This window comes from Limnohabitans sp. Rim11 (assembly GCF_001269365.1).
Lineage (GTDB): Bacteria > Pseudomonadota > Gammaproteobacteria > Burkholderiales > Burkholderiaceae_C > Limnohabitans_A.
In genome coordinates this window covers 685,131-915,816 of the sequence record NZ_CXOM01000002.1, presented here as the reverse complement: position 1 = coordinate 915,816, position 230,686 = coordinate 685,131, and the positions used below count along the sequence as shown (strand labels likewise).

Genomic DNA, 230,686 nt, shown 5'->3' with positions numbered 1-230,686 from the left:
TACGCTCATCCGCTGTATCAACCGATTGGAAGAACACCAATCGGGCACCCTGAGGGTGGAAGGTACCGAATTGACAGACGACATCAAGTCAATTGAAGCGGTACGCCGCCAAGTGGGCATGGTGTTTCAGCAGTTCAACTTGTTTCCACACCTAACGGTTTTGGAAAACCTCACGCTGGCCCCCATGTGGGTGGGCAAGGTGCCCAAGGCCGAAGCCGAAGAGCGCGCTATGCAACAACTCACGCGCGTGCGCATTGCCGAGCAAGCGCACAAGTACCCCCTGCAATTGTCGGGCGGTCAGCAGCAGCGCGTGGCCATTGCGCGCTCTTTGTGCCTCACACCCAAAATCATGTTATTTGATGAGCCCACCTCAGCGCTTGACCCTGAGATGATCAACGAAGTGTTGGACGTCATGGTGGAATTGGCCAACCAAGGCATCACCATGATTTGTGTCACGCACGAGATGGGTTTTGCGCGCTCTGTGGCCGACCGCGTGATCTTCATGGACCAAGGCCAAATTGTGGAACAGAACACTGCCACAGAGTTCTTTGCCAATCCGAAGAACGAACGCACACAAGACTTCTTGTCCAAAATTCTGGCGCACTGATGACGCTGCATTCAAAGCTTGCTGGTTTGTCTGGTGAGTTTTCTTTTTTAGATCCCCACGGCGACGTGTGGCCAAGACCTCATGGCAATACCTACTGGTTATGGGCGGGGTACATCTTGGCTGGCGAGCATCCAGCCCTGAACGGTGAAAATAATTTACCCCAAAGACTTCAACTGTTGGGGCAGGCAGGTATCACTCATATTATTGATTTGACATTACCGACTGAGAGCGACAAAACTTACCTACCCCCAGGCGGTACTGTTCGCCTTAATTTTCCCATTGCAGATTTTGGCGTTCCCACTGTTTCGCAAATGCAAGCCATTTTGCAAACAATTCAATCTGTCGTGAACCAAGGTGGTCGCGTTTATTTGCATTGTCGCGCTGGCATTGGCAGAACAGGTACCGTAGCGGCCACATGGCTGGTGAGCCAAGGTATAGAAGGCGATGCAGCTCTGACGCTGCTCAGTCAAAAGTGGCAGGCCATGGACAAATGCAAGTTCACACCACACACCCCCGAAACAGATGCACAACGTCAGTTTGTCAGAGCGTGGAAAATGGCTTCATTGTGAGATTTGGTTGATGTGTGTCAAAGGTCTCGCACCTTGTGTTTGATGCAACACAATGCTTGAGTCCAGAAATAGATTTCCAATTCATTAACGACTAATTAAGTCGTCATAAGAAGGAAATCCATCATGAAAAAACTCATTGTTACCACTGCTGTTTGTGCACTGTTGTCCAGCGCCGCATTCGCGCAAGAAAGTCCTTGGATGGTTCGTGTACGTGCTGTCAATATTGACATGGCCAACAAAGATGCCACAGGTTTAGGTCTCACGGTTAACAACAAAACGATTCCAGAAGTCGACGTCACTTATTTCTTCAACAAGAACATGGCAGCCGAACTTGTTTTAACAGTGCCACAAAAACAAACCGTCAACTCCACCGTTTTGGCGGCTGACATTGGCACCTTTAAACATCTACCCCCAACTCTGACATTGCAGTATCACTTTGATGGCAGTTCTGACATGAAGCCCTATGTGGGCGCCGGCGTCAATTACACACAAATCACACAAGTCAATTTGCTTTCTGGCGGCGCCAACGTCGACAGTCACAGCTGGGGAACCGCTCTTCAAGCAGGCATTGATTTCCCGATTGACAAGAACCTGAGTTTCAACATCGACATTAAAAAAGTGTTAATCAATACCAATGTCTATGTAGGCGGTGTGAACAACGGCGTATTAAAGTTAAACCCAACCCTGATAGGCGTGGGTTTGGGTTACCGCTTCTAAACTCTGGACTGGCGTATTCAGCTGAACACGCCCCCATAGGTTTTACGCAAGTCACCCTTTTGAACCTTGCCTGTGCCCCCCACAGGCAAGGATTCTAAAAAGATCACATCGTCGGGTATCCACCACTTGGCCACTCTGCCTTCTAGGAAAGCAAGAATTTCTTCTTTCTCAACGGTCTGCCCAGGCTTGCGCACCACAAACATCAAGGGGCGCTCGTCCCACTTGGGATGCTTCACACCAATGACTGCGGCCATGGCCACAGCAGGATGCGCTATGGCTGCATTCTCCAAATCAATAGAGCTGATCCATTCACCGCCTGTTTTGATGACGTCTTTGGTGCGGTCGCGAATTTGCATCACGCCCTGTGCATCGATGGTGGCAATGTCGCCGGTAGGAAACCAGCCATTGATCAATGGCGATTTTTCGCCCTTGTAATAACCAGAAATAATCCACTGACCGCGCACCATCAATTCACCTTGTGACGTTCCGTCACGAGGCAAGGTGTTGCCTTCGTCGTCCACCACTTTGATTTCCACACCAAACACAGAGCGGCCTTGCTTGCCCACCAAGGCATGGCGATCTGCAGCGGGCAAAGCGCGTTGAACTGGCGTCATGCTGCTCATGGTGGCCACCGCCGTTGTTTCTGTCATGCCCCAACCGTGGCGCACTTCAACACCGTAGTCGTCGTTGAACTTGGCAATGAGGGCTGTGGGCATAGCAGAGCCGCCCACCGCGGTGCGCTTCATGGTGCTGAAGCGCAATTTGTTTTGTTCTACGTGCTGAATGAGGGCCATCCAAATGGTGGGCACGCCCGCACTGATGGTGACTTTTTCGGCTTCTATGAGTTCGTACAAACTGGCACCGTCTAGCTTGGGGCCTGGCAATACCAACTTGGCGCCTGCCACAGGGGCTGCATAAGGAATACACCACGCATTGATGTGGAACATGGGCACCACGGGCAGGATGGCTTCGTCAGGCGATAAATTCAAGATGCTGGGCAAGCAATCAGAAATGGCATTGATCACAATGCCGCGGTGCGAATACATAGCACCTTTCGGGTTACCCGTAGTGCCCGAGGTGTAGCAAATGGCAGCAGCTGTTCTTTCATCAAACTCGGGCCACTCAAAAACATCGCTGGCGGGCGCAATGAGTTCGTCGTAACACATCACATTGGCCACGCCTTCTATCTCGGGCATGTGAGCGCGTTCTGTGAGGCAGACCCACGCACGCACTTTGGGGCAATGCGCCGCAATGCCTTTAATCAGGGGCGCAAACGTGATGTCAAACAACACCGCCTCGTCTTCGGCGTGGTTGATGATGTAAATGAGTTGCTGAGGATGCAGGCGGGGGTTGCAGGTGTGCATCACCATACCACTGCCCGACACTGCGTAATAGGCTTCTAAGTGGCGGTGGTTGTTCCAGGCAATGGAGCCCACCACACTGCCCTCTTTCAAATTCAAACCCTTGAGTGCATTGGCCAGTTTGCGCGCGCGCTTGGCGCAGTCGGCATAGGTGTAACGAAACAAAGGGCCGTGCGTTTCGCGGGAGACAATTTCTTGGCCACCAAACTGCATAGCGGCATGCTCGAGAATGCCGGACAAAAGCAAGGGGCGGTCCATGATGAGGCCGGGTTGAAGCATGAAATTCTCCGAATCAAGTAGATTCAGAGATCTTATGCAAAAGACTTAGCGTGTCTCTCGGGATTGACCCGTAAAGGGGGCTTGATACAGCCAAACAGGGCGGTTGGGACTGGCATCGGTCTTGGCCGAAGGCTTGAGTTCGGCCGCTTCAAACTCTAAACTGACCAACCACGCGCCAGGCTTCATTTCGGCTTTGGCTTTTTCAACTGCTCGGGGCATGGTCTCGGGTCTTTGAAACAAATAGACCATGTCGTAAGCACCCCAATGGTCTTCCCAAATATCGCCGCACCTGACCTCGGCCCACGGGCATCTGAGCTTGGCCACCCAACTTAAAGGTCGACTGAATTCAATGCCAATCCACTGCGCGTTCACGTACGCTTCGCGCAAGGCTTTCAAGCCGTCGCCTGCGCCGCAGCCCGCATCCAGAATTTTGGCCTGGGCAGGCAAGATGGCAAAGCGGGGGATATCTCGAAGGGCTTTAAGGGGTGTAGGGAAAACGGGCGCATCGCGCCAAGCGTGCATGGGATAAATCCAGACCACCGCTGCCAGTGGCAACAACCACACCCAAGCCGGAACACTGGCTGTGCCCAACAACCACAAGGACACTGGAAAGCCCATTGACAAAGCCGCTGTGCGAGCTTGAGACACCCCGCGCATCCAAGCCATCATGGCAGCCAAAAAGCTAGCAAACGTGGTCATGATCATGGCCACAGAGGGGTTAATGCCCTGATCGACCAAATAAAGGTACAAAAACCATGCTGCCCCCCAAACGGCTAAGGCAGACAAAGGCCAACGGATCAAGTTTGACAATTGATTCTTCTTTCCGATAATTTGCACATGTTATGCCATCACAATTGGTCTTTACAAGTTACCACTGAAATTTTTGCACGCATGTTAACGCCCAAATTGAAACCCATCTTCTTTTCGATGTTGTTCGCAATGGCTTCCGCTTTGTTTGGGCACTCTTCTGCTTGGGCGTACAAAGTTGAAAAGATTTGTGAAGACATACCGGCCTCAACCACAGTGCCTGCTCACAAAAAATGCAAAGTGGTTAGAGCGAATGAAAAGGCTCCAGCCAAAGGGGACGGCAAGGGAGACGCGAAAGCAGAAGCCAAGAAAGACCCCAAAGCCGGTGGTCATTGAAAGCACAAGCCAATGCGGGTCTTTTTAAAAAAAATCAATGCCATTGGCGCGCTGATGTCGGCCATACAGTTTTTTATTCGAAAAAACAAAGGCCGCACATTTCGGCAAAAAGTTTTTTCGCTGCTGCACGCTACGCCCACGTCTGGGCCACTTCACCGCTACATCGATCGTCTCATTATTGCCGCTGTACTTGTCTCTGTTGTTTCGATTGTTTTGGAAACAGTGCCCGCCATTCATGCCATCTTTAAAAATGAATTTGCATTTTTAGAAATTGCCACCATCATTTTGTTTTCAGTGGAATATGTGGCCCGCGTCTATTCGGCGTGTGAAGTGTCCAAATACAGCGACCCCATCAAAGGTCGATTAAGGTACATGGTCAGCATTCCCGCGCTGATTGACCTCGTCTCTATCCTTCCATTCTTCTTGGGCATTTTGCTGGACAAAGTGGTTGACACTCGCTTCCTGCGAATCTTTAGGCTCACCAGGCTGTTAAAGGTGACCCGCTACACAGGCACTTTGAACACCCTGATCAAGGCCATTAGCCGAGAAAATCGAGTGTTGTTTGCCTCGGCCTTCATGATGCTGTTGCTGGTGATTCTCACGGCCAGTTTGGGCTATGAACTTGAGCACGACGCCCAACCTGACAAGTTCGACTCCATTCCGTCGGCCATGTACTGGGCTGTAATTACTTTGGCCAGCGTGGGCTATGGCGACATCTCACCCATCACGCCAATGGGTCGCGCCATGACGGTGGTCATCAGCCTGATTGGCATTGGCATCTTTGCCATTCCTGCGGGCTTGATGGCCTCGGCCTTTACCGACCAGCTTCGCATTGACCGCGAAACCTTTGAAAATGAATTTAGAGATGCATTGGCCAAAGGTCAAATTTCTCATACCTATCAACATGCTTTAACCGCCGAAGCTGAACGACTTCATTTAAGCCAGCAAGATGTGACGCGCATCATGGAGAAGGTCAAGCACGAACTGAAGTTCAAGATCAGCGACAGCACGGCCCACCTCAATGCAGATCAACTGCTAGAAAAATATCGCCAACAAGTGAGCCAACTTAGAGGCTTGGTTCAAAGCGACGACTTTCAACAAGTGCATGACTTGGTGCTCAAAATAGACACTACCACCCCCTTGGAACGTGAAGTGTTTGAGTCTTTGCGCAAATAAGACAAAGTTTGTAGGCAAAAAGTACTTGCAAATTAGAGATCCGGCCTAAAATACGAAGCTTGGGGCTGCACTGGTTTCGACATGGGTTCGGACGCGTGGCAGGGCATGTCGAGGTTCTGATCCTCGTAAAACAGCAGAAAAAAAACTAACTGCAAACGACGAACGTTTCGCACTCGCCGCTTAATCCGGTGAGCCTTGCAACAGTTGGCCGATAGGCTGGGCAAGGGGGCAATAGGCGTTAAAACCTAAAGCTTCCAGGCTGCAAGGGAAAACATATGGGCTGGCGTCACATCGGGCATCTTGATGTGGCGCGAGAAAATAGGATGCTGGTTGGATCAATAGCGTGTCGCTGCGCGATTGGTTTGACGAGACTCAAATCAGACGACTACACATGTAGAACTGTACGAAAATGGCTTGTGGACGCGGGTTCAATTCCCGCCAGCTCCACCACACACCCAAGGGGGCAAATTCACTAAAGAGTTTGCCCCCTTTTTTTGTGTGGTTCAAGTTCGATCTGGTGAATAAAGACATTCGTCGATCCCCTTACCCAGCACCTTGTCTTCATTGATTTCTCATAATGTCATTTTGACAACAATCATTTGCATGAGCAGCGCTTACCTTTCCGACAGTGTTCTAGGCAGCCATGAAGGCGCCAATTGGTGCTGGCATCTCAAAAGAAATATCTCCATCACACCGGCGCAAATGGCAGCCATTTTTATTAGCTTGGGCCTATTGACATTGCTCATTGGCATTGCCTTTTACAACTTTGGTGCATCTTTTATTCTTCCTTTCTCTTTGATTGAAATTGCTGCATTGACCATCGCCTTTGTTTACAACGCCATTCATGCCAACGACTATGAAAAACTGGTGCTAACCGACAGGGAAGTTCAGATTGAAAGAAAAATTGGTTTTCAAGTGACGCAGATCCATTTGATGAGATCCATGACCCGCGTTGAAAGAAGCAAGCTTAAAAATGACCTGATAGAACTCCGGCAAGGACAACAGTCAGCGGACTTTGGCCGATTTATTCATACCAACATGAGGCTTTTGCTGGCCGAGCAAATCTCTAAACGAATGATGGCAAGTCACAAGCTTAATTTTTAAAAGGCGCCTCTAGCAAGAGTCAGTACCTGCTTTGGCAAATGAGTCGATAGCTGCGAATCAGCGGATGTCCAAGCCACAAAATGGTCAGGCCGAATGAGTACAAAGTGCGCTTGATAACGTTTAACTTCGCCCTCGAAGCTGTCCTCAACAATGGTCAGAGGGACATTCATCTCTTTGGCTGCAACACGGAATGCATCAACACTATCGGCATGTGCACCCAATGCTAAAAGCGTAAATCCAGATCCAAGTTTCTCAAATACATTTTGACCCGAACTCAGCGTGGCGGGCGCAAGGTGGTGGCCCGCATTGGCCTCAAAACGGTGATTGCCTTTGGCGCTCGGATGTCTTTGTGATGTTTGTGCAACTGAAAGCGCAACATCAGTAGACTCAACATCGGAATGCAAGATGATGGGCGAACCTTCGTAATTGGGCTCAAAAGCGTGCACCTCAGACACAGCACCGCTTGCGCGCTCTTTAAGCGCTAACTCAAAAGCTTGAAGGTCACGGTCTGGGCTGTAGGCTTCTAAAAAGTCACCATCAGACTTAATCGATTTGGCAATGAAGTCATCAATGGTGGACCGGAACACCAAGCGCCGCTCGGCATCGTAAGAGTCCAACAGTTTGGCATCGGCCCAGCCTTCTAAGACGGCGGCCAGCTTCCAGCCGATGTTGCGCACATCTTCCAAACCCGAATTGATGCCGTAGCCACCATAAGGTGGGTGGCTGTGGGCCGCATCGCCCGCTACAAAAATACGCCCTGCCCTGTAATTGTCGGCCAAGGCAAAGCGCAAATCCCAAAAGCCGATGTATTCAAAATCTACTTCAAATTCGGCACCTACAGACTCGTGTAGGTAGGCGCGAAAATCGAAGTTATCGGCAGTGGTGCCAGCAGGTACAGGCGCATGAAAAAACCAAGTATTGCCAAGATCAACACGGCCAAAAAACTTCCAGTAGCCTTTGAGCTCTGGATGCAGCACGTTGTAAAACGACTTGCCAGGGTAACGCTTTAACAACTCATGCAGCTGCGTAGAACGAAATACCAAGAGCACCATCTTGCGATCGTGCGATGTGAGAGTTTGCGTGATGCCAGCTTGTTGACGAACGCGAGAACCACTGCCGTCACACCCAACGGCATAAGCTGCACGAACAACCTGCAGCGCGCTGCTTTTATCTGCGGTACGTTCAGTGACCGTCAAAGTCACGCCCTCTTCGTCTTGCTCAATGGTTTCCGCATCGAAACCATACAAGACTTCAACCGATGGCAACTGCGCCACGCGCTCTCGAAGCACTTCTTCTGTGGCGTACTGAGGCAAGCGCTCGTTGGCTGTGTAGTAATAAGGCTTGACCAAGTCGCGCTGCAACCAATCGTGGGCATGGGGGCTGAGTAGAGTGCCGTAAGCAGTTAAGCCCCCGATACCGTACTCTGGCGGAATGGTGCGCGCTGCACGCAGCTGTTTTTCGGTGCCCCAAACATGCATGTGCTCCAAAGTGCGCTGGGTCAGGTTCTGACCTTTGGGAATGGGTTGGGGTTTGACGTAGCGCTCAACAACCAGACATTTGACGCCGCGCTGTCCAAGTTCAATGGCCAAGCCCATACCGACCGGGCCACCACCAACAATCAATACATCGGCGTTGTATTGGCTCTTTATTGATTGGGTCATGTTCTATTTATCGCTACAAAAAAATAGAAAGAATCATGCCACAAAGCGTTGATAGCGATACAAAAGGCTGAAACCTAAAGGTGTGAATTATTTTGATTGAACCCTTGCTACATGCAATTTTTTTAGGCTATCTATCAACCGCTGGTGCCTGTCTAGCCCTTCCAGCTTCATACTGGTAGGCTTGAGTCCAAAGAAGCGGACAGTACCATCCACTGAGCCCAACACCGCATCCATGCGCGCATTGCCAAACATGCGGCGGAAATTGTGCTCATAGTTGGCCATATCTAACTCAGAGTCCAAGGCCACTTCCAGCGCCACATTCAACGCTTGGTAAAACAGTTTGCGCTCTGCGGTGTTGTCGTTGTATTGCAAGAACGCACCCACCAAGTCTTGTGCGGCGTCTAATTGTTTCAAGGCCAAGTTGATCAGCAGTTTTAACTCCAGCACAGTCAGCTGACCCCACTCGGTGTTCTCATCAAACTCAATGCCAATGAGGGTGGCAATGTCGGCATATTCGTCTAGCTCGTTGTTTTCCAAACGGTCTAGCAGTGCGGCCAATTGCTTGTTGTTTAAGCGATGCAAGTTCAGAATGTCTTCGCGGAACAACAAGGCTTTGTTGGTGTTGTCCCAAATCAAATCTTCAACCGGATAAATTTCGGAATAGCCTGGCACCAAAATTCGACAGGCCATGGCGCCTAGTTGGTCGTGTACGGTGATGTAGACCTCTTTGCCCATGCTTTGCAAAATACCAAACAAGGTGGCGGCTTCGTCAGCATTGGCTGTAGGACCCTGACCTGCAAAGTTCCAATTTACAAATTCGTAATCGGGTGTAGCGCCAAAGAAGCGCCAAGACACAATGCCGCTTGAATCGATGAAGTGCTCTACAAAGTTGTACGGCTCGGTGACGGCATTGCTTTCAAAGGTGGGGGGCGGCAGATCATTCAAGCCTTCAAAGCTGCGGCCTTGCAGGAGTTCTGTGAGGCTGCGTTCTAGCGCCACTTCTAAGCTGGGGTGGGCACCAAACGAAGCGAACACGCCGCCGGTGCGAGGGTTCATGAGGGTGACGCACATCACGGGGTACTTGCCACCCAGCGAAGCGTCTTTCACCAGCACAGGGAATCCTTGGGCTTCGAGTCCTTGAATGCCAGCCATGATGCTGGGATATTTTCCCAGTACTTCGGGTGGCACATCGGGCAAGCAAATTTCGCCTTCCAGAATTTCTTTTTTAACAGCGCGCTCAAAAATTTCGGACAAGCACTGCACTTGCGATTCGGCCAAGGTGTTGCCCGCACTCATGCCGTTGCTGACGAATAAGTTTTCCACCAAGTTGGACGGGAAGTACACCACCTGCTGATCAGATTGCCTCACAAAGGGCAGCGAACAAATACCGCGCGCCACATTGCCCGAGTTGGTGTCAATCAAGTGCGAGCCTTTGAGTTCGCCATCGGGGTTGTAAATACTCAGGCAGTACGGGTCCAAAATTTCTTTGGGCAGCGCATCCTTCTTGCCGGGTTTGAACCACTTCTCATTGGGGTAATGCACAAACTCGGCATTGGCCAGGTCTTCGCCCCAATACGCGCCCGCATAAAAGTGGTTGTTGTTCAGGCGCTCAATGTATTCACCCAAGGCAGAAGCCAGCGCGCTTTCTTTGTTAGCGCCTTTGCCATTGGTAAAGCACATGGGTGAATGCGCATCGCGAATGTGCAAGGACCACACATTGGGAATGATATTGCGCCAAGAGGCAATTTCAATCTTGATGCCTAGGCCCGCTAGTACGCCAGACATGTTGGCAATGGTTTGTTCCAAGGGCAAATCTTTGCCCAAAATAAACGTACTGCTTTGGGCATCCGGCTTGAGGCTGAGCAAGGCTTGTGCGTCTTCGTCCAAGTTAGCCACTTCTTCAATGACAAACTCAGGGCCTTCTTGCACCACTTTTTTAACGGTGCATCGTTCAATGGAATTCAAGATACCGCGGCGGTCGACTTCAGAAATATCGGGCGGCAACTGCACCTGAATTTTAAAAATCTGCGCGTAGCGGTTTTCTGGATCAACAATGTTGTTTTGTGACAGCCTGATGTGCTCAGTGGAAATGTTGCGGGTATCACAATACAGCTTCACAAAGTAGGCGGCACACAAAGCGGACGAGGCCAGAAAATAGTCGAAGGGGCCAGGCGCAGAGCCATCGCCTTTGTAACGAATGGGCTGGTCTGCAATAACCGTGAAGTCGTCAAACTTGGCTTCTAGGCGTAGTTTGTCGAGAAAGTTGACTTTGATTTCCATGGCGGGAAAGGCATTGGCTGCACTTGCTACTTGTCCTTAAATATGAAGAACAAGAGCGAACTTTCGCCTTCACGCGGACCGCCAGTATAGGCATCTGGGGTCAGTTCAGCTTGAAACATAGCCCATTTAGTAAGTATGCTTATTATCTTGACAGAAATTAATAAGCACAGTTATCATTTCTCTCAGTTACCTAACAAGGCTTAAATTTTCTGGGAGAGAAGTGATGCAGTTTTACAAAAATGGTTTCCGCGGCGGCAGCCCCGACATCAAACAAGCAGCCCCCAACCGCCGCAACCGCGGCACCAACGAACCTCTGCCCGAGAAAGTTGATGTCTTGATTTCTGGCACCGGCCCTGCGGGTCTTTGCTTGGCCGCCCAACTGGCCCAGTTCCCAGAAATTGAAACCATGATTGTGGAGCGCATGCCCGCCAACATCATCAAGGGCAAGGCGGACGGTATCAACACCCGCACCATGGAAATGTTCCAGGCCTTTGGCTTTGCCGACAAGGTCAAGCGCGAAACTTATTGGGTCAATCAAACGGCTTTTTGGATGCCCGATCCTGCCAATCCGGAGAACGTCAAACGCGTTGGCCGCGTGCAAGACGTAGCCGATGACAGCTCGGAAATGCCCCACATTCTGATCAATCAAGCGCGCTTGCATGAGTTGTTTTTAGAAGTGATGCAAAACTCGCCTTCGCGTTTAGCGCCCGACTACGGCTGGGAAGTTTTGAGCCTTACCGTCGACCCAACAACCGAAGACCATCCAGTGACCGTGGTTCTAAAAGATTCAAGCGGCTTGAATTGGGGTGCCACCAAAACAGTCCGCGCCAACTATGTGGTGGGCTGCGACGGTGCGCACTCTTCTGTGCGCAAAGCCATTGGCGGCGTATTGCACGGCGATGCGGCACACCAAGCTTGGGGCGTGATGGACATTTTGGCCAACACCGATTTTCCAGATGTGCGCCAAAAATGTTTGATCTCCTCAGCCAACGAAGGCAACTTGCTCATCTTGCCGCGCGAAGGCGGCTACTTGTTCCGCATGTATGTGGAGCTGGACAAACTTCGCCCCGACGAAAAAGCAGCGCAGCGCAAGTTGACCCAAGACGACATGATTGCTGCGGCCAATCGCATCATCAAACCTTACTCGGTAGATGTGAAAGAAGTGGTGTGGTGGTCTATTTATGACATTGGCCACAGCCTGACCGACAAGTTTGACGATGTGGGTGACGCAACCGATCGCAACCCGCATGTGTTTGTGGCCGGGGATGCCTGCCACACCCATTCACCCAAAGCGGGCCAAGGCATGAACGTGTCGATGCAAGACACCTTTAACCTCGGTTGGAAAATGGTTCACGTCTTGCAAGGCCGTGCCAATCCAAGCTTGCTGCGCAGCTATTCGTTCGAGCGCTGGACCGAAGCCAAGCGCTTGGTCGACACCGACCACAAGTGGTCGCGTGTGATGTCAGCACCTACTACGCAAGCCGAACGCGATGGCACTGAGGAGCCACGCATCATTCGCCAATTCAAAGAGAACCTTGAGTTCACAGGTGGCACAGCCGTTAAATACGACAAGTCGTATTTGTTTGCCGACAGCCCGCACCAAGCGTTGGCCACTGGTGAAGAAATTGGCCGCCGGTTTCATTCGGCCCCTGTGGTTCGCGTGTCCGATGCCAAGCAAATGCAATTGGGCCATGTGGCGCAAGCCGATGCACGTTGGCGCATTTATGCGTTTGCGGGCAAAGCAGATTCAGCCAGCGCAGGCTCGCCCATTCACAAGTTGGCAAGTTGGTTAGAAACCAACCCCAACTCTCCCGTGGTGAAGCACGCGCGACCAGGTGAAGACATTGATGCCGTCATTGATGTGCGATTTGTGTTTCAGCTAACATTTGACCAGTTGGCTTACGAGCACATGTCCGCTTTGCTGAAACCCCTCACTGGTCATTTGGGTTTGCAAGACCACGGCAAAGTTTTCTGTGTGGACCACAAAGGTCTGGGCGACATCTTTGACATGCGCGGCATCAACCGCGACAAGGGTTGCATGATTGTGGTTCGGCCCGATCAGTATGTGGCCAATGTGCTACCACTGGATGGCTACGAAGCCTTATCAGCCTATTTTGCGGGTGTGTTGCGTTAAGCATTCAAGCGCTAAACTCTTTGGATGAACTCAGCGCATCCAAACTTACCCACTGAAGCACCTGCCGCTGTTAGCTTTTGGCAGGCTTTGAAGTTCTGGATCAAACTGGGCTTCATCAGCTTTGGTGGGCCTGCTGGCCAAATTGCGATCATGCACGAAGAGCTGGTGGTGCGCAGGCGCTGGTTGTCAGAAAAACGCTTTTTGCATGCGCTCAATTACTGTATGGTCTTGCCTGGGCCTGAAGCGCAACAACTGGCCACTTACATTGGTTGGTTGATGCACAAAACGCGTGGCGGTATTGCAGCGGGCGTCTTGTTTGTATTGCCCTCGCTGTTCATGCTGATCGGTTTGTCTTGGCTCTATATTGCGTACGAGCATGTCTCATGGGTGGCGGGTTTGTTTTATGGCATCAAGCCAGCCGTCACGGCCATCGTGGTGCAAGCTGCACACCGCATTGGCTCGCGGGCATTGAAGAATAACTTTTTGATAGCCATTGCAGCTGCCAGCTTTGTGACCATCTTTGCACTGAACGTACCCTTCCCTTTCATCGTCTTGGCAGCAGCAGTCATTGGCTTTGTGGGAGGGCGCATGTCACCGGCTTCATTCGCTACGGGTGGTGGACATGCCAGTTCCCAAACAGCTCTGGGTCCAGCGTTGCTTGACGATGACACGCCCACACCCTCCCATGCTGTGTTCACTTGGAAGCGTTTGCTGAAGGTGTTATTGACAGGTGCCGTTTTGTGGTGTGTCCCTATGACTTTACTGTCTGTGCAATACGGCTGGGATCACACCCTCACGCAAATGAGTTGGTTTTTTACCAAAGCAGCACTTCTCACATTTGGTGGCGCGTATGCCGTGCTACCTTACGTATACCAAGGCGCGGTAGAACAGTTTGGCTGGGTCACTGCCACGCAAATGATCGATGGCTTGGCCTTGGGCGAAACCACCCCTGGACCACTCATCATGGTGGTGGCCTATGTTGGCTTTGTAGGCGGCTATGTCAAAGCTGTATTGGGGCCAGACAGTTTGTTTTTAGCAGGCGCATTGGCAGCCACAGTGGTCACTTGGTTCACGTTTCTGCCTTCCTTTATTTTCATCTTGGCAGGTGGGCCATTTGTTGAGAGCACTCACAACGATTTGAAATTCACGGCCTCACTGACTGCCATCACGGCTGCAGTGGTGGGGGTCATTTTGAATTTGGCCTTGTTCTTTGGTTATCACACACTTTGGCCAAAGGGCTTTGGTGATGCGATGGATGTGCCATCTGCCCTCATTGCGTTAGGCGCTGCCATTGCCTTATTTAAATATAAGCGCAATGTGATGCAGGTGATTGGATCATGTGGCTTAATTGGTATTGGCGTTCAATATTGGCCTTGAAAAATTTCGATGTACAAAAAATAATATTTGATGCTTAATTTAAGATTGCAAAAAAATGCAGAGGAAATTCAATGGACACTTTGCAACCTAAAACTATTCAAATGAGCATTCAGGAAACAGTAGGTCTTGCAAAAACGCAGAATCTGAATGAGTTCATAAAAAATTCACCACTTTTTCAAAATCAAGATATCAAACTAGAACGAGAAATTAGCTTAACTCGCGAAGTTTTAATTGAATCAAAATAATTTTAAGCATGACCAAAGAATTTGACATCGTGGTGCACGGCGCCACTGGCTTTACGGGCCGCCTCATTGCAGAGTATTTGTTAACCCGCGCCGACACCGGCCTCACATGGGCCATGGGCGGCCGCAGCCTCGACAAGCTGCAAGCCGTGCGCGACGAAATTGGGGCGCCAGCCACCACACCTCTGGTGGTGATTGAAAGCAGCGACGAAGCGTCATTGAAATCGCTCATGTCTCGCACTCGCTTGGTCATTTCTGCCGTGGGCCCATACCAGCTGTACGGCAACGAATTGGTCAAAGCCTGCGCCGAATCCGGTGTGGACTATGTCGACTTGTGCGGCGAACCCGCATGGATGCGCCACATGATTGACCAACACCAAGCAGCCGCCGAAAAAAGTGGCGCCCGCTTAGTCTTCTCATGTGGCTTCGACTCCAGCCCCTTTGACCTTGGCGTGTTCATGGCGCAAGACGAAATGACCAAACGCTTCGGCAAGCCTGCACCTCGCGTCCGCGGTCGTGTGCGCAAAATGAAGGGCACTTTCTCTGGTGGCACGGCAGCCAGCTTCAAGGCCACCATGGCTGCAGCCGCCACGCAGCCTGGCGTCATTGATTTGCTCAAAAACCCCTTCTCGCTCACCCCCGGTTTTGAAGGCCCTAAACAGCCTACAGGCCACAAGCCCATGTTGGACGACGTAATGGGCGTGTGGGTTGCGCCTTTCATCATGGCCACCATCAACACCCGCAATGTGCACCGCTCCAACTTTTTGTTGAACCATGTTTGGGGCTCAGACTTTGTGTACGACGAAATGATCGTGACCGGACCTGGTGAAAAAGGCGAAGCCATTGCCAACGCCATTGCCCAAGACAAGAGCATGAGCGAGGACAAACTCAAACCCGGTGAAGGCCCTTCCAAGGCTGAGCGCGAAGCGGGTAGCTACGACGTGCTGTTCATTGCGAGCAACGAGCAAGGTCAGTCTGTGAAGGTTGGCGTCAAAGGCGACCGCGATCCAGGTTACGGTAGCACTTCCAAAATGATTGCCGAAGCGGCCATCTGCTTGCTCAAAGATGCGCCCAACACCAAGGGCGGCTTCTGGACCCCGGCTTCGGCCATGGGCCATGCGCTCATTGCCCGTTTGCAGTCGCATGCGGGCCTGACGTTTAGCGTGGAATAAATTCAATCAAGGATTGAGTTCCAAAGCAGCCGGCAAATAGCCTTTCAAACTGTGAACGCCGTTGGCAAACAAAATGGCATTCACAGTGGCTTGCGCTGTCGCTTCGGCCGCCATCACGGTCAATAGCAACATGTCGGCAGGCGCTGTCTCTGCACACGTGGCCATGGCAAACAAAGTGTCGCCATCCAGTGTGGTGTGAGCTGGCCTGATACTTCTAGCAAAACCGTCGTGCGCACTCATGGCCAAGCGCTTGGCCTGCGCTTTGTTCAAAGTGGCGTTGGTGGCCACCACGCCAATGGTGGTGTTGGTGCCAGACAAAGGCGCAGCCGCTGTTTGACCGGCCAACAAAGCTTGTTGGGTATTGAGCAACCTCGTGCCATCTGAAGTGCGCGCGCCCGCCAAAGTTTGACCTGTCAGCGGATCGATGACATCGCCCACGGCATTGCAGGCCACCATGGCCCCCACTTGCCAGGGGCCAACACGAACCAACGCATGGCCAATACCGCCCTTCATGGCTCGATGAAGGCCAAACAACTTACCCACCACTGCGCCGGCACCAGCCCCCACATTGCCCGACATAGGAGGCACCATGGAGCGCATGGCACTGGCAGACAAGGGTTTTTGGTAGAGCGCATCGTCGCAAGCGGCATAACCCGCAGCAGCATCGGGCCTAATTTTGGGATTGTCGCCTTCACGCACCATGGGCAAATCGAACAACACGGCAGCGGGCACGATGGGCACACAGCCATGACCCGTTTGAAACCCCATGTTGCGCTCGTCTAGCCAACGCATGACGCCGCTGGCGGCGTCCAAGCCAAAAGCACTGCCGCCCGATAACAGCACGGCATGGACTTTGTCGACCAAATTGGTGGGATCCAGCAAGTCGGTTTCGCGGGTACCGGGCGCAGCGCCCCGAACATCCACGCCGCCCACGGCCCCTTGGGGCGCTAAAACAACGGAACAGCCTGTGAGCCTTTGGGTTGAAGTGAAATGGCCGAGGTGCAATCCCGCAATGTCGGCAATGCTTCCGTAATGCGGATTGGCACGTTCGCTAAGGCGGATGTTTACAATGTTCTGCGATGTCATTTGAAAACCTTTTATCGATGCGCCAATGGTTCAAAACAGTTGGGCCAACCCTGCATTCCCATTTGAAGTTGCAAGGATAACGCTTGTCTTCATTTGTGCTTCAACGTTTGCTGAGTTTTTTCATCACTTTGGCGGTCACGTCGGTGGTGGTTTTTGGTATTTTGGAATGGCTGCCGGGCAATGCTGCACAGGTAATTTTGGGCGAAACCGCCACCCCCGAGTCCTTGGCGGCCATGGAAGAAAAACTAGGGCTTCACCAACCCGCCCTCACTCGGTATGTTGAATGGGCAGGCGGTTTGCTCCAAGGCCAATCGGGTCTGAGTATTTCCTACAGCACCCCCACGCTTGAGCTCATCACAGAGCGGCTTCAGGTGACCCTGCCCTTGGCTGTATTGGCCATGCTGATCACAGTGGGCGTTGCTGTGAGTTTGGGTTTGTATGCCGCCTCCAAACACAATACGTCTGCCGATATGGGTGTCATGACATTGAGCCAATTGGGTCTGGCCATTCCTAACTTTTGGTTGGCCATTCTGTTGATCTTGTTGTTTGCAGTGCAGCTGCAGTGGGTCAGTGCAGGCGGGTTTCCAGGATGGACGGAAGAGGCTGGCGGCGGCTTGCTACCAGCACTCAGCGCCTTGATCTTGCCCGCTGTGGCATTGGCAGCAGTGCAAACGGCCATTCTCACGCGCGTCACGCGTTCGGCTGTCATTGAATCGATGGGTGAAGACTATGTGCGCACGGCACGTGCCAAGGGTCTAACCAAGCAGCAAGTGCTGTGGCGCCATGTGCTTCGCAATGCCATGATTCCTGTGGTCACCATCATGGGTTTGCAATTTGGCAACCTCATTACCAGTGCCATTGTGATTGAAAACGTGTTTGTCCTGCCAGGCATTGGACGCCTTATTTTTCAGGCCATTGCCAACCGTGACTTGGTGGTGGTGCGCGATGTGGTCATGTTGTTGGCGGCCATGGTCATTGCCATCAATTTCTTGATTGACATCTTGTATGCATGGATCGATCCCAGACTTCAAGACGGAGTCAACACGTGATGCGCAGCAACACTCTTGTCATGAGCGCATGGACACGCGCGCTGAAACATCCGAGCTTTGTCACGGGTTTCTGTATTTTGTTGGTACTGATTTTTTGCGCAGTGCTGTCCGTATTTTGGTCGCCGTACAACGTGGCTGAAATAGATATTCCCAATAAATTGGCCTCACCCAGCGCACAGCATTGGCTGGGGACTGACAGCCTGGGAAGAGACATTGCCTCTTTGCTGTGGGTGGGCAGTCAAAACACATTGTTGGTGGGTGTGATTGCAGTGGGTATTGGCTTAGGTGTTGGCGTACCGCTGGGCTTGCTGGCTTCTGCCAAGCGGGGATCGACCGAAGAAGTCATCATGCGCGCTTCCGATTTCACGTTTGCATTTCCTGCGCTGCTGTCGGCCATTTTGTTGACTGCCATCTACGGGCCTGGCTTGGTCATCAGCATCACAGCCATTGGTATTTTTAACATTCCAGTGTTTGCACGCATTACGCGCGGCGCGGCCAACGCCATCTGGACACGCGATTACGCCTTGGCTGCCAAGGCTGCCGGCAAATCTGAGTGGCGCATCACATGGATGCATGTGCTGCCCAACATGGCCAGCGTCTTGATTGTGCAAGCCTCTGTTCAATTTGCCATTGCCATTTTGGCGGAGGCGGCCTTGTCGTATCTCGGCTTGGGCACACAACCGCCTCAACCCAGTTGGGGACGGATGTTGAACGAAGCGCAATCGCAAATGTTTCAAGCACCATGGCTGGCTGTGTACCCCGGCATGGCCATTGCCATTGCGGTGCTCGGGTTCAACTTGCTAGGCGATGGCCTGCGCGATTTGATGGACCCGCGCTTGGCCAGGTTGAGATAAGTAGGCTATGAACCACACGCCCCTCCTGTCCATTCAGAACTTGCAAGTTTCCTTAGAAACTGAGCAAGGGCAAGTGGCCGCACTTCGAGGCTTGAACTTTGACATGCAGCGCGGCGAAAAAATAGGCCTCATAGGCGAGAGTGGCTGCGGCAAATCTTTAACGGCCTTGGCCATCATGGGTCTTTTGCCCTTGCGCTCAAAGCTTGAAGGTTCGATCAAACTCAATGGCACCGAATTGAGGGGCATGTCAGATGTCGACATGTGCAAAATCCGAGGTGCGCGCATGGGCATGATTTTTCAGGAGCCCATGACGGCCCTCAACCCCTTGCAACCCATTTGGCAACAAATTGCAGAGCCTTTGTTGCTGCATCAAGGCATGCAAGTTAGCGCGGCCAAAATGCGTGCCCTAGAGTTGCTAGAACGTGTGCAGCTGTCGCGTGCCAAAGAGCGTTTGTTGGCCTATCCGCACCAATTGTCTGGTGGCCAACGTCAGCGCGTCATGATTGCCATGGCACTGGCATGTGGGCCTGACATCTTGATTGCCGATGAGCCCACCACGGCATTGGACGTCACAGTGCAAAAAGAGGTCTTGGCACTCATTTCACAATTGGTTTCTGAAGATGGCATGGGCTTGCTGCTGATCAGTCACGATTTGGGTTTGATGCAAGATCAGGTCGACCGCGTGATGGTGATGTACGGCGGAGCTGTGGTTGAAACCGCACCCACTGAAGCCCTGTTTCAACATCGAAAACATCCCTACACACAAGGCTTGTTTGCAGCCAGGCCACAGCTTGGCTTAAAACGCGGTACACGTTTAACCACCATTCCTGGCCAGGTGCCCGAGCTTTCAAATTGGCCAACTGCCTGTGCCTTTGCAGATCGATGCACGCATGCCATTGATGCGTGTCGCGAAGTGCCTCCACCGCTCTTACAAGTCAATGCGACTGACCATTGGGTGAGATGTCCGTTGTGGCAACAGTTTGAAATGCAGCCATGATTCAGACAACCAACCATTTGCTTGAAGTGAAGGACTTGAGTCACACCTTCACTTTGCCGCGCACCTCTTGGTTTGAAACCCAGAGAAGTTTGCAAGCCCTTCAAAACATTCATTTTGAATTGGCCCCAGGAAGAAGCTTGGGCATTGTTGGTGAATCTGGCTCCGGCAAATCAACCCTGGCCCGCTTGGTAATGGCCCTAGAAAAACCCACACAAGGACAAGTGATTTTTAAGGGTCAAGATTTAAACGCCATCAGCCCCCAAGCACTGAGAGAGATTAGACCCAATTTTCAAATGGTCTTTCAAGACCCCTACAGTGCTCTAGACCCAAGACAAACGGTGTTGCAAATTGTCATCGAGCCGCTACAGAACAAAACAAAATCTGAAATGACCGAACTTGCAGCGGCGGCCCTTTTAGAGGTGGGCCTTCGTTCTTCCGATTTGCTTAAATACCCTCACGAATTCTCTGGGGGCCAAAGACAACGAATTGCCATTGCCAGAGCACTCATTACTCGGCCCGCTTTGATAGTGGCTGACGAACCCCTAAGCGCCCTAGACGTGTCTGTGCAAGCACAAGTTATTAATTTAATGATGGATTTGCAAGACAAACATGGTCTGAGTTATTTGTTGGTCAGTCACGACTTGGCCGTTGTAAACTTGATGTGTGACGAAGTGATGGTGCTGCAGGAAGGTTGCGCGGTAGAGCGCGGCCCCACTGAAGAGGTTTTTTTAAATCCAAAGCACCTTTGCACGCAAACTTTGTTGGCTGCCGTACCAGGTTATTCAGGCTATTGAGATCACTCTGGTCATGCAACCAATACGTTTTAAGCGGGCATCAGTTTTTACATTTTTAAATTGCTAGCGATCACTGAACGATCAAGGACCGACGCATGAAATTTTTATCTTCAACTGCAGTTGCCAGCAAAGCGCCAACAATCGCTTCTAAACGTCAAATTTTGTCAATGATCGGTTTGACTGTCTGTGTTGCAGCCAGTGTGTATGTTTTCAGTTCACCCGCTCAAGCACAAACTCGCAAAGACAGCGTCGTGTTGGGCATGATTTTGGAGCCCACCAGTCTCGACCCCACGACTGCCCCCGCCGCAGCCATTGGCGAGGTGGTTCACTACAACATCTTAGAAGGCCTGACCAAAATTAATGTCGATGGCAGCATCACGCCTTTGTTGGCTGAAAGCTGGGTCATGGATGCAGATGGCAAGGCCTACACCTTCAAGCTGCGCAAAGGCGTGAAGTTTCAAGACGGCGCCAGCTTTGATTCGGCCGCTGTCAAGTTCAGCTTTGACAGAGCCAAGGCAGATAAAAGCACCAACAAAGCCAAAGGCGCTGTGTTCAACAATATTGCGCACATTTCCACACCCGATGCACACACTGTGGTTTTGGTTTTGAACAACCCCGATGGCAATTTTTTATTTCGCATGGGCGAGAACACCGCCGTCATCTTGCACCCAAGCACTGCTGAAACCGCGGCCACCAAGCCCGTGGGCACCGGCCCTTACAAATTAGAAAACTGGGCCAAAGGCTCCGCCATCACCCTTAGCAAATGGGATGCTTACCGCGATGCCGCCAACGTCAAACTCAAGCGCGTCATTTTCCGCTTCATCAACGATGCATCGGCTCAAGTAGCCGCATTGTTGGCCGGCGACATTGACGGCATGCCGCGTTTCCAATCGCCCCAAAGCCTGAAACAATTTCAAGCCGACAAACGCTTCATGGTGGAGATGGGCAATACGGCCGGCAAAGGCATCATGACCATCAACAACAAAAAGAAGCCCTTTGACGATGTTCGTGTCCGCCGTGCGCTGTCGCATGCCATCGACAAAAAAGCCTTCATTGATGGCGTGTTTGAAGGCTTGGCCAAACCCATTGGCAGCCACATGGCGCCCACCGATGCAGGCTATGTCGACCTCACAGGTCAGTATCCTTTTGACATTGAAAAAGCCAAAGCGCTCTTAAAAGAAGCTGGTGTGCAAACGCCCTTGAACGTCACACTCACTTTGCCACCACCACCCTACGCTCGCAAAGGCGGCGAAATTCTGGCAGCCCAATTGGCCAAGGTTGGCATTGTGGCCAAAATTGAAAACGTCGAATGGGCACAGTGGTTAGGCGGTACCTTCAAAGGCAACTTTGACCTGACTGTGATTAACCACGTCGAGCCACTCGACTTTATGAACTACGCCAACCCCCAGTACTACTGGGGCTACGACAGCAAAGCCTTCCGTGATTTGGCCACCAAATATTCAGCAACCACAGGCGCCAAAGATCGCACCAAATTGTTTGGCGACATGCAGCGCATGATTGCCAGCGACGCGGTCAATGTGTTTTTGTTCAACCCGACCAACACGGCGGTGTACAAAAAGGGCTTGAAGGGCTTGTGGTCTAGCTCGCCTGTGTTTGCCAATGACATGGCTGCCGTTAGTTGGAATTAGTCCGTTGAAACTAATTTGAAGTACCGTCGTACTTTTTACCAAGTGCCAACAGCTCAGGTGTTTCAATCAGTTCATTGAGTTGATCGAAGTCCAACATCTGATCGCGCCATGGTGCGGTGGTTTGATGTGTTTTTAAACTGCCATAGTAGGCCCGCAAAGTGTGCGAAACAGCTCGCGCTGTGCCGCCTGGGAAAATCACAATTTTGAAGCCCACTTTGCCCAACTCTTCGGCGCTCAAGATAGGCGTCTTACCGCCTTCCACCATGTTGGCCAGCAAGGGAATGCGATGAGCAAACCGATCGCACGCCACCTTCATTTGTTCGGGTGTTCGCAAGGCTTCCACAAACAGCGCATCGACACCGCACTCTAAATACTTTTCTGCACGGTCCAAGGCGGCATCCAAACCTTCCACAGCCAAGGCATCGGTGCGGGCCAAGATGAGTGTGTTGCTGCTTCGTCTAGCGTCCAAAGCTGCATGGATTTTGCCCTGCATTTCTTTCACAGGGACGACCCCTTTGCCATCTAAATGACCGCAGCGCTTAGGGAAAGTTTGGTCTTCAATTTGAATCATGGCTGCACCTGCCCGTTCAAAATCGCGCACCGTGCGCTGCATATTAAGTGCATTGCCAAACCCAGTATCGGCATCGACAATGACGGGCACTCGCACACGGTCGGTGATGTTGGCCAATGTGTTCGCAACTTCACTGGCAGTGGTTAAGCCAATGTCAGACCTACCTAGGCGGGTGTAGGCAATGGAGGCACCCGATAAATAAAGTGCTTCAAAACCTGCTTGCTCTGCAATGAGGGCGGTCAGCGCGTCGTAAATTCCAGGGGCTAACAGAGCGCTGGGTTGTTGCAAGCGTTGGGCCAGTAACATATCAATATTCCTATGAATTGAGTATCAATTAAAGATGTGAATTGCCAATAAGCCTCAAGCTGCGTGCAATTTTTTCGCTATGTCTTGGGCAGCCAACCAGCCACCGCCCACAGCGCTTAACAAACCATTGCCTGCCAAGTACCCGTCGGCACCGCGGCCCGACACACCGCGTGCTGCACCGCCGGCCGCATACAAATTGCTTAGAGTTTGGCCGTTGGTTTTAACAACACGACATTGGGCATCCACTTCTAAGCCACCCTGCGTGTGGAACAGCGCACCGGTCACCTTGATGGCGTGATAGGGCCCTTGCAATGAACGCGTAAAGCTTCTGCCCATGCTGTCTGTGTGGCCCGCGCGAACTTCATCCAAAGTTGCTTTCAATGTAGCCGGATCACAACCCACAATGGCAGCCAAATCCTCAACAGTGATCGCAGTTCGCAAAGCACCAGCAGCTTCTGCATCGCGAAAATCTGGAAAGCTTCTGAGCAACTCAAGCAAGGGGGCATCAAAAATGTTCCAAGCGATGCTGCCGGGCTGGCTTAGCACATGCACAGCAGCTTCTGAATAACCACCCGTTTCGTCGTTAAAGCGTTTGCCTAGGGCGTTGACTTGAACACCCCCTTCCATGATGAAAGCCCAAGTCATGAGCGCACCCTGCGGTGTGACCCACGAACCATGTCCTTGGTAGGCATCCAAGTCTCCCATTTGCAAACCCAACTGACGGCCCCACTGAATAGCCGTGCCATCGTTGCCTTGGTGGCCTGCAAAAACAGCATTGGCCATCTCAGGCAGTAGTTCTTTGACCATCTCGCTGTTGCCGCCAAAGCCGTTGCAGGCCAGCAATAAATAGTCGCATGACAAATACTCCACAGCACCATCGGGCCTTTGGTAGCCAACACCCACCACATGATCTTGCGCATTGACCCAAAGCTCACAGACCAATGATTGACCCAAAATATCTGCGCCCAAATCGTTGGCCACCTGCGCCAAACGTGTCATCAAAGTTGAACCCGTTTTTTCAGGCATGGTGTGCATGCGCCTGACGGTATGACCTGGGTACAAAAAGCCATCGACAATTTCAAACGGCAAGCCCATTTTTTCTAGCTCGTCGATGGCCTCTGTGGCAGACAGCACATAAGCCTTGACCAAGTGCAAAGGCGCTTGACCGTGAGCTTTGTTCATCACATCGTCAATGAGCAATTGATGAGAGTCTTCAATGCCCAATGATTTTTGCAAGCGTGTTTCTGCAGCGGGAATAAAGCCGGAAGACAGCGCAGAGGAGCCTGTGCCAGATTCATCGCGCTCTAGAACCAATACATCAATGCCCGCCTTGCGAAGTGCAATAGCAGCAGTTAAACCACAAGAGCCTCCGCCAACGATGCACACAGGTACTTCGGGCGTGCCATCCGGCATGGTCTCGGCGCGAACAATTTGGGGAGCTTTTTGATTTTTCATGATGACGCTTTTTGTTGTTCCAGGCGCAGTTTGAGTTGGGGCAAGAGACCACCGGCTTCCACCATGGACACTAAGAAATCTGGAATGGGGTCGCATGCAAGCCGTTGACCATTGCCACGCACCACCGCCCACTGCTTCAAGTCGAGTGATACTTGCTCAGCCTCTTCTAGCAATTCTGCTTCTTTGCATGTAAGGAGCAGAAGCCCTAAGTTGAAAGCATTTCGAAAATACAAACCACTGTAAGAAGGTGCAATGACCGCTTTCACGCCCAACTTGACCAAGGCGTCGGCAGCCTGCTCTCTGGAAGAGCCAATGCCAAAATTGGGGCCAGCAGCCACAACATCACCGGCCTTCACTCCCCCCGCAAATTCAGGCCTCACACCTTCCAAACAATGTTTGGCGATGTCGTGAATACCCAATTTCATATAGGCACCAGGGGCCAGTTGATCGGTGTCCACATCGGCGCCCACGCGCCAAACTTTGTGCAACGCACTCATGCCAAGACCTCCCTTGGATCAGAAATACTGCCGCGCAAAGCAGAAGCTGCCACCGTGTAAGGCGACGCCAAATAAACCTGCGCAGTGGCCGAACCCATACGGCCTTTGAAGTTTCGCGCCGTGGTGGCAATCACGTTGGCACCATCTGGAATGCTGCCACCATAACCAGAGCAAGCACCGCACGATGTGGGCAACACTTCTGCACCCGATTGACGCAGTGCATGCATCACGCCTTCGCTTTCTGCTTGGGCTTGATCTTGCAAACTGGCCGGTGCCACCATCAAACGAACACCAGCAGGCAGTTGCTGACCTTTAAGCACTTGTGCCGCAGCACGCAAGTCCTCCAACTTAGCGCCTGTACAAGCACCGATGTAGGCCACTTGAATGGGTGTATTTTTAAATTCTGAGACAGCCTTGGTATTGGCTGGGCTGTGAGGTGCGGCCACTTGGGGCACCAAGGTGGCCGCATCAAATTCATGAACCAACTTATCGGCAGCATTATCGGTGTGCCAGCCTTCAATTTGTACATCTTTGGCACCGGTGGTCGCCAGCCAATCGCGGGTCACCTCGTCGGGTGCAATCAAGCCCACTTGCGAGCCCATCTCTGCGCTCATGTTGGACATGGTCATGCGCTCTTGCATAGAGAGCGCCTTCACGGCTTCACCACAAAATTCAACCGCTTGATACTGGCCGCCATTCATGCCAAATTGGCCAATCATGTGAAGCATCATGTCCTTGGCAGTCACACCGGGTTTGAGTCGGTTATTCCAACGCATCATCAATGTTTGAGGGACGCGAACCCAGAGCTGCCCTGTCACCACAACACCCAACATTTCGGTACTGCCCACACCAAACATGTAGGTGCCCAAGGCGCCCCCTGTGGGTGAATGCGAGTCGCCACCGACACAAAACATACCCGGCTTCAGATGGCCTTTTTGCGGCAAGACCACATGACAGATACCCAGGCTGTCGTAGACATGAGGCAACTGTTGCTCAACAGCCCACTCGCGTGCAATGCGCACAATGCGGCGAGAATCGTCGTCTTGCTCCGGCACATAGTGGTCCATGACCAAGACCACACGAGATTTGTCCCAAATTTGGGCACCCAATTCTTCCAACATGGGTTTGAGTCGCCGGGGGCCCGATGAATCATGGAACATGGCCAGATCGACTTGGCAATTGACAATTTCACCCACCGCAACATGGTTTTTGCCAGCTGCTTTGGCAATCAATTTTTGCGCAAGCGTTTGCGGGGGTTGGTGGTATGTTTGGGTGCTCATATTTGACAATTCATTGAATGGGGATAACCCCGTTTCAAGCCTTCACCTTTTCTTCTCTCATTGAGACGCGGGCATCCACATCGCCAATGCGAGACACTTCCAATTGATATTCATAACGGTCGGGGCGATACAGGCCTTCCAGCCATTGCACAGGTTGATCATTGGCATCAAACACCAAACGACGCACCGACAACAAGGCCGAGCCAATGGCCACATCCAATGCATCAGCAACGCGCGCATCTGCTTGACGCGCCGAGATGGTTTGCTGCGCCCGTCCAAGTTCTACGCCAGCCTCACTGAGCAACTGCAAAAGAGGTTTGGCAGCCAGGTCTTTGCGAACAATGTCTGCCGCCAAGCTTTGTGGCACATACGTGATGATGTAGGACAGCGGGCCTTCCCGTGAACTTCGCAATCGAATGGCTTTTTTAACCGATGAGCCAACTTCGATTTGAAGTGCAAAGGCAACGTCTTCTGGGGCCGCAATGGTGCGCCAATCTAGCACTTTCACTGTCGTTGAGCGACTTGCACTCACAATGTTTTCCATCAGTCCTGCCAAGCGCGTAGGCTGAGTCAGTGCTGGCGTACTCATACCCAAACCGACATGATTGATTGGTTTGGGAAAGGTACCTCGACCGGCCACACGCACAATCAATTCTTCGGCGACTAATTTTTCCATGGCATGTCGAATGGTGACGCGACCGACACCAAACTGCTTGGCCAATTCCATCTCTGCCGGCATGGCTTTGGCAAACCGGCCTTCAAGCAATTGCTCACGCAACACCAAATAAATTTGGTGGTACTTGGTTAATGGCAGCCGAGGTGTCACGCCACGACCTCTTCAAAATTCCAAGCGTGCATTTGAATGTCAAACACTTCTTGGGGGCTTACACCTTCAAGCAAATGGTACAGCATGAATTGATAACAATCGTTGGCTTCAATTTCACTGGGTGTGAAAGCAAAAGCCAAATTGCCGCCAGTCGTCAATCGACCTGGAAAACCATAGTGCAGCAAGTTTTGTTTGAACACTGAAGCTGCTGTTTTAGCCAAGCTGCCAGTTGGAGCCAGAAATTCAAGGACCACACCAATTTCGTGCTGACTTAGTTGAGCCTTGGGCAAGGCTCGCACAGCGCCTTGACCGTACAGATGAGGCACCATCGACCACTTGCCTAGCACCAGTTTTCGGACACGCTCGCAGACCACTTGTAATGCCTCAGGCATCATCTCAATCATGCGAGGGTCTGCCACACCCGCCAACAAAACTGCTCTGGCGCCTGTGTGAAGTGCACCCTCCACTTTCAAAGTGGGTGATAGGCGCTTCACAAATTGCGCACCAGAAACTTGCGTACGGTGGCCGTCAATGGCTATGTATTTGGCATACTTCAAATGCAATGTGCCTTCAGGCTCCTCAACCACCCAAGGGTCTGACTGCTCATACAGTGCATGGGCCGCAACAGAAGAGGGCGTTGCATGGGCGTTTGGATTCATGCTTTCCAAAATAAATTCATTGAGACCCAACTCTGCCAAGATGGCATCACGGCCTCCCGGGTTACAACACAGTGATGTGCACTCAATGATTTTGGCCATGTGCAACGACAGTGCGGGGTCATAGCCCAACATTTGAGGCAAGGCTGCAAAAATAGCGGTGTCGCAAGAACGGCCAGCAATCAGTACATCGGGTTTCTGCGCCAAGGCTTGCATGAAGGTATGCGTCCCGCACTGCGCCACGATGTTGGTGGCCGCCTCTATTTCGGTTTCAATGGGTACCGGCAGTGGTAACGAAACACCTTCTGTGTCTAAGCTTTTGATACGGCCCTCTTGGGCTGCTTGCACCAAAATTTTTCGAGGCACATCGCTGGCAACTGTGGCCACTGAAAAAGACAGCCCGTGTGCTTTTGCCACTTCTTGCAGCAAAGCCAAGGTGGCTTCAAGTTGGGGTTTGGCACCCGCCGTGCCTGCGCTTCCAATGATCAAAGGCACATTCAACTGCCTGGCACCCAGCAGCACCATTTCTAAGTCGCGACGAATCATGTCTTTGGGCGCGGCCATTTGACCTGAACCCAAATAAAAAGGGCCAGGATCGATCGATCCCATGTCGCACCCAATGAAATGCGGTTGCCTTTGAAGACCCCGCTCAAAAGAGTCTTGAACAATGCCAAAACCCAACTGACCCGAAGCCGACAACACACGCAGACGCTCTACGCCCGGCACATGACTTGCCAGCAAGCGGGAAACAGCAGTTGGTTTTTCGGGCCTCGACATGCTCTTAGACCCTCAATGACAAGAGGGGCGCATGTTGCTGGGCACCATACAAATCGCCATCACCGGGGTGACCTGCACACACAGACCTCTGCATGGACAGCTTGATGGCAAAGATTTCCGGCAAGTCGAATCTTTTGACTTGTGGGCTAAGCAAACCATACAGCGAGGCGATTGAACTGACTTGAAGTGCATCGCTTTGTGCCGCCCGTTGAAAGCACTCAAAATTTGGAAAGAATAAATCCAAGGTCACACACAAGGGGCCTGCATTTTTACTGCGAATGACGTTGGCTAATTCAGCCAAGGGAAGCTTGATCTCGGGCATCTGTTTATCTGGCCGTAAAGCCGCCATCCGCACAAAGAATTTGGCCCGTGATGAAAGACGCTCTTTGTGACAACAGAAAACTCACCACCTCGCCAATTTCCTGAGGCTGGCCAAGACGGCCCATGGGAATTGTGGCTTGCATGGCCGCCAATGAAGCGGGATCAGCCATGGTGGGTGCCACCATGGGCGTGGCAACAGGGCCAGGCCCCACGGCATTGATGCGAACACCTTCCGAGGCCCACTCCAAGGCCAAAGATTTGACCATGCCGTTCAAACCTGCTTTGGACGCTGCATAAGCAGCGCCCCGCGCATGTCCCACCAAACCAATTTGGCTGCTAATGACCACCACACTGGCGTCACCACAACGTGCTTTGCGCATTTGCGCGATGGCAGCCCGGGTTAAAACAAAGGTGGCATCTAAGTTGAGGGCCAAAGTTTGACGCCACTCGTCCAAGGTAATTTCGTCCGATAGTTTTTTGAAGAAAATACCCGCGCAGCATGCCAAGGCATCTAATCCACCAAGCGCTTGCGCAGCTTTTTCTGGCAAAGCGGCACAAGCGACATCGTCCAACAAGTCTTGAACAAAAACCACAGCTTCGGGCAGCGCCTGCTGAACAGCAGACACTTGCTCTTGCGACTGCACCACAGCGGCCACTTTGGCGCCATGGCTAGAAAGTGCACAGGCAGTGGCCAGACCAATGCCCGAGCCTGCCCCCGTCACCAAGGCATGACGCCCCGCGAGTTCCATGGCACGCTTAGACAAGGTTCAAAGTCCCAAATAGTTTTTGCGGAGTTCAGGGTCGCGCGCCATGTCAGAGGCCTTGCCTTGCATGGCCACTTCACCGTTTTCAATGATGTAAGCCCGGTGTGCGATGGCCAAAGTTTGAACCGCGTTTTGCTCCATCAATAAGATAGGCATACCTTGTTTGTTGATGTTGGCAATCAACTCAAACATTTGCTCGACCAACAAAGGCGAAAGACCTAAGGAGGGTTCGTCCATGATGAGCAATGCGGGCTCAGACATCAGACCGCGACCAATGGCCAGCATTTGCTGCTCACCACCAGACAAGGTTCCCGCCATTTGGGCGAAGCGTTCTTTGAGGCGCGGGAAAATTTCAACCACCCGCTCTAAGTTTTGAGATCTGCGCTCTTTGCCTCTGACCTGGCTACCCAGCAAGAGGTTGTCTTTGACATTGAGGTTAGGAAAAATACGCCGGCCTTCGGGCACATGAATCAAGCCGCGTTGAACCACCTCGGTGGAGTTCATACCGGTCAGGTCTTCCCCCTGAAAACGAATGGAACCACTGAAGGGTTTGTAAAGCGCAGAAATGTTGTTGTTAAGGGTGGACTTGCCCACGCCATTGCTGCCCAGCACCGCCACAATTTCGCTTGCCCCCACATCCAGATTGATGCCGCGCAAAATTTCAATTTGGCCGTAGCCCGCATGGAGATTGCGAATTTCAAGCATGTTCAACTCCTTGTGCTTGACCCGTCATTTGATCGGCAGCACCCCGTCCGAGGTAAGCTTCAATCACTTCACGGTTGTTAACAACCTCTTCTGGTTTGCCTTCGGCAATGATCTTGCCGTAAGACAACACGTAGATGTATTCCGACAAACTCATCACGGCATGCATAACGTGCTCAATGAGCAAGATGGTGACGCCTGAATCACGAATGCTGCGAATGAGCGCAATGATCTCAATGATCTCTTGCGGGTTCAATCCGGCCATGACTTCGTCTAGCAAAAGCAACTTGGGACCCGTGGCCAAAGCGCGCGCCAACTCCAATCGCTTTCTGCCCGCCACAGTCAATTCAGAGGCAGGCTGATCGAGCATGCCCGCCATGCCTACTTTTTCTGCAATCAAACGCGCATGGGCATGGGCTTGGTCTCTGACGGCAAACTGTTGGTAAGCACCCACCGCAATGTTTTCAAGCACCGAAAGCTTGGCAAAAGGCTGCGTAATTTGAAATGTCCGAACCATGCCAAGACGGGCAATTTCATGCACTTCCAAACCAACAATGTTTTTACCAAGCAATTCAACCTGGCCTTCGTTGATTTTGTGAAAGCCAGCAATGGACGCAAACAAGGTTGTCTTGCCCGCACCATTGGGACCAATGAGAGAAACAATTTGACCCGCAGCAACTTCTAAGGAAGCATTGTCGACAGCACGCAAGCCACCAAATATTTTGGTTAAACCTTTAACTTTCAGCATCAGGCTTCTCCCTTTTTGTTGGCAGCAGACTTTAAACGGCCTGCTTCTTTACGTTCTTTTTTCTTGAACAATTCGACCAAGCCGTTGGGCAAGAAAGCAATGATGATGACCAACAGCGTGCCGTACAGCACCAAGGAAAGGCCTTGGAGACTGAACATGGACCGTGTCACTTCACTGACCAATGCAAGCAGTACCGCGCCAATGAGCGGGCCATACACAGTGCCTGCGCCACCAATCATGCTGACCAATAGCATCTCAACCGACTTGTCGACACCAAACACAATGGTGGGATCGATGTACAAGAAGTACTGCGAAAAAAAACATCCGCCTACACCAGCAATGGCACCAGAGATGGCCATGATCTTGATTTTTTCAGCAAATATATTGATGCCCAGAGCGCGTGCGGAATCTTCATTTTCACGAATGGCCGCCAAACGCGCGCCAAATCGGGACGCCTTCAACCAAAGTGCAATGGCCACTGAAATCACAGTGAGTGCCAAGATGATGAAGTAAAAAACGCGTCGATCACCAAACTGGAAATTAGCGGCAGTTTGCTTCATGGGGATCAGCATGCCCAAACCACCACCGGTAATTTCAATGGAGTTGGAAATGATGCGAAAGACTTCTGCAAAGGCCAAAGTGATCAAAGCGAAATAAGAACCTTTGAGCCCCGCTCTGAAGGACAACACACTGATGAGCCAACCCGCCGCGGCACCCGCCAATGCAGAGACTGGCAGACCCCACCAAGGATTAAATCCAAAGCGCATTTGAACAATGGTTGAGGCATAGGCACCTACACCAAAAAATGCCACATGCCCAAACGACAACTGACCGGCAAAGCCCCCAGCAATGTTCCAGGACTGTCCAATGAAAGCATAGAACAGCGCCAACACCCCAAAGTTAATGACAAAGGCAGAATCGGACGTAAACGGAAAAATGATGGCAACGACCAACAACAACAAGTGAAGGGTCCAAGGTAAACGATTGAAAATCATCGCTTGTCTCCAAAGAGTCCTGAGGGTCTGAACAACAAGATCAGAATGAAGATGAGAGAGATGCCAATTTGACCCAGGCTTTCGCCCAAATACAAACCGCCAAACGACTCAGTCAAACCGACAATCAAGCCGCCCACCACTGCGCCCAAAAAGCTGCCCATGCCGCCCAACACCACTACCGTGAAAGCCACCATCACAAAGACGTGACCCGTGGTGGGTGAGACATAAAAAATGGGCATGAGCAAGGAAGCTGCAGCGCCCAAGGTGGCCATGCCCAAACCAAAGGAGATGGCAAAAACTTTGTCGACATCAATACCCACCAAACGCGCACCCATGCGCTCTTTGGCCACTGCACGAATGGCCCGGCCTGTGTCTGTTTGAGTGATGAAGATGCCCAGCAATGCGCACATCACCATTGAAGCTACAAATGAAATGATCTTGGGAAGGCCAATCAACAAAGGCCCCACCTCAAACATTTTGTCGCTGTAAGAAAGAGAAATGGTGCGCGAGTCGCCTGTGAAAAGCATCAGCGCCAGGTTTTCAATGACGATCGACAAACCCAGGGTGATCAACAAAATGTTTTCGTCTTTACCGTAAGACAATTTGCCGATGAAATATTTGTAAAGGATGTAGCCCATGACAAACATGGTGGGCATTGTGATCAACAAGGAAAGATAGGGATCAACGCCCATCTTGGTCACCAAATAGAAAACACCAAACATGGCCAACATCAACATGCTGCCATGCGCAAAATTAATGATGTGCAGCACACCATAAATCAATGTGAGCCCAGAGGCGACGAGGGTGTAAATACCCCCCATGAGGATGCCATTGATGACAGCCGCTCCGATGATGGTCAGGTCCAAAACGAGTTCCTTGTCATGAGGTCAATAAAATTGCAGAGATACTGCAAGATGAATTCACAGGAGCTATCCAACCTGACTGCCTGTTGCAGTCAAGTTGAAGTCTCCGATAGAAATCTAAGAAATTCGGAATCAGTTCAATTCGGCAAGCAAGCGCTTCAACAATGCTGAGCGTTTGCTTGGCCGAAGAAACTGGATCAGCTGAATTTAGGACGTGGGAAGACTGGCTTCATTGCTGAAAATTCATTGGGCCAAACCACATTGATGTCGGTCTTGGTGGCCTGCAACATGGCGGCACGGCCACCGGAGTTTTGACCGTCGACAAACTTGGTAGGACCGTAAGGCATGAAGTGGTCGGACCAGGTGCTGGCCTCGAGTGCTGCAATGACTTTTTCTTTGTCGGCCGACTTAGCACGCTCCAGCGCTTCAGCGTAACACTTGACGGCGTTGTAGCCACAGTAGACTTCGAATGTGAACAAGCCACCTTTTGCCTCAACCGCCTTGCGCATGGCCAAGGCCTTGGGATTGCGGGGGTTGTACCAGTGGTTGAAGTCCATCATGTTCTGAGCGATGTCAGGCTGCTCACTGACCAGCTTGAAGTTGAAGCCACCACCCAGCACACTGAACATGCCTGCCACATCAACGCGCTGCTGATGCAAAGTGCGCGCCAACAAAACGTATTCGTTTTGGTAGTTACTCATGATCACGAGATCGGGCTTCAGGCTCTTGATGCGCAGCGCAACGTTGGAGAAATCGCGAGTGGGGTTGGCGTGCTTGATGACCTCGGCCACCTGCACATTGATACCGGGCAAGCGATCGGCAAGCAGCTTGGCTGTACCTGTGCCGAACTCTGACTCCTCGTGCACCAACACAGCCGACTTGGCCACACCGCCAGCCGCTTTGTTAATTTCGCCCAAGCCCACAATGGCATCGTCCACGCACTTGCCAAAGCCTGGTGCTAACCTGAACACGTTCTTGAGACCGCGCTTGACGATGAGGTCGGATACGCCGACGTCAATCATGAAAGGCGTGTTGTACTTGGCAGCAGCCTGAGTGGCCGGCAGTGCAATGGCGCTGGAGAAGCAGCCAACATATGCGGCCACACCTGCTTGGTGCAGGCGCTCAACTTCGGACACACCGACTTCGGGACGTGATTGTGAATCGCCCAGAGCGGCTTCAAGCTTGGCACCGCCCATGGACTTGATACCGCCAGCCGCGTTGATTTCATCGATGGCCATCTGGCAGCCGAGGCGACCTTGACCGCCGCTGTAGGCGAGTCCACCGCTTACGGGGTGCACCAGACCAATCTTAATGGGAGCTGGCTGCGCCAACAAAAAGCCAGGTGCGCCGAGAGCGGAAGTGGCGGCACCAGCTTGCAAGATCAAACGACGGGATACACGGACATCAGACGTCATGGTAATTCCTCAATGAAGAAGTTGTGGGTTGAATTAAATTGTTCCATTCATAGAACAATTAGGTACACTGTGCAACAATCTTTTTGTGAAGTCAAGCGGAAATTCCTTAAGTTTTAAAAATTTAAAGTGTCAACTTTTCCTCACACGAATGGATGTTTCTTCACACATAACAAGGCAGCAAGAGATCAAGCCACCATGGATCATTTGCATTACAACTACAGCGCCATTCAACAGCGCGCGCCTTTGCCCTTGGCTTCTAACTTGCATGTGTTTGCGGTCATTCACCTCGAGCACTGGGACTTTGAAGCACCTGAGGGCAGCATTCGCGATCCACGTTTTGTAGGCGAGTTTGGGAGCTTCAACCCCGACTATCGCAGTTGGACCCAGCGCGAATATGGCTTGCGCATTGGCGTTTTTAGAATCATAGAAGCCTTACTAAATTTAGGTATTCAGCCTGTGGTTGCTGCCAACAGTTTGGTTCTTCCGCGCGTGCCTGAAGTTCTTAAAGCCCTGAAAGATTCACAAGCCGAATGGTTGGCGCACGGTGTGGCTGCAACACGCCTCATGCACACCAACATGCCACTTGAAGAGCAACAAGCGCACATTGCCTCTTCATTGCAAGCCCTTCAAACCTACACCGGGCAAGCGTCACAAGGATGGCTCAGTCAAGACTGGGGCACATCACCCGACACGTTTGGTTTGTTGGTCGATGCGGGTGTTCGCTACACACTCGATTGGGGCAATGACGATCAGCCTTATTGGATGCTGCCCGCTGGCATTTCTCACCATCCTTTGTTGGCCATACCCATGTCAAGCGAATGGGATGATGTTCAAGGCCAGTGGTTCAGGCCCGTAGAGCCCGCGCAGCATGGGAAACAAATTGTGGAAGCCGCCGAACAAATGCGCAATGAATGCGTCACTCACCAACGCAGCGCTGTCATGGGCCTCAGCCTGCACCCTTGGGTTTGGGGCATGCCCAGCCGCATTCGTTATTTGCGCGACATGCTGCGCCAATTGAAAGAAACAGAAGGCGTGACATTCACAACGCCTCAAAAAATTTATGAACAATGCGCTAGCACTACAGACACTCGTGCAGCACTTGCTTGATCAGCCACAAGGAATTCACCCATGGACTACCTCGACACCCTCAGTCAATTTTCTTCAAACCTAGACTACCAAAAACTAGACGCAGAGGTCAAAGATCAAGTCGGTTGGATCTTGGCCGATACGGTGGCCGCCATGGCAGCAGGCTCTGCAGAGCCAGAACTGCGCGCCATTGCTAAAAGGCAAATACAAGTCAGTTCCAAGCATGCAGCGCAACTCATCGGGCTTGGCACCTGCAGCACACCTGAAGCTGCCGCCTTCATCAATGGCACCTCAGGAACTTTTTTAGAAATGGATGAAGGCAACCGATTTTCACGCGGCCATCCTGCAGTGCACGTCATTCCTGCTGCCCTGGCACTCAGCCAAGAAAGAGAAGCCAGCGCAGAGAACTTTTTAGCCGCCATGGTGGTCGGCTATGAAGTCGGCTCAAGACTAGGGGCCGCCTCTCAATTGCGTGGTGCCATGCATCCGCACGGCACCTGGGGCACCATCGGCGCAGGCGCAGCGTCTGCTCGCGTTGCTGGTATGCAAGCCAGCGACATGCGCCAAACCATCAACATCGCGGCTTCACTGACCACCGCCACTTCCAAACAAACCATGCTAGAAGGCGGATTGGTTCGCAACGTGTATGCCGGCCTGAGCAACCGCAATGGCTTGCTGGCGTTGCACTTGGCTGAATGCGGTTTTACCGGTGAACACGATGGGCCTTCTTCTTTGCTGGGCAAAATTATTTCTGAAAGTTTTCAGCCCGATGCGGTCACGCAAGGTCTCGGACAAGACTGGCACTTGATGCGCAACTATTTCAAATTGCATTCCTGCTGCCGATACAACCACGGCACCTTGGACGCCATTGATCAAATGGCGGTAGTTCAAGCCTTGCCTTCGGCAGATGACATTGATCGCATTGAAGTGGTCACCTATCACTTGGCCGCTGAACTGAACGACCCCGCACCCAACAACACATTGGCCGCCAAATTTTCTGTTCCATTTGCCGTCGCCACGCGCATTGTCAACAACTCCAGCGCTCTTTCAAGTTTTACCTGGGACGCTGTTCGCAATCCACACACCTTGGCATTGGCGCAAAAGGTTAGCGTGTCGCACGACCCTGCCATGAGCGCCAGATTGCCCAACGAAAGACCCGCCACTGTCACCCTTTATTTGAAGGATGGCTCAAGCCGAACAGGACAAGCCGGCGTCAATCGAGGCGACGACGCCTCCCCTTACACGCGGGAAGAATTGCGCGAAAAATTCATGAATTTGACCAGCCGAATTTGGGCCACTGCACACTGCGAAACAATGCTACAAGCGACTTTGGATTTAGCCAAATTGAAATTGTCGTTTCAAACTTGGTCCCAATTGCTAGCGCATTCAGCCAAGTGAATTTTCGCCTGACATATAAACAAAGACAGCGCCAAACAGACCTGCATTCAATTCAAAAAAGTTGCAGTTGTTTTTGATCAATTTTTCACCCTGGTGGGTGATGTTTTCGACACGAAATCGACTGGCAATGCGCTGCGCCTTCACATCCACCGTGTGTGAAAACTGTCCGTGCCACACTTGGGCGTAGCGCTCATTCAATCGCTCATACATGCCTTTTAATTCTGTGTCCCTGCCTTCATAAAGCAGGCCATGGTTGGCAATACTAAAGCGCGCATTGGGCGCAAAGCAGGCCAAGGTATCTGCCACATTCTTGCGATCAACGGCGGCAAAGTATTTTTCAACCAGCGCGATCAATTGGGCTTCATTGAGTGTCTTTGAAGTCATACAGTCTCCTTAAATCCAGCATCTTGCAAAGCCCTGAACAAAGCCAAAGCACTGCCATGCGCGGAGTAAGCCTCTTCATGCAAGGGCTGTTTCAATCGTGTTTCTTCCAAAAAGTTGCCATGGCTGCGTCCCCTCACACACAAGGCAGAAGGCTTCACTGCGCCAATGGGTTTAACATGCGCCGGGATATAACTGATGGCAAAGCCAAGCCGCCGGTCGGTGGTGGCATTGCCGCCTGAAGCGTGCACCAGGTCGGTGTGATGCAAGGACATTTGTCCAGGACCGACGGGAATGAAAGTCCCCGTTGTGTTGTCAAATCGATCACTGATACCTTGCCCGCGCCGAATCATGTTCATGGGCTCGGGCTTGTCATCGTGCTCAAACACACCCCACTGATGACTGCCCGGCAAGACTTGCATGCAGCCCGCCGCGATGCTGGCATCACTGAGGGCTACCCATGCCGTGACATGCAAGTGCGGTGACAAATAAAAATAGGGACTGTCCTGATGCCATCGAACATAAGACGGCGTGTTGGCTTCTTTCAAAAAAAGCGTAGAGTGGTACACCAAAATATCGGGGCCAATGACATCTTCAACTGCATCCAAAATACGGGGGTGATGAACCAACTGATCGGCCCAGTTGAACAACAGATAGCTCTTTGACTTTTCAGGAAAATCGATGGCTTGGCCACGCTGTTTTTCCCAATCTTCCAACTCTTGTCTGAAGGCTTTGACTTCGGCCTGGTTCAGCACATCGATAGGCGATACGTAGCCATCGCGGGCATAGCCTTCTACTTGTGCTTCACTCAATAATTGAGGCATGTTTAATCTCCCAAAGAACGCAAGCTGGCCAAGGCAACATTAAGAGCGATTGACCGATTGTTGGGCTGCGCTCATCATGTCTTGCAACATGTCCAAGCGAGGGTGCATGGGACGCGGATAAGCCTTGCGACTTTGCGACAAACCCAAGCCCAAAGCAGCTTCTGCCATTTTGTAACTCAACGGTCCAGGGTTGATCACAGGTACGGGCAAGCGCTGGCTCAAGTACACATGCGATTGGTGCATGGTGGTGGAGCCCAAAATCAAAACTTCCGCGCCATCTTGCTCAATGGCTTCGTAGGCGGCTTTTTCTAAAAGAGGAAAGACATCCTCTTCTTTGCCAGACAACAAGGCTTGGTTGTCAGCAGGCACTTCAATGGCACGCACCGACGCGCATTTGTGATGCAAACCCAATTCATCCAAGGCTTTTTTGTAGAGTGGTTTCCAGCGGCTGGCCATGGTCAGCACAGAAAACTTGTCGCCCAACATCAAGGCGGCCAACATCGAAACTTTGCCCGGGCCAAACACAGGAATGTCCAACACAGAGCGAAGCGCTGCCACGCCCGAGTCGCTCATGGTGTCAATGCAGACGGCTGCAAACCCTTCGTCTTGCGCACGGCACCCAGCTTCAAAGTTGGCTGTATCGGCCAATACAAAATCGTGATGGCTTGAATAATTCACTGGGCCGGCTTTGACGGTCCGAAATTCAAATGCCAAATCGGGTGACAAATCAATGCCCTTGAGTTGTGCCTGCCTCAGCGCCAAGTTTTCTGGCGACATGGCAAAGGGCACCACCACCAGAATTTTTTTCTTAGCCGCTGTCATACCGCCACCTTGAGCTCAGCCACTGCCTCTGACGTTGAAGTGACACGTCCAAACAGTCTTTGAAAATTGCGCATGGTGACTTGGTGCAATTCTTCAAAGGTGGTGCCACAAGCATCTTCTACCAAGGTCACTTGATAGCCGCGGTCTGCTGCCTCACGTGCTGTGCTTTCAACGCACATGTTGGTAGACACGCCCGCCATGTAAATTTGATCGATATTCAAAGACCTGAGCAAACTGTCAATGGACGTAGAAGCAAATGCACCCACTGTGGTTTTGCGGACCACATGCTCACCTGCAACAGGTTTGAGTTCTGCCAGAATTTCATGATCAGGGCTGCCCACGTAGTTGTTGCAACTGGCCAGCAGCTTGCGCATGTGGCGTGGCGCGTCGCTGGCATCGGGCAATGCCGCACCCAAAGTGACGTGCACAACCGGTTGGCCAATGTGATGAAAATGCTCGCGCAAATCGAGGGTTCGTGGCAATACCGATTGTTCAATTCGCGCAAAGCGGTAGTCACCCACCGAAGAGCCCTGCGCTTTCAAAGTGCGACCCAAAGCGCCTTGCCTAGAGCCGGTGGCATATTGCATGTCGATGATGACCAAGGCTGCGCCTTTGGCGTCAATGACGGGCTCGCTCATGAAATCACGGATGTAGTCTTTGGGTGCACTCATGGCGTTTCCTTGGTTTGTTGTTGTCGATACCAGTCAACGATTTGGGAGCCTGTGGCGCACCAAACCCCCTCATGACTTCGAATGTATTCAAGCGCTTTGGCCAAAGCCCCAATTCGGTGGGGTTGCCCCATGATGAAGGGATGAACCGCCACGTTCATCACGCGGCCATGCACTGCACCTTCGGCATACAGCACTTCAAATTCATCGATCATTTTTTGCGCAAAAGCATCGGCTTCTTGGCCTCGCCGCCAAGCGATGCTGTCATTGATTTCCATCGAGTAAGGCAAAGAAATCAACTCGCCTTGGCGCACATGCACTGGGGTCGGCTGATCGTCATGGTACAAATCGCACAAATACTGCATGCCGCTTTCAGCGACCAAATCGGGGGTGCGCAATGTATTGGAGGCTGCCGGAGAGAACCAGCCTTTTAAACGCTGCCCTGTATGCCGCTGGTGAATGTCTTGGCAGACCTCAATGGCATCGCGCTCTTCGTCTTCCGTCATGTTCCAGTGGTAGCGCGTGTTGTACAAACCATGCGACATGAACTCCCATTGCCGCTTCAACATGGCTTGCGCCAAATCAGGGTACATGTCCAACACCGACATCGACAAAGACACGGTAATGGGCAATTCGAGTGCATCAAATAAATCCATCAAGCGCCACACGCCCACCCGATTGCCATAGTCACGCAAACCATAGCCCAAGATATCAGGGTGCGGTACCCGAGGCCAAGGATTGCGCACCCTCACTTGCTCGGGCAAGTATTCGTAATGCTCAATATTGGGAGCCACCCACAGCGCCACGCGCGCACCGTTTGGCCATTGCAAAGGTGTGCGCTCGGGCAGCGCTGAATAAGTAATGCGCTCTTGTCCAGCGATGGCCAATGGCTGGCTCAACATTCAAGCCACTTGGGGTTGCCAAGCATCCAAGATTTGCGAACCGGTGGCGGCCCACACACCCTTGTGACTCATGATGTGTGCCAGAGCATCTTCCAATGCCTTGATGCGGTAAGGCTGACCAATGACCCATGGGTGCAATGAGATAGGCATGATGCGGCCACCTTCTGTGGCTGACTCTTTGTAAAGCACATCGAAATGGTCAATCAGCTGATCGCGAAAATCATTTTCAGTGTGATGGTTGTTGACCAAGATGGTGTAGTCATCAATGTCGATGGGGTGCGGCATGGCCACCAGATCTTTTGAGCTGGTGTGCATGGGATAAGGCATGTCGTCGTTGACCCAATCGCACACGTAGTCCAAGCCGGCCGCAGCCAAGATGTCTGGTGTGTTGAAGGACTCCGACTTGGCAGGCGACAACCAACCACGCACCGGTTGACCACTGGCTTTGCGCAAGATGCTCAAAGTTTGATCGACCCATTTCTTTTCTTCTTCGGCAGACAGTCCACCATGGTGCAAATGATCCATGTCCAAACCATTGGCCATGATTTCCCAGCCCAGTTTGTTGCACTGCTCTAGCAAGCTGGGGTAGCGCACTGCCACGGCCGCATTGACGGCCACCGTGGCTGGAATGCCATGCTTCTGAAGCGCTTTCATGATTCTGTAGATACCCACCCGATTGCCATAGTCACGCAGCGTGTAATGGCGGAAATCTGGATAAGCCGTTTGCATGGCACCCGGTGGTTTAAAAGGCACACCGGCCATGTTCAAGGGGAACCACTCTAAGGCGGGCACCACCCACAAAGCGACTCTGGCGCTGTTGGGCCAAGTGACATGTTTGCGCTGCGGCAACATAGACCACTCGTAGCGCTCGTGGTCCATGCCATAGCGGCGCAGCGGATATTCGAGGTAATCGTCGGGCAGAGCCTTAGGCGCTACGCTCATGGTGCTTCTCCCACTGTTTGACCCGCAGCGGTAAATGCTGCGTGATAGTGTTCGTTGTAGTAGTGCGCAATTTCACGGCCTGTAGCCAGCCACACTTTGTCGTGACCTGTGATGTAAGCCAAGGCCTCTTCAAAGGCCGCCAAGCGGTAAGGCTGGCCAATGAGGTAGGGGTGCAAGGGAATGCACATGACCGTACCAGAGTGCTCGCCCTCTTCGTACAAGCGATCGAACTGACGTTTGATGATGTCGCCATAGCGGCGCGGCGACACCAAGTTGACGTTGTAAACAATGGTGTCGTTCATTTCCAAGGAATAGGGCATGCTGGTGAGCTTGCCTTTTTTGACCTTCACTGGACCGGGTTGGTCGTCGTGGAACAAATCGCAGACATAGGTCAGGCCCATGTCGGCCACCAAGTCCATGGTGTTGGGCGTGTAGGTGAGCGCAGGGGCCAACCAACCGTCTAACTTTTGACCTGTGTGTTTGTAAATGGTGTCGATGGAGTCTTGAATGACCTGGCGCTCTTGCGCCTCGTTCATGCCCATCAGGTAGCGCGTGTTGTAAGTGCCGTGAGAGTAAAACTCCCAGCCTTCATCGGCGCAGGCCTTGATGACTTCGGGGTGGTGATCGCACATGGCCACATTGAGTGACACACTGCCGCGCATGTTGCAGCGCTTCATGACATCGAGCATGCGCCAAAAGCCTGTGCGGTTGCCGTAATCGCGGTAGGAATAATTCAGGATGTCGGGTGCAGGACGTGCCCAAGGCGCACGTGCTGGGTTGCGAGGTGGATTGAGTTCATAAAACTCCACATTGGGCGCCACCCAAAATGCCACGCGTGCGCCATTGGGCCACTTGATGACCGGCCTGTCGTTGTAAGGCAGGTAGTCGTAAAACCCTGGATCGCGCTGGGTTGCAGGCGCTTGGGCAGCGTTTGTCATGCTGCGGATCCTTTGCCCTGCACTTTGCTAAGTTGATCCAGTGTTTCAGAAATGGTCAACACGTCGGCGTACTTCAGCATCATGTCGTACAGATTGGCAAAGTGCGGCGATTCATGTTTGTCGGCCACACACTCAATAGGCACAATCGTTCTGAAGCTGCGCTGCAAGCTGTCCACCACGGTAGCGCGCACACAACCCGAAGTAGAACCGCCCGTCACCACACAAGTGTCCACACCGTGATAAGTAAAGATAGAGCCTAGATTGGTTTCAAAAAATGTAGAGGCCATGCGCTTGTTGATGATGATGTCGCGCTTGCGGTCGATGACCAAGCGATCGTCAAACTCTGCACGGCGGCTGCCCACCTTGATGTTTTGCAATGAGTCGGGTGTGTTGGTGCGTGTACCCCACACACCACAGTCTTCGCCTGACTCCATATAAGCCACATAGGTCCAAACAACAGGAAAACCTTTAGAGCGGAACACTTCGGCCAATTGATTCACATAGTCCAGCTGCTTAGGATCTGTTTCGTAGGCTGTCGCAAACTCGCCGACACAGGTATATGCTTTTTGTAAATCGATGTTAATCAAGGCTGGCACTTTGCCGAAACCAAAACGCTTGCGTGTGGGGTTGGCCTGCACATGTTCAAACAATTGGCGGGCGGTTTTATCAGACTGTTCCATAGCAACCTACTAGTTCAAAAGAATGTCAAAGATATTCTCACGGGGGAATTGTCCTGTCAATAGAACAATTGCTCTCCGTTCGCGAATCCATCTATCTACAAAGCGCCCCTGCGAACCTTTGTGAAGCTCAGGCGTAGGCCAGGCGCAACTCCCTCTTGAGTAATTTACCGCTAGGATTTTTGGGCAAGGATTCTGCAAAGACAACGCGTTTAGGCACCTTGAAAGAGGCCATGTGATGATTGCAATGGGCCAACACCTCTGCCTCCGTCAAACTGAGCCCCGCTTTCAGAACAATCACTGCCGTCACAGCTTCCACCCATTTGGGGTCGGGCAGCCCAATGACAGCCACCTCGCTCACGGCAGGCAAGCGATAAATCATTTCTTCCACTTCTCGGCTGGCCACATTCTCCCCGCCCGTTTTGATCATGTCCTTTTTTCGGTCCACCACACTGATGTAGCCTTCCTCATCGATGGTCGCCAAGTCGCCACTGTGAAACCAATCACCTGAAAAAGAGGCTCGTGTTTTTTCTGCATCGTTAAAGTAGCCCAGCATCAAATGAGGTGAACGGTGCACAATTTCCCCTACCTCACCAGGCTTCACGTCTTGCATGTCGTCATTCACCACGCGTGTTTCAACATTCAAAACAGCGCGGCCACAAGAGCCAGGCTTGCGAAGTTGATCGTCAGGACCCAACATGGTGGCCAAGGGTGCAATTTCGGTTTGACCGTACAAATTCCACAAGCGCACCTTCGGCAAACGCGAAGCCAACTCCTTCAACACCTCCACCGGCATGATGGATGCGCCGTAATAACCTTTGGCCAAATGACTCAGTTTGTTGGCATCAAACAAAGGCGAGCGCAACAACGCAATCCACACGGTAGGCGGTGCAAAGAAACTGGTAATTTTGTATTTCTCAATCAGTGCCAACAAATTGTCGGGCACTGGTTTGGACGTGATCACGTTGCTGCTACCTATGTAAATAGCGGGACCAAAAAACACATCCAGCTGGGCGCAGTGGTAAAGCGGCAGCGCATGCAAGGCCAAATCTTGTTCGGCAATTTCTGCATTCACCACGCAGCTCACGTATTGCCACAACACTGCGTCGTGCGTCAGCATGGCACCTTTGGGCATGGATTCGGTACCGCTGGTGTACACAATTTGCGCCAAGTCGTGGCTGGCCAAACCGCTCTCTGCCAACTCCGAGGTGCAGGCTGCCAGTTCATGAAAATTCAGCATGCCCGCCACAGGCTCACTCGGGTCTTCAGAAGGCAGCCACAGAAACTGTTGCACCTTCGTATCCAATGCTGAGGCTTGTTTGGCCAACTCTGCCAAGCCCGAATCAGTGGCCAATGTTTGAGCGCCAGCGTGCCGCAGGATGTAGGCCACTTCTTCAGCCTTGAGCATGAAGTTGATCGGCACCATGACGGCACCCATGCGGGCCAAGGCAAAACGCAGCGCCGCAAAGCCATGAGAGTTTCGCGCCAGCACGGCCACACGGTTGCCGGGCTTCACGCCTTGACCTGACAAACCTGCCGCCAAGCGCGACACCAGTGCATCAAACTCTGCATAAGTCCAAGACGCACTGCCGCACACAATGCCTAACTTGTTGGGTACGCGCAAAGCAGTTCGTCTGAGTGCATCTGCAATGGTCTGACGACGAACAGCGGGAGAAATGAGAGTTTGTGCTGCAGTTGACATTCAAAAGCTCCAAATCAAATCGATAATCGAAGCATTGAACTCTAATTTGATGAGGCCGACATTGGCACTTCCACCACCCTCCCCCCGAAAACTGTCACATACGCGCACCGTGGTCTATTCAGGCTTTGAACGGGAAGATGGCCTGTGGGACATTGAAGCCGCATTGACGGACGTCAAAACCTACAACTTCATCATTCCCAGCCAAGGCCCCCTAGAAGCAGGTCAGCCCATTCATGGTCTGAACATTCGACTGACAGTGGACAACGACTTCAAGATTCTCGATGTGGTCACCGACATGGCCCACATCCCTCACCCAGAATGTGACCGTGCCCCTCTGAACATGCACAAACTGGTGGGCTGCACCTTGGGATCGGGTTGGCGCAAAACCATCGACGCACACATTGGCGGTGTGGACGGGTGCACCCATCTTCGTGAAATGCTGTTCAACATGGCCACAGCGGCTTATCAAACCATTCCCTCAGCGCGTCAGTTCAAGGCCCAGCAAGCAGGACAGCCAGATCAAGTTCCCACCACCCCACCACCGCATGTGGGCAAGTGCATGTCCTGGGCCTTTGACGGTCCCGTGGTGAAACGTTACTACCCGATGTTTTTCAGAAAACCAGAGTCCCTGCGATAATCGGAAGCTAAACGGCGCGCCGCAATGGTGCGCACCTTCCATCAGCCCCTGGATATAAACCAGTTACCGCTTGGAGTCTCTTTTGAGCAAAAAAGTATTTATCAAAACCTTCGGTTGCCAAATGAACGAGTACGACTCGGACAAAATGGCCGACGTCATGAAGGCCGCCGAAGGCTACGAGCCCACCCAAGACGTCGAAGAAGCCGACCTCATTTTGTTCAACACCTGCTCGGTACGTGAACGCGCCCAAGAAAAAGTGTTCAGCGATTTAGGCCGTGTGAAGCACCTCAAAGAACGCGGCGTGCTCATTGGCGTGGGCGGTTGTGTGGCTAGCCAAGAAGGTGCCGACATCATCAAGCGCGCACCTTATGTCGACGTGGTGTTTGGGCCCCAAACTTTGCACCGCTTGCCCGAACTCTTGGCCGCACGCAGCGCCAAAAAACGCCCGCAAGTGGACATCACCTTTCCCGAAATTGAAAAGTTCGATCACTTGCCGCCCGCCAAGATGGATGGCCCCACCGCCTTCGTGTCCATCATGGAAGGTTGCAGCAAATATTGCAGCTACTGCGTGGTGCCTTACACCCGCGGTGAAGAAGTCAGTCGTCCTTTCGAAGACGTGTTGGTTGAAGTGGCCGGTTTGGCCGAACAAGGCGTGCGCGAAATTACGCTGCTGGGCCAAAACGTCAATGCGTATCGCGGCAAGATGGGCGACACCGCCGAGATTGCCGATTTTGCGCTACTGATTGAATACGTTGCCGACATCCCCGGCATTGAGCGCATTCGCTACACCACCAGCCACCCCAATGAGTTCACACAGCGTTTGATTGATGTGTACGACAAGGTGTCCAAGCTGGTGAGCCATTTGCATCTACCCGTGCAACACGGCTCCGACAGAATTTTGATGGCCATGAAACGCGGCTATACCGCGATGGAATACAAAAGTACCATTCGCAAACTGCGCGCCATTCGGCCCGACATGGCCATGAGCAGCGACTTCATTGTGGGCTTTCCCGGTGAAACCGAAGAAGACTTCAACAAGATGATGAAGCTCATTGACGATGTGGGCTACGACACCAGCTTCAGCTTTATTTTTAGCCCCCGTCCTGGTACGCCCGCGGCCAACTTGCAAGACGACACCCCACACGATGTGAAACTCAAGCGTTTGCACCATTTGCAAGCCACCATTGAAGCCAACGTGAAACGCATTGGCGACAGCCGTCTCAACACGGTGCAACGCATTTTGGTGGAACGCCCTGCGCGCAAAGATGCCACCGAAATGGCGGGCCGTACTGAATGCAATCGTGTGGTGAACTTTCCTGCAGGCCCCAATGGCATGCGCTTGGTCGGACAAATGGTCGACATCAAAATTGACGCCGCCATGTCACACTCATTGAGAGGCCAGATGGTTATTGATTGATACCTCAGACTCCGAAGTTGGCACACCACCAGTGGCGTTATTTCGGTTCACACTTCGAGGTTGTCAATCAAGCGGGTATTACCAAGTTTTGCCGCACCCAACACCACCATCGCTTGCTGGCAAGGTCCTGTCACTGGAGACAAGTCATGCTGCAAACGCAAGGTCAGATAATCGGGCAGCCAGCCTCGTTTTCTGAGAGATTGCCGGCCAATCTCTTCTAACGCTGGCACATCCAATTGACCTTTGGCGCTGCCTTCTCGGGCAGCAACAGCCAAGAATTTCAAGGCCATGGATAACTGAACAGCTTCAGCACGTTCAGCATCACTCAAATAACCATTGCGCGAACTGAGAGCAAGGCCATCGTCGGCGCGGCGAGTTTCACCACCGATAATTTCAATGGGCAAACCCATTTGTTTCACCATACGCCGTATCACCATGAGTTGTTGGTAATCTTTTTTACCAAACACTGCCAAATTGGGTTGGACGATATTGAAGAGTTTGTGCACGACGGTGCTGACACCCACAAAAAATCCTGGACGAAAAGCGCCCTCCAAAATATCTGCCAACTCAGGAGGCGGAAGAACTTTAAAACCTTGTGGCTCTGGATAAAGGTCTTTTTCTGCAGGCGCAAACACCACATCGCAACCGTTGGCTTCTAACAATGCACAGTCGTTGGCTAGCGTTCGCGGATAAGAATCAAAATCTTCATGCGGCGCAAACTGAAGTCGATTGACAAAAATACTGGCCACAGTTCTACCACCCGAAGCAACGCGTGCATCAACTTGCTTTCGCGCAATTTGCATGAGATCCAAATGACCTTGATGTAAATTGCCCATGGTGGGCACAAAGGCGCGCAAACTTGCTCCTGCCAGTGCAGCTTGCAATTCGGCTAGCGTGTGAGCGACTTTCATTAACTCAAGTCCAGGCGTGTTTTTCGTTGTCGGGAAAAGTGCCATTTTTGACTGCAGCAACATAGGCCCGCATGGCTTCAAGCACACTGCTTTCGCCCGCCATGAAATTGTGAACAAACTTCGGGTTTTTGCCCAAATTAATGCCCAGCATGTCGTGCATGACCAGCACTTGACCTGCAGTGCCCTTGCCAGCACCAATGCCAATGGTGTGGCAAGCGGGTAATTCAACTGTCAACTCGGTAGACAAAGGCTCAGGTACCATTTCAAGAATCATCATGCTCGCGCCAGCATCTTGTAAAGCCAAAGCCTCTTGCCTGAGTTTCTTGGCAGCATCATCGCCTCGTCCCTGCACACGATAACCACCCAAACTGTGAACGGTTTGAGGCGTCAGCCCTAAGTGCGCAGCAACAGGAATGCCACGCTCGACCAAGAAACTGACAATATCAGTGGTCCAACCGCCACCTTCCAGCTTCACCATGTGCGCTCCCGCTTGCATGAGGACAGTGGCACTTCGAATGGCTTGTTCTTTGGATTCCTGGTAACTGCCAAAAGGTAAATCACCCAAAATCCATGCAGTCCCCTGCACTTTGCGAATACCGCGTGAGACGCACTCAACGTGGTAACGCATGGCTTCCAAGCTCACGCCCACCGTGCTGGACAAACCTTGGCAAACCATGCCCAAAGAATCGCCTACCAAAATACATTCAACACCCGCCGCGTCGGCCACGGCCGCAAAGGTAGCGTCGTAAGCAGTCAGCATGGTAATTTTTTCACCGCGGGATCGCATCTCGTTCATGCGCGGCAAACTGATGGGCTTGCGCACCGAAACGGGCGAAGCGGGTGGCAGAGTGCCATAAGGTGATGCGCTGGAGTTCGTCATAAATTGCCCTGGGGAGTTGTGTTTGGGTATGGCGTATGGGTAGCCATTCTTTGCGGCTCGGCTTTAGCGCTTCATACCCGGAAAACCTCCCCCGCCCATGCCGCCTAAACCACCCAAGCCGCCCATGCCTTTCATGGCCCCCAGGCGCTTCATCATTTTCATCATGCCGCCGCCAGACATTTTCTTCATCATGTCTTGCATCTGCTCAAACTCTTTGAGCAAGCGGTTGACCTCTTGCACTTGAACGCCCGCGCCCATGGCGATACGGCGCTTGCGGGTGGCTTTAATGAGCTCGGGTTTGCTGCGCTCGCGCGGGGTCATGCTATGAATGATGCCTTGCTTGCGCGCAATGTCTTTTTCGGCTTTGCCCAAATCCATGCTGCCTGCCTTGGCGGCCAGTTGGGTGGGCAATTTGTCCATCAAACTGGACAAGCCGCCCATCTGTTTCATTTGCTGAATTTGCGCCAAGAAATCGTTCAAGTCAAAACCGGTGCCACTCTTGACCTTGGCGGCCAATTTTTGGGCGGCTTCCATGTCGACGCCGGCCGTGACTTGCTCAACCAAAGCCAAGATGTCGCCCATACCCAAGATGCGGCCAGCGTGGCGCTCGGCATCGAACACTTCTAGGCCATCGATCTTTTCGCTGGTACCCGCAAACTTAATAGGCGCACCCGTAATTTGACGCACCGACAAAGCCGCACCACCACGCGAATCGCCGTCCATCTTGGTGAGCACAATGCCGGTCAGGGGCAAGGCATCTTTGAATGCTTTGGCGGTGTTTGCGGCATCCTGACCTTGCATGGCATCCACCACAAATAAAGTCTCGACAGGGTTCAGTGCCGCATGCAAGGACTTAATTTCGGCCATGAGCGCTTCGTCAATGGCCAAGCGACCTGCCGTGTCCACCAGCAGCACATCAAAGAAATGTTTGCGCGCGTAATCGATGGCGGCCTTTGCAATGTCCAATGGCTTTTGATCGGGTGAACTGGGGAACCATTCGGCACCGGCCTGTGCCGTGACTGTTTTTAATTGCTCAATGGCAGCGGGGCGGTAAACGTCGCCCGACACGGTCAGCACTTTTTTCTTGCGCTTTTCAATCAGGTGCTTGGCCAACTTGGCTGTGGTGGTGGTTTTACCGGCACCTTGCAAGCCCGCCATCAAAATAACTGCGGGAGGCTGAGCCGCCAGATTGATATCGGCCACGCCATCACCCATGGTGGCAGCCAACTCGCGGTTGACGATGGCCACCAAAGCTTGCCCGGGCTTTAGCGAACCCAGAACCTCTTGGCCTAGCGCCTTTTCTTTGACCCGCGCCACAAAATCGCGAACCACGGGCAAGGCCACGTCGGCCTCCAGCAAAGCCATTCGGACTTCGCGCAACATGTCGGCCACATTGGATTCAGTGATTCGCGCTTGACCACTGATTTGCTTAACGAGGAGCGAAAGTTTGTCGGTGAGGGCGGAAGCCATAGAAATTTTTTCTCATAAACCGTCAGGTTTTGAGCGCAATGCCAAATTGCAAGTGCCCAAAACGCTAAACTAGGAGCCATGATTTTAGCCAGTCCACTCGATTTGGCGATGTGGTTAAGCCTTTTAACTGCCATCGCTTATGGCATCCCAGCCTTGGTTGCGGATCGCATGGGCCCCAGTTTGGCCAAACGCTACCTCTGGCTGGCCTGGCTCTTGCACGGATTCACCATCGGTTTGGGCCTCTTGGGCGAAACGCCCCGCTTTGGTTTTGCCCCCGCTTTGTCTGTGACGGTGTGGTGGGTCCTGACGGCCTACGCCGTAGAAACCCAATACTTTCCCCAACTCAAAGCACGTTGGGCCATGGCCATTTTGGGCAGCGCTGCCGTGGCTTTGTCTTGGGCTTTTCCGGGTCAAGCCCTCCAAGTCAGCGCTTCTATTTGGCTGCCGCTTCACTGGGCGCTGGGCATTGCCTCCTATGGCATGTTTGCTGCGGCCGTGATCCATGCCGCCCTCATGACCAGCGCCGAGATTGAAATTAGGCAAGGCAACGAAAATCAAAGTGGTTTGCCCCTGCTGACCCTCGAGCGTTTGATGTTCCGTTTTGTGTTGTTGGGCTTCATTTTGCTCACCCTCACACTCATTGCAGGCTTCTTGTTCGGTGAGTTGTTGTACGGTGCAGCCGGCGCCCACTGGAAGTGGGATCACAAAACTGTGTTCTCACTTCTGTCTTGGCTCACTTTTGGAGCCTTGTTGCTAGGGCGCCATCAGTTCGGCTGGCGCGGTCGTCGGGCGGTGCGCGTGCTCTACACAGGCTCGGCGTTTTTGCTCTTGGCCTACGCAGGCTCACGCTTTGTCATTGAAGTTGTTTTGGGTCGCAACCTTTGAAAATCCTGATTTTTTTATTGGCTGTTTTGCTGGGTGTTTGGCTCTGGCGTCGCAATCGTCTGAAAGATTTCAAGCAACGCGCCCAAAAAACAGAAAGCACTCAGGCCAAAGAAGCCCAAACGCCTTCCGATTTGCAGCCCAGCCCCATGCTGGCTTGCCAACATTGCGGCTTGCACATGCCTGAAGCCGACATGGTCAAAGGGAAAAAAGGCGTTTACTGTTCCCAAGCGCATTGCCAAGCCGCCGCCGATCAGCAAACTTAAGCCCATCGATGAGCAACTCTGCCCTCCCTGGTAGCTTTGACGAATGGCAAGACGGATGGTGCAAGGGCGCGCAACTTTGTAAGTCGCCTAATTTTGGCGCACGGCCAACAGCCGCCTTGATCGACCTGATCGTGGTGCATTCCATCAGCCTGCCCCCTGGCATCTATGGCGGCGGCGAAGTCCAACAACTATTTACCAACCAACTTGATTGGGACGCACACCCCTACTTTCAAAGCATTCGGGGGCTGGAAGTTTCATCTCACTTTTTCATTGAGCGCAACGGCACAGTGTGGCAGTTTGTCAGTTGCAACGACCGAGCGTGGCATGCAGGCACGTCCGCCTACCGCGGCAGAAACAATTGCAATGACGATTCCATCGGCATCGAGCTTGAAGGCTTGGAGGGTGAGACCTTCGAGCCTTTGCAATACGAAAGCTTGGGCCAGCTGTGCACAGCCCTGAGCCAACACTATCCCATTGCACACGTTGCAGGTCATGAGCACATTGCGCCAGGTCGGAAAAAAGATCCAGGGCCGGGCTTTGATTGGCAACGACTGAAAAAAGATGTCGCGTGGCCACCTCAGTACTTTCCCGAAATTTAAAAAATATTTTCGGAAATTTAAAATTATTTTTGTCCCGAATTTGAAACATCAAAATGCACCTTTTGGGCGCTTTGATGTGCTTTCAAAATAACCCTGATTTTTACAAAATATGAATTTGCAAGGCTTTGCGAAGGCAAATGCAAGCCAAGCCGCACCAAATCTCATATCCCCACAAAAAATGCTTATTTGACGCGCTTTCCAAGCCATGCATTTTTCGCCCCAATTTCGCGCCAAATTGGACCCCGTTTTAGCGCCGCCAATGACGTGTGTCAAAAACCGACATTCAGACGGCTGTACACTACCCCTAGTGGCTTGAATTCATCCCAGACCCCAGATATAGTGTCCCAACGTCAAAGACACGGTCAGGTGAAAAGCAAGAATCCCACGCTATTTGACGCCCCTGTACAAGCTTGAAGCCTAACCCTCATTGGGTCTCAAATTTGTCAAGAAATTTGAACTGACATTGACTAATAAAAAACGCTATGCAAATTGAGCTGAATCCAACATCGTCAAACCCAGGCTACCTTGGCGCCAACGACGCCTCGACCTCCAACCCAGCGGCACCCCACGCCCTGGCCAACTACCAAATCATTCGCCGCAACGGCGCTGTGGTGCCCTTCGAGCCCAACAAAATTGCAGTGGCCCTCATGAAAGCCTTTTTGGCCGTTCATGGCACGCAAGGCGCGGCCTCTGCCAGCGTCCGCGAAGTGGTCGAAGGCCTGACACAAACCGTGGTTCGCGCCTTGGTTCGCTCACGTCCAGGCGGCGGCACCTTCCATATTGAAGATGTGCAAGACCAAGTGGAGTTGGGCCTCATGCGCAGCAGCAACCACGAAGTAGCGCGCGCCTATGTGCTTTACCGCGAGCGTCGCACCCAAGAACGCGCCCAAGTCAAAGAAGAAAAAGCGGCAGTTTCGGCTCACCCCACCTTACACGTCATCGATGGCGGCCAACGCGTGCCCCTCGACATCAACTATTTGCAAGGCCTTATCGTCAATGCCTGCCAAGGCTTGGGCCAAGATGTCCATCCCGATCCCATCGTGTCCGAAACCATGCGCAACCTCTATGACGGCGTGCCCATGGAAGAGGTTTACAAGGCGTCCATCTTGGCGTCCCGCACCTTGATTGAAAAAGACCCCGACTACACCTACGTTACAGCGCGTCTCTTGATGCACACCATTGCCAAAGAAGTCTTGGGCAAAGAAGTGCTCTTGAAAGACATGGCCGCTCACTATGTAGACTATTTCCCTGGCTACATCAAAAAGGGCGTAGACAACGGCTTGCTCGACGAAAAACTCCTGCAGTTTGACCTCCGTAAGCTGGCCACCGCGCTCAAAGCCGATCGCGATCTGCAATTTGATTACCTCGGCCTGCAAACTCTGTACGACCGCTACTTCTTGCACGTGCGCAAAACACGCATCGAGTTGCCACAGTCTTTCTTCATGCGCGTGGCCATGGGCCTGGCCCTGAACGAAGCCGACCGCGAAGCCCGCGCCATCGAGTTCTACGAAGTTCTGTCTTCGTTCGACTTCATGTCCAGCACACCCACATTGTTTAACAGCGCCGGTTTGCGTTCACAGCTGTCCAGCTGCTACCTCACCACCGTGCCCGACGACCTCGACGGCATTTACGAGTCCATCAAAGAAAACGCTTTGCTGTCCAAATTTGCGGGCGGCTTGGGCAACGACTGGACGCGCGTTCGCGCTTTGGGCAGCCACATCAAGGGCACCAACGGCGAATCACAAGGTGTGGTGCCATTCCTCAAAGTGGTCAACGACACGGCCGTGGCGGTGAACCAAGGCGGCAAGCGCAAGGGCGCGGTCTGTACTTACCTCGAAACTTGGCACCTCGACATTGAAGAGTTCCTGGAACTCCGCAAAAACACCGGTGACGACCGCCGCCGCACGCACGACATGAACACCGCCAACTGGATTCCCGACTTGTTCATGCGCCGCGTCATGGAAAAAGGCACTTGGACTTTGTTCTCGCCTTCCGATTGCCCCGATTTGCACGACAAGTTCGGCCTTGAGTTCGAAAAAGCCTACGTGGCCTACGAGCAAAAAGCCGCTGCTGGCGAAATCAAGCCTAGCCGCACCATCCAGGCCAACGACCTGTGGCGCAAAATGCTCTCCATGCTGTTTGAAACAGGCCATCCTTGGATCACTTTCAAAGACGCTTGCAACATTCGCTCACCTCAACAGCATGCTGGCGTGGTGCACTCCTCTAACTTGTGCACCGAGATCACCTTGAACACCAGCGACACCGAAACCGCGGTGTGCAACTTGGGTTCGGTCAACTTGCCACAGCACTTGATGGACGGCCCCAACGGCAAACAAATCGACCACGCCAAACTGCAGCGCACCATCAAAACGGCCATGCGCATGCTCGACAACGTGATCGACATCAACTACTACGCGGTCAAAAAGGCGCGTGACTCCAATATGCGTCACCGTCCTGTGGGTCTGGGCCTCATGGGTTTCCAAGACGCGCTGTACCAAATGCGTGTGCCTTACGCTTCCCAAGATGCCGTGCAATTTGCCGACACCTCCATGGAAGCCATCTGCTACTACGCTTACTGGGCTTCTACCGAGTTGGCAGCCGAGCGCGGCAAGTACTCTAGCTACAAAGGTTCTTTGTGGGATCAAGGCATCTTGCCTTTGGACACTTTGGACATGCTGCAACAAGCCCGCGGTGGTTATGTTGAAGTCGACCGCAGCAGCACCATGGACTGGGATGCTTTGCGCAAGAAGATTGCCAAAGACGGCATGCGCAATTCCAACTGCGTGGCCATTGCGCCTACTGCCACCATCTCCAACATCATTGGTGTGGACGCTTGTATCGAGCCTTGCTTCGGCAATTTGTCCGTCAAGTCCAACTTGTCTGGCGAATTCACCATCATCAACAGCTACTTGGTGCGCGACTTGAAGCGCCTGGGTCTGTGGGACGATGTCATGGTCATGGACTTGAAACACTTCGACGGTTCATTGCGCCCCATCGACCGTGTGCCACAAGAAATCAAGGCCTTGTACGCCACCGCTTTTGAAGTGGAAACCACTTGGATTGTGGAAGCGGCAGCACGTCGCCAAAAATGGATTGACCAAGCACAGTCGCTCAACATTTACATGTCGGGCGCGTCTGGCAAGAAGCTTGATGACACTTACAAGTTGGCTTGGTTGCGTGGCCTTAAAACCACTTACTACCTGCGCACCATCAGCGCCACTCACGCCGAAAAATCGACTGTGTCCAACAACCAAATGAACGCTGTGTCTTCTGGCTCTGCAGCTGGCGGTGCATCTGCATCATCTGCTTCTGCACCTTCACAGTTTTCTGCAGTGCCTGCTACGGATGTGAAATTCACAGCCATCGATGACGTTGGTTGCGAAGCTTGCCAATAACTTTTTAATTTCCAAAAATCTAAAAAGTTATTTCGAAAAATCACGACGAAGAAATTTGCAATTCATTACAATTCAAGACGATGCAAAAGCACAACACTTCTTCGCGTGATTTCATTTCATTTCAAAACATTGCTTTGCATTTCGTCCGCAAGCTTTCATAATTCACTCATTGGAAATTTCTATGTTGTCCTGGGACGATTCTTCTAAACCTGCATTGCAACCTGCAATGCCAAGCTTCCCCCCAAGTGGTCCATCTGCCGACCGCTTCGCCGATCTGTCTTCATTCTCAGCCGGCGCTTCTGCTGCCAACACCATCACTGCAACGCCCTCGCCTGTCATGACGGCTGCAACGCATGCCGCTCAGCCTGCGCCAACAAGCGCATTGGGTGCTGGTAAACGCGTCAACGCGGCTGACAAGCGCATCATCAATGGTCAAACCGACGTCAACCAGTTGGTGCCTTTCAAATACAAATGGGCCTGGGAAAAATACCTGGCCACTTGCGCCAACCACTGGATGCCGCAAGAAGTCAACATGACCCGCGACATCGCACTCTGGAAAGACCCCAACGGTTTGACTGAAGACGAACGCCGTTTGGTCAAGCGCAACCTGGGTTTCTTTGTCACAGCCGACTCATTGGCTGCTAACAACATTACCTTGGGCACTTACCGTCACATCACGGCACCCGAGTGCCGTCAGTTCTTGTTGCGCCAAGCGTTTGAAGAAGCCATTCACACCCACGCCTATCAGTACATTACTGAGTCATTGGGTCTGGACGAAAGCGAAATCTTCAACGCATATAACGAAGTTCAGTCCATTCGCGACAAAGACGAGTTCCTGATTCCGTTCATTCACGCCATCATGGACCCCCACTTCAAAACGGGCACTCAGGAAACTGACCAAACCCTTTTGAAGTCGCTCATCGTGTTTGCTTGCCTCATGGAAGGCTTGTTCTTCTACGTGGGCTTTACCCAAATTTTGGCTTTGGGTCGCCAAAACAAGATGACCGGCGCTGCCGAGCAGTACCAGTACATCCTGCGCGACGAATCCATGCACTGCAACTTCGGCATCGATTTGATCAACCAAATCAAACTCGAAAACCCCCAGTTGTGGACGGCAGAATTCAAAGCCGAAATCAACGAGCTGTTCATGAAAGCTGTTGAACTGGAATACCGTTACGCCGAAGACACCATGCCCCGCGGCGTGCTCGGCCTCAACGCCTCCATGTTCAAAGGCTACTTACGCTACATCGCCAACCGCCGTGCTACCCAAATCGGCTTGGAAGCCCTCTTCCCCAACGAAGAGAACCCCTTCCCATGGATGAGCGAAATGATTGACTTGAAGAAAGAACGCAATTTCTTCGAGACCCGCGTCATTGAATACCAGTCGGGCGGCGCCCTGTCTTGGGACTAAACTTCACACATGACGATCCAGTTTAAACCTCACACCACGACCGCAATCAGCGGCGCTGGGGTGAGGTTTTTCCCCATTCAAGGCGTTGAGATTCAATCTCAGCGCCTTGAATCGCTTTGCGGCTCCAACATTCGCAAAGTGTTTCCCTCTGTTGATTTTTCTAATTGATCAAGGAGAAAAAAATCATGGCAACTGCAAAAAAAGCGGCACCAAAAAAAGTCGCAGCAAAAAAAGCAGCCCCTAAAAAGGCCGTAGTGAAGAAAGCCGCTGCTCCCAAAAAGGCAGCTCCAAAAAAGGCAGCAGCTCCTAAAAAAGCAGCTCCTAAAAAGGCCGTAGCTAAAAAGGCAGCAGCTCCTAAAAAAGCAGCTCCTAAGAAAGCCGTCGCTAAAAAGGCAGCAGCTCCTAAAAAAGCAGCTCCTAAAAAGGCCGTAGCTAAGAAGGCAGCAGCTCCCAAAAAAGCAGCAGCCAAAAAAGCTGCTCCTAAAAAAGCCGCTAAGAAAGCTGTAGCTAAGAAGGCTGCTAAAAAAGCTGCTCCTAAAAAAGCCGCTAAAAAGCCTGCCAAAAAAGCCGCTAAGAAAGCAGCGAAAGCACCCGCTGCCCCTGCTCCCGCTGCGACATCCCTGAATCCTCAAGCTGCATGGCCGTTTCCTTCGGCCGCTAAGCCTTGATTCAAGTTTGAATCGCTAAGCGAAAGCAAAGCCCGATGCTGAAAAGCGTCGGGCTTTTTTGTTGTCGAGTCGTCAGGGATAAAAAGTGAGTAAGCGATAACCCAGAAAATCACTTTCTGGGTGGGCCAAGCGAAGACTTAAATCTTGCGCCCATGTTTCGCCAGCTTTCAACACTTTGGGTGCACCCAAAACACTGGGGTTGAACACCTGGCGCATCACTGCTTTGTCTTGGGCATCTGTCAGAGTCAGCTCTATCCATGGCATGGCCACCGACACGTTCTGGATGTTTCTCAATGTGATTTGAAAACGCCACTGCGGCAGCACGGCAAGAGAAGCACCAAGGACTTGATCTGCATTAATCGCGTTAATTGCTATAAGGGCTTCCAGATTGCCATCAGGCTCAGCAAGGCGGTCAATTGCCGCATGATCAATGACCACGGCATCGGCCAATTGCAGGGGCTCTATCTGACAGCCCGCCCATTTGCAAAAGTATTCAAGCTCTGGACGCCATTTCGGATGATGTGCGGCCAAGCTGTCTTTGAAAAACAAAGTCGCTTGAAAGATCAGACCCAACAGGCCAAGAACGGCCCAGGCGATCAAACCTTTGCGGGCCATGGCGTTTACTTTGCAGCAGGGCGCTGCGCGGTCATCAAAATCCAGCCATCTTCGCGATCGGCCACTTGCAAGTTCAAGAAGGGGGCATAAGCTTGGATGAGTTCTTGCTCTTGTCGATCCAAAATACCAGCCAAAACCAAATTGCCGCCCGCCTCGACGTGTTGACAAAGTAACGGCGCCAACACTTTCAAGGGCGTCGCCAAAATGTTGGCCAACACCGTTTGGTAAGTGCCAAGCGCCAAATCTGGCAAGCCTGAATTCAAACTCACCTCATTGGCTTGGGCATTGAGTTGGGTAGCGCCCACAGCAGCCTCATCGATGTCGACCGCATCAATGCTAATAGCGCCGAATTTGGCAGCGCCAATGGCCAAAATGCCTGAGCCACAACCATAGTCTAAGACACGTTGCCCCTTGACCTGATGCGTTGCAATCCACCTTAGACACATGCGAGTTGTGGGGTGCGTGCCTGTGCCAAAAGCCAAGCCAGGATCGAGTCGAATGATTTCACGCGCCTGAGCAGGCGGCTCGTGCCAAGTGGGCACAATCCAAAACTCTGGGGTGATTTCAACCGGTGCAAACTGTGACTGGGTGAGCCTGACCCAATCTTGATCGGGTACAGCCGCAATCGACAACAGTTGGCACGATTCAAAAAAGTCTTGGGCTGCCAAAAGCACTGCAGCTTCTTTGGCCTCTTCTTCTTTGGCAAAAAGCGCGACCACCTTGGAGCGCTGCCATCCCTCTTTGGGCGGCGGCATGCCTGGCTCACCAAACAAAGCTTGTTCGTGTTCTGTCTGAGCATCGGCGTCTTCAACAGACACGCTCAGGGCGTCTAAGGCTTCGAGGGCTTCACTCAGGTCTTCAACACGTGCCTCTGGGCACAACAGGTTCAATTCGTACATGGATTAGATTTTGCGATGACGCAACCACTCTTCCAGGTAATGAATGTTGGTGCCGCCAGCTACGAATTTGGAATCACGCAAAATTTCGCGATGCAAAGGAATGTTGGTGCTGATGCCTTCCACCACCGTTTCAGACAAAGCCGTTTGCATGCGGGCCATGGCTTGCTCGCGGGTGTCGCCATGGGCAATGATTTTGCCAATCATGGAGTCGTAATTGGGCGGCACAAAGTAGTTGTTGTAGACGTGAGAGTCCACGCGAATACCAGGCCCACCGGGTGCATGCCATGTGGTGATGCGACCAGGCGAAGGCGTGAACTTGAAGGGGTCTTCAGCATTCACACGGCACTCAATGGCGTGGCCTTTGATTGCAATTTGACGCTGCGTGAATGGCAATTTTTCACCGGCAGCCACCATGATTTGGGTTTTGACAATGTCAATACCAGTGACCCACTCGGTGACAGGGTGCTCCACTTGCACGCGGGTGTTCATTTCAATGAAATAAAACTCGCCGTTTTCGTAGAGGAATTCAAAGGTGCCCGCACCGCGGTAATTGATTTTCTTGCAGGCTGCCACGCAGCGCTCACCAATTTTGTCAATGAGTTTGCGAGGAATGCCGGGGGCTGGTGCTTCTTCCAGAACCTTTTGGTGACGCCTTTGCATGGAGCAATCGCGTTCGCCCAAATACACCGCGTTTCTGTGTTTGTCGGCCAGAATTTGAATTTCAATGTGGCGCGGGTTCTGCAAATACTTTTCCATGTAGACCGCAGGATTGCTGAATGCAGCGCCCGCTTCGGCCTTGGTCATTTGGACGGCATTGATCAGTGCAGCCTCGGTGTGCACCACGCGCATACCCCGACCGCCACCGCCGCCAGCGGCTTTGATGATGACGGGATAGCCAATGCTTTTGGCCGTACGGCGAATTTGGACAGGGTCGTCGGGCAACTCACCCTCAGAGCCGGGCACGCAAGGTACACCCGCTTTGATCATGGCTTGCTTGGCGGACACCTTGTCGCCCATGATGCGAATGGATTCGGGCGTGGGACCAATGAATTGGAAGCCACTTTTTTCAACGCGTTCGGCAAAGTCTGCGTTTTCGCTCAGAAAGCCATAACCGGGGTGAATGGCTTCGGCGTCGGTCACTTCGGCCGCAGAAATGATGGCCGGCATGTTGAGGTAACTTAAATTAGAAGCCGCGGGTCCAATGCAAACGGCTTCTTCAGCCAGCTTGACGTACTTGGCTTCGCGGTCGGCTTCTGAGTAAACCATGACCGCTTTGATGCCGAGTTCTCGGCAGGCACGCTGAATGCGCAGGGCAATTTCGCCCCGGTTTGCCACAAGAATTTTCTTGAACATAAAAATCCTGGTGGCTTATTCGATGATGTAGAGGGCTTGGCCGTATTCGACAGCTTGGCCGTTTTCGCACAAGACTTGCTTCACAACGCCTGCTTTATCCGATTCAATTTCGTTCAAAATTTTCATGGCTTCAATGATGCACAGCGTATCGCCTTCTTTGACGGTGTCGCCCACTTGGACAAAGGGGGCAGCACCGGGGCTGGAAGAGCGGTAAAAAGTACCGACCATGGGAGATTTAACGGTATGACCCGCAGCCGCTTCTTCGGCAGCAACTGCTGCAGCAGTGACGGCGGCTGCATCGGCAATTTGGCTGGCAGTGGGTGCGGCAGACGCTGCAACCACAGGCGCTGCGGCTGGAACCATGACTTGTTGGGTTAACACGGGCGCGACAGATCCTGTAGGACCCTTGACGATTCTGACCTTGCCTTCTGCTTCAGTGATTTCTAATTCTGTGACGTTGGAGTCAGAAACCAAGTCGATCAAGGTTTTGAGTTTGCGCAAATCCATGTTACCCCCTGTGTTTGCTATGGAAAACGCCGAATTTACACTAAATACACAGTTAAATAGCTACAAATGCTCTCATTTCTCAAAATAAGAAGCAATCAATGCAAGGTGTATGGCGCACAAAATGTCAGAACGAGCGTACAGGAGCCCCTTAAGTGACTTTCTTGAGCCAGGCATCAAGGTCAGACTGCTCCAGTTTGCCGGCTTTTTGGGCTAAAAGCCCTCCTTTTGCATCGAAAATTACGCTAAATGGCAAAACGCTTTGGGCATTGCCCAGAGTTTTACCTAATTCGGTACCGTTGAAGCCAGCCAAACCCACAGGAAAGCTTAAGGGTTTTTGGCTTAAGTAACGCCTCACCATACTGGGCTGATCAACAGCCAATCCAACAACTTGCAATGATTTAGCTTTATTTTGATTAAAGAAAGCATCAATTAAAGGCAGTTCCTCAATACAGGGTGGGCACCATGTGGCCCAGAAATTGACCAGCAGCGGTTTGCCTTGCAGTTCTTTCATGCTCAAAGTACCGCCTTCTGGCCTTTCAAACGACTGGGCCCAGAAGTTTTGAACCGCCTCGTCCATCACGGCGTGGGGTTGAAACTTTTGCCACGCGACCAGTGCGCCAGCCAAACCGGCCGTCACACCCAAGCCTGCGACCACCCAATGGCGACGGCTTGCGTTCACGGCAGGTTCAGAAACATCTTGAGTGTCGCTTTTTTCAATAACTTCGTTCTTCATAGGTACATCATGCCTCAATTAATCGTTTCACAGCTGCTGCATCACCGCGGGGTGAGCGCCCCTGAGCATCCATTTTCAATGCACCGCGAACATCGTCAAAGTCGTTGATCAATAGATGAACGCCAATTTCTTCACCCAAGTCTTGGCAAAAACTGTGGATGCTCAAGGCCTCAACGGGTTCACCATGAAGCCCATTGACCGTGCGTGCCTCAAAATCCACCCCTTGGTTGATCAATTCAATTTCTGTTGATTTGGCATCATCACAAAACAACTGTAGGTAAATGTCAGACAAACGCGTGGCTGTGCCATGCCAAACAGCCCCGCCCAAATAAGGCCGATGGGCGGCCAAACGGGTCATCCACACCAAGGCATGCTGACGCAGGGCCAACAATTCAGCGGGCTGAGTGTCTGCACAGAAAATCTCGATGTATTCACGCACCTGCGCCTCCACTTGCTCGTTGTTGGGCAAGGGTGTTTTTGGCGGCAGGCCTAAAACTTTCAGTGCGCGTCTTTTGGCGGGTCCGTACTCCAAACCCTCCTCCACCACGCACTGCGCTGCGGATGCTGCAATTTCATCGGTCAAATCTGTCATAACGCCATTGTGCACCGCCTAAAATCACCCTATGCATATTCATATTTTGGGCATTTGCGGAACTTTCATGGGCGGCTTGGCCGCGTTGGCTCGAGAGGCTGGTCACCGCGTCACAGGCTGTGATGCCGGCGTGTATCCACCCATGAGCCACCAACTGGAAGCCTTGGGCATCGAATTGATAGAAGGCTTTGGCATCGATCAGATGGCACTCAAGCCAGACTTGTATGTCATTGGCAACGTAGTCAGCCGAAGCCGCCTGCCCTCAGGCGAGCCTAAGTTTCCCCTGATGGAGGCCATTCTAGAATCGGGCGCGGCCTACACCAGCGGTCCGCAGTGGTTGTCTGAGCATGTGCTTCAAGGTCGCCACGTCTTGGCAGTGGCAGGCACCCACGGCAAAACCTCCACCACGTCCATGCTGACTTGGATCTTGGAAGCAGCGGGCCTTAAACCCGGCTTCTTAGTAGGCGGTGTGCCCCTGAACTTTGGCGTGTCAGCGCGCTTGGGCGAAGTAGCGTCTGGCCACTCGCGAAACTACTTTGTGATTGAAGCCGATGAATACGACACCGCGTTTTTTGACAAGCGCAGCAAATTTGTTCATTACAGACCGCGCACAGCCATCTTGAACAATTTGGAGTTTGACCACGCCGATATTTTTGAAGACCTCAAAGCCATCGAAAAGCAGTTTCACCATTTGGTTCGAACCGTGCCAGGACATGGTCGCCTGGTGGTCAATGGCCTTGAAGAAAGTTTGACCCGCGTCTTGAATCAAGGCTGCTGGAGTGAAGTCAGAACTTTTGGTGCGGCCGTCAGCGACTTCACGGCGCAGGGCAGCCCCAGTGACTTCGATGTTCTGCAACATGGCCAAAAAGTGGCGCATGTCAATTGGTCATTGGGCGGCGTTCACAATCAACTCAATGCCTTGGCGGCCATCGCGGCTGCTGAACATGTGGGCGTTTCGCCTCAGATTGCTGCAGAAGCGCTGGCCAGTTTTCAAAATGTGAAGCGGCGCATGGAAGTTCGAGGCACGGTAGCGGGCGTTACGGTTTACGACGACTTTGCGCACCACCCCACTGCCATCAGAACCACGCTCGATGGCTTGCGTCGACAAATTGGTGACGCACAGCGCATCTTGGCCATCTTCGAGCCCCGCAGCAACACCATGAAGTTGGGCACCATGAAGTCACAACTGCCTTGGAGCCTAGAACAAGCCGACTTGTCTTTCTGTCACAGCGGCGGCCTGGACTGGAACGCCAACGAAGCCTTGGCAGAAATGGGCACCAAGGCTCAAGTGGCGGCCAACATCGATGAACTTGTCAAGCAAGTGATGGCCCACGTCAAAGCGGGCGATCACTTGTTGTGCATGAGCAATGGCGGTTTTGGCGGCATTCACGAAAAGCTTTTGAATGCCTTGAAACAGGCCTGATTTATTTTTGGCGACGTGCTTCAACGGCACTGGACAATGTTGCCAGAACCTTCTCGCTGTCGGCCCAGCCGATGCACGCATCGGTAATGCTTTGGGCGTATTTCAAAGTGTTCACATCGTCTTTGCCGGGTGTGAATTTTTGAGCGCCGCCTTCGATGTGACTCTCTACCATCACCCCAAAAATTTGACGTGAGCCCTTGCTAATTTGAGCGGCAATGTCCTCGGTCACATTGATCTGGCGCTCGTGTTGCTTGCTGCTGTTGGCGTGACTACAGTCAACCATCAATGTCGGCGGTAATTTGGCTGCCGTCAAATCTTTGCAAGCTGCCGTCACATTTTCTTCGTCGTAGTTAGGCGCTTTGCCGCCGCGCAAAATCACGTGGCAATCGGGATTGCCTTGGGTTTGCACAATGGCCACCTGGCCATTTTTGTGAACCGACAAAAAGTGGTGACCGCGTTCAGCAGCTTGAATGGCATCGGTGGCAATTTTGATGTTGCCATCGGTGCCGTTTTTGAAGCCAATTGGTGCTGACAAGCCAGAGGCCAGTTCGCGGTGAACCTGGCTTTCTGTGGTGCGTGCACCAATGGCACCCCAACTGATCAGGTCGCCAATGTATTGCGGTGAAATCACGTCCAAGAATTCGCTGCCTGCAGGCACGCCTTGACGGTTAATTTCAATCAAGAGTTGACGTGCAATGCGCAAGCCTTCGTCGATGCGATAACTTTCGTCCAAGTAGGGGTCGTTGATCAAACCTTTCCAGCCCACGGTGGTTCTGGGTTTTTCAAAGTACACCCGCATCACAATTTCCAAGGTGCCTTGGTATTTTTCGCGCAGTGGTTTCAAACGGCGCGCGTAATCGAGTGCGGCTGCTGGATCGTGAATCGAGCAAGGGCCGATAACCACCAACAAGCGGTCGTCTTTGCCTGCCATGATGTTGTGAATCTTGCGGCGCGTCTGCGAAATAAGTGTCTCGACGGCGGTTCCCGTGATGGGAAAAAAACGCATCAAGTGTTCTGGTGGCGGCAACACAGTGATGTCCTTGATGCGTTCGTCGTCGGTTTGCCCCATGCGGTCCATTGGGTTTGCATAGCGCGGCTCCGAACTGGCTTTGGCTTTGGTGTTCATCGTTGGCTCCTGTCTGAAAATTTGAAATTGAAAAGCTTGAGGTATAAAAAAACCGCCGGGTGTTGAGTCCGGCGGTTGGTAGAGGGGTTCAGTGACTTATGCGCTGGCCTCTCGTCCGCCTAGGACTGAGAATGCAAAGTAAAAGCTAAAAAAGCTGTGGCGCTGGTTCATAGGTTTGAAATGTAGCACAAGTTTTTGATGGTTTTCTGACAATTGCCCGGAGGGCCTTTGCTTAAGCCGTTCCACCCACTGTGAGGCCTTCAATGCGCAGGGTGGGCTGTCCCACACCCACCGGCACACTCTGACCCTCTTTGCCGCAAACGCCTACGCCGCTGTCCAAGCGCATGTCGTTGCCAATCATGCTGACATGCTTCAAGCATTCAGGGCCGCTACCGACCAAGGTGGCGCCCTTGACAGGGTATTGAATCTTGCCGTTTTCGACCCAGTAGGCTTCGCTGGCAGAGAAAACAAACTTGCCGCTGGTAATGTCGACTTGGCCACCGCCAAAATTGGTGGCGTACAAACCTTTTTTCATGCTGGCCACAATTTCTTCAGGTGTTTTGTCGCCACCCAACATGTAGGTATTGGTCATGCGGGGCATGGGAATGTGCGCATAGCTTTCGCGGCGGCCATTGCCCGTGGGCTTGACGCCCATCAGGCGAGCATTCATGGCGTCTTGAATGTAGCCCTTCAAAATTCCGTCTTCTATCAGCACATTGCGCTGGCTGGGGCAGCCTTCATCGTCCACATTCAAAGAACCGCGGCGATCAGAGATGGTGCCGTCGTCCAAGACGGTGACGCCCTTGGCTGCAACACGTTTGCCAATCATGCCGCTGAAGGCACTGGAGCCTTTGCGATTGAAGTCGCCTTCTAAACCATGGCCAATGGCTTCGTGCAACAACACGCCTGGCCAACCAGGGCCAAGCACCACAGTCATCACGCCCGCAGGTGCTGGACGTGCTTCTAAATTGGTCAGGGCTGCATGAACCGCATCATTCACATAAGTTGCAATGATGGCATCGTCAAAATAAGCCAAGCCAAAACGACCACCGCCGCCGCCACTGCCCACTTCACGGCGGCCATTTTGTTCGGCAATGACAGTGACAGAGAGGCGCACCAAGGGGCGCACATCGGCGGCCAAAGTGCCATCGGCTCTGGCCACCATGACCACGTCGTATTCGCTGGCCAAACCCGCCATGACTTGCACCACGCGGGGGTCTTTGGCGCGGGCCAATTGCTCTACTTTTTCTAAGAGCTGAACTTTGTCGGCGCTGTTCAGGGTGCCCATGGGGTCGAGTGAAGGGTACAAAGAGCGCATGCCTGCCACCTTGCGAGTGGGCACCTTGGCTTTACTGTTTTGACTGGCTTGACCAATGGCTCGGACTGTCAAGGCCGCATCCATCAAGGAAGCTTCTGAGATGTCGTCGGAATAGGCGAAGGCTGTTTTTTCGCCGGCCACTGCGCGAACGCCGACGCCTTGGTCAATGCTGAAACTGCCTGTTTTGACAATGCCTTCTTCGAGGCTCCAGCCTTCAGAACGGGTGTATTGGAAATACAAATCGGCATCGTCCACCTTGTGCGCCTTGATGGCACCCAAGGCTTTGGCCAAATGCGTTTCGTCCAAACCGAAAGGTTCGAGCAACAGGGATCTGGCTGTGGCCAGGCGTTCGATGGTGGGTTCGCGTGAAATCATGGGGCCATTGTAGGCAAGCTCTGATGGCCCTGCCTAGATCAGGCCTAGAAATGAGTTGATTTCTATTGAAGCAAATCAGGTCTGGACCAAGCGCTTGGCCTTGGCGATCGACATCAAAATACCCAGGCCCAAGCCCAAGGTGACCATGGCCGTGCCGCCGTAGCTGATAAATGGCAGCGGCACGCCGACCACCGGCAAAATACCGCTGACCATGCCCATATTGACAAAGGCATAGGTGAAGAAAATCATGCTGACACTGCCCGCCAAGAGGCGTGTAAAAAGGGTGGGCGCCTCTCGGGCGATCACAAGGCCTCTAAAGACCAAGAAGAAAAAGCCTGTAATCAGCAGCAGCGTTCCTACCAGGCCAAACTCTTCTGAGAAAGCCGCAAAAATAAAGTCTGTGGTTCTTTCTGGGATGAATTCCAAATGGGTTTGAGTTCCCTGCATAAAGCCTTTGCCCCAAACCCCGCCAGAGCCAATGGCAATCATGCCTTGAATGATGTGGAAGCCTTTACCCAAAGGGTCGCGGGCAGGATCGAGCAAGGTGCAAACGCGTTGGCGCTGATACTCATGCAAGACTTTCCAATCCATGCCGTCGACGCAGAGTTGGGGCTCAAAAATCACCAGCAAAACGATGCCCACGACGCCCAGAATGACCGGCGGCAAGATTAAGCGCCAACTTAAGCCTGCAAAAAACAAGACCGCAATGCCCGTGCTCAGGACCAACAAAGCGGTGCCCAAGTCGGGCTGACGCATGATGAGCCCCACGGGCACCATCAACAAAAGGGCCGCGACACCAAAATCAAGGGACCGAAGTTGGCCTTCACGCTTTTGAAACCACCAAGCCAACATCAAGGGCATGGCAATTTTTAAGATTTCGCTGGGCTGAATGACCACACCCACATTGAGCCAGCGTCTGGCGCCTTTTTTGGTGATGCCAAAAATGGCCACCGCAATGAGCAACAAAACCCCCACGGTGTAAATGGGGACCGCCAGGGTCATGAGCCTTTGCGGGGGAATTTGGGCCACACCAAACATGATGGCCCCAGCAATCAGCATGTTTCGGCCATGGTCGACAAAACGAGTGCCATGGTCGTAGCCCGAGGAATACATGATGAGCAAGCCAGCGCAGGCCAGCACAAAGATCGCAAAAGCCAAGGGGCCATCAAATCCTTCAAACAAATGAAGGATTCGAGACGACAAACTTGGTTTTTCGATCACGCGGTCCATGCCGTGATTATCCTTCCCTTCCCCGCTGTTTTCTAAATTTCCGCATTTCCTAAAGCGCTTCACCGAAGAAGCCGCCTCATGGGACAATCTGCCCATGTATTTATTGTTTGAAGAAGCTGGCAAATTTATGGCCGGACGCGTCCTGTCTGAGGGAGAAGCCTCGGTTCAGGTGGAATTGGACAGCGGCAAAAGGGTCAAGGTCAAAGGCGCCAACGTGCTTTTGAAATTTGACAAGCCTGCGCCTGCCCAACTGTTGGCTGAAGCGGGTGCCATCAGTCAAAGCATTGAGCTGGATCTGGCCTGGGAGTTTGCACCGGACACTGAATTTGGTTTTGCCGATGTGGCGCGCGAATATTTCAGTGCCGATGCCAGTACAACGCAGCAAGTGGGCGCCCTCATTCGACTTTATGAAGCACCGCACTACTTTAGGCGTGCCGGCAAGGGTCGGTTCAAAAAAGCCTCGGCCGAAACTGTTCAATTGGCTTTGGCCGGTATTGAAAAGAAAAAACAAATCTTGGCGCAAATTGAAAGCTGGTCGCAGGCTTTGATGGCGGGTGAATGCCCCGCGCCTATCAAGGATCAGCTGTACAAAATTTTGTTCAGGCCCGACAAAAATGCGCCCGAATACAAAGCAGTGGTGGAAGCCAGTCGCAGCAGTCAAACCGCGCCCTTGACGCTTTTGCAAAATGCAGGTGCCATCGCCAGCGCCTATGATTTTCATTGGCAACGTTTCTTGTTTGACAACTTTCCAAAGGGCACAGGCTTTCCCAAATTGGATGCGCCGCGCATTGCGGATGAATTGCCATTGGCTGCCGTTCAGGCCTACTCCATTGACGATTCTCAAACCACCGAAATTGACGACGCACTGTCTTTGCAAGGTCTAGGCACCGGCACCGTGGTGGTGGGCATTCACATTGCAGCCCCTGGTTTGGCGATTGAACCCAACAGCGCCATCGACCAAGTGGGTCGCACGCGCTTGTCGACGGTCTACATGCCAGGCTACAAAATCACGATGTTGCCCGACGATGTGGTTCAAAAGTACACCTTGGCAGAAGGCCAAGCATGCCCAGCGGTGTCGCTGTACCTCACCTTCGACGAAGCCACCCTTAGCATTCAACACAGCGAAACCAAACTCGAGCGTGTGCCCATTGCAGCCAACTTGCGGCACGACCAACTCGACACTTGGGTCACTTCGGCATGGCTGGAAGACAGCGCGCCAGCACCTCGAGGTGGCGAGCCGTCATTGCCCATCTCACACCAAAGCTTGGCATTCTTTTGGCGCTTGGCACAACACCTGAAAGCAGGCCGTGAAGTGGTTCGCGGCAAGCCCGAAAACTTCAACCGCCCCGACTACAACTTCCGCTTGCTACGTGACAGCAGCGACGCCGCCCCAACTGGCAACGAGTCTGTGCAAATCAGTGTGCGGCAACGCGGCGCGCCACTCGATTTGATCGTGGCAGAAGCCATGATCTTGGCCAACAGCACTTGGGGGCAGTGGCTTGCTAGTTTGGGCGTGCCTGCCATTTACAGAAGCCAAGCTAGCATGGCGCCGGGTGTCAAAGTACGCATGGGCACCAAAGCTTTGCCACATGCTGGCATTGGCGTGCCCGCTTATGCATGGAGCACATCGCCCTTGCGGCGCTATACCGATTTGGTCAATCAGTGGCAAATCATTGCCTGCGCCAAACATGGCGCAACAGCGGCATTGGCAGCACCGTTCAAGCCCAAAGATGCCCAGATGTTTGCCATCATCAGCGCCTTTGATGCGGCCTACAGCGCTTACAACAGTTACCAATCTGGCATGGAGCGCTTTTGGACGCTTCAATATGTCAAACAAGAGAACATCAGCGAAGTGGTGGCCAGTTTGGTCAAGGAAATGGCGGGAGGCAGTTGGTTGGTCCGCGCCGATGATTTGCCTTTGATGTTCAATGTGATGGGCGCCGCTGGCATGCAGCGCGGCGACAAAGTGCGTGTTCAATTGGGCACCATCGATGCCATGGCGCTGGATGTGAATGGCACCGTGATTGAAAAAATTGTGCTTGATGGAGCGTCGGCAGATTTCAATTCAGACAATTTGGAAGACAACTTAGACGAGATCGAAGAAGCAGCGACGGGCCCCATTGCCTTGGCCATGAATGTCAACGAAGCACCCACAGACGAATCTTCATCGCCCTGATGCTCAATCCACTTGCGCCACTGTCAACTCAATCGCAGTCACATCTTCGTTTGATGTGGGCTTTGGGTATTTCGGTGGCTTTGCATGCTGTTTTTTTAACCGTAAAGTGGGTCTCACCCAGCAGCATTGATCGAATTTTTCAAAGCAATGCCTTGGAAGTGGTGTTGGTCAATGCCAGAAGCACTGAAGCGCCAGACAAAGCACAAGCCTTGGCACAAGTGAACTTGGCCGGTGGTGGTCAAGTTGCAGGGTCGCAAATGCAGTCTTCGCCACTGAGCGCTTCCACACAAGACCAAAGTGGCTTGGACTTGCAAGACCTTGAAAAGAAAATTGAAGTCCTCAAGTCAGAACAATTGCGCCTCATTCAGCAACTGAAGCGCGAGTTGTTTGAGTTGAGCAGCCAACCCGCCAACGCGGGCCAAGGCACAGTCAATTCAGAGTCTTTGGTTGAACGTCAAAAACAGCTGTCCAACCAGTTGGCGCAAATTGAAAAGCAATCGCAAGCCTTGCAAGGCGGCAGTAAAAAACGATACATCGGCCCTGCCACCCAAGAAACCGTCTTTGCGCGTTACTACGACAAAATGCGCAGAACCATTGAAACCACGGGCACCGAAAATTTCCCGCAAGCAGCCGGCGAAAAGCTCTACGGCAGCCTCACCATGGTCATCACTTTGAACGCCAGTGGCAAGGTCATTCAAACTGAAATAGCCAAGGGCTCGGGTCGTGCCATTTTGGACCAACGCGCACTGGCCATCGTGCAAGGGGCCTCGCCTTTTGACAGCTTCAACGCCGACATGAAACGTCAAGCCGACCAGCTGGTGGTGGTCACTCGTTTTAATTTTGCGCGTGATGAAACCCTTGAAACGCGCATGCTTGCGCCACCCACCAGCGCGCCATGAAGCAAGTCCTCAAAGCCATTCGCGATTGGCTCCAGTTGGTGCTGGTGGCATTGGTAATTTTGCAAATTTTTTTCATCGGCAGAGTGGCTTGGATGGCTGTGTCTGATCCTGCATCAACGGCTTTTGAGCGCTCACAAGCTTGGCAAATTGTGTCTCAAAAGGGCTCTTTGAAATGGCGGCAAGATTGGCGCGCTGTCGATCAACTGTCGGTCAACTTAAAGCGGGCTGTGCTGGCGTCTGAAGACAGCGGATTTACGCAACACAAAGGCGTGTGGTGGGATGCGGTTGAAAAAGCTTGGCGCAAAAACGCCAACGCACAAGCCAAAGTGGAAGCCCAAGCCGCGAAAGCAAAAGCCAAAGGCCAAAAAGCCATGCCCAAAATTGTGGGCGGCTCCACCATCACTCAGCAATTGGCCAAAAATTTATTGCTCACTGGCGAGCGCACCATGCTTAGAAAAGCCCAAGAATGGGTCATCACCATGGCGCTAGAAACTTTCTTGAGCAAACAGCAAATTCTGACCCTATACCTCAACCATGTGGAATGGGGCTTGGGGGTTTTTGGTGCCGAGGCCGCCGCGCAGCACTACTTTCAAAAACCTGCTTCAAAGCTGAGTGAGTGGGAAGCTGCGCGTTTGGCTGTGATGTTGCCGCGGCCCCGGTTTTTTGAAAAACTACCGCAGTCTGCTTACCTGAGCGATCGTGCGCAAACCATCATGGCGCGCATGAACGATGTTGCTTTGCCTTGATAGGCAGACGACAATGAACACATGAGAATTCTTGGCATTGACCCCGGTTTGCAGACCACTGGTTTTGGCGTGATAGACGTCCAAGGCTCAAAGCTCACCTATGTGGCCAGTGGCGTCATCAAAACCGACAAGGTCAATCAGGGCCATCTGCCGCAACGGCTGAAAGTTATTTACGACGGCATTTTAGAAATCAATGCGCGCTATCAACCCGAGGTGGCGTCGGTCGAAATTGTGTTCGTCAATGTCAACCCCCAAGCCACTTTGCTATTGGGCCAAGCTCGTGGTTGTTGCCTGACGGCTTTGGTCTCATGCGAACTGCCAGTCGCTGAGTACACCGCATTGCAAATGAAGAAAGCCATCACGGGTCATGGCCGCGCTGCCAAGTCTCAAATTCAAGAGATGGTCAAGCGCATGCTCAAACTTCCTGCAGCCCCAGGTCCCGATGCTTCCGATGCTTTAGGCTTGGCCATTACCCATGCCCATGCCAGCCCTTCGATGAACAAACTGGCCGCATTGGATGTCTTGAATCGCAAAACCCATGGCATGTACAAAGGTGGCCGCAGCCACTGATGAGGGTCTACTTGGGCAAGACCATTTGATCGCGCTTGGCCAAGGCTGGGAATACTTTGAGGGCCGCAACGGCGACACCCACCGTTGCCAGCCCCCCAAAGACCACTGAACCTACAGGCCCCCACATGGACGCTGTGGCACCCGATTCAAATTCACCCAGTTGATTGGAAGCACCAATGAAAATCGAATTGACTGCGGCCACCCTGCCGCGCATGTCATCGGGTGTTTCCAACTGCATAAGTGTTAGCCTGACCACCACACTCACATTGTCTGCAGCGCCTGCAACCATGAGGGCAGCAATCGACAAACCCATGTGGGTTGAAATACCAAATACAAAATTCGCCAGGCCAAACACTGCGACAGCAACCAGTAACCAACGACCTACTTTTCGCTCAATGGGAAATTGCGTCAGAAGGGCTGCCATCAACAGTGCGCCAACAGCAGGCGCCGATCTCAAAACACCCAAACCTTCTGGGCCCGTGTGCAAGATGTCTTTGGCGTAGATGGGCAACAAGGCTGTCACGCCCCCCAACAGCACTGCAAATAGATCGAGTGCGAAAGCCCCCAAAATCACTTTGTGACGCCAAACAAAATACGCACCGGCCATGACGCTTTGCAAATCGACAGCAGCATTGGATGGCTTGTGCTCATAGCGAACAGTGAGCGAGATCAAAAACGCAAATAACAAGAACAGGGCACATGAAGCGTAAACCGCATTGACATGCAAGGCATACAAAATACCGCCCAAGGCAGGGCCACCTACCACTGCAGCTTGCACGCCCGTTGAGCTCATGGCCACCGCACGTGGCAACAAATGGGCGGGCACCAAATGCGGCGTGAGGGCTTGTTGAGTTGGCATTTGAAAAGAACGCACAACGCCCAAAATAGCAGACACAAAAAACACCAACTCACGCGTGACGGAATCGGTGTGAGTGCCCCACACCAGCAAACAAGCCACAGCGGCCTGAAGCAACATGCAAACTGAATAAATGTGAACCTTGTTGAGCCTGTCAACAATGTGCCCAGCGGGCAAGGTCATGATTAAGGACGGCACAAATTGAAACAGGCCCACCAAGCCCAAATCCCAAGCGCTGCCCGTAATCTCGTACATGTGCCATGCCAATGCCACCATGAGCATTTGATTGGCCAAAATACCGGCCAATCGAGCCATCCAAAATCGCATGAAGGCTTGGTATTGCCACAAGTCCCGCAGGTTGGATGGAGCCGCTTCCTGATTCAAACTCAATTACCAGGCACGCACCGGCAAGGCAAAACCTGCAGGTGCTTTTTTGACGTCTTCAAAACTCACAATTTCGTAAGCGTCGGGTTGCGCCAGTAGCGCCCTGATCAACTGATTGTTCATGGCATGTCCAGATCTGAAAGCGGTATAGCTGGCAATGAAAGGCTTGCCGATGATGTACAAATCGCCCATGGCATCCAGAATTTTGTGTTTGACGAACTCGTCGTCATAACGCAGGCCATCGCTGTTCAAGACCTTGTAGTCGTCCATCACAATGGCGTTGTCTAGGCCACCGCCCAAGGCCAAGCCATTGGAGCGCAGCATTTCGACATCTTTGGTAAACCCAAAAGTGCGCGCACGCGCAATGTCACGGGCATAGACATCGCGACCCATGTCAAACACCACTTGTTGGCCAGTGGAGTCAACAGCAGGATGGTGAAAATCAATTTCAAAACTCAGGCGGTACCCATCGTAGGGTTCAAGTTTGGCCCACTTGACGTTTTCGCCTTGGCCCTCGCGCACTTCGACAGTTTTTAGTACGCGGATGAATTTCTTGGGTGCTTTTTGCAGCTCAATGCCGGCGCTTTGCAGCAGAAACACAAAGGAAGAAGCCGAGCCATCCAAAATAGGCACTTCTTCTGCGGTGATGTCGATGATCAAATTGTCGATGCCCAAGCCGGCACAAGCTGACATCAGATGTTCGACAGTGTGCACCTTGGCCTGACCACTCGAAATGGTGGATGCCAAGCGCGTGTCGGTGACGCTGAGGGCATTGATGTGAATGTCGACGGGTTCGGCCAAATCAACACGCCGAAAAACAATGCCCGTGTCGACGGGTGCAGGCCGCAGGGTTAACTCAACCCTTTGGCCGCTGTGCAAACCCACACCCACCGCTTGAGTGAGGGTTTTGATGGTTCTTTGAGCAAGCATGGGCTGATTTTAATTTCTCAAGCCCAAACTTGCACGAAGAGGGTTTTGGAAACCCACTGCTTTTGAAAAATTAGTCCGCTTGCTTGCGCAAGAAGGCTGGAATTTCAATGTCGTCCATGCCCGCAGAAGCCATGCCGTCTACTTTGGCAGCGGCTTGCGTGCGGTTGGTACGCCACACGCTAGGTGTGTTCAAGCGACCATAGTCACCACCCAAAGCTGCGCTGTGACCGCCCAATGTGGGAGACACGGCATCGCCGGTGTCGACAGTGAAAGGCACATTGTCAGTACCAGTACGCAGCACTTGCAAAGGTGGCGCTGTGCGGCGAGCATTTTGGCTGGACAAGCCAGTGGCCACCACGGTCACACGAATTTCATCGCCCAGGCTTTCGTCGTAAGCGGTACCGTAAATGACGTGTGCGCTTTCAGATGCATAAGCACGGATGGTGTTCATGGCTTGCTTGGATTCGCTCAATTTGAGTGAACCTTTGGCAGCACTGATCAAGACCAGCACGCCTTTGGCGCCAGACAAATCGATACCTTCCAGCAATGGACATGCCACAGCTTGCTCGGAAGCAATGCGCGCACGGTCTGGGCCGCTGGCAGAAGCGGTGCCCATCATGGCTTTACCGGGTTCGCCCATGACAGTGCGCACGTCTTCAAAGTCAACGTTCACATGACCAGGCACATTGATGATTTCTGCAATACCGCCCACGGCGTTTTTGAGCACGTCGTTGGCGTGCGCAAAAGCTTCGTCTTGGGTCATGTCTTCGCCGCCTGGCAATTCCATCAACTTTTCATTGAGCACCACGATCAATGAGTCGACGTTGGCTTCGAGTTCGGCCAAACCAGATTCGGCGCTCTGCATGCGGCGACCGCCTTCAAAGTCGAAAGGCTTGGTGACCACACCCACTGTGAGGATGCCCATTTCTTTGGCCACACGCGCAATCACAGGCGCAGCGCCTGTGCCGGTACCACCGCCCATACCGGCTGTGATGAACAACATGTGCGCGCCTTCGATGGCAGCGCGAATGTCTTCCACAGCTTCTTCAGCGGCATCGCGACCTTTTTCTGGTTTGCTACCTGCTCCCAAACCGGTGTGACCCAATTGGATGAAGCGGTGCGCTGCGCTGCGAGCCAATGCCTGGGCATCGGTGTTGGCGCAAATGAATTCAACGCCTTGAACGTTGCGCTCGATCATGTGCTCGACAGCGTTACCGCCGCCACCGCCCACGCCGATGACTTTAATTTGCGTTCCTTGATTGAACTCTTCGACTTGGATCATTTCAATGCTCATGGTGCTCTCCTAAAACTGTTGCAGTTGCCTAAATATTGATTTTCGAAAATTTTATTTTTGTTGGGTAAAGTGAGATTCAACATCGCTGATGTGGACTCCCCCTTGCCAAGTAAAGTTTGCGCCAGTCCATTAGAAATTCCCCACAATGAAGTCTTTCAAACGCGTGAAAGCATTGTTCATGGAACCCTTCTTTTGGGAAACTTTAAAACCTCTGAGGCGGGCCAAGCGGGCTTCTTCCATCAAGCCCATCACCGTGGCCACGCGGGGTTGACTGACCATGTCAGACAGCGCGCCGCTGTATTTGGGAACACCGCGTCTAACGGGCTTCAAGAAAATGTCTTCACCCAGCTCAACCATGCCGGGCATGACCGCGCTGCCGCCTGTCAGTACGATGCCAGAAGACAAAACTTCTTCGTAACCTGATTCGCGAATGACTTGTTGAACCAATGAAAAAATTTCTTCGACACGCGGTTCAATGACGCCGGCCAAAGCTTGCTTGGACAACATTCGGGGTGCACGGTCGCCTAAACCAGGTACTTCGACTTGTGCTTCTGGATCCGCCAACAATTGCTTGGCGCAACCGCTCTCAACCTTGATGTCTTCGGCATCTTTGGTGGGTGTGCGAAGTGCCATGGCGATGTCGCTGGTAATCAAATCGCCAGCAATTGGAATGACTGCGGTATGTCGAATAGCGCCATTGGTAAAGATGGCCACATCGGTGGTACCTGCGCCAATGTCGACGCAAGCCACACCCAGTTCGCGCTCGTCTTCTGTCAACACAGCCAAACTGGAGGACAAAGGATTAAGCAACAACTGATCGACTTCAAGTCCACAGCGGCGCACACACTTGATGATGTTTTCTGCAGCGCTTTGGGCGCCTGTCACGATGTGCACCTTGGCTTCTAGGCGCATACCGCTCATGCCAATGGGCTCTTTCACATCTTGACCATCGATCACAAATTCTTGAGGCGCCACCAACAACAAACGTTGGTCTGTTGAAATATTGATGGCGCGTGCTGTTTCGACCACACGGGCCACATCGGCTGGCGTAACCTCTTTGTCTTTGACAGCCACCATGCCGCTGGAGTTCAAGCCGCGAATATGACTGCCCGTAATGCCCGTGTTGACGCGTGTGATTTTGCAGTCCGCCATCAACTCCGCTTCTTTCAAAGCTTGCTGAATGCTCTGCACCGTAGCGTCAATGTTGACCACCACACCGCGCTTCAAACCGTTGCCTGGTGCGACACCCATGCCGGCCAACTTTAACTCGCCACCTGGCATGACCTCGGCGACGACGACCATGACCTTGGATGTTCCAATGTCAAGACCGACCACCAAATCTTTGTACTCTTTTGCCATATGTTCAACCGTTCTTGTCTAAATCTTCAATCTACTGTTCAAGGTTTTTTCAAAGCCTCTGGGACCACCGTACTCACACCTCTTAAGCGCAGGGCATAACCATTGTCATAGCGCAAATCAGCGGACAACAAGGATGTAACCGAGCGGCCATAACGCGATGCCACTTGGGTCAAAGTTTTATAAAACAATTGCAATCTGTCGCCAATTTCTTGTTGCGTGCCATGGCCCAATTCAAGGGTGGCACCCGAAGCCAACTGAGCCGACCAACTACCCCGTTGGCTGAGTTCCAATTTATCCAGCGTCATGTCCATCTTGGCCAACATAGGCTTCAAAAATTTGTACATGTCCAACACAGTTTTAGCTTGTGACTCAGGCCCCTTCAAGAGGGGTAAGCTTTCTGTTTCAACATCGTCCGCGTTGACCTCAAAGACAGCGCCCTCGACACTCAGGAATTTGCCATCGCCCTCGAAACCCCACTGCGCCACAGGCTGATATTCAGCCAAAGTCACTGACAAGCGATTTGGAAACTCACGTCTTACCAAGGCAGAACGAATCCATGGGATTTGTTCAAACGCTTGCCGTGCTTGCAATAAGTTGAGGGTGAAAAAATTGCCTGACAGTTGCGGCAACACATTGGCACGCAAAGTGACAGCATTGCTGTGGGTGACATCACCCTTCACCGTAATACCCTGGATGGAAAACGCCGGGTGCCGCAACAGCCATCCGATGGTGCTTGCGATGCACAACAAGAAGGCCAGACCCAACAAGGTCAACGACGTCCATTGCATCAGTCGCACATCCATGGGCAAGACAATGGGTTTTTTCATGCCACTCCCTTGCTATTGGTAGGATGCTCTAAGCCTGCATTGCTTAACAAATGCAAACACAGCGCCTCATAGTCCATGCCCGCTGCTTTGGCCGACATGGGCACCAACGAGTGGCTGGTCATGCCAGGTGACGTATTGATTTCGAGCAGATAGGCTTGTCTTGTCTTGGCGTCAATCATGACGTCGACGCGTCCCCAACCTTTACAGCCCAAGACGCGGTAGGCCTTCAGCACATGCGCTTGAATGGCTTTTTCCTCGGCCTCTGGTAAACCGCACGGCACCAAATATTGGGTGTCGTCGGTAAAGTATTTGTTCTCGTAGTCGTAGTTGCCTGCAGGCGCCACAATGCGAATCACGGGCAGGGCCTGGGCGTTGTCGCCCTCACCCAAGACGGGACATGTCACTTCATCGCCCGCAATGAACTGTTCACACAAAATATCGGTGTCGCATTTGGCAGCTTCTTCAAGGGCATGTTGAAGCTCACTGGCGTTGACAACCTTGAACACGCCAATTGACGAGCCTTCGCGGGCTGGTTTGACAATCAAGGGCAGTCCCAAAGTTTGCAGCACTTGCGCTTGGGCTGCAGCACCTAAGTTGTCGTTTTTGAGCAAGACATATTTGGGTGTGGGCACGCCTTCAGACAGCCACACCCGCTTGGTCATGGTTTTGTCGATGGCAATGCTAGAAGCCATGACACCTGAACCCGTGTAGGGAATGCCAAGCAACTCGAGAGCGCCCTGAACAGTGCCGTCTTCGCCAAAGCGGCCGTGCAAAGCAATGAAGCAACGATCGAAATTTTCTTTTTTGAGTTCTGCTAAATCGCGTTCAGCTGGATCGAAAGGATGTGCATCGATACCCTGTGCGCGCAAAGCGGCCAAAACACCTTGACCAGACATGAAAGAGATTTCACGTTCGGCAGAACGCCCCCCCATGAGGACCGCTACTTTGCCAAATTGCAGAGACGCTGCACTCATGCCGCACCTCCCATTTTTTGGACTTGAGCGGGCACTGCGCCGATAGAGCCGGCACCCATGCAAATGACGACGTCGCCGTCATTCGCATTGTCAAAAATAGCCTGCGCCATGCCCTCAATTTTATCTACAAAAACAGGTTCAATTTTGCCTGCGACACGTAAAGCTCGCACTAAAGTTCTGCCATCTGCCGCAACGATGGGCGACTCACCCGCGGCATAAACTTCTGACAACAAAACAGTGTCTGAACCATGGCTGATGACTTTGACAAAGTCTTCAAAACAATCGCGTGTTCGGCTGTATCTGTGCGGCTGAAAAGCCAAGACCAAACGACGCCCCGGAAACGCACCGCGTGCGGCAGCCAAGGTGGCCGCCATCTCGACGGGATGGTGACCATAATCGTCAATCAATGTGAAGCTACCTGGCTTTTTTTGCAGTTTGACTTCGCCATACCTTTGGAAACGGCGACCCACGCCTTTGAAGTTGGCCAATGCTCGGACCACAGCGGCATCGTCCACTCCCAATTCAACGGCAACGGCTATGGCGGCCAGAGCATTCAAGACGTTGTGCTCACCCGGCAAATTCAACACGATTTGAAGGTCGGACAAGACGACGCCATTGCGGCGCTGAACGGTGAAGCGCATCTGACCGTTTTCGGCTTTCACACCGATGGCTCTGATTTGTGCGCCTTCCTGCAAACCATAGGTGGTGACAGGTCTGGCCAAGGCGTCAATGATGCTTCGCACGCCGGGATCGTCGGCGCACAAGATGGCTGTGCCATAAAAAGGCATGCGGTGCAAAAAGTCGACAAATGCAGACTTCAATTTCTCGAAGTCGTGACCATAGGTTTCCATGTGGTCCGCATCGATGTTGGTCACCACCGCCATCACGGGCAACAGATTCAAGAAGGATGCGTCCGACTCATCGGCTTCCACCACAATGTAGTCACCGGTTCCCAGTTTGGCATTGGTCCCCGCACTGTTAAGCCGCCCACCAATGACGAAGGTTGGATCTAGACCGCCTTCTGCCAAAACACTGGCCACCAAACTGGTGGTGGTGGTTTTGCCGTGTGTGCCAGCAATGGCCACACCTTGCTTCATGCGCATTAACTCGGCCAACATGACAGCGCGGGGCACCACGGGAATGTGCTTGGCACGTGCGACCAATACTTCTGGATTGTCTGACTTGACGGCAGTCGACGTGACCACCGCATCGGCACCTTGCACATTCTCGGCACTGTGACCGACATGGGTTTGGATGCCCAAACCCGACAAACGTCGCAAGGTTGGACTATCGGCCAAATCAGAGCCCGATACGGTATAGCCCAAGTTGAGCAAAACTTCTGCAATGCCGCTCATGCCGGAACCACCGACACCAATGAAATGAATATGACGAATGGCGTGTTTCATGCGGCCAAGGCCTCACAGGCTGCAACCACTTCTTGGGTGGCGTGGATTTTTTTCATAGCCCAGGCTTTTTCTGCACAGGCCAACAATTCTGGACGGGTCAATTGCTGCAAACGTGCAGCCAACAGCTCGGGGGTTAGCTGAGCCTGAGGCATGAGCCAACCTGCACCCTGTTTGACCAAGAAATTGGCATTGGTCGTTTGGTGATCGTCCACCGCAAAAGGGAAAGGCACATAAATAGCGGCTGCGCCAACGGCTGCAATTTCTGTCACGGTACTGGCACCGGCACGGCAAATGATCAAATCGGCATCGGCAAATGCTTGGGCGGTATCCTCAATGAAAGGGGTCAGTTCCGCTTTAACGCCCGCGTTGGCATAGTTGTTTTTCAGGGCTTCAATCTGTTTGGCACCGCTTTGATGGACCACCACAGGCCGGTCGGTTTCAGGCAACAAAGCCAAAGCTTTGGGCACGATGTCATTCAAAGCCTGCGCACCCAAGCTGCCACCGACCACCCACAATTTCAAAGGTCCACTTCGGCCTTCGAAACGTGTTGCTGGGGAGGGTTTGTTCAAGAAATCTTGACGCAAGGGATTGCCAACCCAAAGACCTTTGTTGAGCACATCGGGGAATGCGGTATAAATTTTGTCGGCAACACCTGCCAAAACTTTGTTGGCCATTCCTGCAACAGAGTTTTGTTCGTGCAACACCAAAGGTTTGCCCAACAGCACAGACATCATGCCGCCAGGAAAAGTGATGTAGCCACCCAGACCGACCACCACGTTGGGCTTGACTCGTCGCACCACCAAAATGCTTTGCCAAAATGCTTTGAGCAATCGCAAGGGAAGCAATGCCAAACTGAGCGGACCTTTACCGCGCACACCCCCAAACTCAACGGGCTCAAACGCAAAGCCACGCTGCGGCACCCACTGGCTTTCCATGTTGCCGGGCACACCCAACCAATGGACACGCCAACCTGCTGCACGCAAAGATTCGGCCACAGCCAGGCCTGGGAAAATATGTCCGCCCGTTCCGCCCGCCATGATCAATGCGCAGCGACTCATGATCGGCCTCCCCGCATCATTTGCTTGTTCTCGGAATCGATGCGCAAGACGATGGCGATGGCCACCATGTTCATCAAGATGGCCGATCCGCCATAACTCATGAGCGGCAAAGTCAAACCTTTGGTGGGCAATGCACCCAAGTTCACGCCCATGTTGATGAAGGACTGAAAGCCAATCCAAATACCCACACCCTGCGCCACCAAACCTGCAAAGGTGCGGTCCAAGGCCAAGGCTTGACGACCAATGACCATGATGCGACGGCTGAGCCACAAGAACATGCCGATGACAGCAACCACACCCACCAAACCAAATTCTTCGCCAATCACAGCCAACAAAAAGTCGGTGTGCGCTTCAGGCAACCAGTGCAATTTCTCAACACTGCCGCCCAATCCCACACCAAAGATTTCACCGCGACCAATGGCAATCAAAGAGTGCGAGAGTTGATACCCCTTACCCAATGTGTGCGTGGGATCCCAAGGATCCAGGTAAGCAAAAATTCGTTCGCGGCGCCAAGGCGACGTCGCAATGATCATGGCGAATGCAAACACCAAGATGGCCAAGATCAGGAAGAACATGCGGGCATTCACGCCGCCCAAAAATAAAATGCCCATGGCGATGATGGCAATCACCAGGAACGCACCCATGTCTGGTTCAGCCAACAAGAAGATACCTGCCAAACCAACAGCCGCACCCATCGGCAATACCGCGCGGAAGAAGCGCTCTTTCACCTCCATTTTGCGGACCATGTAATCGGAGGCATAAATGATGACGGCCAGTTTGGCAAATTCAGAAGGCTGGAAGTTGATGATGCCCAAAGAAATCCAGCGTCTGGCGCCATTCACTCCTTTGCCAATGAATGGCAGCAACACTGCCGCTAAAAGAATGAGGGCGGCGATGAACAGGGGCCGTGCATTTTTTTCCCATGTTTCAAGAGGCACTTGGAACGCTAACAAGGCAACTCCAAAACCAATTGCAATGGAAATGATGTGTCGCATCAAGAAATGCGTTTGTGCGTAGCGGGCAAACTTGGGGTTGTCAGGCATGGCTATGCTGGCCGAGTAGACCATGATCATTCCCCACATCAACAAAGCCACCACCACCCACAAAAGGGTTTGGTCGATGTTTTGAATCTTGCCTTGCGCACCTGAGTTTTTGGCGTAGTCGTAGCTGCCCAAATTGACAGGCAGTCCCATTTCGCCGGAGGCTTGCATGGCGCCGCCGCCCATTCGGCCGAGCAAGCCAGAAGCCCCATCCGTGATGCGCGACCACAAGGTGCTCACAGCGAACCCTCCATCGCTTGACCTGCTGCGTCTGCAATATCGGCTACGGCCTGACAGAAAACTTGGGCACGGTGACCATAATCTTTGAACATGTCAAAACTGGCGCAAGCCGGCGACAGCAAAATAGCGTCTCCCTTTTGGGCCAATTCTTGAGCCGCCTTCACAGCCTCAGGCAATGTGCTGGCGTCGATCAATGGCACACCACAAAGTTGAATATGCTCTCGAATGAGCGCCGCATCGCGGCCGATCAAAACCGCAGCGCGCGCATATCTGGCGACAGGTTCAGCCAAAGGTGAAAAATCTTGACCCTTGCCTTCACCGCCCAAAATGACCAGTACTTTGCGCTCGGCACCCAAGCCTGTGAGCGCCGCTACCGTGGCACCCACGTTGGTGCCTTTGCTGTCGTCAAAATATTCAATGTCGTTCACAATGGCCACAGACTGAACGCGGTGCGGTTCGCCTTGGTATTCACGCAGACCAAACAACATCGACGCCAAACTGCAACCCGTGCTACTGGCCAGAGCCAACGCAGCCAACGCATTGACGGCGTTATGTCTGCCGCGAATTCTGAGTGCATCGGCAGGCATCAGTCGTTGAATGTGAATTTCTTCCACTTCACCTTTGCGCAAGCGACGTGTTTCGTCTGACTCCAAGGCACGCACCAACCAGGTCATGCCATTGACTGTCTCTAAACCAAAATCGCCTGGGCGCTGTGGCATGTCGGCGCCATAGGTGATGTGCTCACGCTCGATGGGTTTTTGCAGCTTGGCACGAACAGGCTCGGGCAACATGGCCATCACTCTGGCGTCTTCGCGGTTCAGCACCATCAAAGATGTTTGACCAAAGATTTTTTGTTTGGCAGCGGCATAAGCTTCCATGCTGCCGTGCCAATCCAAGTGATCTTGCGAGATGTTTAAAACTGTTGCAGCGCTGGGCTCAAACGGGCCTGAACTTTCGAGCTGAAAACTAGAGAGCTCCAACACCCAAACCTCTGGCAACTCGGCTTCCATCGATTCACGCAGCGTGTCTAACAAAGTGGGGCCAATGTTGCCTGCCACCTTGACTGTTTTGCCAGCACGCTCAATCAGCTGCCCGGTGAGGGAAGTGACGGTTGTCTTGCCATTGGTGCCCGTAATGGCCAACACTTTGGGTGCGTAATCTTGTGTGATCTTGAGCTTTTCCAAACCTTGCACAAACAAGCTGAGCTCACCACCCACCCACAGTCCCAAAGATTTGGCGGCATCTAGCACCGGCGCTGTTTCGGTAGGCGCCAAACCCGGGCTTGCAAAGACTGAGCGAACCGATGTGCCATCAATCAATTCTGCACGCAAGGGGCCACCGATAAATTTCACCTCGGGCAATTCACTCTGAAGAACAGCCAAGTTAGAAGGCGCATCACGTGTATCGGCCACTGTCACTTCTGCCCCCATGAACGCACACCAGCGCGCCATGGCGAGACCTGAGCTACCCAGCCCCAAAATCAAAATGTGTTGGCCTTGAAGGTATTTCATGTTTATCTGAGCTTCAAAGTCGACAGACCCACCAAGCAAAGCAGCATGGTGATGATCCAAAAACGCACAACCACTTGGGTTTCTTTCCAGCCACTCTTTTCAAAGTGGTGGTGCAAAGGTGCCATCTTCAAAATGCGGCGACCTTCGCCGTATTTTTTCTTGGTGTATTTGAAATAAGACACTTGCAACATGACCGACAAGGCTTCCACCACAAAAATGCCGCCCATGATGGCCAACACAATCTCTTGACGAACAATGACGGCAATGGTGCCCAGTGCACCGCCCAAGGCCAGCGCACCCACATCACCCATGAACACCTGCGCAGGATGTGTGTTGAACCACAAAAATGCCAAGCCTGCACCGGCCATGGCGGAACAGAAAATCAACAGCTCACCTGCGCCAGGGATGTAGGGCAAGAACAAATACTTGGCATACACCGAACTGCCAGTCAGGTAGGCAAACAGGCCCAAAGCCGAACCCACCATGACCACCGGCATGATGGCCAATCCATCCAAACCATCGGTCAAATTGACAGCGTTACTCGAACCCACAATGACCAAGTAAGTTAAGAACATGAAACCAAAGACACCTAAGGGATAGCTGATTTCTTTGAAGAACGGCACCTGCAAACCTGCCTTGGGTGGCAAGTTCACATCAAAGCCAGAGATCACCCATTTGAAGAACAAGTCCATCACGCGCAGGTTAGAACTTTCGGAAATGCTGAAGACCAAATAGAAGGCTGCCAACAAACCAATGACCGATTGCCAGAAGTATTTTTCGCGTGAGCGCATACCTTCAGGATCTTTGTTGACCACCTTGCGCCAATCGTCAACCCAGCCAATGGCACCAAATCCCAAAGTCACAATGAGCACAATCCAAACAAAGCGATTGGACAAGTCAAACCACAACAAGGTGCTGATAGCAATCGACAACAAAATAAGCACTCCGCCCATGGTGGGCGTGCCACTTTTTGCCAAATGCGTTTCCATGCCGTAGCCACGCACGGGCTGACCAATTTTCAAAGAGGTCAAATGGCGAATGACAGCAGGGCCTGCAATCAAGCCAATCAGCAAAGAGGTCATGGCCGCCATGACCGCGCGAAACGTGATGTATTGGAAGATTCGCAAAAATCCCCATTCGGGCGACAAGGTTTGCAACCACTGAGCCAAATTAAGCAGCATGCACTGACTCTCTTTCTTGTACTTGAGCAGACTCAGTGCGTTCACGCAATGCTTCAACCAAACGTTCCATCTTCATAAAGCGTGATCCTTTGATCACCAAACTTTTTTGTCCTGCAATGTGTGACAACACATATTGCTTCAAGACTTCCATATCGCCAAAGTGCTTGGCACCTTGAAAAACCGTGCTGCTGTGTTGGCACAAATCACCCAAGGTCAACAGGGCTTCAATGCCGCGCGCTTTGGCATAGGCACCCACCTCGGCATGAAACTCAGGGCCTTTTTGTCCCACTTCACCCATGTCACCCAACACCAACATGCGTGGCGCAGGCAATTCAGCCAACACATCGATGGCGGCGCGAACAGAATCTGGATTAGCGTTGTAGGTGTCGTCCACCAAAGTAAAGGCATGACCCTCAATTTGCCACTCCCAAGATTTGGAGCGTCCTTTAACGGGCTCAAAGCTTTCAAGGCCTTTGACAATTTGAGACAAGTTCATGCCAGCAGCCAATGCGCAAGCCGTTGCAGCCAATGCGTTTAAGACATTGTGTCGACCCGCGATAGACAAGCGACAAGGCAAACTTTCATGCGCGGTCCACAACTTGAATTGCCAAGCGCCAGCCGTCCATGCAATGTCGTGGGCTTGAACATCGCCCGCTTCAAAACCAAATGTCACGACCTTGCGCTGACCCGCAAGACCTTTCCACAAAGCGCTGTAATCATCTTGCGCAGGAAACACGGCGACACCATTGGCAGGCAAAGCGCTGATTACTTGTCCATTTTCAAGAGCCACAGCCTCTACAGTGGCCATGTACTCTTGGTGCTCACGCTGTGCGTTGTTGACCAAACCAACCGTAGGCTGCGCAAAACGCGCCAACACTTCAATCTCGCCAGGATGGTTCATACCCAACTCAATCACGGCACGTCGATGATGGTCGCGCAAATTGAACAAGGTGAGCGGCACACCAATTTCATTGTTCAGATTGCCTTGTGTCGACAAAGACGCTTGACTTTCGTCTGCCCGCAAAATGGCGGCAATCATTTGCGTGACCGTTGTTTTGCCATTGCTTCCAGTGACACCAATCAAGCTCAAGGCAAATTGACGACGCCATTGTGCAGCCAACTCACCCAGTGCTTCGCGTGCATTGGGTACACAGAAGGCCGGTACTGTCAGACCCTCTAAATATTTCAGGTGCTCGCCTTGCGTTGGCTTGTCTGCTTCAAATACCACAGCCACAGCACCCTGTTCCTGAGCCTGTTTCAAGAAGGCCGTGCCATCAAATTTTTCGCCTTTGAGGGCAATAAACAAATCGCCTGCAATCACACTGCGGCTGTCTGTGCGAACAGCTTTAATTTGAACTTCAGTGGCAAGGCGAGCATGGCCTGTAGCCAACACAGGCACAGCCAATGGCAGCCAAGTTTGAAGTTGGGCCAGCGTCATGTTCATGAGGCAGCTCCTGCCTTCAAAACGCCTGCAGCGCGTTGTCGCAATGCTTGTTGCGCATGCACACGGTCATCAAACGGATGCTTCACGCCCGCAATTTCTTGCGTTTCTTCATGGCCTTTGCCTGCAATCAAAATGACATCGCGCGGGCCAGCAGCAGCCACCACATGTTCGATGGCTTTGGCACGATCAAGTTGCTGGTGAACCGCATTCGGAGCCTTCAAACCCTTGAGCATGTCGGCCACGATGCGATCTGGCTGTTCACTTCTAGGGTTGTCACTGGTTAACACCACATGGTCTGCAACGGCTTCTGCTGCTGCTGCCATCAAGGGGCGTTTGCTGGCATCCCGATCACCACCGCAGCCCAAGACACACCACAATTTAGAACCTAAGGATTGGGCAAACGGCTTGAGCGCCAGCAATGTTTGCGTCACCGCATCGGGCGTGTGAGCGTAATCCACCAAAGTCAGCGGCAGCTGATCGTTCCCTTGAACTGAAACTTTTTCCATGCGCCCAGGCACTGCATTAAGTTCGCTACAGACCTTGACTGCTTGCGGCAAGCTCACGCCCATTGCGCGCAATGCCGCGATCACACCCAGTAAGTTGTCGATGTTGTAGTCACCCATCAAGGCAGTTTGCAAAGGCAAGACTTGCGTGCCTTCGACCACCTCAACGTACAAACCAGACACGTTGCGTTTCAAAGCTGTGGCTTGCAGGCGCGCAGGTTTGTTTTGGCTTGAGCAGGTCCAAATGTCGAGGGCTTTGTTGGCGTTCAACAAATTGTTTTGCAGTTGCTTGGCCAGCTTGGCACCCTGCTCGTCGTCGACATTGATCACTGCGACTTGTAAATCAGGCCAAGCAAACAAGGCTTCTTTGGCCTGCCAATAAGCCGCCATGGAGCCATGGTAGTCCAAATGGTCTTGTGTGAAATTGGTGAACACAGCCAATTGAATGCGCGTACCCGCAAGCCGATGTTCTGCAAGACCAATGGAGCTGGCTTCAATCGCACAATGCGTGACACCATCGGTCACCCACTTTTTAAATTGCGTCTGCATCAACACAGGATCGGGTGTTGTCATGCCTGTGGCCAACAAGTTGGGCGGTTCACCCACACCCAAAGTGCCAACAATTGCACAGCGCGCTGCTGAATTGTCTTGCCTGGCTATCGCATTAAGGGCTTGCGCTAACCACCAAGTACTGGAGGTTTTGCCGTTGGTGCCAGTGACCGCCAAAACTTTCAAAGCTTGGCTGGGTTGCTCGTAGTAAGCATCGGCAATCCAGCCCGTATCTGCCTTTAAGCCGGCATACGCTGCCACAAGATCTTTGCCGTCATCGACTGGCCAAGCCTCTGACCATTTGTCACAACCCTGCGCTTCAACCAGGCACACGGCAGCACCTTGCGACAAAGCAGAACTCACATAAGCCCGGCCATCGGTGGCAGCACCAGGCCACGCTATAAAGCCATCGCCCTGACGCACAGCACGGCTGTCCGTGCACAAATTGCCAGTCACTCGCTGACGCAACCAAGCTGCAGCTTGAGTGGGACTGTGCAATGTTTGCATCAGAACGACTCCTCCACGGCATTGGCCACAATTTGCGGCTTCACATTCATGTCGGGCTGCACGCCCATCAAGCGCAAACTTTGCTGCACGGTTTGACTGAAAACAGGGGCCGCCACATCACCGCCGTAATAACGACCATTGGAAGGCTCATCGATCATGACCGCCACAACAATGCGTGGCTTTTCAATGGGCGCCATGCCGACAAAGAAGCCTCGGTATTTTTTATTGGCGTAGCCCTTGCCTTCTTGCTTGTGGGCCGTGCCCGTTTTGCCGCCCACTGAGTAACCAATGGTTTGCGCTTTTTGGGCTGTACCACCAGGACCTGCCGCCATGTTCAACATGTGGCGCATGTCGGCTGCGTGCTTAGGACTGATGACTGGGACACCCGCAGGAATTTGACCGTTTTTAATGAGCGTTGCAGGCAATGAATAACCATCGCTTGCAAAAATGGTGTACGCCCGAGCCATTTGAAAAAGACTGGTCGACACACCATAGCCATAACTCATGGTGGCTTGTTCAATGGGCCGCCAAGTTTTGGCCGCCCTTAATTTGCCACTGACAACACCAGGGAATGGGAGCTGCGGTTTTTGGCCCAAACCGACTGCCGTGAACATTTCCCACATCTCGCGAGGCTGCATCTGCATGGCAATCTTGACCGTACCCACATTGCTTGATTTTTGAATCACTTCATTCACAGTCAAGGCACCGTGCGGGTGTGCATCGGTAATGGTGGAGCCCGTGATGTTGATGTGGCCTGGGGCAGTTTGAATGACCGTCTCTGGTTTGATCAAACCTTTTTCCAAGGCCAATGCTATGGTGAATGGCTTCATGGTGGAGCCGGGTTCAAACGTGTCCGTCAAGGCCCGATTGCGCAATTGCTCACCACTCAAATTGACGCGCTTGTCGGGTGAGTAACTTGGATAGTTGGCCAGCGCCAAAATTTCGCCGGTCTGCGCATCCAGAACTACCACACTGCCTGCTTTGGCTTTGTTTTCTAAGACCGCTTCGCGCAGTTTTTGATAGGCAAAAAATTGAACTTTGCTGTCAATGCTGAGTTGTAAATCTTCACCATCGACGGGTGGCGTCATTTGTCCTACGTCTTCAACTACTCGGCCCAAACGGTCTTTGATGACTCGACGTGCGCCTGGCTTGCCTGCCAATTGGTTTTGGAAAATCAGCTCAACACCCTCTTGGCCTTTGTCTTCCACATTGGTGAAGCCCACAATGTGTGCTGCAGATTCGCCCTCGGGATACAAGCGCTTGTATTCCTTGATGGTGTATATGCCTTTGATGTTCAAAGCCAAGATTTCCTTGACCACCTGCTCGTCCATTTGACGGCGCAACCAAACAAATGTCTTGTCTTCGTTTTCTAATTTTTTGGCCAATTCAGCGGGCGTCATTTCTAGCCACTTGCTGAGTTGTTTCAAGCCTTCGGGTGATCGATCAATTTCTTCGGGGTTGGCCCAAACACTGGGGGCCGGCACACTGGACGCCAAAATCAAACCATTGCGGTCTAGCACTCTGCCTCGGTTGGCAGGCAAAGTAAGTGTCCGTGCAAAGCGAACCTCACCTTGGCGCTTGTAAAACGCATTTTCAATCACTTGTACATAGGCAGCTCGCACCGCCAAGCCGACAAAAGCCAAAGCCATCGCAGCCACAATGAGCTTGCTTCGCCAGACTGGCGTCTTACTGGCCAACAAAGGGCTAGAGGAAAGCTGAACACTGCGGCTCATGGCTTAACCTCTGCTGGCTTTTGCATATCGGCGGGCTGTTTCACATACTGCGTGATACCCGGCGTGACCAAGCGCATTTGCAATTGCTGCTTGGCTATTTGCTCGATGCGCAAAGGCGATGCCTGCGAACGCCGCTCAACTTGCAAGCGCTCGTATTCAAGCTCAAGTCGTGTGGCCTCTTTGGTCGCAGCCTCTAACGCCATAAAAGATCGACGCGCTTCATAGTGGCTGTGAACCAAAAACATGGCCGACAAAATAATGGCAATCACCAAGATCAGGTTCAGGCGCGTCATGCAAGCACCGCCGTTCTCTCAGCTACGCGCATGATGGCGCTGCGCGAGCGCGTGTTGGCTGCCACTTCCATGTCACTGGGGCGAATGCGCTCCAATGATTTCAGCTTCATGGCCTGTGGCACTGCAAACGGCGCACGGCGGTCATAAACTTCTTTAGAGTGCTTGGCAATGAATTGCTTGACGATGCGATCTTCTAAAGAATGGAAACTGATGACCACCAAGCGACCGCCAGGCTGCAGGACCTGCAAACTGGCCTCTAGCGCTTGTTCAAGCTCCTCAAGCTCGGCGTTGATGAAAATCCGAAGAGCCTGAAATGTCCGCGTTGCAGGGTCCTTGCCCGGCTCGCGGGTTTTGACCGTGTTAGCCACGATCCCGGCCAAATCGGCGGTGGATGAAATTGGGCCCCGCTCTTGTCTGCGAGCCACAATCGCCTTTGCAATCGGAAAAGCAAACCGTTCTTCGCCATAGTCACGCACAACCTCCGTGATCTGTTCCACACTGGCACTGGCCAGCCACTCGGCCACACTCTGACCGCGCGTGGTATCCATGCGCATGTCTAAGGGGCCATCGAAACGAAAAGAAAAACCCCTGTCGGGGTTGTCAATTTGAGGGGAGCTGATTCCCAGGTCCATCAACACACCTGAGATGCTGCCTTCGGGCAATTCACCCAAGTGCCTGAAGCCTTCATGCCGAATAGAAAACCGAGCATCTTTGATCTGGGCAGCTTCGGCAATGGCCTCGACATCTTTGTCAAATGCAATGAGTTGCGAGCCTTCAGGTAAGCGCGACAAAATCAGACGCGAATGGCCACCGCGGCCAAAGGTAGCATCGACATAGGTGTTTTTTTCGGCGGCATCGCCTGCATTGCCTAACAATGCATCAACCGCTTCAGTGAGCAAGACGGTGGTGTGTTGCCAATTAGATGTCACGCAGGCCTCAGAACGAAAAGTCCTTGAAGACATCGGGCATGTCGCCCTGCATGGCTTTCGCCTCTTGGGTGTCGTAGGCCGTTTTGTCCCACAACTCAAAGTGATTGCCCATGCCCAGCAAGATGGTGTCTTTGGCGATGCCAGCTGCAGCTCGCAACTCAGGTGATACGAGAACACGACCCGTGCCGTCCATTTCGACATCCATGGCGTTGCCCAAGAAAATTCGTTTCCACCACTGCGCTTCCATGGGCAGTTGTGCAATGCGTTCGCGGAAACGCTCCCACTCGGTTCTAGGGAACACCATCAAACAACCGTGGGGGTGCTTAGTGATGGTCAATTGACCACCCGCTGTGGCGCTTAAAACCTCGCGGTGACGCGTCGGGACCGACAGGCGGCCCTTGGCGTCCAAACTCAACGAAGATGCACCTTGAAACACTAAATTCTCGATTCCTAAATACAACACACGCAATTTGGGTATTTCTCCCACTTAATTGCACTTTTTTGCACTGTATCAGGAATTCACCACCCCGCAAGGGGTTTTTCAAGTTTTTTTCAATGAAATCAAGGGCTTAGACGACTGTTTGCATGAGAATATGCCGGAAAAAATCCTTGAAAATTAGGTACTTAGATGTTTGTCTGCAAGTAACTTCTGAGACATTTGAATGATTAAAAAAATTTGACATTTTTTAAATTATTTTCGGAGAGGGCGTTGTTTGCCACATGCGCCAGAAAAAAAGGCTCCCAAGAAACTTCACTTGGGAGCCTTTTTGAATGCCATTGGCGCTTCAATTAATCGCCAAACATTTTCTGCTTCAACTCTCGTCGTTGCTGCGCTTCCAGCGACAAATTGGCGGTGGGGCGGGCCAACAAACGACCGACACCAATGGGCTCGCCCGTTTCGTCGCAATAACCATAATCGCCCGCATCGATGCGCTGAATGGACTGCTCGATTTTCTTCAAAAGCTTGCGCTCACGGTCGCGAGTCCGCAACTCCAAGGCATGCTCTTCTTCAATGGTGGCACGGTCTGCAGGATCGGGCACCACCACAGTATCTTCACGTAGATGCTCGGTGGTTTCACCGGCATTGGCCAAGATGCCTTGCTTGAGTTGAACCAACTTGAGCCTGAAAAATGCCATTTGGGCATCGTTCATGTAGTCGTTGTCAGACATGGCCATGACTTCTGCGTCTGTCAACTGGTCGGGTTTTTTGGTTTTCCAGTTATTGGCCAACTTGGGGTCTTTTTTAACAGCAACAAAAGGGGGAGGAGTGAGAACTTGGGTGGGCATGTTTTGTAAGTAACTGGCTTTTGCAGCCGTTGATGCCACCGATTGAGCCATCGATGGCACTGTAATTTGAGCGAGTCGTGCTGAAGGCCGGACGGCGCGGGCTGGGACATCCGCTGCAACAACCGGCGTTTCGGCCACGGGTGCAGCAACAGGGGTTTTAGACTTGTTTTTTTCTTCTTTGGCTGACTTGGCAACTGGCTTAACAGCCTCGTTGACGAGCTTTTTGACTACCGGTTTTGCTTCTGCCTTTGAAGCTGATTTAGGTGCAGCTTTAGGTGATTCTTTGGTAGCAACTTTAGCGGCAACTTTGGTTGCCGGTGGCGTTTTAGCGACGACCTTGACAGGGGCTTTGGTCGGTTTGGCAACGGGCTTGACAGGCGCCTTGGCGACTGGCTTTGTGGCTGCTTTAGCGACTGGCTTTACAACAGCCTTTGCGCTAGTTTTGACCACTGGCTTTACCAGCCCTTTGGAAGGTGTTTTGGCAACTGGTTTGGCAGCTGCCTTGGGGGCCACTTTAGGCGAAGCTTTCACGACGGCTTTAGGCGCCAGTTTGCTGCTCGACTTTGCAAGTGGCTTGGCCATTGGCTTCGTGGCGGGTTTAGGGGCCACTTTTGTAGCGGCTTTCTTCACAACCGGCTTGCCCTTGGTCACGGCTTTGGGAGGTGCAGCTTTGGCCGGTGCAGGCTTGGCCGCTTTCTTAGCAGGCGCAGCCCCCTTGGCCTTTGGCTTGCTTGCGGGGGTGATTTTTTTCACTGCAGTTTTTGAGCTCGTTTTAAGGGGCTTTTTCACGTCCTGTCTCCTAGCCGTGGCGGCTTACGTACCTTGATGGGTACCAGCCATTGGCAAATGAGTTGTGGTCATTGGCTCATTTGCGTCAAAACCCATGATTCTCGACCTTCTGGGCATATGGAGGCCCCGATTAAGGGACCCCGTCAGGGCGCAGATTGTAGCGACTGAACGGCCTTAAAACGCTTTCAGAAAAACTAAACCAAACTTTGTTCCAAGCCTTGCAACAAAATGTCTTTGGGCAGGTCAATCCCAATAAAGACCATTTTGCTAACTTTGGGCTCGTTTTCAGCCCAAACAGGCCCTAAATCACTGCCCATGAGCTGGTGAACGCCTTGGAAAATGACTTTTCTTTCAGTGCCTTGCATATTCAAGACACCCTTGTATCGAAGCATGCGCGGACCATACACATTGACGATGGCCCCCAAAAAGTCTTCCAACTTGGCAGGATCGAAGGCCCTGTCTGATTTAAAGACAAAACTCTTCACATCGTCATCAAAGTGATGGTGATGTCCATGGCCTTCACCCTGGTGTGACGGATGATCGCAATGTTCGCCGTGTTGATGGTCGTGGTGATCGTGCCCCTGCGCATGACCGTGTGCATGACCGTGTGCCTTGTCATGGTCATGATCATGACCGCAATGCTCGTCGTGCACATGCGGCTCATCTTCCTTCAGAAAGTCAGGATCGATGTCGAGCTTGGCATTCAAGTTGAAGCCCCGCAAATCAAACACCTCAGCCAAAGAAACCTCACCAAAATGCACCACCTTTTGCGGGGCGCGGGGGTTCATGTGCGCCAAACGATGCTTCAAAGCTTCCAGATCCGCTGGCTCAACCAAATCTGCCTTGCTGATAAAAATTTGATCTGCAAAGCCCACCTGACGACGCGCTTCTTGCCTGTCGTTCAGTTGCTGCGCCGCATGCTTGGCATCGACCAAGGTGAGGATCGAGTCCAACAAAAAGCTCTCGGCAATCTCATCGTCCATAAAAAACGTTTGCGCCACAGGACCCGGATCAGCCAAGCCCGTAGTCTCAATGACCACGCGGTCAAAATCTAGTTCGCCTTTGCGTTTTTGTGCCGCCAAGGTTTGTAATGTGGTCCGCAAATCTTCCCGAATGGTGCAGCAAATACACCCATTGCTCATTTGAATGATTTGCTCATTGGTGTCCGACACCAAAATGTCGTTGTCAATGTTCTCTTCACCAAATTCATTCTCAATGATGGCAATCTTCTGACCATGCGCCTCAGTCAACACCCGCTTAAGCAGCGTCGTTTTACCCGACCCCAAAAAGCCAGTCAGGATGGTTGCAGGAATCAAAGCCATGAAATTACTCCAAAGAGAGAAAACAGTCGAAATATTTAAATGAAGTGTACCCACCCCCGCAAAAACTATTCTGGGTAAGGATGACTTGTGCGGGCAACGATTTCTGGTACCCCAGTATGAGGCGCCCGCACAAGGCATCCTTGCACAGCGAGCGCAAGGAAGTCAAAGCTTCTTAACCACCACCAACCCCTTAAGGTACTCCCCTTCAGGAAAATAAACAGTCATAGGATGATCCGGCGCCCCCTGCAAACGCTCACTGATGTACCCATCCACCCCCGCATCTGTCCCAGCAGAAGCCACAATCTTGTGAAACAAATCGGCACTGATTCCACCCGAACAAGAATAAGTAAACAACTCTCCACCCGGCGCCAACAACTTAAACGCCAGCCGATTGATATCCTTGTAAGCTCTAGCAGCCCGATCGGCATGCGCCGCCGTCGGTGCAAACTTAGGCGGATCCAACACAATGGCATCAAACTGAACGCCTTGCTCAATGAACGCACGCAATGAAGCATTGACGTCGGCATCCATGAACGTGGTGCGAGACAAGTCAAAGCCATTCAGCAACACATTGGCCTTGGCCTTTTCAATGGCAGGCCCCGAAGAATCAATTGACGTGACATGCGCAGCACCCCCCGCAAGTGCAGCCACACTGAAGCCCCCTGTGTAGCAGTAACAATTGAGCACGCTTTTAAATTTGCGAAACACCGAGTGTTGGTAAAACCGGTAGCGGCTATCGCGCTGATCCAAATAAAAACCTGTTTTGTGACCCTCTGCAATGTTGAGTGACAACTGCCACTGATGCTCTTGCAACTTGATCTCGGTGGGGCCCTTGCCTCGCAACCAACCTGTGACTTCTGGCAAGCCTTCCAATGAACGCACGTTGGCATCCGAGCGCTCATACAGCTTGGTCAAACCCGTGGCTTTAAGCAGCGCATCGGCCATCACTTGCTTGAAACGCTCTGTGCCGCAAGAAGTAAATTGCGCCACCAATGTATCGTCATAGCGGTCCACCACCAAACCCGGCAAGCCATCGGACTCACCATGCACCAAACGCATGCCATTGCTTTGAATGTCAAACAAACTGCGGGCTTGCACCGATTTTTGAATCAAGCCCTCAATGAATGCGTTGTCGATGCGTTGGGCTTCGTCAAAACTCCAAACCCTGGCACGAATGCGCGAAGTGGGACTGAAAGCAGCCCATGCCAAAAACACTCCTTCGTGTGATTCCACACGCACAGTTTCTCCGGCATCGGCGCTGCCTTTGGCAATGGCCGATTCAAAAATCCAAGGGTGTTGACGTTGCAAAGAACGTTCTTTGCCTGCTTTGAGTCGAATCGTTTTCATACCGGCATTGTCCCACCGTGTGAGGGTCTAAAACTCTGAGGCAATGGGTGATTATTTTTTCTCTGAATTGCCAGCACCGCGTTTAGCCCTGGGGTGGGCCGCGTCGTAGGCCTTGGCCAGATGCTGAAAATCTAAACGCGTATAGACCTGCGTGGTGCTGATGTTGGCATGACCCAACAACTCTTGCACCGCCCGAAGGTCGCTGCTCGATTGCAGCACATGGCTGGCAAACGAGTGCCGCAACATGTGGGGATGCACCGGCGTGGCCAGGCCAGCCAACAAGCTGCGGCGCTTTAAGCGTTGCCAAACCGACTGCGCCGTCAAGCGCGTGCCATGCTGACCCGGAAACAGCGCCAGCGCAGCATCTGACAAGCCCGGCACTGCTTGCGTCATCATGCCCATGGCTTGACTGCGCAAAGGCAACCAAATGGCGAGTGCTTTCAAAGCCGCTTGACCCAAAGGCACCGTTCTGCGCTTGCCGCCCTTGCCTTGCACCATCACTTCGGCGCCTTGTAAATCTATCCAGCCCCGGCCTTTTTTGGACGCTTCCGTACTGGCCACCACATCCAAACCGGTCAGCTCGGCCACCCGCAAACCACAGCCATACAACAGTTCCACCATGGCAGCATCACGCGCTTCTAACCAGGGGTCGTCTGCTTCCTCAATATGTTCTGCCAATTGCACGGCTTCATCGACGCCCAAGGCTTTGGGCAAAGGCTTGGCCACTTTGGGGGCACGCACCCCCTCAACAGGGTTGTGTGCAATGAGACTCTCGCGCGCCAACCAATGGTAGAAACCTCGCCAGCCCGACAGAATGAGGGCAATGCCGCGGCCTGTGCGGCCACCACTGTGCATTTGTGCCACCCAACGGCGCACATGCACCGTTTGAACTTGGGCTAAATCGACATTGGCCGCATTCGCCAACTCGGTCAATTTGTGCAGGTCCAGCGAGTAAAGCGTCGTGGTTCGCTCGGCCAGGCGTTTTTCAAAACGCACATGGTCTAGGTACCGAGCGACGCGCTCGTCCATGTTAAAAGCCTTATCCTTTGGCAGGCAACAAGGCTGAGAATGCCGCACTGCAAAGCTCTGCCAAGTGCTCTAGAAAATCGGTGCCCATGCCGCTGTGAAAACGTTGGGCATCGGGCGATGCCAAAACCAACAAACCAAATGGCGCCTGATCTTTTGTCAAACGCAGCGGCAACAGCGCCACCGAGGCCGCTTGCGCAGGCTCTTGCAACCATTGAACAGGATCAAGGCCGGCACTGGCACCCACAAAAGGTGAGTTGTACGTTGAAACAGTTTGTTTGACTTCATCGGCGACAGCTTGGGCATAGGCCGCATCGGTAAATACATCTGAGACGCCCCACAAACGCACCGCCACTTGGGGCACTTGAAAGCGCGACTCGATATTTTTCAACGCAGAAGGAACACGTTCCGCTGCAGGCGTCTGCAACAACTCACAGGCCCACTTTTGCAGCTTCTCGGTGATGATCATGTTTTCGTTGCCATGGCGAATCATGTCCATGATGCGCATTTCCAAGGCACGAATTTTGTCGCGCAACATTTGCGCCTGACGCTCTTGCAAACTCACTGAGCGATGGTTGTCAGGGCTCATCAAATGAACCGACGCCAACAACTGGGCATGACGCTCAAAAAAATCAGGCGTGTTGGCTAAAAAATCTGCGATGTCATCTTCAGTGATGGGGTTCATCGGATTGATAGAAGTTGGAGTCATGCCGGTCTTTCGAATCAGGGTAAGTTAGGAACGTCTATCTCACCTTCAAATACGGAGGTGGCGGGGCCAGTCATGAAGACGGCTTGAGACAGATCGTTTTTGGCAAGGCCATGCCATTCAATGGTGAGCGTACCGCCATGGGTTTGCACGTCTACTCTGGGATTCAGAAGCCCCATGCGAATACCGGCCACCACAGCAGCGCAAGCGCCTGTGCCACAGGCCAAAGTTTCGCCAGCGCCACGCTCAAACACGCGCAAGCGCACAGTATCGCGGTTCACAATTTGCATGAACCCTGCATTGACGCGATTGGGAAATGAAGCGTGGTGTTCAATCAAAGGACCGTGCGTCAGAACGGGCGCAGTGTCGACGTTGTCGACCACCTGAACAGCATGCGGATTGCCCATCGACACCACGGCCACATTGGCAAGCGCACTTGCCTCTGTAGCGCTTAATGGCAACTGCCAAACTTCACAGCCGTTGACCAAGGTGTGCTTCAAGCCATCCGCTTTGAATGGCACCTTGGGCAAATCCAAGATGGGGGCGCCCATGTTGACAGTCACACGGCCATCCGCGTTCATTTGCAATTCAATTTCGCCTTGCTGCACCTTCACGCGAACGCGTTCTTTGGTGGTGAGACCCTTGTCGCGCACATAGCGCACAAAGCAGCGCGCGCCGTTGCCACAGTGCTCCACCTCGCCACCATCGGCGTTGTGAATGACGTATTCAAAATCGAGCGTGTCGTTGGGCGCTGGGCGCACCGTGAGAATTTGATCGGCGCCTACCCCAAAATGGCGGTCGGCCAAGAAACGGTATTGGGCCGTGGTCAGATTCAAACGCGCACGCGTTTCATCGAGCACCACAAAATCGTTGCCCGCCCCTTGCATTTTTGTAAAGCGAATTCGCATGCTTGAATTATCGTCTGTTCGGGGCTTGGTTTGAACATAGCCAATGCGCGAAGGCGACAAGCGGCGCACTAGGCCCGATAATCGGGCCATGGTTAGACCTCAACAACTCTTACATCCACAGCGAGAGCCCGCCGCTACTCGGCCGGCCGCTACCGTCTTGTTGCTGCGAGACAGTGCCCAAGGCATTGAAGTGCTCATGACTCGGCGCTCACTCACTGCCAGTTTTGCCCCAGGCGCTTATGTGTTTCCAGGCGGCGGCATTGACGCGCTCGATGCAGCCTCGCATGCGCAAGCGCTGCGCAGAGACACCCAAAGTGACCTGCATCTCACGCAAGCCATTGCGGCCATTCGCGAAAGCTTCGAAGAGCTGGGCATTTTGTTGGCCTACAAAGCCAACCACAGCATGGCCACTGAACAAGACATTGCCTTGCTCAATCGCAGCCAGCCCTTTGCGGCTCAATGTGCTGCACACGGCATGAAACTGGCCGCCGATCAGGTGTTTGTGCTGGCCCACTGGATTACGGACCGCGATTTGCCCAAGCGCTTTGATGTGCCTTTTTTGGTCGCTCGCATGCCCGAAGGGCAAACGCCAGTGGCCGACGAATCAGAACAGTTCGAACCAGTGTGGGTCCGCCCAGCCGATGCGCTCAAGCGCCACGAAGCCGGCGACTTCTTCATCATCTTCCCCACCATTCGCACCTTGCAGCGCCTCACGCCTTTTGCCGATGTACAAGCCGTGTTGGACGCCTGTGCCGTCAACGACGAACCTTTGTGGACCAGTTGCCCACGCGCAGGTTGGTTGGCCGGCAAAGAAGAGCGCTACATGGAACACGAGTCGCCCTATGGCGAGTTGGCCCTGACCAGTCCCGATGGCCAAATCGTTCACCACCTCGATTGGCAGTCCGACCACCCCGTGGCCTTGCTCAAAAACGTCCAACGCCTCACAGCGCCCAACCCTGGTGTGATGACCGGCCCCGGTACCAACACGTATTGGGTAGGCGACCCGCTCAGTGGCTACATCGTGATTGATCCAGGCCCCGCTGACCCCGATCATTTGGAAAAAATTTGGCGCGCTACCAGCGGTCAAATTCGCATGATTGTGTGCACCCATTCGCACCCCGATCACTCGCCGGGTGCCAAGCCTTTGCAGGCGCTGTGCCAAGATTCCCCATTAGGCTTGCCGCCTGTTTTAGGACTCGCCTCTGCCAGCACCGCCAACGCCCAAAGTCAATTCACGCCCGACCGCAACTTGGCCCATGGCGAAGTTCTCAAGGTGGGTGAGCACAGCCTAAAGGTCCTGCACACCCCCGGCCATGCGGCCAACCATTTATGCTTGGCCTTGCTCGAAGACGGCTTGCTGTTTTCCGGTGACCATGTGCTCAACGGCAGCACCACTGTGGTCAACCCACCCGATGGTGGCATGAACGATTATCTTGATTCGCTAGATTTGCTGGCATCAGAATGCCGCACCCACAAGCTCGAGTTCATTTTGCCGGCACACGGCTATGTGCTGGGCTTTGCCGAACAAGCCATTGCCCAACTTAAAGCCCATCGCTTGAAGCGAGAAGCCAAAGTCATTGCCGCCATGCGCGCCTTACCCAACGGCACCCTCGAACAGTGGGTCGCGCACGCCTACGACGATGTACCGCCGCGTTTGTGGCCTGTGGCTGCAAGATCATTACAAGCGCATGTGGACCGCATTCAGTCCATGCCACCTGGCAACAACTGACATGACAAGCCCCATCACCACGCCTATCACCACGCCCAGCACCGAAGGCATTCGCCTGTCCAAACGAGTTGCAGATATTTTGAAGTGCTCTCGCGCCGAGGCCGAGCAAGTGATTGTGGGTGGCTGGGTCAAGGTCGACAACGTGGTGGTGGACGAGCCTGCCCACCGCGTCCAAAACCAAACCATCGATGTTCACAGCACCGCGCAACGCGGCAAGGTCCCATTGCTGTCTGTCATCTTGCACAAGACCGCGGGGCAGAGCTGTTTGCCCCAAAGCCACACCAACGTTTGGAAATCCTTAACGCCCGACATGCGTTCCAACCAAGACCGCTCTGGCATCACTTTGACACCGCGTCTGCAAAAATTGTTGCAATGTGCCGCAGCTTTGGAAGATGCTGCCACCGGCTTGGTGGTGCTTTCGGAAGACCCCGCCATGCTGCGCAAATTGCTGGACGAGCGCACGCCCTTAGAGCATGAAATGTTGGCTGAAGTTCAAGGGTCTGTCAGCCCAGACCAGTTGCACGACATGTGCCCCACGGGCCTCAAAACCAGCATCAGCAGCGCCACGCCCGAAAAAACAGGTTTGCGCATGGCTTTTAAAGGGTACCAACCGGGGTATGCGGCCGGTGTGATTGAAAATACAGGGCTGCGCCTGATTGGTCTCAAAAGAGTCAGAATGGGACGTGTTTTGATGGCGCCTTTGTCCCCGGGTCAGTGGCGGGCCTTGATGCCCTATGAAAGATTTTGAACAAAAACGCTGTTTTTGCGCAAATTCGCCACAATAAGTTCCCACAAACCCTTGAAATTCATCAGGGCATCCTCATTTATCTTGTAAGTTTGAGAGAATATTCACATGAATGTTCGTAGCTTGAGCTGAAAGGAAAAACAACATGCGTTTGAGCACCAAAAGTCGTTTTGCCGTCACGGCCATGATCGATGTCGCTTTGCGCGAAGATCGCGGTCCCGTCTCGCTCTCGGCCATCAGCGAGCGTCACCAAATTTCACTCTCCTATTTGGAGCAGCTGTTTAGCAAATTGCGACAGCACCAATTGGTCGAAAGCACACGCGGCCCAGGTGGCGGTTATTCTTTGGCACGCAGTGCCGAAAAAATCACCATGGCCGACATCGTCAGTGCCGTTGACTTCTCTGCCGAATCTGAAGACGCTAGCAGTGCTGAAGCTGGCAATTGGATGAGCAGCGAATTGTGGGCCAGTCTGCATGAAAAGATGTTGGCGCATTTGCAGTCCATCAGCTTGCGCCAATTGGTGTCAGAGCAGCGCGCCAAAGGTGTCACGGTAGAACCCGCGCCTTCCGTGGTCAAGCGTGGTGTGTTTGCCAAGCCCAAAAGCCAGCCCGTGAAGGTGAATGTTCCTAACTCTGTGTTTGCTTTGGCAGCCAGCTTGGTGCCCACTCGCTGAACATTTTCAGACCAAAAGCAAAAACGCGCGCTGGTTCACACCAGAGCGCGTTTTTTTTGACCTTCATACAGCCAAGAAATAAAGTGTGAAGCCTACCGATAAGCCGGATTCTGTGCATTGAAGTTGCCCTCAATGTGACCGCCATTACTCTGGGCCGAGGGTTGCCCACTCGGCTCGGTGCTACCTACCCGCACACTCTCCGGAACCAGATCAACGTGTGCCTATTTGGTATTGCTGCGCGTAGAGATTGCCCGTTTCACCCGAACTCAATCGGCTCGTCTCTGTTGCTCTAATCCTCACCTTGGTGCCTTGCGGCCTTTCGGTGGAGAGGTGTTACCTCCTACGCTGTCCTGTGCAGTCCGGACGTTCCTCCAGTGCGGCCTTTCGGCCCATGACTTGCGTCATGGCATTTCTGCTAGCACCAGCGACGGTCTGGCAGGCTTCACACCCGCATTATCGCCTCGCGGCATAACCATATGCAGAAATTGACAGAACAAGTAGGTCAAAATCCGTCTCAGTCATTCGAATCATTCTTCTCTACACCCCAAGGACCGCGATCATGAAAGCTCAAAACGTCTTGCAGACCATTGGCAACACACCCCACATTCGCATTAACAAACTGTTTGGCGCCGATGCCAATGTGTGGATCAAGTCCGAGCGCAGCAACCCCGGCGGTTCTGTGAAAGACCGCATTGCCTTGGCCATGGTGGAAGATGCCGAAAAAACTGGCGCTCTCAAAGCGGGGGGCACCATCATTGAGCCCACCTCTGGCAACACGGGCATTGGCCTGGCCATGGTGGCGGCCGTCAAGGGCTATAAATTGGTCTTGGTCATGCCCGACAGCATGTCCATTGAACGCCGCCGCTTGATGCTGGCCTATGGCGCCACCTTCGACCTCACGCCGCGCGAAAAAGGCATGAAGGGCGCGATTGCTCGCGCTGAAGAGTTGGTGGCCAGCACGCCGGGCGCTTGGATGCCTCAACAATTCAACAACCCCGCCAACATCGACATCCACGTGCGCACCACCGCGCAAGAAATTTTGGCGGACTTCCCTGAAGGCATTGACGCCATCATCACTGGTGTCGGCACTGGTGGCCACTTGACGGGCACTGCCAAAGTTTTGAAGGCTAAATTTCCAAATCTCAAAGTGTTTGCTGTCGAACCCACCGCATCGCCTGTGATCTCTGGCGGCTCACCGGCACCTCACCCCATCCAAGGCATTGGCGCTGGCTTCATTCCTAAAAACCTCGATACCAGCTTGCTGGATGGCGTGATTCAAGTGGAAGCCGAAGATGCGCGCGAATACGCACGCCGCTCTGCACGTGAAGAAGGTTTGTTGGTGGGCATTTCTTCAGGCGCCACCTTGGCCGCCATTGCTCAAAAATTGAAAGAGTTACCAGCAGGCGCTACGGTGCTGGGCTTTAACTACGATACGGGTGAGCGTTACTTGTCCATCGAAGGCTTCTTGCCAAATTGAATCTTTGAAACTTCTGGATGCAAAGCAGGGTTCCCTTGCTTGGCATCTCGCGCGATAATTGCCGGGTCTGCTTGATAACCACAAGCCCAACCACCGACAGCCATGATTCGAATCTCAGAACTCAAACTGCCCTTGACCGCATTGCCGGTTGAAGTGCGCCGTGCAGCAGATGCCCCGTCAGAAACAGACGAGGACCGCATTCCGCCACCGCATCCCGAAGAAGCCCTGCGCCAACTGGCAGCCAAAGCATTAGACATCGATGTGCAAGCCATCGATCAATTGCATGTTTTTAAACGCAGCTTTGATGCGCGCAAAGCCGATTTGTTGGCGGTGTTCATTGCGGACATCACCTTGAAAGATCCTGCAGCAGAGGCGTCGCTGCTCAACAAGTTTGCAGGCAACCCCCACATTCAAGCTACGCCCAACATGACTTGGCAGGCGCCTTGTCATGCACCTTCCAACTTTGGCTTAGAAGAAGGTGAACGCCCCGTGGTGGTGGGCTTTGGCCCTTGCGGTATTTTTGCAGCCTTGAGCTTGGCGCAAATGGGCTTCAAGCCCATCGTCATTGAACGCGGCAGCCCCGTGCGTCAACGCACCAAAGACACCTGGGGTTTGTGGCGCAAGAAAACACTCAACCCCGAAAGCAATGTGCAATTTGGCGAAGGCGGCGCTGGCACCTTCTCGGACGGCAAGCTCTACAGCCAAATCAAAGACCCGCGCCACTTAGGCCGCAAGGTCATGAACGAATTTGTGCAAGCGGGCGCGCCCAGCGATATCTTGTTTGCGGCACACCCCCACATTGGCACTTTTAAATTGGTCAAGGTAGTTGAAAACTTGCGCGAGCAAATCATTGCTATGGGTGGTGAAGTGCGATTTGAACAACGCGTGGTCGACATCGATATTCAAACCACGGCGCAAGGCCGGCAAGTCACTGGTTTGCACATGGAAGATCGCAACACTGGCGCGCGTTCTCACCTAGCCACTCGCCATGTGGTGCTGGCTTTGGGCCACAGTTCGCGCGACACCTTCACCTTGTTGTACGAGCGCGGCGTGTACATGGAGGCCAAGGCCTTCTCCATTGGCGTTCGCATAGAACATCCGCAAAGCGTGATCGATGCTGCGCGTTGGGGCCGCCATGCAGGCCATCCCTTGCTAGGCGCAGCCGATTACAAACTGGTTCACCACGCACAAAACGGCCGTGCGGTTTACAGCTTTTGCATGTGTCCCGGTGGCACTGTGGTGGCTGCCACCAGCGAAGCGGGTCGCGTGGTGACCAATGGCATGAGCCAGTACTCACGCAACGAGCGCAATGCCAATGCCGGCATGGTGGTGGCCATTGACCCTGAAGACTACCCACTGGATGTGGCTGCGTGGCAAGCTGCCTTTGGTGATGCCGATGGTTTGAAGTGGGCCTCACAAGCTCAGGCTATGGCCCAACAATCGCCTAAGGCTTATCACCCGCTCTCGGGCATTGTGTTTCAACGTCAGCTGGAATCTAAAGCCTATGTAGCCGGTGGTGAAAACTACACAGCACCGGGACAACTGGTGGGCGACTTTTTGCAAGCACGTGCCTCCACCGACTTTGGTGCGGTACAGCCGTCTTACAAACCAGGTGTGAGCTTGGGCGATTTGTCGCAAGTACTGCCTGCGTTTGCAGTGCAAGCCATGCGCGAAGCCTTGCCTGTGTTTGGTCGCAAGATCAAGGGCTATGACATGCAAGATGCCGTGTTAACGGGGGTCGAAACGCGCACCTCATCGCCCCTCAAAATGACCCGCGGCGACAACTTGCAAAGCTTGAACACTCAAGGGCTTTACCCGGCCGGTGAAGGCGCCAGTTATGCCGGTGGCATTTTGTCGGCGGGGGTGGATGGCATCAAAGTGGCTGAAGCTTTGGCGAAGGCGATTGTTGGCAGAAGCTGAAGCGCATTAGCCAATATGATGAACTGTTTTAAACAAACAGCACAGGCACCATGGAAATCACTAACAACAAAGCCATGGTCCAGTTGAAGAATTTGCGCCACTGATCTTGCTGCAAGTAATGCTCTAGTTTGGCACCCAGCCATACCCACAAGCCCACACTGGGAAAATTGATGGCGCTGAACATCATGCAGGTCAGCACCACAAAAGTCAGGGATGCATCGGTGGGCATGTAATTGCTGAAATAACCAATGGCCATGATCCACGCTTTAGGATTGACCCACTGAAAAGCCGCGGCACCCAAGAAAGTGATGGGTTGTGTGGCCTCTTCACCGTTGCGCTCTGGCGCACCACTGCGGGCCACACCCCAAGCCAAATAAACCAGATAGGCAAAGCCCACCACTTTCATCACTTGATACACAACAGGGTAAGCCTGCAACAAGCGCTCAAGTCCGGCGCCGACCAACAACAACATCACAAAGTGGCCCAGCGACACACCCAGCCAATGCGGCAGTGTGCGCTTCACGCCAAAGTTCACCCCCGAGGCTAACAACATCATGTTGTTAGGGCCTGGCGTGACAGAGGTCACGAAGGCAAACATGGCCATGGCAGCCACCAGGTCCAAGTTGTTGCTCATCTATCGCTGGCCTTTGGCCATTGCGTGTGAAACTTACCAGGCTTGTCCAAACGCTGATACGTGTGCGCCCCGAAGTAATCACGCTGCGCTTGCAACAAGTTGGCAGGCAAACGTTCTGTGCGGTAAGCATCGTAATAACTCAAGGCACTCATGAATGCGGGCACAGCCACGCCACTCATGGCCGCCATGGCCACCACTTCACGCAAGTCTTGTTGGCACTCGGCCATCACTCGCGCAAAGTGATCGTCCACCAGCAAATTGGTGAGGTGTTGTTGGTTGGCAAATGCGCGCCGAATGTCTTCCAACAAATGGGCGCGAATGATGCAACCGGCGCGCCACACAGAAGCCACCTTGTCCATGGGCAATTGCCAATCGTGCTCTTTGTCGCCAGCTTTGATCAACGCAAAACCTTGGGCATACGCACAAATTTTGGCAGCCAACAAAGCCTTCTGAATTTTTGGCAAGACCACATCCAAGTTTTGCGCAGCTTGGGGCTTGGGTCCTTTGAGTAATTTAGAAGCGACCACGCGCTCGGGCTGCACTGCACTCATGGTGCGCGCAAACACAGCATCGGCAATGGTGGGCGCACTGACACCCAAATCCAAAGCAATTTGACTGGTCCATTTGCCAGTGCCTTTTTGCTCGGCGGTGTCCAAAATCATTTCAACCAAGGCATTGCCCGTTTCAGGATCTTCGTGCGCCAAGATATCGGCGGTGATGTCGATCAAGTAGCTACTCAACTCGCCCGCACCCCACTCCCGAAACACGGCACTCTTTTGCGAGGCCGTCATGCCCAGGCCCTTCATGAGCGCATAGGCTTCACAAATCATTTGCATGTCGGCATATTCAATGCCGTTGTGGACCATCTTCACAAAGTGACCGGCACCGCCGGGGCCCATCCATTCGCAGCAGGGCTGGCCATCATCGGCTTTGGCGGCAATGGCTTGCAAAAACGGACGCACCAAAGGCCAAGCTTCTGAGCTGCCACCGGGCATCAAGGCGGGGCCATTCAAAGCGCCTTCTTCACCACCACTCACGCCCGAACCCACATACAAAATGCCAGAGCCTTCGAGCGATTCCATTCTGCGTTGGGTGTCGCGGTACAAGGTGTTGCCGCCGTCAATGACGACGTCGCCTGCGCTTAAGAGACTTTTGAGTTCTGTGAGGACGTTATCAACAGGTGCGCCCGCGGGCACCATGAGCCAGACGCGTCTGGGCATTTGCAAGTTGGCGACCAAGTCTTTTAGTGAGGGGGCGGCACAGGCGTTGAGGCCTTCTGTGCGTTTGGCGAAGCTGTTGCGTTTGTTGTCGTCCAGGTCAAAGCCTGTAACGCTGAAGCCGTTGCGCTCTAAGTTGAGGGCCAGGTTTTCGCCCATGACGCCGAGGCCGATGAGTCCTATGTTTGTTTGCATTGATCTTTGTTTGTCAGTAGGAATTTGTGACGGATTTTCGCATGGGGTTTGTGGGGGTGCAGTCACTTTTGTTTGGGCTAGTTTTGGGGGCACTTCTCTTTGGACAGTGGCTTGAGAGGATAGGTTTAGGGGGCACTTCTCTTCGGACAGAGGCTTGAGAGGATAGGTTTAGGGGGCACTTCTCTTCGGACAGAGGCTTGAGAGGATCAGGGTAGGCGTCTTCCTCATACTGGAGTACCAGAAATCGTTCAGACGCCTACCCTGATCCTCTCAAGCCTTTTGGTTGTTGGAAGATTTCTAAAATAAATGGGGCCAAATAAATGGGGTCAGATCAACATTAATTTACTTTGAGCATAGGCCCATTTGAATCACAGAAAATTAATGTTGATCTGACCCCATTTATTTGGCCTCATTTATTTTTGGCCCGGACCCGTATGACTCGGTAGTGAAATTACCCTATCACCAAGAAGTTGATGTGATGGTGTGAGGGGGCTGAACGATTTCTGGTACTCCAGTATGAGGAAGCCCCCTCACACCATCGCATCAACGCCCATCCGGCGCAAATCCTAACCCAATCAAAATCACTCCACAGTAACGCTCTTAGCCAAGTTACGAGGTTTGTCCACATCCGTTCCCCGGGCACACGCGGTGTGATACGCCAACAACTGAAGCGGCACAACGTGCAAGATAGGCGACAACACGCCATAGTTCTCGGGCATGCGAATCACATTCACACCTTCACTGCTCTCTATCTTGGTATCGCCATCTGCCAACACATACAGCACACCGCCCCGCGCCCTCACCTCTTGCATATTGCTTTTGAGTTTCTCAAGCAACGCATCATTGGGCGCAACAGTGACTACCGGCATTTCGCTGGTTACCAATGCCAAAGGACCGTGTTTGAGTTCACCGGCTGCATAAGCTTCTGCGTGAATATAGGTAATCTCTTTCAGCTTCAACGCACCTTCCAAGGCAATGGGATAGTGCGTACCACGGCCCAAGAACAACGCATTTTCTTTCGATGCAAACTCTTGTGACCAGCTGATGATTTGAGGCTCGAGTGCCAACACCGCTTGCAAAGCTGCGGGCAAGTGGCGCATGGCTTTGAGGTGCATCGCTTCGTCTGCATCACTCAAACGACCTTTGCTTTGCGCCAAGGCCAGCGTCAACAAGAACAAGCCGGCCAACTGCGTGGTGAAAGCCTTGGTCGATGCCACGCCAATTTCAGCGCCAGCGCGTGTGACATAGGCCAGCTTGCACTCACGCACCATGGCCGATGTGGCTACGTTGCAAATAGTGAGCGTGTGCTGCATGCCCAGACTTTGCGCGTGTCGCAGCGCTGCGAGGGTGTCTGCCGTTTCGCCCGATTGCGTGATGGTGACCACCAAGGTTTTGGGGTCTGGCACGGAATCACGATAGCGGTATTCGCTGGCAATTTCAACTTGGCAAGGAATTTGGGCGACCGACTCCAACCAATACTTGGCCACGCAACCGCTGTAATAACTGGTACCACACGCCAAGATCAAGACCTTGTCGATTTCTTTGAACACTTTGAACGCACTGGCAGATTGCGTGCCACCATTCAAGCCATCGAACAACTCGGGCACGATGTGCTCTACACCTTCCAAGGTGTCTGCAATGGCGCGGGGTTGTTCGAAAATTTCTTTCTGCATGTAGTGTCTGTAAGGACCCAACTCTGCAGCGCCGCTGTGAGCATGCACCGTTTTAACAGGGCGTTCTACGCGCTGATGCAAACGGTCTTCAATCCAATATTTGCCCAATTGAATGTCGACCAAATCGCCTTCTTCAAGATAAACAATTTGATCGGTAACGCCGGCCAATGCCATGGCATCGCTGGCCAAAAAGTTCTCGTGGTGCGATGTGCCAACGCCCAAAATGAGCGGTGAACCTGCGCGTGCGCCCACCACCCGTTGGGGTTCGTCTTTGTGAAACACCGCAATGGCATAGGCACCTTTGAGTTCGCTCACGGTGCGCTTGACGGCGTCAAACAAATCGCCGTCGTAGACACTGTCGACCCAATGTGCAATCACTTCTGTGTCGGTCTGGCTGGTGAACACATAGCCTTTGGCTTGCAATTGCGCGCGCAGCTCGTCGTGGTTTTCAATGATGCCGTTGTGCACCAAGGCTACGCGGCCGGGCTTGTCTTTTAGGCTTTCTAAATTGCCGGGCCCTGAACTGAAATGTGGGTGGGCATTGTGAACGGCAGGCGCGCCATGGGTGGCCCAGCGAGTGTGCGCAATGCCTGTGCCGCTCTCTAAATGATCGGTTTCAATTTGAGACATGAGCTCGGACACGCGTGAGGTGCTGCGTGCGCGCTTCAAGCCACCCACACCGCGCTTGAGGCTGGCTTCGTGAATGGCGACGCCGCAGGAGTCATAGCCGCGGTATTCCAGGCGTTGCAAGCCCTGAACCAAGATGGGAACGATATTTCGATCGGAAACTGCACCAACAATGCCGCACATGAGATGAGCCTTTGAATTAAATTTGAGAGGATCTTAGGCTTGTTGACATGAAATTACTTATAAATTAATTTAGATTTATGAAATTAAATTTCCTAACTATATTAATTTGAATTATTATTTCAAATTCAATAATTTAATGAAATATTAACCATGTCTGCGCAAGCCGAAATAAACAAGCAACCGGGCAGTTTGGATGCCGTTGATCTTGAATTGTTGGCCATTTTGCAAGCCGATGCCAGTATCAGCAACATTGCATTGGCCGACAAATTGCGCATTTCCGCACCCACTTGCTTGCGACGAACCAAACGTTTGCAGCAAGAGGGCTGGATTGAAAAACAAGTGGCCATTTTGTCGTCCGACAAACTGGGCCTCGCTATGGGCCACAGCGTCACAGCACTGATTGAAGTGAGCTTGGACAAACAAGGTGAAGAGTTGTTGCAGGCCTTTGAAACGCGCGCCGTTCAAGAAACTTCCGTTCAACAATGTTGGCGTGTATCGCCAGGTCCCGATTTCATGCTGGTGGTGCAAGTACCCGACATGCCGTCGTATTTGGCTTTCACGCAAAGGCTGCTCACGCAAGACGCCAACGTCCGCAATGTCAAAGCTTTCTTCAGTGTGAAGCGCGCCAAGTTTGGCACTCAAATTCCATTGCCAGTTGCCATGACTTGATGGCTCAGCAACAAACCAAAGCTTGTCGAATTACTTGGCAGGCTTGGGCGCTTTTTGGGGCCGCTTCCAATTGGCAATGCTGACTTGCTTGCCACGCGCTACGCTCAAAGCGCCAGGCTCAGTGCTCTTGGAAATGGTCGAACCACCGCCCACCGTACCACCTGCACCAATGGTGACAGGCGCAATCAACACGCAATTGCTGCCAATGTGCACGTCGTCTTCAATGACGGTGCGGTGTTTGTTGGCACCGTCGTAATTGGCCGTGATGCTACCGGCGCCGTAGTTGACACGCTCACCCACTGTGGCATCGCCCAGGTAGGCCAAGTGATTGGCTTTGGCGCCCTTGGCCAAGGTGGAATTTTTGACTTCAACAAAATTGCCGATGTGCACTTCGGCGGCCAATTGCGCGCCAGGACGCAAGCGTGCAAAGGGGCCAATCAAGGCACCCTCGCCCACGGTCACGCCTAATTTTTCACCATCGATGTGCGTGAATGCATGGATCACTGCGCCTGCTGCAATGCTTGCGTTGGCAATGACGCAGTTGGGCCCAATTCGAACCCCCTCGCCTAAATGCACTTGACCTTCAAAAACGCAGTTCACATCAATTTCAACATCCGATGCGCAGTGCAATTCACCGCGCACATCCAAACGCGCAGGGTCGGCCAAGCGCACGCCTTGCAGCATCAGGGCATTGGCTTGTTGCGTTTGGAAAGCACGCTCGAGTTGCGCCAATTGCTGCGGGCTGTTAACGCCCGTCACTTGCAGCTCATCTTGAATGCGATGCGCCACCACAGTGACGCCATCGGCCACGGCCCACTTCACAACATCGGTGAGGTAGTACTCGCCTTGGGCGTTGTTGTTGTCCAGCTTGGCCAACCAAGTTTTGAGTTGGCGCGCAGGCACCGCCATGATGCCGCTGTAGACCTCTTGAATCTTGAGTTGTTCGGGACTGGCGTCTTTTTGCTCCACAATGGCTTGCACGCTGTCGACTTTTGCCGTGCGCACAATGCGGCCGTAGCCAGTAGGGTTGGGCATGTCGAGGGTGAGCAAGGCCAAGCGATCGGCGCCAGCTGAGTGAACGCATGCCATCAAGGCTTTCAATGTGTCGGCCTGTGTCAAGGGCACATCGCCAGAGAGCACCACCACCAAACCATCATCGGCCAACACAGGCACGGCCTGCTGCACCGCATGGCCTGTGCCCAACTGGGGTTCCTGTCGCACAAATTTCACAGACAAACCCGACTCGCGCTTGGTCACAGCGGCCTCAACCTCATCGGCACCATGACCCGTAATGACCACCGCAGAGCGCGCGTGCAACTGAGCGGCTGTGTCCAGAACATGTCCTAGCAGGGGCTTGCCCGCTAGTTGCTGCAGCACTTTGGGCAAACGGCTTTTCATCCGAGTACCCTTACCCGCTGCCATGACAACCACATCCAAGGGCTGTTGAGGTGACAATGCTGACTGGTTTGTTGAGGTGTCCGACATGGCGAAAATTTCCTTCTGGGTACGAATTATCGCGGCTTCTTTGGCGGCTGTGGTGATGAGTGCCAGCTTAAGTGGCTGTAGTGCCATCAAATTGGGCTACAACCAACTGCCCGAGATCAGTTCTTGGTGGCTCGACAACTACATCGACTTCACAGACACCCAGGCCGCTCAAACCAAACAAGCCCTGAAAAAACTCCAAACTTGGCATCGCAAAGAAGAGCTGCCTCAGATTGCCAATTTGTTGGTTCAAGCCCAAAGCATGGCACCCAACAACATCTCGCAACAGCAAGCTTGCGAGGTTTGGGGCCAGGTGGAAAAACGCATTGATGCCGTTGCACAAGAAAGCTCGCGTTTGTCCACACCCATCGTGTTGCAGCTGACACTGCGCCAACTGCGGCATTTGGAAAAACGATGGGCTGTTAAAAATGAAGATTGGAAAAAAGATTGGATTCAACCCAGCGCGGAGGATCGCTTAAAAAAACGCCTCGACGCCACAGTCGATCGATTTTCAGATTTTTATGGCGACTTGAATGCAGAGCAAATCAAGTTGCTGCGTCAACAAATTGAACAATCGCTTTGGTCGCCTGATGTGGCCATTCAAAACCGCATCAAGCGTCAGCAGTCGCAGTTGGTGGTTTTGCAAAATCTGATTCAAGACGCTCAAAAACCGGGATTCAATTTGGCACAAGCCGAAAAGACCGTGCTGCAATTGAGCCTGCAAGGCGTCCGGCCCCAAGACCCTGCTTTGCTCAATTTGCAATTGCAACTTGAACAACAAGCGTGCTTGAACTTCTCTCAGTTTCACAACACCACCACACCAGCACAGCGCCAAAAAGCGCAACGCAGATTGCGGGCGTACGAAGCCGACCTGCGTGACTTGATTTAACTGGGGTCAGATCAACATTAATTTTGTGAATCGGTGAGGGCTGAAGCCAAGGGGGGCTGAACGATTTCTGGTACTCCAGTATGAGGAAGCCCCCCTTGGCTTCAGCCCTCATCGATTGGAAATTAATGTTGATCTGACCCCAATTAAATTCTTCAGTCCTGAAGGGCTTTCCACATTTCCATGTCGCGCTCTGCCGTCCAGATGCGGGGGTTTTTGATGCCTGAGGCTTCGTCGTAAGCGCGGGTCACATCGAAGGGCAGGCAATGTTCGTAGATGAACACATGGCCAAACACAGGGTCCATGCTTTTGCGGGTGTGCGCCATGGCGGCTTTTAAATCCATCTTGGCTGCTACGGCTTCTTGCCCCGCTTTGTACAAAGTTTCCACCCAGCGCTTGGTGTAGTCCAAGGCTTTGTTCACATCGGCTTGACCCTTCATGGCTTCGCCGCGGCCTGGCACGATGGCTTCGGCTTTAAGGGCGCGCAAAGCTTCCAAAGTAGCGGGCCACTCTGCCAGTTGCGCATCGCCTGTGTACACACCTGCTTCGTATTCCACTAAGTCGCCAGAGAAAAGCACTTTTTCTTCTTCTACCCAAGCAATGGTGTCACCACGTGTGTGGCCATAACCAGGGCTCCAGATTTGAACTTTCACGCCGCCTAAGTCGACCACCAATTTGCCGGGCACTTCGCCCTTGGTGGCATCACCGCCGCCAATCACCATGGTTGGCCATGTCAGACCAGGCACTTCTTCAGCACCGCGGAACAAACGGGGGAAGCGCTCCATCTCGCTCTTCATGTCTTGCGCGCCGCGCTCCACAATCAACTCGTAAGTGCCTTGGCTGGCAATCACTTCTGTTGCGCCCTCAGCCGCATACGCACTGGCACCCAACACGCGCACAGCGTGGTAGTGTGTGAGCAGCACGTACTTGATGGGCTTATCGCTGATGGTGCGAATTTGCTTGATCAAATCGCGCGCCATACCAGGCGTGGCCGTGGCATCGCTCACCATGATGAACTTGTCACCAATGATCACACCCGAGTTGGGATCGCCCTCAGCGGTGTAAGCCCAGCAGTGCTTGCTGAGTTGCTCAAACTTAATGACCTTGTCTGCCAAGTCAGCTTGTGACGCGAATGCTTTTGTGGGTTGATTCATTTAATTCTCCGGTGAGTTTTTTTAATTGGGGTCAGATCAACATTAATTTGGTCATTCAAAGGGGATAAAGGCTAAGGGGGCTCAATAAATGGGGTCAGATCAACATTAATTTTCTGTGATTCAAATGAGCCTATGCTCAAAGTAAATTAATGTTGATCTGACCCCATTTATTGTCAACCCCCCTTAGCCTTTATCCCCTTTGAATGGAAATTAATGTTGATCTGACCCCAATTAAAAATGGGCCTTGTGAAGGCCCATTTTGTCAGAACAAGTTAGAACTTGTCTTGGATTAACGCAAACCTGCAATGTAGTCTGCAACTGCTTTAATTTCGCGGTCGTTCAGTTTGGCGGCCACTTGGGTCATCTGAACGCTGTTCTTGCGAATGCCATCACGGAACTGCGTCAGCTGGCTGGTTGTGTAATCGGCGTGTTGGCCAGAGACACGGGGGTATTGGGCAGGCATACCAGCACCGTTGGGGCTGTGGCAACCTGAGCAGGCTGCAATTTGGCGATCTGGAATGCCGCCGCGGTAAATCTTTTCACCCAAGGCCACAGAGTCCTTGTCTTTGGCAAAGCCGGGCTTGGCAGTTTTGCTGGCCAAGAAGTACGCCACATTGCGCATGTCAGCATCGCTCAACTGAGAAGCGAAACCCATCATGACGGGATTGGCGCGCTTGCCAGATTTGAACTCTTGCAACTGCTTGATGGTGTACTCAGGGTGTTGCTGAGCCAACTTGGGGTTGACCGGCGTAGTGGAATTGCCGTCAGCCATGTGGCAAGCAGCACAAACGCCGCCCACAATGGCCTCGCCTTTGGCCAAGTCTGGCTTTTCGGCTTTAGGGGCAGCAGTAGCGGCAAAAACAGAACCAGCCATCAGGGTTGAAGTGAGGGCAGCGAAGAAAAATTTAGTCATTGACTTCATGGGCGACATCCGAAATAGTAGGCGCAAAACCATGGGATTCTACAATGCCTGCTAGCGTCATTTCCGACGCACTGAAAGTTTGACCCTAATGGCCACCCGAAAAAGCCCCACTTCTGCCCCCAAGTCCGCTCCAAAGACGGCCTCTGCCCCTCGCAAAGCGACCCCAGTCAAGGGCCGCAAAGTGCCGGCCAAGACAAAAGTCGCAGAAGAATTGCCTCTGAACAAGCCCATCACCCCCTTGGGCTGGATGCACACGGCTCGATTTTTGACCACCGCGGCAGAACTTTTTCACTTACCCGCCCTCGATGTGCCCGAAATTGCCTTTGTGGGCCGGTCCAATGCCGGCAAATCCACCTGTATCAACACACTCACTCAGCAAAAACAACTGGCATTTGCGTCTAAAAAGCCAGGCCGAACACAGCACATCAACCTTTTTGCCCTGGGTAAACAAGGCCTGACCGATGCCGTTTTGGCCGACTTACCGGGTTATGGCTATGCCGCCGTACCCAAACAAGACAAGCTGCGCTGGCAAAAAGTCATGGCCAATTACTTGGTCACCCGCGAAAACCTCAAGGGCATTGTGTTGCTCTGTGACCCCCGCTTGGGCATGACCGAATTGGATGAAGTCCTTCTAGAAGTGATTCGCCCCCGCGTTGAAGAAGGCCTGAACTTCTTGGTATTGCTGACCAAATCAGACAAGCTGACAAGGGCCGAAGCCACCAAGGCGCTGTCGATTGCCAAGTTGCAAGCGGGCGGCGGGCAAGCCAAATTATTTTCTGCCCTGAAGAAACAAGGTGTAGCAGAACTGGCCCAGTTGATGTGGGATTGGACCCACGATGAAAGCCAGACGAGCCCCACTGAGGCAGAGCCTCCAGAGGAAGACAACGATGATTGAAACTTGGCAACAACAACTACCAAGCGGCATTCATTTGAGTTGCCGAGCTGCAGGCAAAAAAGGCCAGCCTGTTTTGATGTTTTTGCACGGTTTTCCAGAAGCAGCCTTTGTATGGGACGACATGCTGCTGCATTTTTCGAAACCAGAGAACGGTGGCTACCGATGCGTTGCTCCCAACCTAAGGGGCTTCGAAAAATCAAGCCAGCCGACTGAAGTTTCGGCCTATCGCGCCAAGTTCTTGGTGCAAGACATCACAGAGCTCATTCAAATTGAGTCGCAAGAAGCGCCTTTGAAAGCCTTGGTGGCACACGACTGGGGCGGCGGTGTAGCTTGGAACCTGGCCAATCAACAACCCCAGCTGATGGACAAATTGATCATCATCAATTCGCCTCATCCCGGCACATTTTTGCGTGACCTTAAAAGCAATCCGGCGCAAATCGCAGCCAGTGCTTACATGAATTATTTTTGTGAGCCACATGCCGCTCAAGAACTTTCTGCCAACCAATTCGAAGTCCTCTTTGGTTTTGTCGGTAAAGGCTTGCCGCCTACGTGGCTCACAGAAGATGTGAAAGAAAAATACCGCCAAGCTTGGTCCACCGGCATTCAAGGCGGCTTGAACTATTACCGCGCATCACCCCTCAAGCCCGACCCTTCAGGCATCCCTCACACTGGCGACATTCAAAAGCTTGATTTGCCCGATGAGATGTTTCGAATTACGGTGCCCACCTTGTTAATTTGGGGCATGCAAGATGTCGCCTTGTTACCCAGCTTGAACGAGGGTTTGGACGCGTTCATTCCGAACTTGAAATACGTTCGCATTGAAAACGGCTCGCACTGGGTGGTGCATGAACACCCTCCCATCATTCAACGCGAGATTGCTCAATTTTTATAAACTGAAACTTGGCCTTCTTGTCGCGTTTTAAAACGTTTGTGCACCCAGTAATACTGCGCGGGTGAAAGTCTGATGGCAGCTTCCAAGACTTGATTCATTCGAATCGTATCTTCTTCCACGTCGTCAGTTGGAAAGTCTTGCCAAATAGGTGAGGCTTCAACTTCATAACCCTCTGACGTTAAACGAGTGACCAACATCAAGACAGGTGCTTTGCCCAATCTGGAGAACCTAGACAAGGAAGGCACGGTCGCTGTTTCGACGCCCATAAAGGGGACAAAGATAGATTCACGCGCGCCAAAATCCATGTCTGGTGAGAGATGCAGCATCTCGCCATGGCGCAAACCAGTCATGATTTGCTTCACCCCTGTGTGCCGAAAATAAGCCTTCACATTGCCAAATCGAAGGCGCCCGCCACTGACCCAATCGTCCATGACTTGATTGCGTTGCGGCATAAAAATAAAAGCAGCTGGCTGATCTGTTCGCAAAGTAATGCCCGTGCCTCCCGCATCCAGCCCAATGAAGTGCGGGGCAAAGACCACTTTGGAGCCTTCGGCTTCAAGCAGCTTGATGGCTTCTTGGGAGCCTGACCATTTGATGCGTGATTGGACTTTAGAACGCGGTGCGTGCCACAGCCAAGCGCGGTCTAGTAATGACTGCGCAAAGTAAACAAAGTGGTCGTAGGCAATTTGCTGAATCTCTAACTCTGACTTTTCAGGAAAACACAAGTTCAGATTGGTCAAGGCAATGTGACGACGGCTGTGCGCCAAGGTCCACAATAGCCAACCCAATGCATGCCCCAATGCACGCAACACGGGCAGCGGAAGGAACGCCAAACATCGCATTAAGCCAATGAACAAAAAACTCATCTCAAAGATCTTCTTTTCGAGGTTGTTTGTAACGTGCGTAGCCCCACAAATATTGTTGAGGGCAACTCAAAATTAATTTTTCCATGGCTTGGTTAATTTGAACAACTGCCGCCTCCACATCAGACGACAAGTCTTGTTCCAAATGACTGACATGCATGGCGTAACCACGGCCCCAGGACAATCGCTCCCCCCAAACCAAGACCACTCGCGCGCCCGTTTGAGAAGCCAGTCGCGCAGCCAAGGTCATGGTGTAGGCTGGTTTACCAAAGAAAGGCGCCCAGTGACCCATGCCCAAAGGTGGCACCTGATCGGGCAACAAACCTACCGCACGGCCCGCTCTCAAGGCCTTGATCATTTGGCGAACGCCAGCCAAGGTGGTGGGCGCAGTGTCGAGACCTGGCCTGCCTCTTGAAGCTTCCATCACCGCAGCCAAACTGGCTTTTTTGGAAGGTCGATAAAGGACCGTCAAGGGGCCATGTTCGGCACTGAAAGAATCTGAAATGGCTTGCGCCGTCACTTCAAAACAACCCAAATGCGGCGTTAGCAACAAGACACCACGGCCTTCTTTGTAGGCTTCAGCCAAAGTGTTCAATGAATTGTTTGCCCAACTGACCGATACTTTTTTGCCTATCCACAAACGCGGCAACTCCGTCGACATGCTGCCTGCCTGCCCTATTGCACCCAAAACTTGAGAGAGCTTCAAGCCAGCGGTGGCCACATTGCTGGACAACCGGCGCCTGTAGGTAGGCGACAGAAACCAGGCCAACCAACCAGCCACTTGCCCCATTAGATGCAAGGCCCACAAAGGCCATCTTGCAAAAAAACCAAACCAAAATTGCATATTTTTTTGATAAACTGCTTGGGTCGCTGAGTTAAACAGAGCAACTTGCAGGGCGACGAACACACCCCAATGCCATGTCTTTCATGGATTGGATTGTGCCTTGTCTTCGGACAAATCTGCTAAAGCGTTCGCCGAGGCCTCAAAGCTCAGGTAGCGCAGATCAACATGCATGCCAAACTTTAGGAGAACCCTTATGGCGAATGACTATCTTTTCACCTCAGAATCCGTGTCCGAAGGCCACCCCGACAAGGTTGCCGATCAAATCTCAGACGCCATTCTCGACGCTATTTTTGAACAAGACCCCCGCAGCCGCGTGGCCGCCGAAACTCTGACCAACACCGGTCTGGTGGTTCTGGCTGGCGAAATCACCACCAATGCTCACGTTGACTACATCCAAGTGGCCCGCGACACCATCAAGCGCATTGGCTACGACAACACCGAGTACGGCATTGACTACAAAGGTTGTGCTGTCATGGTTTGCTACGACAAGCAATCTAATGACATTGCCCAAGGTGTGGACCACGCCTCTGACGACCACCTGAACACGGGTGCTGGCGACCAAGGTTTGATGTTTGGTTACGCTTGTAGCGAAACCCCTGACCTGATGCCTGCGCCTATTTACTACGCGCACCGTTTGGTGGAGCGTCAAGCTCAGCTTCGCAAAGACGGCCGCTTGCCATTCTTGCGTCCCGATGCCAAGAGTCAAGTGACCATGCGCTATGTAGACGGCAAGCCCCACAGCATTGACACCGTGGTGTTGTCGACTCAGCACAGCCCTGACCAAAGTGAGTCATCTACCAAAATGAAGGCCAGCTTTAATGAAGCCATCATTGAAGAAATCATCAAGCCTGTGTTGCCCAAAGAGTGGCTGCAAGACACCAAGTACCTGATCAACCCCACAGGTCGCTTTGTCATTGGCGGCCCACAGGGTGATTGCGGCTTAACCGGTCGCAAGATTATTGTGGACACCTACGGCGGTGCTTGCCCTCACGGCGGTGGAGCGTTCTCTGGCAAAGACCCATCGAAGGTTGACCGCTCTGCTGCTTATGCTGCGCGTTATGTGGCCAAGAATATTGTGGCTGCTGGTTTGGCCACCAAGTGTCAAATTCAAGTGGCTTACGCCATTGGTGTGGCGCGTCCTATGAACATCACCGTCAACACTGAAGGCACTGGCGTGATCTCTGACGACAAGATTGCCGCTTTGGTGCACGAGCACTTTGACTTGCGCCCCAAAGGCATCATTCAAATGCTGGACCTCTTGCGTCCCATCTACAGCAAGACGGCAGCGTACGGTCACTTTGGCCGTGACGAACCCAACTTCACTTGGGAACGCACCAACTTGGCAGCCACACTTCGTGCGGCTGCAGGCTTGAAGTGATTATTTGACGGGGTTTTCTAAAACGCCAATCCCGTCAATTTCAACACGCACCACATCGCCCGACTTTAAATATTTGGGCGGTGTGAAGCCAATGCCCACACCCACGGGTGTGCCCGTGGCAATGACATCGCCAGGGTACAAGGTAATGCCCGCGCTCAAAGTTTCGACGAGGGTGGGAATGTCAAAAATCAAATCGGGCGTGGCAGCGTTTTGGCGCTCTTCACCGTTCACATAGCAGCGCACGTTGGTGTTGGTGCCGTCCATTTCGTCGGCGCTCACCAGCCAAGGACCCATCGGGCAGAAGGTGTCAAACGATTTGCCCATGTGCCATTGCATGTGCTTGTTTTGCCAGTCGCGCGCCGTGATGTCGTTGACGATGGTGTAGCCCCAGACATGCTTCATGGCATCTGCTTTGGTGATGCCCTTGCCACCTTTGCCAATGATCACGGCCAACTCGGCTTCGTAGTCAATGGCGGTTGACACTTTGGGCATCTCAATGGCTTCGCCCGTGGCAATGACGCACTCCGGCACTTTGGTAAAGATGATGGGCTCGGCGGGAATTTCGCCGCCGGCTTTGGCGCTGCTATCAAAGCCACTGCGTGCAAATTCTTTGGCGTGTGCGTGGTAGTTTTTGCCCACGCAAAAAATGTTACGGCGGGGGTGCGGCAAGGGTGCGCGAAGTTGAACATCGCTCAGTGAAATGGCCGCGCCTTGAGCAGGCAAGGCTTCACCACGAGACAAGGCATCAACCAATGTGAGCGCGCCCAGTTCACGATCGGCCAAGGGCAGATCGAAGGGGGTGACCGATAACAGGTCTTGAGAAACAAGGCCCACGTGGGGCTGGTCTTGATAGAAAAAAGCAGCAATGCGCATGATGAAAGCTTTAAAAGTGAAGTAATTGAAACGAATTGTGCCCTTGATAGAAAGTCATGCGGTGTCATATGGGTAACACCAAACTCAATGAGGGTGATGCAGCAATCTTCAAGCAGGTGTAGAGTGTGCTTTAACGCATTCACCAAAATTGCAGGAGACAAGATGGCAACAGGCAATCAGAAAAATCGAATCAGCAAAGTCATTGGACAAATGGCCATAGGCTCATTGTTGATGGTGGCAGGTTTTTGCACCAGTGCATCAGCACAAGCGCCTAACGCACCCTACCCCACCAAATCCATCACCATGATTGTGCCCTTCCCACCTGGCGGTTTGGCCGACATTGTGGCGCGCCCTGTGGCAGAAGCCATGTCCAGAGATTTAGGACAACCCGTGGTCATTGAAAACCGGGGCGGTGCTGGCGGCGGTATTGGCATGGGTGTGGCAGCGCGCTCCAAGCCCGATGGTTACACCGTGCTTTTGGCCCTGTCATCTCTCACAGTCATTCCAGAAGCCGATGCCTTGTTGGGTCGCAACCCGATGTTCTTGTTGAACGAGTTGCGCCCTATTGCGCGCTACACAGCCGACCCCACCGTCTTGGCAGTGCGCGCCGATTCACCCTGGAAAAACGTCAAAGAATTCATTGAAGACGCCCGCAAACGCCCAGGTGCCATTAACTACGGCTCATCTGGCAATTACGGCACCATGCACGTGCCCATGGAAATTTTGGCGCAAACAGCTGGCGTCAAAATGACGCACATTCCTTTCACAGGTGCAGGGCCTGCAGTAGTAGCCATGTTGGGCGGTCAAATTGATGCGCTTTCTACGGGTCCTGCTACCGTGTTGCAACACGTCAAAGCAGGCAAGATTCGCGTCTTGGGTCATTGGGGCAACGGTACCTTAGCGTCCATGCCCGATGTCAGTAGCCTCAAGGACTTAGGCTTTAACGCCGAGTATGCCCAGTGGTCTGGCTTGTTCATTCCTAGCGGCACGCCCGAACCCATTGCACAACGTTTGCGTGCAGCCGCCAAAGTAGCCGCACAAGATACCAAAGCGCGGGACGTCATTCAAAACACTGGCAGCCCTGTTCAGTATTTGGACAGCCCTGACTTTGAAAAATACGTCCAAGCCGATGCCAAGCGCATGACCGATGTGGTCAAGAAAATTGGCAAAGTGGAATAAGCATTTAAATCTAACTGACCGAGACATTTATGAAAACAACACGCACCCCACAAACCGCCCAAGCAGCCAAATTGCAAACTCAAAAACGTCGCACTTTGGTGGCTTTGGCCAGCCTCTTGTTCATCGGCACCGGCATTTTTCTGTCGCAACAAGCCCACGCCCAAAACTACCCAACACGCCCCGTCAAAATTGTGGTGCCCTTTGCGACGGGCGGCCCTGCTGACAACTATGCGCGCTTCATCGCGCAGCGCTTGCAAGAAAGCTTGGGCCAAACTTTTGTGGTGGACAACAAACCAGGCGCTGGTTCTGTCATTGGCACCGACGTTGCGGCCAAAGCAGCACCCGATGGCTACACCTTGCTGTTGATGTCCAACACCCACACAGTCAATGAAACCCTCATTCCCAACAAACCCTTTGCCCTCATGAAAGACTTTGTGGGTGTGGCCCCCATCAACTATTCCGACTTGGTCTTGGTGGTCAATCCCACCAAAGGTTTGAACTCATTGGCTGACGTCATTCGCGTGGCCAAAGCACAACCCGGTAAGTTGAACTACGCTTCGTCTGGACCTGGTACGCCCTACCACATGGCTGGCGAGCTGTTCAAAAGCATGGCCAAAATTGACATGGTGCACGTGCCCTACAAAGGCAGCTCAGGCGCCCGCACCGATGTACTGGGTGGTCAAGTCGACATGATGTTTGATGCTGTGACCACCATGACCGAGCAAGTGAAGGCTGGCAAAGTTAAAGCGGTTGGCACCAGCGGCAAAGTTCGCTCGGATGTATTGCCCGAAGTTCCCACATTGAACGAAGGTGGTGTTGCAGGTTACGAAGCCACCATTTGGTTAGGCCTGATGGCACCCAAAGGCACCCCCAAGGCCATCGTCGCCAAACTCAATGAAGCCGTGTCCAAAATTGCCTCGCAACCCGATGTCAAACAACAATGGGCCAAACAAGGTGCCGTGCCTATTGTTTTAAACCCCACGCAATTTGACAAATATTTGCAAGACGACATTGCCAAATGGTCCGGTGTGATCAAGTCGGCCAACATCAAACTGGATTGATTCTTTTGACACGTTTTATGCATTTACTGAGTGGCGGTGCTGCTCAAGGTTTGGTCAACGCCTTAAAGCCGTCGATTGAAAAAACTACCGACACCCAACTCTCGTGCACCTTTGGCGCTGTGGGTTTGATGAAGCAAAAGTTGCTGGAAGGCACATCCTGCGATGTGGTCATTCTGACGGCCGCACTCATTGAACAACTCACGGCCTCTGGCCATGTGTTGGCAGGCAGTGCACGTCACTTAGGTCCCGTCAAAACGGGAGTTGCAGTGAAGCACGGTACACCTCACCCTCAAGTAGACACAGCGGAGCAACTGAAAGCGGCCATGTTGGCGGCCACAGGCATTTATTTTCCCGATCCCCAATTGGCCACGGCAGGTATTCACTTTATGAAGGTGCTCAACGGCTTGGGCATTGCCGAAACAGTGGCCAGCAAACTGCGCCCCTTTCCCAACGGCAACACCGCCATGAATGCCATGGCCGCATGCGACGACCCGCACGTGATTGGTTGCACGCAAGTGACCGAAATTTTGATCACGCCAGGCGTTGATTTGGTGGCCAACTTGCCACTCGAGTTTGAACTGGCCACCATGTACACCGCAGGTGTTCGTTCTACCAGCACGTGTGCGGCGCAGGCGCAAGCCATGATCGATATTTTGACCAGCGCAGAGCACGCTGATTTGCGCGCAAAAGGCGGTTTTCTGCCGGTGGTCTAAGTTAGACCGTAGCACTGCTATTTGCTCAAAGCCTTTCAAGACCTACGTATTAGAAGACTTATGCCAGTGCAGATTTTGCCAAGTTGTCTGGCGTGAGAGGCAACTGCCTAACGCGCACCCCCACCGCATGAAATACCGCATTGGCAATGGCAGCTGTGGAGGGACCTTGTGTGGCTTCGCCTGAACCTAGAGGCGGATTAAGTGAGCCCGAGTTTTGTGAATGACCCGGCATCAAATGCACTTGCACTTCCGGCACTTCACTGAAACGCAAAATAGGATACGCATCCCAATGGGTGCTGGTGATGTTGTTTGAATCCCAATGCGCCTGCTCTTTCAAAGCCCAGCTGGTCGATTGAATGGCGCCACCTTCCAATTGAGAAACAGCGCCATCGGCGTGAATGACTTCACCAATGTCCGCCACCACCCACAAACGGCGCACATTCACTTGGTGCGTCACTTCTACTTCAGCCACCACAGCGCAGTAAGCGCCTTTGCTTTTGTAACGCGCATAGGCAATGCCCAAACCCCAACCTTCTTTTTGTGACAAGGTTTGACGACGCTCTAACCAATTGACTTGATCTGCCAAGGTTTGAACCACCGCTCTGGCGCGTGGATCTTTCAACTTGCCTAGCCGAAACGCCACAGGATCCAAGCCCTGATCGTCGGCAATTTCGTCCATGAAACTTTCGCAGGCAAACACATTGGCGTGAGCGCCCAAACTTCGCAAAGCGGACGTTCTAAAGGGCAAGCCCAGCAATCGGTGTGCATTCACTTTGATGTGCGCGCTGCTGTAGGGCGGTATCGCATTGCGTTCGGCACCTGCGCCAGCCGCTGCAGCCACATTGATGGACTCCAGAACGGGAAATTGTTGATCTGTTAGCCAGCTGTCTTTGAAAGCGGGCGTGGCTGCGCGGCCAGGCCTTGAGCTATGGCCTTGGCTCCAGACATCGTGTTGCCAAGTAAGTAGTTCTAGATCGGCGCGTCCTTTGGGAGGGCTAGAACTTGTTGGCGCTGCAACAGACTGAACAGTGGCCTGCAACTTCACACGCATCGCTGGCGCCAGAGGCGATTGCTGCATCTCCTCTTCACGCGTCCACTGCACACGCACACATTGCCCAGGCACATACCTGGCCAACCAAGCCGCGTTGTAGGCCACATCGTCCGCACCGTTGTGGCCGTAACAGCCAGCACCACGAACATGCTGCACTTCAATCTGCTGCGCATCAATACCCAACGCAAGCGCCAAATCTTTGCGCAAAGGAAAAATACCCTGCGTGTGGCTCCACACTTTCAAGCCACTGCTGACTTGATCAAATTCCCATACAGCCAAAGCCACACTGGGCCCCATCGAGCCGTGGTGCAAAGCAGGTCTAAAGTAAACCGCTTCGTAAACCTTGGCGTCCTTGCTTGCTTCATGAAACTCACCTGATTCATAAAACACTTGCGAATCCATCGCAGGGGCCCGCTCTACCAAATCAACGCCGCCCTCACGACAGTCTGGCAATGCCGCCACATCCCACTTCAGCAATCGCTGTAACTTGCTAGCAGCCTTCTCCGCCAGTTCTTCAGTGGGCGCAACAACCCCCACCAACGAGCCATCCCTAAACGCTTGAACCTCTTTAGGCAACCCAGCCACAGCATCCGCCCAGCCTTCCGTGCGTAAAGTACAGCGCAACCCCGGCCCCCTCACCATCCGCCCATGCAGCAAATTTTTAATTGGGGTCAGATCAACATTAATTCCGAGGTCGTGAAGAAAGATGGGCTGACCTTGCACAAGCGCTTCAATGTCATCGCGGCCTTCGGTCAGCGTCAGGGCGGTGGACTTGGTGGGCACTGATAAGTCGACAGGCAACTTCACGTCTACGTGTGATTGCAATTCTGCATAAGAAGCGCATGCGTGCGTTTTCAAAAGATACGCTGCATGCGCGCAAGCTTGGCGAATGGCCAAGCCGGAATCTTGGACGGACAAACTGCCAGATGTCATGCCCTCGTCAGGGCTGTTTTGTGTGTTGGCTGTCTCGATGTGTACGCTGTCCAAAGGCAGATCCAGTTCATGGGCCGCCATGAGTTTCAATGCATGCAAGATGCCTTGACCCAGCTCGGCTTTGCCAGTGAACACCGTCACAGAGCCATTGACTTCAAAGCGTAGCCACTGCGCTAGCCCTGGATTGGTTTTTAAACTCGCAGAGGGTTGAAGCAACTGACTCATGCTGACACCTCTGATGGCGTTACTTTCAAGCCACACTGAAGTGCGGCTTTCTTCACAGCCCTCAAGACTCGGTTGTGTGTGCCGCAGCGGCAAAGATGCGGCTCCAAAGCTTCACGAATTTGCAGATCAGAAACAGTTTCATGCGCGCTCATCAGCAATGCAACAGCGCTGATCAATAGGCCACTGGTGCAGTAACCGCACTGCGCGGCTTGTTCGTCAATGAACGCTGCTTGCAGTGCATTTAAGTAAGGCGAGCTGGGTAATTCAGGGTTTTGTGCTGACTCGAGTGTCACAACGCTGCGCCCCACCAAAGCATCCACAGTCATTTGGCAGCTAGGCTTTGATTGACCATCGATCAGCACATGGCATGCACCACATTGCTCTTGACCGCAGCCGAATCGACTGGCCGTTAAGCCCAATTGATTGCGGATCAACTGAAGTGCTGCGCCTTCAAATCCGGTTTGAATCGATTCTCCGTTGATCTTCAGTGAATGGGTATGAAGCATGGAAAGCCCTTCAGTTTATTGACTCAGAATTTTGATGTAGGCCGCATAACTGAACGTGCGATTTTTCTTCTGACCGGTCACTTCAACCAAGATACCCAATTCTTCAAGCAACTTAATGGCCGTATTGGCCGTTGGAAAAGTAATTTGCAACACAGCGCGAACTCGCTCTACTGACAATCTTGGCATCTTGGGCAACAACTCAAACAAGCGATAGGTCACCGCATTTGACTTGCTATGTTCCAAAATTCGACGTCGATCATTGGCGACGAGGCTAGCCAATGCGACCACATCTTGCTCTGACTTTGTCGCGGCATTTTGGACAGCCTCTAAAAAAAATTGAATCCATCCTTCCCAATCACCTTGCGTTCGGATGGCCGACAAACGTTGGTAATACTCAGACTGATGTTGTTTGAGGTAACCGCTCAAATACATCAAGGGTTCAGGTAGCAATTGCCAATGTTCTAACAATGCGGCGATCAACAAACGCCCAATGCGACCATTGCCGTCTAGAAAAGGATGAATGGTCTCGAACTGTGCATGCACCATTGCCACTCGAACCAACGCAGGCAAGTCAGAAGCTTCGTCGTGGATAAAGCGCTCTAAGTCTGCGAGCAATGAACCCACTTTTTCTGCGGGCGGGGGAACAAAAAGCGCATTGCCAGGTCTGCTTCCACCAATCCAATTTTGTGAGCGTCGCAGTTCTCCTGGTTGTTTGCCAGCCCCTCTCGCCCCATTCAACAAGTGGCGATGAGCCTCACTGAGTAAACGAACACTGATCGGTAAACCACCCTCGCTTCGCATTTGTGCGTGCACCCATTGGAATGCCCGCACGTAATTGGTCACCTCTTCAACATCGTCCGTGTTGCTGATGGCCAAGCCCGCTTCCTCATCGAACAAGTCCACCAGGGTTGCTTGTGTCCCTTCAATTTGTGAAGTGAGCAGCGCCTCTTGGCGGACTGCACTGTAGATCAGCCAATCAACCGATGGCACCAAGCCAGCGACCGCCGACAGCCGCTGCAAGGACAACATCGCCGACTCGTTCAATCCAGACCAAACAGCCGGATCTAGTTCGGGTTCATTTGGAGGCAATGCCTTAGGAACAAACGCTCGCACAGGTACACCTAGCGTGGTCACCACGTCGTATGTCCCTGATTCGCGTTGCATGATTTAATTAATGACGGTTCGGATGGTTCATATTAAAGTTTTTTTTAATTTGAAACAAGCTTATTAAAATTTCCTTTAATTTGATTTGCGAATTGAAAGAACTTGTGATTCAAACTTTCATTTTTCGACACCCCTCTTGAAATCCTGCCAAACACCCTTATCATTAGCACTCGCAGGAGATGAGTGCTAACAACCTCAGTACCCTCCAAAGAACCCTAAAGTATTCAATTTTGAATACTTTTTGTTTTTAACCTTGTTTCATATTTAGGAGATCCAATGAAACTGCGTCCTCTCGGCGATCGCGTGATCGTTAAACGTGTCGAAAGCGAAACCAAAACAGCCTCTGGCATCGTCATTCCTGATGCAGCTGCTGAAAAGCCCGATCAAGGCGAAGTCTTGGCCGTTGGCCCAGGCAAGCGCAATGACAAAGGCGAAGTGTTGGCCATGAACGTCAAAGTCGGCGACCGCGTGTTGTTCGGCAAGTACAGCGGCCAAACCGTCAAGGTTTTGGGCGATGAGCTGTTGGTCATGAAAGAAGAAGACCTGTTCGCGGTCGTCGAGTAATTTTTAAATCGGAGAAATTCAAATGGCAGCAAAAGACGTAATTTTCGGCGGCGAAGCCCGCGCACGCATGGTTGAAGGCGTGAACATTTTGGCCAACGCGGTCAAAGTGACTTTGGGCCCTAAGGGTCGCAATGTGGTGCTCGAGCGCTCTTTCGGCGCCCCCACCGTGACCAAGGACGGTGTGTCCGTGGCCAAAGAAATCGAACTCAAAGACAAGTTGCAAAACATGGGCGCCCAGATGGTCAAGGAAGTTGCTTCCAAGACTTCTGACAACGCTGGTGACGGTACAACAACCGCTACTGTGTTGGCTCAAGCCATCGTTCGCGAAGGCATGAAGTACGTTGCCGCCGGCATGAACCCCATGGACTTGAAGCGCGGTATCGACAAAGCTGTCACAGCCTTGATCGAAGAGTTGAAGAAAGCCACTAAGGCCACAACAACCACCAAAGAAATCGCTCAAGTCGGTTCTATTTCTGCCAACAGCGACCACAGCATTGGCGACATCATTGCCAAAGCCATGGACAAAGTGGGCAAAGAAGGCGTGATCACTGTTGAAGACGGCAAGTCACTCGACAACGAACTCGACATCGTTGAAGGCATGCAATTCGACCGTGGCTACCTGTCACCTTACTTCATCAACAACCCCGAGAAGCAAGCTGCTTTGCTGGACAACCCCTTCGTGTTGTTGTTCGACAAGAAAATCAGCAACATCCGTGACTTGTTGCCTACATTGGAAGCCGTTGCAAAAGCTGGCCGTCCATTGCTCATCATTGCTGAAGAAGTTGAAGGCGAAGCCTTGGCAACTTTGGTGGTCAACACCATCCGCGGTATCTTGAAGGTTGTGGCTGTCAAGGCCCCTGGCTTCGGCGATCGTCGCAAAGCCATGTTGGAAGACATTGCCATTTTGACCGGCGGTAAAGTGATCGCTGAAGAAGTGGGCCTGACACTCGAAAAAGTGACATTGGCAGACTTGGGTCAAGCCAAGCGCATCGAAGTGGGCAAAGAAAACACCATCATCATCGACGGTGCAGGCGCAGCTGGCGACATCGAAGCACGTGTGAAACAAATCCGCGTTCAAATCGAAGAAGCCACTTCTGACTACGACCGTGAAAAACTGCAAGAGCGCGTGGCCAAGTTGGCTGGCGGTGTTGCCGTGATCAAGGTTGGCGCTGCCACCGAAGTCGAAATGAAAGAAAAGAAAGCCCGTGTTGAAGACGCATTGCACGCGACCCGCGCTGCTGTGGAAGAAGGCATTGTGGCTGGCGGTGGCGTTGCATTGTTGCGCGCTCGTCAAAACGCTGGCGCCATCAAAGGCGACAACGCTGACCAAGACGCTGGTATCAAGCTGGTGTTGAAAGCCATCGAAGCGCCTTTGCGCGAGATCGTGTACAACGCAGGTGGCGAGCCATCTGTGGTGGTGAACGCTGTCATGGCCGGCAAAGGCAACTACGGCTTCAACGCTGCCAACGACACTTACGGTGACATGATTGAAATGGGCATCTTGGACCCAACCAAAGTGACACGCACTGCTTTGCAAAACGCAGCATCCGTGGCTTCTTTGATGTTGACCACAGAGTGCATGGTTTCAGAAGCACCGAAAGAAGAGTCTGGCGCCGGTGGTATGCCTGACATGGGCGGCATGGGTGGTATGGGCGGCATGGGCATGTAATTGCCCGCTGCCTCAGAGGTCTGCAAAGACCTTTGACCTCGCACAAAAAACCCCGCAAGCAATTGCGGGGTTTTTTTATGCCTGTTGTTCATTTGCTTGAATGCGATTTAAGATGCGATCATGCAACGAATGCCTTGGTTACTGGTGGTGTCACTTCTGATGAAGTTGGTCTTCAGCGCCAGCTTAGGGTTGATGTCGCTTGCCAATGCCGCATCAACAGATACCCATCACACGGTGTATTCAAATGCAATGTCATTGGGATTTCAAGACCACTGCGGTGGGCACGTATCAGAACCCGCACAAGCAAGCCATTCAACAGATTCATCGCATGGTGCATCAGACTGCCACGAGTGCTGCACCATGGGCCTGCTCCAGGCAAGCACGCCTCAGTCCATGATGAAACTCCAAATGCCACCTGCGCACAGGCCCATTGTTTGGCTGAATTCGGCGCCGCAACCGCATTTGCGACCGCCCATTTCCTGAATTTCCTAGATCGCACTTTCAGTCCCTTCTTGTCAAAAGAAGGTTGATCCATGTCGCGCTTCAATGCAAAGCGCAAGGAATTTTCATGACAGTCTCTTTTCAAATTCAACATAGCGCCATGCTGCTCAAATATTCGGGCATCAGCTTTATTTCGGGCGCCGTCAACCATGGTTTTTTCAGCGGCGAACGCTCACTCTGGACGGCAGCAGTGGGCATCGTCCTTTTTGTAGTGGGCGCCTGGATGGAGCACCGCAGCCAAAACAACACGCAAAGTTTGATTGAATCACTTTGGGTGGGCACCTTGCTGTCCATTGGTTTGGGCTTCTTCACCGGCGGACTACAACATTTTCCTGACTCGCCTGCGCGCAGTGCGTGGGTAGTGCCTTTGGGGTTTGCCATTTCTATTTTGGCGCTGATGTTCACACTCAAAATGCGCATACAACGCGCATTGATCGTGTATTCATTGAGCTTGGGGCTTGCAGTTTGTGCCAGCAGCTGGGCCGCTTACAAAGTCTTCGAGCGCAATCCAGAATGGGCGGCTGGTGGTCATGCACACGGCGCAGAAGACGCGCACGACACGCACGATGCACCTACAAACACACCGACGCAAGGCGCCTTGGTTGTCGATCGCACCGTCCAAGTCGACATGAATGACACGATGCGTTTCACGCCCGATTTGTTGCAAGTTGCGGCAGGTGAAACGCTCAAATTGGTGGTGCACAACAGCGGCAAATTGCCGCATGAAATGGTCTTGGGCTCTGAAGCCGCGCTCAAAGCCCACGCCGTTGAAATGAAACAATCGGCAGGGCACTCAGGGGGACACGATCACGCTGCTGGCAATGCCATGCTCGCACTGAGCGTCAAACCAGGCGAAACCAAAGAGTGGGTCATCAAGTTCGACCAAGCCCAGACTTTGCAGATGGCTTGCCTCATCCCGGGCCATTTTGAAGCGGGCATGAAGGGGCAAGTGATTGTGCAGAACAAGCCTGCCAACGAACACGACCACAGCAGCCACAAGCACTGAATACAGAAGGGCCAGAATTGTCTGGCCCTCTTCAAGTTCAAGCTGCGCGAACCCTCTGCAGCAATTGCGCTGTAGAGGCGTCTAGTCCAGCAACATCTCCCGACTCAATGCGTGCATGAATGTCTTTGGCCAACACCTTGCCCAACTCCACACCCCATTGATCAAAGCTATTAATGCCCCACACCGCACCGCTCACAAACACGCGATGTTCTTGCAAGGCAATCAAAGCACCCAAGTTGAATGGCGTTAAGTCTTCCAACAAAATGAAGCTGCTGGGTCGGTTGCCTGCAAAGTTTTTGTGACCCCCCGCATCAGACTTGCCCACCATCAAAGCCTGCGCCTGCGCCAACACATTGGACAACAACAAAGCTTGGTGATCGGGCAACGCATGCGTGGCGTTTTTCACAGCCACAAACTCCAGCGGCACCACATCAGTTCCTTGGTGCAACATTTGGAAAAATGCATGCTGGCCGTTGGTACCCGGCTCGCCCCACAACACTGGCGATGTACCGTACGGCAAGGTTTGCCCAGCATGGTCTACCTGCTTGCCATTGCTCTCCATCTCGAGCTGCTGCAAATAAGGTGCAAAGCGTTTCAAGGCGCTGTGATACGGCGCAATGCAGCGACTGGTGTAGTGCAAAAAGTTGCGATACCAAACATCCAACAGACCCAATCGAATGGGTAAATTCTGTGCAGGATCGGCATGCAGAAAATGCTGATCCATGGCATGTGCACCTGCCAAAAACTCACGGAATTTATCAGAACCAATGGCAATGGCCAAAGGCAAACCAATGGCCGACCACAGTGAGTAACGACCGCCCACCCAATCCCAAAAACCAAAACAAGTTTGAATGCCAAACTTGCCTGCGGCTTCTACATTGGTGGTGAGTGCTGCAAAGTGACGCGCTACATCCGTGCCGCCCTGAGCTTCAAACCAACGCTTGGCAGACAGAGCATTGGTCATGGTTTCCAAAGTAGTGAAGGTTTTAGAAGCCACCAAGAACAAGGTGTTCTCAGCCTTCAAACCCTTCAACACGGCATCGAGTTCATGACCATCCACATTGGACACAAAGTGAAAACGCTTGCCCGCCAAGGCATCAGCCTGCAAGGCTATCACCGCCATTTGCGGGCCTAAGTCGGAACCGCCAATGCCAATGTTCACCACATCAGTGATCTGCTTGTCTGCCCGAATTTTTTCGGCAAACGAGAGCATGGCGTTCAAGGTCTCGTGCACCTCTTTCAAAGATGCTTTGACATAAGCAGGCAGTGCATTCGCTGCAGCCCCCTCCGCAGGATGGCGCAACAGCCAATGCATCACCGCCCGATTTTCTGTAGCGTTGATGGCCTCACCTTGGAACATGCGATTGCGATGCGTCAACACACCCGCTTGCTCTGCCAAAGCCAGAAGTTCCGCCTCAATGCGCGCATCCCAATGGTTCTTAGACAAATCAGCGAACACACCTGGGGCTTCTTGACTGAAATGCGCCGCACGGTTTGCATCTGAGGCAAACGCATCGCGCAAATCGAAACCAGAAAACGCTTTTGCTAACGCCGTCAAGCCTTGCCAAGCAGCCGTTTGATCACCTCGCATAAACTTCCTTCTCAAGCCTTTTGAGCCGCCAACATCAAGCCTTCCAGCTTGATGGCATCGACACAGAAAGCACGAATGCCTTCTGCCAATTTTTCAGTGGCCATGGCGTCTTCGTTCAGCGCAAAACGGAAACCAGCTTCGGTGTATTGCACCAAAGGTAAGTCCATCCCCTTAGCAGCATGCGCATCCAAAGCAGGTGCTAACGCAGTGTCGTTGGCGGCTAACAACGATAACAAATCAGGACTAATCGTGAGCAAGTCACAACCTGCCAATGCCACAATTTGCCCCACGTTGCGGAAGCTGGCACCCATCACCTCAGTGGCAATGTCATTCTTCTTGTAGTAGTTGTAAATGGCACGCACAGACTTCACTCCAGGATCATTGGCGCCAGCACTCGCCGCCTCATCCCAAGCAGCGCCTGCTGTCTTTTTGTACCAGTCATAAATGCGGCCCACAAACGGTGAGATCAACTGCACTTTGGCCTGTCCGCATGCTACGGCTTGCGCAAACGAGAACAACAAAGTGAGGTTGGTATGAATACCTTCGCGCTCCAACTCGGCAGCAGCTTGAATGCCCTCCCATGTAGCGGCAATTTTGATCAGCACGCGATCACGTGAAATACCTTGGGCTTCATACAAGCTCATCAATCGACGTGCACGCGCCAACGTACCCGCAGTATCAAAACTCAAACGCGCATCCACTTCGGTAGACACACGGCCAGGAATCGTCTTCAAAATTTCGCAACCAAAGCGAACCAACAAATGGTCCATCACCACATCGAGGGGTTGTCCTTTGTGCGCAGCCACAGACTCCGTCAGCAAAGGCGCGTATTCAGGCTTTTGCACCGCCTTCAAGATCAGCGACGGGTTGGTGGTCGCGTCTTGCGGCTGGAACTGGGCCAATTGTTTGAAGTCACCGGTGTCAGCCACCACGGTGGTGTGAGATTTGAGAGCGTCGAGTTGGTTCATGGCAAATTATTTAAAACAAGGCTTGAATTATCGATGAAACAAAGTTACATTACAAACTCATTTTTATGTAACAAATAAACATGTCCTTCGATTTAGTCTTTTTTGGCGGCACTGGCGACCTCGTTTGGCGCAAATTGATGCCGGCCCTTTTCCAAGCATTCCGTCACGGCACCCTGCCTGAGGGCGGCCGCATCATTGGTGTGGCACGCGACAGCATGACGGATGAGCAGTACCAAACCCTGATTCAGTCTCGATTTGAGCAAGTCGAGGGCGCAAAGCGCCCGAATGACGAAGAATTTGCCCGTTTCAAGGCCATGTTGCACTACGAACGCGTGGACTTGTCCAACCCAGACGACTATGCCAAATTGGCGGCGCGTTTGGCCGAACGCGAAACAGACCATGTGGTGATGTACCTGGCCACAGCGCCGAGTTTGTTCAATACCGTCTGCGAACAATTGGCCGTGGCCAAACTCAACACGCCCAAAACTCGCATCGTTTTGGAAAAGCCGCTGGGCCACGACCTCAAGTCCAACAAGGCCATCAACAAGAGCGTGCGCAAGGTCTTTGAAGAGCAACAAATTTTCCGAATTGACCACTACCTAGGCAAGCCTTCGGTGCAAAACTTGTTTGCCATGCGTTTTGGCAATGCCTTGTTTGAACCCCTGTGGCGCCGTGAGCACATTGCCAACATTCAAATCACCATTGCCGAAGAGTTGGGTGTCGAAAAGCGCGGCGCGTTTTATGAAAACACTGGCGCCCTGCGCGACATGGTGCAAAACCATGCTTTGCAATTGTTGTGCGCCATTGCCATGGAGCCGCCCATCAATGCGCATGCCGACGCCATTCGCGACGAGAAGCTCAAAGTCTTGCGCGCCCTCAAACCTTGGACCACCGAAACACTCAGCCAGCATGTAGTGCGCGGCCAATACAGCGCAGGTAATGTGCAGGGCCAAGCGGTCAATGGTTACAACCAAGAAACCGGCGTCAACCCCAACAGCAGCACCGAAACATTTGTGGCGCTGCGCACAGAGATTGCCAATTGGCGCTGGGCTGGCGTGCCCTTCTACATTCGCACAGGCAAACGTTTGGCCTCGCGCGAAGGCTACATTGAGATCAACTTCCGCCCCACACCGCATGCTATTTTTCAAGCACCAGGTGGTGGCGTGAACAAGTTGGTCATTCACTTGCAGCCTAAAGACGGTTTAGAACTGCACTTGTTTGCCGAAGGCCAACACAAGCGCATCAAAACTGGCCATCAAACTTCTAACCACCTCAGCTCGGTTCACCTCGACCTCGACTTTGACAAACGCTTTGGCAGCGAGCGCGTTGGTGCTTACGAGCGTTTGTTGCTCGATGTTTTAGATGGCCGTCTGAATTTGTTTGTCCGCAGTGACGAGCAAGAAGAAGCTTGGCGCTGGGTCGAACCCATTTTGCAACACTGGGCCACAGACACCCAAGGCCCGCGTCACTATGCGGCTGGCACATGGGGCCCAAGCGCCTCCAGCGCCATGATTGCCCGCGATGGATTCTGCTGGTCGGAGGAAAACTAAACCATGCTAGACCGCATCAAAGCCTCACTGCCTTCTTTGGCGCCTGCAGAGCAGCGCGTTGGTAAATTGGTTTTGCAAGATCCGCGAGCCTTTGCCAACTTGCCAGTCACCGAACTGGCAGACCGTGCGCACGTGAGCAAGCCCACCGTGGTGCGTTTTTGCAGAAGCGTGGGCTATGACGGTCTTTCAGATTTCAAATTGAAACTGGCCGGTAGTGTGAGCGAAGGCGTGCCCTTCATTCACCGCAGCGTGGATGCCGACGACAAGACCAATGATGTTGCGGTCAAGGTCATTGACAACACCGTGGCGGCGTTTTTGAAATACCGCAACGATGCCTCTTCTTTTGCTTTGGACCAAGCGGTTCAAGTTTTGGCGGAAACGCACAGCACTGGCAAACGCATTGAGTTTTATGGTGTGGGCAATTCAGGCATCGTGGCCCAAGACGCCCAACACAAATTCTTCCGCTTGGGCATGAACACCATTGCCTACAGCGATGGTCACATGCAGGTCATGAGCGCTTCCATGTTGGGCAAAGGCGATTGTGTGGTGGTCATTTCTAATTCGGGTCGCACGCGCGATTTGATGGACGCCTGCGACATTGCCCGCAAACGCGGCGCGACCACCATTGTGATTACGTCTAGCGGCTCGCCTTTGGCCACGGCAGGTCAAATTCATTTAACGGCAGATCACCCCGAAAGCTACGACCGCTACAGCCCCATGGTGTCGCGCCTTTTGCATTTGCTGATCATTGACATCTTGGCCACCACGGTGGCACTGCGCATTGGCGAATCTTTGCAACCTGCTTTGCGCGAGATGAAAAACAACTTGCGTAGCAAGCGTTACACCTGAACGCATCCAACACAAGCAAGCTCAATTTGAAATAATTGAGCTGAAGGCCTCTTCAATCCTGCTTGTAAATCTTGCCATCTTTCATGATCACTTCAATGTGATTACCTTGCCCCAACATGAACAGCACGGGGTCGCCCACGTACTGAAACAACAAAAAAGCAATAAAGGCCACCGAGACCATCACCATGACGGCCTGAATGAGACGCTGCAATACAAATGCCAACATGTTTGTCTTATTTCAATTCAATAGGACCATACCAAGCCAACGCTTTGCTGCGGGTATTGTCACTGTCCGTCATCAGGCCAATGCCAATCAAAGCGCCAGGCGCTTCACCAAATGCTTTTTCAAAATCTGCGCGAATGTTGCGCTCATAAGAAAGCCATTGGTTCAATCGATCGGCACCTGACTCCACCACAATTTTTCGAATGCGATCGGTCCGGGGGTTTTCAATGACACTGCCCACAGGCCTTTTATTGCACCACACGTACATGAGCGTGGCATACGGCATAGGCTGCCCTGTGATCAATTGAGTGAGTTCACTCAACATGGCGTTTTTGGATGAGAACTGAGCGCGGTCGCCTTCAAAAGCCAAAACCAAACGAACTGGCGAATCATCGTGGTCACGTAAAGCCATATCAGCCTCTGGCAATAGATTGGGCACTTGCCATGCAAATGACAAAGCATTCAACTGATTGGGCTCGATGCGAAGGGTTTTTCGCAACATGCTGGCCGAAGTGTCGGCATTGGCTTGTAAAGCACTTTGTGCGTTCCTAGAGCCCAAAGCGTAGTTCGTAGGCGCCTTGCCAGGCAGCTTGACGATTTCCCAATTCAATTGATCTTCTGGCTGCCAACGGGTACTGGAATTTGCATTGCCAGCAACAGGAGCGTTCACCAAAGAAGAGCAACCCCATAAGCCACAGACGAGCCAACACAAAGCCAGGTGACTCAACTTGCGAATGTGCGGAATGTCTTTCAACATGTGTGTTTGAAATGCCAACAATTTCAAAATCGTTAGATTACCAATGTGCCATAAAAAAACCCACCATGTTGCCACGGTGGGTTTTTTAGTTTCTAAACCTCTAACTGACCAAAGTCAGCGCGGGGATTAGAAAGTGTGGCGCAGACCAACGTAGTATGCGTTGCCATTTGAAGCAGCAGCAGATTTAGATGTCTTGCTGTACTCAGTATCAATAGATGTACGCTTGCTCAAATTGTAGTAAGCCTTCAAACCAGTTTGTTCTTTCTTGCCTACATCAGCAGCAGCAATTTTTGCATTTGCAGTGCTGCGCATGATGGCGGTTGTCCAAGCACCAAACTTGTATTCAGCACCAAATGATGTATTTTTGTGAGCTAACTGTGTGCCAAAAGCGTCTTTCTGGTTGAATTGACCAGCAGCCAATTTCAAACCACCACCCAGATCATAGGTACCGCCCAGGTGAGTAGAAGCCTCACCAATCAAACCATCAACAACAGAGTACTGAGCGAACACAGGACCGTTTGTGTACTTGATGGTGTGTGCTGTCAAGTCTTGAGTTGTGCCAATCAATGTGCCGCTACCGTAGCCGTTGCCAGCCACAGTGCCATACTTGTTAGAAGCCTTGGCTGCATTCAAGTAGATGTACTGGAAACCATTGATTGCTGGTGAGGTGTACTGAACTTGAGCAGACAAACGACCATTTTGCGAAGAAGTACCAGCACCGTTGCCGCTGTCTTCCATCAAGTTGTAAGAGTTAAAGCCCAAAATATTGGTGAAGCGACCAAGACGCAAAGCACCCAAGTTTTTAGTGTTCACGCCAATAGCGGTTTGCTCAAAAGCGTTGCGTTGGTCAGCTGTGTTTGTGTTTGCAGCAGTTGTACCAGTAGAAGGAATTGAATCAGTTGCGTAGTAAGTACCTAAACGGCCTGACTCAGAGCGGAAACGTTGCTGCGCCGTAAATGTGACGTTTGTGCCGCCACCCAGATCTTCAACACCACCAAAGTTAACGAAGTTGCGGTCACCTTTCAAAGCGCCAAACGAGTTTACACCTGCAGCACTGCGTGAAACACCGTACTGGATTGAACCAGAAATAGAAACAGAAGACTGAGCGAAAGCGCTAGTTGCGGCCAAAGCTGCCAAAGCGATGAGGGTTTTTTTCATTTGAGAAGTTCTCCAAGGTTTAACAAGGGCTTCGGGTTGGGTGTTTGCGAACTCGCAAGCCACTTGGGCCCAAAACCAACCTCCTTCAGGAAGTTGTTTGTATTCCACCAGATCAAAGGGAGGTCTGCAAAGAAAATGAAGTATTTATCGGGTTTTCCGTTGCTTGTACACAACAACAGGGCTAAACTTCCTTCTATGAATGCCGATGCTTTGATCTTTGCCGCCGACAGCGCCCTGCGCACTTTGTTTGCCACGCCCAGGGCTTCAAGGGCCACACCCAAGCCTTCCCTTCAGCTTCAAAAGCAAGCGGATGGCGTGTTGTCGGCTGCTGGCCCAGCCCCAGAACTCACCCCAGCCGAAAAAGCCTTGTCTGCATCCCTCATGCGGGTCAATCATGTGGGCGAGGTGTGTGCTCAGGCTTTGTACACCGGTCAGGCCTTAGCCTCGAAAGACCCAGCGCTTAGGGCCAAACTCGATGCCGCCTGCCGTGAGGAAACCGACCATCTGGCCTGGACCCATGAGCGGCTTGAACAATTGAACAGCCGCCCCTCGCTGCTGAATCCGCTTTGGTACGCTGGTGCTTTTGCCATTGGCTATGGCGCAGGCAAACTGGGCGGCGACAAACTAAGCCTAGGCTTTGTGGTGGAGACAGAAAACCAAGTGGAGGCCCATTTGGCCAGCCACATGACCCATTTGCCAACCAATGACACAGCCTCTAGGGCCATCGTGGCGCAAATGAAGACGGATGAAGCCGCCCACGCCCGGATGGCCCAAAAGTCGGGTGCCGCCGAACTGCCAGAGCCCGTCAAGCGCGTGATGGGTGCGGCCGCCAAGGTGATGACCACCGTGGCGCACCACATTTAAGATCAAGCCTCAATCACCTCAAAGCTGGTCGTAATTTCTGCTGTTTTGGCCAACATGATGCTGGCCGAGCAATATTTGTCGTGGCTCATGGCCACCGCGCGCTCAATGGCCGACGCCGGAATACCCTTGCCCGACACCGTAAAGTGCATGTGAATTTTGGTGAACACTTTGGGGTCGGTGTCGGCGCGCTCAGAAGTTAGCTTGACCGAGCAACCGCGCACATCGTGGCGTCCGCGCTTCAAAATTAAGACCACGTCGTAGGCAGTGCAGCCGCCGGTGCCGGCCAGCACGGTTTCCATGGGCCTGGGTGCCAAGTTTTGGCCGCCGTTTTCGGGCTTGGCAGCATCGGGCGCGCCGTCCATCATCAAGACGTGGCCACTGCCGGTTTCGGCTACAAAACCCATGCCTGAGCGGGCGCCTGTAGCGCCGGTCCAACTGACTGTGCATTCCATTTTGGGTGATTCTTTCTTCAATTTTTAAAAATTTACAGATGCGAATCGTAAAGCCTTTGCAAAAGTGTTGCACCGCAGCATTTTTTAGGTAAAATTTCGAACAGTTGTGCTTTTATCTCGTTAATTGCACAAACCCTTTGTCTCCTCCACCCTCTGAAAAGGTGGATTTGCCCCGCGCCGAAAGGCTCGGGGCATTTTTTTCGCCCGCTATCATTCGGGTATGACTGCGAAAAACCTCAAACCCGCCGATTACCTGAAAAAAATCCTGAACGCACGCGTTTACGACGTGGCCACGGAATCAGACTTGGAAATTGCCAAGAATTTAAGTAAACGCCTGCACAACACCGTGTTGCTCAAGCGCGAAGACCAACAACCCGTGCACAGCTTCAAGTTGCGCGGTGCGTACAACAAAATGGCGCACCTCACGCCAGCCCAACTCAAGAAGGGCGTCATTTGCGCCTCGGCTGGCAACCATGCACAAGGCGTGTCTTTGGGCGCCAGCAAGTTGGGCTGCCGCGCAGTCATTGTGATGCCCACCACCACGCCGCAAGTGAAGGTCGATGCCGTCAAAGCTTTGGGCGGCGAAGTGGTGTTGGTCGGTGACAGTTATTCAGACGCCTACAAACACGCCGTCATGCTTGAGAAAAAAATGGGCATGACCTTCGTACACCCGTTTGATGACCCCGAAGTGATTGCCGGCCAAGGCACCATTGCCATGGAAATTTTGCGCCAACATCAAGGGCCTTTAGATGCGGTGTTTGTGGCCATTGGCGGCGGCGGTTTGATTGCGGGTGTGGCCAATTACATCAAGGCCGTGCGACCCGAAATCAAAGTGATTGGCGTGCAGATGAACGACTCTGACGCCATGATTCAATCGGTCAACGCCAAGAAGCGTGTCACGCTAGACGACGTCGGTTTATTCTCTGATGGCACAGCCGTGAAATTGGTGGGCGAAGAAACTTTCCGCGTAGCGCGCGGCTTGGTCGACGAGTACATGACCGTCGACACCGACTCGGTGTGTGCAGCCATCAAGGATGTGTTTGTAGACACGCGCTCCATAGTAGAACCCGCAGGTGCGTTGGCTGTGGCGGCCATCAAGCAATATGTGGCCAAACACAAAACCAAAGGCGAAACCTACGCGGCAATTTTGTGCGGCGCCAACATGAACTTTGACCGCTTGCGCTTTGTGGCCGAGCGCGCCGAAGTGGGTGAAGAACGCGAAGCTATTTTTGCGGTCACCATTCCAGAAGAGCGCGGTAGTTTCAAACGCTTTTGTGAACTCATTGGCAACTTGCCAGGTGGCCCACGCAATGTGACCGAGTTCAACTACCGCATCAGCGATTCAGACAAAGCCCACGTGTTTGTGGGCCTGACCACGCAAGGCGCGGGCGAAAGCACCAAGATTTCAAACAACTTCAAGAAGCACGGCTTTGAGAACATCGATTTGACGCACGACGAATTGGCCAAGGAGCACATTCGCCACATGGTGGGCGGCCATTCCAGCCTGGCGCAAAACGAACGCCTCATGCGCTTTGTGTTTCCAGAGCGTCCAGGCGCTTTGTTAAAGTTTTTAAGCTTGATGCGACCCGGTTGGAACATCAGCTTGTTTCACTATCGCAACCAAGGGGCTGACTACGGCCGCATTTTGGTGGGCTTGCAAGTGCCCGACTCAGACAACAAGGCCTTTGACAAGTTTCTGAAAGCCTTGGGCTACCCTTATGTGGAAGAAACGCTCAACCCGGTCTATCGGATGTTTTTACAGCGCTAAGCCAAGGGCGATTGAAGCGCTGATTGCGCTATGTGAGCTATGTTCGCTAAGTGCTTTTTTTGCAATTTATTTGGGCAATTCAAGCGTCACCGTCGGTGAATCTTGCATGCTGGGCGCCAACCGCGCCAGCCTGTGACCCAACGAGTGCAACACCCAACCCGGCGCCACAGTTTGCCCTGGCAAGAAGGCTTTAGGCGCTTGGCCATTGACGCCAATCAAGGCTGAACCCTTGCCAGACACGCCTGCCACCACCCCCAACAAACTCCATTGATTGGCCGTGGGTGCTAAATTGGCAGCGTCTTTGGTGGACGGTTTGGGTGCGCCCAAAGCCACAGCCACATGCGAGCCGTTGTTGGCGGTGTTCGATGCCTTGATGGCTGCGTCTGTAAAGACAACTGGCACCAACGATGTGGGCGTTTGCAGGCCTTGCATTTGCAAAATCCAAAAAACCACTGCGTAAGCCGCAACAGCCGATGCACCCAGCGCGCACAGCGCAGGCCAAAAGGATTTAACAGGTGCTTCTTTAACTTGCAACATGAGCAGATTATGATGGAGAAGTATGAAAAAAGCAGAGGGCCCTTTGGCGATGATTTCTAACAACCTACAAAAAACAAACTGCTCCAACAATTCAGGCATCACTGCCAACGCAGCGAACTTAGGCGAAGCTCGCAAGCAGCGTGGCTTTACCTTGATCGAGTTGATGGTGGTCTTGGCCATCATCGGTATCTTGGCGTCTTTGGTGGTGCCCAATATTTTGGGCCGCGCCGATGATGCGCGCGTGACCGCTGCCAAAACAGATGTCGGCAATTTGATGCAGGCCCTCAAACTTTACAAGCTCGACAACCAACGTTTCCCCACGGCCGAACAAGGCCTCCAAGCCCTGGTAACCAAACCCAGCACCGAGCCTGTGCCCACCAATTGGAAAAACTACTTAGACAAACTGCCAGCCGATCCATGGGGCAGGCCTTACCAATACCTCAACCCCGGCCTCAAAGCGGAGGTAGATGTCATGTCTTGGGGCGCAGATGGTCAAACGGGTGGTGAGGGTGTGAATGCCGACATCGGCAGTTGGCAATAAAGCCAAATTGCAAAACATCTGGCGAGAAACTTCTTCATCGCAGGCACCGACCTGCGCGAAGCCATGTGCCAAGCCCGCCATGGGCTTTACCTTGATTGAATTGCTGGTGGTCATTGCCTTGATTGCCATTGGCACTGCCACCGTCAGCTTCAGTTTGCGCGATACCTCGCAAACACTTTTAGAACGAGATGCCGAACGATTGGCATCCCTTTTGGAATCGGCCAGGGCCCGATCTAGAAGCAGTGGCGTGCCTGTGCAGTGGCGCCCTGTTTTTGAAAATAAAGACCCAAGTAATGCACCTGTTGCGTTTGTCTTTGATGGTTTGCCGACGCAAGCTTTGCCCACCGCCTGGTTGTCACCGCAAACGCAGGTGGCAGCCGACAGCCTGTTAAGGCTTGGCCCCGACCCCATCATTGGCCCACAAAGTGTGCGCCTCAGCAGCCAAAATTTTCAGCTGTGGGTCAGTACCGATGGCATCCAACCGTTTCGCGTCAATCGCTCTGCGCCATGACACACCACAGGTCTTCCGGATTCACACTCATTGAGGTGTTGGTGGCCTTGAGCATTGTGGCCATTGCGCTCATGGCAGGCCTGCGCTCTACCGATGCATTAAGCCGCAATGCATCACGTCAATCGACACAGTGGTTGGCACAAATTTGTGCCGAGAACGAGTTTTCACGTTTGCGCTTGTCAAGGCAAATGCCTTCAGTGGGCGTGAGCACGGCCCCTTGTCCTCAAGCCAATCTCGATTTGCGTGTCACCCTCAATGTGCAGACCACACCCAACCCCAACTTCAGGCGCATCGATGCCAAGGTTGACTGGATCACTGCCTCAGACACCACGCCTGTGTTGCAACTCTCGACAGTTTTGGGGCGCTACTGATGAAGGCGTCCAAAGGTTTCACGCTAATTGAAGTTCTGATGGCCAGTGCCATTTTGGCCTTGATGGCCCTGATCTCTTGGCGCGGTTTGGATGGCATGTTCAAAACACAAACAGCTCTGCAAACGCGCAGCGATGCCACGCAAAATTTGCAGATGGGCATGGCCCAGTGGCGCACCGACCTCGACAACATGCTGGTCTTGCAAGGCACACCCGCCTTGGAGTGGGATGGCCGTGTGATGCGCATCACCAGACAGCATTCACAAGACCCCAAAGCGGGCGTTCAAGTAGTGGCATGGACATTGGGCAATGGCCAATGGACACGCTGGCAATCTGAGCCTTTGATGCAAAACGATGCTTGGACACAAGCCTGGACTCAGGCGCAAATTTGGGCGGAGTCAGCAGGCAATTTGAAAGCCAATACGGCGCAAGAAGTTGTGATTCATCCTGTGCAAACTTGGCAAATTTATTTTCACCGCGATGGTGCTTGGACCAACGCGCTGTCTAGCGACGTCAACACCAATTCAAATACCAACGGCAAAAGCAGTTTGCAAAATCTGCCTGAAGGGCTTCGCTTGGTGCTTGAGTTGGCAGACCGGCCCGAGATTCAAGGCAAAGTGACGATGGATTGGGTTCGCCCCACTTTCACGGCGGTGAAACAATGACGCCTCACAATATCAAAAACCAAAAAGGCGTGGCTTTGATCAGCGCCATGTTGGTGGTGAGTTTGGTGGCCACTTTGGCCAGCGTGGCGCTTTGGCAGCAATGGCGCCATGTCGAAGTGGAAAGCGCTGAGCGGCAGCGCATCCAGTCGTCGTGGTTGCTCAATGGTGCCTTCGATTGGACGCGGCTAATTTTGCGGGAAGACGCTTTGGCGGGCGTTGCTGGTGCTTCGCTTTCGTCTGGTAGCGGGCAGGTGAGTGCTGCGGGCGGCGTAGACCATTTGGGCGAGCCTTGGGCCTTGCCTTTGAAAGAAGCTAAATTGTCGACATTTTTGGCACAAGACCAACAACTTCGCGAGGGCGATCCAGAAGTCTTTTTGTCGGGCCAATTGATCGATGCACAAAGCCGTCTCAATTTGACCCAATGGCTAGAGCCCAATGATGGCAAGGGGCCAGCTCGCTTTTCTGCCAACATGCAACTGAGCATGTCCCGACTTTTTGGGGTGCTTGGACTGCCCGGCACTGAGCTAGAAATGATGGCGCAAGCTTGGCTTAACGCCACGCAAGCAGCGCGTCAAAGAATTCAGAGCAAACAGCCAAACAATGGGGTCAATTCAATGGCATCGGTCGGTGCTTCAGGCACGGCTGTGCTGTTGCCGCAGCAAATAGGCCAGTTGCAGTGGCTAGGGGTCAGTGCCGAAACCCTGGCCAGGCTGGCACCCCACCTGACCATCTTGCCCGAAAGCACCCCCCTCAACTTGAACACTGCCAGTGCAGAAGTCATTTATGCCTCGGTGGCAGGCTTGGACCTGAGCAGCGCCCAAAAGTTTGTTCAACTTCGGGGGCAATCGCATTTTGTCAATTTGACAGATGCCGCCAAAGCCTTGGGCGTCAAAAGCCTAGACTCTGCCCAATTTGCAGTAGGGTCAAAGTACTTTGAAGTTTGGGGCCGATTGCGCCTAGAAGACCGGACCCAAGAAGAGACCGCGCTGATTTACAGGGACTCAGGCAACACAAGTTTTGTTTGGCGTCAAAAAATTGCGGGAATACTCCCTCCTGCAAGCCAAGACTCGCTCCTACAATTGGTTAAGCCATGACAACCCAAGTTTTCACACTGCCACTGAGCGCCCCACTCAGTGCCAATGCCACCCCCACCCTCTTGCCAACGCAAGCGGTGGGCGCGCGCAACAAGGAGGTTTGGGCTGTGGTGCCCGCAGCGGCGCTGTCGTGGCACTCTGTCACCTTGCCCACGGGTCTCAAACAAAAAAATCGCTTGCTGCCGGTTCTTCAATCTTTGCTTGAGGAACATTTGCTGGATGAGCCTGAAGCCATGCACCTGGCCATTCAACCGCAATGGCAAGAGAGCTCGCAAATATGGGTGGCAGTCTGCCAAAAAGAATGGCTGCGCGCTCATTTGAATGACCTGCAAAACAGAGGCCAACGCATTCATCGAATCGTGCCGGAGTGGTCGCCTTTGCCTGCCAATGCCAACCCTAGCGCTCAAGCTTGGGTCAGTGGCGTGCCAGAAGATGCTTGGCTGTGGGTCAGTACCGCACAAGGCGCATGGCGGCTGCCTTTGCAAGCTGGCATTCAATTGTGGTCTGAGCAATTGAATGCGGCGCAAGCCAAAGATCACAACTTCATCGATACATTGAAGGGTCTGACCATCCAAGCAGAGCCTGCGGTCGCTGATTTGGCACAAAAATCTTTGCAGGCCTTGCAATCGATGGTGAGCGGCGCTGCATCTGAAAGCCTCAACTCTTGGCGCATTGCAGTGACCCCTGCCGCTGAGCGTTACGCGCAAGCCGCAGCCACCGATTGGGATTTGGCTCAGTTTGAATTTGCAGCGCATGGCAGTGCCCGATGGCGTCAAAGCCTTCAGCGCGCATGGCAACAATTGGCATACGCACGCGCCTGGCGCCCTGTGCGTTGGAGCTTGGCCATCTTGGTGGCGGTGCAATGCTTGGGGCTCAATGCCGCTGCCTGGCAGTTGAACGCCAAAGTCAAAGCCCAAAAAGAGCTTCAAAAAAACATCCTCACCCAAACTTTTCCGAATGTGCCGGTGGTCGATGCGTCTCTTCAAATGTCTCGCGAACTAGAGCGCTTGCAACGGCAAGCGGGCAGCTTAAGTGGCAAAGATTTGGAAACAGTGTTGCAGGCCATTGGCATGGCATTGCCCGAGGGGCAAAGCATCAACAGCTTAGATTTTCAATCGCAAGGCGCTGGCGAAATTCGCCTTCAAGGGCTGCAACTGTCCAACGAACAACAAACGCAGTTCATCAGCGCGCTTCGCTCTCAAGGCTATGACGCGCAAGTCAATGCGGGTCAATGGCGCATTGTGAGTAATGTGAACAATTTGAACAATTTGAACAACGCCTCTAACAGGAGGGGCGCATGATTTCACAATGGCGCAGCCACCTTCAAGCCTTGCCTGAAAAAGATCGCACCCGCATTCAGTTGTTGGGCCTTGTGTTCATTGGCATTTTGCTTTGGTTTGGCAACATTGCACCTGCACTGAAGACTTACCAAGAAGCACCGGTTCTACTGGCCCAGCTTGAAAAACAATCCGAATCTTTAAAGGCTTTACAAGCTCAAGCGATTGCGCTGCAAAAAGCACCTCGCATCAAGGTCCAAGACGCCACTGCGCTCTTGCAACAAAGCGCCACAGAAATTTTGGGCAATGGCGCCAAACTCAATCTCGAGGCAACCCGGGCCACGCTCACCTTGACCAGCGTCTCGGCAGAAGGCTTGGCGCAATTTTTGGGAGCCGCAAGAACACAAGCGCACGCCTTGCCCATAGAAGCCAAATTGCAAAAAACCAAGACGGGTTCACAAGAGGTTTGGCGTGGCACTTTAATTTTGAGTTTGAATTTGTGAACGCAGCCTTAATTTAAGCACCATGAAATTACTGCGACCTGCACTCTCCAAAGCTTCTGCCCTTGGCAGAGCTTCGTCTGTGGGTCCTTCAAAATCGAACATTCACCGCTGGGCCTGGTTGGGCGCATTGGCGGGTGCTATTTTTTCTTTTGGATTAAATTTGCCAGCGCAATGGCTCGCCCGTGGCTTGGCAGAAGCCTCCAAAGGACAGATTCAATTGCAAGAAGCCCAAGGCTCTGTTTGGAAGGGTTCAGGCAAATTGGTTTTGACCGGCGGCGACGGCAGCCGCGATGCGCTAGCGCTTCCAGGTCGTGTGCTTTGGAAAATCAGTCTGGGCCTCAATGCCGCCAGTTTGCCCAGCGTCAAGGTGAGTCTGCAAGCGTCTTGCTGCATGCCACAGCCGGCCCAATTGCATGTTGCCCCGATGCAGACCTTGAATGCTTGGCAAGTTGAAATCGACAATCACCGCTCAGAGTGGCCCGCCCAATGGCTGAGTGGATTGGGCGCGCCCTGGAACACGATGCAGCCAGAAGGCAGCTTGGTGCTAGAGACCCAGCAACTGATGTTGCAGTGGACGCAGCAACAAACTCGCATTTTGGGCAGCTTGAATTTGACGGCCAACAACTTGTCCTCCAAGCTCAGCACCCTCAAACCGATGGGAACCTACCAGCTAAGTTTGACAAGCGACCCCGCCAACGCCGCATCTCCCAAGCTGAACTTAAGCACCCAAGCGGGCAGCTTGCTTTTGAGTGGCCAAGGCCAATGGCAAGGGTCAAAATTTCAATTTCGGGGTGAAGCGTCTGCAGTGCCTGAGCACGCAGCCGCTTTGTCAAATTTACTGAACATCATTGGACGGCGCCAAGGGGCGCGCAGTTTGCTTTCACTGGGTTGAACATCATGGCCTCACGTCTTTCCAATTCCTGCTCGACGCACTCACTCAAACCACTTAGCAGTTTGTTGTTGGTCATGTGCCTCACTGGCATTACTGGCCTCACGGGGTTCAACGGTTTGATGGGTGTTGCCCACGCACAAACCCCTGCAAGCAAGTCCAGCAAGAAAAATCCAGAGCCTGTCACCCTGAATTTCACCAACGCCGACATCGATGCCGTGGCCAAAACCCTAGCCACTTTGTCAGGGCACAACGTGGTAGTCGACCCGCGCGTCAAAGGTACCATCACCTTGACCAGCACAGTGCCTGTGCCGCCCTCGCAAGCGCTGCGTTTGTTTGCTGCTCAGTTGCGCACGCAAGGCTACTCTCTGGTGGAATCGTCGGGCCTGTATTTGGTGGTACCAGAAGCAGATGCCAAACTGCAAAGTGGTGGTGTCTCCGCAGGTGCGGTGCCGGCTTCTAACGGACAAATCGTCACCCAAATATTTCAGCTGAATCACGAGAACGCCAACAATTTGGTGCCCATTTTGCGGCCTTTGATCAGCCCCAACAACACCGTCAACGTGAACCCCGGCACCAACGCGTTGGTGATTACCGATTACGCCGACAACCTGCAACGCTTGGCACGCATTGTGGCCGCGCTCGACGTGGCCAATGCCACCGGTGTGGAAGTGGTTCAACTCAAGCATGCTTTGGCTACCGACTTGGTTCCCATGTTGCAGCGACTGTTGGACTCTGGTGCAGCCACCAACACCGCCGCACCGGCAGCAGGTCAGGGCGATGCGTCATTCAAAACCACCGTGTTGGCAGAAGCCAGAAGCAACTCTTTGGTGGTGCGAGCCGCCAATGCCCCCCGCATGGCTTTGGCGCGTTCATTGATTGCGCAACTTGATCGCCCCTCCGATTCAGGACCCAATGCGGCCAGTGGCAATATCCATGTGGTGTACCTGAAAAATGCCGATGCCACCAAGTTGGCTGTCACTTTGCGCGCTGCACTCACAGCGCAAGCAACGACGCCTTCTGGTACCACCAGCAATCCAAGCAACACGTCCACACCCAACGCCAACAATCCAAGCGGTGCCAATGCCACGTTCAATGCAGCAGGTGCGCAGCCTTCCACGGGTGGGCAAATTCAGGCCGATCCCTCCACCAACGCTTTGATCATCACGGCGCCCGAACCGCAATACCGACAACTGCGCGCCGTCATTGACAAGCTTGACGCGCGCCGTGCCCAAGTCTTTGTCGAGAGTTTGATTGCCGAAGTCAGCGCCGAAAAAGCCGCCGAATTTGGTGTGCAATGGCAAGGCCCCGTGGGCAACAAAGGTGATACCAACATTGGCCTCTTGGGCACCAACTTTAAAGTGGGTGGTGCCAATCTGATTTCTTTGGCCACGCAAGGTGCTACTGGCACTGTGGCGCCCTCAACTGGCTTGAACATGGGCATCGCCCACAACAGCAACGGCACTTATGTGCTCGGATTTTTAGCGCGTTTCTTGCAAACCACTGGTGATGGCAATGTGCTGTCAACACCTAACTTGCTAACACTGGACAACGAAGAAGCCAAAATTGTGATTGGTCAAAACGTACCCTTCGTAACAGGCCAGTACACCAACAACAACACCAATGCCGGCTCGGTCAATCCGTTTCAAACCATTGAGCGCAAAGATGTGGGTTTAACTTTGCGCGTGAAGCCGCAGATCAGTGAAAACGGCACCGTCAAATTGCAAATTTATCAAGAGGTCAGCCGTTTAGACCCAGCCTCTGTTGGCTCTGCAACTGGCCTCATTACCAACAAGCGCTCCATTGAATCGAGCGTCTTGGTTGAAGACGGCGCCATTGTGGTTTTGGGCGGTTTGTTGCAAGACGACTACGGCAACAGTCAAGAGCGTATTCCGGGCTTGAGCGATGTGCCTGTGTTTGGCAATTTGTTTCGTGCTGAATCTAGAAGCCGCAAGAAAACCAACTTGATGGTGTTCTTAAGACCCGTGGTGGTGCGCGATGCCAATGCCACCGACGGCCTGTCCATGGGACGCTACGAACAAATGCGAGGAGCGCAAGTTGAAGCCCAACCTGCTCCCAGCGCTGGACTGCCCAACGTGGGCGCACCGGTATTACCTGAAGCCAAGCGCAAACCCTGATGGCACAGCGTTTTCCTCTTCCCTATGCGTTTGCACGCAGCCAACTTCTTCTGCTTGAAGACGACGGCACGCGTCTGACGTTATGGCTTTGCCCCGACACAGCGCCCAACGCATTGTCCGAAGCAATGCGCAAATGGGGTCATGACAATTTGGGTCTTGAAATTGCCCGTGAAGAGACAGCGCAACTCAGGCAACGCATCAGCAAAGCCTATACCGCGCAATATGGCCCTGGCGAATCCAGTGCAGCAGCCGTCGTCAGTGAAGTGGAATCCGAAGCCGATTTGTCGCGCATGATGCAAGAACTGCCCGCCGTAGAAGACTTGCTAGAAACCAGCGACGATGCGCCCATCATTCGCATGTTGAATGCGCTTTTAACGCAAGCTGCGCGCGATGGCGCCAGCGACATTCACATTGAACCTTACGAACGCCACTCTAGTGTGCGTTTTAGAGTGGATGGCAATTTGCGTGAAGTGGTGCAACCCAATCGGGCTTTGCATGCAGCGCTCATCTCGCGCTTAAAGATCATGGCCGAACTCGACATTGCCGAAAAGCGATTGCCGCAAGACGGCCGCATCAGTTTGCGTCTGGGTTCACGGGCAGTGGACGTTCGTGTTTCGACATTGCCCAGCGCCCATGGCGAACGCGCAGTGCTGCGTTTGTTGGACAAATCTGAAACGCGTCTCAGCTTAGAGTCTGTCGGCATGCAGGGCAACACCTTGCACCGCTTCCAACAATTGGTGACACAGCCCCATGGGTTGATCTTGGTCACAGGCCCCACAGGCTCTGGCAAAACCACCACCTTGTATGCCGCGCTGCAAAGCTTGGACGCCACAGGCAGCAATATCATGACGGTGGAAGATCCCATCGAGTATGAGCTGGCCGGGGTGGGTCAAACGCAAGTCAACGCCAAAATTGATTTGACCTTTGCCAAGGCCTTGCGCGCCATCTTGCGGCAAGACCCCGACATCATCATGATTGGTGAAATTCGCGACTTCGAAACCGCACAAATTGCCATTCAAGCTTCCATGACCGGACACTTGGTCTTGGCCACATTGCACACCAACGACGCGGCCAGCGCAGTCACACGCCTTACCGACATGGGCATTGAGCCCTTCCTCTTAAGCTCTTCTTTGTTGGGTGTTTTGGCCCAGCGCTTGGTGCGCAAAGTTTGTACACATTGTCAAGGCAGTGGCTGTCAACATTGCGCACAAACGGGCTATGCGGGCCGCACCGGTATTTTTGAATTGCTCATTACCGATGACGGCTTGCGGGCTCAGATTCATGCCAAACAATCGGAGGCGCATCTTCGGGAAGCGGCCATGGCGGGCGGCATGGTGTTGATGCGCGAAGACGGCGAGAGATTGGTTCAGTTGGGCATTACCAAAGCCGAAGAGTTGCTGCGCGTGACGCGGGACTGAGTTAGCTTTTTAATTCATCGCCATCACTATGCCCGCCTACTCTTTTGAAGCCTTACAAAGTGACGGCGCCCTTCGCAAGGGCGTGCTGGAGGCAGACAGTGCCAAAGCTGCTAGGAGTCAATTGCGGGCCCAATCTCTTGTGCCATTGGTCGTTCAAGGTCTTAGCGCCGACAGCGCCAACAAAAAAAGTATTTGGCAATTAGAAATTGGCTCGCGCAAATGTTTCTCTGCACAAGAGTTGGCCGTTTGGACACGGCAATTGGCCAGCTTGGTTGGCAGTGGTCTGCCGCTAGAGCGCGCATTGACCGCGCTAAGCGATGAAGCCGAATCTGAAAAACAAGCTCACCTCATTGCCAGTCTGCGCGCAGAAGTCAATGCAGGTTTGGGTTTGGCCAAAGCCATGGGACAACACCCCGCTGAGTTTTCTTCGCTGTACACCGCCGTCATCAGTGCGGGCGAGCAAGGCGGCAACTTAGGCCAAGTGCTGACGCAGTTGGCCGACGATTTGCAAGATCAACAAGCGCTCAAAGCCAAGCTCTTGAGCGCCTCCTTGTACCCCGCCATAGTGAGTCTCATTGCACTGGTCATTGTGATTTTCTTGCTAAGCACCGTGGTGCCGCAAGTGGCCCAAGTGTTTTCGGGCAGCCAAAGAAAATTGCCAGGACTCACAGTGGCCATGTTGGCTTTGAGTGATTTTGTTCGCAACCAAGGATGGCTTTTGCTGTTAATGCTGGTTGTGACGTGGGCTGGTTTTTATCAAGCCATGAAACAAACTGCGCTGCGTATTCGATTTGATGCCGCGTTTTTGCGTTTGCCGGTTTTGGGCAGATTGGCCACGGGCTACAACACTGCTCGCTTTGCCAGTACCTTGGCCATGCTGACGGGTGCAGGAGTGCCTATTTTGAAAGCCATGCAATCGGCGGCCGACACCCTGTCTAACCAAGCCATGCGCGCCGACGTCTTGGATGCCTTGGTGCTGGTGCGCGAGGGTGCGCCCTTGGCCATGGCTTTGGGTCAGAAAAAACGCTTTCCCAGTTTGCTGGCCATGTTTGCCCGCTTGGGCGAACAAACGGGCCAATTGCCCGTCATGTTGCAGCGCGCTGCACAGCAGCTGTCTTCAGATGTACAGCGCCGAGCCATGGCCCTGGCCACCATCTTGGAGCCCTTACTGATTGTTCTCATGGGTGGTGTGGTCATGGTCATTGTGTTGGCGGTGTTGATGCCCATCATGGAACTCAACCAATGGGTCAAGTAATGTTGAACGCCAGTGTCACAACTTCAAGGAGCGCGCTATGCCAGTCAGCTTAGACGGTCAGTTGGTGGTGGCCATTTCATCGCGGGCGCTGTTTGACTTTGAAGAAGAAAATCAAGTCTTTGAGCAAAGCGACGACCGCGCCTACATGAAGCTTCAACTCGAACGCCTTGAAGCGCCCGCCAAACCCGGCGTGGCTTTCTCATTGGTCAAAAAGTTGTTGGCCTTTAACGATGCCACCACGCAACGTGTTGAAGTGGTTATTTTGTCGCGCAACGATCCTGTGTCTGGCATGCGCGTTTTCCGGTCTGCGCAGCACTATGGCTTGCCCATTCAACGCGGCAGTTTTACGCGAGGCCAATCACCTTGGCGTTATTTAAAACCGCTCAATGCCAATTTGTTTTTGTCGACGCACTTGTCCGATGTGCGTGCCGCTTTGGATGCGGGCGTGCCCGCTGCACAGGTTTATCCCAATTCAGCCCATGCATCAGAGGCTCATCCGCATGAAGTGAGAATTGCTTTCGACGGCGACGCGGTGCTTTTTTCAGACGAGGCCGAACGCGTGTTTCAAGCTGAAGGTTTGTCAGCGTTTCAAGCCCACGAACATGCCAAGGCCGCGCAACCCTTGTCGGCCGGCCCCTTCAAACCCCTGCTCACAGCCTTGCACCGTTTGCAACAAGAAGGTACGCCAGCCATGCGCATTCGCACAGCGCTGGTGACGGCACGCAGCGCCCCCGCGCACGAACGAGCCATTCGCACCCTGATGCAATGGAACATTGAAGTGGACGAGGCCATGTTTTTGGGCGGTTTGGCCAAGGGCGAATTCTTGAAAGAATTTGAGCCCGACTTTTTCTTTGACGACCAAACGGGTCACATTGAATCGGCATCGCAGCATGTGCCTGCAGGTCATGTGGCCAGCGGTGTCAGCAATCCGCCTAGCTCGCTGCCCGAATAATCAGGTTTCAGACGAATTGGTGGGCGAAGGCAGTTCTTTTCGATTGCCCTCTCGCCGAGCAATCCAAACTGTCGACACCAAAATGACTGCGGCACCCATCCAGGTCCATTGACTGGGCAAGTCGCCAAACACCATCCAACCTAACAGAGACGCCCAGATCAAATCCAAAAATCGCAAGGATTGCGTGGCAGAAATGTCAGCCACACTGAAGGCGCGCGTCAGGCTGTAATGACCCAAAGTGCCCAACACGCCCGTCACCATAAAGCCGGCCCATTGGATTAGCGTAGGTTGTTGCCAGTTGAGCAGCGCCAAAGGCAGACTGAACAAAGTGACTGTGATGGACTGCCACATCACAATGACCCCTGGTTTTTCTGTGCGGGTTAGATGTTTGGTGATGAGAAAAGATGCCGCAAAAACAGGCGAGGAAGCCAGCATGACCAAGTTGTACCAGCCCCCTTTGCCAGACAAATTAGGGAAGACCACCAACATCACACCGGCAAAGCCAATGATGGCCGCAATCCACCGGTCTTTGCGCATGGGCTCACCCAAGAACCAAGCCGCCCCCAACATGATGAAAATGGGTCCGGTAAAACCGATGGCGGTCATGTCTGCCAATGGAATGTGCGGCAAGGCGGTGAACCAAAACATCAATCCAACTGTGTGAACACCCCCGCGCCAAAATTGGCCCTTCCAGTCGTTAGGAACATAAGCCTGAATACCCTGATGCCACAACAGCGGCAACATGACAATCAGCCCGCAGAAATAACGTAAGAATTGCGCTTCAAACGGGTCCATTTGCATCGTGAAATAACGAGCAAGGGTGTTGAGCATAGAAAACATCACGCCGCCGATAGCCATCCAAATCATGCCGCGTACAGGTGGCGGCAAGCGATGAAACTTTCGAGAATGCTGTAAACGGGTCAGCGCAAACAAACGCTGAATGGATGTCGGTACGAGTTTTGGCACGCACTCACTATAAATGAGAACCTGTATAGCTGTAGTCTCTCGCGTTACCCGCGCACCATGAAAAACGAGCCCGCAGGCCCGTTTTTTTAATTGAAAAGTTAGAAATTAACTGTTTTGCAAAGCCGCAATGCGCTCCTCAATGGGCGGATGCGTTGAGAACAACTGACCAATGCCACCGGCAATGCCCATGGCCGCAACACTCTTCGGCAAATCGGCTGTGTGCAGACCGCCCAAGCGAGCCAAAGCATTCATCATGGGTTGTTTGCGGCCCATGAGCTGGGCAGCACCGGCGTCAGCACGGAACTCACGATGGCGGCTAAACCAAGCCACCACAATGGCAGCAGCAAAGCCCAAGACGATGTCCAACACGATGGTGGTAATCCAATAACCCATGCCAGGGCCTGTGTTTTCTTCGTCGTTTTTGCGCAAGAAGCTGTCAACCGCATAACCCACCACGCGCGACAAGAACACCACAAAGGTGTTCATGACGCCTTGGATAAGGGTCATGGTGACCATGTCGCCGTTGGCAATGTGCGCCACTTCGTGGGCCAGCACGGCTTCAATTTCTTCGTGGGTCATGTTTTGCAACAAACCTGTAGACACGGCCACCAGGGCTGAGTTTTTGAAGGCACCCGTTGCGAACGCATTGGGGTCGCCTTCGAAGATACCGACTTCAGGCATGCCAATGCCGGCCTTGTCTGACAGCTTTTTAACGGTGTCGACCAACCATTTTTCGTCGGCGTTGCTGGGTTGTGCAATGACCTGGACACCCGAACTCCACTTGGCCACGGGCTTGCTAATGAGCAATGAAATGAAGGCGCCACCAAAGCCCATGATCAGGGCATAACCCAAGAGGGCGGTCAAATTCAAACCATTGGAGGTGAGGAATCGGTTGACACCCAACAAACTGGCCACCAAACCCAACACCAGCACCACAGCCAAGTTGGTCAAGACAAACAAAAGAATACGTTTCATGAGGATTTTCTATCCACCGCCCAGCGAAGGCCAAGCGCACAGCCTGAATGTTAGGGTGGGCGGCCACAAAATCAAGTGAGGGCCCTTAATTCCTCAAAATAGAACGGAATTAAGCTGCGGCGACAGCCGTTTTCAGGGGGCGAAAGACTTGGGCGTCCTCATAAAAGGCGGCATCTTGGTTGTCTGCCCACCAGCCCGGTATACCCAAGACCGGCGTTGGCAAAAATGGCTTTTGGGCCAATTTGGCAGCTTGCAGGTCTTGCGCCAGCCACGCATCCCACTCCGCCGGTTGAATGCCATTGGGCACACGCCATAAATGCACGGTGATGGCTTTATAGGGCTTGACCAATTTTTCCAAAGCCGCATGGCCAAAAATTTGAATATGGGCTTCTTGCCAAAGTGCGCGGTGGGTCACAAATGCGGTTTGCCATTGGCGCGTCTGCAATGCCTCCCAAAGCACATCTGGCAGTTGAATGAGGCATGCATTTTCATCAAACACCGTGACGGCATCGCGCACCGGTCCCCTTACAGCACCGACGCCTTGCGCTTGAATGGCAGACGCCTGCAGATGGTTTAATTGTTTTTTGGCAAGCGGAAAGTGCATCCAACACAAAGCGTTGAAAAAATCATGCAGGCCATCTCGTGTGGGCACGCTTTGGGTGTCATGAATGAACTGCTCGTAGGCTTGACCTTCGGGCAATGCCGATTGGGCGACAAAGTGCACAGGGCACGCAGGTGCGGTCTTTTTCTTTTGAAGTGCAGTCAGGGCGTCATTGCACGCCTGAAAAACTGACACACCTTGGTCTGCCTTCAGGCTCAAAGGCTCTCCGATATCACGCCAGGCTTGCAGCCATGGCGCAGACCAATCGATTGGATCGATCAGGCTGAGGCCACTCGCCATGGCAAAGCTTCACCAGAACGCAAAGGTTTTAAATCGGCTTCCCCAAATTGGAAAGTTTCGGGAGGGGTCCAAGATTCTCGCTTCAAGGTGATACTGCCTGTGTTGCGGGGCAAGCCATAAAAGTCTGCGCCATTGAAGCTGGCAAAGGCTTCGAGCTGGTCCAGCTTGCCCACGCTGTCAAAGGCTTCTGCGTACATTTCCAAAGCAGCGTGTGCCGTGTAGCAACCCGCGCAACCTGTGGCATGTTCTTTTAAATGCGCCGGATGGGGTGCGCTGTCGGTACCCAAGAAGAAGCGTGCGTTGCCCGAGGTTGCGGCATTGAGCAATGCCACACGATGCGTTTCACGCTTGAGCACGGGCAAGCAATAGTAGTGCGGGCGAATACCACCCGTAAAAATGGCATTGCGGTTGTAAAGCAAGTGATGCGCAGTGAGCGTGGCGCCCACAAAGCGATCGGCAGACATGACGTAGTCGGCAGCGTCTTTGGTGGTGATGTGCTCAAAGACAATTTTGAGCTCGGGAAAATCACGGCGCAAGGGAATGAGTTGCGTCTCAATGAAGGCCGCTTCACGGTCGAACAAATCGATGTCGCTGCTGGTCACTTCTCCGTGCACCAACAACAGCATGCCAACTTTTTGCATGGCAGCCAGTGTGGGGTAAATCTTTTTGAGATCGGTCACGCCCGCATCGCTGTTGGTGGTGGCACCTGCAGGATAAAGTTTGCAAGCCACCACACCTGCCGCTTTGGCTTTGACAATTTCTTCGGGTGGCAAATTGTCAGTCAGGTACAAAGTCATGAGGGGTTCAAACTGAACACCTTTAGGTACGGCCGCCACAATGCGCGCCTTGTAGGCCAACGCCAACTCTGCGGTGGTGACGGGTGGCTTCAAGTTGGGCATGATGATGGCACGACCAAACTGCGCCGCAGTGTGGGGCACCACCGTGTTGAGCGCTGCGCCATCGCGCACATGCAAATGCCAATCGTCAGGGCGAGTGAGGGTGAGTGAGGCGGTGAAGGTTGAAGTCATTGTGTATTGCCAATTAAGATTTTTGCAAAGCGGGGTCGAGCAAAGTATGAAGGTCTTGTTCTGCCAAGGCGTAGGTGCGCACCATGTCACGGGTATTGTGCAAGGCCTGCAAGAGTTCCAAGGCTTGCATATACAGCGCCTCGCCGGCTGGCGTTAAGGTGGTGGGGTAAGAACTGCGATTGATCAGGTCTGTGCCAGCCCAAGCCTCCAGTGACTGGATGCGCCTAGAGAAAGCCGGCTGCGTAACATGGCGCAGCTGAGCGGACCGGCTAAAACTTCGCGTTTCAGCCAAGCTCACAAAGTCTTCAAGCCACTTGGTTTCCATAAGGGCATTATCTCGCAGTTGGCCCCACGCCAATAAGCACTTTCAAGCCGCCGTACTTTCAGAACTTGCCTCTGTGTTTTGCTGCAACGACCACATCTGTGCGTATCGGCCATTGAGCTGAAGGAGCTGGGCGTGGTTGCCGCGCTCGATGATGTGACCCGCTTCCATGACCAAAATTTCGTGGGCATCGACCACGGTGGACAGTCGGTGGGCAATGACCAAAGTGGTTTTGTTTTGCGCCGCACTGGCCAACTCGGTCTGAATGGCGCGCTCGTTGGCAGAGTCCAACGCAGAGGTGGCTTCATCAAAAACCATGATGGGCGGATTTTTGAGCAAGGTGCGGGCAATGGCCACGCGCTGCTTTTCACCGCCTGAGAGTTTCAAACCGCGCTCACCGACGGAGGTGTTGTAACCCTTGGGCGTGGACGCAATGAAGTCATGAATGCGGGCCGCTTTGGCCGCTGTTTCAATTTCTTCTTGGGTGGCGCCCGTGCGGCCATAGCCAATGTTGTAAGCCACGGTGTCATTGAACAGCACGGTGTCTTGGGGCACGATACCCAAAGCTTTGCGCACACTGTGCTGTGTCACTTGGCGAATGTCTTGGCCGTTGATGCTGATACGGCCTTGCTGCACATCATAAAAACGGAACATCAAGCGGGCCAAAGTGGACTTGCCAGAGCCAGAAGGTCCTACCACTGCCACTGTTTTGCCAGAAGGAATTTCAAAGCTGATGTTGTGCAAGATGGGTCTGTCTGGCTCATAGGCAAACGACACATTTTCAAACTTCAGGTGGGCACTGTGCTGGCAGTTAAGGTCGGGCGCATTGGGCGCATCGGCCACTTCACGCTCACGGTCCATCAGCACAAACATTTTGTCCAGGTCGGTCAAGCTTTGTTTGATTTCGCGGTACAGCACGCCCAAGAAGTTCAAGGGAATGTAGAGCTGAATCATGAAGGCGTTGATCATGACCAAATCGCCCAATGTCATGCGCCCGTCCACCACGCCTTGCGTTGCGCGCCAGAGCATGCCCACCAAGGCCACGGCAATGATCAGTTGCTGTCCGGTATTGAGCAAAGACAGTGACGTTTGCGACTTGAGTCTGGCGCGCCTTAAGCGCTCTAAACTTTGATCGTATCGGTTGGCCTCGTAGGCTTCGTTGCCAAAGTACTTCACCGTCTCGTAGTTGAGCAAGGAGTCGATCGCTTTGGTGTGCGCGGCCGAATCAAATTCGTTGGCTTCTTTTCTAAAGTGCGTGCGCCATTCGGTAATGCGCACCGTAAAGAAAATGTACAAACTGAGTGCGGCCAAAGTAATCCAAGCAAACCAAGCATCAAACTTGACAGCCAAAATACCCAGCACCAAAGCCACCTCAATCAGAGTGGGCACAATGCTGTACAAAGAATACGAAATAAGCGACTCAATGCCGCGCACACCGCGTTCGATGTCACGGGTCATGCCGCCAGTTTGGCGGGCCAAGTGAAAGCGCAAACTCAAAGCATGCAAATGCTGAAAAGTTTCTAAGGCAATGCTGCGCGCGGCACCTTGTGTGGCTTTGGCAAACACCAGTTCACGGAGCTCTGTGAACGCAGACGTCATGAGCCTAAGTGCACCATACCCCACCAACAATGCCGCTGGCACCACCAACACCAGCGTGGGATCGTTTGGCTTGAAACTCATGGCGTCGATGAGGTTCTTGAGCAGAATAGGTACGCTAACATTGGCCAACTTGGCACCCACCATGAACAGCAAAGCGGCCGCCACCCGCCACTTGTAGGTGAGCAAATAGGGCAGCAATCTTTTCAGGGTTTGGCTGTCTTTGTCTTTGTGAGTGTCTTTTGGCAAGTCTTTGGCATTGCTTGCAGAAGCAGTCGAGCTTTCACCGTGGTGGCGCATGGGTCACAATCTGAGTCAGAATCAAGGCCTCATTGTGCCCTTGTCTGTTGCCTTTCAAAGGAATGATTGCCATGAACTCACCAGAAAAAGTAACTTTACCCACCGATCAAGAATTGGTTCTCAAAGTCATCCCCATGCCGGCAGACTGCAATGCCAATGGCGATATCTTTGGGGGCTGGGTGATGGCCCATGTGGACATGGCGGGTTCGGTCTTGTCTGCCAGACGTGTACAAGGTCGCATGGCCACAGTGGCGGTGAATGAATTCATTTTCAAACAGCCGGTCAAAGTAGGCGACATCTTGTCCTTCTTCTCCCGCATCATCAAAGTCGGCCGAACCTCTATTACGGTTCAAGTGGAGGTCTATGCCGAGCGATTTAAGTTGCAAGGCCAATTCATCAAGGTGACTGAAGCTAGGCTCACCTATGTGGCCATTGATGAGTCTGGAAAACCAATTCCAATTCCTGCTGAATAAAGCTTCAAGAGGTGAGGTAGGCCGCAGTACCTGTTGACAATACCTTGCCATCCAGGCTTCGGAACTCCATGCGCGCATTGCCAACCTTGGCGCCCACCCGCATGGCCTCTGCATGAATGACAAAGCGCTCACCAATGCCGGGACGCAAAAAATCAATCCGCAAATCGATGGTGCTGTGACGGGTAAAGCGTTCTAAACGCTTGGCCACGGGTTCGTCCATGTGCTTGGCACCCATGGCCGCCATGACAGCCAAACTGCCCATGGCATCTAAAACGGCACTGATCACACCCCCATGGATGCGGTTGTAGGCAAAGTGCCCCACCAGTTCAGGCTTCATGACCAAGCTGGCCACAATGCCCGTGGCTTTGATGCTCTCCACACGCAGACCCATCCACTGATTGAAAACAATTTTTTCTTCGTAGATTTCATGCAGTGCTGCAAGGAATTCGGGTTCGAAATCGACGTCAGCAGGCAGGTCAGAGCGGGAGGAAGTCATGCAACATTCTAAGTTTGAAACAATCGCTTAGATTTTAGTGAAGTCTGGCTTGCGCTTTTCCATGAAAGCACCAAAGGCTTCACGGGCTGCAGGCTCCGTCAGCATACGGCGGAAACTCTGGCCTTCTTCGCCCATGCGCTCAATCAGCGCCTTGTTTTGGCCACCCTTCATGAGGCGCTTGGTTTCGACCAAAGAAGAGAGTGGTTTGGCGGCCATTTTTTTGGCTTGAGCTTGCGCATAGCCGTTGACTTCTGTGGGCGGTACCACACGGTTGACCAAGCCAATTTCCAATGCGGCTTCAGCAAAGAAGGCCTCGCCCAACAGCAAGGCTTCGGCAGCGCGGTGATAGCCAAACATTTGAGGCGCCAAAATGCTGGAAGCAAATTCGGGACACAAGCCCAAATTGACAAAGGGCATTGAGAACGCGGCGTTGTCACCGGCATAAACCAAATCGCAATGAAACAGCAAAGTAGTGCCAATGCCAACCGCAGGACCTGCGACTGCTGCAATGACGGGTTTCTCAAACGTACTGAGTGCCCGCATGAAATGAAACACTGGGGACTCTGCGGTGGAGGGTGGTTTGTTCAAAAAATCACCAATGTCGTTGCCTGCACTAAAAATACTTTCATGGCCTTGAATGACCAACACTCGGCATGCGCTGTTGGCTTGCGCCTCATCGATGGCTTTGGCCATGGCGGCATACATGTCGCTGGTGATGGAATTCTTTTTATCTAAACGATTGAGTGTGAGCGTGGTCACACCCGCATCGAAGTGGGTCAGGATGTCGGACATGGTGGTTCTTTCAGTGAAGCTTTATAAGTTGATTGCATCAGAGAGATCAAGGCACACGCACCCAAGTTTGCGTTCTGCCAAAGGGGCCAATGGAGCCACGCACTTCTAACTTGGCACCGTTTTCAATGGGGGTGAGTCTGAGGCCGTAGGTTTTTCCATTTTCAGGATCGAGAATCTCGCCATCTTCCCAGACATTTTTACCTGATGCTTTTTTGGCGCCCCGAATAATTTCCATCCCCAAGATGGGCAAGTTTTTGCGGTCGTCGCTGCACTTCTCACATTTGGCACTGAGATCGGCATCTTTGCGCAAGATTTTTTCAACACGACCACGCACGACGCCTTGATGCTCAGAAATGACCACCATGCTTTTGGGTTCACCCGTTTTGTCGTCGATAGAGTGCCACTGACCAACAGGAGAATTGGCCATGGCTGCTGTTGCGCCAACCACAGCCAAGACCAAAGCGCTGCATTGAAGAAGTTGAGATACCAAAGATTTTTTGTTCATATTGAGTTCCTGTTTCAATTTTGTTGATTGAAGTTTTAAGCCAAGGCCAAATCGGTGTCCATCAGCACATCAGCACCCGAACGCGCAGTGTTCATCAAGCTGAGGGTTTCGGGCAACAAGCGGGCAAAGTAGAAACGCGCCGTTTGCAGTTTGGCTTTGTAAAAAGGATCTGGGCGTTGCGCTTCTTCTTCCGCTGCTGCAATTTTGGCCAAGGCCACTTGCGCCATGCGAGCCCAGAAGTAAGCAAACACCAAATGGCCAGCCACACGCAAATAATCGACAGAGGCTGCACCCACTTCGTCGGCATTGCCCATGGCTTTCATGCCAATTTCGGTGGTGAACTGGGTCATCTTTTGACCCAAATCGGCCAGCGGCTTGGTGAACTCGGCCATGGCTTCGTTGCCCATTTCTTGCGCCACAAGTTTGCCAATCAGTTTGCCAAATTTTTGCAAACTGGCACCTTGATTGCCCAAGACTTTGCGGCCCAGCAAGTCAAGGGACTGAATGCCATTGGTACCTTCGTAAATCATGTTGATGCGCGCATCGCGCACGTACTGCTCCATGCCCCACTCTTTGATGTAACCATGACCGCCAAAGACTTGTTGGCACATGGTGGTGGCCTGGAAACCGTTGTCGGTTAGGAAGGCTTTCACGATGGGTGTCAACAGCGCCAAGATTTCGGCAGAATCGGCGCGCACTTTTTCATCCGGATGGTTCAACTCTTTGTCGAGCAGCAACGCGCAATAGCAAGCCAAAGCACGGCCGCCTTCGGCATAGGCTTTGGCGGTCAACAACATGCGGCGTACATCGGGGTGAACCAAAATAGGATCGGCCGGTTTGGAGGGCGCCTTCACGCCTGACAGGCTGCGCATTTGCAAGCGGTCTTTGGCATAGATCAAAGCGTTTTGATATGCCACTTCGGTCAAGCCCAAAGACTGATTGCCCACACCCAGTCGCGCGCCATTCATCATGACAAACATGGCCGCCAAACCCTTGTTGGGCTGGCCCACCATGTGACCCACCGCGCCATCAAGCACCATCTGGCATGTGGCGTTGCCGTGGATGCCCATTTTGTGTTCTAGGCCGCCGCAGTAAATGCCGTTTCTATCGCCTACAGCGCCATCGGCTTTCACATTGAACTTGGGCACCACAAACAAGCTGATGCCTTTGCTGCCCACAGGCGCATCGGGCAAGCGTGCCAACACCAAGTGAACAATGTTGGATGCCAAGTTGTGCTCGCCAGCACTGATAAAAATCTTTTGACCTGTCAGTCTGTAGCTGCCATCGGCTTGCGGCTCGGCCTTGGTGCGCAACATGCCCAAATCGGTACCGCAGTGGGGTTCTGTCAGGCACATGGTGCCTGTCCATTCGCCGCTGGTGAGTTTGGGCAGGTAGGTGTTTTTCTGTTCTGCAGAACCGTGCGCAGACAAGCAGGCGTGCGCGCCATGAGACAGGCCGGGGTACATGGTCCATGCTTGGTTGGCAGAATTGAGCATCTCAAAGAAGCACTGATTGACCACCAAAGGCAAGCCCTGGCCGCCGTACTCTTCTTCGGCGCTGAGAGCGGACCAGCCTGCTTCAAAGTACTGTTGGTAAGCTTCTTTGAAACCTGTGGGTGCTGTCACTTCGTGGGTATCACGGTTTAGCTGACAACCTTCTTCATCACCCGACAGATTGATTGGGAAAACCACCTCTGCTGCAAACTTGCCGCCCTCTTCCAACACGGCATTGATGGTGTCGGCATCGGTTTCGGCATGCTTGGGCATGGCCTTCAATTCGTTTTCTAAATCGAGTAACTCGTGCAACACAAATTGCATGTCACGCAAAGGAGGGGTATAGCTTGGCATGGTTTGCTTTCAAAAGAATATTGTTTGTTTGAGGGGACTGTTTATTCGGGTTTGTTGCGCGCCACAATTTCTGTAAAACCTTTGCGTGCGCGCTCGGCGGCACCGGGGTTTCTCAAAAATCTGGCTTCGTAATGCAAGGCCAAAATAAGGCCATGAATTTCGAAAGCAACTTGCAGAGGGTCGGCTTTGTCAGTGAGGTGTTTTTCTTTTTGAGCTTGGGCCACTGAACGCTGCAATGCGTTTTGCCAGGTATTAACCGACGACGCCAAGGCGTCGCGCACCGAGCCAGGGCGATCGTCAAATTCGACGGCACCACTGATGTAGATGCAACCAGAATCAATTTCTGTTGAAGTGCGTTGCATCCAGTTGTCAAACAAGGATTGCAAACGCGGTAAACCACGCGGGCAACTTAGAGCGGGATAAAAAACTTCGGTTTCAAATCGATCGTGATATTCGCGAATGACCGATATTTGCAACTCCTCGCGCGATCCAAAATGCGCAAAGACGCCCGATTTGCTCATGCCCGTGACCTCGGCCAAGGCGCCAATTGACAAGCCTTCTAAGCCAATTTGGGAAGCCAAACCTAGGGCCGCATCGATGATGGTGGCTTTGGTTTGTCGGCCTTTGTGCAAGGTGCGGCCGTTGCCGTCATCAGTGCTGCGAGCTGCAGGCGCTGACTTGCCAGAGGAAGCATTTGCAGAGGTGATGTGTCTTACAGTCATATTTTCAAAAATAGAACGCTCGTTCTATTTTGCATGAAAATAGGATTGGAAGCAAAAAGAAAGGGCGAATCAGGGTTAATCCTGACTCGCCCTCAGCAACTTGAATGAAGCATCAGAAGGCCCCTCTAGAAGCCCCTTGAGTGCAAAAATTCAATTAAGCCTTGCGCTTGAATGCCACCACTTTTTGGGTTTGCTCGCCCAAGCCTTCAATGCCCAGGTGCATGACGTCGCCCTTCTTGAGGTACACAGGGGCTGGTTTGCCGTCTTTTTTGATGCCCATGCCCACGCCTGGCGGCGTGCCAGTGGTAATGATGTCACCGGGCTCGAGGGTCATGAACTGGCTAACGTAGCTGACCAACTTGGTGACGCCAAAAATCATGGTTTTGGTGGTGCCGGTTTGCATGCGCTGACCGTTGACGTCCAAGAACATTTTGAGGTTCTGCACGTTGGGCACTTCGTCTTTGGTGACCATCCAAGGGCCGATAGGGCCGAAGGTGTCGCAACCCTTGCCCTTGTCCCATGTGCCGCCGCGCTCGATTTGATATTCGCGCTCGCTCACGTCGTTGATAGTGCAATAGCCTGCCACATAGTCGAGGGCTTCTTTTTGCGACAAATAACTGGCCTGCTTGCCAATGACGATGCCCAGTTCAACCTCCCAATCGGACTTGACGGAACCTTTGGGCAACATCACTTCGTCGTTAGGGCCTTGGATGCAAGAGGTGGCCTTCATGAACACAATGGGTTCTTTGGGCACAGGCAAATTGGATTCGGCAGCATGGTCGGCGTAGTTCAAACCAATGGCAATGAATTTGCGCACGTTGGCCACAGGGCAACCCATGCGAGGCTTGCCTTTGACCAGGGGCAGCTTGTCGGTTTTGAGCTTGGCCAATTTGGCCAAAACTTTGTCAGACAGTTGGTCGGGGCCGATGTCGGACACCACACCGCTTAAGTCGCGCAGTTTGCCTGCAGCGTCAATGAGACCTGGTTTTTCTTTGCCGGGCTGGCCATAACGCACGAGTTTCATGAAAACTTCCTTTGAGTAAAAAATCAGTGAATTGAATTTTCTTTGAGCGTGATTGTGATCGAAAACCGATCAATAGGTTGAACGGCCACCAGACAAATCAAACACGGCGCCGGTTGAGAACGAACAATCTTCGGTTAGGAGCCAAGTAACCATGGCCGCCACTTCATCTGGCGTGCCAAAACGACCCATCGGGATTTTGGACAACATGAACTGAATGTGCTCGGGTGTCATCTGATCGAAGATGGCGGTTTTGACGGCGGCCGGCGTGACACAGTTCACACGCACATTGGTATTGGCCAATTCTTTGCCTAGCGATTTGGTGATGGTCATCACGGCGGCCTTGCTGGCACTGTAAGCGCTGGCGTTGGGGTTGCCATCTTTGCCCGCCACGGAGGCGATGTTGACGATACGGCCCGCAGGACGGTCTTTCAAATGTGGCGTCCATTCGCGGCAGCAATAAAACACACCATTGACATTGACGTCCATGACCTGTTGCCATGCATCGACGGGGTAATTCCAGACCTGCGTGTTGGGGCCGGTAATGCCAGCGCAATTGACCACGCCATCGACAGGACCGTTTTTCAAAGTGGCTTCGGTGGCAGCAACAACCGATGCATGCTGGGCCACATCGACTTTGACCGTGTGAACCTTGCCAGGATGGTTCAAGCTGGCGGCCGCTTTGGCCATGCCGGCTTCATCGCGATCCCACAAGGTGACGCTGCCGCCAGAGGCCAGCACGCGTTCGGCAATGGCGTAGCCCAAGCCAGTAGCACCACCCGTAATGACCGCATGGCGGCCTTTCATGTCGTATTGATTCATGGAAATTTGTCTCTTGTGAGGTTTAAAAATGAATGAGGAGAGCTTGAAGGCAAATTGAAAAATTCAAATCCTTCACACGGACTAGATTTTGCAAATGACCTTCCATCCTTTAAATGGTCATGCCACCATCGACCATGTAGGCATTGCCCGTAGCAAAGGCCGCTTCGTCAGAGGCCAAAAACACCACGATGGGGGCAATCTCGTGAGCCTGGGCCAAGCGGCCCATGGGTTGGCGTGCAATGAAATTCTTGCGCGCCTGAACAGGATCGGCCTCTGAGTTAATGCGATCTTGCAAGGAGGGTGTGTCGACCGTGCCTGGGCAAATGGCATTGCATCGAATGCCCTTGGCCACAAAGTCGGCGGCGACACTCTTGGTTAGGCCAATGACGGCCGCTTTAGAGGCGCCATAAATAAAGCGATTGGGCAAACCGCGCACGCTAGAGCACACACTGGCCATGTTGATGATGCTGCCGCCACCTTGCTCCAACATTTTGGGCAAAACGGCCTGAATCATCCAGAACTGACCCCGCGCATTCAAATTGAATGCGAAGTCCCAGTCTTTGTCGGTAGCTTGCAAAATAGTACCGCCGTGAACCACACCCGCACAGTTAAACAGCACATCAATGCGCGGGATCAAGCCCACTTGTTTTTGAATGTCATCTTTGTTCATGACATCGAGTACGGCCGTGTGGACATTGGCAACACCTGCGTAGCTTTTGAGTAATTCTGGGTTGACGTCGGTGGCCCACACGGTGGCGCCCTCGGCCACCATGGCCATGACGGCGGCGTGACCAATGCCTTGTCCGGCAGCGGTCACCAAAATGTTTTTGTTTTTCAATCTCATGCTTTGATCTCCCTGTGAATACTTTGTTGTTTCTGGATGGCTTGCCAATTCCAATCGATGCCCAGGCCAGGCGCATCAGGTGGATAGGCAAATCCATCTTGTACTTTCATGCGCGAATGCGTGATGTCGTCCAATTGAGGAATGTATTCGACCCAAGGCGCATTGGGAACCGCGGCGCACAAACTGACATGCAGTTCCATTAAAAAATGCGGACAAACAGGCACATCAAAGGTCTCGGCCAAGTGTGCTGTTTTGATCCAAGGCGTGATGCCGCCAATGCGCGCCACATCGGGCTGCACCACACTGCATGCGCCTTGCTCTAAATATTCTCTGAACTGCATGGGGTGGTACATCGACTCACCCACTGCCACTGGAATGGTCGTGTGCTCTCTGAGCTGGCGATGGCCAGACACATCTTCGGCGGGCAGGGGCTCTTCTAACCAAGCCAAGTCAAGACCCTCAAAGGCGTTGGCACGGCGCACCACTTCTGCCCGGTGGAAGCCTTGATTGGCATCGGTCATGATGTCAAAACCAGGACCGACGGCATCTCGAACAGCAGACAAACGCGCCACATCTTCGCTGACATGAGGCCGTCCAATTTTGATTTTGGCGCCCTTGAATCCATCGGCTTTGGCTTGCAGCGTTTGTGCCACCAGTTCTTGGGGCGACAGGTGCAGCCATCCGCCCTCGGTGGTGTACAGCGGCACCTTGCTTTGAGCACCACCAAGCAGTTGCCATAAAGGCAATTGCTGACTTTGGGCTCGCCAATCCCACAAGGCCGTGTCGACACAGGCCAAGGCCAAACTGGTGATGGCGCCAACAGCGGTGGCGTGCGTGTGGAAAAACAAATCTTTCCAAATGGCTTCGATTCGCACAGGATTTTGACCCAGCAAACGAGGCGCCAGATGATCATGCAACAAAGCCAACACCGAACTGCCGCCGGTGCCAATGGTGTACGCATAGCCTGTGGCTTGAATGCCATCGCTGCAAAACAAAGTGAGCAGAATGGTTTCTTGCGTCACAAAAGATTGGATGGCGTCGGTCCTGACCACCTTGGGCGGCAAATTGACCTGGCGCAATTCAATGCGGTCGATGGTGACAGTGGGCATGTTCAAAAAATGATGAGAAGTTCGGGTTTGTGCGTATCAAAACTGGCTTGACCCTCGCTTAGGTTCCATGTGAAGATTGTGCAACTGGTCTGACCAATTGTCCACTTCGCGTATTCCCTGAGCTTTGAAAACTATAGAACCCCAAAGGCTGTACCGCCAAATCGCCAAACAAATTCAAGGATTGATTTCCTCGGGTGAGTTTGCCGTGGGCTCGCGCTTGCCCGCCGAGCGCGACTTGGCATTGCAACTGGGATTCAGCCGCCCTTCTGTTCGAGAAGCGCTCATTGCTTTGGAAGTTGAAGGGGTCATTGAAGTCCGCACAGGCTCGGGCATTTATGTCAAAAGCCTGGGCAAGCAAAAAACCACCAAAAAAAGTGCCCTCAATACGCCAGCCGAATGGGGCCCCTTAGAAGTCATGCGCGCCCGATCATTGATCGAAGCAGAAATGGCCGCACTGGCCGCAGATTATGCGGATGCCCAGGATTTGAAGGCCATGAACACGGCACTCAAGGCCATGCAAAAAGATGCCAAAGCAGGCCGCATTCCCCGCGACAGCGACATTGCATTTCACATGGCCATTGCCAATGCCTGCGCCAACAGCGTCATGCACGACACCCTCGAGCTTTATTTAGAAGCCAGAAATGGCCCTTTGTTCGAACGTTTGGGTGATTACTTTGAGTCCCCCGCTTCTTGGGCCACCGCCATTGCAGAGCATCAAGAAGTTTTGGATGCCATCGAAGCGCGCGACCCACAACGTGCACGCAAAACCATGCAAAAACATTTGAACCAAGCTCACAAACGATTCAGCGCTAGCTGGCGAAGCGCACCCTCTCGTCATTAGTTTTTCGCCAGCACCTTCTCATTTCAACACCTCAACAGGAGACATCATGAAAACAAAACGCAACACTCTGAAAGCCTTGGCCAGTGCCAGCATGCTGGCCATTGGCTTGGTCGCTGCTTTGGGCAGCACCATGGCCCAAGCGCAAACCAAGCTCAAGTGGGCCCACGTTTACGAAACCTCAGAGCCTTATCACACCGAGTCGGTTTGGGCTGGTGAAGAAATTAAAAAACGCACCAACGGCAAGTTCGACATTCAAGTCTTTCCAGCTTCCACACTGGGCAAAGAGACCGACATCAATCAAGGTCTGACATTGGGTACCGTTGACATGATCATCAGCGGTCCCTCCTTTGCAGCACGTGCCTACCCCCGTTTTGGCATTGCTTACTACCCCTTCATCTTCCGCGATGGCGACCACCTCATTGCTTACTCCAAGAGCCCCGTGTTTGCCGAAATGGTCAATGAATTCCGCGCTAAAACCGGCATTCAAGTGACGGCCTACACCTACTACGGTGCGCGCCACACCACGGCCCAAAAAGCCTTCACCAACTGCGCTGGCATGAAGGGCATCAAGATTCGCGTGCCTGACGTTCCTGCCTACCGCGCTACGCCCGAGGCTTGCGGCGCCAACCCCACACCGATTGCTTTTGCCGAAGTTTATTTGGCGCTGCAAAACGGCACTGTCGAAGCCCAAGAAAATCCTTTGACCACCATCGAAGCCAAGAAGTTCTTTGAAGTGCAAAAGGCCATCATGCTGACCGGTCACATCGTGGACGGCTTGACCACGCAAATTGCCCCTCACGTTTGGAACAAACTGTCTGATGCCGAAAAGAAAATCTTCACAGACGTGACCCAAGAGGCAGCTGTTCGCGCCACCGCCAAAATCAAAGCGCGTGAAGCCGAGTTGGTCGACGAGTTCAAGAAAAAAGGTTTGCAAATTGTGCAAGTCGATCGCAAGTCTTTCCAAGACGCTGTCTTGAAAAACAAGCCACTTGAGTCCATGGGCTTTACCAAGGCTGACTTCGACAAGATTCAAGCGGCCAAGTAATCGCATCAGAGATGCTGGTGTGCCACAGGCACACCCCACACAGGTTGGGCATTGCGCTCAACCTGTGTTTTGTTTGACTAGGAATTTCACATGAGCAATTTACCCGACCTCGACGCCATGCCCAAAGTCATGGGCGACGATGGCCAGTTTCACGCCACCGACGAAGAAGTTGATTTGTCTGGCACACCCATCGAAGCTTGGGTAGCCTTAGGCTTTTTTTGGGTTTTGGGTGCCACCGTTTTCTATCAGTTCTTCACACGCTATGTGCTCAACAACTCGGCCTCATGGACGGAAGAAATTGCGCGCTATCTTTTGATTGCTGTTGTCTTCACAGGCGCCACCATTGGCGTGGCCAAAAACAACCACATTCAAGTCGATTTCTTTTACAAATTCATGCCGCAATGGCTGTCCAAATTCATGAACACCTTGGTGGACATCATGCGCGTAGGCTTCTTTGGGGCAGCCACCTTTCTAACTTATCAAATGATGGAGAAACTGGGCAATTACAAAATGACCATCGTCGACTTGCCCATGAACTTGGTCTACGGCGTGGTGCTGGCTGGCTTTGCCGCCATGTGCCTGCGGGCCATTTGGGTCATGAAAATCCATTGGCAACGCGGCTACACCGTATTGCAGCGCCCCGAATCTGAAATGACAGACCGTTAAGCCCACCCTACAAGATCTGAAAGAAATCTGATGTTAAAAATTTTGTTCTTGTTGCTCATGAGTGGTGGCATTCCGGTTGCCATTGCTATGGCAGGCGCCTCGCTCATCTACTTGTTCTGGACCCAAAGCTCGCCCCCGTTTGTGGTCATTCACCGCATGGTGTCGGGCATTGACAGCTTTCCGTTGCTGGCCGTGCCCTTCTTTATTTTGGCCGGCAACCTGATGAACAATGCTGGCATTACCAACCGCATTTACAACTACGCCTTGGCTTTGGTGGGTTGGATGAAAGGCGGTTTGGGCCACGTCAATGTGGTGGGTTCTGTGGTCTTTGCGGGCATGAGTGGCACCGCCATTGCCGATGCTGCAGGCTTAGGTACCATTGAAATCAAGGCCATGAAAGATCATGGTTACAGCACTGAGTTTGCGGTGGGCGTTACAGCAGCATCTGCCACGCTGGGCCCCATCATCCCACCCAGCTTACCCTTTGTGATTTACGGCATGATGGCCAACGTCTCGGTGGGCTCGCTGTTTTTGGCAGGTATCTTGCCTGGCGTCATGATGGCACTGCTCATGATGGTCACAGTGGCCTATTTTGCGCACAAAAACAATTGGGGTTCAGACGTTAAATTTGAATGGCCTCGCGTCATCAAAGCTTTGGCAGAAACAGCCGTTGTCGTTGGCTGGCCCTTGGGTATATGGGGTTTGGTCACAGTCTTTGAAACACCTCCCCAATTGACCGTTTTCATTGCCTTGGGATTTTTGTTCATCGCCGACAAACTGTTCAAGTTTCAAGCGGTACTGCCCATCATGACCCCCGTGTTGCTCATCGGCGGCATGACCACCGGTGTGTTTACCCCCACCGAAGGCGCTATTGCAGCGTGTATCTGGGCCATCATTTTGGGCTTCTTCTGGTACCGCACCCTGAACCCCAAAATGTTTGTGAAGATTTGCTTGGACACTGTGGAGACAACCGCCACAGTCATGTTCATTGTGGCGGCTGCCAGTATCTTTGGTTGGATGCTCACAGCCACCGGCGTCACAGCCGCCATCAGCGATTGGGTCTTGGGTTTCACGCAAGATCCCTGGAAGTTTTTGCTGTTGGCCAATTTGCTCATGTTGTTTGTGGGTTGCTTCTTAGAACCCACAGCGGCCATCACCATCTTGGTTCCCATTCTGGTTCCCATTTGCCAAAAGCTGGGCATTGATTTGGTTCACTTTGGTTTGGTCATGGTGCTCAACCTCATGATTGGTTTACTGCACCCGCCCATGGGCATGGTCTTGTTTGTGTTGGCCCGTGTCGCCAAGCTAAGCGTAGAAAGAACCACGGCCGCCATCCTGCCTTGGCTCTTCCCTTTGCTGGGCAGTTTGGCCGTCATCACTTATTTCCCTGGCCTTGTGCTGTGGTTGCCTAAACAATTTTATTGAGTCCAAATCATGAGTCTTTTTATTCGCCTCCACCCCGCCGATGACGTGGTCATTGCGCGTGCCCAACTGATGAGTGGTACCACCGTTGACGGCGTTGCCGTGCGCGGCTTGGTGCCGCCTGGTCACAAAGTGGCAACGCGTGCCATTCAAGCGGGTGATCCTGTGCGCCGTTACAACCAGATCATTGGCTTTGCCAGCGCCGCCATTCAACCGGGCGAACACGTGCACACGCACAACCTCAATATGGGCCCCGAGAAAGGCAACTTTGCGCGCGACTACGCCATTGGCCAAGATGTCAAACCCGAAGCACCGCGCAAGCAAGCCACCTTCATGGGCATCAAGCGCTCTGATGGCCGTGTGGCCACGCGCAACTACATTGGTGTGTTGTCTAGCGTCAACTGCTCGGCCACGGCTGCACGCGCCATTGCCGATCATTTTTCCAAACGCAACAACCCTGCAGCGCTTGCTAACTTCCCCAATGTCGATGGCGTCGTTGCACTGACCCACGGCACAGGTTGTGGCATGGACACCGAAGGCTTAGGCATGAAGTTGCTAGAGCGCACGCTGGCAGGTTATGCCACCCATGCCAACTTCTGGGGTGTGGTGGTGGTGGGTTTGGGTTGCGAAACCAATCAACTCAACACTTGGCTGGCTCACAGCAGTTTGCGCGAAGGCGACACCCTCAAGGTGTTCAACATTCAAGACACCGGCGGCACGCGCCTGACGGTTGAAAAAGGCATTGCACTCATTGAAGAAATGTTGCCACGCGCCAATCAAGTCAAGCGCGAGCCTTGCAGCGCAGAGCACATTACGGTGGGCCTCCAATGTGGTGGCTCCGATGGTTATTCAGGCATCAGCGCCAACCCTGCTTTGGGCGCCGCTGTTGATTTGTTGGTACAACACGGCGGCACAGCCATCTTGAGTGAAACGCCCGAAATTTATGGCGCCGAACACTTGTTGACACGCCGCGCTGTGAAGCCCGAAGTGGCGCAAAAACTGATTGACCGCATTCACTGGTGGGAGCAATACACCGAGATCAATGGCGGCGAGATGAACAACAACCCGTCTCCGGGCAACAAAGCTGGCGGCCTGACCACCATCTTAGAAAAGTCATTGGGCGCTGTGGCGAAAGGCGGCACCAGCAACTTGCAAGCGGTGTATGAGTACGCCGAGCCAGTCAACACCCATGGCTTTGTGTACATGGACACGCCAGGCTATGACCCTGTGAGTGCCACAGGCCAAGTGGCGGGTGGTGCCAACCTCATTTGCTTCACTACAGGCCGCGGCAGTGCCTATGGTTGCGCGCCCTCGCCCAGTTTGAAATTTTCGACCAACTCGGCCTTGTGGAAAAAACAAGAAGAAGACATGGACCTCAACTGCGGTGAGATTGTGGACAACGGGGTCAGCATTGCCGAGATGGGACAACGCATCTTCGAAATGATCCTCAAGGCCGCATCGGGCGAGCCCACCAAGAGCGAAAAGCACGGCTATGGTCAAAACGAATTTGTGCCTTGGCAAGTCGGCGCAGTCATGTAATTTGAAAGAAATACGATGAGTCAATGCATTCCTGCAGCCCAACTGCAATCACAAATTGCCAGCATCATTCAAATGGCTGGCAGCCAAGCTACTGAAGCCGAACAGGTAGCCGCCAACTTGGTCATGGCCAATTTGAGTGGCCACGACTCGCATGGTGTGGGCATGGTGCCGCGCTATGTCGATGCCGTTTTGGAAGGCGGCCTGAACCCCAACACGGGCGTCAAAGTGGTGCTCGACACAGGGCCACTTTTGAACCTAGATGGTCAACGCGGTTATGGGCAAATCACTGGTGTGCAAGCCATGCAAATGGGCATTGAACGCGCCAAGCAATATGGCGTCTGCACAGTGGCACTTAGCCGATCGCATCACCTAGGCCGCATTGGTCACTTTGCCGAAATGGCCGTAGCGCAAGGTTTGGTGTCTGTGCATTTTGTCAATGTGTTGTCACGCCCTGTGGTAGCACCCTTTGGCGGTGGCGATGGCCGCTTTGGCACCAACCCCTGCTGCATTGGTGTGCCCATGGGCAACCGCAAACCCTTCGTGCTCGACTTTGCCACCAGCCGCGTAGCGCAAGGCAAGATGCGTGTCGCGCACAACAAAGGCGAGACCGTACCCGACGGATATTTGATCGACGAAAAAGGCCACCCCACCAACAACCCTGGTGTGGTGGTGGTGCCGCAATCCAATGGCTTTTTTGGCGCGCTGATGACCTTTGGTGAGCACAAAGGCTTTGGCATGGCCATGGCCTGTGAATTGTTGGGTGGCGCCCTGACGGGCAGTGGCACATGGCACCGTGAGGCTGACGACCAACGTGCTGTGCTGAACGGCATGCTGACGATGATCATCGACCCCGTGCGTTTAGGTACTCAAGACAGTTTTGAAAAAGAAGCCTTGGCCTTTGAAGATTGGCTGCGCCAAAGCCCCGATGCACCGGGCAGCGATGGCGTGCTGATGGCCGGTGAGCCTGAACGCAAAGCGCGTGCTGATCGGGAGCAAAACGGCATTTGGATTGACGATGCCACTTGGGCTGAGATTCAAAACTCTGAAGCCAAACTGAAAAGCCGACATGTCTGAAAAAAAGCTCTCGCGCACCACGCTCTCTCAAGTTTCTGCGTCGGTCAAAACACCAGGCTACACACCCAAGCCCACAGAAACAGGCGTGTTGCATTTGGGCTTAGGCGCGTTTCACCGCGCACACCAAGCCATGGTGTTCGACCAACTTCTGCGTGAAGGCGATTCACGTTGGGGAATCCATGGCGTCGGTATGACCCAACCTGGCTTGGTCAATAAACTGCGTGCGCAGGACGGTTTGTACTCGGTGCGCATTGCAGGTGCTACAGGTGTTGAATGGCAAGTGCCTGGTGCACTGTGGCAAACCAGCGTGGCCACCACAGAAAGACACAGCGTTTTGGATGCCATTGCGGCACCAAGCACGCGTTGGATCACCCTCACCGTCACTGAAAAAGGCTACACGCCTGCGCTGGCGCAACTCTTGATTGACGGCTTGCGTTTGCGCCACGCGGCTGGCCTGGCAGGCCTCACCGTGGCTTCATGCGACAACCTACAAGGCAACGGTCACAAACTACAAGCCTTGATTCATGCCACAGCCACAGCGCAAGATGCATCGCTGATGCAGTGGATGGACGCTCATTGCGCCTTCCCATGCAGCATGGTCGATCGCATCGTGCCAGCAGCCACTGCCGAAGTGGTCGATGCAGCCAAAGCTGCGCTAGGTTTGGAAGACGATTGCGCCCTGAGCACCGAAACATTTTGGGAATGGGTCATTGAAGACAAATTTGTCGACCCGGCCGACGCCGCATTGCTGGCCAAATGCGGCGTGCGCGTCACCCCCGATGTGCACAGTTACGAAGAAGCCAAGTTGCGCATGCTCAATGGCAGCCACTCTGCCATGGCCTTGATGGGCGCCATCACGGGCCGTCCGTACATTGCCACCTGCATTGGGGCAGATCACATCCGTGAGTTTGTCTACCGACTCATGAGCCGCGAAGTGTCGCCGCATTTAAGCCGTGCCGATTGGGCCAATTACCGCGATGCACTCATTCAACGATTTGGCAATCCATACTTGAAACACAGCGTGCATCAAATTGCCACTGACAGTTCCCAAAAAATACCACAGCGCTGGCCGCCTTCTATCTTGGGTCAGATAGCCAAGGGGCAATCGTTTGAGCACCATGCTTTGGCTGCAGCCATCTTTCTGCGCTATACCTTGGCAGTCGATGAACAAGGCCATGCCTACACCTTGAACGACCCGCAAGCAGAGAGCTTGTTGGCCCTTGGCAAAAACCAAGTGTCAGATGTAGAAGGTAGTTTAAAAACTTTGTTGTCCCGAGAAGATTTATGGGGCACGGAGTTGCCGCACAACACAGTGTGGGCCGAACGCGTGGCGTATTGGCACGATCAAGTGATTCACCAAGGCGTGGATGCAACCTTGAAATTTGCCATCACCTTAGACGCTTAAGCACATTTTTAAATCTCGAAACCATGAAAATCACCGCTGCCCGCATCATCGTTTGCTGCCCTGGCCGCAATTTCGTCACGCTCAAAATTGAGACCGATGAAGGCCTGACTGGCATTGGCGATGCCACCCTCAATGGCCGCGAATTGTCGGTGGTCAGTTACTTGGAAGAACACGTCATTCCTTGTTTGATTGGCCGAGATCCACAACAAATTGAAGACATCTGGCAGTACCTCTACAAAGGTGCGTACTGGCGCAGAGGCCCTGTGACGATGACGGCCATCGCCGCAGTAGACACCGCGTTGTGGGACATCAAAGCCAAAATTGCAGGCCAACCACTTTACCAATTGCTAGGCGGCCGAAGTCGTACCGGCATCATGTCATATGCCCACGCCACCGGTCGCGACACGGCAGAAACCGTGGACGAAGTGTTGCGTCACAAAGAGATGGGCTACTTGGCCATTCGCGCGCAAAGCGGCATTCCGGGCCTGAACAAAGTTTATGGCGTGAGTGGCAATGGCCGCATGTACGAACCTGCCGACGGCCCCTTGCCAGGCGAGCACGACTGGAGCACCGAAAAGTATTTGCGTCACACACCTGGCTTGTTTCAAGCGGTGCGCGAAGCTGTTGGTCCCGATACGCATTTATTGCACGATGCACACCACCGCCTCACGCCCATTGAGGCGGGTCGCTTGGGCAAAGAACTGGAGCCCTTCCACTTGTTCTGGTTAGAAGACCCCACGCCCGCCGAGAACCAAGAAGCCTTCAAGCTCATTCGTCATCACACCACCACCCCCTTGGCTGTGGGCGAGATTTTCAACACGGTGTGGGACTGCAAAGATTTGATCGAACAACAACTGATTGATTACATCCGCACCACTGTGACGCACGCGGGCGGCATAACGCATCTGCGCGTCATTGCCAATTTGGCCAGCTTGTACCAAGTGCGCACTGGTTGCCACGGCGCTACCGACATGTCGCCGGTTTGTATGGGGGCTGCATTGCATTTTGATACGTGGGTGCCCAACTTTGGCATTCAAGAACACATGGCGCACAGCGAAGAAATGCTGTCGGTTTTTCCACACGATTGGCGCTTTGAAAAAGGCATGCTGTATTGCGGGGAGTCACCTGGCCACGGCGTGGACATTGATGAAAAACTGGCCTCCAAGTATCCATACCAGCGCGCCTATTTGCCAGTGAACCGCTTACAGCACGACGGCACTTTATGGAGTTGGTAATTCAAACAATGCCCGGCACAAAAAAGGCACCTTGCGGTGCCTTTTTTCTTGATCGCTTGGGTTTACAAGATGCGTGCCAACGAAGCCTGCAAATTCTCAGACGGCAAACGCTTAAAGCCAGAGCGTGCAAAACGCTGCATGCGGCCCATCATGAAGGCCACCAACAAAGAAGCGGTCACTTGGGCATCCACAGTAGGCGTGTCGCTTTGAGGGCCGCCCTCGCGCAATGACTGTTTGAATGCGCTCTCGAGTTTGTCAAACAACAAATTCATACGCTCTTGCAAACGCTCGTTTTCAAACACCAGAGCATCACCTGTCATCACTCGCGCCATGCCCGGGTTCTTCTCTGCAAATTGCAAAATAAGCGCCACAGTGCGAGCAACTTGGGCAGGGCCTGCGGGTTCGCGATCGGCAATTTGACGCACAAACGCAAACACCGACTGCTCGACAAAATCGATCAGGCCTTCAAACATTTGCGCCTTGCTGGCAAAGTGGCGGTACAGAGCGGCTTCACTCACACCCAACTTGGATGACAAAGCAGCCGTGGTGATGCGCTCGGCGCCAGGCTGCTCCAGCATGCCGGCCAAAGTTTGCAAAATTTGTAAGCGACGCTCGCCGGGCTTGGGGCGCTTGCGTGTGGGGGCAGCGCCAGCCTCTTCGTTGTCGGGCAAGTTGTCTTCGTGGCTTGTCTCTGTGGTCATGGTGCTGTTCCTGCTCAGTGGCTGCGAATCATGGTGCCGAAGGCTTGATCGGTCAAAATTTCTAACAACATGGCGTGCGGTACGCGGCCATCGATGATGTGCACCGCATTCACGCCACTCTTTGCGGCATCTAAAGCGCCACTGATTTTGGGCAACATGCCGCCGCTAATGGTGCCATCGGCAAACAACTCATCAATGCGTCGTGCGCTGAGGTCGGTCAATAAATTGCCCGCTTTGTCCAACACACCTGGGGTATTGGTCAGCAAGACTAATTTTTCGGCTCTCAGGACACTGGCCAACTTGCCGGCCACCACATCGGCATTGATGTTGTAGCTCTCGTTGTTCTCGCCAAAACCAATGGGGCTGATAACCGGAATGAAGGCGTCGTCTTGCAAAGCTTTGACCACGCTGGGGTCAATCGATTCAATGTCGCCCACTTGGCCCACATCGTGTTCTTTGCTGGGGTCGGCGCTGTCCACCATCTTTAGTTTTTTGGCGCGAATCATGCCGCCATCACGACCTGTCAAACCAACGGCCTTGCCGCCCGCTTGATTGATCAAGCCCACAATGTCTTGCTGTACTTCACCGGCCAAGACCCATTCCACCACTTCCATGGTTTCGGCATCGGTCACGCGCATGCCTTGAATGAACTCGCCTTTTTTGCCCAAGCGGTTCAAAGCCGTTTCAATTTGCGGGCCGCCACCGTGCACCACCACAGGGTTCATGCCAACCAACTTCAAGAGCACCACGTCTTCGGCAAAGTCAGCCTGCAATGCGGGATCGGTCATGGCATTGCCGCCGTATTTGATGACCAAGGTCTTGCCGTGGAACTTGCGAATGTAGGGCAAGGCCTGCGCCAAAATTTCTGCTTTGTCGCGCGGTGAAATGTGGGCCAAAGAATCGTTGTCAGTCATGATGGTTCTTTAAAGTAAAAACATGCAAGTCAGTACTTGCTCATGTGATAGAGGGCTGTCAGAGCCGTATTGTGAACACTTTTGAGGCTTTTGGGCCCCTTCAAGCGAACAAGTTCACAAAATTTTTGACAGCATGGCATCGACGCCTTTTTGCCAGTCTGGCAATTGACACTGAAGGTCGTTTTGCAGCTTGCTGCAATTGAGGCGGGAGTTCAGGGGGCGTTGCGCTGGCGTCGGAAACTCCGAAGTCGGCACAGCGGCCACTTCTTTCACTTTGTACGCCATTTCGGGCTTCAGTCGCTTGGCAGTTTGCAAGACATATTCTGCATACGCATGCCACGTGGTTTCACCCGCCGCGGCCAAGTGATAGATGCCAGACAGCGCTTGCGGCTGTTGCAAACACATAGCCGTGATGTCGGCCAGCAAAGCGGCGCCCGTGGGTGCGCCGAATTGGTCGTTGATGACGGCCATCTTGTCGCGCTCTTGAGCCAAGCGCAACATGGTCTTGGCAAAGTTGCCACCTTCAGTGCCATACACCCAACTGGTTCTAAAAATGACGTGCTTGGCGCCTTGCTTGGCAATGCCCTGCTCGCCCGCCAATTTGCTGTGGCCGTACACATTAAGGGGACCTGTGGCATCGGTTTCAAGCCATGGCTTTTGGCCGCTGCCATCAAACACATAGTCTGTTGAATAGTGAACCAACAACGCATCCAGGGCAGCACAAGCGCGAGACAAAACCTCGGGCGCCAAGGCATTGACCAAATGCGCAGTACTTGAATCGGACTCGGCTTTGTCGACTGCGGTGTAGGCTGCGGCATTGACCACCACTTGCGGTCTGAAAACTCGAACGGTTTCGGCCAAGCCCTCCAAATTGCTCAGGTCGCCGCAATGCGTGGTGCTGCTTCTGTCCAGCGCCAGCACTTCACCCAAGGGCGCCAAGCTGCGCTGCAGCTCCCAACCCACTTGGCCATTCTTGCCGAGCAATAAAATTTTCATCGGTGGCTTAGGCCTTGTATTGCTTGGTTACCCAGTCACGGTAGGCACCACTTTGCACGTGCGCCACCCATTCTGTGTTATCCAAATACCAAGCCACTGTTTTGCGAATACCCGTTTCAAACGTTTCTGCAGGCTTCCAACCCAGTTCTTTTTCTAGCTTGCGCGCATCGATGGCATAGCGCCGATCGTGGCCAGGACGATCTTTCACGTATGTGATTTGAGTGGCATAACTTTGACCGTCTGAGCGGGGGCGCAATTCGTCCAACAAGGCGCAAACTGTATTGACAATCTCGATGTTGGGCTTCTCGTTCCAGCCGCCCACGTTGTAGGTTTCGCCCAAACGGCCGCCCTCTAGCACTCGGCGAATGGCACTGCAGTGGTCTTTGACATACAGCCAATCACGCACCTGCATGCCGTCACCATACACGGGCAGCGGCTTGCCAGCCAAGGCATTCACAATCATGAGCGGAATGAGCTTCTCGGGAAAGTGCAGTGGGCCGTAGTTGTTGCTGCAATTGGTGGTCAACACAGGCAGGCCATAGGTATGGTGCCATGCGCGCACCAAGTGATCGCTGGCCGCCTTACTGGCGCTGTAGGGGCTGTTGGGCTCGTACTGGTGTTGTTCTGTGAAAGCGGGGTCTTGGGGCGTCAGGCTGCCGTACACCTCATCGGTGGACACATGCAAAAAGCGAAAGCTTCTCTGGCCATCGGCACCCATACTTTGCCAGTAGCCGCGGACCGATTCCAACAAACGGAAGGTGCCCACAATGTTGGTCTCAATGAAGTCGCCGGGGCCATGAATGGAACGGTCAACATGGCTTTCTGCCGCAAAGTTCAACACGGCACGGGGCTGGTGCTCTGCCAACAATTTGGGCAGCAACTCAGAATCGCCAATGTCGCCCTGAACAAATACATGCTGAGGATTGTTGTTCAGTGAAGCCAATGACTCCAAGTTGCCGGCATAGGTCAACTTGTCGAGGTTCACAATTTTTTCAGCCGTGTGGGCCACCCAGTCCAACACAAAGTTGGCACCGATGAAGCCTGCACCGCCAGTAATCAGCACAGTCATGTTGATTCTTTCTAAAACGACATTTTATAAGCTTGGCAGGGTGATCGACTGCGGTTAAAGTTGATCACTCTAGGATCCACCCCAAGAAGTACGGAGTTTCCATGGCCACATCTGCCTCTAAAAAGACCGCCAAAGGCGCAAGCGATTCAAACAAGCAAGGCGCTTTCAACAGCACCGCCTCCAAAGACATTTGGCTAGCCGGCCTCGGCGCCATGGCCCAAGCGCAAGCGCAGGCCCGCGAACAAGGCAGCAAAGCCTTTGAGTCATTGGTTGAAAAAGGACTGGCCTTTCAACGCCAATCTCAAGTCACTGCCCAAGAAAAAATCAATGAAGCCGCCGCCCATTTCAATCAATTGACGCAAGGACTGGGCGCTGGTTTGGTAGCCCCTGTGGGTGCCAAGGTCGACCGATTGGAACACCTCTTTGAAGACCGGGTGGCGCGAGCACTCAAAAGTTTGGGCTTGCCAACAGCCCAAGAAGTGGCTGATTTACAAGACAGAGTGGCCGCCCTCGAAGCCGCGCTGCACAAATCTGCGCCCGCTAAAGCTGCACGCAAAGCCCCCCTCAAATCTAAGAAGTCTGCAACTTAAGACGCCTGCATGGCCAAAAAAGCCCCCCGCCGCACCGCCGAGCGAATTGCCACGGTCTCTTTAGACCTGTTCAACCGCTATGGTGAGCCCAATGTGTCGACCACCCTGATTTCGTCAGAGCTCAACATCAGCCCTGGCAATTTGTACTACCACTTTCCGGCCAAAGACCAATTGGTCAGCCACTTGTTTGACAACTACAAAGAAGACATTCTGAAGTTGTTAGACGCCAGTCAAGACGTCAAAGACGTGGAAGACGCCTGGTTCTTTTTGCACTCCTTGTTTGAACTCATTTGGGATCACCGGTTTTTGTACCGCGACCTGAACGATTTGCTGTCCAAGAACAGGCATTTGGAAACCAATTTCAAACACATCTTGGAAGTCAAAACTGCATCCCTGAATCAATTGCTGCAGGCCTTGGCAAGGCAAGGCCATATTCGCAACGAGCCCGATACTTTCAGCACCTTGTCGGCCAGCATGTCGGTGGTGGTCACTTATTGGCTCAGTTACGAATATGTTCGCAACCCCCGCCATGCCATGGAGCCCGAGAGCGCAAGCGATGCATTGGCTAGAGGGGCAAGGCACGTGTTGCTACTGTTGGCACCGTATTTGGAAAACGCCTCAGAGCGGGCGCATTTGATGCAGTTGACGCAGGCTTATGAAGCTGCCAACACTTAAAAGTTCAAACGATTAAAAATTCAAACGCTGAGTGACTACAAAGCGGCAAGGCGCTGAGCGCCTGGTCTCAATTAAGCAAATCTGGTTTGAGCTAGTTTCAACAGGCCATCAAAGATGAGGCTGTCGACCAACTCAAACTGAATGGCCATACTGGGCGCCATTTTCCAGCCAGCACCACCCGTCATCACACACTGCGGCTCCATGCCGGTGTGGTCTCTTAAATGTTGCACCATGCGCTCGCAAGCGCCAGCAATGGCGTAAGTACCGCCACTGGTCAGGGCATCGCTGGTGTTGGTGGGAAAGGGTCTGACTTCGCCGGTTGGCACATGCAGGCCGGCCGTACCCGACTCCAAGGCCCGCAGCATGATGCCGTGCCCTGGCAAGATCAGCCCGCCTAAAAATTTGCCATGCTGGTCAATGGCTTCCACCGTGACGGCCGTGCCCACCATGACGACGACCAAAGGTTTTTCAATGCCGCGCGCCAACATGCGGTGACGCGCACCGACCATGGCCACCCAACGGTCTGAGCCAAGCCGAGTGGGGTGATCGTAGCCGTTGCTCACGCCCGCTTCTTCGGTGGACGACACCACCCATTGGGGCGTCACATCCCAGATTTCCATTTGTTCTTGGACGCGCCGCTTGACGGCGTCGCCGGCCACCACGCAACCCAACATGCGAGCGGGCGCAGACAAATTGGCCCAGGGCCCATCGGCCAAGGTTTCGATGTTTTCTAAAAATTCGGCACCCTGCGCCAAGACATTGGCTTGGGTGTGGGGCCGATCGTATAGCGCCCACTTCAAGCGGGTGTTACCGACGTCGATGGCCAAAAATGTCATACGCGGATGATAAAGATATTTAGGGCGTTTAGAGCCAACCGCGCTGTGAATTCAACCGAGTCTGCGAGATTTTCAATTCTGTCGCCAAGGCAAGCCGCGTTTGCGCCAGCCACCCAACAAACCCCTGTGGGCGTGGGCATCTGGATCGCCCTCAAAACCTTCTAGGATGTTGTAGGCCTGTACGCCCAATTGGGTTGCCCTTTGAGCAGCGGCAATAGACCTGACACCACTTCTGCAAAGCAAGACCACTTTTTGGCCGTCTTTGGCCAGCGCCTGAATTTCGACATCAAACACTGGGTTGACTTCCATGGCGGGCCATTGCTTCCAGGCAAGTGCTTTGGCATCCGGCACAAAACCAACCCAAGCCCGTTCTGCATCTGAACGCACATCGACCAAAATGGCTTGCCCAGTTTGGACCCACTGCCAAGCCAGCTCAGGAGAAACATCGCCTGCGTAGTTGGCTGCCTTTTGCACGCTGTAAAGATTGGCACGCGTGGCCTCACCCCCTGCATCGTGCCGCATGCCTGAAGTTAAATTGGCAGGCACGGCCTCATCGATTCTTTTGGGCTTTGGCAAATTCAAATTGTCCATGGTGGTTTTAAATTGCTCTAAGTTTTGCCCTGCGGTCCGAATGTTGAATTGCATCTCGTGACTGATACTCGAGTGCGTGCGGCCATGGTAGTCATGGCCTGGCCACACGGTGGTGTGCTCGGGCAGCTTGTACAAAATTTCGGTCAGGCTGTGGTACATGGCCTCTGCACTGCCCGATTGAAAATCGGTGCGGCCACAGCCATTGATCAGCAGGGTATCGCCCGTGAAGACGTGCGAGGCCTCTGGGGTCGACAGGTAAAAACACATGCTGCCAGCGGTGTGGCCAGGTGTGTGCAATGCCTTCAAAGCAAAACTGCCAAAGGGCATCATCTGCCCATCTACCAATTGAACCGCAGCAGTGCCAATGTGACAGCCTTCAGGGGCCGCAGTTTTCACGCCAAAGTGCTCGGCCAACAAACCTGCGCTGGTAATGTGATCGGCGTGGGCATGCGTTTCTAGCGCCCAGCACAGCTTCAAGCCTTTGGCCTGAATCACGGTTTGGTCTCGCTCTAGCTGCTCTACAACCGGGTCAATGATGACCGCGTCCAAGGTGGTGGGGTCGAAGACCAGATAGGTATAGGTGCTGGAAGCTGCGTCAAACAGCTGATGCACTTGGGGTGTTGAAGTACTCATGAATTGGGTCAAGCAAACTTGGTCAACATTTCTGCCACATGCTCCGCAGATTGATCGCCCTGCTCAATCATGCAACCGACCATGGAGAAAAACGCTTTGTCGAGCGCTTTGCGAGAAGCTGCCATTTGCTGGGCAATTTTTTCACAATCAGAATCTGTTTCGATGAGTTTTTGCAAGCCACGCAATTGGCCTTCAATTCGGGCTAGGCGTGCGCACAAGGCTTTCTTTTTTTCTGGATCGGCAATACGGCTCATGGTGTTCTTTCAGAAGAATCTCAAATTATGATAAGTTTTGCCACCTTTTCAAAACAATATTCTGGAACCTATCGACATGTTGGATGTTTTGCACCCTTATTTGATCGCCGCCATAGGCGGCGTGCTGATTGGTATCGCCAGTTGGCTACTTTGGTGGGGCTTAGGCCGAATTGCGGGGGTTAGCAGCATCACTTCTGAAGCCCTGTCAGCCCCCTTGCTTCCCGACAACTGGCGCTGGGCCTTTATAGCCGGTTTGATCGTGGGCGGCACTTTATTGGGCCAGGCCTTAGAGAATCCAGCTTTACCTGAGCGGCCCTTGGCCCTGCTGATTCCTGCTGGACTTTTGGTGGGCGTCGGCACGGTTTGGGGCAGCGGTTGCACCAGCGGCCATGGCGTTTGCGGTCTGGGTCGCCTTTCCTTGCGCTCTTTGGTGGCAGTCTTGACTTTCATGGCTGCGGGCATGGCCACAGTCACGTTGATGCGAGGTGCTGCATGAGCATGAACGAACCTCAAGCAGGCCGACTGGGTCTCTCTTTTACGGCAGGGCTTGTTTTTGCGGCTGGCTTGGTGCTTTCAGGCATGACCCAGCCTCTCAAGGTGATGGGCTTCTTGGACATCACTGCCGTCACCAAAGGTCCTTTTCCGGGTCTTTGGGATCCTACGCTGGCCTTTGTCATGGGCGGCGCGGTTTGCGTCACCCTGCTGGCCTTTGCTTGGACGCATCGCATCGCCAGCAAACCGCTGTTGGCGCCACAATTTCATACCCCTTTAATCAGTCAAATTGACCTGCCTCTGGTGGGCGGCGCTGTGCTGTTTGGCGCCGGTTGGGGTTTGGCCGGCTACTGCCCAGGGCCTGCTTTGGCTTCTGCTTTGCTAAGCACAGACGCCCTCATTTTTACGGGGGCCATGCTGGTGGGCATGTTGATTTGTAAGTCTTTTTTAAGCAAAAAGGCTCAAATTGGAAGTTGACGTTTACGTCAACGTCAATTAGACTGAGGCGCTTCACTTTGTGGACTTATTGAGGCCTTTTTTGAGGCCCTCTTTGCGACCCTCTTTATCCCTCACCGGAACACTGCCATGACCGACTTGTCTGCCGAATTCAAAGCCCTCGCCGAATACCGCCCCACGCACAAAGTACGCTTTGTGACGGCCGCCAGTTTGTTCGACGGCCACGACGCCGCCATCAACATCATGCGCCGCATCTTGCAAAGCATGGGCGCAGAAGTGATTCACTTGGGCCATAACCGTTCGGTCGATGAAGTGGTGACTGCGGCTTTGCAAGAAGACGCTCAAGGCATTGCCATCAGCTCCTACCAAGGCGGCCACGTAGAGTATTTCAAATACATGGTCGACTTATTGCGTCAACGCGGCGGCGAACACATTCAAGTGTTTGGCGGCGGCGGCGGCGTGATTGTTCCGGCCGAAATTCGCGAGTTGCATGCCTATGGCGTGGGCCGCATTTACTCGCCAGAAGACGGTCAGCGCATGGGCTTGGCTGGCATGATTGGCGAGATGGTGATGCGCTGCGACAAAGACATCAGCGCTTACGCCCCCAAAGATTTGAAAGCCATTCAAGGCGGCACAGAGGCCAACTGGCGTTCGTTGTCACAACTCATCACGGTTTTGGAAAACGGCAACGCATCCGCTGACATGGTGGCCGCATTGCGCACCGAAGCCGCCAAGCACAAAGTGCCCGTGTTGGGCATTACCGGCACAGGTGGCGCGGGAAAATCTTCACTCACTGATGAACTGATTCGCCGTTTGCGCTTGGACCAAGGCGACGACTTGCGCATTGCCGTGGTGTCGATCGATCCTTCGCGTCGCAAGAGCGGTGGCGCTTTGCTAGGCGACCGCATTCGCATGAATGCCATCAACCCTTGGCGCAATGGCGCGCGCGTATTCATGCGCAGCTTGGCCACTCGCGATTTTGGCAGCGAAATTTCTGCGGCTTTGCCCGACGTGGTGGCCGCTTGCAAGGTGGCAGGCTTTGATGTTGTCGTGGTTGAGACCTCTGGCATTGGCCAGGGCGATGCCGCCATCGTGCCGCACGTAGATGTGCCGATGTATGTCATGACGCCCGAGTTTGGCGCAGCCAGCCAATTGGAAAAAATCGACATGCTCGACTTTGCCGAGTTTGTGGCCATCAACAAGTTTGACCGCAAAGGCGCCAGCGATGCGCTGCGCGATGTGGCCAAACAAGTTCAACGCAACAAAGAAGCTTGGACCGTGCCCACCGAACAGATGCCCGTGTTTGGCACCATGGCTGCGCGCTTCAACGACGATGGCGTGACAGCTTTGTACCAAGCGCTCAAAGTGCGTTTGGGCGAGCTTGGTTTGAAGTTGAAAGAGGGCTTGTTGCCCGCAGTGGATGTGAGGCACAGCACCAACCAAACACCTGTTGTGCCTGCCGCACGCACCCGCTATTTGGCTGAAATTACTGATACGGTTCGCGGCTACAAAAAACAAGCCCGAGCCCAAGCCAAACTGGCACGTGAAATTCAACAACTGCGCGCAGCCGCTGTCATGTTGGAAGTGGACAAACCCGGTCGGGCTAAAGCCTCCGAAGCCGCCATCGACTTGGCTGCACGGCGTGAAGAAACGCAGGACCCCGGTGCTAAAAAACTCTTGGCCCAATGGCCAGAAATGCAACAAGCCTACGCCGGCGACGAGTACGTGGTCAAAATTCGCGACAAAGAAATTCGCACGGCACTCACGTCTAAAACCTTGTCGGGCACCACCATTCGCAAAGTGTCTTTGCCAACGTACGAAGACCACGGCGAAATTTTGAAATGGTTGATGTTGGACAACGTGCCTGGCAGCTTTCCTTATACCGCCGGCACCTTTGCTTTCAAACGCGAAGGCGAAGACCCCACGCGCATGTTTGCGGGTGAAGGCGATGCCTTCCGCACCAACACACGCTTCAAGCTCTTGAGCGAAGGCATGCCTGCCAAGCGTTTGTCCACCGCCTTTGACTCCGTCACTTTGTACGGCAACGACCCCGATCCGCGTCCCGACATCTACGGCAAAGTGGGCAACTCAGGCGTGAGCATTGCCACGCTGGACGACATGAAGGTGCTGTACGGCGGCTTTGACTTGTGCAACCCCAGCACCAGCGTGTCCATGACCATCAACGGTCCAGCGCCTTCTATCTTGGCCATGTTCATGAACACCGCCATCGATCAAAACTTGGAAAAATTCAAAGCCGACAACGGCCGCGACCCCACCGACACCGAAGCTGCCAAAATTCGCGAATGGGTGTTGGCCAATGTGCGCGGTACCGTGCAAGCCGACATCTTGAAAGAAGACCAAGGCCAAAACACTTGCATCTTCAGCACGGAGTTCAGCCTGAAGGTGATGGGCGACATTGCGCAGTACTTTGTTCACAACGACGTGCGCAACTTTTACTCCGTGTCGATTAGCGGTTATCACATTGCTGAAGCGGGTGCCAACCCCATCAGTCAGTTGGCCTTCACGCTGTCCAATGGCTTTACGTTTGTAGAAGCCTACTTGGCGCGTGGCATGCACATCGATGACTTTGCGCCCAACCTCAGCTTCTTCTTCAGCAACGGCATGGACCCCGAGTACACCGTGCTGGGCCGCGTGGCGCGCCGCATCTGGGCTGTGGCCATGAAGAACAAGTACGGCGCCAACGAGCGCAGCCAGAAGTTGAAGTACCACATTCAAACCTCAGGCCGTTCACTGCACGCGCAAGAGATTCAGTTCAACGACATTCGCACCACATTGCAAGCGCTGATTGCCATTTACGACAATTGCAACTCACTGCACACCAATGCGTTTGACGAAGCCATCACCACGCCCACCGAAGACAGCGTGCGACGTGCCATGGCCATTCAGCTCATCATCAACCGCGAGTGGGGCTTGGCCAAAAACGAAAACCCCAACCAAGGCGCCTTCATCATTGAAGAGCTCACCGAGTTGGTGGAAGAAGCCGTGCTCACTGAGTTTGAAAAAATTGCAGACCGCGGCGGTGTGTTGGGTGCCATGGAAACCGGCTATCAGCGCGGCAAGATTCAAGACGAATCGATGCACTACGAGATGCTCAAGCACACCGGCGAGTACCCCATCATTGGCGTCAACACCTTCCGCAACCCAAAAGGCGACGAAGTGCTCGAGAAGCTGGAACTGGCCCGCTCTACAGACGACGAGAAGAAATCTCAACTCGATCGTTTGCATGCCTTCCACGCCAAACACGCCAAAGAATCGCCTGCCATGTTGGCCCGTTTGCAACAGGCTGTGATTCACAACGACAACGTGTTTGAAGTCTTGATGGATGCCGTGCGTGTTTGCTCATTGGGTCAAATTACCAACGCCCTCTTTGAGGTGGGCGGTCAATACCGCAGAAACATGTAATTCGTATGAATGCATCTTGAAAGTGAACGCAGCAGGGTGAAAGCCCTGCTGATTTACTTTGATTTGCGCTTTGTGAGACATTACGCGCATGAACATCCTTTTCATTGTCGACCCCCTCGCCTCCTTCAAGATCAAGAAGGACACCAGCTTTGCCATGATGCGCGAAGCGCAAAAGCGAGGCCACCAAGTGAGCGCCTGCGAAGTGCCGCACATTCAATGGCAGCGCGGCGAATGCGTCAAAGCGCAAGTGCAAGACCTGCGCTTAACCGGCGACGCCACCACCTGGTACGAGGTCACGGCATCGCGCGAAGCATGGCTCAAAGACTTTGACGCCATCATCATGCGCAAAGACCCGCCCTTCGACAGCGAGTATTTCTACGCCACGCATTTACTCAGCCAAGCCGAGCGCGAAGGCGCCAAGGTCTTCAACAAACCCGAGGCCTTGCGCAACCACCCCGAAAAGCTGGCCATCATGGAATTTCCCCAATTCATTGGGCCCACCTTGGTCACGCGCTCTGCCAGCGCCATCAAAGCCTTTCATGCCGAACACAAAGACATCATCTTGAAACCCTTGGATGGCATGGGCGGCATGGGCATCTTTAGAGTGGGCGCTGATGGCATGAATTTAGGTTCCATCATTGAAACCTTGAACCTTGATGGCGCGCAATCGGTCATGGTGCAAAAGTTTTTACCGGCCATTGCGCAAGGCGACAAGCGCGTCTTGATCATTGGCGGCAAGCCTGTGCCATTTTGCTTGGCACGCATTCCTCAGGGCGGCGAAGTCCGAGGCAACTTGGCCGCAGGCGGCAAGGGTGTGGCCCAGCCTTTGAACGACAACGACCGCGCTATTGCAGAAAGCGTGGGAGCCGTCTTGGCACCCCGTGGTTTGCTATTAATTGGACTCGATGTCATAGGCACCCACGTGACCGAAATTAACGTCACCAGTCCCACGTGCTTCCAAGAAATTTTTGATCAGACCGGCTGTGATGTAGCGGCCCTCTACATCGACGCGCTGGAGGCTGCAGTTAAAGCGGCTTAAGCCAAGGGCTTTTCTGCTTCAAGCAAAACGCCGTCCCTAAACACCATCACCTCGCCGGGCACAAAAGCGGTCCAAGGCTCGTCCAGCGTCAAGGGCGCGGTGACCACCACGGCCACTCGGTCTGAGGGGTTGGTTTGCTCGGCAAAGTTCACCTGCACATCTTCGTCTTTGAGGGTGGCAGTTTTAAACGGATATTTGCGCAGCACATAGTGCAAGTCGGTGGTGGCATGCGCCCACAAAGCTTGTCCGTTAGACAACAAAAAATTAAAGGTGCCGTGCTTCGAAATTTGCGGTACCAACTCGCGCAATGTGAGCGTCAACTCTGCCACACTGGGGACTGATGCATGCGACTTGGACAGCTCCTGCATGAGCCAACAAAACGCGCGCTCGCTGTCGGTTTGTCCCACGGGGTGAAAGTGCCCATGCAAGCGCGGATGAAAATTTTCTAAATTGCCGTTGTGCGCAAACACCCAATAGCGCCCCCACAACTCCCGCACAAAAGGATGGCAATTTTCAAGTGCCACCTCACCCTGCGTGGCCTTGCGAATGTGCGCAATGACATTTTCACTTTTGATCGGATAGCGCCTGATGAGCTCGGCCACAGGCGACTTGCTGGCCTCTTGGTGATCTACAAAATGCCGCACCCCCACGCCCTCAAAAAAAGCGATGCCCCAGCCATCTGAATGATGGTCGGTGACACCACCTCTTTGCGAGAAGCCACTGAAACTGAAGGTGGCATCGGTGGGCGTGTTGCAATTCATGCCCAAGAGTTGGCACATGCTCAATGTTCTCCGGTTAAGACAACCTGCTCGTAGGCGTGCAAAGATGGCAAGCCACCGGTGTGCAAGAACAACACGTTCTCGTCGGGCTTGAAGTAGCCTTGGCGTGCCAAGCCAATCAGGCCCGCCATGATTTTGCCGGTGTAAACAGGGTCTAACAAAATGCCTTCGCTGCGCGCCAGCATTTGCACCGCTTCCACCATCATGTCATTGGGAATGGAATATTTGGGTTGCCAGTAGCCTCCCACACTGACCACTTTGTCGCGTGGAATGGTCAAGCCCACATTGAGCAAATCGGCTACCGCTTGGGCTTCTTTGTAAACCAGTGGTTCTTGGTCTGCTGGGTCACGACTGACGCCAATGCCCACAATGGGAATGTCAATGTGATTGCCTAAAAAACCAGCCAACAAACCGCCGTGCGTGCCAGAACTGCCCGAACCCACCACCACGCGATCGATGCGAACCCCCATGTCATAAAACTGTTGCTGCAACTCTTGTGCGCATGCCACATAGCCCAAGCCACCTAATGCATTGGAGCCGCCACCGGGAATGATGTAGGCCTTGCCGCCTTGAGCGGCCACTTCGTCGGCCACCTTCTGCATAGCCTCGGCCATGTTGCTGCCACCCGGCACCACCGTGATGGCTTCGACACCCATCAGGTTGAACATGAAGTTGTTGCCGCTGGCCGTGTGGCTGTAGCTGTTGGGCACGCGCTCTTCAATGACAAAGCGGCACCGCAAACCTTCTTTGACCGCAGCCGCCAACGTGATGCGGCAATGGTTGGACTGCGGTGCGCCGCAAGTGACCAGTGTGGTCGCACCTTTTTCTAGCGCATCAGCGGCCAAGAATTCCAACTTGCGCGTTTTGTTGCCGCCCGGAAAGAGGCCCAACATGTCGTCCCGTTTGATCCACACGCGCGGACCTTTGCCACCGGGGCAAGTAGCAGCCAAGGCCTGGCTAAAGCGCTGCGCAAATTCCAGGGGCGTGGGGTGCTCGGTGTAAATGCGGCGTGGGAAACGAGACAAGTCCATGGTGACAATCTTTCTCTGAAAAATATAGCAACATCTTAGAACAGAACACGGCCAAGACCACTTCCAAAAAATGAAAGGCGGTATGCCAGCCCTGTTAAGGAAGTCATACCGCCTGAGAACCTCAAGGCGCCGTTGGCGCCAAGGGGCTGTGACGAATTAAGCCGCAGCCTTCACTTTCAAACGCCATGCGTGCAGCAAAGGCTCGGTATAACCGCTGGGTTGCTCTTTGCCTTTGAACACCAAGTCGCAAGCAGCTTGGTAAGCCTTGGATGTTTTGAAATTGCCGGCCATCTTTTGGTACAAAGCATCGCCTGCATTTTGTTGGTCCACCACGGCCGCCATGCGCTCCATCGTGGCCTTCACTTGCGCTTCGGTCACCACGCCATGTGCCAACCAGTTGGCAATGTGTTGGCTGCTGATGCGCAAGGTGGCTCGGTCTTCCATCAAACCCACGCCATGGATGTCAGGCACTTTAGAGCAGCCCACACCTTGATCCACCCAACGCACCACGTAGCCCAAGATACCTTGTGCGTTGTTGTCGAGTTCGTCTTGCTTGTCCTTCGCAGTCCACTCTGCCGCTTGTGCTGGCGTGACCACAGGGAACTGCAACAACTTGTTCAAAGTTTCTTCGCGCAGGTGTTTGGCGCTTTGCTTGGCAATGGTTTTTTCCATCTGCTTTTGCAAGGCGGGCACGTTCACTTGGTGATAGTGCATGGCGTGCAAGGTGGCCGCTGTGGGGCTGGGTACCCAAGCGGTATTGGCGCCCGCATTGGGGTGTCCAATTTTTTGTTTCAACATGTCGGCCATCAAATCAGGCATGGCCCACATGCCCTTGCCAATTTGTGCACGACCGCGCAGGCCAGCTTGCAAACCCACAGCCACGTTGGCTCTCTCATAAGCACCCAACCAGGTGCTGCCCTTGATGTCGCCCTTGCGCATCACGGGGCCTGCCAACATGCAGGTGTGCATTTCGTCGCCGGTGCGGTCCAAGAAGCCGGTGTTGATAAAGGCCACGCGCGATTTGGCAGCGGCAATACAGGCGGCCAAGTTGGCGCTGGTGCGGCGCTCTTCGTCCATGATGCCCAGCTTCACAGTCGAAGGCTTCAAGCCCAAGACTTTTTCAACACGGCCAAACAAAGTATCGGCAAAGCCCACTTCTTTGGGGCCATGCATTTTGGGTTTCACGATGTACACGCTGCCGGTACGGCTGTTGCGGAAATCGGCACCCTTCTTTTTCTGCAAGTCCACCATGGCGCAGGTGGTCGTGATCATGGCGTCCATGATGCCTTCAGGAATTTCTTTTTGGGTGCCGTCTGCGGCGTTGTACAAAATAGCAGGGTTGGTCATGAGGTGACCCACATTGCGCACGAACAACAAGGAGCGGCCATGCAGCACTTCGGTGCCTTTGCCGCTTGGCTTGGTGTACACGCGGTCTGCATTCAAAGTGCGCTTGAATGTTTTGCCACCCTTTTGCACTTCTTCAGACAAGCTGCCTTGCAAGATGCCCAGCCAGTTGCTGTAGGCCAAGACTTTGTCTTCGGCGTCCACTGCGGCCACCGAGTCTTCCAAGTCAAGAATGGTTGAAAGAGCAGATTCAGCGACCAAATCGGACACGCCTGCAGGGTCTGTTTTGCCAATGGCATGCGCCTTGTTGATTTGCAAATCGAGGTGCAAACCGTTGTGCTTAAACAGCAAGGATGTGGGTGCTTTGGCATCGCCTTGGAAGCCTACAAACTGTTTAGCATCAGCCAAAGTGGTGTTGCCAGATTTGAGGCTAACCACCAACTTGCCACCCTTCACGCTGTAGCCCGTGCTGTCAATGTGCGAGCCCTTTTTCAAAGGTGCGCAACGGTCGAGCACATAGCGGCAGTACTCAATCACTTTGGCGCCGCGCTTGGGGTTGTAGCCCGTGCCTTTTTCGCAACCATTGGCTTCGCTCAATGCATCGGTGCCATACAAAGCGTCGTACAAAGAACCCCAACGCGCATTGGCGGCGTTCAAGGCATAACGTGCATTCAAAATAGGCACCACCAACTGAGGCCCGGCCAACACAGCCAACTCTGCATCCACGTTTTGCGTGGTGGCTTTGGGGCTCTTGGGTTCGGGCACCAAGTAACCAATCGATGTCAAATGTTTGCGATAAGCCTTCATGGCTTTGGCATCGACCAAGGGTCCTGGATTGGCGGTGTGCCACTTGTCCATTTCCAATTGAATGCGATCGCGCTCAGCCAACAAGGCAATGTTCTGTGGCGCCAAATCTTTGACGATGCCATCGAAGCCAGCCCAAAAAGCCTTGCTCTTCACGCCCACTGCCGGCAAGACTTGGTCTTCAATAAAACGGTACAAAGGGGTGGCCACGTGCAGGCCATGGATGCTGGTGCGTTGGGTCATGAAAGCCTCTTCAAAAGTAAAAAATAAACGGGTTTGGGCTGCACATAGATGCATTTCGCCCAGATAAGCCTCACTTTATTCGATGTTTGGGTGTAAATAAATCAGACAAACATCCTTTGACTTGTGACTTTTTAGCAAAGATTGAGCCCCAAATCGTTCAAAACTTGAGAAAATAAGGATCCAATCAGCTAACTCAAGCCCATAAGGTCTGCCCCATGACAAGCCCCCCATCATTGCCGTACGAGGGCATTCGCGTGGTCGAATTTACCCACATGGTGATGGGGCCCACCTGCGGCATGGTCTTGGCCGATCTGGGTGCCGAGGTCATCAAGGTTGAGCCCGTGGGCCATGGCCGAGAGGGCGACAGCACCCGCCAACTGATGGGGTCGGGCGCTGGATTTTTTCCGCTCTTCAATCGGAATAAAAAAAGCTTGGCCCTCGACCTGCAAACACCCGAAGGCAAGGAAGCCGCACTGCGTTTAATTGCCACTGCCGACATCGTGGCCGAAAACTTCAAAGCGGGCACCATGAAAAAACTAGGGCTCGACTACCAAACCCTGAAAAAACTCAACCCCCGACTGATTTACGTTTCACTCAAAGGCTTTTTGCCAGGTCCCTACGAACACCGCACCGCCCTCGATGAAGTGGTCCAAATGATGGGCGGCTTGGCCTACATGACCGGCAGACCAGGCGACCCATTGCGTGCAGGCGCCAGTGTCAACGACATCATGGGCGGCATGTTTGGGGCCATGGGCGCCATGGCCGCTTTGGCCCAACGCGCACAAACCGGTGAGGGTCAAGAAGTGCAAAGTGCGCTGTTTGAAAACAATGTGCTCTTGGTGGCGCAGCACATGCTGCAGTACCAAGTGACAGGGCAAGCCGCCAAGCCCATGCCCGCTCGCATTTCAGCATGGGCCATCTACGACGTGTTTGAGGTGAAAGATGGCGAACAGATCTTTTTAGCTGTGGTCAGTGACACTGCTTGGAAAATCTTTTGCAAAGTATTTGACTATGCCGACCTGCTCTCGGACCCCCGTCTCACCAGCAACAACGCGCGTGTTACCCAGCGGGAGTGGCTGATTCCCTTGTTGCGAGAAAGATTGCGCGTGCATTCTTCCAAGCACCTCAGCGAGGTCTTCGAAAAAAATGCTTTGCCCTATGCGCCCATTACGCCGCCTCACGAATTGCTAGACGATGAACACCTAAAAGCCACCGGCGGCTTGGCGCCACTTTCATTGAGTGATGGCAGCGAAGTTCAAACCGTTCTGTTGCCCATCACCCTCAATCAAGAGCGCCTGAAAGTGCGATCAGGCGTGCCTGGCTTGGGTGAACACAATGCCGATGTCTTGGGCAGCTTAGGGTACAGCGCAAGCGACATTGAAAAGTTCCAGCAATCTCTTCCTTCATCTCCTTCAAGCTCAACTGGCAAAGGCTGACCATGGACAAACTCAAAGTTTTTGAATCCTTTGTTTCGGTAGCCACCAAAGGCAGTCTAAGTGCCGCTGCCCGCGCCGAAGGTGTGGCCCCAGCCATTATTGGCAGACGCTTGGATGCACTTGAATCGCATCTGGGCGTCAAACTTTTATTGCGCACCACCAGGCGCATTAGCCTGACCCACGAAGGCAGCGCTTTTTTAGAAAACTGCCAGCGCTTGCTCAGTGATGTGGCCAACGCAGAAGACAGTGTGTCTGCAGGCGGCCTGAAGGCCAGTGGTCACTTGCGCATTACCGCGCCAGCGGGCTTTGGAAGGCGACACGTGGCGCCCTTGGCACCCCTGTTCCATGCGCAAAACCCCGACGTCAAAATTTCCTTGAATTTGAGCGACAGAGTGATTGACTTGGCCGCCGAAGGCTTCGACTTTGCGGTACGAGTGGGCGACTTGCCAGACTCCTCCTTGGTCAGTGTGCGCCTGTCAGACAACCGGCGCCTGTGCGTGGCCACACCCGCTTATTTGCAAAAGCATGGCACGCCCAAACACCCCTCTGATTTGATGCAGCACAGCTGTTTGACGCTGTCTAGCGACGCCTCCCAAACTCGCGGCTGGGCCTTCAAAGCCCAAAATCCAGAAGATTCTGAATCGCCTGAGGTTTTTCACATTCGACCCCACGGGCCCTTGGACTGTTCCGACGGACAAGTCTTGCACAGCTGGTGTTTGGCCGGCATGGGCGTCGCCTGGCGTAGCACTTGGGAGGTAGAAAACGACATCCGATCTGGCAAATTGGTCGAGGTTTTGGCCGATTTTGCTGCGCCGCCCAATGGCATTTACGGCGTTTTCCCCCAACGCAAGCACCTGCCCCTCCGATTGCGCCTTTGGATCGACTTTTTAAAGCATCACTACAGCTTGCCCGCAACTTGGCAAAGCGCCCCGTAAAATCGGGGGATGCTTCAAGCCAAACAAGAATTACTCTCGGCCCTCGCCGCCGAACTCGAACGCCTGCACGCTGGTGCCGGTGCCAAAGCCACTTTTGAGTCACCCAAGGTGGCAGCCCATGGCGATTTAGCCTGCACGGCCGCCATGCACCTGGCCAAACCTTTGGGTCAAAACCCTAGGCAAGTGGGCGAAGCTTTGCGCACAGCCCTCATGGCCACGCCTGCTTTTAGCCAATGGGTTGAAAGCATCGACATTGCGGGCCCAGGTTTTTTGAACCTCAAACTCAAGCCCAGCGCCAAACAAGCGGTGGTCAAAGAAGTGCTGCACGCCGCTTCTTGCTTTGGTAAACAAGCCGAGCGCAATGAAAAAGTCTTGGTGGAGTTTGTCTCCGCCAATCCCACGGGTCCTTTGCATGTGGGCCATGGCCGTCAAGCGGCACTGGGCGATGCCATTTGCAATTTGTTTGCCACGCAAGGTTGGTCTGTTTACCGCGAGTTCTACTACAACGACGCGGGCGTGCAAATCAACACCTTGGCCACCTCCACGCAATTGCGCGCGCAAGGCTTCAAGCCCGGTGATGCGCAGTGGCCCAGCGGTGAAAACGCGGCGGCCTACAACGGCGACTACATCCAAGATATTGCGCAAGATTTTTTGGCTAAGAAGACTGTCAAGTCAGACGACCGCGAATTTACTGGCAGTGGCGACCTGAACGATTTGAATGGCATGCGCGAATTTGCAGTGGCCTATTTGCGCCACGAGCAAGACCTCGACCTCAAAGCCTTCGACGTTAAGTTTGACAACTACTACCTCGAGTCCAGCCTCTACACCAGCGGCCGAGTTGACAGTGCGGTTAAGAAATTACAAGAAGCCGGCAAGACCTACGAACAAGACGGCGCGCTGTGGCTCAAGTCCACCGACTACGGTGACGACAAAGACCGCGTGATGCGCAAAGGCGACAGCACCTACACCTACTTTGTGCCCGATGTGGCGTACCACATCACCAAGTGGGAGCGCGGCTTCACCAAGGTGGTCAATATTCAAGGCACCGATCACCACGGCACCATTGCCCGCGTGCGCGCTGGCTTGCAGGCTGCTGGCGTGGGCATTCCACAAGGCTACCCTGACTACGTCTTGCACACCATGGTGCGTGTGATGCGCGGTGGCGAAGAAGTCAAAATTTCAAAACGCGCAGGTAGCTACGTGACCTTGCGCGACCTCATTGAGTGGACCAGCAAAGACGCGGTGCGTTTCTTCTTGCTCAGCCGCAAGCCCGACACCGAGTACGTGTTTGACATTGATTTGGCACTGGCCCAAAACAACGACAACCCCGTGTACTACGTGCAATATGCGCATGCGCGCATTCACTCCATCTTGCGCACCTGGGGCGGCGATGTGGCCAGCTTGGCCCAAGCCGACTTGTCGACTTTGGAAAATCCAAAAGCGCAAGCGCTCATGTTGCTCTTGGCCAAATACCCTGAAATGTTGACGGCTGCTGCGCAAGACTTTGCACCGCATGACGTCACCTTCTACTTGCGTGACTTAGCCGCCAGCTATCACAGCTACTACGATGCTGAACGCATCTTGGTAGACGATGAAAATCAAAAACTGGGTCGCTTGGCTTTGGTGGCCGCTTGCGCACAAGTCTTGCAAAATGGCTTGAAAATTTTGGGTGTGTCCGCACCTGAACAGATGTAACACGGCGGCATCGTCATCAGTCCTTCAATTTACGGCTCACTTTCATAAGAACCCACACCATGTCCCAATCCAACATTCAAAGCCAACACGGCGGCACCTTGCTGGGATTTATTCTGGGCCTGGTCATTGGCCTGACGGTTGCCCTGGGGGTGGCCATGTATGTGACCAAGGTTCCCATGCCCTTTAGCAACAAGAATCTCAGCCGCTCGGCCGAGCAAGATGCCGTTGAAGCGCAGAAAAACAAAGACTGGAATCCCAACAGCGCCATTCAGGCCAAGCCAGCTGCCGCGCCAGAAGGCCCCGCCGATGGCGCAACCCCTGCCAATGGCGCTTCCGCCGGCGCAGCGCCTGCCGCACCAGCCGCACCTGCGGTTGCAGCAGACCCATTGGCCGACTTGATGAAGAATAAATCGGCAGGCAGCGCTCCTCCAGCAACATCGCAGCCGGCATCCGCCCCCCCCGCTGCGGCCACACCCCAGCCAGCTGCGACACCTGCTGCCGGCAGCAAGGCCAGCAACAGTGCTGACCCCTTCACCTATTTTGTGCAAGCAGGCGCATTCAAGACGGCTACCGATGCCGACGCACAGAAAGCCAAGCTGTCGATGATGGGCATTGAGGCCAAGGTCAGCGAGCGAGAGCAAGCTGGTCGTATCATTTACAGGGTTAGAAGCGGGCCGTTTGATGACAAAGAACAAGCCGAAAAAATCAAGACTCGCTTAGATTCCAGTGGCATGGATGCGGCCTTGGTTCGCGTTCAACGCTAAACAACATATTCCAGGAGCGTCCCATGAAACGTCGTGAATTTTCAATTGCCACTTTAGGCTCAATCGGTCTGAGCACTCCCCTCTTTGCACAAGGCCCTGCTAAGTTTGTGGCCGGCAAGGATTACATGAAGCTTGACCGGGTGGTGCCCACCGAAACAGAGGCCGGCAAAATTGAGCTCATCGAATTCTTTTGGTACAGCTGCCCCCACTGCAATGCCTTCGAACCGAGCTTTGCCCAATGGATCAAAAATGCGCCCAAAGATGTGGTGGTTCGCCGCGTTCCCGTGGCCTTTCGCGATGATTTTGGGCCGCAACAACGTTTGTTTTTCACACTGGAAGCCATGGGCTTGCTTGAGAAATTACATGTCAAAGTTTTCCAAGCTGTGCATGTGGAGCGTTTGCCCTTGAACACCGAGGCCAGCATCCAAACTTGGATCGAAAAACAAGGCGTCGACAAAGCCAAGTTTGCAGACACCTACAAGTCGTTTGGCGTGGTCAGCAAAGTCAAACGCGCTGTGCAGTTACAAAACGATTTCAAAATTGAGGGCGTGCCTTCCTTGGGCGTGGCTGGCCGGTTCTATACCGACGGCACCTTGGCGGGCAGCATGGACAGGGCTTTGCAAGTGACCGATTCTTTGTTGGCGCTGGTTCGTCAAGGTCGTGCCTGATTTTTGAGTGTGTTGCACATCAGCCCGCTTCGGCGGGCTTTTTTTCGTGAATTTTCTTTCAAACAGGTGCGATTCCCCTCTGAACACCTACAATCAAGCAAGATTCGCGCCTTTATGAAAATCAAGTTCACCTCATTGTTATTCGCTTTGATCACCGCCCTGACGGTGGTCAGCGCATCTGCGGAAAAAGCAGACCGTAACAAGCCCATGAACATCGAGGCCGACACCCTCAAGCACGACGAACAAAAGCAGCTCACATTTTTCAGCGGCAAAGTGCTCATGACCAAGGGCAGCTTGGTCTTAAAAGCCGCTCGCATGGAAGTCAAGCAAGATGCTCAAGGCAATCAAATTGCCACCATGTCTGCGGAGCCAGGCGACCGAATTTTCTTTCGGCAAAAGCGTGAAGGACTGGACGAGTACACCGAAGGCGAAGCCGAAACAGCCATCTACAACAGCCAAGCCGACACTCTGACACTGAGCAACCGAGCCGAATTGCGCTTGGTGCGCGGCACTGTGGTGGCCGACCGCATACAGGGCCAGCAAATTGTGCTGAACAACACCACCGAGGTTTTTAGCGTGGACGGAAAGTCCAGCACAACTCCGGGTGCCAGTGGCAGCCAACGTGTCAAGGCCACCCTCACGCCTCGCGCCAAAACCCAGGAGCCGGCACCGACCAGCTCGGGTATTCAACTCAAGCCTAGCCAGCGCATTGGCAACGACAAACCATGAGCCCAAGCCCCGACGTCAGCAGTTTAGAAGCGCGTCATTTGCAAAAGTCTTATGGCAGTCGGCAGGTGGTGTTTGATGTTTCGGTCAAGGTTGAAAAAGGCGAAGTGGTGGGCCTGCTGGGCCCCAATGGTGCCGGCAAAACCACTTCGTTTTACATGATTGTCGGTTTGGTCCGCAACGATGGCGGGCAAATTTTGATTGATGGCCAAGACGTCACGCGCATGCCCATTCATCGGCGCTCGCGCATGGGCCTTTCTTATTTGCCCCAAGAGGCTTCTATTTTCAGAAAGCTCACCGTCGCAGAGAATGTCCGCGCTGTACTGGAGTTGCAAGTCGACACCAACGGCAACCCGCTCAGCGAATCGGCCATCAAAGAACGCCTTCAAAATCTTCTGAAAGATTTGCGAGTCGACCATTTGCATGACTCACCTTCCGTGGCCTTGTCGGGTGGTGAACGCCGGCGTGTTGAAATTGCTCGTGCCTTGGCCACAGGCCCACGCTTCATTTTGTTGGACGAACCCTTTGCAGGCATCGATCCAATTGCTGTCATCGAAATTCAACGCATCATCGCCTTCTTGAAAGAGCGCGGCATTGGGGTCCTCATCACCGATCACAATGTGCGCGAAACATTGGGTATTTGCGACCACGCTTACATCATCAGTGAAGGCCGTGTGTTGGCCCAAGGCACGCCCAAAGAGATTGTGGACAACGCCGATGTGCGCCGCGTCTACTTAGGCGAAAACTTCCGAATGTGATGGCTCAATTTCTATGAAGCAAAGCCTTTCCCTTCGGATGTCACAGCACTTGGCGCTGACGCCACAGTTGCAACAATCCATTCGGCTGCTTCAACTCTCTACGTTAGAGCTCAGCCAAGAAGTTGAGCAAATGCTCGACGAAAATCCCTTCTTAGAGCGCAGCACCGACGAAGCACCGCAAGAAGACTTTGGCCTGCCTGAAGCCGACGCCCGTGTGAGTTTGGGTGACCGTGTTTCAGAAGCCGCCAGCGATGCCGGCGCCGACTCACGCGACGCAGCCAGTGAATCCACAGCCTCTGTCTCTAACGACGAAGCGGTCACCGATGTGGCCGACAGTTGGGACGGCGATGGCAGTGTTGAAATAGCGCCAGACGACAGCGAATGGGGCACCGATGCCGGTGCTCGCAAAAACAACACCAACAACGACTCTGAAGGTGCAGACGCCATTGAACTGGCGCGCGGCTTAGGCTCGCTCACAGAGTATTTGCATCGGCAAGCTTTGTCGATGCGCCTGTCCGAAATTGACCGTGCTGCGCTGCGCTTCCTCATCGAGTCTTTGAACGACGATGGTTATTTAGAAGAAAGTCTCGAGTCCCTAGCACAAGGCTTGGCCGGCACCGACGACATCGAACAACTTGAAGAATTGGTGCACCGCTTTACAGTGGCCTTGAGCCTGCTGCAATCGCTCGAACCCGTGGGCATTGGCGCACGCGATTTGGGCGAGTGCTTGCGCATTCAACTCAAAGCCATCTTGAAAGACGAACCCGACAACGAAGTGGCAGCCGTCGGTCTCAAAATTTGTGCCTTGCCCTTAGAGTTGTTGGCCAAGCGCGATTTCAAACGCTTGGCCGTGCAATGCGGCGAAGAAGAAGGTCTTGTCAAACAAGCACTGACCTTCATCACTCGCCTTGAACCTAAACCGGGCCGTCCTTTTGCCAACGCAGAGCAGCACGTCATCGTGCCAGATGTCTTGGTCATTGGCACCCGCAAAGGCGGCGAGCCGCACTTTAGAGTGCAGCTCAACCCCGACGTGATGCCCAAACTGCGCGTGCACGACATCTATGCCAACGCCTTGCGCGGCGGCAAAGGTGAAGGGCATTTAGGTTTGCAACAGCGCCTTCAAGAAGCACGCTGGTTCATTAAGAATATTCAACAGCGCTTTGACACCATCTTGCGTGTGTCAACGGCCATTGTGGAACGTCAGCGCAACTTTTTTATTCATGGCGAACTGGCCATGCGCCCCTTGGTCTTGCGCGAAATTGCCGACGAACTGGGGCTGCACGAATCCACCATCAGCCGCGTCACCACAGCCAAGTACATGACCACACCCATGGGTACTTTTGAGTTGAAGTTTTTCTTTGGCTCTGGCTTAGGCACCGACAGCGGCAGCGCAGCGTCTAGTACAGCAGTTCGCGCGCTCATCAAACAATTGGTGGCCGCAGAAAACCCCAACAAACCCCTCTCAGACAACCAACTGTCTGAAATGCTCAAAGAACAAGGCATCGATTGCGCCCGCCGCACCGTTGCCAAATACCGCGAGGCGCTCAAAATTGCGCCCGCCAACTTGCGTAAAACTCTGTGAACTCGCTACAACTTTTCATGCCTTGCGCCGCCGGTGTTGAAGGCTTGCTGGCCGATGAGGTGCATCAACTCACCGGCCTGACAGGCAACGACCTTTTAACGGGCCGTGGCGGCGTCATGGCCAATGCCTCATGGCGCGATGCCATGCGTCTGAACTTGCACAGCCGTCTCACACAACGCGTCTTGATTCAACTGTCACAAACTTTTTACCGCAGCGAAAAAGATTTGTACGACGCAGCCAGCGCTGTGGCTTGGGAAATTTGGTTCACCACCAAGCAAACTTTCAAGATTGAAATCACCGCGCAACACAGCCCGCTCACTAGCTTGAATTTTGCGGCACTCAAAATCAAAGATGCTGTGGCCGATCGCTTTCGCGCCAAGCGCGGCGAACGTCCCGACGTCAATACGCAGTGGCCCGATGTGCGCATTTACGTGCACCTGACTACCGACACTTGCACGCTGTACATGGACACCTCGGGCGAGCCTTTGTTTAAACGCGGATGGCGCGAAGACAAAGGCGATGCGCCTCTCAAAGAAACTTTGGCAGCCGCCATGTTGGCAGCCAGTGGTTGGGACGCACACACCCCTTTGTACGACCCTTGCTGCGGTAGCGGCACCATTGCCATTGAAGCGGCCCAAATTGCCTGCGGCATTGCGCCCGGCATCATGCGCCGGTTTGCCTTCGAAAAATTGCTCCCGTTTCAACCGCACGTATGGCAAGCCTTGCAAGACGATGCGCGCGCGCAAGAGCATGCGCCCACCACCGAAATTCACGCCTCCGATGTGGCGTTCCGAATGGTGGACTTCACACAGCGTAATGCCGAGCGCGCGGGTGTGGGTCAAGTGGTGCAAGCTCGCGGCGGTGATGCACTTCAGCGCATGCCACCTTGTGAAACCCCCGGCATCATGTTGCTCAACCCGCCCTATGGCGAGCGCATTGCGGCTGCGGGTGTGGCCGGTGTTTCAAGCCGAGACAGAAACCGCGAACCCGGTGGAATGGGCCGCTCACGCGACAACGTTGACCTCAGCCGCGCTCGCGAAATTGCTGAAGGCGACGATGGCGGCGAGTTCTTTGCCCAACTGGCTTCGCATTGGAAAAAGAATTACAACGGCTGGACCGCTTGGATGCTGACCCCCGATTTGAAGTTGCCTTCCAAAATGCGCTTGAAAGAATCTCGCAGAGTGCCCATGTGGAATGGCCCTATTGAGTGCCGCATGTTCCGCTTCGACCTCATGAAGGGTTCGGTGCGTGACAAGCTCTGAGGCGCAACAGTCACACCCCTGGGTCATCGACACCAACATCGTGCTCGACCTTTGGTTGTTTGAAGACCCTGCCACCGTGCCTTTGCGCGCCGCACTCCAAAGCGGACTGATTGCACATTTAGCCACTAGCAGCATGCGCGATGAACTTGAGCGCGTACTCACCTACCCGCACATCATCAAGCGCATGGCCAAGTCCAAGCTCCAAGCACAAGACATTTTGAATCGCTTTGATGAACACCACTTGCTGGCTGAACCTGCGGTCAAAGCGCCCTGCACTTGCAAAGATCCTGACGATCAAAAATTCATCGACCTAGCAGTGGCCCACGCAGTGCCCTTGCTTAGCAAAGACGCTGCTATTTTGTGCATGAAAAAACGTTTATTTCAATCGGGCGTGATGCTCAACCCGACCGAAATTCCAGCGCAGTGAATGCGCGATCTTCGCAATCCTTACCTATCATTGATCACAGGAACCCCCTATGACTGGCCTGCAACCTGAAGACTTCGACGCCCTTGACGACATCTTGGACGATTTGCGCACGCGCTACGAAGAAACGCCCCAATGGGAATTTTGTGAAGGCTTCTTGGTCGCCCTGATTTGCTGCCGCCGCGCCATTCCTGAAACAGAATGGCTGCCAGTGCTGTTGGGCTTGGACGATGACGGCGCTGGCTTCACAGACGAAGCTCAAAAAGTCAATTTCTTGCGCTTGTGGCAACAACGCTTTGACGAAGTCAAGCTGGCACTCGATACCGAAATTAAAGCGCTGGACGAAGACAGCGCTTATGCGCCTGAAGTGATGGATGTGCGCGGCGCCATTGCCAGCCTGCCACCCGAAGAGCGCGCTGAAATTGCCAGCGAAGAAATTCCAGCCTTTGCACAAGTCTGGGCTTTGGGATTCATGTACGTGGTCGAAAACTGGCCAGACGAATGGAATGCACCCAAAGACAAAGATGCGGCGCAATGGCACGACACTGCGCTAGAAGCCATTGTGGCTTTGACCGAAGACGACACCGATGAACCCACCCTCTCTGCGCTCAGCGAAGACGGCCCCTTGAGCGTCAGCGAATCACGGTTGAACACTTATGGCGAAGCATTATGGGCGGTCTATGATTTGCGTGAAATTTGGCGCAGCATTGGTCCGCGCGTGACGCAAGTGATTAAAGAAGCAACCCCAGGCCGCAACGATGTGTGCAGTTGCGGTAGCGGCAAGAAATACAAGAAGTGTTGCGGCGCCCATTGATCTGGGCTCTTTGAACTGAGCTGTTTGAGCGCGCGCTCAAACCATGAAGGTTTTTAATTCCGTGATGGTGACTTCGGGCAACTCTTCAGGGATGAAGTGCCCCGATGGCACCACATGGCCCGACACTTGACCCGCACATTGCGCTTGCCAAAGTTCTAGCGGCTTGAACATTCTGTTGACCACGCCTTTTTCGCCCCAAAGCACCAGCAAATCGCACTTCACTTTGAGACCTTGGTCGCGGCTTTCTTGATCGTGAACCAAGTCAATGCCGGCACTCGCCCGGTAATCTTCACAGGCGGTATGCACTGCAGGCAAGATATCGCCAGCTTGCTCGGGCTGCAAGGTGAGGCTGCGCTCGTATTCGGCCATGGCTTCGGGTTCAATGAAGCTCGTATTGCCAGAGCCCCAGCCGCCCAATTTGGCATGCAAGTAATGCAACACATTGCCACCAATCATTTTCTCGGGCAAGGGGCTGGGTTGAATCAGATGGAACCAATGGTAATAAGCGCGCGCAAAGTCCATGTCCGTGCGTTTGTACATGTCGAGCGTAGGCGCGATGTCGAGTACACACAGTTTCAAAACACGCGATGGAAAATCGACTGCCAATCTGTGCGCCACGCGCCCACCGCGGTCGTGGCCGCACAAAAAGAAATCGTCCACATTGAGTTGGTCTAACAAGCCCGCCACATCTTGTGCCATGGCCCGTTTGCTGTAGTTGCTGTGATCGGGCAGGCCTGGTGCATGCGACGAATCGCCATAGCCTCGCAAATCGGGCAGCACCAAGCGGTAGTCGTTTTTTAAAGCTTGGGCCACTCGGTGCCACATCACATGGGTTTGCGGAAAGCCGTGCAACAACACCAAGACCGGCTTTTCCAATTGCGACAACCAATTGGCGGTGATGCGCGCGCACACCACCACACCATTGACATTGAATTGACGTTTTTCAAAACCATCAAACCAAACGTTTGGTGCTTCGGATGTGGAAGGCAAAATTTCTTGTGTGCTCATAGAATGATTTTGCAACTGTCATGCGCTTTTGGCAATCAGCCTTTGGCGCGCATTTCGGCCAAATCGTTCCAAACGTCTTGACGCTGCAGTTTGCCTTTCACCAATTCAAAGCGATCGACGAATCGAATGTCTTTGAACTCAGTGCCATCGAGCCAAACACCATTCAACATGCCGCGGCAATACACCACAGTTTTGTCGCCTTGCCAAGACTCATCAAAACTCATGTTGGTTTTCCATACCTTCTGATAACGCGGCGCAGCCCAGGCCAACAACGCTGTCAATTGACGCATGGTTTCGCCGCCTGGAAAAACCATTTCAAAATTAGGCGCCAAAAAAGTCTGTGCAGCCTCTAAATTTCTGGCGGCCATGTAGTCCAAGAATTGAGCAACCAGTTGACTGCCTTCGGGCAAGACAGGTCCGCCACTGGAAAACACATTGCCATCGCGGCGATAAGCGCTGACCTCTTGAACAAAAACTGTCGTGCCTGCATCGCTGGCATCAATGACAGAGCGCGCCGTGTGGGCCAAACGTTGAACCAAGCGCTGCTGCGCGTCTTGAGGATAACCAGGGAGCAGGGTGACAGAAATGACAGGCATATTGAATCCTTATTAACTCAGTGGCGAGACGCCAACGACCATTGCATGCAAATAGAAAGTGATCCCCGCCCAAAGCAATGTTCCGAGAACACAAGCTGTCAAAGTAGCCGACATTTTTGCAACAGGCTCAGAGCTGGCGTCTTCACTTTTTATCTTCTGCAGATTGGCGCGGTCTCGTGCTCTAGAGGCTCTGTAAATGAGCACAGACCAAAGTAAAAAGGCGCCAAACAAAAGAAGGTCTGCCAAGTTGCCATTGGCCAGCAAATGCGACAAGGCCCAGACCTTGACCGACAGAACCATGGGATGCCCTAGGCGCAACTTGAGGTGATTGCCAGGAATGTACGTTGCCACCAACAAAATGCTAGCAAATAGCATCAGCAGCACACTCATATGACGTGTCCAAATAGGCGGCTGCCAAACGAGCACAGGCTGCATTCTGACTTCTGCATAACCGATGATGAGGGCATAAAAACCCAACAAGGTGATGACGGCGTACACCCCCTTAAAGGCTTTTTCGCCCACAGACTCGATGGTTTTAGTGCGCCAATCGTCCGCAAAGATTCGTACCGAATGAGGGCCTAGAAATAAAACAAGTCCCAAGATTAACCACGTCATGCAAACTCCTGATGAGGAAAGAACTAGCATTGTCTAGGAATTTGAGCGAATCAGTTGATTTTGTAGCAACGGTTTTTGGACTTTTCCCAAAGCGCTTTTGGGCAACTGTTCCAGAAACAACACTCGCCGTGGCAATTTAAAACGTGCAATGTTGCTCTGCAAGTGCGACAAAATATCTTCAGCACTCAACTGATTGCCTTCGGGTGTGGCTTGTCGTGTGACAGCCAACACAGGAACTTCACCCCAACGCTCGTCGGGCATACCAACCACCGCGCATTCAGCAACGCCGGGGAAAGCCATCAAGGCATTTTCAATTTCCGCAGGGTAAATATTTTCCCCGCCAGAAATGATCATGTCTTTGTTGCGACCCACAATTTGCAAGCAACCCTCTTGATCCAAAAATCCCATGTCACCTGAATGAAACCACCCGTCTTGTAAGCCATCTGATGTTTGCGTGTGAGACGACGACCAATAGCCGCGCATGACATTGGGCGCTTTGACACAGACTTCACCTGCTGTACCGATGGGGACTTCACAGCCTTCAGGGTCGATCAACTTCAGGGTCAGGCGCGCATGGGGCCAACCTGCAAAGCCGATGCGAGAGATGGCATCTTTGAACTTCAAAACGACACTCACTGGCCCAGTTTCTGTAGCGCCATAGATTTGCCCAACAGGAATGCCACGCGCATGAAATTGTTGCAAATAAGAGGCAGGCATAGTGGAGGAACCGGTCATGATGCCACGCAAACTTTTTAAATCTGCATGTGCCCAATTGGGGTGGTCCAAAACAGCTCGTAGCGTGGCGGGCACCAACAAAGAGAGAGTGGGCCGACTTGCTTCTGCGCCCTCAGTCACAGCGGTCAGCCAAGCGGATGGATCAAAGCGAGGATGAAGATGAACAGAAACACCTGCCAGCAATGCCGGTAGAGTTTGAATGCATAAACCGCCTACATGAAACATCGGCAATGTAGAAAGAACAATGTCATGCTCAGTGAAATCGTGCGCTTGGTGACTAGCCTCCGCATTGGCAAGCAGCCCAGACTGTGTATGCAATGCACCCTTGGGTAAGCCAGTGGTGCCCGACGTGTACACCAACAGCAGGTCTGCATCTTCAGAAATTCTAGGAAACTCAATGTGCCTGGGAGAGGGATGGTCGATGAGGCGTTCAAGTAAGCTTGTATGACAATCACTTTGAGGCAATTCACCCAACTGCTCTAGCGTCAAGGTATTTGCCGTGCTTTCATGTAAAGCGTCATACACCAACAAGCTGGGTGTGGCATCTTTCATCACCATCTTCAATTCAGCCACTGCCAACCTGTAATTCAGTGGCATGAAAATCAAACCCAATCGCGCGCACGCTATGAAGGTGACACATTGCAGTTCATGATTTAAACCCAACCAAGCCACACGTTGCCCACCCTTTAGGCAAAAGGTGTTTTGAAGATGCCCAGTGACGCGTTCAACACGGCGCCAAAATTTAGCAAAGTCAAAGTCTTCGGTATGCCCTGGCATACCGAAGCGAATGGCCAGCTGGTTGGGCTTACTCAAGGCCAGCGTTTTAAAACGCTGCGCAATGACTGAACTTTCGCTCATTCGTCTTTCTCACCAGCCTCGTACAAGGTTTCTCGCCCCAAACGATCGAGGCAAAGCTCAGCCGTCCAAGGCAGCATGAGCGAGCCGCAACGCGCATCGCGGTACAAACGCTCAAGTGGCAAAGACTTCAACATGGACTGACCGCCACAGGTGCGAATGGCCAAACGTGCAATGTCTTGGGCGTTCTCCATGATGGTGTACTGCGCTGCATAGGCACGCAGTCGCGACGATTTGGGCGGATCGATTTTGGCGTCTTCAATGGCGCGCAAAAACAAATTCCGTGTTTGCTCTAGTTTCACAAACATTTCAGCCACGGCAATTTGCTTGGTGGCAAACTGGCGGCGCTTGACAGGGCCCGTGCCCGGAATTTCGCCACGCAAATAGGCCACCGTAAAATCGTAGGCGGCTTGCGCAATGCCCATGTAGGTGGGCGACAAAGTCATGAACATGTGCGGCCAACGACTGGCCGCCTGAAAATAAATACCTTGCGGCATGAGCGCCGCATCTTCAGAAACAAACACATCCTTGAAGATCAAGTTGCGCGATACGGTGGCGCGCATGCCCAAGGGATCCCAATCGCCTTCCACTGTTAAGCCTGGTGCATTGCGAGGCACTGCCAAATAAAGCGTATCGCGGCGAGACAAATCGGCATCGGCTTTTTTCTCAGTACACAACACACCAAAAAAATCGGCGGCATCCGACAAGGATGCAAAGATTTTTTTGCCATTGATGCGCCAACCGCCCTCCACCTTCACCGCCTGTGTGCCAAACGGTTGTGCACCTGCTGCGGCTGCACCCCCTTCAGAAAATGGCTGTGCATAAATGGCCCCGTCATTGACCACACGGGCAAAGTGCGCTTTTTGATGCACGCGGTGCAAGGCTCTTTGCTCGGGTGTCATGTCCAAATCTTCGGACAACAATCCGCTCCACATCATGGTGCACACGTGCATGTTGAAGGTGAGGGCCGTCGCACCGCACCAGCGACCAATTTCTGCAGACACCATGGCGTAGGTGGCGTAATCGGCGCCTTGACCGCCATGCGCTTCAGGCACGCACAGGGCTAAAAGGCCCGCATCTTTCATGTCTTTGTAATTCTCGAAAGGGAACTGGGCCTCCCGATCTAACTGCGCGGCTCTGGGTGCAAACTTCTCTCGCCCCAGATCATGCGCCAAGGCCATCAGACGCTTTTGTTTGTCTGTGAGGGGATAGTCATCGCCACAGATGGGCATGTAGGGTTTGGCCAAAGCCGGCGTTGGGGTCGAAATCGTTGTCGGACTCGTGCTCATGAAAATTCTCTGTTCAAAAATGACGGTGTATCCAAGTCAAGATAGCCTCGTGAAAGGGCGCTTCTTGTTCAAAATTCATCAGGTGACCAACACCTGGAATGCATGCGAATTCCGCATTCGGGATTTTTTGTGCCATGCGGCGCAACACCTCGGGCGGGGCAGTCTTGTCGTGCTCTCCCGCCAGGCAAAGCGTTGGCACCGAAATACTTGGCAAAGCGGCACGCTGCTCAAACTTGACCAAGGCGTGCAAAGCCGCTCGGTACGTGCTGGGCGGTACCGCAGACATGCAGGCATGCGCCAAAGCCAAACCGATCGGATACTCAGACAATTTAGTGCCGGATGGCAAGGCATGCGGCGACACCATGTTGGGAATCAATTTGTCAGCCACTTGCGCCATCGTCTGCCCTGCGTCCAAAGGCGCCAAGCGCTGAGCCACAAATTGCTTTTGAAAATCGCCGTCTTGCTGACCAAACGCCGGGCTGCTGGCCGCAATGACCATGCCTGCAATGCGAGAGGGGCAATGCGTCCAAGCCTGCAGCGCCACCATGCCGCCCATGCTGTGACCCACCAGAATGGCTTTCTGAACATGGGCTGCATCCAATAGTTTTTCTAGCGACAACGCCAGGCTTTCAAAACTCAAAGTACCTTCAAGCAGACTGTCGCCATAGCCTGGCATGTCCCAAGCTAGCGCGCGATGGCCTTGCTTTGCAAAAAATTCTACCGAAGGTTGAAATCCCTTTTTGCCGCCCCCAATGCCATGCAAAAACACGACAGCCACAGTCGCATCTTTGGGCCCGGCCTCCAACCATGCCGGCGTTGACAGGGGCATGACCATCGTCATGCTGCCGCGCTTTCAAACACGCCTGAAACCAGTTGGCCTTCTTGCACCACACACGTGCCATCCAGTTGAATGGTGCAAGATCGCATGGGCAAATCAAAGTGACCCAAGGTATGGCGACCCGCCACTTCATTGGCGCCTGTGGAATACAAAAAGTTACCCGCAAAGGCTCTGAGTTCTGTGCCATTGCAATCGCGCTTGTCATAAAAGGTCATGGCATCCCAGCGTGCAGCAGGATTCAATCCAAAGCCCACGTGCGACACAGCACACGCATCGCGATGGCCTTCTTTGTCAATCCAGGCTTGGTAGTAATTTCGCATCATGTCGACATCGACACCCTCGCCCTCAATTTGGGTGATGGTGTCGTTTTGAATAGTGAGGCGAATGGTGTCTCGCACATACCGCTTGAAAGTCAGGTTGACATCGCCGGGCGCCATGACCAGTGTGCCGTTCACGCTGCCTGCGGCCGGAAAGGCCAAAGCCAAGCCACCTGGCCAATGTGAGACCATGCCTGGCTTGGCACAAAAACCCCACACGCCGCCTACCACCGCAGATTTCAATTGAATGTTCAGATCGGTGCCCGCTTTGCTGGTCACGTGCATGTGCTGCGTAGCCCGCAGTTTCTTCATGGCATTGCGCACCACGCCCTCCAGCGCAGGGTCGGGCACAGTGCGCTCCAATATTTCTGGATGCTCATTGGAAATCATGAACAAGCGTGGCACGACGCCATCCGCACCTTTCAGAATGGCGGGCAATTCGGGCGCATGGAGCATGCCTTCGACTGTGCAATCAACAATCAGGTTGGCGCGCTGCAAAGCGGCCACTACCGGCGCCAAGTTTTGAATCACGTCTGTGGCGCCTGTTGACCGAACAGGTGCAGGCGCCGTCAGTGCGGGTGTGGGCAAGCAGACTTCGAACACCTGGGCGCCCATGCGCTGCAAAGAGAGCCTTGCCAAATCGACATTGACACGCCTAGATTGGCTTTCGGTGAGCAGCGCCACCACTTCGCCGGCCTGAACTTTGCACAAAGCAAAAGTTCGCTCAAAAGCGTTTAACCACCGGTGTTCAATTTGCTCAATCAACATTTCAACTCCTGGCAAAGCCAATTCAGGGTTTGACGGCCGTCACCTCTATTTCAACCAATGCGCGGTCTTCTACCAAATCGGCCACTTGCACCAAGGTCATAGCTGGGTAGTTTTTACCCATCACCTCTTGGTACACCTTGCCCAACTCGCGACCCCTTGCCACATATTCTTTTTTGTCTTTGACATACCAAGTCATGCGGGCCATGTGTTCAGGGCCTGCATCCGCGCAAGCCAGTGTGGCCACAATGTTTTGAAGCGCTTGTTTGCACTGTGCCACAAAGTCATCGGTTTCAAACTGGCACTGGCCATTCCAGCCAATCATACCCGCGACAAAAATCATTTCACCGCGCGCAGCAATGCCGTTGGCATAGCCTTTGGCAGGCGCCCAGCCCTCTGGCTGTAGAACTCGCAAAATTTCTTGAGACATGGTTTGCTCCTTATTTTTCTGAATTGAAGGCAGGCGCTTGCTGACGCAATTTAAAGCGCTGCAACTTACCTGTTTCTGTGCGCGGCAAAGCTTCGCAAAAGACCACGCGCCTTGGATACTTGAAGGGTGCAATGGTTTGTTTCACAAAATCTTGAATTTCTTTTTCCAATTTAGGCGAGCTTGTGTGGCTTGGCTTTAAAACCACAAAAGCCATGACCACTTGACCGCGCTCTGGATCGGCAGCGCCGACCACACCACACTCCGCCACTGCGGGGTGTTGCATCAAAGCGCTTTCCACCTCCGGCCCCGCGATGTTGTACCCCGCTGAGATGATCATGTCGTCATTGCGGGCCTGGTAACTGAAGTACCCATCAACGTCCATCACAAAGGTGTCGCCGGGCAAATTCCAACCGTCCTTCACATAATCTTTTTGTCTGGGGTCGTCCAAATACCGGCAACCCGTTGGGCCACGCACTGCCAAGCGCCCCACCGTACCTGGCGGCACTGGCTTCATGTCTTCGTCCACAATTTGCGCCTGATAACCAGGCACCACTTTGCCAATGCTGCCCGCTCTGACTTCTTGGCCCGCACTGGCAATGTAAATGTGAATGACTTCGGTGCCGCCAATGCCATCGGTCATTTCAATGCCCGTGGCTTTTTTCCACAATTGACGGGTGGCATCGGGCAAAGCCTCGCCGGCAGACACCGTGTGCTTTAAAGATTTCAATGCAAACGCACCGGGTTTGTCCGCCACCAACATGGCCATCTGTCGGTACATCGTGGGCGCGGTGTAACACTGTGTGGCCTGGTACTTGTCAATGCTCAACAACAAAGACTCTGGTGTGTATTTTTCAAGCAGCACCGCGCACGCGCCGTATCGCAAAGGGAATGCCAGTAAGCCGCCCAGGCCAAAGGTGAATGCAATGGGCGGTGTGCCGCACACCACATCGGTCTCGCTCATGTGCAACACATGTTTGGGAAACAAATCGCACATGGCCAAAATATCGCGGTGAAAATGCATGGTGCCTTTGGGCTGACCTGTGGTGCCGCTGGTAAAAGCAATCAGGCACACATCGTCACGACTGGTGGGATAGGCATCAAACACAGCAGGATGCTTTGTCATGCGAGCTTCAACACCGCTGACTTCTTCCGATCTAAACCAATTGACTTGCTTTAAGGACTTGCAAAAATGCGCATGGGTGCTGTCGACACAATGTGCCAACTCCTCTGCCAACAAGCTGTCGCACAGGGCTGCACTCACTTGGGCTTTGTCGATGATTTGCTTTAATTCAGCGGCACGCAGCAAAGGCATGGTGGGTACGACCACCAAGCCAGCCTTCAATGCGGCCAAAAAACAAGCGGCCATCATGGGACTGTTGCCGCCTCGCAGCAACAAGCGTTCGCCCGATTGAAGACCCATGTCTTTGACCAGCACATGGGCAATTTGATTCACCTTGGCCTGCAGCTGCGCATAGGTCCACTCAATAGAACCGTTAGCGTCTGCGCCTTTAACCGCAATGCGCGAACCTTTGCCTTGAATCACATGCGTGTCGAGCAAGGCACTCACGCAATTGAGTTGGGGTGGGTACTGAACTTCAAGCCGATCGAACACAAACACAGGCCACTGATCTTGCGGCGGCAATCGGTCTCTGGTGAAGGTGTCGCGGTGCGAAGAAGGCAATAGAGATTGCGTCATGTTCATCCTCACTTGAGCAAGTCACGGCCAATGATCAACTGCTGAACTTCGGTGGCACCTTCGTAAATTCGAAGGGCCCGAATTTCACGGTAAAGCGATTCAACGATACAGCCTTTTTTCACGCCCATGCCACCATGCATTTGAACTGCCATGTCAATGATTTGCTGGGCATTTTCGGTAGCAGTCATTTTGGCCATGGCCGCTTCTTGCGTAATGCGCTGCCCCTGATCGCGCAGCCAAGCGGCACGGTAAGTCAACAAAGTGGCAGCATCCAACAAGGTGGCCATCTGCGCCAATTTGCTTTGCGTGATTTGAAAATCTGCCAACGACTGGCCAAACATCTTGCGTTGTTTGGCCCATGCAATCGACTCGTCCAATGCGCGGCGTGCAAAGCCCAGCGAGGCTGCAGCTACCGAAGTTCTGAACACGTCCAAGGTGGCCATGGCCACTTTAAAACCTTCGCCCGCGGCGCCAATGCGTTTGGCATGGGGCACCAAGACATTGTTGAAATGCAATTTGGCCAAAGGATGCGGCGCGATCACATCGATGCGTTCGGCGATGTCCAAACCCGCAGAGTCAGCGTCCACAATGAAGGCGCTGATGCCTCTAGCGCCTGGTGCTTCGCCAGTGCGTGCAAAGACCACGTAAAAGCTGGCAATCCCGCCATTGGAGATCCACGTTTTGAAACCATTCAAGCGATAGCCCTCGGGCGTTTCTGTGGCGCTGCATTGCATAGCCGCCACATCAGAGCCCGCTTCTGGTTCACTCAGCGCAAATGCAGCCAAGGCCTGTCCACTGGCCACGCGGGGCAAATAGGCTGCTTGTTGCTCAGGCGTTCCTTTGAGGCTGATAGCACCAGACCCCAAGCCCTGCATGGCAAACGCAAAATCGGCCAACCCATGGTGCCAAGCCAGTTCTTCGCGCAACAAACAAATGGTGCGAGTGTCAATGACTTCGGATGCGCCGCCATGCGCTTGGCCTGCAATGGCGGGCTTCAGCCAGCCGCCTTGCCCCAAGGCCTTGACCAAGCTCACGCACTCTTTGTCAATGGCATCGCGCGATTCATCGTGGCCGTGTAGCCCCGCAAATTGTTGGGTCGTCCAGTCTTGCAAACTGGCTTTGAAATCTCGGTGTGACGCCTCAAAAAAAGGCCATGCCAAATGTGCCGCTGAATTCATGGTCAGTCTCCCTGGAACACAGGCGTTTGCTTGGCCACAAAGGCGTGGTAGGCCCTGTGGAAATCGTTGGTCGCCATGCAGATGGCCTGCGCTTGGGCCTCGGCCTCGATGGCCTCGTCTACACCCATGTTCCATTCTTGTTGCAACATTTTTTTGGTCATGCCGTTGGCAAAGGTGGGGCCACTGACCAACATTTTGGCCATGGCTTGCGCCTCGGCCAACACGTCTTCGGGTGTGCACACACGGTTGTAAAAACCCCAGCGCTCAGCCTCTTCGCCTGGCAAGCCGCGACCGGTGTACAACAATTCCGACGCACGCCCCTGACCAATCACGCGCGGCAACAAAGCACACGCCCCCATGTCACAGCCTGCAAGGCCCACTTTGTTGAACAAGAAATAAGTTTTGCTGCGCGCTGTGCCGTAGCGCAAGTCGGATGCCAAAGCCAACAAGGCGCCAGCACCCGCACAAATGCCATCGATGGCAGAGATGATGGGCTGCGGGCATGCTCGCATGGCTTTGACCAGGTCGCCCGTCATGCGTGTAAAAGTCAGCAAACCTGGCATATCGAGCTTGGTAAGCGGCCCAATGATTTCATGCACATCGCCGCCCGAACAAAAATTTCCGCCAGCGCCTGTTACAACCACTGCATGCACATCTTCAGCATATGAAAGCGCCCTGAACAAGTCGCGCATTTCGGCGTACGACTCAAACGACAAGGGGTTCTTGCGCTCGGGTCGGTTCAAGGTGAGTGTGGCCACCCCGTCTTTGACTTCAAACAACACATGTTCCGCTTTGTAGTTGGCCAACTTGTTGTTGTGACGTGGCAGCTGCTGCGGCTGGCCTGGTAAATATTTTTGGCTCATGATGTCTCCTCTTGTTTTTGTAAATTCTTTTTCAGTGCAGCCAGCAAGCTGTACAACTGATTCTGCTGATTGTTAGACAGGCCGGCAAACATCTCGGCCACCCATTCCTCATGCGATACCGCCATGTCTGAAAATGCATCGCGACCCGCTTTGGTGAGCTTGACCGTAAAGGAACGGCGGTCGGTTGCACCCACTTGGCGCATCACCAGTTTTTCTTTTTCTAATTGGTCCACGATGGCGGTGATGTTGCCGCCCGTGACCATCATTCGCCTTGAAAGTTCACCCATGGTCAGTCCATCAGGGTGTCGCTCGAGTTGCGCCATCAAATCGAAACGCGGCAAGGTAATGTCAAAAGACTCGCGCAAGTTTTGACGAATCTTGTCTTCAACTCGCGTGGTACACGAAAGCAAGCGCAACCACAATCGCAAAGATGCATGCTGATCGGCGTGCGCTCTGAATTCATGATCGGCATTGACCGAGAGGCTGGCAACTGAAGTCATCACATGGTCTCCCCGCCGTCCACGGCGATTGATTGGCCGTTGACTGACGATGCGGCGTCGGCACACAACCACAACACGGTTTGCGCCACTTCGTCAGGTTGAATCATTTTTTTCTGGGGGTTGTGCGCCACCAAAGCCTCACGCGCTTGCGCTTCGGTTTGACCCGTCTTGCTCACAATGTTGGCAATCGAGTCGCGCACAATATCGGTTTCGGTAAAGCCAGGGCAGACTGCGTTCACAGTCACGCCTTTGCGAGCCAACTCCAAAGCCAAGCTGCGTGTCAGACCAATCACGCCGTGTTTGGCTGCAGCATATGCCGACACATAGGCATAGCCTTTCAAACCCGCTGTACTGGCAATGTTCACAATGCGCGCGGATTTGCCTTGAGATCCTGCCAACAACAAATCAGGCAGCGCCGCTTGAATGCACAAATAGGTTCCCGTCAAATTGACACTCAACATCTGTTGCCACAGATTCAAATCTGTTTTGGCAAAGGGTTGACTCAGGGCTTGGCCCGCGTTGTTAATCAGCACCTCAACTGGGCCAAAAGCCAATTGATTAGAACGATGTGCCTCCGTCACAGATTGAGGATTGCTCAAGTCCATGGGACTCAGATGAACTTTGACGCCAGGGCAGGTTTTTTCCAAAACCAGTTTTTGAGCCTTCAAGGTGCCTAGGTTGCGGCCCGACAAACTGAGAGCCGCACCTTGGCGCGCAAACACGAGCGCTACAGAGGCGCCGATGCCACGTCCTGCGCCCGTGATCCAAACGTGGCGCATCAGTTTTCTCCTTTGGCCTGTGCTGGTGAGGCCGCTTGGGCGGCCATCAAAGCTGCACGTTCAAAATTCGTTTCCATCTGCCGTTTGCCAGACACATAGGCCTTGTGCCAATTCAAATCGGTGTAGCCAATGCGCGCCGCTTCCTGCATCGTCCAAGAGGGATTGGCCAAATGCGGCCTGGCCACCGCACACAAATCGGCACGGCCCGCTGCAATGATGCTGTTGACGTGGTCAGCTTCTGAAATGGCACCGACGGCAATGGTCCGCACACCGGCCTCGTTGCGAATGCGATCGGCAAAGGGGGTTTGAAACATGCGGCCATAAACAGGCTTCTCGCGTTTGTCCACTTGACCCGATGAGCAGTCTACAAAATCGACGCCAGCGGCCTTGAACTGTTTGGCTATTTCGATGGCATCGTCTGGCGTAATGCCACCTTCCACCCAATCGTGGGCCGATATACGGACCGACATGGGTTTGTCTTGTGGCCAGATTTTTCGCAGGGCCACAAACACTTCCAAAGGAAAGCGCAAACGATTCTCTAGGCTGCCGCCGTAGTTGTCTTTGCGTAAATTGGTCAAAGGCGAAATAAAGCCAGACAGCAAATAGCCGTGCGCACAGTGAAGCTCCAACCAATCGAAGCCAGATTGCACGCCCCGTTGTGCAGCGGATATAAATTCAGCCAATACTGCATCCATGTCAGCGCGCGTCATTTCATGCGGTACTTGGCTAACGCCGTCCATGTAGGGCAAAGCTGAAGGCGCCAGCAAGGGCCAGTTCTGGCCATCGCGTGCGGCATCGTTCAATGGCATGTCAATGCCATCCCAAGCTCGGCGTGTCGAACCTTTGCGACCTGCATGGCCCAATTGCAACGCGATCTTGGCATCGGACTGCGCATGCACAAAATTCACAATGCGTGTCCACGCTTGCTGCTGCTCGTCGTTCCATAAACCTGGGCAGCCAGGCGTGATGCGCCCCTCGGGCGAAACACAGGTCATTTCTGTGAACACAATAGCGGCACCACCTACCGCACGTGCGCCGTAATGCATCAAATGAAAATCGCCTGGCAAGCCATCCACCGCAGAGTAAGTGGCCATGGGAGACACCATCACTCTGTTTTTAAGCGTGATACCACGCGCTTGCAAAGGCAAGAACATAGGGGGTGTTGATTTGCCTGGCGACGCATCATCCATGCCGGCCAAGGACCCCATGAATTTTTCGTAAGCAGAAACAAATTTAGCATCTCGCAGCCGCAAGTTTTCGTGCGAAATGCGTTGGCTACGTGTGAGCAAGGAGTAGGCAAATTGTTGCGGCGGTAAATTGACATAGCGCGCTACATTTTCAAACCACTCTGTAGAGTTGCGCGCCGCATTTTGAATTTTCAAAACCTCAATGGACCGTGTGGCTTGGTAGGCCTTCATGACCTCTTTCATACCCGCCACATCGTGACCCACACGCTCAAATGTGTCTGCCAATTCAATGGCGTCTTCCAAAGCCAGCTTGGTACCCGATCCAATCGAGAAGTGCGCAGTATGAGCCGCATCACCCATCAACACATAAGGCACTTCACGGCCGTTGGCAGACTTCTCCCAATGCACCCATTGGTCACAAATGACACGCGGAAATTTAATCCAATGGGCAGAACCTCGCAGGTGTTTGGCGTTGCTCATGAGGGGGTTGCCGTCTAAATATGGCGCAAACAACTTTTCGCAATAAGCAATTGATTCTTCTTGCGACATGTCCTCCAAGCCAGCCGCTTTCCAAACGGACTCGGGTGTTTCCACGATGAACGTAGACGTGTCGCCATCAAACTGATAAGCGTGCGCTTGGAACCAGCCATGCTCGGTTTCCTCAATGGCAAACGTGAAGGCATCAAACAGTTTGCGAGTGCCCAACCAAACAAAGCGGCAATCACGTACGTCAATGTCCGGCTTGTAGGTGTTGGCAAAACGCGTGCGCATTTTCGAGTTGAGACCATCACACGCAATAACCAAGTCTGCTTGGTACAAAGTTGCCACGTCCGCATTGGCATCGACTTCTTGCTCAAACAGCAATTCAACACCCAATTCTTCACAACGCTTTTGAAGAATGTTCAGCAAACGCTTGCGGCCAATGCCACAAAAGCCGTGACCACCCGATCGCATGGTCTCACCTTTGAAATGCACCGCAATGTCGTCCCAATGGTTAAATGCGCCCAAAATTTCTGATGCTGTACTGGGATCAGCCACTTGCAGCTTGGACATGGTGGCATCTGAGAACACCACACCCCAACCAAAAGTGTCGTAAGGCTTGTTGCGCTCTAGCACCATGATGTGGTGCTCGGGATGCCGCAACTTCATCAGCAAGCCAAAGTAGAGCCCTGCGGGGCCACCGCCTAAACACACGATTTTCATGAAAATGTCCTTGACCCAATTAAAATTGTTTTAACTTCAATAGTTGAAACTTGAAATAATTATGGCGGTGTGCGTCATGGCGGTCAAGGACGAAAAAAAAGCAGCTTTGAAAAGCTGCTTTTTAGGGTAGTTTACTGGGGCAACACCGTGATACTGATACGCCGGTTTCGAGGGTCTTTGGGATCGCTCGGGTTGTAGGGCGCGGTATCGGCCACACCTTCAATTTTGGCAAATCGATTGCCCGGTATGCCCTTCTTCTCGATAATTTTGCGTGTTTCTTCTGCACGCTCAGCCGACAAAGACCAGTTATTGCGGTCGTCTGAATTGGCAAACTGAACGCTGTCGGTATGACCGCGGATGGCCACTTTGTTAGGCATGGCCGCCAAGGTCTTGGAAACTTCACCCAGCAAAGCTTGCGCCCTGGGGGTCATGTTGGTGGTTCCCAAGCCAAACATGGCAAAGTCGGCCTTGTCGATGATCTCAATGCGAAGGCCATCTTTGTCCCTTGCAAACTGCACTTGATCTTTCAGTTTGTCCAGCTTCGGATTCTTGGCCATGGCCTCTTTGATTTCTTTTTCCATCTTGTCAAAGTTGGCTTTGTCGGCGGCCTCTGCAGCCTTTTTGCCAGGGTCACCATCCTGCCCGGATTCTTTGCTGTCTGAGCCTTTAGGCGATGGGTCGTTTTCTGTGGGACCGCCTTCTGAACGGGGTGTCACCATGTTCAACGCGCTGGTTTGTTTTGCAGAAAAAGGAAAGCCATCGGGGTCAATCACAGATCGGCCGCCCAGCATGCCATCAGAGCCTGCCAATTTGCCCATGGTGACATTGCTGTGCGAAGTGGGCTTGAAATAGTCGGCAATGCTTTTGCGCTGGTCGGCATTGGACGCACCCAACAACCACATCAACAAGAAGAAGGCCATCATGGCGGTCATCATGTCGGCCAGGGCAATTTTCCAAGCACCGCCGTGAGCACCGCCGTGCCCATCGTCCATGATTTTTTTGATGGTGATGCTGGGCGCCACCACCACAGGCGCATCAACTTCCGCCTCTTCTGGAATGAGGGGGGCAACTTCACCCTCGGCCTCTGCTTGCGCTTCGGCCGACGTGTCAGCCGGCGCCTCAGCGGCTAGCGCTTGGGCTTCATCTTTGGGCGCTTCTAAAACTTCCTCAGCCATGGCTGTTAGCCCCCTCGCAAGCCATCAAACACCTCAGCAAAACTAGGCTGATTGTGGTGACTGATACCCGCTCGCGCAGCCTCAATAATTAGAGGCATAGGGTGGCCGTGTAAGGTGCCAATGATGATTTGTTTCACCACTTTGTAAATTTGACCTTCATCGTCAATGATCTGAGCCAAGCGCGAAGCCATGGGTTCAATGAAACCATAAGCCATGAACACGCCCAAGAAGGTACCCACCAAAGCGCCACCAATCATGGCACCCAGCACGGCAGGCGGTTGGTCAATCGCGTCCATGGTTTTCACCACACCCAACACACAAGCCACAATACCCAAAGCGGGAAGCGCACCGGCCAATGTGGCCAAAGCGGTTTGCGCCTTCAAGGCATCGTGGTGGTGGGTTTTGATGGAGAGGTCCATCACATCTTCCACCGCATAAGGACTCAAGGGGCTGGTAGAAACCACCATCAAACGAACCGTGTTGCAAACCAAATCTAGCAAAGCGTGGTCGTGCAAAATTTTGGGGTATTCGCCAAAGATGGCACTGGATTCGGGACTTTCAATGTGCGCCTCAAGGGCCACTGGGCCCTCGGTTTTAAGCGTTTTCATGATTTTGGACACCACAAAAATGGTGCTCAAATAATCTTCTTTTTTGTAGGCTGGGCCTTTGAACACTTTGCCCATGCCACCCAAGGCACCCTTGAAAATGTCCATGCTGTTACCGATCAGCATGCCGCCAATACCAGCGCCCAAAATAATGAAGGTTTCAATCGGCGCAGATTTGATAATCGGCTTCATGCTTCCGCCGGCCATGATAAAGCCGCCGAACACACAGACCATCAAAACCACGATACCAATAATCGCATTCATATTTCTCTCCAAAAACGACCAAACGGGCGGCTGGCTTCCCAGTTGCGCCCGTCATTGTTCCCTCAAAGCTTTGCCCTTTCAGGCAAAAGCTCAATGCATTGAAGACATTGCAACACCTGTAGCAGGTGCAGATTTGGGTAACAAATTAGGAACATCACGCCACGCTTGGCGGATTTCATTCAATAAAGTATGAACTTCTTGCAATGCATCGAGGTCATTGCGAGCGTTCACGTGAACCAAGCGGCGTGTCACATAGCTGTACAACTCGTACAGGTTACGGGCCAGGTCGCCGCCTTTGTCCAAATCCAATGAGCCTTGTAAGCCCAAAACAATGCGGCCAGCGCGCATCAAGCTTTTGTTTTTGTCTTCAATAGAACCGCGCTGAATGTGACCTTTGGCAGTCACCAAGCTGTCAATCAGGCCATCAAAGAGCATCTGAATGAGTTCAACCTTATCGGCCACCAACGCCTGTGATGCGTGATTGCCTTCGCCGTAGCTCTCCATTGCCTTGAAATGTACTCGCATGATGTCTTGTTCCTTATGATCCTGACACAGCAGGAATCGGAGGGACACCAGGAAACTTGAGTCCAAAGGCTCAAATGAGTCATTTTTTTCCAGGAAAGACCAAGCCAGAGGGGCATTGGCCTTGACTGGGGAATGAAGGGCGGTCAAATTCATGACTTCACGCCCTTGGGTTTGGCCACATTGACAGGTTCGACCTTCAATGTACCGCGCAGTTTTTTAACCACGCCAGACAAAAGTTGGCTGACGCGTGACTCGGTCACACCCAGTACTTCGCCAATTTCTTTGAGGTTGAGCTCCTCAACGTAATACAAATTCATTAACAATTGGTCGCGCTCGGGCAAATCGGCAATGGCATCTGTCAGGGCGCCCATGAATTCTTCATGTTCGACGATGGCCTCGGGCTGCTGGGACGTATCAGTGGCAATGTTCATCACCTCTTCCGTCACCACTTCCATCGAGTAGGTTTCAAAACGACGCGCTTGCGTGCGCTCCTTGTGAAACAGCTCAATGTCTTTGCCCATGTAATCGGCCAATTCGGCTTGCGTGGGTGTTCGGCCCAACTCTGCGCCCAGTTCGTGAGTGGCTTCGCTGTGCGATTTGTTGATGGCCACTGCCGACCTTGGCAAGAAAGACAGGCGACGGACTTCGTCCAAAATAGCACCACGCACACGGCTGTGTGCAAAGTTTTCAAACTCAAGGCCCTTGACCGGATCGTAGGCACGGGCTGCTTCTAAAAGCCCAATCATGCCCACCTGAATGAGCTCATCGAGCTCCATAAAAGGCGGCAACCTCACCTTCAGGTGCAAAGCCACGCGCTTGACCATGCCCAAATGAGCCATGACCAGCGCTTCGCTGTTATTTTGAACCTGTTCGTAAAGGTGAGTTGATTTGGCCATGTTCTTTTAAGCTCTGGCGGTCACCAGGCGCTCCACAAAAAACTGCAAGCCACCCGAGGCTTCTTCGATGGGTTCGAGTTGGCGCACGGCTTCAGCCAAACGCCTAAAGTCACGTGCGCCAGCACTTCCAGGCGCAAATTCGGCAACAGGTTGGTATTTTTTGAGGGCGGCCAAAATAAGCTCATCATTTTCAATAGAGCCCAAGTAGCGAACCGTGCGATTTAAAAATCGCGCGCAAACTTGGTTGATGCGCTCAAACAATTGATAACCTTCTTGGGCACTGGCCACGCCATTGGGAATGAGATAAATCTCATCCAAACCATGGTCTTGAATGAGCACCTTGATGGTGGCATAGGCATCGGCAATAGAGGACGGATCGTCACGGACCACCACAAATCGCCTTGAACACGCGGCCATGAAAGACAAGACTTCAGGCGAAATACCTGCCGCCATGTCGACGATCAAGAAGTCAATGTCATCGTCGAGTGCACTGAAAGCACGAACGATGTTGGCAGCTTGCATCTCACCCAAGGCCGCCATTTCCTGAATGCCGGACGCACCGGGCACCAGCTTCACGCCCTGTCGGGTGGTGACAATGATTTCAGCCAAGGTTTTTTCGCCACTCAAGAAATGACTCAAGTTATACGGGCAGCGGCATCCCAAAGCAATTTGGGCATTGGCCAGGCTCATATCGGCGTCAAACAACATGACGCGGTGACCCATGGCCTGCAAAGCAACGGCCAGGTTCACAGAGACCGTGGTTTTACCCACCCCTCCTTTGCCACTGGCGATGCCAATGACTTGGGTACTTTTTGCTTTATCCATGAAGCTCACTTTGAGGGATTTCGACAGACCAATTGGGGCGGCTCAAACCCATCTCATGGGTAAGCGGCTCGTTGGCGGCTTCCACCTCAACGAGCTCTGCTTCTACCTTAGCAGAATTTATGACTGCCTCGATCATGTCATCCTTTGAAAATTCAGAGGGTGGCGTCAGTTGCGCCATAGCAATGTTGACCAATTTCTTCAGGCCAGAAGACTTCAGGCCATCCATGACCCGGTCAGAACTGCCGCCTGCAGAAACCACACATTGAGCGCCTTCAGCGATCAAAAATTGTATCAGTGGCCAAGGCGAATTTGACTCGTCTAGCTTGCTGATCATGAGACTTTGCCATTTCAGTTGTGATTTCAGCATGATGCGGGACAAAGTCACACCTGAAGAATCGGCGGGAACCACCGCGTGCAAGCCAGCTGCAGGGCACACACTCACAATTTCTTGCAAACGCTCGGCCATTTGCACACCGGGCGTATCGATCAAAACCAAACGACGGGGCGACAACTCATTCAACAAGACCTTGAGGGTCTCTTCATCGGCAGCGCGGAAACAATCCACACCCAGTTGTGCACACAAGACTTGCGTTTGCGCCCAAGCACCTGCACGCATGTCGTGATAACTCACCACAGCCACATATTCGGGGCCATAGTTCAGCGCACCTTGCTGGGCTGCCTTGGCAGTCATCAAGGTTTTGCCTGAACCCGACAAGCCAGCCAACACATGCACACCCCGGTTTGGGAAACCTTCTTGAGGGCGCTCTAAATTGTGCGTTAGCTGGGACTTGATGTTCTCCAGAGCGCGGTCCAAGGAAGGCTGCTCACGCAAACCTTCTTGCAACAATGCACGCAATCCGGTGGGCACGGCAGCTTCAGTCATGGCTTCGACCAATGGCTGAATGTGTGCGGGCCAATATTGGTTCATCTGCCAGCTGGCAGTTTGTTGGCTGAGCCTGAATTCTTGGCGCAATGCGGCCAATTCTTCGCGCACCAAACTGACTATTTCTTGACTGCGAACTTGCTCGCGGCCTTGTGTCAAAATTTGCTCGGTGCTTTCCGCTTGAGCCACATTCACTGCTTTTGACTCTTTCAAAGCTTGGGGTTTCAAGACTTGGTGCAACTGATCGATAAAAGGCGCGGCTGCTGTTGATTTGCTGGCTTCTGGCTTGCGCTTCAACAACACATCCTCAGTGGTGGCGGTAACTTGTGCGTCCAATTTCTCTTCCAGCAACTCTTCTGCAGAAGCTTCTGCCACATCCAATGCCACGATCAGTTCAGTTTGACCTTCGACTCGGTGATTCGAGATGATCAGCACATCGGGGCCATACAAAGCCATCGCCTTTTCAGTCGCGCTGCGTGTATCTTGAGCAAGTATGCGTTTGAGTTCCATGGCGTTTATCTCTCGGTCAATCTGCGGGTTAATTCTTTAAATACTTGTGAATTCAGTGATGTCTTTAGCGGGTCTCAGCGTGAACGGTGTGAACCACTTTCACAGTCTGGTCATCTGGAATTTCGCTGTAAGACAACAAAGTCAAATCGTTCACACGATATCGCACAGCTTTGGACAACCAAGGGCGAATCACAGGGGACACCACCAACACGGCGGGGTGACCCATTTCTTCGACGGCACGTGCGCCATCGCGCAAGGCACCAAACAATCGCTCGGCCAAACCGGGTTCCATGGCTATGCTTTGACCTGGAGCGGTTTGTTGCAAGATGTTGTGAATCAGTTGCTCAAGGCCAGGGTCCAAGGTCATGACTGACAAACCATTGCTGTCATCGACCAAACTTTGAACAATCATGCGGCCCAACTTAGGACGTACCAAGGAAGTCAATTGATCAGGCTCTTGGGTGCGGCTGGCCACTTCGGTCAATGTTTCGGCAATGCTGCGCATGTCCCTAATAGACACAGACTCGCTCAACAAGTTTTGCAAGGTGCGTGTCACCACGCCCAAAGACAACTTGCCTGGCACCAAATCTTCAACCAACTTGGGCGACTTGGCAGCCAACTTGTCTAACAACTGCTGAACTTCATCATGGCTGAGCAAATCGGAGGCGTTATCGCGCAAGACTTTGTTCAAGTGTGTGGCTACAGCCGTGCTGGCGTCCACCACGGTATAGCCCAATGTGCGGGCCAGATCACGCTGCGAGGGATCAATCCAAACAGCGTCCAAACCAAATGCGGGCTCTTGTGTGGCTTGGCCTTCCAAAGGTCCATAGACTTGACCTGGATTGATGGCCAATTCTTTGCCCACTCTAATTTGACCTTTACCGCGAACCACCCCCTTCAACACGATGTGATACGCATCAGGATCAATGGTCAGGGCATCGCGAATGCGCACAGGTTGAACCAAAAAGCCCAATTCGGCCGACAATTTTTTACGAACACCCTTCACACGGCTCATCAACTGACCGCCGGTTTCTGGGTTCACCAAGGGAATTAAACCGTAACCAATTTCAAGGCCAATCAAGTCCACTTGATCGACATCGTCCCAATCCAATTCTTTGGGCTCTTCCAATGCAGCCTGCGCCGCTTGCTCCGCAGGCGTACCAACAACGGGCGCCGCTTGCTTCTGCGTGATGCGATAGGCCAAGGCCGCACTGGCCAAAGCCAAAGTAATGAACACCAAGTGAGGCATGCCGGGCACCAGACCCAAAATAGCCAAAATACCCGCCGACATGTACAAAGCAGTGGGGTTGGACAATTGGGAAGTTGCTTGTTCCGTCATCGACTCAGAAGTGGTCACGCGGGTCACAATGATGGCGGTGGCCAGCGACAAGAACAAAGAAGGAATTTGAGCGACCAAGCCATCACCAATGGTCAGCAAGGTATAAATACGGCCCGCCTCAGACAATGACAAGCCGTGTTGCGCAACGCCAATGGTCAGGCCACCAATCAAGTTAATGACCAAAATAAGTAAGCCAGCTACTGCGTCGCCGGACACAAACTTAGAGGCACCGTCCATCGAACCGAAGAAGTCAGATTCTTGAGAAAGTTCTTCGCGGCGCTTTTTGGCGGTTTCTTGGTCAATCACACCGGCGTTCAAGTCGGCGTCAATCGACATTTGTTTTCCGGGCATGGCATCCAAGGTAAATCTTGCATTCACTTCAGACACACGACCTGCACCCTTGGTCACCACAATGAAGTTGATGATCATCAAAATGGCGAAGATGATGAAACCGACCACGTAGTTGCCACCGATCACGAACTCACCAAAAGCAGCCACCACCTTACCCGCAGCCTCATGGCCTTCGTGGCCGTTAACCAAAATGACACGGGTAGAAGCCACGTTCAGGCCCAAACGGAGCATGGTGGCAAACAACAAAACAGAGGGGAAAGATGAAAACTCGAGAGGCTTGCGGGTGCCAATGGCAATCATGATGATGAGCAAGCTGCAGGCAATATTGAACGTGAACAGGATGTCCAACATCAATGCAGGCAGTGGCACCACCAACATGGCCATGATCAACAACACCATCGCGGGCAAGCCCAGGCCGGTGTAATCAAATTTGGACAGGTTCTGTCGAACCGCTGACAGGGTCAAGGTGCTCATGGTTGGCCTAAGTGGCTGTTCAGAGGGTTAAAACAATCAAACTGCATGGTTTTCTTCCATAGTTCAGCTTGTTGAGCAAAGTCCATGCCATGTGGAATCCCGACACCAAGTTCCAATCGATGGATCTGCAGCCAGCGGCAAGGTCTGACCTGTCACGGATATTGCTAATACAAGGCATGCCCGACCTGAAAACCGGGACGACAACATCAAACTGAAGATGGAAAAACCATGGATGCCAACCTCAATTTTTTGACCCCTGCTAGCTCGCAACCCTCATCAATAGGGGCTCCCAGCGGATCTGGGGGTCTAGACCCGAACCTCGCCAAGCCCATGAGTGGGCAGGAATTTGCGGGTGTCATGCGGGACCTGATGGCCAAAGGCGAACGGCAAGACGTTGCCGGAACGGCCACGGGCACACCCTTGGATGCCGGCGCCAATGCCCTCCAGACCTTGGCCTTGGGCAACCAATTTGCGGTCATTACAACAGCCACCCCCCTGCCAGATTCATCTAGCTTGGCGCAGTTTGCTCGGGCTCAGGGTTTGAGTGAATCTGCTGTGCAAGCCTTGTTTGGCGATATGCCTGTGCAAAGCCCCGCGGTCGACAACCCAGCCATGAGCTTGTCAAACATGGGCATGGCGGGCTTTACCTTGCCCCTCAACCCACTGACCAATCCTCTCCAGCAAACCAGTCCCACCGACATCAGCACGCTCACCCTGATGCCGGGTGCCGCGGCTCAAGGCTGGGCACAAGCGCGCACCAGCGGTTCCGCTGTATCTGAACTCCTGCAAGCCGCAGGCGCCACAGGCGTCATCCAGTCCATCACAGGACCCGGTTTGGGATCCGCCACAGGCGTCATCCAGTCCATCACAGGCCCCAGTTTGGCAGCCGCCACGGGCATCATCCAGTCCATCACTGGACCCGGTTTGGGAGCCGCCCCAAGCAATGCCTTGGGCAGCCCTGACCAACTGGCTGAAATAGCCCCTGAACTTGGCCCGCTAGACGCCATGCGCATGCGCATGGTTCCTGGCTGGGAAAATATAACCCGCCAATTGGCCCAAATGAAGGGCACCGACCAAGCCGCTGCTTGGGGGCAACTCACTGCCAACTTATTAAGTAGCAAAGCCTTGGGCGAGACTGCCAAGGAAATTGCCTTGGATCTGGGCGCCGACGATCCAGATTTGATGGCCGCCCTGGATGCCATGAAAGACAGTTCTGGCCAACCCAGCGTCTTGCCTTCTGATTCAGCCCGCAACACTGCCGCTAGCGGCGCCTTGGGCGCGGCTGCCACCAGTGCGGCTTTGGCCAACCCAGGCTTGACCGACCGAGCGGCTCAAATTCAAGATTTGGCCGATAAACTCGGAAAAGCGATGGGGGAAAGACTCCAAGAACAGCTGGAACGTGGAGAATGGAAGCTACAACTCAAGCTGAATCCCGCTCATTTAGGCAAAATTGATGTGGAGTTGGACATGGGTACCAGTGGTTTAGACGCCGTTTTCAAAACTGACAACCCGTTAACGCGAGAACTCATTGCACAAGGCATGCCCAAATTAAAAGACAGTCTTTCACAAACAGGCATGACTGTTGCTAATGTCTGGGTGAACAGTGAAAACCAGCGTGAGTCTGGCGGAAACTCGACACCTCGTCAACAAAACGGATCGGACCAAGGCGTCCAGACCGCTGTGAATGAAGTGTCAGCCACAGAATCACGAGTGAAAGATCTCCGATCTTCCAATGCTTGGGATACGCTGGCTTGAGAAGTTAACTGAATACGTCCGGTATACCGGTGTAAATTTGTTTATATAGAGGTGCCCTATGGCCACAGCAGCAGCAGCAGAAGAACCAGAAGTCGCAGAAGAGCCGAAAAAGAAGAAACCCATTGTCCTGATCATTGGCGGTGTGGTTGGCTTGATCGTCCTCATAGTGGGCATTGTGTTGGGCACGCTCTATTTCACGGGCTATTTCGCTCCCAAGCCTGTGGTTGATGAACATGCGGCAGAAGCAGCTGCGGACGGCCATGGCGATAAAAAAGACGACAAAAAACCTGGCAAGAAAGCCAAAGATTCGCCAGAACTCACTCGCTTTGAATACACCTACATGCAAGTGGAGCGCGAATTTTTGGTCAACATCAGTGGCTCTAAAAAAGTCATGTCGGTCCAAATTGCTGTCATGACCCACTACGACGATCGCGTTTTTGAAAACGTCAAGAAACATGACTTTGCCATTCGCTCTGCGGTGATGGACGTGATGCGCTTGACCACCGATGCAGATTTGGTCAAACCCGAATTTCGCAAAGATTTGGCCGTCAAGATTCGCGATGCCATCAACACTTTGCTTGAAAAGTACGAAGACTTTGGCGGCATTGAAGAAGTTCATTTCACCAACTTCATCGTGCAATAAACCCAAAGCATCATTGCCTCATTGAATTCATTAGATTGTTAGAGTTTCATGGCCACTTCATTATTAACACCTGACGAACTCTCTGCCTTGGCAGAGGGCGTGATGGATGGTTCGATTCCAGTTGACACTGGCTTCAACACCGCCGCACGGGTGAAGAAGCACGACCTGGCCAGCGAAGACAGCAGCTTGGGGGTGAACATCACCTCGATCGACATGATCAACGAGCGCTTCATTCGCACCTTCCGCTTGGGCTTGGTCGAAATGCTGCGCACCAGCCCCAAGGTCAACCCCAATCAGGTTGAGATTGTTCGGTTTGGAGATTACCTCAAAAGCTTGAAGGCGCCTTTGTCGGTCAATGTGGTTCGCATGAACCCTTTGCGCGGCAACTCCATTGTGGTCATTGACCCCACTGTGGTCTTTAGCTCACTCGACAGTTTCTTTGGTGGCTTTGGCAAAGGTGTTGGCAATCTGCCACCGGGCCGTTTGTTTACACCTACCGAGTCACGCATCATCACCATGATTTTGGAAGTCTTTTTCAAATCATTGACAGATGCATGGTCGGCTGTATTGCCTGTTGATTTTGAATTGGTCAGCTCCGAGATCAACCC

Annotated in this window: 218 protein-coding genes, 2 other RNA genes and 3 pseudogenes (2 of these 223 only partly in view); 93 read left to right on the top strand and 130 right to left on the bottom strand. The window is 53.1% G+C overall.

Annotated features, from left to right (window positions below):
- From AMM03_RS09045 to AMM03_RS09035, 3 genes are all read left to right on the top strand, one after another.
- Positions 1–607, top strand: partial view of an amino acid ABC transporter ATP-binding protein gene (locus tag AMM03_RS09045; RefSeq protein WP_090130559.1) — the 3' portion only. The gene continues 140 nt to the left of window position 1, outside the view; only the last 607 of its 747 coding nucleotides appear in the window; its start codon lies beyond the left edge, outside the window; the stop codon is at positions 605–607.
- Positions 607–1,176, top strand: a complete 570-nt coding sequence (locus AMM03_RS09040; RefSeq protein ID WP_090130557.1) for a protein-tyrosine phosphatase family protein — start codon at positions 607–609, stop codon at positions 1,174–1,176. Before AMM03_RS09045 ends, AMM03_RS09040 begins: the two co-directional genes overlap by 1 nt.
- Positions 1,177–1,296: 120 nt before the next feature.
- Complete coding sequence (locus AMM03_RS09035; RefSeq protein ID WP_369793688.1) at positions 1,297–1,893, top strand: OmpW/AlkL family protein; 597 nt, start codon at positions 1,297–1,299, stop codon at positions 1,891–1,893.
- Positions 1,894–1,910: 17 nt separating this feature from the next.
- Here the strand turns inward: AMM03_RS09035 and AMM03_RS09030 are convergent, their stop codons facing one another.
- The 3 genes from AMM03_RS09030 to AMM03_RS14170 are packed head-to-tail and all read right to left on the bottom strand — an operon-like array spanning position 1,911 to position 4,540.
- Complete coding sequence (locus tag AMM03_RS09030) at positions 1,911–3,533, bottom strand: long-chain-fatty-acid--CoA ligase (RefSeq protein WP_090130553.1); 1,623 nt, start codon at positions 3,531–3,533, stop codon at positions 1,911–1,913.
- Positions 3,534–3,578: 45 nt separating this feature from the next.
- Positions 3,579–4,343: a class I SAM-dependent methyltransferase gene (locus AMM03_RS09025; RefSeq protein WP_194942833.1), complete on the bottom strand. Its 765-nt coding sequence runs from the start codon at positions 4,341–4,343 to the stop codon at positions 3,579–3,581.
- Between the two features lie 38 nt (positions 4,344–4,381).
- Positions 4,382–4,540, bottom strand: a complete 159-nt coding sequence (locus AMM03_RS14170; protein ID WP_194942832.1) for a hypothetical protein — start codon at positions 4,538–4,540, stop codon at positions 4,382–4,384.
- Positions 4,541–4,688: 148 nt separating this feature from the next.
- On the opposite strand from AMM03_RS14170, the gene AMM03_RS09015 reads away from it, so the two are divergent.
- From AMM03_RS09015 to AMM03_RS09005, 3 genes are all read left to right on the top strand, one after another.
- On the top strand, positions 4,689–5,852 hold the full coding sequence (locus AMM03_RS09015; RefSeq protein WP_090130547.1) for an ion transporter: 1,164 nt from the start codon (positions 4,689–4,691) through the stop codon (positions 5,850–5,852).
- Between the two features lie 61 nt (positions 5,853–5,913).
- Positions 5,914–6,302, top strand: a transfer-messenger RNA (tmRNA) gene (gene ssrA / locus AMM03_RS09010).
- Between the two features lie 135 nt (positions 6,303–6,437).
- Complete coding sequence (locus AMM03_RS09005; protein WP_228764623.1) at positions 6,438–6,956, top strand: DUF2244 domain-containing protein; 519 nt, start codon at positions 6,438–6,440, stop codon at positions 6,954–6,956.
- Here the strand turns inward: AMM03_RS09005 and AMM03_RS09000 are convergent.
- Positions 6,953–8,617, bottom strand: coding sequence for an FAD-dependent monooxygenase (locus tag AMM03_RS09000; protein ID WP_090130543.1), 1,665 nt, complete (start codon positions 8,615–8,617; stop codon positions 6,953–6,955). The genes AMM03_RS09005 and AMM03_RS09000 overlap by 4 nt on opposite strands.
- Positions 8,618–8,704: 87 nt before the next feature.
- Entirely contained in the window at positions 8,705–10,897 is a 2,193-nt protein-coding gene (locus AMM03_RS08995; RefSeq protein ID WP_090130539.1) for an OsmC domain/YcaO domain-containing protein, read from the bottom strand.
- A gap of 223 nt (positions 10,898–11,120) precedes the next feature.
- Between AMM03_RS08995 and AMM03_RS08990 the strand changes: the two genes are divergently transcribed.
- The 4 genes from AMM03_RS08990 (at position 11,121) to AMM03_RS08980 (ending at position 15,822) form a co-directional block, all read left to right on the top strand.
- Positions 11,121–13,031 (top strand): FAD-dependent monooxygenase, encoded by a 1,911-nt coding sequence (locus tag AMM03_RS08990; protein ID WP_090130537.1) that lies wholly within the window; start codon positions 11,121–11,123, stop codon positions 13,029–13,031.
- A gap of 24 nt (positions 13,032–13,055) precedes the next feature.
- A complete protein-coding gene (gene chrA, locus AMM03_RS08985; protein WP_090130535.1) occupies positions 13,056–14,408 on the top strand; it encodes a chromate efflux transporter in 1,353 nt (450 codons plus the stop codon).
- Between the two features lie 71 nt (positions 14,409–14,479).
- Positions 14,480–14,653 carry a hypothetical protein gene (locus AMM03_RS14165; RefSeq protein ID WP_194942831.1) on the top strand — a complete coding sequence of 58 codons (174 nt, stop codon included), beginning with the start codon at positions 14,480–14,482 and terminating at the stop codon, positions 14,651–14,653.
- A gap of 8 nt (positions 14,654–14,661) precedes the next feature.
- A complete protein-coding gene (locus tag AMM03_RS08980; protein WP_090130533.1) occupies positions 14,662–15,822 on the top strand; it encodes a saccharopine dehydrogenase family protein in 1,161 nt (386 codons plus the stop codon).
- Positions 15,823–15,828: 6 nt separating this feature from the next.
- On the opposite strand, the gene AMM03_RS08975 is transcribed toward AMM03_RS08980, so the two are convergent.
- Positions 15,829–16,908, bottom strand: coding sequence for a P1 family peptidase (locus AMM03_RS08975; protein ID WP_090130530.1), 1,080 nt, complete (start codon positions 16,906–16,908; stop codon positions 15,829–15,831).
- An 83-nt stretch (positions 16,909–16,991) separates the two neighbouring features.
- On the opposite strand from AMM03_RS08975, the gene AMM03_RS08970 reads away from it, so the two are divergent.
- The 5 genes from AMM03_RS08970 to AMM03_RS08950 all read left to right on the top strand — a co-directional run bounded on the left by AMM03_RS08970 (position 16,992) and on the right by AMM03_RS08950 (position 22,251).
- Positions 16,992–17,957: an ABC transporter permease gene (locus AMM03_RS08970; RefSeq protein ID WP_090130528.1), complete on the top strand. Its 966-nt coding sequence runs from the start codon at positions 16,992–16,994 to the stop codon at positions 17,955–17,957.
- Positions 17,958–17,977: 20 nt separating this feature from the next.
- Entirely contained in the window at positions 17,978–18,811 is an 834-nt protein-coding gene (locus tag AMM03_RS08965; RefSeq protein WP_228764622.1) for an ABC transporter permease, read from the top strand.
- A gap of 7 nt (positions 18,812–18,818) precedes the next feature.
- Positions 18,819–19,808 (top strand): ABC transporter ATP-binding protein, encoded by a 990-nt coding sequence (locus AMM03_RS08960; RefSeq protein WP_090130522.1) that lies wholly within the window; start codon positions 18,819–18,821, stop codon positions 19,806–19,808.
- Positions 19,805–20,602, top strand: coding sequence for an ATP-binding cassette domain-containing protein (locus tag AMM03_RS08955; RefSeq protein ID WP_090130521.1), 798 nt, complete (start codon positions 19,805–19,807; stop codon positions 20,600–20,602). The genes AMM03_RS08960 and AMM03_RS08955 overlap by 4 nt, the downstream gene beginning before the upstream one ends.
- Before the next feature lie 167 nt (positions 20,603–20,769).
- Complete coding sequence (locus AMM03_RS08950; protein WP_090130839.1) at positions 20,770–22,251, top strand: ABC transporter substrate-binding protein; 1,482 nt, start codon at positions 20,770–20,772, stop codon at positions 22,249–22,251.
- A 10-nt stretch (positions 22,252–22,261) separates the two neighbouring features.
- Here AMM03_RS08950 and AMM03_RS08945 read toward each other — a convergent pair whose 3' ends face one another.
- From AMM03_RS08945 to AMM03_RS08885, 13 genes are all read right to left on the bottom strand, one after another.
- On the bottom strand, positions 22,262–23,128 hold the full coding sequence (locus tag AMM03_RS08945) for an isocitrate lyase/PEP mutase family protein (RefSeq protein ID WP_090130519.1): 867 nt from the start codon (positions 23,126–23,128) through the stop codon (positions 22,262–22,264).
- A gap of 54 nt (positions 23,129–23,182) precedes the next feature.
- A complete protein-coding gene (locus tag AMM03_RS08940; protein WP_090130517.1) occupies positions 23,183–24,583 on the bottom strand; it encodes an FAD-dependent oxidoreductase in 1,401 nt (466 codons plus the stop codon).
- Positions 24,580–25,080, bottom strand: coding sequence for a LeuD/DmdB family oxidoreductase small subunit (locus AMM03_RS08935; protein WP_090130515.1), 501 nt, complete (start codon positions 25,078–25,080; stop codon positions 24,580–24,582). Before AMM03_RS08935 ends, AMM03_RS08940 begins: the two co-directional genes overlap by 4 nt.
- On the bottom strand, positions 25,077–26,360 hold the full coding sequence (locus AMM03_RS08930; RefSeq protein WP_090130513.1) for a 3-isopropylmalate dehydratase large subunit: 1,284 nt from the start codon (positions 26,358–26,360) through the stop codon (positions 25,077–25,079). The genes AMM03_RS08935 and AMM03_RS08930 overlap by 4 nt, the downstream gene beginning before the upstream one ends.
- Positions 26,361–26,394: 34 nt before the next feature.
- The gene (locus AMM03_RS08925) at positions 26,395–27,186 is read right to left on the bottom strand and encodes a GntR family transcriptional regulator (RefSeq protein ID WP_090130512.1); all 792 of its coding nucleotides are present in this window, start codon (positions 27,184–27,186) and stop codon (positions 26,395–26,397) included.
- Positions 27,183–28,619 carry an acyclic terpene utilization AtuA family protein gene (locus tag AMM03_RS08920; RefSeq protein ID WP_090130510.1) on the bottom strand — a complete coding sequence of 479 codons (1,437 nt, stop codon included), beginning with the start codon at positions 28,617–28,619 and terminating at the stop codon, positions 27,183–27,185. The genes AMM03_RS08925 and AMM03_RS08920 overlap by 4 nt, the downstream gene beginning before the upstream one ends.
- 4 nt (positions 28,620–28,623) lie before the next feature.
- Positions 28,624–28,920 carry a DUF4387 family protein gene (locus AMM03_RS08915; protein ID WP_228764621.1) on the bottom strand — a complete coding sequence of 99 codons (297 nt, stop codon included), beginning with the start codon at positions 28,918–28,920 and terminating at the stop codon, positions 28,624–28,626.
- Between the two features lie 25 nt (positions 28,921–28,945).
- Positions 28,946–29,704 carry an SDR family NAD(P)-dependent oxidoreductase gene (locus AMM03_RS08910; RefSeq protein WP_228764620.1) on the bottom strand — a complete coding sequence of 253 codons (759 nt, stop codon included), beginning with the start codon at positions 29,702–29,704 and terminating at the stop codon, positions 28,946–28,948.
- Positions 29,705–29,707: 3 nt separating this feature from the next.
- Entirely contained in the window at positions 29,708–30,409 is a 702-nt protein-coding gene (locus tag AMM03_RS08905) for an ABC transporter ATP-binding protein (RefSeq protein WP_090130504.1), read from the bottom strand.
- Positions 30,402–31,154 (bottom strand): ABC transporter ATP-binding protein, encoded by a 753-nt coding sequence (locus tag AMM03_RS08900; protein WP_090130502.1) that lies wholly within the window; start codon positions 31,152–31,154, stop codon positions 30,402–30,404. The genes AMM03_RS08905 and AMM03_RS08900 overlap by 8 nt, the downstream gene beginning before the upstream one ends.
- Positions 31,154–32,149, bottom strand: a complete 996-nt coding sequence (locus tag AMM03_RS08895) for a branched-chain amino acid ABC transporter permease (RefSeq protein WP_090130499.1) — start codon at positions 32,147–32,149, stop codon at positions 31,154–31,156. Before AMM03_RS08895 ends, AMM03_RS08900 begins: the two co-directional genes overlap by 1 nt.
- Positions 32,146–33,015 (bottom strand): branched-chain amino acid ABC transporter permease, encoded by an 870-nt coding sequence (locus AMM03_RS08890; protein ID WP_255349621.1) that lies wholly within the window; start codon positions 33,013–33,015, stop codon positions 32,146–32,148. The genes AMM03_RS08895 and AMM03_RS08890 overlap by 4 nt, the downstream gene beginning before the upstream one ends.
- 194 nt (positions 33,016–33,209) lie before the next feature.
- Entirely contained in the window at positions 33,210–34,427 is a 1,218-nt protein-coding gene (locus AMM03_RS08885; RefSeq protein ID WP_090130497.1) for an ABC transporter substrate-binding protein, read from the bottom strand.
- A gap of 195 nt (positions 34,428–34,622) precedes the next feature.
- Between AMM03_RS08885 and AMM03_RS08880 the strand changes: the two genes are divergently transcribed.
- Together AMM03_RS08880 and AMM03_RS08875 are read left to right on the top strand one after the other, a co-directional pair.
- On the top strand, positions 34,623–35,534 hold the full coding sequence (locus AMM03_RS08880) for a polysaccharide deacetylase family protein (RefSeq protein ID WP_090130495.1): 912 nt from the start codon (positions 34,623–34,625) through the stop codon (positions 35,532–35,534).
- A 21-nt stretch (positions 35,535–35,555) separates the two neighbouring features.
- A complete protein-coding gene (locus AMM03_RS08875) occupies positions 35,556–36,911 on the top strand; it encodes an MmgE/PrpD family protein (RefSeq protein WP_090130493.1) in 1,356 nt (451 codons plus the stop codon).
- On the opposite strand, the gene AMM03_RS08870 is transcribed toward AMM03_RS08875, so the two are convergent.
- The 9 genes from AMM03_RS08870 to AMM03_RS08830 all read right to left on the bottom strand — a co-directional run bounded on the left by AMM03_RS08870 (position 36,900) and on the right by AMM03_RS08830 (position 44,767).
- Complete coding sequence (locus AMM03_RS08870; protein WP_090130490.1) at positions 36,900–37,295, bottom strand: nuclear transport factor 2 family protein; 396 nt, start codon at positions 37,293–37,295, stop codon at positions 36,900–36,902. The two genes, AMM03_RS08875 and AMM03_RS08870, sit on opposite strands and share 12 nt — an antisense overlap.
- The gene (locus AMM03_RS08865; RefSeq protein ID WP_090130488.1) at positions 37,292–38,116 is read right to left on the bottom strand and encodes a phytanoyl-CoA dioxygenase family protein; all 825 of its coding nucleotides are present in this window, start codon (positions 38,114–38,116) and stop codon (positions 37,292–37,294) included. Before AMM03_RS08865 ends, AMM03_RS08870 begins: the two co-directional genes overlap by 4 nt.
- 39 nt (positions 38,117–38,155) lie before the next feature.
- On the bottom strand, positions 38,156–38,938 hold the full coding sequence (locus AMM03_RS08860) for an aspartate/glutamate racemase family protein (RefSeq protein WP_228764619.1): 783 nt from the start codon (positions 38,936–38,938) through the stop codon (positions 38,156–38,158).
- Entirely contained in the window at positions 38,935–39,609 is a 675-nt protein-coding gene (locus tag AMM03_RS08855) for a cysteine hydrolase family protein (RefSeq protein ID WP_090130486.1), read from the bottom strand. Before AMM03_RS08855 ends, AMM03_RS08860 begins: the two co-directional genes overlap by 4 nt.
- The gene (locus tag AMM03_RS08850; protein ID WP_090130484.1) at positions 39,606–40,508 is read right to left on the bottom strand and encodes a polysaccharide deacetylase family protein; all 903 of its coding nucleotides are present in this window, start codon (positions 40,506–40,508) and stop codon (positions 39,606–39,608) included. The genes AMM03_RS08855 and AMM03_RS08850 overlap by 4 nt, the downstream gene beginning before the upstream one ends.
- Entirely contained in the window at positions 40,509–41,450 is a 942-nt protein-coding gene (locus AMM03_RS08845) for a polysaccharide deacetylase family protein (RefSeq protein WP_090130482.1), read from the bottom strand.
- Positions 41,447–42,388 carry a polysaccharide deacetylase family protein gene (locus tag AMM03_RS08840; RefSeq protein WP_090130480.1) on the bottom strand — a complete coding sequence of 314 codons (942 nt, stop codon included), beginning with the start codon at positions 42,386–42,388 and terminating at the stop codon, positions 41,447–41,449. Before AMM03_RS08840 ends, AMM03_RS08845 begins: the two co-directional genes overlap by 4 nt.
- Positions 42,385–43,068 (bottom strand): isochorismatase family protein, encoded by a 684-nt coding sequence (locus AMM03_RS08835; protein ID WP_090130479.1) that lies wholly within the window; start codon positions 43,066–43,068, stop codon positions 42,385–42,387. Before AMM03_RS08835 ends, AMM03_RS08840 begins: the two co-directional genes overlap by 4 nt.
- Positions 43,069–43,195: 127 nt before the next feature.
- Positions 43,196–44,767 carry an acyl-CoA synthetase gene (locus AMM03_RS08830; RefSeq protein ID WP_228764618.1) on the bottom strand — a complete coding sequence of 524 codons (1,572 nt, stop codon included), beginning with the start codon at positions 44,765–44,767 and terminating at the stop codon, positions 43,196–43,198.
- Between the two features lie 61 nt (positions 44,768–44,828).
- Here AMM03_RS08830 and AMM03_RS08825 point away from each other — a divergent pair, with 61 nt between their 5' ends.
- Both AMM03_RS08825 and miaB read left to right on the top strand, forming a co-directional pair.
- Complete coding sequence (locus AMM03_RS08825; RefSeq protein WP_228764617.1) at positions 44,829–45,404, top strand: DUF2889 domain-containing protein; 576 nt, start codon at positions 44,829–44,831, stop codon at positions 45,402–45,404.
- Between the two features lie 82 nt (positions 45,405–45,486).
- Complete coding sequence (gene miaB / locus AMM03_RS08820) at positions 45,487–46,821, top strand: tRNA (N6-isopentenyl adenosine(37)-C2)-methylthiotransferase MiaB (RefSeq protein WP_090130477.1); 1,335 nt, start codon at positions 45,487–45,489, stop codon at positions 46,819–46,821.
- Between the two features lie 47 nt (positions 46,822–46,868).
- Here miaB and panC read toward each other — a convergent pair whose 3' ends face one another.
- The 3 genes from panC to ffh form a co-directional block, all read right to left on the bottom strand.
- On the bottom strand, positions 46,869–47,732 hold the full coding sequence (gene panC / locus AMM03_RS08815; RefSeq protein WP_090130475.1) for a pantoate--beta-alanine ligase: 864 nt from the start codon (positions 47,730–47,732) through the stop codon (positions 46,869–46,871).
- Positions 47,733–47,736: 4 nt separating this feature from the next.
- A complete protein-coding gene (gene panB, locus AMM03_RS08810; RefSeq protein WP_090130472.1) occupies positions 47,737–48,612 on the bottom strand; it encodes a 3-methyl-2-oxobutanoate hydroxymethyltransferase in 876 nt (291 codons plus the stop codon).
- 63 nt (positions 48,613–48,675) lie between these two features.
- On the bottom strand, positions 48,676–50,082 hold the full coding sequence (gene ffh / locus AMM03_RS08805) for a signal recognition particle protein (protein WP_090130469.1): 1,407 nt from the start codon (positions 50,080–50,082) through the stop codon (positions 48,676–48,678).
- Between the two features lie 78 nt (positions 50,083–50,160).
- Between ffh and AMM03_RS08800 the strand changes: the two genes are divergently transcribed.
- The 6 genes from AMM03_RS08800 (at position 50,161) to AMM03_RS08770 (ending at position 57,303) form a co-directional block, all read left to right on the top strand.
- Entirely contained in the window at positions 50,161–50,967 is an 807-nt protein-coding gene (locus tag AMM03_RS08800) for a cytochrome C assembly family protein (RefSeq protein ID WP_090130467.1), read from the top strand.
- A complete protein-coding gene (locus tag AMM03_RS08795; RefSeq protein ID WP_090130465.1) occupies positions 50,964–51,230 on the top strand; it encodes a PP0621 family protein in 267 nt (88 codons plus the stop codon). Before AMM03_RS08800 ends, AMM03_RS08795 begins: the two co-directional genes overlap by 4 nt.
- A gap of 8 nt (positions 51,231–51,238) precedes the next feature.
- Positions 51,239–51,829: a 1,6-anhydro-N-acetylmuramyl-L-alanine amidase AmpD gene (gene ampD, locus AMM03_RS08790; RefSeq protein ID WP_090130463.1), complete on the top strand. Its 591-nt coding sequence runs from the start codon at positions 51,239–51,241 to the stop codon at positions 51,827–51,829.
- Between the two features lie 482 nt (positions 51,830–52,311).
- The gene (locus tag AMM03_RS08780) at positions 52,312–55,224 is read left to right on the top strand and encodes a ribonucleoside-diphosphate reductase subunit alpha (protein ID WP_090130459.1); all 2,913 of its coding nucleotides are present in this window, start codon (positions 52,312–52,314) and stop codon (positions 55,222–55,224) included.
- Between the two features lie 181 nt (positions 55,225–55,405).
- Positions 55,406–56,635, top strand: a complete 1,230-nt coding sequence (locus AMM03_RS08775; RefSeq protein ID WP_090130457.1) for a ribonucleotide-diphosphate reductase subunit beta — start codon at positions 55,406–55,408, stop codon at positions 56,633–56,635.
- A 185-nt stretch (positions 56,636–56,820) separates the two neighbouring features.
- Positions 56,821–57,303 (top strand): histone H1-like repetitive region-containing protein, encoded by a 483-nt coding sequence (locus AMM03_RS08770; protein WP_090130828.1) that lies wholly within the window; start codon positions 56,821–56,823, stop codon positions 57,301–57,303.
- 72 nt (positions 57,304–57,375) lie between these two features.
- On the opposite strand, the gene AMM03_RS08765 is transcribed toward AMM03_RS08770, so the two are convergent.
- From AMM03_RS08765 to AMM03_RS08740, 6 genes are all read right to left on the bottom strand, one after another.
- A complete protein-coding gene (locus tag AMM03_RS08765) occupies positions 57,376–57,918 on the bottom strand; it encodes a DUF3426 domain-containing protein (protein WP_090130455.1) in 543 nt (180 codons plus the stop codon).
- A 5-nt stretch (positions 57,919–57,923) separates the two neighbouring features.
- Positions 57,924–58,817, bottom strand: a complete 894-nt coding sequence (gene prmA / locus AMM03_RS08760) for a 50S ribosomal protein L11 methyltransferase (RefSeq protein ID WP_090130453.1) — start codon at positions 58,815–58,817, stop codon at positions 57,924–57,926.
- A gap of 3 nt (positions 58,818–58,820) precedes the next feature.
- Positions 58,821–60,170 (bottom strand): acetyl-CoA carboxylase biotin carboxylase subunit, encoded by a 1,350-nt coding sequence (gene accC, locus AMM03_RS08755; protein WP_090130451.1) that lies wholly within the window; start codon positions 60,168–60,170, stop codon positions 58,821–58,823.
- Between the two features lie 15 nt (positions 60,171–60,185).
- Positions 60,186–60,677, bottom strand: coding sequence for an acetyl-CoA carboxylase biotin carboxyl carrier protein (gene accB, locus AMM03_RS08750; protein ID WP_090130449.1), 492 nt, complete (start codon positions 60,675–60,677; stop codon positions 60,186–60,188).
- A 148-nt stretch (positions 60,678–60,825) separates the two neighbouring features.
- Positions 60,826–61,410: a TlpA family protein disulfide reductase gene (locus AMM03_RS08745; RefSeq protein WP_090130448.1), complete on the bottom strand. Its 585-nt coding sequence runs from the start codon at positions 61,408–61,410 to the stop codon at positions 60,826–60,828.
- A gap of 7 nt (positions 61,411–61,417) precedes the next feature.
- Entirely contained in the window at positions 61,418–62,002 is a 585-nt protein-coding gene (locus AMM03_RS08740) for a hypothetical protein (protein WP_090130447.1), read from the bottom strand.
- 31 nt (positions 62,003–62,033) lie between these two features.
- Here AMM03_RS08740 and mpl point away from each other — a divergent pair, with 31 nt between their 5' ends.
- On the top strand, positions 62,034–63,425 hold the full coding sequence (mpl, locus tag AMM03_RS08735; RefSeq protein ID WP_090130445.1) for a UDP-N-acetylmuramate:L-alanyl-gamma-D-glutamyl-meso-diaminopimelate ligase: 1,392 nt from the start codon (positions 62,034–62,036) through the stop codon (positions 63,423–63,425).
- A gap of 1 nt (position 63,426) precedes the next feature.
- On the opposite strand, the gene AMM03_RS08730 is transcribed toward mpl, so the two are convergent.
- The 3 genes from AMM03_RS08730 to rodA form a co-directional block, all read right to left on the bottom strand.
- Positions 63,427–64,503 carry a 3-deoxy-7-phosphoheptulonate synthase gene (locus tag AMM03_RS08730; RefSeq protein WP_369793687.1) on the bottom strand — a complete coding sequence of 359 codons (1,077 nt, stop codon included), beginning with the start codon at positions 64,501–64,503 and terminating at the stop codon, positions 63,427–63,429.
- Positions 64,504–64,783: 280 nt separating this feature from the next.
- The gene (tldD, locus tag AMM03_RS08725) at positions 64,784–66,244 is read right to left on the bottom strand and encodes a metalloprotease TldD (RefSeq protein WP_090130441.1); all 1,461 of its coding nucleotides are present in this window, start codon (positions 66,242–66,244) and stop codon (positions 64,784–64,786) included.
- Positions 66,245–66,319: 75 nt separating this feature from the next.
- A complete protein-coding gene (rodA, locus tag AMM03_RS08720; protein WP_090130438.1) occupies positions 66,320–67,474 on the bottom strand; it encodes a rod shape-determining protein RodA in 1,155 nt (384 codons plus the stop codon).
- A 94-nt stretch (positions 67,475–67,568) separates the two neighbouring features.
- Here rodA and AMM03_RS08715 point away from each other — a divergent pair, with 94 nt between their 5' ends.
- The 4 genes from AMM03_RS08715 to ruvC are packed head-to-tail and all read left to right on the top strand — an operon-like array spanning position 67,569 to position 71,865.
- Complete coding sequence (locus tag AMM03_RS08715) at positions 67,569–69,650, top strand: ribonuclease catalytic domain-containing protein (RefSeq protein WP_090130436.1); 2,082 nt, start codon at positions 67,569–67,571, stop codon at positions 69,648–69,650.
- Positions 69,650–70,549 (top strand): energy transducer TonB, encoded by a 900-nt coding sequence (locus tag AMM03_RS08710; protein WP_090130434.1) that lies wholly within the window; start codon positions 69,650–69,652, stop codon positions 70,547–70,549. Before AMM03_RS08715 ends, AMM03_RS08710 begins: the two co-directional genes overlap by 1 nt.
- Complete coding sequence (locus AMM03_RS08705; RefSeq protein ID WP_090130432.1) at positions 70,546–71,295, top strand: transglycosylase domain-containing protein; 750 nt, start codon at positions 70,546–70,548, stop codon at positions 71,293–71,295. The genes AMM03_RS08710 and AMM03_RS08705 overlap by 4 nt, the downstream gene beginning before the upstream one ends.
- Before the next feature lie 21 nt (positions 71,296–71,316).
- The gene (gene ruvC, locus AMM03_RS08700) at positions 71,317–71,865 is read left to right on the top strand and encodes a crossover junction endodeoxyribonuclease RuvC (protein ID WP_090130430.1); all 549 of its coding nucleotides are present in this window, start codon (positions 71,317–71,319) and stop codon (positions 71,863–71,865) included.
- Positions 71,866–71,872: 7 nt separating this feature from the next.
- Here the strand turns inward: ruvC and AMM03_RS08695 are convergent, their stop codons facing one another.
- The 18 genes from AMM03_RS08695 to dksA form a co-directional block, all read right to left on the bottom strand.
- On the bottom strand, positions 71,873–73,048 hold the full coding sequence (locus AMM03_RS08695) for an MFS transporter (protein WP_090130826.1): 1,176 nt from the start codon (positions 73,046–73,048) through the stop codon (positions 71,873–71,875).
- 63 nt (positions 73,049–73,111) lie between these two features.
- Entirely contained in the window at positions 73,112–74,035 is a 924-nt protein-coding gene (gene lpxC, locus AMM03_RS08690; protein ID WP_090130428.1) for a UDP-3-O-acyl-N-acetylglucosamine deacetylase, read from the bottom strand.
- Positions 74,036–74,105: 70 nt separating this feature from the next.
- Positions 74,106–75,329 (bottom strand): cell division protein FtsZ, encoded by a 1,224-nt coding sequence (gene ftsZ, locus AMM03_RS08685; RefSeq protein ID WP_090130426.1) that lies wholly within the window; start codon positions 75,327–75,329, stop codon positions 74,106–74,108.
- 129 nt (positions 75,330–75,458) lie between these two features.
- The gene (gene ftsA / locus AMM03_RS08680; RefSeq protein WP_090130424.1) at positions 75,459–76,688 is read right to left on the bottom strand and encodes a cell division protein FtsA; all 1,230 of its coding nucleotides are present in this window, start codon (positions 76,686–76,688) and stop codon (positions 75,459–75,461) included.
- 38 nt (positions 76,689–76,726) lie between these two features.
- Positions 76,727–77,515 (bottom strand): cell division protein FtsQ/DivIB, encoded by a 789-nt coding sequence (locus AMM03_RS08675; protein ID WP_090130422.1) that lies wholly within the window; start codon positions 77,513–77,515, stop codon positions 76,727–76,729.
- A complete protein-coding gene (locus AMM03_RS08670) occupies positions 77,512–78,489 on the bottom strand; it encodes a D-alanine--D-alanine ligase (RefSeq protein WP_090130421.1) in 978 nt (325 codons plus the stop codon). The genes AMM03_RS08675 and AMM03_RS08670 overlap by 4 nt, the downstream gene beginning before the upstream one ends.
- Positions 78,486–79,895 carry a UDP-N-acetylmuramate--L-alanine ligase gene (gene murC / locus AMM03_RS08665; protein WP_090130419.1) on the bottom strand — a complete coding sequence of 470 codons (1,410 nt, stop codon included), beginning with the start codon at positions 79,893–79,895 and terminating at the stop codon, positions 78,486–78,488. Before murC ends, AMM03_RS08670 begins: the two co-directional genes overlap by 4 nt.
- Positions 79,892–80,953, bottom strand: a complete 1,062-nt coding sequence (gene murG / locus AMM03_RS08660) for an undecaprenyldiphospho-muramoylpentapeptide beta-N-acetylglucosaminyltransferase (RefSeq protein ID WP_369793679.1) — start codon at positions 80,951–80,953, stop codon at positions 79,892–79,894. Before murG ends, murC begins: the two co-directional genes overlap by 4 nt.
- A complete protein-coding gene (gene ftsW, locus AMM03_RS08655) occupies positions 80,950–82,179 on the bottom strand; it encodes a putative lipid II flippase FtsW (protein WP_090130823.1) in 1,230 nt (409 codons plus the stop codon). The genes murG and ftsW overlap by 4 nt, the downstream gene beginning before the upstream one ends.
- 50 nt (positions 82,180–82,229) lie before the next feature.
- Entirely contained in the window at positions 82,230–83,744 is a 1,515-nt protein-coding gene (murD, locus tag AMM03_RS08650; RefSeq protein WP_090130417.1) for a UDP-N-acetylmuramoyl-L-alanine--D-glutamate ligase, read from the bottom strand.
- Positions 83,745–83,746: 2 nt separating this feature from the next.
- Positions 83,747–84,925, bottom strand: a complete 1,179-nt coding sequence (gene mraY / locus AMM03_RS08645; RefSeq protein ID WP_090130415.1) for a phospho-N-acetylmuramoyl-pentapeptide-transferase — start codon at positions 84,923–84,925, stop codon at positions 83,747–83,749.
- A complete protein-coding gene (murF, locus tag AMM03_RS08640; RefSeq protein WP_090130413.1) occupies positions 84,915–86,369 on the bottom strand; it encodes a UDP-N-acetylmuramoyl-tripeptide--D-alanyl-D-alanine ligase in 1,455 nt (484 codons plus the stop codon). The genes mraY and murF overlap by 11 nt, the downstream gene beginning before the upstream one ends.
- On the bottom strand, positions 86,366–87,928 hold the full coding sequence (locus AMM03_RS08635; RefSeq protein WP_090130411.1) for a UDP-N-acetylmuramoyl-L-alanyl-D-glutamate--2,6-diaminopimelate ligase: 1,563 nt from the start codon (positions 87,926–87,928) through the stop codon (positions 86,366–86,368). Before AMM03_RS08635 ends, murF begins: the two co-directional genes overlap by 4 nt.
- Positions 87,928–89,661: a peptidoglycan D,D-transpeptidase FtsI family protein gene (locus AMM03_RS08630; RefSeq protein WP_090130410.1), complete on the bottom strand. Its 1,734-nt coding sequence runs from the start codon at positions 89,659–89,661 to the stop codon at positions 87,928–87,930. The genes AMM03_RS08635 and AMM03_RS08630 overlap by 1 nt, the downstream gene beginning before the upstream one ends.
- Positions 89,658–89,954 carry a cell division protein FtsL gene (gene ftsL, locus AMM03_RS08625; protein WP_090130408.1) on the bottom strand — a complete coding sequence of 99 codons (297 nt, stop codon included), beginning with the start codon at positions 89,952–89,954 and terminating at the stop codon, positions 89,658–89,660. The genes AMM03_RS08630 and ftsL overlap by 4 nt, the downstream gene beginning before the upstream one ends.
- A complete protein-coding gene (gene rsmH, locus AMM03_RS08620; protein ID WP_369793678.1) occupies positions 89,951–90,916 on the bottom strand; it encodes a 16S rRNA (cytosine(1402)-N(4))-methyltransferase RsmH in 966 nt (321 codons plus the stop codon). The genes ftsL and rsmH overlap by 4 nt, the downstream gene beginning before the upstream one ends.
- Complete coding sequence (gene mraZ / locus AMM03_RS08615; RefSeq protein ID WP_090130405.1) at positions 90,891–91,319, bottom strand: division/cell wall cluster transcriptional repressor MraZ; 429 nt, start codon at positions 91,317–91,319, stop codon at positions 90,891–90,893. Before mraZ ends, rsmH begins: the two co-directional genes overlap by 26 nt.
- A gap of 353 nt (positions 91,320–91,672) precedes the next feature.
- Positions 91,673–92,308, bottom strand: a complete 636-nt coding sequence (gene dksA / locus AMM03_RS14390; RefSeq protein WP_090130821.1) for an RNA polymerase-binding protein DksA — start codon at positions 92,306–92,308, stop codon at positions 91,673–91,675.
- A gap of 85 nt (positions 92,309–92,393) precedes the next feature.
- Between dksA and AMM03_RS14385 the strand changes: the two genes are divergently transcribed.
- Positions 92,394–92,996: a hypothetical protein gene (locus AMM03_RS14385; RefSeq protein ID WP_194942829.1), complete on the top strand. Its 603-nt coding sequence runs from the start codon at positions 92,394–92,396 to the stop codon at positions 92,994–92,996.
- A gap of 157 nt (positions 92,997–93,153) precedes the next feature.
- On the opposite strand, the gene AMM03_RS08600 is transcribed toward AMM03_RS14385, so the two are convergent.
- From AMM03_RS08600 to dapF, 5 genes are all read right to left on the bottom strand, one after another.
- The gene (locus AMM03_RS08600) at positions 93,154–94,281 is read right to left on the bottom strand and encodes a CobW family GTP-binding protein (protein WP_090130401.1); all 1,128 of its coding nucleotides are present in this window, start codon (positions 94,279–94,281) and stop codon (positions 93,154–93,156) included.
- Positions 94,282–94,443: 162 nt separating this feature from the next.
- On the bottom strand, positions 94,444–95,628 hold the full coding sequence (locus AMM03_RS08595; RefSeq protein WP_090130399.1) for a class I SAM-dependent rRNA methyltransferase: 1,185 nt from the start codon (positions 95,626–95,628) through the stop codon (positions 94,444–94,446).
- Between the two features lie 51 nt (positions 95,629–95,679).
- On the bottom strand, positions 95,680–96,657 hold the full coding sequence (locus AMM03_RS08590) for a tyrosine recombinase XerC (RefSeq protein WP_090130398.1): 978 nt from the start codon (positions 96,655–96,657) through the stop codon (positions 95,680–95,682).
- 10 nt (positions 96,658–96,667) lie between these two features.
- Complete coding sequence (locus AMM03_RS08585) at positions 96,668–97,363, bottom strand: DUF484 family protein (RefSeq protein WP_090130396.1); 696 nt, start codon at positions 97,361–97,363, stop codon at positions 96,668–96,670.
- A gap of 14 nt (positions 97,364–97,377) precedes the next feature.
- Positions 97,378–98,268, bottom strand: coding sequence for a diaminopimelate epimerase (gene dapF, locus AMM03_RS08580; protein WP_090130394.1), 891 nt, complete (start codon positions 98,266–98,268; stop codon positions 97,378–97,380).
- A gap of 88 nt (positions 98,269–98,356) precedes the next feature.
- On the opposite strand from dapF, the gene AMM03_RS08575 reads away from it, so the two are divergent.
- From AMM03_RS08575 to AMM03_RS08565, 3 genes are all read left to right on the top strand, one after another.
- On the top strand, positions 98,357–99,997 hold the full coding sequence (locus AMM03_RS08575) for an MBL fold metallo-hydrolase (protein ID WP_090130819.1): 1,641 nt from the start codon (positions 98,357–98,359) through the stop codon (positions 99,995–99,997).
- Position 99,998: 1 nt separating this feature from the next.
- Entirely contained in the window at positions 99,999–100,745 is a 747-nt protein-coding gene (locus AMM03_RS08570; protein WP_194942828.1) for an RNA pseudouridine synthase, read from the top strand.
- Positions 100,746–100,887: 142 nt separating this feature from the next.
- On the top strand, positions 100,888–101,415 hold the full coding sequence (locus AMM03_RS08565; protein WP_090130391.1) for an Rrf2 family transcriptional regulator: 528 nt from the start codon (positions 100,888–100,890) through the stop codon (positions 101,413–101,415).
- An 83-nt stretch (positions 101,416–101,498) separates the two neighbouring features.
- On the opposite strand, the gene rnpB is transcribed toward AMM03_RS08565, so the two are convergent.
- An RNA gene (rnpB, locus tag AMM03_RS08560) (RNase P RNA component class A) lies at positions 101,499–101,859 on the bottom strand.
- Between the two features lie 115 nt (positions 101,860–101,974).
- On the opposite strand from rnpB, the gene cysK reads away from it, so the two are divergent.
- Complete coding sequence (gene cysK, locus AMM03_RS08555) at positions 101,975–102,892, top strand: cysteine synthase A (protein WP_090130389.1); 918 nt, start codon at positions 101,975–101,977, stop codon at positions 102,890–102,892.
- Positions 102,893–102,994: 102 nt separating this feature from the next.
- Positions 102,995–104,812 carry an NAD(P)/FAD-dependent oxidoreductase gene (locus AMM03_RS08550; protein ID WP_090130387.1) on the top strand — a complete coding sequence of 606 codons (1,818 nt, stop codon included), beginning with the start codon at positions 102,995–102,997 and terminating at the stop codon, positions 104,810–104,812.
- Positions 104,813–104,840: 28 nt separating this feature from the next.
- Here the strand turns inward: AMM03_RS08550 and AMM03_RS08545 are convergent, their stop codons facing one another.
- The 3 genes from AMM03_RS08545 to glmS form a co-directional block, all read right to left on the bottom strand.
- Entirely contained in the window at positions 104,841–105,446 is a 606-nt protein-coding gene (locus AMM03_RS08545) for a LysE family translocator (protein WP_090130385.1), read from the bottom strand.
- Positions 105,443–106,858: an NADP-dependent phosphogluconate dehydrogenase gene (gndA, locus tag AMM03_RS08540; protein WP_090130382.1), complete on the bottom strand. Its 1,416-nt coding sequence runs from the start codon at positions 106,856–106,858 to the stop codon at positions 105,443–105,445. Before gndA ends, AMM03_RS08545 begins: the two co-directional genes overlap by 4 nt.
- 581 nt (positions 106,859–107,439) lie before the next feature.
- Positions 107,440–109,341: a glutamine--fructose-6-phosphate transaminase (isomerizing) gene (glmS, locus tag AMM03_RS08535; protein WP_090130380.1), complete on the bottom strand. Its 1,902-nt coding sequence runs from the start codon at positions 109,339–109,341 to the stop codon at positions 107,440–107,442.
- A 150-nt stretch (positions 109,342–109,491) separates the two neighbouring features.
- Between glmS and AMM03_RS08530 the strand changes: the two genes are divergently transcribed.
- Positions 109,492–110,010 carry an Lrp/AsnC family transcriptional regulator gene (locus AMM03_RS08530; RefSeq protein WP_090130378.1) on the top strand — a complete coding sequence of 173 codons (519 nt, stop codon included), beginning with the start codon at positions 109,492–109,494 and terminating at the stop codon, positions 110,008–110,010.
- Positions 110,011–110,040: 30 nt separating this feature from the next.
- Here AMM03_RS08530 and glmU read toward each other — a convergent pair whose 3' ends face one another.
- Positions 110,041–111,495: a bifunctional UDP-N-acetylglucosamine diphosphorylase/glucosamine-1-phosphate N-acetyltransferase GlmU gene (gene glmU / locus AMM03_RS08525; RefSeq protein WP_090130376.1), complete on the bottom strand. Its 1,455-nt coding sequence runs from the start codon at positions 111,493–111,495 to the stop codon at positions 110,041–110,043.
- On the opposite strand from glmU, the gene AMM03_RS08520 reads away from it, so the two are divergent.
- Entirely contained in the window at positions 111,494–112,381 is an 888-nt protein-coding gene (locus tag AMM03_RS08520; RefSeq protein ID WP_090130374.1) for a DUF6279 family lipoprotein, read from the top strand. The genes glmU and AMM03_RS08520 overlap by 2 nt on opposite strands.
- Before the next feature lie 152 nt (positions 112,382–112,533).
- Here the strand turns inward: AMM03_RS08520 and AMM03_RS08515 are convergent, their stop codons facing one another.
- Positions 112,534–113,532, bottom strand: coding sequence for an MBL fold metallo-hydrolase (locus AMM03_RS08515; RefSeq protein WP_090130371.1), 999 nt, complete (start codon positions 113,530–113,532; stop codon positions 112,534–112,536).
- 289 nt (positions 113,533–113,821) lie between these two features.
- Positions 113,822–114,406: a c-type cytochrome gene (locus AMM03_RS08510; RefSeq protein ID WP_369793686.1), complete on the bottom strand. Its 585-nt coding sequence runs from the start codon at positions 114,404–114,406 to the stop codon at positions 113,822–113,824.
- A 286-nt stretch (positions 114,407–114,692) separates the two neighbouring features.
- Here AMM03_RS08510 and yihA point away from each other — a divergent pair, with 286 nt between their 5' ends.
- Together yihA and AMM03_RS08500 are read left to right on the top strand one after the other, a co-directional pair.
- Entirely contained in the window at positions 114,693–115,349 is a 657-nt protein-coding gene (yihA, locus tag AMM03_RS08505) for a ribosome biogenesis GTP-binding protein YihA/YsxC (RefSeq protein WP_369793685.1), read from the top strand.
- Positions 115,342–116,241 carry an alpha/beta fold hydrolase gene (locus AMM03_RS08500; RefSeq protein WP_090130368.1) on the top strand — a complete coding sequence of 300 codons (900 nt, stop codon included), beginning with the start codon at positions 115,342–115,344 and terminating at the stop codon, positions 116,239–116,241. The genes yihA and AMM03_RS08500 overlap by 8 nt, the downstream gene beginning before the upstream one ends.
- On the opposite strand, the gene AMM03_RS08495 is transcribed toward AMM03_RS08500, so the two are convergent.
- Both AMM03_RS08495 and AMM03_RS08490 read right to left on the bottom strand, forming a co-directional pair.
- Entirely contained in the window at positions 116,229–117,107 is an 879-nt protein-coding gene (locus AMM03_RS08495; protein ID WP_090130366.1) for a lysophospholipid acyltransferase family protein, read from the bottom strand. The two genes, AMM03_RS08500 and AMM03_RS08495, sit on opposite strands and share 13 nt — an antisense overlap.
- A gap of 1 nt (position 117,108) precedes the next feature.
- Complete coding sequence (locus AMM03_RS08490) at positions 117,109–117,948, bottom strand: lysophospholipid acyltransferase family protein (RefSeq protein WP_090130364.1); 840 nt, start codon at positions 117,946–117,948, stop codon at positions 117,109–117,111.
- A gap of 193 nt (positions 117,949–118,141) precedes the next feature.
- On the opposite strand from AMM03_RS08490, the gene metK reads away from it, so the two are divergent.
- Positions 118,142–119,326: a methionine adenosyltransferase gene (gene metK, locus AMM03_RS08485; RefSeq protein ID WP_090130361.1), complete on the top strand. Its 1,185-nt coding sequence runs from the start codon at positions 118,142–118,144 to the stop codon at positions 119,324–119,326.
- On the opposite strand, the gene AMM03_RS08480 is transcribed toward metK, so the two are convergent.
- Complete coding sequence (locus tag AMM03_RS08480; protein WP_090130359.1) at positions 119,327–120,199, bottom strand: fumarylacetoacetate hydrolase family protein; 873 nt, start codon at positions 120,197–120,199, stop codon at positions 119,327–119,329. It abuts the gene before it with no gap.
- Between the two features lie 162 nt (positions 120,200–120,361).
- Here AMM03_RS08480 and AMM03_RS08475 point away from each other — a divergent pair, with 162 nt between their 5' ends.
- The 3 genes from AMM03_RS08475 to AMM03_RS08465 are packed head-to-tail and all read left to right on the top strand — an operon-like array spanning position 120,362 to position 123,152.
- Entirely contained in the window at positions 120,362–121,378 is a 1,017-nt protein-coding gene (locus AMM03_RS08475; RefSeq protein WP_228764616.1) for a tripartite tricarboxylate transporter substrate binding protein, read from the top strand.
- A 29-nt stretch (positions 121,379–121,407) separates the two neighbouring features.
- The gene (locus AMM03_RS08470; RefSeq protein WP_090130358.1) at positions 121,408–122,439 is read left to right on the top strand and encodes a tripartite tricarboxylate transporter substrate binding protein; all 1,032 of its coding nucleotides are present in this window, start codon (positions 121,408–121,410) and stop codon (positions 122,437–122,439) included.
- 5 nt (positions 122,440–122,444) lie between these two features.
- Complete coding sequence (locus AMM03_RS08465) at positions 122,445–123,152, top strand: molybdate ABC transporter substrate-binding protein (RefSeq protein ID WP_228764615.1); 708 nt, start codon at positions 122,445–122,447, stop codon at positions 123,150–123,152.
- Between the two features lie 58 nt (positions 123,153–123,210).
- On the opposite strand, the gene AMM03_RS08460 is transcribed toward AMM03_RS08465, so the two are convergent.
- Genes AMM03_RS08460 through AMM03_RS08450 form a run of 3 tightly spaced genes read right to left on the bottom strand, consistent with a single transcriptional unit; the run spans position 123,211 to position 127,031 of the window.
- The gene (locus tag AMM03_RS08460) at positions 123,211–125,361 is read right to left on the bottom strand and encodes a xanthine dehydrogenase family protein molybdopterin-binding subunit (RefSeq protein WP_090130354.1); all 2,151 of its coding nucleotides are present in this window, start codon (positions 125,359–125,361) and stop codon (positions 123,211–123,213) included.
- Positions 125,358–125,867, bottom strand: a complete 510-nt coding sequence (locus AMM03_RS08455; protein ID WP_090130352.1) for a (2Fe-2S)-binding protein — start codon at positions 125,865–125,867, stop codon at positions 125,358–125,360. Before AMM03_RS08455 ends, AMM03_RS08460 begins: the two co-directional genes overlap by 4 nt.
- A gap of 15 nt (positions 125,868–125,882) precedes the next feature.
- Positions 125,883–127,031, bottom strand: a complete 1,149-nt coding sequence (locus AMM03_RS08450; protein WP_090130350.1) for a Fic family protein — start codon at positions 127,029–127,031, stop codon at positions 125,883–125,885.
- Positions 127,032–127,307: 276 nt separating this feature from the next.
- On the opposite strand from AMM03_RS08450, the gene groES reads away from it, so the two are divergent.
- From groES to AMM03_RS08430, 4 genes are all read left to right on the top strand, one after another.
- On the top strand, positions 127,308–127,595 hold the full coding sequence (gene groES, locus AMM03_RS08445) for a co-chaperone GroES (RefSeq protein WP_090130348.1): 288 nt from the start codon (positions 127,308–127,310) through the stop codon (positions 127,593–127,595).
- 22 nt (positions 127,596–127,617) lie between these two features.
- The gene (gene groL / locus AMM03_RS08440; RefSeq protein WP_090130346.1) at positions 127,618–129,264 is read left to right on the top strand and encodes a chaperonin GroEL; all 1,647 of its coding nucleotides are present in this window, start codon (positions 127,618–127,620) and stop codon (positions 129,262–129,264) included.
- A gap of 120 nt (positions 129,265–129,384) precedes the next feature.
- The gene (locus AMM03_RS08435; protein WP_090130344.1) at positions 129,385–129,747 is read left to right on the top strand and encodes a hypothetical protein; all 363 of its coding nucleotides are present in this window, start codon (positions 129,385–129,387) and stop codon (positions 129,745–129,747) included.
- An 85-nt stretch (positions 129,748–129,832) separates the two neighbouring features.
- A complete protein-coding gene (locus AMM03_RS08430; RefSeq protein ID WP_194942827.1) occupies positions 129,833–130,771 on the top strand; it encodes a cupredoxin domain-containing protein in 939 nt (312 codons plus the stop codon).
- Between the two features lie 37 nt (positions 130,772–130,808).
- On the opposite strand, the gene pgi is transcribed toward AMM03_RS08430, so the two are convergent.
- Together pgi and tal are read right to left on the bottom strand one after the other, a co-directional pair.
- Entirely contained in the window at positions 130,809–132,362 is a 1,554-nt protein-coding gene (gene pgi, locus AMM03_RS08425) for a glucose-6-phosphate isomerase (RefSeq protein ID WP_090130340.1), read from the bottom strand.
- 11 nt (positions 132,363–132,373) lie between these two features.
- The gene (gene tal / locus AMM03_RS08420) at positions 132,374–133,330 is read right to left on the bottom strand and encodes a transaldolase (RefSeq protein WP_090130338.1); all 957 of its coding nucleotides are present in this window, start codon (positions 133,328–133,330) and stop codon (positions 132,374–132,376) included.
- An 80-nt stretch (positions 133,331–133,410) separates the two neighbouring features.
- Between tal and zwf the strand changes: the two genes are divergently transcribed.
- Together zwf and AMM03_RS08410 are read left to right on the top strand one after the other, a co-directional pair.
- Entirely contained in the window at positions 133,411–134,880 is a 1,470-nt protein-coding gene (gene zwf / locus AMM03_RS08415) for a glucose-6-phosphate dehydrogenase (RefSeq protein ID WP_090130337.1), read from the top strand.
- Between the two features lie 3 nt (positions 134,881–134,883).
- Entirely contained in the window at positions 134,884–135,729 is an 846-nt protein-coding gene (locus AMM03_RS08410; protein ID WP_090130335.1) for a MurR/RpiR family transcriptional regulator, read from the top strand.
- A 106-nt stretch (positions 135,730–135,835) separates the two neighbouring features.
- On the opposite strand, the pseudogene AMM03_RS14155 reads toward AMM03_RS08410, so the two are convergent.
- From AMM03_RS14155 to AMM03_RS08400, 3 genes and pseudogenes are all read right to left on the bottom strand, one after another.
- A pseudogene (locus tag AMM03_RS14155) lies at positions 135,836–135,955 on the bottom strand (ABC transporter permease); the annotation flags it as partial.
- A gap of 7 nt (positions 135,956–135,962) precedes the next feature.
- Complete coding sequence (locus tag AMM03_RS08405; protein ID WP_228764614.1) at positions 135,963–136,784, bottom strand: DUF3047 domain-containing protein; 822 nt, start codon at positions 136,782–136,784, stop codon at positions 135,963–135,965.
- 51 nt (positions 136,785–136,835) lie between these two features.
- Entirely contained in the window at positions 136,836–137,867 is a 1,032-nt protein-coding gene (locus AMM03_RS08400; RefSeq protein WP_194942826.1) for a porin, read from the bottom strand.
- A 195-nt stretch (positions 137,868–138,062) separates the two neighbouring features.
- Here AMM03_RS08400 and coq7 point away from each other — a divergent pair, with 195 nt between their 5' ends.
- Positions 138,063–138,731, top strand: a complete 669-nt coding sequence (coq7, locus tag AMM03_RS08395) for a 2-polyprenyl-3-methyl-6-methoxy-1,4-benzoquinone monooxygenase (RefSeq protein WP_090130331.1) — start codon at positions 138,063–138,065, stop codon at positions 138,729–138,731.
- Between the two features lie 2 nt (positions 138,732–138,733).
- Here coq7 and AMM03_RS08390 read toward each other — a convergent pair whose 3' ends face one another.
- A complete protein-coding gene (locus AMM03_RS08390; protein WP_090130809.1) occupies positions 138,734–139,183 on the bottom strand; it encodes an OsmC family protein in 450 nt (149 codons plus the stop codon).
- Between the two features lie 220 nt (positions 139,184–139,403).
- Here AMM03_RS08390 and ilvA point away from each other — a divergent pair, with 220 nt between their 5' ends.
- Positions 139,404–140,951 carry a threonine ammonia-lyase, biosynthetic gene (gene ilvA, locus AMM03_RS08385; RefSeq protein WP_090130329.1) on the top strand — a complete coding sequence of 516 codons (1,548 nt, stop codon included), beginning with the start codon at positions 139,404–139,406 and terminating at the stop codon, positions 140,949–140,951.
- 66 nt (positions 140,952–141,017) lie between these two features.
- On the opposite strand, the gene AMM03_RS08380 is transcribed toward ilvA, so the two are convergent.
- Entirely contained in the window at positions 141,018–141,488 is a 471-nt protein-coding gene (locus AMM03_RS08380) for a hypothetical protein (RefSeq protein WP_090130327.1), read from the bottom strand.
- Positions 141,489–141,540: 52 nt separating this feature from the next.
- Between AMM03_RS08380 and gspG the strand changes: the two genes are divergently transcribed.
- The 12 genes from gspG to AMM03_RS08320 all read left to right on the top strand — a co-directional run bounded on the left by gspG (position 141,541) and on the right by AMM03_RS08320 (position 153,099).
- Positions 141,541–142,029 carry a type II secretion system major pseudopilin GspG gene (gspG, locus tag AMM03_RS08375; protein WP_369793684.1) on the top strand — a complete coding sequence of 163 codons (489 nt, stop codon included), beginning with the start codon at positions 141,541–141,543 and terminating at the stop codon, positions 142,027–142,029.
- A complete protein-coding gene (locus AMM03_RS08370) occupies positions 142,004–142,540 on the top strand; it encodes a pilus assembly FimT family protein (RefSeq protein WP_090130325.1) in 537 nt (178 codons plus the stop codon). The genes gspG and AMM03_RS08370 overlap by 26 nt, the downstream gene beginning before the upstream one ends.
- Positions 142,537–142,911: a type II secretion system minor pseudopilin GspI gene (gene gspI, locus AMM03_RS08365; RefSeq protein ID WP_090130323.1), complete on the top strand. Its 375-nt coding sequence runs from the start codon at positions 142,537–142,539 to the stop codon at positions 142,909–142,911. Before AMM03_RS08370 ends, gspI begins: the two co-directional genes overlap by 4 nt.
- Entirely contained in the window at positions 142,911–143,573 is a 663-nt protein-coding gene (locus tag AMM03_RS08360) for a PulJ/GspJ family protein (RefSeq protein ID WP_090130320.1), read from the top strand. Before gspI ends, AMM03_RS08360 begins: the two co-directional genes overlap by 1 nt.
- Positions 143,570–144,667, top strand: coding sequence for a type II secretion system minor pseudopilin GspK (gene gspK / locus AMM03_RS08355; RefSeq protein WP_090130318.1), 1,098 nt, complete (start codon positions 143,570–143,572; stop codon positions 144,665–144,667). Before AMM03_RS08360 ends, gspK begins: the two co-directional genes overlap by 4 nt.
- Positions 144,664–145,968: a type II secretion system protein GspL gene (gene gspL / locus AMM03_RS08350; protein ID WP_090130316.1), complete on the top strand. Its 1,305-nt coding sequence runs from the start codon at positions 144,664–144,666 to the stop codon at positions 145,966–145,968. The genes gspK and gspL overlap by 4 nt, the downstream gene beginning before the upstream one ends.
- Positions 145,965–146,447, top strand: a complete 483-nt coding sequence (gspM, locus tag AMM03_RS08345) for a type II secretion system protein GspM (protein ID WP_090130314.1) — start codon at positions 145,965–145,967, stop codon at positions 146,445–146,447. Before gspL ends, gspM begins: the two co-directional genes overlap by 4 nt.
- A 22-nt stretch (positions 146,448–146,469) precedes the next feature.
- A complete protein-coding gene (gene gspN, locus AMM03_RS08340; RefSeq protein WP_090130312.1) occupies positions 146,470–147,339 on the top strand; it encodes a type II secretion system protein N in 870 nt (289 codons plus the stop codon).
- Between the two features lie 74 nt (positions 147,340–147,413).
- Positions 147,414–149,474, top strand: coding sequence for a type II secretion system secretin GspD (gspD, locus tag AMM03_RS08335; protein ID WP_090130804.1), 2,061 nt, complete (start codon positions 147,414–147,416; stop codon positions 149,472–149,474).
- A complete protein-coding gene (locus tag AMM03_RS08330) occupies positions 149,474–150,892 on the top strand; it encodes a GspE/PulE family protein (protein WP_090130310.1) in 1,419 nt (472 codons plus the stop codon). The genes gspD and AMM03_RS08330 overlap by 1 nt, the downstream gene beginning before the upstream one ends.
- Positions 150,893–150,920: 28 nt before the next feature.
- Entirely contained in the window at positions 150,921–152,147 is a 1,227-nt protein-coding gene (gspF, locus tag AMM03_RS08325) for a type II secretion system inner membrane protein GspF (protein ID WP_090130308.1), read from the top strand.
- A gap of 37 nt (positions 152,148–152,184) precedes the next feature.
- On the top strand, positions 152,185–153,099 hold the full coding sequence (locus AMM03_RS08320) for a 5'-nucleotidase (protein WP_090130306.1): 915 nt from the start codon (positions 152,185–152,187) through the stop codon (positions 153,097–153,099).
- Here the strand turns inward: AMM03_RS08320 and AMM03_RS08315 are convergent, their stop codons facing one another.
- The 6 genes and pseudogenes from AMM03_RS08315 to AMM03_RS08290 form a co-directional block, all read right to left on the bottom strand.
- Positions 153,100–154,065 carry a DMT family transporter gene (locus AMM03_RS08315; protein ID WP_228764613.1) on the bottom strand — a complete coding sequence of 322 codons (966 nt, stop codon included), beginning with the start codon at positions 154,063–154,065 and terminating at the stop codon, positions 153,100–153,102.
- Between the two features lie 105 nt (positions 154,066–154,170).
- Complete coding sequence (gene htpX / locus AMM03_RS08310) at positions 154,171–155,040, bottom strand: protease HtpX (RefSeq protein WP_090130302.1); 870 nt, start codon at positions 155,038–155,040, stop codon at positions 154,171–154,173.
- A 109-nt stretch (positions 155,041–155,149) separates the two neighbouring features.
- Entirely contained in the window at positions 155,150–155,941 is a 792-nt protein-coding gene (locus tag AMM03_RS08305) for a DUF3025 domain-containing protein (protein WP_090130300.1), read from the bottom strand.
- Positions 155,920–156,969 carry a dihydroorotase gene (gene pyrC, locus AMM03_RS08300; RefSeq protein WP_090130298.1) on the bottom strand — a complete coding sequence of 350 codons (1,050 nt, stop codon included), beginning with the start codon at positions 156,967–156,969 and terminating at the stop codon, positions 155,920–155,922. The genes AMM03_RS08305 and pyrC overlap by 22 nt, the downstream gene beginning before the upstream one ends.
- Positions 156,970–157,018: 49 nt before the next feature.
- Positions 157,019–157,294: pseudogene (locus AMM03_RS08295) on the bottom strand (LysR family transcriptional regulator); the annotation flags it as partial.
- Between the two features lie 42 nt (positions 157,295–157,336).
- Entirely contained in the window at positions 157,337–159,187 is a 1,851-nt protein-coding gene (locus AMM03_RS08290) for an ABCB family ABC transporter ATP-binding protein/permease (protein ID WP_090130296.1), read from the bottom strand.
- 62 nt (positions 159,188–159,249) lie between these two features.
- On the opposite strand from AMM03_RS08290, the gene AMM03_RS08285 reads away from it, so the two are divergent.
- On the top strand, positions 159,250–159,660 hold the full coding sequence (locus tag AMM03_RS08285) for an acyl-CoA thioesterase (protein ID WP_090130294.1): 411 nt from the start codon (positions 159,250–159,252) through the stop codon (positions 159,658–159,660).
- Positions 159,661–159,664: 4 nt separating this feature from the next.
- On the opposite strand, the gene AMM03_RS08280 is transcribed toward AMM03_RS08285, so the two are convergent.
- The 9 genes from AMM03_RS08280 to AMM03_RS08240 form a co-directional block, all read right to left on the bottom strand.
- On the bottom strand, positions 159,665–160,156 hold the full coding sequence (locus tag AMM03_RS08280; RefSeq protein WP_090130292.1) for a thioesterase family protein: 492 nt from the start codon (positions 160,154–160,156) through the stop codon (positions 159,665–159,667).
- 27 nt (positions 160,157–160,183) lie between these two features.
- Entirely contained in the window at positions 160,184–160,948 is a 765-nt protein-coding gene (locus AMM03_RS08275) for an enoyl-CoA hydratase (protein ID WP_090130291.1), read from the bottom strand.
- 46 nt (positions 160,949–160,994) lie between these two features.
- Positions 160,995–161,453, bottom strand: coding sequence for a DUF2147 domain-containing protein (locus AMM03_RS08270; protein WP_194942824.1), 459 nt, complete (start codon positions 161,451–161,453; stop codon positions 160,995–160,997).
- A gap of 35 nt (positions 161,454–161,488) precedes the next feature.
- The gene (locus tag AMM03_RS08265) at positions 161,489–163,300 is read right to left on the bottom strand and encodes an acyl-CoA dehydrogenase C-terminal domain-containing protein (protein ID WP_090130289.1); all 1,812 of its coding nucleotides are present in this window, start codon (positions 163,298–163,300) and stop codon (positions 161,489–161,491) included.
- Between the two features lie 41 nt (positions 163,301–163,341).
- Complete coding sequence (locus tag AMM03_RS08260; RefSeq protein ID WP_090130287.1) at positions 163,342–164,022, bottom strand: TetR/AcrR family transcriptional regulator; 681 nt, start codon at positions 164,020–164,022, stop codon at positions 163,342–163,344.
- Positions 164,023–164,176: 154 nt separating this feature from the next.
- Positions 164,177–165,046, bottom strand: coding sequence for a fumarylacetoacetate hydrolase family protein (locus AMM03_RS08255; protein ID WP_090130285.1), 870 nt, complete (start codon positions 165,044–165,046; stop codon positions 164,177–164,179).
- A gap of 69 nt (positions 165,047–165,115) precedes the next feature.
- A complete protein-coding gene (locus AMM03_RS08250; protein ID WP_090130283.1) occupies positions 165,116–165,865 on the bottom strand; it encodes an SDR family NAD(P)-dependent oxidoreductase in 750 nt (249 codons plus the stop codon).
- Positions 165,866–165,974: 109 nt separating this feature from the next.
- Positions 165,975–166,709, bottom strand: a complete 735-nt coding sequence (locus AMM03_RS08245; RefSeq protein WP_090130281.1) for an SDR family oxidoreductase — start codon at positions 166,707–166,709, stop codon at positions 165,975–165,977.
- Entirely contained in the window at positions 166,706–167,818 is a 1,113-nt protein-coding gene (locus AMM03_RS08240) for a mandelate racemase/muconate lactonizing enzyme family protein (protein WP_090130279.1), read from the bottom strand. Before AMM03_RS08240 ends, AMM03_RS08245 begins: the two co-directional genes overlap by 4 nt.
- Positions 167,819–167,942: 124 nt before the next feature.
- Here AMM03_RS08240 and AMM03_RS08235 point away from each other — a divergent pair, with 124 nt between their 5' ends.
- The 8 genes from AMM03_RS08235 to manD all read left to right on the top strand — a co-directional run bounded on the left by AMM03_RS08235 (position 167,943) and on the right by manD (position 177,045).
- Complete coding sequence (locus tag AMM03_RS08235) at positions 167,943–168,659, top strand: FadR/GntR family transcriptional regulator (protein ID WP_228764612.1); 717 nt, start codon at positions 167,943–167,945, stop codon at positions 168,657–168,659.
- A gap of 46 nt (positions 168,660–168,705) precedes the next feature.
- On the top strand, positions 168,706–169,704 hold the full coding sequence (locus AMM03_RS08230; RefSeq protein WP_090130275.1) for a sialic acid TRAP transporter substrate-binding protein SiaP: 999 nt from the start codon (positions 168,706–168,708) through the stop codon (positions 169,702–169,704).
- A 90-nt stretch (positions 169,705–169,794) separates the two neighbouring features.
- Positions 169,795–170,370 carry a TRAP transporter small permease gene (locus AMM03_RS08225; protein WP_090130273.1) on the top strand — a complete coding sequence of 192 codons (576 nt, stop codon included), beginning with the start codon at positions 169,795–169,797 and terminating at the stop codon, positions 170,368–170,370.
- A gap of 30 nt (positions 170,371–170,400) precedes the next feature.
- Positions 170,401–171,795, top strand: a complete 1,395-nt coding sequence (locus AMM03_RS08220; protein WP_090130271.1) for a TRAP transporter large permease — start codon at positions 170,401–170,403, stop codon at positions 171,793–171,795.
- 9 nt (positions 171,796–171,804) lie between these two features.
- The gene (locus tag AMM03_RS08215) at positions 171,805–173,331 is read left to right on the top strand and encodes a UxaA family hydrolase (RefSeq protein ID WP_090130269.1); all 1,527 of its coding nucleotides are present in this window, start codon (positions 171,805–171,807) and stop codon (positions 173,329–173,331) included.
- 15 nt (positions 173,332–173,346) lie between these two features.
- Positions 173,347–174,405, top strand: a complete 1,059-nt coding sequence (locus AMM03_RS08210; RefSeq protein WP_090130267.1) for a malate/lactate/ureidoglycolate dehydrogenase — start codon at positions 173,347–173,349, stop codon at positions 174,403–174,405.
- Positions 174,398–175,810 carry a mannitol dehydrogenase family protein gene (locus AMM03_RS08205; RefSeq protein WP_090130265.1) on the top strand — a complete coding sequence of 471 codons (1,413 nt, stop codon included), beginning with the start codon at positions 174,398–174,400 and terminating at the stop codon, positions 175,808–175,810. The genes AMM03_RS08210 and AMM03_RS08205 overlap by 8 nt, the downstream gene beginning before the upstream one ends.
- A 23-nt stretch (positions 175,811–175,833) precedes the next feature.
- Positions 175,834–177,045 carry a D-mannonate dehydratase ManD gene (gene manD, locus AMM03_RS08200; protein ID WP_090130264.1) on the top strand — a complete coding sequence of 404 codons (1,212 nt, stop codon included), beginning with the start codon at positions 175,834–175,836 and terminating at the stop codon, positions 177,043–177,045.
- 62 nt (positions 177,046–177,107) lie between these two features.
- Here manD and slmA read toward each other — a convergent pair whose 3' ends face one another.
- From slmA to rfbB, 4 genes are all read right to left on the bottom strand, one after another.
- On the bottom strand, positions 177,108–177,746 hold the full coding sequence (gene slmA, locus AMM03_RS08195; RefSeq protein WP_090130262.1) for a nucleoid occlusion factor SlmA: 639 nt from the start codon (positions 177,744–177,746) through the stop codon (positions 177,108–177,110).
- Between the two features lie 14 nt (positions 177,747–177,760).
- The gene (gene argB / locus AMM03_RS08190; RefSeq protein ID WP_090130260.1) at positions 177,761–178,660 is read right to left on the bottom strand and encodes an acetylglutamate kinase; all 900 of its coding nucleotides are present in this window, start codon (positions 178,658–178,660) and stop codon (positions 177,761–177,763) included.
- A 114-nt stretch (positions 178,661–178,774) separates the two neighbouring features.
- Positions 178,775–179,656, bottom strand: coding sequence for a dTDP-4-dehydrorhamnose reductase (rfbD, locus tag AMM03_RS08185; protein ID WP_090130258.1), 882 nt, complete (start codon positions 179,654–179,656; stop codon positions 178,775–178,777).
- Between the two features lie 7 nt (positions 179,657–179,663).
- Positions 179,664–180,725 carry a dTDP-glucose 4,6-dehydratase gene (gene rfbB, locus AMM03_RS08180; RefSeq protein ID WP_090130256.1) on the bottom strand — a complete coding sequence of 354 codons (1,062 nt, stop codon included), beginning with the start codon at positions 180,723–180,725 and terminating at the stop codon, positions 179,664–179,666.
- A 101-nt stretch (positions 180,726–180,826) separates the two neighbouring features.
- Between rfbB and AMM03_RS08175 the strand changes: the two genes are divergently transcribed.
- On the top strand, positions 180,827–181,315 hold the full coding sequence (locus AMM03_RS08175; RefSeq protein ID WP_090130255.1) for a phasin family protein: 489 nt from the start codon (positions 180,827–180,829) through the stop codon (positions 181,313–181,315).
- Positions 181,316–181,324: 9 nt separating this feature from the next.
- The gene (locus tag AMM03_RS08170) at positions 181,325–181,990 is read left to right on the top strand and encodes a TetR/AcrR family transcriptional regulator (RefSeq protein ID WP_090130253.1); all 666 of its coding nucleotides are present in this window, start codon (positions 181,325–181,327) and stop codon (positions 181,988–181,990) included.
- 71 nt (positions 181,991–182,061) lie between these two features.
- On the opposite strand, the gene AMM03_RS08165 is transcribed toward AMM03_RS08170, so the two are convergent.
- The 4 genes and pseudogenes from AMM03_RS08165 to AMM03_RS08155 form a co-directional block, all read right to left on the bottom strand.
- Positions 182,062–182,826: a type III pantothenate kinase gene (locus AMM03_RS08165; protein WP_090130252.1), complete on the bottom strand. Its 765-nt coding sequence runs from the start codon at positions 182,824–182,826 to the stop codon at positions 182,062–182,064.
- Positions 182,827–182,898: 72 nt separating this feature from the next.
- Positions 182,899–183,348, bottom strand: coding sequence for a rhodanese-like domain-containing protein (locus AMM03_RS14280; RefSeq protein ID WP_228764635.1), 450 nt, complete (start codon positions 183,346–183,348; stop codon positions 182,899–182,901).
- A gap of 174 nt (positions 183,349–183,522) precedes the next feature.
- Positions 183,523–184,050 (bottom strand): annotated as a pseudogene (locus AMM03_RS14275) (MBL fold metallo-hydrolase); the annotation flags it as partial.
- 8 nt (positions 184,051–184,058) lie between these two features.
- A complete protein-coding gene (locus AMM03_RS08155; protein WP_090130248.1) occupies positions 184,059–184,304 on the bottom strand; it encodes a metal-sensing transcriptional repressor in 246 nt (81 codons plus the stop codon).
- Between the two features lie 76 nt (positions 184,305–184,380).
- Between AMM03_RS08155 and AMM03_RS08150 the strand changes: the two genes are divergently transcribed.
- The 4 genes from AMM03_RS08150 to gshB all read left to right on the top strand — a co-directional run bounded on the left by AMM03_RS08150 (position 184,381) and on the right by gshB (position 189,714).
- Positions 184,381–184,800, top strand: coding sequence for a YeeE/YedE family protein (locus AMM03_RS08150; RefSeq protein WP_090130246.1), 420 nt, complete (start codon positions 184,381–184,383; stop codon positions 184,798–184,800).
- 2 nt (positions 184,801–184,802) lie between these two features.
- Complete coding sequence (locus AMM03_RS08145; protein WP_090130800.1) at positions 184,803–185,273, top strand: DUF6691 family protein; 471 nt, start codon at positions 184,803–184,805, stop codon at positions 185,271–185,273.
- 108 nt (positions 185,274–185,381) lie between these two features.
- The gene (gene icmF / locus AMM03_RS08140) at positions 185,382–188,675 is read left to right on the top strand and encodes a fused isobutyryl-CoA mutase/GTPase IcmF (protein ID WP_090130244.1); all 3,294 of its coding nucleotides are present in this window, start codon (positions 185,382–185,384) and stop codon (positions 188,673–188,675) included.
- A gap of 88 nt (positions 188,676–188,763) precedes the next feature.
- Positions 188,764–189,714 carry a glutathione synthase gene (gshB, locus tag AMM03_RS08135; RefSeq protein ID WP_090130241.1) on the top strand — a complete coding sequence of 317 codons (951 nt, stop codon included), beginning with the start codon at positions 188,764–188,766 and terminating at the stop codon, positions 189,712–189,714.
- On the opposite strand, the gene AMM03_RS08130 is transcribed toward gshB, so the two are convergent.
- From AMM03_RS08130 to AMM03_RS08120, 3 genes are all read right to left on the bottom strand, one after another.
- On the bottom strand, positions 189,711–190,493 hold the full coding sequence (locus AMM03_RS08130) for a class II glutamine amidotransferase (RefSeq protein WP_090130238.1): 783 nt from the start codon (positions 190,491–190,493) through the stop codon (positions 189,711–189,713). The two genes, gshB and AMM03_RS08130, sit on opposite strands and share 4 nt — an antisense overlap.
- 2 nt (positions 190,494–190,495) lie before the next feature.
- On the bottom strand, positions 190,496–191,524 hold the full coding sequence (locus AMM03_RS08125; protein WP_090130236.1) for a D-cysteate sulfo-lyase: 1,029 nt from the start codon (positions 191,522–191,524) through the stop codon (positions 190,496–190,498).
- Positions 191,525–191,680: 156 nt separating this feature from the next.
- Positions 191,681–193,915 (bottom strand): malate synthase G, encoded by a 2,235-nt coding sequence (locus AMM03_RS08120; protein ID WP_090130234.1) that lies wholly within the window; start codon positions 193,913–193,915, stop codon positions 191,681–191,683.
- A 215-nt stretch (positions 193,916–194,130) separates the two neighbouring features.
- Between AMM03_RS08120 and AMM03_RS08115 the strand changes: the two genes are divergently transcribed.
- From AMM03_RS08115 to AMM03_RS08065, 11 genes are all read left to right on the top strand, one after another.
- Complete coding sequence (locus AMM03_RS08115) at positions 194,131–195,351, top strand: CaiB/BaiF CoA transferase family protein (protein WP_090130232.1); 1,221 nt, start codon at positions 194,131–194,133, stop codon at positions 195,349–195,351.
- A 2-nt stretch (positions 195,352–195,353) separates the two neighbouring features.
- The gene (locus AMM03_RS08110) at positions 195,354–196,286 is read left to right on the top strand and encodes a LysR family transcriptional regulator (protein WP_090130230.1); all 933 of its coding nucleotides are present in this window, start codon (positions 195,354–195,356) and stop codon (positions 196,284–196,286) included.
- 9 nt (positions 196,287–196,295) lie between these two features.
- Positions 196,296–197,981 (top strand): arginine--tRNA ligase, encoded by a 1,686-nt coding sequence (gene argS, locus AMM03_RS08105; RefSeq protein WP_090130228.1) that lies wholly within the window; start codon positions 196,296–196,298, stop codon positions 197,979–197,981.
- 59 nt (positions 197,982–198,040) lie between these two features.
- Complete coding sequence (locus tag AMM03_RS08100) at positions 198,041–198,745, top strand: SPOR domain-containing protein (RefSeq protein ID WP_090130227.1); 705 nt, start codon at positions 198,041–198,043, stop codon at positions 198,743–198,745.
- 23 nt (positions 198,746–198,768) lie between these two features.
- Complete coding sequence (locus tag AMM03_RS08095) at positions 198,769–199,413, top strand: thiol:disulfide interchange protein DsbA/DsbL (protein WP_090130225.1); 645 nt, start codon at positions 198,769–198,771, stop codon at positions 199,411–199,413.
- A gap of 114 nt (positions 199,414–199,527) precedes the next feature.
- Entirely contained in the window at positions 199,528–200,142 is a 615-nt protein-coding gene (gene lptA / locus AMM03_RS08090) for a lipopolysaccharide transport periplasmic protein LptA (RefSeq protein ID WP_090130798.1), read from the top strand.
- Positions 200,139–200,897 carry an LPS export ABC transporter ATP-binding protein gene (lptB, locus tag AMM03_RS08085; protein ID WP_090130223.1) on the top strand — a complete coding sequence of 253 codons (759 nt, stop codon included), beginning with the start codon at positions 200,139–200,141 and terminating at the stop codon, positions 200,895–200,897. The genes lptA and lptB overlap by 4 nt, the downstream gene beginning before the upstream one ends.
- 13 nt (positions 200,898–200,910) lie before the next feature.
- On the top strand, positions 200,911–202,479 hold the full coding sequence (locus AMM03_RS08080; protein ID WP_090130221.1) for an RNA polymerase factor sigma-54: 1,569 nt from the start codon (positions 200,911–200,913) through the stop codon (positions 202,477–202,479).
- Between the two features lie 17 nt (positions 202,480–202,496).
- Entirely contained in the window at positions 202,497–203,741 is a 1,245-nt protein-coding gene (locus AMM03_RS08075; protein WP_090130219.1) for a THUMP domain-containing class I SAM-dependent RNA methyltransferase, read from the top strand.
- A complete protein-coding gene (locus AMM03_RS08070) occupies positions 203,728–204,168 on the top strand; it encodes a putative toxin-antitoxin system toxin component, PIN family (protein ID WP_090130217.1) in 441 nt (146 codons plus the stop codon). The genes AMM03_RS08075 and AMM03_RS08070 overlap by 14 nt, the downstream gene beginning before the upstream one ends.
- A 49-nt stretch (positions 204,169–204,217) precedes the next feature.
- Positions 204,218–204,979 (top strand): YecA/YgfB family protein, encoded by a 762-nt coding sequence (locus tag AMM03_RS08065; protein ID WP_090130215.1) that lies wholly within the window; start codon positions 204,218–204,220, stop codon positions 204,977–204,979.
- A 36-nt stretch (positions 204,980–205,015) separates the two neighbouring features.
- Here the strand turns inward: AMM03_RS08065 and AMM03_RS08060 are convergent, their stop codons facing one another.
- The 21 genes from AMM03_RS08060 to flhA all read right to left on the bottom strand — a co-directional run bounded on the left by AMM03_RS08060 (position 205,016) and on the right by flhA (position 227,680).
- Entirely contained in the window at positions 205,016–205,987 is a 972-nt protein-coding gene (locus AMM03_RS08060; protein WP_090130213.1) for an alpha/beta fold hydrolase, read from the bottom strand.
- A gap of 35 nt (positions 205,988–206,022) precedes the next feature.
- Positions 206,023–206,583 carry a nuclear transport factor 2 family protein gene (locus AMM03_RS08055; protein ID WP_090130211.1) on the bottom strand — a complete coding sequence of 187 codons (561 nt, stop codon included), beginning with the start codon at positions 206,581–206,583 and terminating at the stop codon, positions 206,023–206,025.
- A gap of 12 nt (positions 206,584–206,595) precedes the next feature.
- On the bottom strand, positions 206,596–207,198 hold the full coding sequence (locus tag AMM03_RS08050) for an NnrU family protein (RefSeq protein WP_090130209.1): 603 nt from the start codon (positions 207,196–207,198) through the stop codon (positions 206,596–206,598).
- A 33-nt stretch (positions 207,199–207,231) separates the two neighbouring features.
- Positions 207,232–208,791, bottom strand: a complete 1,560-nt coding sequence (locus AMM03_RS08045; RefSeq protein ID WP_090130207.1) for a class I adenylate-forming enzyme family protein — start codon at positions 208,789–208,791, stop codon at positions 207,232–207,234.
- Positions 208,788–210,020: an acyl-CoA dehydrogenase family protein gene (locus tag AMM03_RS08040; RefSeq protein WP_090130796.1), complete on the bottom strand. Its 1,233-nt coding sequence runs from the start codon at positions 210,018–210,020 to the stop codon at positions 208,788–208,790. Before AMM03_RS08040 ends, AMM03_RS08045 begins: the two co-directional genes overlap by 4 nt.
- 70 nt (positions 210,021–210,090) lie before the next feature.
- Positions 210,091–210,918: an alpha/beta fold hydrolase gene (locus AMM03_RS08035; RefSeq protein ID WP_228764611.1), complete on the bottom strand. Its 828-nt coding sequence runs from the start codon at positions 210,916–210,918 to the stop codon at positions 210,091–210,093.
- Entirely contained in the window at positions 210,915–212,000 is a 1,086-nt protein-coding gene (locus AMM03_RS08030) for a 2,5-dihydroxypyridine 5,6-dioxygenase NicX family protein (protein ID WP_090130793.1), read from the bottom strand. The genes AMM03_RS08035 and AMM03_RS08030 overlap by 4 nt, the downstream gene beginning before the upstream one ends.
- A 22-nt stretch (positions 212,001–212,022) precedes the next feature.
- Positions 212,023–212,427, bottom strand: coding sequence for a RidA family protein (locus AMM03_RS08025; RefSeq protein ID WP_369793675.1), 405 nt, complete (start codon positions 212,425–212,427; stop codon positions 212,023–212,025).
- Between the two features lie 10 nt (positions 212,428–212,437).
- Positions 212,438–214,129, bottom strand: a complete 1,692-nt coding sequence (locus tag AMM03_RS08020; protein ID WP_090130205.1) for an AMP-binding protein — start codon at positions 214,127–214,129, stop codon at positions 212,438–212,440.
- A 2-nt stretch (positions 214,130–214,131) separates the two neighbouring features.
- The gene (locus tag AMM03_RS08015) at positions 214,132–215,301 is read right to left on the bottom strand and encodes an acyl-CoA dehydrogenase family protein (protein WP_090130203.1); all 1,170 of its coding nucleotides are present in this window, start codon (positions 215,299–215,301) and stop codon (positions 214,132–214,134) included.
- A gap of 2 nt (positions 215,302–215,303) precedes the next feature.
- Complete coding sequence (locus AMM03_RS08010; protein ID WP_090130201.1) at positions 215,304–216,164, bottom strand: enoyl-CoA hydratase family protein; 861 nt, start codon at positions 216,162–216,164, stop codon at positions 215,304–215,306.
- A complete protein-coding gene (locus AMM03_RS08005; protein ID WP_090130199.1) occupies positions 216,161–216,664 on the bottom strand; it encodes a MarR family winged helix-turn-helix transcriptional regulator in 504 nt (167 codons plus the stop codon). The genes AMM03_RS08010 and AMM03_RS08005 overlap by 4 nt, the downstream gene beginning before the upstream one ends.
- On the bottom strand, positions 216,664–217,443 hold the full coding sequence (locus AMM03_RS08000) for an SDR family NAD(P)-dependent oxidoreductase (RefSeq protein WP_090130197.1): 780 nt from the start codon (positions 217,441–217,443) through the stop codon (positions 216,664–216,666). The genes AMM03_RS08005 and AMM03_RS08000 overlap by 1 nt, the downstream gene beginning before the upstream one ends.
- A complete protein-coding gene (locus tag AMM03_RS07995; protein WP_090130195.1) occupies positions 217,443–219,833 on the bottom strand; it encodes a bifunctional salicylyl-CoA 5-hydroxylase/oxidoreductase in 2,391 nt (796 codons plus the stop codon). Before AMM03_RS07995 ends, AMM03_RS08000 begins: the two co-directional genes overlap by 1 nt.
- A 131-nt stretch (positions 219,834–219,964) precedes the next feature.
- Positions 219,965–221,008 (bottom strand): flagellar motor protein MotB, encoded by a 1,044-nt coding sequence (locus AMM03_RS07990; protein ID WP_090130193.1) that lies wholly within the window; start codon positions 221,006–221,008, stop codon positions 219,965–219,967.
- A gap of 5 nt (positions 221,009–221,013) precedes the next feature.
- A complete protein-coding gene (gene motA / locus AMM03_RS07985) occupies positions 221,014–221,877 on the bottom strand; it encodes a flagellar motor stator protein MotA (RefSeq protein WP_090130191.1) in 864 nt (287 codons plus the stop codon).
- A gap of 90 nt (positions 221,878–221,967) precedes the next feature.
- Positions 221,968–222,402 carry a flagellar export chaperone FliS gene (fliS, locus tag AMM03_RS07980; protein ID WP_090130789.1) on the bottom strand — a complete coding sequence of 145 codons (435 nt, stop codon included), beginning with the start codon at positions 222,400–222,402 and terminating at the stop codon, positions 221,968–221,970.
- A 149-nt stretch (positions 222,403–222,551) separates the two neighbouring features.
- A complete protein-coding gene (fliA, locus tag AMM03_RS07975) occupies positions 222,552–223,298 on the bottom strand; it encodes an RNA polymerase sigma factor FliA (RefSeq protein ID WP_090130189.1) in 747 nt (248 codons plus the stop codon).
- 6 nt (positions 223,299–223,304) lie between these two features.
- Positions 223,305–224,123 carry a MinD/ParA family protein gene (locus AMM03_RS07970; protein ID WP_090130188.1) on the bottom strand — a complete coding sequence of 273 codons (819 nt, stop codon included), beginning with the start codon at positions 224,121–224,123 and terminating at the stop codon, positions 223,305–223,307.
- A complete protein-coding gene (locus AMM03_RS07965) occupies positions 224,116–225,516 on the bottom strand; it encodes a flagellar biosynthesis protein FlhF (protein ID WP_090130186.1) in 1,401 nt (466 codons plus the stop codon). The genes AMM03_RS07970 and AMM03_RS07965 overlap by 8 nt, the downstream gene beginning before the upstream one ends.
- Positions 225,517–225,580: 64 nt before the next feature.
- Entirely contained in the window at positions 225,581–227,680 is a 2,100-nt protein-coding gene (flhA, locus tag AMM03_RS07960) for a flagellar biosynthesis protein FlhA (protein WP_090130184.1), read from the bottom strand.
- A gap of 330 nt (positions 227,681–228,010) precedes the next feature.
- On the opposite strand from flhA, the gene AMM03_RS07955 reads away from it, so the two are divergent.
- The 3 genes in view from AMM03_RS07955 to fliM are tightly spaced (at most 58 nt apart) and all read left to right on the top strand, a layout consistent with a single transcriptional unit that may run on beyond the window.
- A complete protein-coding gene (locus AMM03_RS07955) occupies positions 228,011–229,435 on the top strand; it encodes a flagellar hook-length control protein FliK (RefSeq protein WP_194942822.1) in 1,425 nt (474 codons plus the stop codon).
- A gap of 58 nt (positions 229,436–229,493) precedes the next feature.
- Positions 229,494–230,078: a flagellar basal body-associated FliL family protein gene (gene fliL / locus AMM03_RS07950; protein WP_090130181.1), complete on the top strand. Its 585-nt coding sequence runs from the start codon at positions 229,494–229,496 to the stop codon at positions 230,076–230,078.
- 48 nt (positions 230,079–230,126) lie between these two features.
- Positions 230,127–230,686: the 5' portion of a flagellar motor switch protein FliM gene (gene fliM / locus AMM03_RS07945; protein WP_090130180.1), read on the top strand. The gene runs 430 nt beyond the window's last position; the window shows 560 of its 990 coding nt (coding positions 1–560); its start codon is at positions 230,127–230,129; the stop codon falls past the right edge of the window.

Bases quoted from the DNA above. Each gene is read 5' to 3' on its own strand.
- fliA (WP_090130189.1), bottom strand. From the start codon at position 223,298: ATGGCCAAATCAACTCACCTTTACGAACAGGTTCAAAATAACAGCGAA.
- gspI (WP_090130323.1), top strand. From the start codon at position 142,537: ATGACACACCACAGGTCTTCCGGATTCACACTCATTGAGGTGTTGGTG.
- AMM03_RS08600 (WP_090130401.1), bottom strand. From the start codon at position 94,281: ATGGCTTTGATTCCTGCAACCATCCTGACTGGCTTTTTGGGGTCGGGT.
- AMM03_RS08770 (WP_090130828.1), top strand. From the start codon at position 56,821: ATGGCAACTGCAAAAAAAGCGGCACCAAAAAAAGTCGCAGCAAAAAAA.
- AMM03_RS07965 (WP_090130186.1), bottom strand. From the start codon at position 225,516: ATGGAACTCAAACGCATACTTGCTCAAGATACACGCAGCGCGACTGAA.
- AMM03_RS08460 (WP_090130354.1), bottom strand. From the start codon at position 125,361: ATGAGTCAGTTGCTTCAACCCTCTGCGAGTTTAAAAACCAATCCAGGG.
- AMM03_RS08945 (WP_090130519.1), bottom strand. From the start codon at position 23,128: ATGTTACTGGCCCAACGCTTGCAACAACCCAGCGCTCTGTTAGCCCCT.
- AMM03_RS07990 (WP_090130193.1), bottom strand. From the start codon at position 221,008: ATGGCTGAGGAAGTTTTAGAAGCGCCCAAAGATGAAGCCCAAGCGCTA.
- AMM03_RS08040 (WP_090130796.1), bottom strand. From the start codon at position 210,020: ATGCCCATCTGTGGCGATGACTATCCCCTCACAGACAAACAAAAGCGT.
- AMM03_RS08565 (WP_090130391.1), top strand. From the start codon at position 100,888: ATGCGTTTGAGCACCAAAAGTCGTTTTGCCGTCACGGCCATGATCGAT.
- AMM03_RS08265 (WP_090130289.1), bottom strand. From the start codon at position 163,300: ATGCCAAGCTATACCCCTCCTTTGCGTGACATGCAATTTGTGTTGCAC.
- AMM03_RS08595 (WP_090130399.1), bottom strand. From the start codon at position 95,628: ATGAAAACGATTCGACTCAAAGCAGGCAAAGAACGTTCTTTGCAACGT.
- AMM03_RS08370 (WP_090130325.1), top strand. From the start codon at position 142,004: ATGCCGACATCGGCAGTTGGCAATAAAGCCAAATTGCAAAACATCTGG.
- lptA (WP_090130798.1), top strand. From the start codon at position 199,528: ATGAAAATCAAGTTCACCTCATTGTTATTCGCTTTGATCACCGCCCTG.
- AMM03_RS08285 (WP_090130294.1), top strand. From the start codon at position 159,250: ATGATTGCCATGAACTCACCAGAAAAAGTAACTTTACCCACCGATCAA.
- AMM03_RS08670 (WP_090130421.1), bottom strand. From the start codon at position 78,489: ATGAGTGCAGCGTCTCTGCAATTTGGCAAAGTAGCGGTCCTCATGGGG.
- ffh (WP_090130469.1), bottom strand. From the start codon at position 50,082: ATGGCTTCCGCCCTCACCGACAAACTTTCGCTCCTCGTTAAGCAAATC.
- AMM03_RS07970 (WP_090130188.1), bottom strand. From the start codon at position 224,123: ATGGATAAAGCAAAAAGTACCCAAGTCATTGGCATCGCCAGTGGCAAA.
- AMM03_RS08055 (WP_090130211.1), bottom strand. From the start codon at position 206,583: ATGCCTGTCATTTCTGTCACCCTGCTCCCTGGTTATCCTCAAGACGCG.
- AMM03_RS08025 (WP_369793675.1), bottom strand. From the start codon at position 212,427: ATGTCTCAAGAAATTTTGCGAGTTCTACAGCCAGAGGGCTGGGCGCCT.
- AMM03_RS08550 (WP_090130387.1), top strand. From the start codon at position 102,995: ATGATTCGAATCTCAGAACTCAAACTGCCCTTGACCGCATTGCCGGTT.
- AMM03_RS08955 (WP_090130521.1), top strand. From the start codon at position 19,805: ATGATTCAGACAACCAACCATTTGCTTGAAGTGAAGGACTTGAGTCAC.
- AMM03_RS08905 (WP_090130504.1), bottom strand. From the start codon at position 30,409: ATGCTTGAAATTCGCAATCTCCATGCGGGCTACGGCCAAATTGAAATT.
- groES (WP_090130348.1), top strand. From the start codon at position 127,308: ATGAAACTGCGTCCTCTCGGCGATCGCGTGATCGTTAAACGTGTCGAA.
- lpxC (WP_090130428.1), bottom strand. From the start codon at position 74,035: ATGCTTGCTCAAAGAACCATCAAAACCCTCACTCAAGCGGTGGGTGTG.
- AMM03_RS08995 (WP_090130539.1), bottom strand. From the start codon at position 10,897: ATGGAAATCAAAGTCAACTTTCTCGACAAACTACGCCTAGAAGCCAAG.
- AMM03_RS08510 (WP_369793686.1), bottom strand. From the start codon at position 114,406: ATGGCTGGTTCTGTTTTTGCCGCTACTGCTGCCCCTAAAGCCGAAAAG.
- AMM03_RS08710 (WP_090130434.1), top strand. From the start codon at position 69,650: ATGCTCAATCCACTTGCGCCACTGTCAACTCAATCGCAGTCACATCTT.
- accC (WP_090130451.1), bottom strand. From the start codon at position 60,170: ATGTTCAAGAAAATTCTTGTGGCAAACCGGGGCGAAATTGCCCTGCGC.
- AMM03_RS08430 (WP_194942827.1), top strand. From the start codon at position 129,833: ATGACAGTCTCTTTTCAAATTCAACATAGCGCCATGCTGCTCAAATAT.
- argB (WP_090130260.1), bottom strand. From the start codon at position 178,660: ATGACTGACAACGATTCTTTGGCCCACATTTCACCGCGCGACAAAGCA.
- AMM03_RS08800 (WP_090130467.1), top strand. From the start codon at position 50,161: ATGATTTTAGCCAGTCCACTCGATTTGGCGATGTGGTTAAGCCTTTTA.
- AMM03_RS08075 (WP_090130219.1), top strand. From the start codon at position 202,497: ATGCCTTGCGCCGCCGGTGTTGAAGGCTTGCTGGCCGATGAGGTGCAT.
- AMM03_RS08210 (WP_090130267.1), top strand. From the start codon at position 173,347: ATGAGTCAATGCATTCCTGCAGCCCAACTGCAATCACAAATTGCCAGC.
- AMM03_RS09015 (WP_090130547.1), top strand. From the start codon at position 4,689: ATGCGGGTCTTTTTAAAAAAAATCAATGCCATTGGCGCGCTGATGTCG.
- AMM03_RS08495 (WP_090130366.1), bottom strand. From the start codon at position 117,107: ATGAGTTTTTTGTTCATTGGCTTAATGCGATGTTTGGCGTTCCTTCCG.
- AMM03_RS08240 (WP_090130279.1), bottom strand. From the start codon at position 167,818: ATGCCCACTGTCACCATCGACCGCATTGAATTGCGCCAGGTCAATTTG.
- AMM03_RS08500 (WP_090130368.1), top strand. From the start codon at position 115,342: ATGATTGAAACTTGGCAACAACAACTACCAAGCGGCATTCATTTGAGT.
- ampD (WP_090130463.1), top strand. From the start codon at position 51,239: ATGAGCAACTCTGCCCTCCCTGGTAGCTTTGACGAATGGCAAGACGGA.
- AMM03_RS08095 (WP_090130225.1), top strand. From the start codon at position 198,769: ATGAAACGTCGTGAATTTTCAATTGCCACTTTAGGCTCAATCGGTCTG.
- slmA (WP_090130262.1), bottom strand. From the start codon at position 177,746: ATGACCACAGAGACAAGCCACGAAGACAACTTGCCCGACAACGAAGAG.
- AMM03_RS08150 (WP_090130246.1), top strand. From the start codon at position 184,381: ATGTTGGATGTTTTGCACCCTTATTTGATCGCCGCCATAGGCGGCGTG.
- AMM03_RS08965 (WP_228764622.1), top strand. From the start codon at position 17,978: ATGAGCGCATGGACACGCGCGCTGAAACATCCGAGCTTTGTCACGGGT.
- AMM03_RS08630 (WP_090130410.1), bottom strand. From the start codon at position 89,661: ATGAGCCGCAGTGTTCAGCTTTCCTCTAGCCCTTTGTTGGCCAGTAAG.
- gndA (WP_090130382.1), bottom strand. From the start codon at position 106,858: ATGCAAACAAACATAGGACTCATCGGCCTCGGCGTCATGGGCGAAAAC.
- AMM03_RS07955 (WP_194942822.1), top strand. From the start codon at position 228,011: ATGAGTGGGCAGGAATTTGCGGGTGTCATGCGGGACCTGATGGCCAAA.
- AMM03_RS08960 (WP_090130522.1), top strand. From the start codon at position 18,819: ATGAACCACACGCCCCTCCTGTCCATTCAGAACTTGCAAGTTTCCTTA.
- coq7 (WP_090130331.1), top strand. From the start codon at position 138,063: ATGAATGCCGATGCTTTGATCTTTGCCGCCGACAGCGCCCTGCGCACT.
- panB (WP_090130472.1), bottom strand. From the start codon at position 48,612: ATGACGAACTCCAGCGCATCACCTTATGGCACTCTGCCACCCGCTTCG.
- lptB (WP_090130223.1), top strand. From the start codon at position 200,139: ATGAGCCCAAGCCCCGACGTCAGCAGTTTAGAAGCGCGTCATTTGCAA.
- AMM03_RS08875 (WP_090130493.1), top strand. From the start codon at position 35,556: ATGGACTACCTCGACACCCTCAGTCAATTTTCTTCAAACCTAGACTAC.
- motA (WP_090130191.1), bottom strand. From the start codon at position 221,877: ATGAATGCGATTATTGGTATCGTGGTTTTGATGGTCTGTGTGTTCGGC.
- AMM03_RS08110 (WP_090130230.1), top strand. From the start codon at position 195,354: ATGGACAAACTCAAAGTTTTTGAATCCTTTGTTTCGGTAGCCACCAAA.
- groL (WP_090130346.1), top strand. From the start codon at position 127,618: ATGGCAGCAAAAGACGTAATTTTCGGCGGCGAAGCCCGCGCACGCATG.
- ruvC (WP_090130430.1), top strand. From the start codon at position 71,317: ATGAGAATTCTTGGCATTGACCCCGGTTTGCAGACCACTGGTTTTGGC.
- dapF (WP_090130394.1), bottom strand. From the start codon at position 98,268: ATGCGAATTCGCTTTACAAAAATGCAAGGGGCGGGCAACGATTTTGTG.
- AMM03_RS08855 (WP_090130486.1), bottom strand. From the start codon at position 39,609: ATGAGTGCACCCAAAGACTACATCCGTGATTTCATGAGCGAGCCCGTC.
- AMM03_RS14170 (WP_194942832.1), bottom strand. From the start codon at position 4,540: ATGTCTTCACAAATCTTTTCAACTTTGTACGCCCAAGCAGAAGAGTGC.
- AMM03_RS08000 (WP_090130197.1), bottom strand. From the start codon at position 217,443: ATGCGCCACGTTTGGATCACGGGCGCAGGACGTGGCATCGGCGCCTCT.
- rsmH (WP_369793678.1), bottom strand. From the start codon at position 90,916: ATGTCTTCAAGGACTTTTCGTTCTGAGGCCTGCGTGACATCTAATTGG.
- gshB (WP_090130241.1), top strand. From the start codon at position 188,764: ATGAACATCCTTTTCATTGTCGACCCCCTCGCCTCCTTCAAGATCAAG.
- AMM03_RS08015 (WP_090130203.1), bottom strand. From the start codon at position 215,301: ATGAATTCAGCGGCACATTTGGCATGGCCTTTTTTTGAGGCGTCACAC.
- pyrC (WP_090130298.1), bottom strand. From the start codon at position 156,969: ATGACTTCAACCTTCACCGCCTCACTCACCCTCACTCGCCCTGACGAT.
- AMM03_RS08400 (WP_194942826.1), bottom strand. From the start codon at position 137,867: ATGAAAAAAACCCTCATCGCTTTGGCAGCTTTGGCCGCAACTAGCGCT.
- AMM03_RS08390 (WP_090130809.1), bottom strand. From the start codon at position 139,183: ATGGAATGCACAGTCAGTTGGACCGGCGCTACAGGCGCCCGCTCAGGC.
- ftsL (WP_090130408.1), bottom strand. From the start codon at position 89,954: ATGACGCGCCTGAACCTGATCTTGGTGATTGCCATTATTTTGTCGGCC.
- AMM03_RS08900 (WP_090130502.1), bottom strand. From the start codon at position 31,154: ATGCTGAAAGTTAAAGGTTTAACCAAAATATTTGGTGGCTTGCGTGCT.
- AMM03_RS08705 (WP_090130432.1), top strand. From the start codon at position 70,546: ATGAAGCAAGTCCTCAAAGCCATTCGCGATTGGCTCCAGTTGGTGCTG.
- gspD (WP_090130804.1), top strand. From the start codon at position 147,414: ATGTGCCTCACTGGCATTACTGGCCTCACGGGGTTCAACGGTTTGATG.
- AMM03_RS08935 (WP_090130515.1), bottom strand. From the start codon at position 25,080: ATGAGTGCGTTGCACAAAGTTTGGCGCGTGGGCGCCGATGTGGACACC.
- AMM03_RS08520 (WP_090130374.1), top strand. From the start codon at position 111,494: ATGGCGAAAATTTCCTTCTGGGTACGAATTATCGCGGCTTCTTTGGCG.
- glmU (WP_090130376.1), bottom strand. From the start codon at position 111,495: ATGTCGGACACCTCAACAAACCAGTCAGCATTGTCACCTCAACAGCCC.
- AMM03_RS08410 (WP_090130335.1), top strand. From the start codon at position 134,884: ATGCTAGACCGCATCAAAGCCTCACTGCCTTCTTTGGCGCCTGCAGAG.
- AMM03_RS08165 (WP_090130252.1), bottom strand. From the start codon at position 182,826: ATGACATTTTTGGCCATCGACGTCGGTAACACCCGCTTGAAGTGGGCG.
- AMM03_RS08330 (WP_090130310.1), top strand. From the start codon at position 149,474: ATGGCACAGCGTTTTCCTCTTCCCTATGCGTTTGCACGCAGCCAACTT.
- AMM03_RS08065 (WP_090130215.1), top strand. From the start codon at position 204,218: ATGACTGGCCTGCAACCTGAAGACTTCGACGCCCTTGACGACATCTTG.
- AMM03_RS08305 (WP_090130300.1), bottom strand. From the start codon at position 155,941: ATGGCGAGTGGCCTCAGCCTGATCGATCCAATCGATTGGTCTGCGCCA.
- rodA (WP_090130438.1), bottom strand. From the start codon at position 67,474: ATGGACCGCGTGATCGAAAAACCAAGTTTGTCGTCTCGAATCCTTCAT.
- AMM03_RS08490 (WP_090130364.1), bottom strand. From the start codon at position 117,948: ATGCAATTTTGGTTTGGTTTTTTTGCAAGATGGCCTTTGTGGGCCTTG.
- AMM03_RS08080 (WP_090130221.1), top strand. From the start codon at position 200,911: ATGAAGCAAAGCCTTTCCCTTCGGATGTCACAGCACTTGGCGCTGACG.
- AMM03_RS08745 (WP_090130448.1), bottom strand. From the start codon at position 61,410: ATGAAGAACGAAGTTATTGAAAAAAGCGACACTCAAGATGTTTCTGAA.
- AMM03_RS08290 (WP_090130296.1), bottom strand. From the start codon at position 159,187: ATGCGCCACCACGGTGAAAGCTCGACTGCTTCTGCAAGCAATGCCAAA.
- manD (WP_090130264.1), top strand. From the start codon at position 175,834: ATGAAAATCACCGCTGCCCGCATCATCGTTTGCTGCCCTGGCCGCAAT.
- ilvA (WP_090130329.1), top strand. From the start codon at position 139,404: ATGACTGCGAAAAACCTCAAACCCGCCGATTACCTGAAAAAAATCCTG.
- AMM03_RS08280 (WP_090130292.1), bottom strand. From the start codon at position 160,156: ATGACTTCCTCCCGCTCTGACCTGCCTGCTGACGTCGATTTCGAACCC.
- rfbB (WP_090130256.1), bottom strand. From the start codon at position 180,725: ATGACTGTGCTGATTACTGGCGGTGCAGGCTTCATCGGTGCCAACTTT.
- mpl (WP_090130445.1), top strand. From the start codon at position 62,034: ATGCATATTCATATTTTGGGCATTTGCGGAACTTTCATGGGCGGCTTG.
- AMM03_RS08145 (WP_090130800.1), top strand. From the start codon at position 184,803: ATGAACGAACCTCAAGCAGGCCGACTGGGTCTCTCTTTTACGGCAGGG.
- AMM03_RS08850 (WP_090130484.1), bottom strand. From the start codon at position 40,508: ATGTTGAGCCAGCCATTGGCCATCGCTGGACAAGAGCGCATTACTTAT.
- AMM03_RS08320 (WP_090130306.1), top strand. From the start codon at position 152,185: ATGCCAGTCAGCTTAGACGGTCAGTTGGTGGTGGCCATTTCATCGCGG.
- AMM03_RS08675 (WP_090130422.1), bottom strand. From the start codon at position 77,515: ATGAAAAAACCCATTGTCTTGCCCATGGATGTGCGACTGATGCAATGG.
- AMM03_RS08835 (WP_090130479.1), bottom strand. From the start codon at position 43,068: ATGGAACAGTCTGATAAAACCGCCCGCCAATTGTTTGAACATGTGCAG.
- AMM03_RS08635 (WP_090130411.1), bottom strand. From the start codon at position 87,928: ATGCAAACATTGCACAGTCCCACTCAAGCTGCAGCTTGGTTGCGTCAG.
- murF (WP_090130413.1), bottom strand. From the start codon at position 86,369: ATGAACATGACGCTGGCCCAACTTCAAACTTGGCTGCCATTGGCTGTG.
- AMM03_RS08740 (WP_090130447.1), bottom strand. From the start codon at position 62,002: ATGACAGATTTGACCGATGAAATTGCAGCATCCGCAGCGCAGTGCGTG.
- flhA (WP_090130184.1), bottom strand. From the start codon at position 227,680: ATGAGCACCTTGACCCTGTCAGCGGTTCGACAGAACCTGTCCAAATTT.
- AMM03_RS08100 (WP_090130227.1), top strand. From the start codon at position 198,041: ATGTCCCAATCCAACATTCAAAGCCAACACGGCGGCACCTTGCTGGGA.
- AMM03_RS08950 (WP_090130839.1), top strand. From the start codon at position 20,770: ATGATCGGTTTGACTGTCTGTGTTGCAGCCAGTGTGTATGTTTTCAGT.
- AMM03_RS08220 (WP_090130271.1), top strand. From the start codon at position 170,401: ATGTTAAAAATTTTGTTCTTGTTGCTCATGAGTGGTGGCATTCCGGTT.
- gspM (WP_090130314.1), top strand. From the start codon at position 145,965: ATGATTTCACAATGGCGCAGCCACCTTCAAGCCTTGCCTGAAAAAGAT.
- AMM03_RS08765 (WP_090130455.1), bottom strand. From the start codon at position 57,918: ATGGCCCGCAAAGGTTTGATCGCCTGGGCCGTTCTTGGCCTGTTGGGT.
- AMM03_RS08245 (WP_090130281.1), bottom strand. From the start codon at position 166,709: ATGAGATTGAAAAACAAAAACATTTTGGTGACCGCTGCCGGACAAGGC.
- AMM03_RS08435 (WP_090130344.1), top strand. From the start codon at position 129,385: ATGCAACGAATGCCTTGGTTACTGGTGGTGTCACTTCTGATGAAGTTG.
- AMM03_RS08035 (WP_228764611.1), bottom strand. From the start codon at position 210,918: ATGACGATGGTCATGCCCCTGTCAACGCCGGCATGGTTGGAGGCCGGG.
- mraY (WP_090130415.1), bottom strand. From the start codon at position 84,925: ATGCTGCTTAATTTGGCTCAGTGGTTGCAAACCTTGTCGCCCGAATGG.
- AMM03_RS08940 (WP_090130517.1), bottom strand. From the start codon at position 24,583: ATGAAAAATCAAAAAGCTCCCCAAATTGTTCGCGCCGAGACCATGCCG.
- AMM03_RS08880 (WP_090130495.1), top strand. From the start codon at position 34,623: ATGGATCATTTGCATTACAACTACAGCGCCATTCAACAGCGCGCGCCT.
- AMM03_RS08475 (WP_228764616.1), top strand. From the start codon at position 120,362: ATGGCAACAGGCAATCAGAAAAATCGAATCAGCAAAGTCATTGGACAA.
- AMM03_RS09040 (WP_090130557.1), top strand. From the start codon at position 607: ATGACGCTGCATTCAAAGCTTGCTGGTTTGTCTGGTGAGTTTTCTTTT.
- AMM03_RS08885 (WP_090130497.1), bottom strand. From the start codon at position 34,427: ATGACGTCTGATGTCCGTGTATCCCGTCGTTTGATCTTGCAAGCTGGT.
- AMM03_RS08575 (WP_090130819.1), top strand. From the start codon at position 98,357: ATGGTTAGACCTCAACAACTCTTACATCCACAGCGAGAGCCCGCCGCT.
- AMM03_RS08895 (WP_090130499.1), bottom strand. From the start codon at position 32,149: ATGATTTTCAATCGTTTACCTTGGACCCTTCACTTGTTGTTGTTGGTC.
- AMM03_RS08045 (WP_090130207.1), bottom strand. From the start codon at position 208,791: ATGAGCGAAAGTTCAGTCATTGCGCAGCGTTTTAAAACGCTGGCCTTG.
- AMM03_RS08545 (WP_090130385.1), bottom strand. From the start codon at position 105,446: ATGAGCAACAACTTGGACCTGGTGGCTGCCATGGCCATGTTTGCCTTC.
- AMM03_RS08215 (WP_090130269.1), top strand. From the start codon at position 171,805: ATGAGTCTTTTTATTCGCCTCCACCCCGCCGATGACGTGGTCATTGCG.
- AMM03_RS08250 (WP_090130283.1), bottom strand. From the start codon at position 165,865: ATGAATCAATACGACATGAAAGGCCGCCATGCGGTCATTACGGGTGGT.
- icmF (WP_090130244.1), top strand. From the start codon at position 185,382: ATGACCGACTTGTCTGCCGAATTCAAAGCCCTCGCCGAATACCGCCCC.
- fliL (WP_090130181.1), top strand. From the start codon at position 229,494: ATGGCCACAGCAGCAGCAGCAGAAGAACCAGAAGTCGCAGAAGAGCCG.
- AMM03_RS09000 (WP_090130543.1), bottom strand. From the start codon at position 8,617: ATGACCCAATCAATAAAGAGCCAATACAACGCCGATGTATTGATTGTT.
- AMM03_RS08010 (WP_090130201.1), bottom strand. From the start codon at position 216,164: ATGAGCCAAAAATATTTACCAGGCCAGCCGCAGCAGCTGCCACGTCAC.
- panC (WP_090130475.1), bottom strand. From the start codon at position 47,732: ATGAAAGTCGCTCACACGCTAGCCGAATTGCAAGCTGCACTGGCAGGA.
- AMM03_RS14280 (WP_228764635.1), bottom strand. From the start codon at position 183,348: ATGCGGCACGATGCAGGGGGTGAGGCCACGCGTGCCAATCTTTACAGC.
- AMM03_RS08275 (WP_090130291.1), bottom strand. From the start codon at position 160,948: ATGTCCGACATCCTGACCCACTTCGATGCGGGTGTGACCACGCTCACA.
- AMM03_RS08570 (WP_194942828.1), top strand. From the start codon at position 99,999: ATGACAAGCCCCATCACCACGCCTATCACCACGCCCAGCACCGAAGGC.
- AMM03_RS08005 (WP_090130199.1), bottom strand. From the start codon at position 216,664: ATGACTTCAGTTGCCAGCCTCTCGGTCAATGCCGATCATGAATTCAGA.
- zwf (WP_090130337.1), top strand. From the start codon at position 133,411: ATGTCCTTCGATTTAGTCTTTTTTGGCGGCACTGGCGACCTCGTTTGG.
- fliS (WP_090130789.1), bottom strand. From the start codon at position 222,402: ATGCGAGTACATTTCAAGGCAATGGAGAGCTACGGCGAAGGCAATCAC.
- AMM03_RS08470 (WP_090130358.1), top strand. From the start codon at position 121,408: ATGAAAACAACACGCACCCCACAAACCGCCCAAGCAGCCAAATTGCAA.
- chrA (WP_090130535.1), top strand. From the start codon at position 13,056: ATGAACTCAGCGCATCCAAACTTACCCACTGAAGCACCTGCCGCTGTT.
- AMM03_RS08860 (WP_228764619.1), bottom strand. From the start codon at position 38,938: ATGACAGCGGCTAAGAAAAAAATTCTGGTGGTGGTGCCCTTTGCCATG.
- AMM03_RS08715 (WP_090130436.1), top strand. From the start codon at position 67,569: ATGTATTTATTGTTTGAAGAAGCTGGCAAATTTATGGCCGGACGCGTC.
- AMM03_RS08205 (WP_090130265.1), top strand. From the start codon at position 174,398: ATGTCTGAAAAAAAGCTCTCGCGCACCACGCTCTCTCAAGTTTCTGCG.
- tldD (WP_090130441.1), bottom strand. From the start codon at position 66,244: ATGATTTCACGCGAACCCACCATCGAACGCCTGGCCACAGCCAGATCC.
- AMM03_RS08780 (WP_090130459.1), top strand. From the start codon at position 52,312: ATGCAAATTGAGCTGAATCCAACATCGTCAAACCCAGGCTACCTTGGC.
- AMM03_RS08980 (WP_090130533.1), top strand. From the start codon at position 14,662: ATGACCAAAGAATTTGACATCGTGGTGCACGGCGCCACTGGCTTTACG.
- AMM03_RS08975 (WP_090130530.1), bottom strand. From the start codon at position 16,908: ATGACATCGCAGAACATTGTAAACATCCGCCTTAGCGAACGTGCCAAT.
- AMM03_RS08865 (WP_090130488.1), bottom strand. From the start codon at position 38,116: ATGCCTCAATTATTGAGTGAAGCACAAGTAGAAGGCTATGCCCGCGAT.
- ftsZ (WP_090130426.1), bottom strand. From the start codon at position 75,329: ATGAGCATTGAAATGATCCAAGTCGAAGAGTTCAATCAAGGAACGCAA.
- metK (WP_090130361.1), top strand. From the start codon at position 118,142: ATGGCGAATGACTATCTTTTCACCTCAGAATCCGTGTCCGAAGGCCAC.
- AMM03_RS08480 (WP_090130359.1), bottom strand. From the start codon at position 120,199: ATGCGCATTGCTGCTTTTTTCTATCAAGACCAGCCCCACGTGGGCCTT.
- AMM03_RS08170 (WP_090130253.1), top strand. From the start codon at position 181,325: ATGGCCAAAAAAGCCCCCCGCCGCACCGCCGAGCGAATTGCCACGGTC.
- AMM03_RS09030 (WP_090130553.1), bottom strand. From the start codon at position 3,533: ATGCTTCAACCCGGCCTCATCATGGACCGCCCCTTGCTTTTGTCCGGC.
- AMM03_RS08060 (WP_090130213.1), bottom strand. From the start codon at position 205,987: ATGAGCACACAAGAAATTTTGCCTTCCACATCCGAAGCACCAAACGTT.
- AMM03_RS08840 (WP_090130480.1), bottom strand. From the start codon at position 42,388: ATGACAAACGCTGCCCAAGCGCCTGCAACCCAGCGCGATCCAGGGTTT.
- ftsW (WP_090130823.1), bottom strand. From the start codon at position 82,179: ATGGGCGGCGGCGCCATGCAAGCCTCCGGCGAAATGGGACTGCCTGTC.
- htpX (WP_090130302.1), bottom strand. From the start codon at position 155,040: ATGAAACGTATTCTTTTGTTTGTCTTGACCAACTTGGCTGTGGTGCTG.
- AMM03_RS08590 (WP_090130398.1), bottom strand. From the start codon at position 96,657: ATGGACGAGCGCGTCGCTCGGTACCTAGACCATGTGCGTTTTGAAAAA.
- AMM03_RS08450 (WP_090130350.1), bottom strand. From the start codon at position 127,031: ATGCAACGCGAATCAGGGACATACGACGTGGTGACCACGCTAGGTGTA.
- AMM03_RS08515 (WP_090130371.1), bottom strand. From the start codon at position 113,532: ATGAATCAACCCACAAAAGCATTCGCGTCACAAGCTGACTTGGCAGAC.
- AMM03_RS08175 (WP_090130255.1), top strand. From the start codon at position 180,827: ATGGCCACATCTGCCTCTAAAAAGACCGCCAAAGGCGCAAGCGATTCA.
- AMM03_RS08730 (WP_369793687.1), bottom strand. From the start codon at position 64,503: ATGGACCGCATGGGGCAAACCGACGACGAACGCATCAAGGACATCACT.
- AMM03_RS08845 (WP_090130482.1), bottom strand. From the start codon at position 41,450: ATGAGCGTAGCGCCTAAGGCTCTGCCCGACGATTACCTCGAATATCCG.
- rfbD (WP_090130258.1), bottom strand. From the start codon at position 179,656: ATGAAAATTTTATTGCTCGGCAAGAATGGCCAAGTGGGTTGGGAGCTG.
- AMM03_RS08155 (WP_090130248.1), bottom strand. From the start codon at position 184,304: ATGAGCCGTATTGCCGATCCAGAAAAAAAGAAAGCCTTGTGCGCACGC.
- AMM03_RS08455 (WP_090130352.1), bottom strand. From the start codon at position 125,867: ATGCTTCATACCCATTCACTGAAGATCAACGGAGAATCGATTCAAACC.
- AMM03_RS08120 (WP_090130234.1), bottom strand. From the start codon at position 193,915: ATGACCCAACGCACCAGCATCCATGGCCTGCACGTGGCCACCCCTTTG.
- AMM03_RS08115 (WP_090130232.1), top strand. From the start codon at position 194,131: ATGACAAGCCCCCCATCATTGCCGTACGAGGGCATTCGCGTGGTCGAA.
- gspL (WP_090130316.1), top strand. From the start codon at position 144,664: ATGACAACCCAAGTTTTCACACTGCCACTGAGCGCCCCACTCAGTGCC.
- AMM03_RS08775 (WP_090130457.1), top strand. From the start codon at position 55,406: ATGTTGTCCTGGGACGATTCTTCTAAACCTGCATTGCAACCTGCAATG.
- AMM03_RS08695 (WP_090130826.1), bottom strand. From the start codon at position 73,048: ATGCGATTTTGGATGGCTCGATTGGCCGGTATTTTGGCCAATCAAATG.
- AMM03_RS08030 (WP_090130793.1), bottom strand. From the start codon at position 212,000: ATGTTGATTGAGCAAATTGAACACCGGTGGTTAAACGCTTTTGAGCGA.
- AMM03_RS08380 (WP_090130327.1), bottom strand. From the start codon at position 141,488: ATGTTGCAAGTTAAAGAAGCACCTGTTAAATCCTTTTGGCCTGCGCTG.
- AMM03_RS08270 (WP_194942824.1), bottom strand. From the start codon at position 161,453: ATGAACAAAAAATCTTTGGTATCTCAACTTCTTCAATGCAGCGCTTTG.
- cysK (WP_090130389.1), top strand. From the start codon at position 101,975: ATGAAAGCTCAAAACGTCTTGCAGACCATTGGCAACACACCCCACATT.
- argS (WP_090130228.1), top strand. From the start codon at position 196,296: ATGCTTCAAGCCAAACAAGAATTACTCTCGGCCCTCGCCGCCGAACTC.
- AMM03_RS08360 (WP_090130320.1), top strand. From the start codon at position 142,911: ATGAAGGCGTCCAAAGGTTTCACGCTAATTGAAGTTCTGATGGCCAGT.
- AMM03_RS08830 (WP_228764618.1), bottom strand. From the start codon at position 44,767: ATGTCAACTGCAGCACAAACTCTCATTTCTCCCGCTGTTCGTCGTCAG.
- prmA (WP_090130453.1), bottom strand. From the start codon at position 58,817: ATGTACGAATTGAACCTGTTGTGCCCAGAGGCACGTGTTGAAGACCTG.
- murC (WP_090130419.1), bottom strand. From the start codon at position 79,895: ATGAAACACGCCATTCGTCATATTCATTTCATTGGTGTCGGTGGTTCC.
- AMM03_RS08870 (WP_090130490.1), bottom strand. From the start codon at position 37,295: ATGACTTCAAAGACACTCAATGAAGCCCAATTGATCGCGCTGGTTGAA.
- AMM03_RS08050 (WP_090130209.1), bottom strand. From the start codon at position 207,198: ATGACGTGGTTAATCTTGGGACTTGTTTTATTTCTAGGCCCTCATTCG.
- murD (WP_090130417.1), bottom strand. From the start codon at position 83,744: ATGAAATACCTTCAAGGCCAACACATTTTGATTTTGGGGCTGGGTAGC.
- AMM03_RS08230 (WP_090130275.1), top strand. From the start codon at position 168,706: ATGAAAACAAAACGCAACACTCTGAAAGCCTTGGCCAGTGCCAGCATG.
- AMM03_RS08255 (WP_090130285.1), bottom strand. From the start codon at position 165,046: ATGAAACTCGTGCGTTATGGCCAGCCCGGCAAAGAAAAACCAGGTCTC.
- AMM03_RS08920 (WP_090130510.1), bottom strand. From the start codon at position 28,619: ATGTCGAGGCCCGAAAAACCAACTGCTGTTTCCCGCTTGCTGGCAAGT.
- AMM03_RS08225 (WP_090130273.1), top strand. From the start codon at position 169,795: ATGAGCAATTTACCCGACCTCGACGCCATGCCCAAAGTCATGGGCGAC.
- AMM03_RS08585 (WP_090130396.1), bottom strand. From the start codon at position 97,363: ATGACTCCAACTTCTATCAATCCGATGAACCCCATCACTGAAGATGAC.
- gspK (WP_090130318.1), top strand. From the start codon at position 143,570: ATGACGCCTCACAATATCAAAAACCAAAAAGGCGTGGCTTTGATCAGC.
- AMM03_RS08125 (WP_090130236.1), bottom strand. From the start codon at position 191,524: ATGGACTTGTCTCGTTTCCCACGCCGCATTTACACCGAGCACCCCACG.
- gspN (WP_090130312.1), top strand. From the start codon at position 146,470: ATGAAATTACTGCGACCTGCACTCTCCAAAGCTTCTGCCCTTGGCAGA.
- AMM03_RS08930 (WP_090130513.1), bottom strand. From the start codon at position 26,360: ATGAGCACCCAAACATACCACCAACCCCCGCAAACGCTTGCGCAAAAA.
- AMM03_RS08260 (WP_090130287.1), bottom strand. From the start codon at position 164,022: ATGACTGTAAGACACATCACCTCTGCAAATGCTTCCTCTGGCAAGTCA.
- accB (WP_090130449.1), bottom strand. From the start codon at position 60,677: ATGGATTTGCGCAAACTCAAAACCTTGATCGACTTGGTTTCTGACTCC.
- ftsA (WP_090130424.1), bottom strand. From the start codon at position 76,688: ATGGCAAAAGAGTACAAAGATTTGGTGGTCGGTCTTGACATTGGAACA.
- glmS (WP_090130380.1), bottom strand. From the start codon at position 109,341: ATGTGCGGCATTGTTGGTGCAGTTTCCGATCGAAATATCGTTCCCATC.
- AMM03_RS08020 (WP_090130205.1), bottom strand. From the start codon at position 214,129: ATGAACATGACGCAATCTCTATTGCCTTCTTCGCACCGCGACACCTTC.
- AMM03_RS08990 (WP_090130537.1), top strand. From the start codon at position 11,121: ATGCAGTTTTACAAAAATGGTTTCCGCGGCGGCAGCCCCGACATCAAA.
- AMM03_RS07995 (WP_090130195.1), bottom strand. From the start codon at position 219,833: ATGAAAATCGTGTGTTTAGGCGGTGGCCCCGCAGGGCTCTACTTTGGC.
- AMM03_RS08530 (WP_090130378.1), top strand. From the start codon at position 109,492: ATGTCTGCGCAAGCCGAAATAAACAAGCAACCGGGCAGTTTGGATGCC.
- gspF (WP_090130308.1), top strand. From the start codon at position 150,921: ATGCCCGCCTACTCTTTTGAAGCCTTACAAAGTGACGGCGCCCTTCGC.
- AMM03_RS14165 (WP_194942831.1), top strand. From the start codon at position 14,480: ATGGACACTTTGCAACCTAAAACTATTCAAATGAGCATTCAGGAAACA.
- murG (WP_369793679.1), bottom strand. From the start codon at position 80,953: ATGAGTCGCTGCGCATTGATCATGGCGGGCGGAACGGGCGGACATATT.
- pgi (WP_090130340.1), bottom strand. From the start codon at position 132,362: ATGCGAGGTGATCAAACGGCTGCTTGGCAAGGCTTGACGGCGTTAGCA.
- AMM03_RS08130 (WP_090130238.1), bottom strand. From the start codon at position 190,493: ATGTGCCAACTCTTGGGCATGAATTGCAACACGCCCACCGATGCCACC.
- tal (WP_090130338.1), bottom strand. From the start codon at position 133,330: ATGAACCAACTCGACGCTCTCAAATCTCACACCACCGTGGTGGCTGAC.